Raw genomic sequence first — 209,931 nt, 5'->3', positions numbered from 1 at the left:
ACCCCGTATCCGAGCTGCGTCGCGACCCGCTGCACAGTCCCATGCTCGGTCCCCAGCTCGGCACGCAGCGTCCGCACCATCCGGACCGCCGCGGCCTTCTCCTCCGGCGAATACCGACGCGTCGTCGACTTCCCCGCTGTCTGCTCTTTCGGCATAACTCCATCCTCGTTTCCAAGGTCAGGAGTCTCCAACAAACCCAGGGCGCTTCAGAGGATCTGGGTGACCAGGGCTGGGTCGAGCTGGGCGGGAGAGCGTCGTGGCCGGCAGGAGCGGTCCTGCAGTCCTGCCTCGCCCTCGGCGCGGTAGCGGGCTACCCAGGTGGCCACCGTGGGGCGGCTGACGCGGAACTCGGCGGCCACGTGCGCTTGGGGGATGCCGTCGTTCAGGTGGCGTTGGACCATCCTGAGACGGCCGGTGGGAGTCAGGGGTGCATTAGCGTGAGTCATGAGTGGGTCTCTTTGCGCGGATGGGTGGTGTAGGAACTTCCATCCTGCGGGAGAGGCCCACTCGTCTCATCTCAGCCCGGCCCTCGTGCCAAGAACCTCATGACCCACAACACCTAGAAGCGGTTTCGCGGTAGCTGCTCGACGGCCCCTCTATACGGCCTTAGGATTCCCTGGGTGGCTAAGTTGCCACGCCCCTCTTCGATTGGAAGATGTTAATGAGTCACCCCGAGCCGTCAGTCGTTCCGACTCCGCCTGTCGCAGCCCCCAGGGGCGGGACCGGGAAGAGACGAGTATTCAGTTTGAACTTGGTGCGCCTCGTCTGGGCCTCGCTCATGCTCCTGGGCTTCTTCATCACCTCCTTCCTGACTATGCCGGACGGGGAGTCGGGGGACTGGTCCAAGGATGTGGACATGGCGGCAGCGCAGTACACCCTGCAGAAGGACAGTCCGCAGGGCGCCCCCCAGCAGGCTGTGCTGAACGGCTGGTACACCAACGACCTTCTCCAGGTGCAGACAAAGATCGCCGGAGAGCAGATGGAGCAGACGGAACGCATTTCCGTGATGGTGCTCTACCTGGGCCTTGGTCTTTTGGGAGACCTAATTTTGAGGACCGGGGGAGCCCTCCGCGAAGCGCGTTGAAGCGCCCTGGGTTTCGTTCCGACCTACTTCCTCAAGGAGGATCGGATCATGCCCCAGAAGTACACCCCCGAGTTCAAGGCCCGTGCCCTGAAGCTCATCGAAGAACGCGTCCGCGCCGAGCAGTGCTCCGCCTGGGTCGCCTGCACCGCCGTTGGCGAAGCCCTCGGCGGGATCTCCCCACACACCCTGCGGAACTGGTGGAAGCAAGATCGCGTCGATCACGGCGAAGCCCCAGGGCTCAGCACCGCTGAAGCCGAGGAGATCAAGAAGCTGCGCCGGGAGAACCTCGAGCTGCGCCGCGCGAACGAGATCCTGCGCAAAGCCTCAGCTTTTTTCGCAGCGGAGCTCGACCGCCCCACGACGAGATGATCGCGTTCATCGACGAACACCGCGATCAGTTCGGGGTCGAGGCCATCTGCCGCACCCTTCGTGCGACGGAATGTGGGTTCATCACCTCCCGCGGCTACCGCGCCGCGAAGACACGACCCAGGTCTTCGAGAACGCTGCGGGACGAGATCCTCGTGGAGGAACTCCGCCGGATCCACGCGGAGAACTACAGCGTCTACGGCGTCCGAAAGATGCACCACGCGATGGCCCGCGCCGGGTGGGAGATCGGCCGGGACCAGGTCGCCCGACTGATGAAGCTCGCCGGCGTGGAAGGGGTGCGGCGCGGACGTAAGCCGATCACCACGAGGCCGACAGGCGAGCCGGATGCCCGCCCAGATCTGGTCGAGCGCCGCTTCACCGCGGAAGGCCCGCACCAGCTCTGGGTCGCAGACATCACCTACGTGCGCACGATCTCGGGGTTCTGCTACGTCGCTTTCATCACCGACGTGTACTCCCGGCGGATCGTGGGATGGGCGGTCTCGGGCAGCCTTCATACCGCGGGGCTGCCGCTGCTGGCCTTGGAGCGCGCGCTGCTGAGCACTGGCGCCAGCCGTGGCCGCCAGGGCCTGGTGCACCACTCGGATCGCGGCAGCCAGGGTGGATTCAATCGGTGGATGCAACACCCTCTTGCTCGAGTGACTGTAGCTGCTCGGTGAACACCTCAGCTGGAGACTTCCAGTCGAGGACCTTCCGGGGACGATTGTTGACTGCCAGCGCGACCGCTTCGAGGTCCTGCGCAGTCCAGCGTGAGAGATCGGTACCCTTCGGGAAGTACTGACGTAGCAGCCCGTTCGTGTTCTCGTTCGTGGGCCTCTGCCAAGGCGAGTGGGGATCGGCGAAGAACACCTTCGTGCCCGTCTCCACAGTGAACTGCGCATGCCCAGACAGCTCCTTGCCGCGGTCCCAGGTCAGCGTCTTGCGCAACTGCTGCGGCAGGGTCGTCATCGAGGCAGTCAAAGCAGCGTTCATCGCCACAGCGCCGTAGCCGGCCAGGGCGGGACCGTTCTTGACCCGCGGTGTCTGCCCGTAGCCGTCCAGCCGAGGCAGGTGCACCAGCAACGTGGCTCGGCTCTTGCGCTCAATGACGGTACCGATCGCGGACCGGTTCGTGCCGATGATCAGGTCACCTTCCCAGTGTCCTGGCACGGCGCGGTCGGCGGCTTCGGCGGGGCGTTCACTGAGGACCACATCCTCGGTCACGTGCCCTTGAGGCTTGTTCTTCGACCGGGCTCGGGGCACCCGCAGAGATCGGCCGGTGCGCAGGCAGGCGACCAGTTCTCGCTTGAGCGCGCCCCGGCCCTCGATGAACAGGGACTGGTAGATCGCCTCGTGACTGATACGCATGGACTCATCCTCGGGGTAGTCGATCTCAAGCCGGTGTGAGATCTGCTCCGGACTCCACGCCGTGACCCACCGCCGGTCGGCCCGGCGTGGCTTCGACCTGCCCTTCCACGCCGGTACGTCCGGCCCAGCCACGATCGACCCATCTGGATAGCACACATCGCCGCTGAGCCGGTCCTGGACGTAGTTCCGTAGTTTCGGGTTCGCGACCAGCTTCGCGGTCTTCGGCCTCCGCGCCATCAGCTCCGCCTTCCACTGCGCGACCGAGGCCCGGTACTCCAGCTTCCCGCCGCGGGTAGCGGCGTTTCGACGCAGCTCGCGCGAGATCGTGGCCGGGTCGCGGTTGATCCTGCGCGCGATCTCGCGCACGCCCACCTGCTGAGCGTGCAGGACAGCGATCTCCTCCCGCTCAGGAAACGATAGATAACGTCCGCCAGGCTCGGTGAGTTCGATCGTCCTCATGCCGCCACCTTGTCGGAACCAACGTGCCCCGACGGCTGCAGACACGCCCACCTTCCCGGCTGCGTCCTCCGAGGAGCTTCCCGTCGCTATCTCTTTCCAGAACCTGCGTTCGGTGCTGCGGCGCGTCTTCGGGGCGCCTGGCGAGATCATCGCCGACCGGCCCGTGAGTTCCTTCAGCCATCCAGCTGGTCGTCCCATCAACACCCTCCTCGACCTGAGGTGTTGCATCCACCAGTTGAATCCACCCAGTACGTCAGCTTGGCGTACTCGGACGCGCTCATCACCGCCGGGGTGACGGCTTCGGTAGGCACCGTGGGCGACTCCTACGACAACGCCCTGGCCGAGACCGTGAACGGGCTCTACAAGGCCGAGCTCATCCACTCCAAGCGGATCTGGGAGTCCGTCGAGGCGGTCGAACTGGCCACCATGGGGTGGGTGCACTGGTGGAACACCGCCCGCCTCCACGAGACCCTCGGCTACCGCACTCCCGCAGAGGTCGAGGCCGCCTACACTCACGATCAGGATTCAGCGCCCGTTGCGTCCTGACCTCGGAACGAAACCCAGGGCGCTTCATCCAGTGACTCCGGGGGTGTTGCGACGACCAATTGAATCCACCCTGGACTCCTTTATCGCTGTGATGCCGTAGCCCGGCCACGTCTTGGCCTGCACGCTGACGCGTCCAGAACGCCATCTCCAACGCGTCCAGGGCCAGGTCCGTGCGCAGCGACGTCGACAGCTGCCACCCCAGCACCCGGCGGGAGAACACGTCGATGATGAACGCGGCGTACACCCATCCCGTGAAGGTGCGGCAGTAGGTGATGTCTTACGACCCACAGCTGATTCGGGGCAGCTGCGGTGAAATCGCGCTGCACCAGATCCTCGCGAGAATCCGGTCCCCGGCCCGGCACTGTCGTGCGCGGACCCTTCGCGCGGCTGATCCCGCGCAGGCCTGCGGCCCGCATGAGCCGCGCGACCGTGCACCGGGCCACCTGCAGGCCCTCCCGACGCAGTTGCGCGTGGACCTTTCGGGCCCCGTAGACCCCGTCGTTGGCCTCGTGCACCCGCCGGATCTGAACAAGCAGCCTCGCGTCCGAGAGGCTGCGTGCCGAGGGCGGGCGCGTCTTGGCGGCGAAGTACGTGCTCGGTGCGATCTGCGTGCCCGCTGCGGACAGCGTGGCGCAGATCGGCTCGACACCGATGTCGTGCTTGTGCTCGTCGATGTAGTCCACGATCAGCGCTGTGGGCGTCTCGAGCATCCGCCGCGAAGAACGCCGACGCCGACCGCAGGATCGCGTTCGCCCGCCGCAGCTCACGGTTCTCCTTCTCCAGCTCGGCCACCCGAGCGGCTTCGCTGGTCGTGATTCCGGGACGGTGGCCGCGGTCGATCTCGGCTTGGCGCACCCAGTTGCGCAGCGTCTCGGGATTGATCCCGAGCTGTTCACCGACTCGGCGGAACGCTCCAGACCTCGTCGCGGGGTCTTGACGGGCTTCCAGGGTCATCCGCGTGGCGCGTCCGCGGAGCTCGTCGGGGTACTTCCGTGGTGCGGGCATGCTCTGCATCCCTCCGTTGGATCAGAGCCTCCACCAGACCCGGGGCGATTCACCCGTCTGGCTGCTGGAGAAGTACCCCGAGGCCACCTGGTACGGGTAGGGGTGAGGAGGGACGGGCAAGGCACCTCGGGGTGGCTAGAGGGGTATATCCCTTCTACATGCCCTCGGCTCCCGCGAGAGCATCACGTCAGACTGGATTCACGGCGGACCCGACAGGGGCTGACCCGCCCTCACCCCGTTCATGACGCCGGCGACCACGAGACCTCGGATTCAGGGGACGCGTGTGGAACGGTGGGAGTGTCTTGAGGTGCAAGAGGACCCGTAGGTGTCCTCGATGGACCATCCACACACAGCAGGAGGAGTCATCATGACCATGCGCGCAGCCCGCTGGCACGGCGAGAAGGACATCCGCATCGAGGAGATCGACACGCCCACGGCCGGCCCCGGCCAGGTGCTGATCGACGTTGCCTGGTGCGGCATCTGCGGAACGGACCTGCACGAGTACCTCGAGGGCCCCATCTTCATCCCGCCGCACGGGCACCCCCACCCGATCTCCGGCGATTCCGCCCCTGTGACCCTCGGGCACGAGATGTCGGGCACCGTCGCCGCGCTCGGCGAGGGCGTCACGGACCTCGAGGTGGGGCAGTCGGTCGTTGTCGAGCCCTACATCATCCGCCCCGAGCATCGGGACGACGAGCACTACAACCTGGCCCCGGACATGAACTTCATCGGCCTCGGCGGCGAGGGTGGCGGGCTGGCCGAGAAGATCGCCGTCGACCGGCACTGGGTCCACCCGGTGGCGGACTCCGTGTCACTGGACGAGGCGGCCCTCATCGAGCCGCTCTCCGTGGCCCACCACGCCTGGGTCCGCGCCGGGTCGCCGACCTCCGGCACCGCGATCATCGGCGGCGCCGGCCCCATCGGCGCCCTCACCGCGGCGGTGCTCAAGGGCAAGGGCCTGAGAGTGTACGTCTCCGAGCTCTCCGAGCTGCGCCGCCAGAAGGTCCTCGACGCGGGCGTGGCCGACGACGCGTTCGATCCGCGTGAGGTCGACGTGCCGGCCAAGCTCAAGGAGCTGACGGACGGCCGCGGTGCCGATGTCGGGTTCGAGTGCACCTCGGTGGATGCGGTCCTGGACATGCTGCTGGACGCGGTCCGCCCGGCCGGTGTGATCGTGAACGAGTCCATCTGGGGCCACGAGCCCAAGGTCGCCCTGCACAAGCTCGTCATGAAGGAGATCGACCTGCGCGGCACGATCGCCTACGCCCATGACCACGCGGACACCGTGAAGATGCTCGAGGACGGGGACCTGGACCTGAAGCCGTTCATCACGGGCAAGATCGCGCTCGACGACATCGTCGAGAAGGGCTTCGACACCCTCATCCACCACAACGAGACGGCGGTGAAGATCCTGGTCTCCCCCTCCGGCAAGGGCCTCTGAGCGCCTGCCTCGACCACCTTGCCGGCCCGCATCCGCCCGACGAGGGCGTGGAGCCACAGCGTTCCGGGACGTGAAGGCTCCGTGCCGGGGCTCCGTGGCGGGACCTGCCCGAGAGGTTCGGGAAATGGCGCTCGATCCCCGCGAGGGCCGATCAGATCGCGTACCGCTGCGGTTGCCTCGGGCGGCCGATCGACGTCGGCGAGGACCAACGCCTGCGCTACCGGGGGAGCAATGCCGTGGAGCGGCGCTCCCACCGGATCAGGCAGGGGCGAGGGATCGCGATGTGCTCGGACGAATACGTCCGGAGCCATCGCGACGGAATCGGCCCCGCTGCGCCATGGCACTGGCGTGCCACCCGGCCTTCAGCAGCATGCCCGCGCGGTCGAGGATCGCCTGACCATGGGGCCCGTCTCCGATAAGGAGGTGCCCCACGGGCCGGCCCGGGATGGGAGCATCGGAGTGGTCAGCACTCGCTGGGCGTCGGAGAGCGACGGGACCTCGGACATGCCGGCCGGAGGCGGGGACTGGTGCACGCAGAGGGGACCGATCACCCGTGGTGTTCGGCACACCGCAGGGAGGGATGTGCACCATGCCCGCCCCGTGCCCCCAGGAGTTCCGCGATGACGGTGTCCGCGCCGCTCGCCGGAGACCTGGCAGTCCCGCGGACCGCCGACCTGGAGTGGCCTGCACACCCGGTGCGCCGCGCAACCGGCACGAGCACGGAGGAGATCCACGCATGCGCTCCACGCATACCCGCCCCGCCCTGACCGCCGCCCTCCTCGCGGGTGCCCTCGCCCTCGCCGGCTGTTCCGCCGAGGACCAGGAGAAGGTGACGGACGCCGCCTCCTCGGCGGGTGACGCGGTGGGTTCGGCCGCCCCCTCGATCGGGGCGGCTGCGAGCTCCCTGGCCTCCTCCGCGGGCCCAGCCGTGGGATCCGCCGCCTCGGACGCGTCGTCAGCCGCCGCCAGCCGCATGGACGACATGCGCTCCAAGGACGCGAGCGGATCGGCCGCCGCCTCCAGCCACGCAGGCCACTCGATGGAGCACGCGATGGACGGCGGCCCCGCGCCGGCCGGCATCGAGGAGGCCGACGACCCGGCCTACCCCGTGGGCACCGAGGTCACGCTGACCGCCGACCACATGCCCGGCATGAAGGGCGCCGAGGCCACCGTCACCGGCGCGTTCGACACCACCGCCTACCAGGTCGACTACACCCCCACGGACGGCGGCGAGAAGGTCACGGCCCACAAGTGGGTCGTGCAGGAGGAGCTGGAGGGCGTCCACGACGACGACCTCCACGTCGGCGACACCGCCGTCATGGCCGCCGACCACATGACCGGGATGAAGGGTGCGGGGGCCACGATCTCCGGGATCTCGGAGGAGACGGTCTCCATGGTGGACGTCACCACGGCCGACGGGATGACCATGAAGAACCACAAGTGGGTCGTGGAGGACGAGGTCCGGCCCGCACGGTGACGCCGTCGACCTGGTCCGCGGGCCGCCCGCCGGGCCGCGGTCTCCGCGGCGAGCCCCTCGTCCTGCCGGGCGCGCTCGTGCTCCTTCGCCTCGTCGCCCCGCAGGAAGTACGCGCCCAGGGAGCCGGCCAGGGTGGCGAACACCGCCACGGAGTAGACGGCGAGCGCCACCGATAGCACGCGTGCCCCCGGGTGGTCCGCCGAGATGCCCGAGCCCGTGATGGTGGCCATGGCCGTCTGGTACAGCGCGTCGGTGTAGTCCTCCACGGCCTCGAGGGCGTAGAGCAGCTGGCTCGCGGCCAGGATCACGACGGCGGTCACCGCCGCCAGCCACGCCAGGCGACTGGAGAGCAGGCGCCCGGCGGAACGGGAGCCGCGGATGCCGGCCGAGAGGATGCCGCCGACGCGCGCCACCCGTGAGAGCCGGGCGAGCCGGACCAGCCGCAGCGCCTGCAGCGCCCGGAAGAACCGCAGGAACGGGACCAGCATGAACACGACCTGCCACCAGTTCCGCTTCCAGAACTCCGTGCTGAACCGGGCGATGTAGGCGTGCAGCAGGAACTCGCCGAGGAACACCGCCCAGAACGCCCAGCCCAGCCAGGTGAGCACCGCAGCCCAGCGCGGCTCCGTGACGAGCAGCTGGCCCAGCACCACGAACAGGAAGAGCACGCCCAGCATGCCCATCGGCCGGTCCCACCGCGCGGCCAGCGCCTCGGCCGCCAGCACCCGCCGGGACCTCTCGGGAGGGATGGTCGTGACGTCGGCGCGGGACACGGGACTGCCTCTCGACGGGCGGACGGATGCCCCCACCCTAGCCACCGAGGGCCCGTCCACTAGGCTGCCCGGCATGGACACCGACCGTCTCGACGCCGCTCTCACCGCCGCGCTCGAGGAGGTCGAGCCGGACCGCTCGGGGGAGACGTCCGACTACCTGGACGACGTCGCCGGCCAGCAGCGGGACGGCCTGGCCGCCGCCGTCTGCACGGTGGACGGGCACCAGGCCTCGGCGGGGGAGGCCGAGCACGCGTTCGCCCTGCAGTCGGTCTCCAAGGCCCTCACCTACGCGGTGGTCCTCGAGGAGGTCGGCCTGGACGCGGTGCTCGAGCACGTCGGCGTCGAGCCCTCGGGGGAGGCGTTCAACCACCTCTCCCTCCACGACGACGGCCGCCCGTACAACCCCCTCATCAACGCGGGCGCGATCATGGCCCACGCCCTCGTCCCCGGGAAGGACGCCCAGACGCGTGCGGGGCTGCTCCTGGACCGCTACAGCGCGATGGCCGGGGCCCGCCTCGAGGTGTCCGAGGGCGTCCGCGCGGCGGAGAGCGCGCGGGCCGACCGGAACCTGGGCCTCGCCCACCTGCTGGCCGACCCGGGCGTGCTGCCCATCGAGGCCCGAGAGGCCGTGGACGGCTACCTCACGCAGTGCTCGATCCTCGTCACCGCGCCGCAGCTGGCGGTCATGGGCGCCACGCTCGCCGCCGGTGGGGTCAACCCGCTCACGGGGGAGCGCGTGCTGCAGGAGTGGGTGGCCGAGCAGTCCCTCTCCGTCATGCTCACGTGCGGCATGTACGACGCCACCGGCCAGTGGGTGGCCGAGGTCGGCGTGCCGGCCAAGAGCGGCGTCTCGGGGGCCCTGCTGGGCGCGGTGCCCGGCGCCGTCGGGATCGCCACGTGGTCCCCCCGCCTCGACGAGCGCGGCAACTCGATGCGCGGCATCGGGATCTTCGAACGCCTCAGCGAGCGGTGGGACCTGCACGTGCTGCGCCACCGGGGCGCCCTGGCGGGGCTGCGCGGTGCGGACTGACCTGCGCCGGCCCCTCGATCCGGTGGCCCGCCCACCCTTGCCACCACCCCGCATCCGCGGCGTAGCGTCGAGGCCATGACCGAGACGAACCAGAAGGACAGCCCCGTGCAGGGCTCGCAGCTCGCCCACGACGATCCGAGCACCCGCCATCCGAAGGTCTCCCCGCCGGAGCAGCGTCAGGACGCGCCCGGCCTGGACATCATGACGGATCCGGTGCCGGACATCGGCCTGGAGTCCTACGTGGGCAAGGGCCGCCTCGAGGGACGCCGGGCCCTCATCACGGGCGGCGATTCGGGCATCGGCGCCGCCGTCGCCGTCGCGTTCGCCCGCGAGGGCGCCGACGTCGCCATCGCCTATCTGCCCGAGGAGCAGCCCGACGCGGACCGCGTCCTGAAGGCGATCGAGGAGGCGGGCCGGACCGCCGTCGCCCTGCCCGGCAGCCTGCTGGACGAGGACTACCGCAACGGGCTCGTGGACGAGGCCGTGCAGGGCCTCGGGGGTCTGGACATCCTGGTCAACAACGCCGGCCAGCAGCTGATCTCCGACAGCCTGGAGACGCTCACCGACCAGCAGGTGCTCGAGACGTTCCAGATCAACATCCTCTCGATGTTCACCCTCTCGCGTGCGGCGCTGAAGCACATGGGCCCGGGCAGCGCGATCGTGAACACCACCTCGGTGCAGGCTTACAACCCGAACCCGATGATCCTGGACTACGCCGCCACGAAGGCCGCGATCAACAACTTCACCAAGGGCCTCGCCCAGCAGGTCGCGGAGAAGGGCATCCGCGTGAACGCGGTGGCCCCGGGCCCGATCTGGACCGTCCTCCAGGTCTCCTACGGCCAGCCGATGGACAAGCTCGTGGAGTTCGGCCAGGACACCCCGACCGGCCGCGCCGGCCAGCCGGTGGAGATGGCCCCCGCCTACGTGTTCCTCGCCTCGGGCGAGTCCAGCTACGTCACGGGGGACACGCTGAACGCGAACGGCGGCACCCCCACCCCGTGACGTTCCCCGCCGTGAGCGGCCTCCGCGCGACGTCGTCAGCGCCACGGACGCGCGGGTCGTAGAGTCAGCCACCGAGACCAGCATCACGAACCAGAGGAGAGCACCATGACGACCGCCGTCCCCGCCGTCCCCTTCCACGACGGCCAGTCCATCCCCCAGCTCGGCTACGGCGTGTGGCGCGTCGAGGACGAGGTGGCCGCCGAGGTCGTGAAGCAGGCCGTCCAGGCCGGCTACCGCCACATCGACACCGCCGCGATCTACGGCAACGAGGAGGGCGTGGGCCGCGCGATCGCGGCCGCCGGCGTCCCGCGCGAGGAGCTGTTCGTCACCACGAAGGTGTGGAACTCGGACCAGGGGTACGAGGAGGCGCTCGCCGCGCTCGACGTGTCCCTGGAGAAGCTCGGCACGGACTACGTGGACCTCTGGCTGATCCACTGGGCCAAGCCGTCCCAGGGGAAGTACGTGGAGACCTGGAAGGCCCTCATCGAGGCGCAGCGCCAGGGCAGGGTCCGCTCGATCGGCGTCTCCAACTTCCCGCAGGCCCAGCTCGAGGAGATCATCGAGGCCACGGGCGTGACCCCGGTGATCCACCAGATCGAGCTGCACCCCTACTGGCAGCAGCGGGACCTGCGCGCATTCGGCGAGCGCAGCGGCATGCTCACCGAGGCGTGGTCCCCGCTGGGCCAGGGCGGGGACGTCCTGGAGGACCCGGTGATCACCGAGATCGCGGAGGCCCACGGCGCGACGCCGGCCCAGGTGGTCCTCGCATGGCACCTCGCGATCGGCAACGTGGTGATCCCCAAGTCGGTCACGCCCGAGCGCATCGCCTCCAACCTCGCCGCCGCGGACGTGCGGCTGAGCGAGGACGAGATCGCCCGCATCGACGGCCTCGACCGCGCCGACGGCCGCATCGGCCCGGACCCGGCGGACATCGACTTCTGACCCGTCGACTCAGCCGGTCGCGGCCCCCGTCGTCGCCTGCGCCCGCCGCCCGCCGCCCGCCCCCGCTCTCGCGGAGGCGGGCGGTGATAACTTTGATCCGAACACCTCACGAGGCCGCCGCCTGGCTTCGGCCGCTCCTCCGCCGCACCACACGGAAGGCATGACCCCATGTCCCATCAGGCCCCTGCCGCCGACTCGCTGAGGGTCGACGCGCCGCGCCCGGCCACCTCGGCCGCCACCACCGACCCCGGGAGCACGGCCCGCACCGCCGGCGCCCCGCGCCCCACCACGCCGGTCACCGCCCAGACGCGCGCCAGCTCCCTCTCTGACCTCCTGGCCGCCGTCGTGCGCCTCCTGCCCCTGCAGCTCAAGGACGAGCTCGCGCTCGCCAAGGGTCAGCTCAAGGGCACCGGCAAGAAGGCCGGCATCGGCGCCGCCCTGGCCCTCGTCGGCCTCTTCTTCCTCGCCCTCGTGCTCGTCGCCCTCGTGGTGGCGCTCATCGGCGCATTCGCCGACCCGCAGTTCTGGTTCCCCGCCCTCATGGTGGCGCTCGCGTTCCTGGTGCTCGGCCTCCTCTTCGCCGGCATCGGTGCCATGCAGGTCAAGGGCGCCATGCCCCTCGTGCCCGCCGAGACCATCCGCAACCTCGAGTACGACCTCGGCTACCTCAAGGAGGGCAACGACTTCGACCCCGCCGAGTACGACCGCCTCAAGGCGGAGCGTGCCGAGGCCAAGCGCATCGAGAAGCAGCGCGAGGCCGAGCGGAAGAAGATCGAGCAGGAGGAGAACAAGAAGGCGGAGAAGCGCGGCGAGGCCGCCCCGCATCCCGAGCAGGGCTCCGCCTCCGAGGACGAGGTCCGCCGTCGCGCCGACCTGCGCCGCCGTCACCTGGGCGACATCCGCTCCGGCCTGGACGAGCGCGCCTCCGTGAAGGGCCAGATCGCCGCGTTCACCGCGCAGCGCAAGGGCCGTGGCGCCACCCCGGACACCGCGCACGCCCTGGACCAGACCGCCCCGTACACCGGTGCCGCGCGCGCCGGCGAGCAGGCCGCCGCCGCCGAGGACTACGTGAAGGACCGCTGGCAGCCGCTGGCCCTCCTGGGCGCCTCCTCCACCGCGTTCGCCGTCCTGGCCACCCGCCTCGGTACGAAGGACAGGAAGCGCGACTGATCCTCCGGGGCCGCGGCCCCACGACGTCGACGCCCCGATCCGCGCGGATCGGGGCGTCGTCGTCGGTAGGGTGGTCCCGAACCCGCCCGACGTCCCTGGAGTGAGCGATGCGCCTGATCGATGCCGGCCTGCGGGAAGGGCATGCGTACACCGTGCGCGAGGACTGGTTGACGCTGCCGAACCTCATCACGCTCGCCCGCTTCGGGCTCGTGCCCGTGTTCGTGTGGCTCACGACGTCGGGGGAGTACCTGACGGCCTTCATCGTCCTGGCCGTCCTCTCCTGCACCGACTGGGTGGACGGCTACGTGGCCCGGCGGTTCGACATGATGTCCACCGTCGGCGCCTGGCTCGACCCGGCGGCGGACCGGCTCTCCCTCATGGTCGTCGCGGTCACGCTCGTCGGCACCGGGATCGCCCCGCTGTGGTTCGCGCTCGCCGTGATCGTCCCGGACCTGGTGCTCGCGGCCGTCTCCGCGTGGCTGTTCCGCGGCAGCCCGGAGCTCACCGTCACCGTCTTGGGCAAGGTCCGCACGGCGATCCTGCTCGCCGGCGCCCCCGCGCTGCTGCTCTCCCGCGTCCCGGAGGCCGACACGGCGGTCTGGACCGCCGTGTCGCTCGTGCTCGTGGCGGCCGGGAGCATCCTCCACGTGGCGGCCACGCTCGACTACCTGCGTCGTGCCGTGGCGAAGGCCGCCGCCCTGCGGGCCGCCGGCGTCGATCCCCGCGACCGCGCGGCGTGGGCCGGGTGAGCACCCCGTGTACCTGATCCCGGTCCTGTGCGCGCTGGTGGGCGCCCTCTTCCTCGCGCTCGGCAGCGAGCGCCAGGCCGCCGGCGTGCGCGGCACGCAGCCGCCCGCCGCGGCCATCCCCTCGGGCGGCACGGTGGCCGCCCCGCCCGCCCCGGCGACGACGACGCCCACCGCCGCGCGCGCCCGCGGCGCCCTGCACGGGGCCCTGGCCATGCTGCGCTCCCCGGTCTGGCTGCTCGGCGGCGTGCTCATGCTGGCCGGCATCGCCCTCAACGTGATCGCCCTGGCCAACGCCCCGCTGAGCGTCGTGCAGCCGATCGGCGCGATCGCGGTGGCCATCACCACAGTGCTGCACGCGCGCACGGAGCGCCTGCGGATCGGTCCGCGCACGTGGGCCGCCGTCGGGGCGTGCATGGCGGGCTCCGTGGGCTTCGTGCTCGTGACCATGCAGGCCACCAAGCCGACCGCCGTGCCCACGGACGCCCAGGAGCGCGAGACGGTGCTGATCGCGTGGGTCGTGGTGGCCGCGGGAGCCCTCGCCGCCGCGTGGCTGAGCCGGCGGGCGAGCGCGATCGTCCCGATCGTGGCGGCGGGTGTGCTCTACGGCTTCGTGGCCGTGTGCGTGCGCCTCACCGCGGTGCGGATCCTCGAGGGGAGGCTCCCGTCCTGGAGCACAGTGGCCGTGCTCGCCGCCGCGGCCCTGCTGGGCGTGTACTTCGTGCAGACCGCCTACCGCTACGGCCCCCCGGACCTCGTGGTGGCGGGGCTGACCGTGGTCGACCCCATGGTGGGCGTGCTCGTGGGCGTCACCGTGCTGGACGAACTGCGCCCCCACCTGCCCCTGTGGGTGGCCTCTGCCCTGATGGCCGCCGCCGTTGTTGCTACCGTGGGCATCATCCAGCTCTCCCGCAGCCATCCGGACGTGGTGGCCCGCCGCGAGGCACGCTGAGCCGACGCCGATCCCCGGCACCACCTGAGTCCAGAGAGGGTCACCCGTGACCGACCGCGCCCCCCGGAAGTCCGAGGACCGTCCGCTGACGGTGCTGATCGCCGCGGACACCTACCCCCCGGACGTCAACGGGGCCGCCGTGTTCTGCTTCCGCCTCGCCCGTGCGCTGCACGCCCGCGGCCATGACGTGCACGTGATCGCGGCGCGCAACGAGTCCGGCCCGGACGCCGTCGAGCACCGCCCTGAGGCCACCGTGCACCGGCTCTCCTCCGTGAAGGCGTTCACGCACGAGTACTACCGCTTCGTGATGCCGTGGCACGCGAAGTCGGGGATGCGCCGCGTCCTCCGCGAGGTCCAGCCGGACGTGGTCCACGCGCAGTGCCACTACTTCATCGGCGAGGCCGCGATCATCGAGGCCGAGCGGCGCCGCATCCGCACCGTCTCCACCAACCACTTCATCCCGGAGAACCTCGACCCCTTCCTGCCCTTCCCCCAGTGGTTCCGGGACATCGTCTCCCGGAACTCGTGGAGGGACATGGGCCGGCTCATGGGCAAGGGTGCCGCGGTCACCACCCCCACCGAGCTCGCCGCGAAGGCCATGGCGGAGAACGCCGGCCTCCAGCGGGTCCTGCCGATCTCCAACGGCATCGACGCCGCGGCCTATGAGCTCGCCCCCGGCGAGGTCGTGGAGAAGCCGGACCACCCCGTCATCCTCTTCGTGGGCCGCCTGGCCGTGGAGAAGAACGTGGAGGTGCTCATCCGGGCCGTCGCGCACCTGGCGCGCACCCGCCCCGAGCTCGACGCACACGCGGAGATCGTGGGCGACGGCGAGCAGCGCGACCGTCTCCGCGAGGTCATCGCCGCCGAGGGGGTGGAGGAGCGCGTGCACCTGCGCGGGCACGTGTCCGAGGAGGAGCTGCACCGGGCCTACCTGCGCGCGGACGTCTTCTGCCAGCCCGGCACCGCGGAGCTGCAGTCCCTGGTCTCCCTCGAGGCCATGAGCGCCTCCACCCCGGTGGTGCTCGCCGACGCGCTGGCCCTGCCCCACCTCGTGGACGACGGCGTCAACGGCTGGCTCTTCCCGCCCGGCGACCACGTCGCGCTCGCGGAGCGGATCGCCCGCGTGCTGGAGCTCCCGGCCGCCGAGCGCGCGACGATGGGGGAGGCCTCCCACGCCAAGGCGGTGCGGCACTCCGCCGAGAAGAGCGTGGACCTCTTCGAGCGGCTCTACCGCGGTGCCACGGTGGCGGAGGTCCGCGCGGCCCTCTGAGGCGACGCCGGCCCCGTCCTCGCTAGGTGTTGTGGGTCATGAGGTTCTTGGCACGAGGGCCGGGCTGAGATGAGACGAGCGGGCCTCTCCCGCAGGATGGAAGTTCCTACACCACCCATCCGCGCAAAGAGACCCACTCATGACTCACGCTAATGCACCCCTGACTCCCACCGGCCGTCTCAGGATGGTCCAACGCCACCTGAACGAGGGCATCCCGCAAGCCCATGTGGCCGCCGAGTTCCGTGTGAGCCGGCCCACGGTCGCCACGTGGGTCGCCCGCTACCGCGCCCAGGGAGAAGCCGGCCTTCAGGACCTGCCCAGCCGGCCGCACCGTTCACCTGCCCAGCTCGATCCGGTCCTGGTGGCCCAGATCCACTCCCTGCGGCGGGAGCGCAAATGGTCCGCCCGCCGGATCCATCACCACCTGCGCACTGAAGGCCACACTGTGTGTCTTCGCACCGTGGGCCGGTGGCTGCACCGGGCCGGGCTCTCCCGGCTGCGTGATCTCACCTCGGCCGGGGAAGACCTGCGACAGAAGCCGCAGCGGATCATCGCCTGCACCCCGGGGCACATGGTGCACATGGACGTGAAGAAGATCGGGCGCATCCCCGGGGGGGAGGCTGGCGTGCTCACGGCCGGGACTCCGAGAACGCGCGAGCGGCCGAACGCGGGCCTGGCCGCCGGGTCGGCTACACCTACCCTCACTCGGCGATCGACGGGTTCACCCGGCTGGCGTACACCGAGGCGTTGGAGGACGAGAAGGCGGTGACCACGATCGGGTTCTTCTGCCGGGCGAGGGCGTTCTTCGCCGCCCACGGCATCACCGTGGACCGGGTGGTCACGGACAACGGGAACAACTACCGGGCCGCGGACTTCACCCGGAAGGTGGTCTCGCTCGGGAGCCGGCACCACCGGATCCGCCCCTACACCCCGCGTCACAACGGGAAGGTCGAACGCTACAACCGGCTGATGGTGGACGAGGTCCTCTACGCCCGCCCGTACTCCTCAGAGACGGCTCGGCGTGAGGCCCTGGCGGTGTGGGTGAACCACTACAACTACCATCGGCCTCATACCTCCTGCGGGGACGCCCCGCCGGCCTCGCTGTCCCCGGCGCGAGTCAACAACGTCATGACCTCTTACAGCTAGGATGGGCGGGTCCCGCGCCGGTGCGCGGGCCAGGGGCGTTAGCTCAGTCGGTCAGAGCAGAGGACTCATAATCCTTCGGTCGCGGGTTCAAGTCCCGCACGCCCTACAGGACCCTCACCCGGTGAGGGAGAGGAACGCGCCGATCGCGAAGCCCACCACGGTGACCAGGCCGGCGGTCTCACCGCCCTCCTCGCGGGCCTCGGGCACCATCGTGTCGATGAGCATCACGAGCAGGGCGCCGGCGGCGAAGCCCTGCACGCCCCCCGTGAAGGAGGCGGGGGCGACATCCGCGAGGAGGCCGCCCGCGCCGGTCGCGAGGGTGCACACCAGGAACACGACGGTCCACTGCAGCAGCACGGAGCGTTTGGACTTGCCGGCCTTCAGCGAGTCCGCCGAGGCGGCGATGGACTCGGGCAGGTTGGACATGAAGACCGCGACGAGCAGGGCCATCGAGACCCCCTCGCCCATGGCCAGGCCGATGCCGAGCACCACCTGCTCGGGGATGCCGTCCAGCAGCGCGCCCACGGTGAGGGACGCGCCCGAGGACGCGCCGCCCCCGGAGTGCTTCGCCCGCCGCTCCACGTAGCCGTTGCCGAGGAAGTAGGCCAGCGCCCCGACCACGAGGCCCACGCCCACCGGCAGCGGGCCGGCCGCCTCGACTCCGGACTCGGCGAGCTCGAAGGACACGGAGGCGATGAGGGCTCCCGCGCCGAACGCGAGGATCAGGCCGATCGTGCCCCGGTGCCAGTCACGCAGGGTGGCGAGCACGGCGCCCAGCAGCAGCGACGACGCGGCCACCGCGCCCCAGAGAAGGGTGGTCATGGCCGCCAGCCTAGTCCTGGCGCCGTCCTGACCGCAGACGACGCCGGTCCCCGCCCCGGACCGTTCGGTCGCGTGGGGCGGGGGCCGGCGTCGGGCTTCCCGTGCCGCCGTTCAGGCCGCGGGGGTCAGGCTCAGTAGCGGCCCACCACGGAGAGCATGTTCGAGGACATGATGTTCATGTCCGTGATGACGAGGTCGGCGGTGGGGTTCAGCGCGTGGGCGATCTTGCCGTCGCCGATGTACATGGCCACGTGGTAGATGCGGCCGGTGGACTGGTTGGCCCAGAACACGAGGTCGCCGGGCTGGGCGTTGGCACGCGAGACCTTGGTGGGGGCGTTCACGTACTGGTCGTGGCTGGTGCGGGCCGCGGTGATGCCGGACTGGGCCATGGCCTGCTTCACGAGGCCCGAGCAGTCGTAGCCGTAGGGGCCGTTGCCGCCCCAGGCGTAGTAGGTGGAGGAGCTGCGGACCTTGGCGACCATGAAGTCGATCGCGGCCCGCTTGGAGGAGGACTGGCGCACGGGCTCCGGGGCCGGGGCGGGGGCCGGAGCGGTGGTGGAGGTGCGCTCGACGGCGGTGGAGGTCTTCAGGACCATGCCCGGGTGCAGCATGGTCGAGGTCGTCATGCCGTTCAGGGAGGTCAGTGCGGACATGCTCATGCCGACGCGCTGGGAGATGACCCACCAGCCGTCGCCGGCGCGCACGGTGTAGGTGCCGCCCGAGGTCGGGGCCGGGGCCGGGGCCGGGGCCGCGGTGGTGGTGCCGGTGAGGCGCAGCACGTCGCCCGGGTAGATGATCGAGGACCCGGAGAGGCCGTTGAGGCTCATCAGCTCCGAGAGGGCCACGCCGTTGGCGGCGGCGATGCGCCACAGGGTGTCGCCGGAGCGCACGGTGTAGGTGGACTCGGCGGCCTGCGCGGAGGGCGCCGCGGCGACGGTGCCCACGCCGGCGAGGGTGCCGGCGCTCAGGGCGAGGGCGAAGGAGGCCGCGGCGACGCGGTGATGACGGCGGATGGCGGGGGTGATCTCAGTCATGGCGCTACTTCCCATTCGTGACCAGCGTCCTTCGGGCAGGGCGCCACGTGGTGCCCGGGTGTAGCCGGACCGCTGGTGCGAGTGATGAACAGTGATGGAGAGACCGGGACGCAGGGTGCGAGGGGAAGCCCGGAGTGGATCGCAACCGATCCGTGATCAAAGATACCAGATCGTTATCGAAACGCAATATGAACGCCGGGGAACATCCAGGGGCAATCCACGAAATCCTGCGCTGACGAGGCCTTGCGCGCCTCGCGAGTGTGCCGCAGGACACGTTCTCCACGTCGTCGCTCCGGGCTCGTCTCGCCCGTCCACCGCCGGGGGCGCGGCAGCCCTCTCGCGGGCGCGGCGCACGGTGCCGAGGGCCGACGTCTACGCGCTCGTGGCCGGCCTCACCCTCACGGGGGTCTCGGCCTCCGGTGGGCCGGGCGCGCTAGCGTGGAGCGGTGACCGCCCCTCGCCCCCTGCGCCTCCTCCTGGACGCGCGCTACACGCGCACCGACTTCCACGACGGCATCTCCCGCTACGGGGCGAGCCTCATCGAGGCCGTCCACCGGATCACGACGTCGGGGGACGCCGACGGCGAAGGCGTCCGGACGGCCATGCTCATCGCCGACGAGCGCCAGCTGGCCCTGCTCCCCGCGGGCGTCCCGTGGCACCGGGTCTCCGGCCCCGTCTCCGTCCGGGAGCCGTTCGTGGCCCGGCAGGTCCGGGCGCTCGAGCCGGACGTGGTGTTCTCGCCGATGCAGACGATGGGCTCGTGGGGGCGGGACTACGGCCTGATCCTCACGCTGCACGACCTCATCTACTACGAGCACCCCACCCCGCCGGGGCGCCTCCCCGAGCCGATCCGCTGGCTCTGGCGGGCCTACCACCTCAGCTACGCGCCGCAGCGGCTCCTGCTGGACCGGGGCGACGCCGTGGCAACGGTCTCGCAGACCACCGCGGAGCTGATCGCCCGCCACCGCCTCACCCGCCGGCCCGTGCACGTGATCGGCAACGCGCCGCCGGACGTCGCGACGCCGCGGGACCCGGACGCCGCCCCGGAGCGGCTCTTGGTCTACATGGGCTCCTTCATGGACTACAAGGACGTGGAGTCCCTGCTGGACGCCGCCCCCGCGCTGCCGGGCTACGAGCTGCACCTGCTGTCCCCGATCCCGCCGCAGCGACGGGCCGAGCTGGAGGCCCGGCTGGCCGGACGGCGCGCCGCCGTCGGGGAGTCCGGCGCCCGGGTCCTCTTCCACGGCGGTGCCTCCGAGGCGGAGTACGCGGACCTGCTGCGGCGGGCCACGGCCCTCGTCACGCTCTCCCGGGCCGAGGGGTTCGGCCTGCCCGTCGCCGAGGCCATGGCCCACGGCACCCCCGTGATCTGCTCGGACCTGCCGATCTTCCAGGAGGTCGCGGGGGCCGGCACGCCGGCGTACCGCGGCGTGCCGCTGGACGGCGACCGCCCCGCCGCCCTCGTGGCGCGGGTGCGCGAGCTCGAAGACCCGGCGGAGTTCGCGCGGGCCTCCCGCGCGAGCGCCGCCCAGGCGGCCCGGTTCAGCTGGGACCGCTCGGCGCGGGCCCTGCTGCGGCTGGCACGCCGGGTGGCCGAGGACCGTGCTGCGGCCACAGGACGGAGGGACCGCTCCAGCCGATGAGCCAGAGCGGATCCACGTAGCGGTCGAAGAGGGCCCCTCCCACGCGCCACCCGTCCTCGCGGCGCACGCCCCAGTGGACGCACGGCACGAGGCAGTGCGCGCCCAGCGGGTCGGCTGTCCCCACCACCTCTCCCGCGGAGACGCGCGCGCCCACCGGGACCAGGGCGGTGACAGGCTCGAACGAGCTCACGAGACCGTCGTCGTGGGCGATCGTGAGCACGGGACGGTCCACCACGCCGCCGGCGAACCGCACCGTTCCGTCCGCGGGGGAGCGGACGGCCCCTGAGCCCGTCGCCAGGTCCACGCCGCGGTGCCCGCGCCCCCACGGCTGAAGGGGCGCGGCGAAGGCCCGGCGGACGTCCTGCGGTCCCGCCCCGGCCACGGGCGGGCGCCACCCGGGCCGCGCCTCGCCCGCGGCGAGCAGCCCGTGCGGCGCGGCGGCGGGATCCGCGGAGGGATCGCCCGTGAGGGGCACGGCGACGGACGTGACGAGCAGGGTGGCCAGGAGGGTGGCGAGCACCGCGAGGGCCCGCGGGCCGCGGAGGGGGCGGGGGAGCGGAGGGGATGATCCGGCCATGCGGACAGCCTGCCCGGGGCGCGCCCCGCCCGGTCCGATCGGGCCCGGGATGGGGGACGGAGCGGGGCTCTCCGCGCGCTGTGCAGGAGCGGGCCGGCCGCGTCCGGCCGACCCCGGGTGCGGTAGTCTTGGCCCCAGCGGTGTCCTGCGCCGGCGTCTCGCCGTGCGCTCGGGCACCGACTACGCGCATCAGGGTGGGCCCGCTCCGGCGAGCCCAGCCCCCACGTTCGGTCCCCCGCCTCCGCCGCCACGGCGTCGTCGGGGGTGCACGCGGGGCCCGGCAGCCGCCGTCCTGATGCCAGGGGTCGCACGTGCCGTGCGGCCGACAACCGTCAAGAACCGACCGGCAGACCGCCCGCGCGCGAAGCGCGGGGTGCCACGGCTGCCACAGAAGGGAAACGTCATGCCCGTCGTGACCATGCGCCAGCTCCTCGACTCCGGTGTCCATTTCGGCCACCAGACCCGCCGCTGGAACCCCAAGATGAAGCGCTTCATCCTCACCGAGCGCAACGGCATCTACGTGATCGACCTGCAGCAGTCGCTGTCCTACATCGATCGCGCCTACGAGTTCGTCAAGGAGACGGTGGCCCACGGCGGCACCATCCTCTTCGTCGGCACCAAGAAGCAGGCCCAGGAAGCCATCGCCGACCAGGCCGGCCGCGTGGGCATGCCCTACGTGAACCACCGCTGGCTGGGCGGCATGCTCACCAACTACTCCACGGTCTCCAAGCGCGTGCAGCGCATGAAGGAGCTCGAGGAGATCGACTTCGAGGACGTCGCCGGCTCCGGCCACACCAAGAAGGAGCTCCTGCTCCTGAACCGCGAGCTGCAGAAGCTGCAGGCCAACCTCGGCGGCATCCGCAACATGGCGAAGACCCCCTCCGCCGTGTGGATCGTGGACACCAAGAAGGAGCACCTCGCGGTCGACGAGGCCCAGAAGCTCAACATCCCCGTGGTGGCGATCCTCGACACCAACTGCGATCCGGACGAGGTCACCTACCCGATCCCGGGCAACGACGACGCGATCCGCTCCGTCAACCTGCTCACCCGCGTGGTGGCCGACGCCGTGGCCGAGGGCCTGATGGCCCGCCAGGGCGGCGGCAAGTCCGGTCAGTCCGCCGCTGAGCCGATGGCCGAGTGGGAGCGCGAGCTGCTCGAGCAGCACAACGCCGAGCAGGCCGTGAAGACCGCGGCTCCCGCCGCCGAGCAGGCCGCCCCGCAGGCCCAGGAGCAGGCCCCCGCGGCCGCCGCTCCGGCCGCCGGCGAGGCCGTGGCGCCGGGCGCCACCGAGGCGCCGGCCCTCGAGGTGCCCCAGGCCGAGGAGACCGTGGCCGAGACCGAGGCCTCGGCCCAGGCCGAGTGACCCCGTCCGGGTGAGGGGCGGCCCGGTGCTCATCGGCACCGGGCCGCCCACCCCGGATCCCATCCCCAGCACATCCCGCACCACCCCACCACGGGAAGGACCGAACGAGCATGGCGAACTACACCGCTGCTGACATCAAGGCCCTGCGCGAGCGCACCGGCGCCGGCATGATGGACGTCAAGAAGGCCCTCGACGAGGCCAACGGCGACGCTGAGAAGGCCACCGAGATCATCCGCGTGAAGGGCCTCAAGGGCGCCACCAAGCGCGAGGGCCGCTCCGCGGCCGAGGGCCTCGTGGCCGCCGCCGTCGAGAACGGCGTGGGCGTCATGATCGAGCTCAACTGCGAGACCGACTTCGTGGCCAAGGCCGAGAAGTTCATCACCCTGGGCGACGTGGTGCTGCGCGCCGCCGTCGCTTCCGGCGCCACCGACGTCGAGGGCCTGCTGGCCTCCGACCACGAGGGCCGCACCCTGGGCGACTACGTCATCGAGGAGGGCGCCCTGCTGGGCGAGAAGGTCGTCGTGCGCCGTCTGGCCCGCGTCGAGGGCTCCTTCGTGGACGCCTACCTCCACAAGACCTCCAAGGACCTGCCGGCGCAGGTGGGCGTGCTGCTCGCCGTCGACGCCGACTCCGCGGAGGCCAAGACGGCCGCGCACGACATCGCCGTGCACACCGCCGCCTACTCGCCCACGTACCTCTCCCGCGAGGACGTCCCGGCCGAGACCGTGGAGAACGAGCGTCGCATCGCCGACGAGTCCGCGCGCGCCGAGGGCAAGCCGGAGCAGGCTCTCCCGAAGATCGTGGAGGGCCGCCTGACCGGCTTCTTCAAGGAGATCGTGCTCGTGGACCAGCCCTTCGCGAAGGACCCGAAGACCACCGTCGGCAAGGTGGCCTCCGAGGCCGGCACCGCCGTCACCGGCTTCGCCCGCTTCCGCGTCGGCGCCTGATCCGCGCCGCCCGGGCCGGGCGGAGCACTCAAGACGAGCCGCGTCCCCACCTCAACGGTGGGGGCGCGGCTCGTCCCATGTCCGACGCCGTCTCCGGGTGCCGGTCCGGGGGTGGGGCCCACGACGCCGGCCGGTAGACTCGCGCACGATGCCCGCCCCGCGCCTCCGCGCGGCCGGCGGCCCCTCGTCCCCCAGTCACGCCAGGAGATCCCCATGGAGTCCAACCGCGCCCCCGCAGCCCCCCGCACGGCCGAGACCGCGCAGCAGAACGCCGACGAGACGGGCCGGCGCCGCGTCCTGCTCAAGCTCTCGGGCGAGGTGTTCGGCGGCGGGAGCGTCGGCGTGGACCCCGTGACCGTCAGCGGGATCGCCGAGCAGATCGCCGCCGCGGCCGACCGGGTGGAGATCGCCATCGTCGTCGGCGGCGGCAACTTCTTCCGCGGCGCCGAGCTCTCCGAGAGCGGCATGGACCGCCGGCGTGCCGACTACATGGGCATGCTCGGCACCGTGATGAACTGCCTGGCCCTGCAGGACTTCCTCCTCCAGGCCGGCGTGTCCACGCGCGTGCAGTCCGCCATCCACATGGAGCAGGTGGCCGAGTCCTACATCCCGCTGCGCGCCATCCGCCACATGCAGAAGGGCCGCGTCGTGATCTTCGGCGCCGGCACCGGCCTGCCCTACTTCTCCACCGACACCGTGGCCGCACAGCGGGCGCTCGAGGTGGGCGCGGACGAGGTGCTGATGGCCAAGTCCGGCGTGGACGGCGTGTACACCGCGGACCCCAAGAAGGACCCCACGGCCCGGCGCCTGGAGCACCTGACGTACGACGAGGCGCTGCTGAACAACATCCGCGTGATGGACCTGACCGCCATGACCATGTGCAAGGACAACGACCTGAGCATGCGCGTGTTCGGCATGGAGGGCCCGGGCAACGTGACCCGCGCGCTGCTCGGCGAGCCGATCGGCACCACCGTCACCCCGTGAGCCCCGCCGCGTAGGATGGCACCAGACCCGAACCGCACCACCGAGGAGAGACCGTGATCCAGGAGACCCTGCAGTCCGCGCAAGAGCAGATGGACCGCACCATCGAGGCCACGCGCGAGGACTTCGCCGCCGTGCGCACCGGCCGCGCCAACCCCGGGCTGTACTCCAAGGTGATGGTGGACTACTACGGCTCCTACACCCCGCTGCAGCAGCTCGCGTCCTTCACCACCACGGACGCCCGCACGCTGCTCATCACGCCCTTCGACACCAGCGCCCTGCGCAACATCGAGAAGGCGCTGTCCGAGTCGGAGATCGGCGCCAACCCGTCCAACGACGGCAAGGTCATCCGCGTGGTCATGCCGGAGCTGACCGAGGAGCGCCGCAAGGAGTACGTGAAGCTCGTGAAGTCGAAGGCGGAGGAGCACAAGGTCTCCATCCGCAACGCCCGCCGCAAGGCCAAGGAGGCCATGGACAAGGCGGTCAAGGACGGCGAGATCGGCGAGGACGAGGGCACGCGCGGCGAGAAGGACCTGGACGCGCTGACCAAGAAGCACGTCGACCTCGTGGACGAGATGTCGAAGAAGAAGGAAGCGGAGCTGCTCGAGGTCTGATCCTCGCGCTCCGGCGTCCCGCCTCGATGACACCCGCCCCCATCCCCGCGCCCCCGCGCGGCGGCCGCGACCTCAAGTCCGCCGTCGTCGTGGGGGTCGGCCTGTTGGGCGTCGCCCTGGTGGGCCTCGTGTGGCTGCCGTGGGTGCTGGTGACGCTCCTCGTGGCGCTGCTGCTGGGCGGGGTCTCCGAGGTGGCGGCCGCCGTGCGGGGGATCGGGATGGACGTCCCACGCCCGCCGCTGTGGATCGCCGCGGCGGCCCTGCCGCTGGCCACGTGGTGGGGCGGCGTCCCCGCCCTGTTCCTGGCGCTGCTCGCCTCACTCCTGGCCGTGTGCCTCTGGACGGCGGCCACGCGGCGTCGACCCACGGGGCAGTTCATCCTCGCCGGCGTGTTCGTGGTGCTGTGGGCCCCCTTCCTGCTCTCCTTCGGCGTGGCGCTGTTCGCCCAGCCGCACGGGCGCATGATGGTGCTGTGCCTGCTCCTCATGGTGGTGTCCAACGACACGTTCGGCTACGCCGTGGGCTACCGCTTCGGCCGCACGCCCATCGCCCCGCGCATCAGCCCCAAGAAGTCGTGGGAGGGCCTCGGCGGCTCCCTGGCCGGCTCCGTGCTGGTGGGCGTCGTGGCGGTGCCGCTGCTGGTGGGCCAGCCCTGGTGGGTGGGCGCGCTGCTGGGCGTGCTCACCGTGGCGGCCGCCACGTGCGGCGACTTCTCCGAGTCCATGGTCAAGCGCGAGCTCGGCATCAAGGACATGTCCTCGATGCTCCCGGGCCACGGCGGGATCATGGACCGACTTGACTCCCTGGTCTTCGCGGCGCCCGTGGCCTACACGGTCATGGCGCTGCCGTTCACCTGATCCCCTTCCCCCGCCGCCCCGCACCGCGGGGCTCCGACCCACCCCGCAGGAGACGCCATGACCCCCCGCCCCCCGAAGGACGCCGTTCCCTCCGCCGACCACGTCTTCGAGACCGTCGAGTCGGACGAGATCGGCTACGAGCCCACCCACGTGGACGCGTTCATGGAGCGCGCCCGCGAGGCCGCCGAGGGACGCGGCGAGCTCACCCCCGAGCAGGTGCGCCAGGCTCGCTTCGCCACCGTGGACGGCGGCTACGCCACCGACGAGGTGGACGACGCCCTGGACCGCCTCGAGGAGGCCCTCACCGCCGCTGAGCGGGACGCCGTCGTGCGCGAGCACGGCGACGGCGAGTGGGACGCCGCGCTCGAGGAGAACACCCGCGAGCTCCTGGACCGCGCGGACCGCGCACCCGCCGAGCGCTTCCGCCGCCCCACCCGCGAGGACGCCCCCGCCTACGCCGTCGACGACGTCGACGCCCTCCTCGACCGACTCCGCGCGACCCTCGGGAGCACGGATCGCGTCACCGCTGAGCGCGGCGACGCCGCGGACCGTCCGCTGACCGCCGACGACGTCCGCCGGTCGTCCTTCGCCGAGGCCGAGGGCCGCGACGGCTACGACGAGGCGCAGGTGGACGCCTACCTGGACGCCGCCGTCGACGTGCTGCTGCGCCGCGGCTGACCCGCCCGGCGTCCAGGACCGCCTCGCCCGGCGCGGGGCGGTCCCGGGCGCCGATTGCAAATCGCGTCCACCATGTGACTACAATCACATTTCAGACGCGCCCTGACGCCGCCCACCCCCGCCGCGCAGGACGCCTCCACCCTCGCCCCTCACCTGGGGCGACGTATGGAAGGCTGAGTTCATGACCCTGGTGCACCCCACCCCCGTGGAGCACGGCTCCCCCGATCCCGCCGCCGGCCACACCCCCCTCGAGGACGGGCACGCGTCCGCGGGCGCGACGCTGCAGGTGCTCGACGCCGAGGGGAGCCGCGTCCCCTCGCCGGAGCTCGATCCGTGGCTGGAGGACGTGGACGCCGCCGTCCTCGCGGACCTCTTCCGCAGCATGACCGTCGTGCGCCGGCTGGACACGGAGGCCACCCACCTGCAGCGCCAGGGTGAACTCGCCCTGTGGCCCCCGCTGCTGGGCCAGGAGGCGTCCCAGGTGGGCTCGGCCGCCGCCCTGCGCGCGGACGACTTCGTCTTCCCCTCGTATCGCGAGAACGGCGTGGCCCTGCTGCGCGGCGTCCCCGCCCTGGACCTGCTGCGCGTGTGGCGGGGATCCACGTTCTCCGGCTGGGATCCCAAGACCACCGGCGTGGCCACCCAGCAGATCATCATCGGCGCCCAGGCGCTGCACGCCGTCGGCTACGCGATGGGCGTCCAGCGCGACCAGGCCGACGCCGCCACGATCGTCTACTTCGGCGACGGCGCCACGAGCCAGGGCGACGTGAACGAGGCCATGGTCTTCAGCGCGACCTACCAGTCGCCCGTCGTGTTCTTCTGCCAGAACAACCACTGGGCCATCTCCGAGCCCGTGGGGCTGCAGGCCCGCCGGAACATCGCGGACCGCCCGTGGGGCTTCGGCATCCCCGCCCTGCGCGTGGACGGCAACGACGTCCTCGCGGTGCTGGCGGCCACGCGCCAGGCTGTGGCCCGCGCGGCCGAGGGCGGCGGCCCCACCTTCATCGAGGCGGTCACCTACCGCATGGGCCCGCACACCACCGCGGACGACCCCACGCGCTACCAGGACCCCGAGGTGCTCGAGGCCTGGCGCGCCCGCGACCCCCTGGCGCGTGTCGAGGCGCACCTGGCCTCGCTCGGCGAGGACGTGGACGCGATCCGCGCCGAGGCCCAGGCGGCCGCCGACGAGCTGGCCGCGGAGGTCCGCCGCGCGCTCGAGGGCCTCGTGGAGGACGGGCCGGACACGATGTTCTCGGAGGTGTACGCGGAGCCGCACCAGGAGCTGGAGCGCCAGCACCGGGACCACGGGCTGTTCCTGGCCCAGTTCGACGACGAGGAGGCAGGCGCATGAGCGAGCGCATGACGTTCGGCCGCGCGATCAACCGCGGCCTCCACCGGGCCCTGGCGGAGGACCCCAAGGTCCTGCTCATGGGCGAGGACATCGGCGCGCTCGGCGGTGTCTTCCGGATCACGGACGGGCTCCAGGAGGAGTTCGGCAGGGACCGCGTGCTGGACACCCCGCTCGCCGAGTCCGGGATCGTCGGCACGGCCGTGGGCCTGGCGATGCGCGGCTACCGGCCCGTCGTCGAGATCCAGTTCGACGGCTTCGTGTACCCGGCCTTCGACCAGATCGTGGCGAACCTGGCCAAGCTGCGGGCCCGTACCCGGGGCGCCGTGCCCATGCCGGTGACCGTCCGCATCCCCTTCGGCGGCGGCATCGGCTCGCCCGAGCACCACTCCGAGTCGCCCGAGGCGTACTTCCTGCACACCGCGGGCCTGCGCGTGGTCTCCCCGTCCTCTCCGCAGGACGGCTACGACATGATCCGCGGCGCCATCGCCTCGGACGACCCGGTCATCTACCTCGAGCCCAAGCGCCGCTACCACGACAAGGGTGAGGTGGACGTGGACGCCGCCGTCCCGCCGCTGAGCCCCGCGCGCATCCTGCGCCCCGGCTCCGACGTCACGCTCGTCTCGTACGGACCGCTCGTGAAGACGGCCCTGCAGGCCGCCGAGGTGGCCGCCGAGGAGGGCGTGGACGTGGAGGTCGTGGACCTGCGCAGCCTCTCGCCGATCGACACGGGCCTGGTGGAGTCCTCGGTGCGCCGCACCGGCCGGCTCGTGGTGGCCCACGAGGCCTCCCGCACGGGCGGCCTGGGCGCGGAGCTCGTGGCCACCGTGGCCGAGCGCGCGTTCCACTGGCTCGAGGCTCCGCCGGTGCGCGTCACCGGCATGGACGTCCCCTACCCGCCGGCCAAGCTCGAGCACCTGCACCTGCCGGACCTCGACCGCATCCTCGACGGCGTGGACCGCGCGATGGGCCGGCCCAACTCGCTGGACTCCGTGGACGCGTTCGCCGCCCCGCAGACCGCAGAGCAGTTCCTCGCCGCGCACGCCGCCGGCGCCGACGGGGAGGAGACCCGATGAGCCAGAAGACGTTCCGCCTGCCCGACCTGGGCGAGGGCCTGACCGAGTCCGACATCGCCATGTGGCGCGTCGCCGTCGGCGACGCGGTCACCGTCAACCAGACCCTCGCCGAGGTCGAGACGGCCAAGGCCGTCGTCGAGGTCTCGAGCCCCTTCGCCGGCGTCGTGGCCCAGCTGCACGCCGAGGAGGGCGCCACCGTCGAGGTGGGCGCCCCGCTCGTCACCTTCACGGTGGAGGGCGCCGGGGACGATCCCGCAGGCTCCGACGGCGACGGCGGCCGGGTGCCCACGCTCGTGGGCTACGGCGCCGCGCCCGACGCCGGCAAGCCGGGTCGGCGCGCCCGCCGCGGCGCGGGCCCGTCCACCGCGGTCGAGTCGGCCCCCGTCGCCGGCCCCGAGGAGGCCCCCGACGCCCCGGGCGAGGCGCCGGCGCTCGCCGCGGACACGGAGCCCATCGCCCCGGCCGTCGAGCGCGGCACGGGGGAGCGCCCCCGGTGCACCCCGCCGGTGCGCCTGTTCGCCAAGCGCAGCGGGGTCGACCTGACGTCCCTGACCGGCTCGGGGGCCGGCGGGGTGATCACCCGCGAGGACGTCGAGGCGTTCCTGCGGGCCGCCCAGCCCGCGGCCGCAGAGCCCGCGGCCGCGTCGTCCGCTGGCGGTGCGACCGGCTCCGTGCGCACCCTGGGCGGGCGTCCCCGCGAGGTGGACGTCCCCGTCAAGGGCGTGCGCAAGGCGACCGCGGCGGCCATGGTGCAGTCGGCGTTCACCGCGCCGCACGTCACCGAGTTCCTCCAGGTGGACGTGACCGAGACCCTCGAGCTGCTGGCCGAGCTCAAGGCCGACCGCGCGTTCCGCGACGTCAAGCTCACCCCCATGACGCTCACCGCCCGGGCCTGCCTGCTGGCCATGGAGCGCACCCCGGACGTCAACGCGCGCTGGGACGAGGCGCGCGGCGTGATCGTGCAGCAGAACGCCGTGAACCTCGGCTTCGCCGCCGCGACGCCCCGCGGGCTCATGGTGCCCAACGTCAAGGACGCCCAGGCCATGGACCTCAGGGCCCTGGGCCAGGCGATCGCCGGGCTGACGTCGACGGCGCGCGAGGGCGCGCTGGGTCCGGCCGAGCTGACGGGCGGCACGTTCACCATCACCAACGTCGGCGTGTTCGGCGTGGACACCGGCACCCCCATCATCAACCCGGGGGAGGCGGCGATCCTGTGCCTCGGCGCCGTGCGCCGCATGCCGTGGGAGCACCGCGGGGAGATCGCGCTGCGCGACGTCGTCACGCTCTCGCTCTCCTTCGACCACCGCCTCGTGGACGGCGAGCAGGGCTCGCGCTTCCTCGCCGACGTCGGTGCGATGCTGCGCCGGCCCGGGATGACCCTGGCGATGGTCTGACGCTCAGGCGTGGGCCGCGGCGGCGGCCCACGCCATCGCGATCAGGGTCGCCCGACGCGCGGCCCGGTCCGCGGGCGTGCGGCGCACGGAGCGCGGCGTCGAGTTGAGCAGCCCCAGGACCGCCTGGGCCCGGAAGACCGCCGCGGCGGCGTCGTCGTCGGGGTGCAGCGCGGTGAGCTGCCGCGCCCACACGTCGATGTAGGCGCGCTGCGTGGCCGTGACCTCGGCGCGCTCGGCGGCGGGCAGCGCCCGAAGGTCCCGGTCCTGCACGCGGATCACGTCCCGGTTCTCCAGGGCGAAGTCGGCGTGGAAGGCGATGAGCGCGCGCAGCACGGGCTCGCCCGGGGCCTGCGTGCCCTCCGTGGCGAGCGCGCCCGCCAGGAGGTCGCGGCTGGCCGTCTCCAGGATCTCCCGAAGCACGGCCGCCTTGTTCGCGAAGTGCCGGTAGACGGCGGGCCCGCTGATCCCGCATGCCGCGCCGATGTCCTCGAGGCGCACCGCGTCGAACCCGCTCGCCGCGAACAGTCGGGCGGCCGCGGCCAACAGGTCCGCCCGGCGCCGAGCCTTCGCGGCCAGACGGGCCGTGGGGGCGGGTGCGTCGGCGCGGGGCGGGGCCGCGCCCGGGGTCTCGGCGGAGGGTGCGGCGGAGGGTGCTGCGGAGGGCATGCCTGCCACTCTAGGGCGGGTCCGACGGGGCCGTGACGGCGTTTGCGCCCGTGATCCTGATCACTACACTGGGGACAGGTTCAGTTAGTGATCATTCACTGGAAGGGGTCTCATGACCGCCGGTCCCACCGCGGAGGCATCCGCCGCGCCCGCCAGCGCCGCCGAGCGCCACGCCGCCGGCCATGCCCGCCTCGAGGCGGAGCTCGCCGAGCTCGTCGCCCGCACCGCGCTCGGCGGCTCCGAGTCCGCCCGCGCGCGGCACACCGGCCGCGGCAAGCTCCTGGTGCGGGACCGCATCGACGCGCTCCTCGACGAGGGCTCGCCGTTCCTCGAGATCGCCGCGCTCGCCGCGCACGGCGTGTACGGCGAGGACAGCCCGGCCGCCGCCGGCGTCGTGGCGGGCATCGGCCTGGTCCACGGCCGCGCCGTGATGGTGGTGGGCAACGACGCCACCGTGAAGGGCGGCACCTACTACCCGCTGACCGTGAAGAAGCACCTGCGTGCCCAGGAGATCGCCCTCGAGAACCACCTGCCCTGCCTCTACCTCGTGGACTCGGGCGGCGCGTTCCTGCCGAAGCAGGACGAGGTGTTCCCGGACCGGGAGCACTTCGGCCGGATCTTCCGCAACCAGGCACTGCTCTCCTCGCGCCGGATCCCGCAGCTCGCGGCCGTGTGCGGCTCCTCCACCGCGGGCGGCGCGTACGTGCCCGCCATGTGCGACGAGACCGTGATCGTCCGCGAGCAGGGCACCATCTTCCTCGGAGGCCCGCCCCTCGTGAAGGCCGCGATCGGCGAGGACGTCACCCCCGAGGACCTCGGCGGCGGGCGCCTGCACGCCGAGCGCTCGGGCGTGGCGGACCACCTGGCCGACGACGACGTCCACGCCCTGCAGCTGCTGCGGGACATCGTGGCCACCCTGCCCGCGCCGGCCCGCCCCGCGTGGGAGGTGCACCCCTCCCTCGAGCCCGCGAAGGACCCGGGGGAGCTGACCTCCGTGGTGCCGGTGGACGTCAACGCCCCGTACGACGTGCACGAGGTGATCGACCGCCTCGTGGACGCCGACTCGGTGCACGAGTTCAAGCCGCTCCACGGCACCACGCTCGTCACCGCCTTCGCCCGCATCGACGGCCACCCCGTGGGCATCCTGGCCAACAACGGCATCCTCTTCGGCGACTCGGCCCGCAAGGGCGCGCACTTCATCGAGCTGTGCGACCAGCGCGGCATCCCGCTGCTGTTCCTCCAGAACATCTCCGGCTTCATGGTGGGCCGGGACGCGGAGGCTGGCGGCATCGCCCGCGACGGCGCGAAGATGGTCACCGCCGTCGCCACGTGTCGCGTGCCCAAGCTGACCGTGGTGATCGGCGGCTCGTTCGGCGCCGGCAACTACGCGATGTGCGGCCGCGCCTACTCCCCGCGGTTCCTCTGGATGTGGCCCAACGCCCGCATCTCCGTGATGGGCGGGCCGCAGGCCTCCGCCGTGCTGACCCAGGTCAAGCAGGACCAGCGCGCCGCGAAGGGGGAGGAGCCGATGACCGCCGAGGAGGTCGAGGCCTTCCAGGCCCCCGTGCGGCAGCAGTACGACGAGCAGGGCAGCCCCCTCTACTCCACGGCCCGCCTGTGGGACGACGGCATCATCACCCCCGGCCAGACCCGCCGCGTGCTCGCCATGGCCCTCGACGTCATCTCCCGTGCCCCCCTGCCGGACGCCCGCTTCGGCCTCTTCCGGATGTGAGCCTGACCATGACCCAGACCCCCGCCGAGGGCCCCGCCCTCTTCGACACCGTCCTCGTGGCCAACCGCGGCGAGATCGCCGTGCGCGTGATCCGCACCCTGCGCCGCCTCGGCATCCGCTCCGTGGCGGTGTTCTCCGACGTCGACGCCGGCGCCCGCCACGTGCGCGAGGCGGACCTCGCCGTCCGCCTCGGCCCGGCCCCCGCCCGCGAGTCCTACCTGGACGTGGACGCGGTGGTGGCGGCCGCCGTCCGAACCGGGGCGCAGGCCGTGCACCCCGGCTACGGGTTCCTCTCCGAGAACGCGGACTTCGCCCGGGCGCTCGAGGCGGCCGGCGTCGTCTTCGTGGGCCCGCCCGTGGCGTCGCTGGACGCGATGGCGGACAAGATCCGCGCCAAGGAGACCGTCTCGGCGCGGGACGTGCCGGTGGTGCCGGGCATCGCCGACCCCACGCTCACCGACGATCAGATCCTGGCCGAGGCGCAGCGCGTCGGCTTCCCGCTGCTGATCAAGCCCTCCGCGGGCGGCGGCGGCAAGGGGATGGTGGCCGTGCACACCGCGGACGAGCTGCCGGCCGCGCTGGCCTCCGCACGCCGCACCGCGCGCTCCGCGTTCGGGAACGACACCCTCCTGCTCGAGCGGCTCATCACCGCCCCGCGGCACATCGAGGTGCAGGTCTTCGCGGACACCCACGGGCGCACCGTGCACCTGGGGGAGCGGGAGTGCTCCCTGCAGCGCCGCCACCAGAAGGTGATCGAGGAGGCGCCCGCGCCCCTGCTCACCGGCCTGGCGCACGGCGCCGAGCTGCGCGCCCGTCTCGGCAGGGCCGCCGTGGACGCCGCGGAGTCCGTGGGCTACGTGGGGGCCGGCACCGTGGAGTTCCTCGTCTCGGACGAGGACCCGGACGAGTTCTTCTTCATGGAGATGAACACCCGTCTGCAGGTGGAGCACCCCGTGTCCGAGGAGGTCGTGCGGGTGCGCGGCGAGCGCGTGGACTTCGTGGAGCTGCAGCTGTGGATCGCCGCCGGACAGGACCTGGGCTTCGGCCAAGAGGACGTCACCCTGGAGGGGGCGGCCGCCGAGGCCCGCGTCTACGCCGAGGACCCCGCGCACGGGTTCCTCCCCGCCGCCGGGCCCGTGCTGCTGTGGGAGCCGCCGCGGGGGGAGGGGGTCCGCGTGGACACCCTGCTCTTCCCGCCGGACTCCGAGGACGACGCCCCCGGCCGGTCCGAGGGCCCGGACCAGCCCGAGGTCACCGGTCACTACGACCCCATGGTCGTCAAGGTGATCGCCTCCGGCGTGGACCGCCCCCAGGCACTGGACCGCCTCGAGGCGGCGCTCGCGGAGTCGGTGCTGTTCGGGGTCACGAGCAACCTGGCGTGGCTGCGGGACCTCGTGGCGCGCGACGACGTCCGGGCCGGCCGCCTGAGGACCTCCCTGATCGACGAGGCACCGGCATGGGAGGCCCCCGCCCCCCGCGCGGCGGTCTGGGACGCGGCCGGCGCCGCCTTCGCCCCGGAGGCCCTCACCTCCGCGCTCACGGTCCAGGGGATCGACGAGGCGACCCTGGCCGCGTCCGGTCTGCGGGTGCAGCCGGCCGGCGCCTGGCACCGCCAGGACGCCTGGCGCGCCGCGGGCGCCCCCGCCCCCGCGCTGCCCCTGCGCTGGGAGGACCTCTCCGTGCTGTGGCGCGGGCCCGGGTCGGTGGCCCCGGAGGACGGGCCGTCCGCGCAGGACGGGGCGGAGCCCGGGGACGCGGGCGGTCGATCGCTGCGCCACCCCGCGGACCCGGACGCCGCGTGGGTCCACTCCGGCGGGCACACCTGGCGAATCGAGCGGCTGGGCCGCGCCGAGCGCGTGGCGGCGTCGCGCGCCGCGGCCGCCGCGCGTCGTGCCCCCGCCGGCGCCGGCTCCCCGGAGGCCTGGGCTCCCATGCCGGGCACCGTCGTCGCGGTGTCCGTGTCCACCGGCGAGCACGTCGAGGCCGGCGCCGAGCTGGCCGTCCTCGAGGCCATGAAGATGGAGCACCCCGTCACCGCGGGCGTCGCCGGCGTCGTCACCGTCCACGTCCGTCCCGGCGAGTCCGTGCCCGCGCGCGGGCTGGTCGCCACCGTCACCCCTCACACCCCCGGCACCGCCGATGTGCCCACCACCTCTGGAGAGTCCGCATGAGCACCAAGCACCGCACCCTGCCCGCCCTCGAGGAGGACTACCAGGTCCTCTCCGACACCGTCCGCGAGTTCGCGGACGAGGTCGTGGCCCCCGTCTCCGCCGAGCTCGACGCCCGGCACGAGTTCCCGTACGAGATCGTGAAGCAGATGGGCGAGATGGGCCTGTTCGGCCTGCCCTTCCCCGAGGAGTTCGGCGGCATGGGCGGCGACTACTTCGCCCTCGCCCTTGCGCTCGAGCAGCTCGGCCGCGTCAACCAGTCGGTGGCCATCACCCTCGAGGCGGGCGTCTCCCTCGGCGCGATGCCGCTGCTGAAGTTCGGCACCCAGGAGCAGAAGGAGCGCTGGCTGCCCAGCCTCGTGGCGGGCGAGAACCTGGCCGGCTTCGGCCTCACCGAGCCCGGCGCCGGCTCCGACGCCGGCGGCACCCAGACCACCGCGGTGCTCGAGGACGGCATGTGGCGCATCAACGGCGCCAAGGAGTTCATCACCAACTCCGGCACGGACATCACGAGCCTCGTCACCGTCACCGCGGTGACCGGCACGGTGGAGGGCAAGACCGGCCCCGACGGCCGCCCCGCGAAGGAGATCTCCACGATCCTCGTGCCCGCCGGCACCGAGGGCTTCACCGTGGCCAAGCCGTACGACAAGGTCGGCTGGAACTCCTCCGACACCCACGCCCTGCACTTCACCGACGTGCGCGTCCCCGAGGAGAACCTGCTCGGCACCCGCGGCCGCGGCTTCGCGAACTTCCTCGAGATCCTCGACGAGGGCCGCATCGCCATCGCCGCGCTCGCCACGGGTGTGGCCCAGAGCTGCGTCGACGAGTCGGTCGCCTACGCGAAGCAGCGCACCTCGTTCGGCCAGAGGATCGGCACGTTCCAGGCCGTCTCCTTCAAGATCGCCCGCATGCAGGCCCGCGCCCACGCCGCGCGCCTGGCCTACTACGAGGCGGCGCAGAAGATGCTGGCCGGCAAGCCGTTCAAGACCGAGGCCGCCATGGCGAAGATGATCGCCGGCGAGGCGGCCATGGACAACGCCCGCGACGCCACCCAGGTGTTCGGCGGCTACGGCTTCATGAACGAGACCCTTGTTGCCCGCCACTACCGCGACTCCAAGATCCTCGAGGTCGGCGAGGGCACCACCGAGGTGCAGCTCATGCTGATCGCGCGCGACCTGGGGCTGTGACGGTGGCGGAGACCCCCGAGCCGGGCGCGGAGAACACAGGGCCCGAGGTCATCGAGCAGCGCGGGCGCTACGCGGACGAGCTCGCGGTGGGCCAGGTGTACCTGCACCGGCCCGGCCGCACGCTCACGGAGGCGGACAACGTCCTCTTCACCACGCTGACGATGAACCCGCAGGCGCTGCACCTGGACCACGCATACGCGGCCGCGCAGCCCTTCGGGAAGCCGCTCGTGAACTCCATGCTCACGCTGTCCACGCTTGTGGGCCTCGCCGTCGGGCAGACGACGCAGGGCACGCTCGTGGCGCAGCTCGGGCTGGGGGAGATCGCCTTCCCGCACCCCGTGTTCCACGGGGACACCCTCTACGGGCGCTCGGAGGTCACCGCGGTCCGGGAGTCCTCCTCGCGACCGGGCCAGCGCATCGTCGCCTTCCAGATGACGGGGGAGAACCAGCACGGCGACGTCGTCGTGCGGGCCCAGCGCACCTGCCTCATGTGGACGGCGTCGGCCCACGCCGAGGCGAAGGCGAAGCAGGGCTCCATGGAGACCCGGGCATGAGCGCCCCCACGGCGGCCGGGCCCCTGGCCCTCGGCCCGGCCGTGATGTTCACGCCGGCGGACCGCCCCGAGCGCTTCGCCAAGGCCCTCGACCGCGCCGACGCGGTGATCCTCGACCTCGAGGACGCCGTCACGCCGGCCTCCCGCCCGGCCGCCCGCGACGCCGTGCGAGCTGCCTGGGAAGGCCGGGCCACGGGCGGCACGGACGGCGGACCGCTCGCCGCGGACCGCGTCGTCGTGCGCGTGAACCCGGCGGGCACGCCGGACCACGCCGCGGACCTGGCGATGCTCGCGGAGACCGGGTGGCGCACGCTCATGCTCGCCAAGGCGGAGTCCGCCGCGCAGGTGGACGGCCTCGTGGCGGCGCTGGGGGAGGACGTGCGCGTCGTGGCCCTGTGCGAGACCGCGGCGGGCATCCTCGCCGCGCCCGCCCTCGCGGCGCACCCCCACGTGGGTGCGCTGATGTGGGGCGCGGAGGACCTCGTGGCGTCCATGGGCGGCACGTCCTCGCGCACGGCCGACGGCGCCTACCGCCCCGTCGTCCGGCACGCACGAGCGACCGTGCTGCTCGCCGCCGCCGCCCACGGCACGGCGGCGTGGGACGCGGTGTTCCTCGACCTGCACGATCACGCGGGCCTCGCCGCGGAGGCCGAGGACGCCGTCGCGCTCGGGTGCGCGGCCACCGTGTGCCTCCACCCGGCGCAGGCCCCCGTGGTGCGTGAGGCCTACGCCCCGAGCGAGGAGGCGGTGGCCCGGGCCCGACGCGTGCTCGCGGCGGCCGAGGGGGCGCACGGCGCCTTCGAGCTGGACGGCACCATGGTGGACGAGGTGGTGCTCGCCCAGGCCCGGCTGACCCTCGGGCGGGTGCCGGCGGGGGACTGAACGGCTGTATACAGGAAGGGCGCCGCGGGAGGCATTCCGCGGCGCCGTCGCGTTCCAGTCGGCCTCAGTCCGCGCCGAGCTCCATGACGAGCTCGGTGATGACGGCGGCGCGGGCATTGGAGAAGACCTTCTCCTCGCCCACCACCTCGAACCCCCGGCGGGAGAGGACCCTGACGGTGCCCGCGTTGTCCTCGGCCACGTGGGCCCGCACGGGGCGGTGCGCGTACCCGCGCAGGAACTCGTCCACGGCCGAGGTGGTCAGCCCGAGGCCCCAGAACTCCTGCGCCGTCCAGAAGGAGAGCTCGGCGGCGTCGTCCTGCTCGGAGCAGATCAGCGCGCCCACGGCGCGGCCCTCGTGCTCGATGGTGTGCACCTGGACGCGGGGGTCGCGCAGCAGGGTGCCCCAGTGATGGTCGAAGACCCCGCGGTCGGCAGGGCTGCGGGGGGCGATTCCGGACATCTGGTTCGCGTCCTCGTCCTGCTGGTGCACGAAGAACTCGTCCAGGTCCTCGGGGCGGACGTCACGAAGGGGCACGGCGGTGGACCTCTCGGGTGAGCGGGCGGGCGGCGGCGGCCGTCCGCAGTCTTTCGGCAACGCTATCACCGGGGGACTGGCAGGGGCCGTCGTCACAATCGGTCACGCACTGGCGTATGTATACAAAGTGGTTGACGCGCGGAGCATTCGCGGGAGAGGATGTGAGCGCCATCACACACCGCTCCGCCCGCTCCGCGGCCGGACGCCCGCCCCCTGAGGGAGCACCCATGTCACCCCACTCCGTCGCGCCACCGGCGCCGACCCCCGAGCAGTTCCGCGCGGCCCAGCAGTCCGAGGAGTTCACGGAGCTGCGCCGCACGTACCGCTCGTTCGCGTTCCCCATGACGGTCGCGTTCTTCGTCTGGTACCTGCTGTTCGTCATCCTGGGGGCGTTCTTCCCGCAGGTCATGGCCATCCGCCTCCACGACAACATCACGCTGGGCCTGGTCCTCGGCCTGCTGCAGTTCGTCACCACGTTCGCCATCACGGCGGCGTACGTCCGCTTCGCCAACCGCACCCTCGACCCGCGCTCCACGGCGCTGCGCGAGCGCCTCGAGCGCGAGGCGGGCTCCCACGCGGCCGACCCCACGGAGGAGATCCGATGAGCACCCACGCCCCCCTCCTGGCCGCGGAGGCCGTCGGCAACCCGATGGTCAACATCGGCATCTTCGCGGCGTTCGTCGTCGTCACCCTCGTCGTCGTGATCCGGGCCTCCAAGACCTCGGGCTCCTCGGCGGACTTCTACGCGGGAGGCCGAGGCTTCTCCGGCACCCAGAACGGCACCGCCATCGCGGGCGACTATCTCTCGGCGGCCTCGTTCCTCGGCATCGTCGGCGCGATCGCCCTCTACGGCTATGACGGCTTCCTGTACTCGATCGGCTTCCTCGTGGCGTGGCTCGTCGCCCTGCTCCTCGTGGCGGAGCTGCTGCGCAACACAGGCAAGTTCACGATGGCCGACGTGCTCTCGTTCCGCCTGCGCCAGAAGCCGGTGCGCATCGCCGCCGCCTTCGGCACCATGGCCGTCTGCCTCTTCTACCTCCTGGCCCAGATGGCCGGCGCGGGCGGCCTCGTCGCCCTGCTGCTCAACATCACGGACAGGGGCGGCCAGGCGCTCGTGATCGTGATCGTGGGCGTGCTCATGATCGCCTATGTCCTCATCGGCGGCATGAAGGGCACCACCTACGTCCAGATCATCAAGGCGATCCTGCTCATCCTCGGCGCGGGCGTCATGACCGTGTGGGCGCTCGCCCTCTTCGGCTTCGACTTCAACGCGATGCTCGGCCGGGCCGTCGAGCTCAACCCCAAGGGTGAGGCCATCCTCGAGCCGGGCCTGCAGTACGGCAAGGACTTCACCACGCGCCTGGACTTCGTCTCCCTGGGCCTCGCGCTCGTCCTCGGCACCGCCGGCCTGCCGCACGTCCTGATGCGCTTCTACACCGTGCCCACGGCCAAGGAGGCCCGCAAGTCGGTGGTGTGGGCGATCGTGCTCATCGGCGCCTTCTACCTCTTCACCCTGGTGCTGGGCTACGGCGCCGGCGCACTGATCGGCCCCGAGCGCATCCTCGCCGCTCCCGGCGGCGTGAACTCGGCGGCCCCGCTGCTGGCGTTCGAGCTCGGCGGGTCGATCCTGCTCGGGCTGATCTCGGCGGTCGCCTTCGCGACGATCCTCGCGGTCGTCGCCGGCCTCGCCCTCACGGCGGCGGCGTCCTTCACGCACGACGTGTGGGGCCCCGTGATCGCGAAGAAGCCCCTGTCCTCGGAGGATGAGGTGCGCATCGGCAAGATCACCGTGGTGGTCATCGGCATCCTCGCCATCCTCGGCGGCATCGGCGCCCAGGGCCAGAACGTCGCGTTCCTCGTGGCGCTCGCCTTCGCCGTGGCCGCCTCGGCGAACCTCCCGACCATCCTGTACTCCCTGTTCTGGAAGGGCTTCACCACGCGCGGCGCCCTCTGGTCCATGTACGGCGGCCTGCTCTCCGCGATCGTCCTGATCGTGTTCTCCCCGGTCATGTCCGGCAACCCGGCCGCCATGATCCCGAGCGCGGACTTCGTGCTCTTCCCGCTGAAGAACCCGGGCGTCGTCTCGATCCCGCTGGCCTTCTTCCTCGGCTGGCTCGGCTCCGTGACGTCCTCGCGCGCCGAGGACCCGGGCAAGCAGGCCGAGATGGAGGTCCGCTCCCTCACCGGCATCGGCGCCGAGAAGGCCGTGAGCCACTGACGCCGCGGGCATCCGCCCACCCCTGACGACGGCGGGGCTGCACCCTCACGGGTGCGGTCCCGCCGTCGTCGTCCCCGGCATCCCGGCACTCCACCGTCCCGCCCTCCTCCCAGCCGCCGCTGGCATGATGGCCCGGTGACCCACGGATCCCTCGCCGACTACACCCTCCCGGCCCCCGGCGTCCGCGCCGACGACCCCTCCGGCGGAGGCGACGGCGCCCCCCGCCGCGTCGCCCTCCTCGGCTCGACCGGCTCGATCGGGACCCAGGGCCTGGACGTCATCGAGCAGGACCCCGAGCGGTTCCGGGCCGTCGCGCTGGCGGGCGGCTCCAACACCGCCCTCCTGGCCGAGCAGGCCGTCCGCCACGGCGTCGAGGCGGTGGGCTCCGCCACGGCGGGCGCGGAGGAGCTGCGCGCGGCGATCGCGGCGGCCGCCGCACGCCTCGGCCGCCCGGCTCCCGCCGCCGAGCTCTTCACGGGCCCCGAGGCGGCCACCCGCATCGCGGCCTGGACCGGCGCGGACACCGTGCTCAACGGCATCACCGGCTCGATCGGCCTGCGCCCCACGCTCGCGGCCCTCGAGGCGGGCCACCGCCTCGCCCTGGCGAACAAGGAGTCGCTCATCGTGGGGGGCGCGCTCGTCAGGGCCGCCGCGGCGCCCGGCCAGCTCGTCCCCGTGGACTCCGAGCACTCCGCGCTGGCCCAGGCGCTCCGCGGCGGCACGGCGGACGAGGTCGCCCGCCTGGTCCTGACCGCCTCGGGCGGTCCGTTCCGGGGCTGCACCCGGGAGCAGCTGCGCGCGGTCACGCCCGCGCAGGCCCTCGCCCACCCCACGTGGGACATGGGCCGCGTGGTCACCACCAACTCCGCCTCGCTCGTGAACAAGGCCCTCGAGGTGATCGAGGCGCACCTGCTCTTCGACGTCGCCCTGGACCGCATCGACGTCGTGGTCCACCCGCAGTCCGTCGTGCACTCCATGGTGGAGTTCACGGACGGCTCCACCCTCGCCCAGGCCTCCCCGCCGGACATGCGCCTGCCGATCGCCCTCGGCCTCGGCTGGCCGCGCCGCGTGCCCGGCGCCGTGGGCGGATGCGACTGGACCCGCGCCGCGACCTGGACCTTCGAGCCCCTCGACGAGGAGGTGTTCCCCGCGGTGCGCCTCGCGAAGGAGGCCGCGGCCGCCTCGCCGACGCACATGGCCGTGTTCAACGCCGCCAACGAGGAGGCTGTCGACGCCTTCCATGAGGGGTGCCTCTCCTTCGACGGCATCCTGGAGACGGTCCGCGCCGTCCTCGGCGACTACGCCCCCGAGCGCGTCCTCGACGCCGCCGGCCACGGCCACGCGCCGGGAGACCTCAGCGTCGACGCCGTCCTGGCCGTCGAGGGCTGGGCCCGCGCCGCGGCCCGGGGCCGGTGGGCGCGGGCATGAGCGCCGCCTGGTTCGTGCTCGGCGTCCTCGCCGTCGCCCTGGGCCTGGCCCTCTCGATCGCGCTGCACGAAGTGGGCCACCTCGTGCCCGCCAAGGTCTTCGGCGTCCGCGTGACGCGCTACATGATCGGCTTCGGCCCCACGGTCGCCTCGTGGCGGCGCGGGGAGACCGAGTACGGGATCAAGGCGCTCCCGCTCGGCGGCTACGTCTCCATGGTGGGCATGCTCCCACCGCCGCGCGCGGGGCAGGCGCCCCGCGCGTCCTCCACGGGGCTCTTCCGCCAGTTCGGGCGCCTGGCCGACGACGCACGGGCCCAGGCCGCCGAGGAGCTGCGGCCCGGGGACGAGGGACGCACCTTCATCTCGCTGCCGGTCTGGAAGCGGATCGTCATCATGCTCGGCGGCCCGGCCATGAACCTGCTGATCGCGCTCGCCCTGACCGCCCTGCTCGTCACCACGGTGGGCACCGCGCAGCCCAGCACGACGGCGGCGGAGGTCTTCCGCTGCGTCGTCCCCGCGCAGGAGCAGCAGGCGCGCGCCGCCGCGGGCGAGACCGAGGAGTGCCAGCCCGGTGACCCCGTGGCGCCGGCCCACGAGGCAGGCATGCTTCCCGGAGACACCGTCGTCGCCTTCGACGGCGTCCCCGTCGAGGACTGGGACGCGTTCGCCGCTGCCATCCGCGAGCGCGCCGGCCGGCCCACCGCGATCGCGTGGGAGCGGGACGGGCGGCGCATCGAGTCCACGATCACCCCGCGGCTGACGGAGCGGCCGGTGACGGACGCCGTCGGGCAGCCGGAGCGCGCCCCGGACGGCACCGCCCGCACCCAGCAGGTGGGCTTCATCGGCATGGGGGCGCAGACCGAGACCGTGACGGGGACGCCGCTGGACGCGGTGGGCCTGGTGGGCACGCAGATCCGCGGCGTCGCGGACGTGGTCCTCGTGCTGCCCCAGCGGCTGTGGGACACCGCCGTCGCGGTGCTCACCCCGGCCGAGCGCGATCCGAACGGCCCCATGTCCGTCGTCGGGGTCGGGCGGATCGCGGGGGAGGCGGCGGCGCTGGACGAGGTCTCGTTCGGGGACAAGGCCGCGATGGTGCTCTCGCTCGTGGCGGGGGTGAACGTCGCCCTGCTGGTGTTCAACCTGATCCCCCTGCTGCCGCTGGACGGCGGGCACGTGGCGGGCGCGCTCTACGAGGCGCTGCGCCGCGGCGGGGCCCGCCTGCGGGGGCGACCGGACCCCGGGCCGTTCGACCTCGCCGCGCTGATGCCCCTGACGTACGTGGTGGCCGGGGCCATGCTGGCCATGGGCCTGCTGCTGATCGTGGCGGACCTCGTGGAGCCCGTGCGGCTCTTCTGACGGGCGGACGGCCCGGAAGGTCACAGTCCGGGCACGAAGCCGCGGCGCCGCCCGGCCCGCCCGGCCCGCCCGGAGGGCGTCCCCTAGGATCGTTGCTGTGAATGCCTCTCGTGACGCCTCCCCGTTTCCGAGCGCCCTGACGCGCCGCGCCACCCTCCTCGGTCTCGGCTCCCTCGCCGCGGGCCTGGCCGGGTGCTCGGCACCCGCCTCCCAGGAGGCGGCCAGCTCGTCGGCGCCCCCCGCCTCGACCTCGGCCTCGGCCTCGGAGTCCGCCGCGGACTCGTCCTCGGCCACGCCCACCCCGTCCGGCGAGCTGCCCGGCGGCGGCCGGGAGATCTTCCCGGCCCGCCGGTTCGTCGCCCTGTACGGCACTCCCGGCACCGGTGCCCTCGGCGTCCTGGGCGAGCAGGACCTCCCCGCGTCCATCGAGCGCGTGCGGGCGCTCGCGAAGACCTACGAGCCGTTCTCGGAGGAGCCGATCCAGCCGGCGTTCGAGATGATCGCCACGGTGGCCTCGGCGGACGCGGGCCCCGACGGCGCGTACTCCCGGCCCGTCAAGCGCGACCGCCTCGAGGAGTGGGTGGACGGCGCCGGCGAGGCCGGCATCCACGTCATCCTGGACCTGCAGACCGGCTTCGAGGACTTCCCCACCCAGGCGAAGCGCATCGAGGGCCTGCTCAAGCGGCCCCACGTCGGCCTCGCCCTGGACCCGGAGTGGCGGCTGCGTCCGGGACAGAAGCACATGCGGGACATCGGCCAGGTGACGGCCGCCGAGATCAACGAGACCAGCGCGTGGCTCTCGGACCTCGTGGCCTCCGAGGGGCTCCCCGAGAAGCTCTTCGTCCTGCACCAGTTCCGCTCGGCCATGATCGAGCAGCGGTCGGAGATCGTGGCCCGCGAGGGCCTGGCCTTCCTGCTCCACGCGGACGGGCACGGCACCCACCAGCTCAAGAAGGAGACGTACAGCATCCTCCGCAAGAACCTCCCGGACCATATCCGCATGGCCTGGAAGAACTTCTACGACGAGGACAAGCCGATGATGACCCCGGAGCAGACCATGGCCAACGACCCCAAGCCCTGGCTCGTCTCCTTCCAGTGATCCCCGGCCGTCCTCACCGCCCCCGCCGGGCCCCGGTGCCGCCGTGCACCGGGGCCTAGGATGGGACGGATGAAGCGACGGCCTCTCGCCGCCGACCCGAGAACCGTGAGGAGCGCTGCCGTGCCCGTCAGCCTTGGAATGCCGTCCGCCCCGCCGCCCGTGCTGGCCCCGCGCCGGCCGACCCGGCAGATCCGGGTGGGCTCCGTGGGGGTGGGCTCGAAGCACCAGGTCTCGGTGCAGTCCATGACCACCACCAAGACCCACGACATCGGCGCCACCCTGCAGCAGATCGCGGAGCTCACCGCTGCCGGCTGCGACATCGTGCGCGTGGCCTGCCCCACGGACAAGGACGCGGACGCGCTGAAGGTCATCGCGCGGCAGTCCACGATCCCCGTGATCGCGGACATCCACTTCCAGCCGAAGTACGTGTTCGCCGCGATCGAGGCCGGCTGCGGCGCCGTGCGCGTGAACCCGGGCAACATCCGCAAGTTCGACGACCAGGTCAAGGAGATCGCCCAAGCGGCCGCCGAGCACGGCACCTCCCTGCGCATCGGCGTCAACGCCGGCTCCCTCGACCCCCGCCTGATCCAGAAGCACGGCAAGGCCACGCCGGAGGCCCTCGTGGAGTCCGCCGTGTGGGAGGCGTCCCTCTTCGAGGAGCACGGATTCAAGGACTTCAAGATCTCCGTGAAGCACAACGACCCGGTGATCATGGCCCGCGCGTACGAGCTCCTCGCGGAGGAGGGCGACTGGCCCCTGCACCTCGGCGTGACCGAGGCCGGCCCCGCCTTCCAGGGCACCATCAAGTCGGCCACCGCGTTCGGCTACCTGCTGGGCAAGGGCATCGGCGACACCATCCGCGTGTCCCTCTCCGCCCCGCCCGTCGAGGAGATCAAGGTCGGCCTGCAGATCCTGCAGTCGCTCAACCTCCGCGAGCGCAGGCTCGAGATCGTCTCCTGCCCCTCGTGCGGCCGCGCCCAGGTGGACGTGTACACGCTCGCCGAGGAGGTCACCGAAGGCCTCAAGGACGTCACCGTCCCGCTGCGCGTCGCCGTCATGGGCTGCGTCGTCAACGGCCCGGGCGAGGCCCGGGAGGCCGACCTCGGCGTGGCCTCGGGCAACGGCAAGGGCCAGATCTTCGTCAAGGGCGAGGTCATCCGGACCGTGCCCGAGGACCAGATCGTGGACACCCTCATCGAGGAGGCCCGCCGGATCGCCGCGGAGATGGGCCACGAGGAGGGCTCCGGTGACCAGGCTGCCGCCGGTGCCCCCGTGGTCTCCGTCCACTGACGCCGCCGTCCGCCAGGCCTCGCAGGGGCGGGTCCGCCTCCTGACCGACGCCGACACCCCCGCACTCGCGGCCCTCGCGCGCCGCGACCCAGTGGCGAACGTCTTCGTCGAGTCCCTGCTCGAGGCCGGTCGCCGGGCGGGCCCGCGCGGGGGAGCGGGCGGCACCCTCTTCCTGGGCGTCCCCGAGGACCCCGACGCCGCAGCCCCCGCCGGCGCGCTGCGCGCCGCCGCGTGGGTCGGCTCGAACGTGGTGCCGGTGGTGCCGCCCGGCCGCGCCGAGTCGACGGCGACCGACGACGACGCGGCGGCCCTCGCCGCGGCCGTCGTCGCCCTGCGGCGCCGCCTCGGATCCGTGTACGGCCCGGCCGCCGCGGTGCTGACGATCGGCCGCGCCCTGCGGACCGCCGGCCACCGGCCGCGCTCCGTGCGCGAGGAGCAGCCCCTCCTCGTGGCGGGGGAGCGGCCCGCCGTCGCGCCGCTCCCGGGCGTGGTCCCGGCAGGGCCGCGGGACTATGACCGGGTGCTGCCGGCCAGCGCGGCCATGTTCGAGGAGGAGCTCGGCTTCTCCCCGTTCCTCGGCGGCGCGCAGCAGTACCGCGAGCGCGTGCGGGGGCTCATCGCGTCCGGCCGCGTGTTCATCGTCCCCGGAGACGCCCCGACGCCGGGCGTCCCGGCACCGGACGCCCCGACGCCGGGCGCCGGCGCCCGCCCCCCGCTGCGCTTCAAGGCGGACGTGGGCGTGCTCTCCTCCCGGTGCGCCCAGATCCAGGGGGTCTGGATGCACCCGGAGCACCGCGGGCGCGGGCTCGCGGCCGGGGCGATGGCCGCCGTCGTGGGGCTGGCACGGCGTCACGCGCCCGTGGTCAGCCTCTACGTGAACGCGTACAACACCGCCGCGCTGCGCACGTACGCGCGCGTCGGGTTCGAGCGCGTGGGCACGTTCGCCACGGTGCTCTACTGACGGGGGTGCGCGGGTCTGGTTCCGCGTCCGATCCGCCCCTGGGGTGCACCGCCGGGTCGGCCGCGGATCCCTCGGCCGCGGACCTCCTGTGCCCGGGCACCGAGGACGCAGACGGACATGGGCGGGCCGGCCGCTAGGATCGACGTCGACGACGCCCCCGACGGACCGGCCGGCGTCCACCGACCCGTGCTCGCGCGCTGCCCCTGAAGGAGTCCTCCCATGCCTCTGCGCATGTCCACCCTGTTCCTGCGGACCCTGCGCGATGCCCCGGCCGACGCCGAGGTGGCGAGCCACCAGCTGCTCGTGCGGGCCGGAATGATCCGCCGCGCCGCCCCCGGCATCTACACGTGGCTGCCCCTGGGCCTGCGCGTGCTGCGCCGCGTGGAGGCGGTCGTGCGCGAGGAGATGGACGCCATCGGCGCCCAGGAGGTGCACTTCCCCGCGCTGCTGCCGCGCGAGCCCTACGAGGCCTCCGGCCGGTGGGAGGAGTACGGGGACGGCCTGTTCCGCCTCCAGGACCGCAAGGGTGCCGACTACCTGCTGGCCCCCACGCACGAGGAGATGTTCACCCTCCTCGTCAAGGACCTCTACTCGTCCTACAAGGACCTGCCGGCGTACCTGTACCAGATCCAGACGAAGTACCGGGACGAGGCCCGCCCGCGCGCCGGCCTGCTGCGCGGCCGCGAGTTCGTCATGAAGGACTCCTACTCCTTCACGGTGGACGACGCCGGCCTCGACGACGCCTACGAGGCCCACCGCGCCGCGTACCTGCGCATCTTCGAGCGGCTCGGCCTCGAGGTCGTGCCGGTGAAGGCCACCTCCGGCGCCATGGGCGGCTCCCGCTCCGAGGAGTTCCTGCACCCCACCGAGGTCGGCGAGGACACCTTCGTGGAGTCCGACGGCGGCTACCGCGCCAACGTCGAGGCCGTCACCACCGTGGCCCCCGAGCCCCTCGACGAGGCCGCGATGGCCGCGCTGCCGGCGGCCGAGGTCAAGGAGACCCCGGACTCCACGACCATCGCGGCGCTCGTGGACGTCGCCAACGACCTGGCCCCGCGGGCCGACCGCCCGTGGGAGGCCGCGGACACCCTCAAATGCGTCGTGCTCACCGCCGTCGTCGACGGCGGCGAGCGCCGCCAGTTCGTCGTCGCCGTCCCCGGCGACCGAGAGGTCGACGTCAAGCGGCTCGAGGCGTCCGTCGGCCCGGCCCTCGGGGTCGTCGGGGAGCCCACGGTCGAGGCCGCCACGGCCGAGGACCTCAAGCGCCACCCCGCCCTCGTCAAGGGCTACATCGGCCCGGCCGGGGCCGGCGAGATCGAGGGCACCCCCGTGCTCGGCGCCGAGGGCTCGGTGTCCGGCCTGCCCCTGTTCGTGGACCCGCGCGTCGCCCCCGGGACCGCCTGGGTGACCGGTGCCAACGCGGACCAGCGCCACGCCTTCGGCGTCGTCGCCGGCCGCGACTTCCGATGGGACGCGGTCCTCGAGGCCACCGTCGTGCGCGAGGGCGACGCCGCCCCGGACGGCTCCGGCCCGCTCCACTCCCGCCGCGGCATGGAGATGGGGCACATCTTCCAGCTGGGTCGCAAGTACGCCGAGGCCCTCGACCTGAAGGTCCTCGACGTCAACGGCAAGCAGGTCGTGGTGACCATGGGCTCCTACGGCATCGGCGTGACCCGCGCCGTCGCCGCGATCGCCGAGCGCTACCGCGACGACAAGGGCCTCGCGTGGCCGCGCGCGGTCGCCCCGGCCGACGTGCACGTGGTCGTGGCGACCAAGGGGGAGGACGGCGTCGCCGCCGCCCTGGACCTGGCCGAGGGCCTCGAGGCCCACGGTCTCACCGTGATCGTGGACGACCGCGCCAAGGTGAGCCCCGGCGTGAAGTTCAAGGACGCCGAGCTGATCGGCGTGCCGACCGCCGTCGTGATCGGCCGCGGCCTGGCCGACGGCGAGCTCGAGCTCAAGGACCGTGCCACGGGGGAGGCCCGCACCGTGCCGGTGGCCGACGCGGTCGCCGAGGTCGTGGCCGAGGTGCGTCACGGGCGCTGAGATGTTCGGCGCCGTCGAGCTGACGACGGGCCTGGTGGTGCTGCTCCTGGCCGCGGGCTTCGCCGCCGGCTGGGTGGACGCCGTCGTCGGCGGGGGCGGGCTGCTGCAGCTGCCCGTCATGCTGCTGGTGCCGGGGCTCACGCCCGTGCAGGCCCTGGCCACCAACAAGCTGGGCTCCGTGTTCGGCACCGCGACGTCGGCGATCACCTACCGGCGCCGGCTCGGCTCGGACCTGCGCACGGCGCTGCCCATGGCCGCGCTGGCCTTCGCGACCTCCCTCGGCGGGGCGGTCGTGGCCACGCTGCTCCCCACGGGGGTGATCCGGCCCGTGATCCTCGCGGCGCTCGTGACGGTGTGGATCGTCACCGCGACCCGACCGCAGCTGGGCCGGGTCGCCGCCCTCAAGCACACGGGGGCCGCCCACCTGACGCGGGCCCTGGCCCTCGGCGGGGCGGTCGGCTTCTACGACGGGATGATCGGGCCCGGCACGGGGACCTTCCTCATCCTGGGACTGGTGGCGCTGCTCGGACACGACTTCCTGCAGGCCTCGGCCCAGGCCAAGGTGGTCAACCTGGCCACCAACCTCGGCGCCCTGGCGTTCTTCCTGCCCGCGGGCCACGCGGTGCTCGGCCTGGGCCTCCTCCTCGGCGCGGCCAACCTCGCGGGCGGCTACGTGGGCGCGCGCATGGCGATCGCGCGGGGGACCGGGTTCATCCGGGTGGTCTTCCTCGCGGTCGTCTCCGCGCTGATCGTGAAGGTGGGCGTGGACACCCTGGCCCCGCTCGTGGGGTGAGGCGCCGGCCGCGGCGGTACGCTGGCCCTGCCCGCCCCCGACCCCTCAGGAGCCCCGCATGGACCCGCAGGAGACCACCGACCGTCCCGAGAGCGCTGCGCTGACGGCGATGGTCGAGGACGCCGTGGCCGACGCCGGCGTCGTGGTGGAGGAGGTGCGCGTGGCCGGCGCCGCCGCCACCCCGACCGTGGAGGTCGTCCTGGACCGCGCCGCCGGACCCGAGGGCCTGAGCCTGGACGAGGTGGCCGCCCTGAGCGCCCGCGTCTCCGCCGCGCTGGACGCCGCCGGGGACGAGGTCCCGGGCGTGGGCGCCGGCGAGTACATGCTCGAGGTCACCACGGCCGGCGTCGATCGCCCGCTCACGCAGCCGCGCCACTTCGAGCGCAACGTGGGCCGCCTCGTGAGCGTGTCCGTGGACGGGGCCGAGCCGGTCACCGCGCGCCTCACAGACGTCGGGGAGCACGACGTCGAGCTCGTCGTGGTCCGCCCCGGCGCCAAGAAGGGCATGCCCGCCAAGGAGCTGCCGGCCGAGCGGGTGGGGATGGAGCGACTGGGGCCGGCCGTGGTGCAGGTAGAGTGGGGCACCGCCCGCGAGCCCGGTGAGTCCCCGGACCGGGCCGAGCACACGGCAGAGCACACGGAGGCATAAGTGGATATCGACATGAGCGCGCTGCGCATGCTGGTGGCCGAGCGGGACATCCCGCTGGACCGGCTCGTCCCCACCATCGAGCAGGCCCTGCTCATGGCGTACCAGCGGACCCCGGGCGCCCTGAAGCGCGCCCGCGCGGAGCTGGACCGCACGAGCGGCCACGTGACCATCTGGGCCACGGAGCTGGACGAGGAGGGCGCGGCCGTCGGCGAGTTCGACGACACCCCCAACGGCTTCGGCCGGGTCGCGGCGTCCACCGCACGCCAGGTCATCCTGCAGCGCCTGCGCGAGGCGGACGACGACAAGGTGCTGGGCGAGTTCAAGGAGAAGGAGGGAGAGCTCGTCTCCGGCGTCGTCCAGCAGGGCAACAACCGCCAGATGATCCAGGTGAACTTGGGCACCCTCGAGGCCGTGCTCCCGCCGCCCGAGCAGGTGCCGGGGGAGCAGTACCCCCATGGCCGCCGCCTGCGCACCTACGTGGTCTCCGCGAACCGCGGCAGCAAGGGCCCGTCCGTGACCGTCTCCCGCTCGCACCCGAACCTCGTGCGGCGCCTCTTCGAGCTCGAGGTCCCCGAGATCGCCGACGGCTCGGTGGAGATCACGGCCCTGGCCCGCGAGGCCGGCCACCGCACCAAGATGGCGGTCAAGGCCACCCGGGCGGGCATCAACGCCAAGGGCGCCGCGATCGGGGAGATGGGCTCGCGCGTGCGCGCCGTCATGACCGAGCTCGGCGACGAGAAGATCGACATCGTGGAGCACTCGGACGACCCGGCCGCGATGATCGCCCACGCCCTCTCCCCGGCCCAGACGGTCTCCGTGGAGATCGTGGACGCCGACCAGCACTCCGCGCGCGTGGTGGTGCCGCAGCACCAGCTCTCCCTCGCGATCGGCAAGGAGGGCCAGAACGCCCGCCTCGCCGCGAAGCTCACCGGCTGGCGCATCGACATCGTCGGCGACGGCGCCGCGGCGCAGGCGCCCGGGCACTGATGCCCGGGCCCGGGAGGAGATCCCGGCCGGGACGCGCTAGGATGGATGAGGTCCATTCTCGTTCCGACACCGTGTGAGGAGACCGCATGACGTCCCAGACGGTCGTGCGGACCTGCATCGGATGCCGGGCGAGGGCGGACCAGGAAGAGCTGGTGCGCGTGGCACTGGACCCCGCGACGGAACCCCCCACCGTCGTCTGGGACCGGAGTCGTCGACGTCCCGGACGCGGTGCCTGGGTGCACCCCGGGCCGGACTGCCTCCTCCTCGCCGTGCGCCGTCGGGCGTTCCACCGGGCCTTCAGGGCCGCCGTGGACGCCGACGGGCTCACACGCGAGGCGGGCGGTCCCGGCGAGGGATCCCCGAGCGCCGCGCGGACGCGGAACGCCGCACCGGCTGCAGACACGACAGATGAAGGCGGGTCAGAGATCTGATGCGTACCCGATGAGCACTGAAGCATGAGTGCCCAACGATGAACTTCACCCCCTGCTATCAGGCAGGCCGCGGCGCGCGCACCCTCGAGGTGTCCCGTGCGGCCTGGACAAACGTCAACGGTCTCGCGCCGCGCTGAATCGGAAGCCCCCCGGCTCCCCTGAAGGCCCGTGAGGCCAGAACAGGAGAACCGTGGCAAAGGTCCGCGTCCATGAGCTCGCCAAAGAGCTCGGCATCACCTCCAAGGAGGCCTTGAGCACCCTCAAGGATCTCGGCGAGTTCGTCAGCTCCGCCTCCTCCACCATCGAGCCCCCGGTGGTCAAGAAGCTGCGCGGCGCCTACCCCGGCGCCGGCAAGGCCGGCGGCACGGGCGCCGCGAAGGCCGCCGCCCCTTCCGCCCCCGCGGCGGGTGCCCCGAGCACGTCCGCCCAGGGCGCGCCCACCCCGTCGCCGCGCGGCCCGAAGCCGGGCTCGGCCGCACCCAAGCCCGGGTCTGCGGCTCCCAAGCCGGGTCAGGCCGCCGCCCCCGCTGCGCCGGCGGCGCCCGAGCCGACGCCGGCCGCCGCGCCGCAGGCGCCCGCCCGCGCCGAGACCCCGGCTCCCGCCCCGACGCAGGCTCCCGCGCCGACGCCCGAGCAGGCTCCGACGCCGGCTCCGGCCGCCCCGCAGGAGTCCCGACAGGGCACGCCGCAGGCCCCCGCCGCGTCGACGCCCTCCGCGCCGACGTCGGCGGCCTCGACGCCCACCCCGGGCGCGGCCGCTCCCAAGCCGGGCGGTGCCAAGCCGGGCGCCCCGCGCCCCGGCAACAACCCGTTCACCTCGAAGGCCGCCCCCGGCGGCGGCGCCCCGCGTCCGGGCGCCCGTCCCGGCGGTGCCGGTGCGCGCGGCGGTGCGCCGCGCCCGGGCAACAACCCGTTCGCGCCCTCGCAGGGCATGCGCGCCGGCCGTGAGGACCGCGCGCCGCGTCCGGGCGGCCCCCGTCCGGCGGCGGGCGCGGCCGGTCCCCGTCCCGGCGGTCCGCGTCCCGCGGCCGGCGCCGCGGGCCCTCGCCCCGGTGCGGGCGGCGCCCGTCCGAACCCGGGCATGATGCCCAAGCAGATCACCCCTGCGCCCGCTCCGGGCCGCGGCGGCGGCCGTGGCCGTCCGGGCGCGGGCGCGCCCGGCGGCGGTCCGGCCCGTCCGGGTGGTCCCGGCGGCCGCGGCGGCCGTGGCAACGCTCAGGGTGCGTTCGGCCGCGGCGGCGGAGCGCGCAAGGGGCGCAAGTCCAAGCGCGCGAAGCGTCAGGAGTTCGAACAGCAGCACACCCGCGAGATCGGCGGCGTCAAGGTCCCCAAGGGCGACGGCACCACGATCCTGCGCCTGCGCCGCGGCGCCTCGCTCGCGGACTTCGCCGACAAGATCCGCGCGGACACCGCGGACCTCGTGAAGGTGCTCTTCACCCTGGGCGAGATGGCCTCGGCCAACCAGTCCCTGGACGAGGAGACCTTCCAGCTGCTCGGCGAGGAGCTGGGCTACCGCGTCCACATCGTCTCCCCGGAGGACGAGGACAAGGAGCTGCTCGAGGCGTTCGACATCGACCTCGACGCCGAGGAGGCCAACGAGGACGACGCCGACCTGGCGCCCCGCCCCGCGGTCGTCACCGTCATGGGCCACGTGGACCACGGCAAGACCCGCCTCCTGGACTCGATCCGCTCGGCGAACGTCACCGAGGGCGAGGCCGGCGGCATCACCCAGCACATCGGCGCGTACCAGGTGCCGGTGGAGCACGAGGGCGAGGAGCGACGCCTGACCTTCATCGACACCCCCGGTCACGAGGCCTTCACGGCCATGCGTGCCCGCGGTGCGAAGGTCACCGACATCGCCGTGCTCGTAGTCGCCGCCGACGACGGCGTCATGCCGCAGACCGTCGAGGCGCTCAACCACGCCCAGGCGGCCGACGTGCCGATCGTGGTCGCGGTCAACAAGATCGACAAGGAGGGCGCGTCGCCGGAGAAGATCCGCGGCCAGCTCACCGAGTACGGCCTGGTGCCCGAGGAGTACGGCGGCGACACCATGTTCGTCGACGTCTCCGCGCGCAACAACGAGAACATCGACAAGCTGCTCGAGGCGGTCCTGCTCACCGCGGACGCCGCCCTCGAGCTCACGGCGAATCCCACCAAGGACGCGCGCGGCGTGGCCATCGAGGCGAACCTCGACAGGGGCCGCGGCGCCGTCGTCACCGTGCTGGTGCAGACCGGCACGCTGCGGGTCGGCGACACCGTGGTGGTGGGCTCCGCCCACGGCCGCGTCCGCGCGATGTTCGACGAGAACGGCGACACCGTCTCGGAGGCGACCCCGTCGCGTCCGGTCCAGGTCCTGGGCCTGTCGTCCGTGCCCCGTGCCGGCGACACCTTCCTGGTCACCGAGGACGAGCGCACCGCTCGTCAGATCGCGGAGAAGCGCGAGGCCGCCGAGCGCAACGCCCAGCTGGCCAAGCGCCGCAAGCGCATCACGCTCGAGGACTTCGACCAGGCCGTGGCCGAGGGCAAGATCGACACCCTCAACCTCATCATCAAGGGCGACGCCGCCGGTCCGGTGGAGGCGCTCGAGGACTCGCTCCTCAAGGTCGAGGTGGGCGACGACGTGCAGCTGCGCGTCATCCACCGCGGCGTGGGCGCGATCACGCAGAACGACGTGAACCTGGCGACGGTGGACAACGCCATCATCATCGGCTTCAACGTCCGTCCTGCCGAGCGGGTGGCCGACCTGGCCGACCGCGAGGGCGTGGACATGCGGTTCTACTCCGTCATCTACGACGCGATCGACGACATCGAGAACGCCCTCAAGGGCATGCTCAAGCCGGAGTACGAGGAGGTGCAGCTCGGCACCGCCGAGGTGCGCGAGGTCTTCCGCTCCTCCAAGTGGGGCAGCATCGCGGGCACGCTCGTGCGCTCGGGCCTCATCCGCCGCAACGCCTCGGCGCGCCTCGTGCGCGACGGCATGGTGGTGGCGGACAACCTCAAGATCGAGTCGCTGCGCCGCTTCAAGGACGACGCCACCGAGGTCCGCGAGGGCTACGAGTGCGGCATCGGCCTGGGCAGCTTCAACGACATCAAGGAGGACGACGTGATCGAGACCTTCGAGATGCAGGAGAAGCCCCGCGCGTGATCGAGGGGGCGTCGGGGCCCGTGAGGGACCCCGGCGCCCCACCGTGCCGGCCGCGACCGCGGCCGGCTGACCCGGAAGGAAGTGCAGCCATGGCCGATCCGGCCCGTGCTGGCCGACTGGCCCAGCGCATCAAGGTCCTCGTGGCGGAGGCGCTGCGCCGCGCCGTGAAGGACGACCGCGTCGAGCCCGTCACCGTGACGGAGGTTCGCGTGACCAACGACCTCCAGCACGCCACCGTCTACTACACCGTGCTCGGCGACGACGCGGCCGTCGACGCCGCCCACGCGGCCATCCAGGAGAACCGCGGCGTGCTGCGCCGCGAGGTGGGACGTGGCCTCACCATCCGCCTGGTGCCGACGCTCGAGTTCGTCGCGGACACCGTCCCGGAGGCGGCCGCGCACCTGGAGGACGTCCTCCGCGCCGCCAAGGAGCGGGACGCCGAGCTGGCGAAGGCCCGCGAGGGCGCGCAGTACGCCGGCGACGCGGACCCGTACCGCACCGCCGAGGACGACGCCGACGACGACGAGCAGCGGGCCTGAGGCGACGCCGACGTGAACGCGCGCACCGCCGCAGGACACACCCCTGCGGGACAGACCCCCGACGCCCCGGGAACGGCGGCGTCGGGGGTCGTCCTCGTGGACAAGCCGCAGGGCTGGACCTCGCACGACGTCGTCGGGCGGGTCCGTCGGCTCGCCGGCACCCGCAAGGTGGGCCACGCCGGCACGCTCGACCCCATGGCGACGGGCCTGCTGGTGGTGGGCCTGAACAAGGCCACCCGGCTGCTCACCGCCATCACGGGCACGGACAAGACGTACACGGCGACCATCCGCCTCGGGCAGTCGACCGTCACGGACGACGCCGAGGGCGAGGTCGTGGCCACCCGCCTGGCGAACGCCGTCACCCCCGACCGCGTGGCGGAGCACGTCGCCGCCCTCACGGGCCGCATCCAGCAGGTCCCGTCGTCGGTCTCGGCGATCAAGGTGGCCGGGAAGCGCTCCTACGACCGCGTGCGCGCGGGCGAGGACGTGGAGCTGGCCTCCCGCGAGGTCACCGTGCACTCCTTCGAGGTCACGGACCAACGCCGGCTCGACGGCGGCCGGCTCGTGGACCTGGACGTCACCGTGCGCTGCTCCTCGGGCACCTACATCCGCGCGTTGGCGCGCGACCTGGGGGAGGCCCTCGACACGGGCGGCCACCTCACGGCGCTGCGCCGCACGCACGTGGGCCCGTTCCACGTGGCCGACGCCGTGACCCTCGACCAGCTCGCCGAGCGGTTCTCCATGACGGAGCTCTCCGCGGCCGCCGCCGTCCTCTTCCCGGTGCGCGAGCTCACGGAGCACGAGGCGCGGGAGCTCTCCTTCGGGCGGGCGATCGACCCCTCGGGCGAGCTCTCCGGCACGCCCGGCGCGCCGACTCCGCCCTCCTCCGGCGGCGAGGCCGCCCTCGTGGCCGGACGGGCCCCCGGCGGCGCCGTCGTCGCGCTTCTGCAGGACGGCCGCCGCGCGGGCCGTGACGTGGCCCGGCCCCACCTGGTCTTCGAACCGGCGGGGGGCGACGCGTGATCCTCGACGGATGGTTCTGGGCGGGCACCGTGATCGGCGTCCTGTCCTTCCTGACCTGCGTGGTGATGACGGCCGTGCGACGCCACCCCGCCGACTCCTCGATCCTCTCCGTGGCCGCGGTCGAGCTCTTCCTGCTCGTGTACGCGGGGGCCGCGGCGTTCCGCCAGCTCGGCGGGCAGCCGCTGAACGGGCCCGGCTGGGAGTTCTGGGGCTACGTGCTCACGGCGCTCATCGTGCCGGTGGTCGCGGTGGGCTGGGCGGCCTCGGACAAGACGCGCTGGTCCAACCTCGTGCTGGCCGTCGTCGGGCCGACCATCGTGGTCATGCTGCACCGCATGCAAGTCATCTGGTTCGGACAGTGGTGAGAGGACCCATGGAGACGACGCCCGCCCGCAGCACCCGCGCCCCCCGCAACCAGGGGTTCGGCCGGATCATCGTGATGGTCTACGCCGTGTTCGCGCTCTCGGCCTTCGCGCGCAGCCTCTTCCAGCTGCTGACCCAGTTCAGCGTGGCGCCGCTGGCGTACCTGCTCTCGGCGTTCGCGGCCCTCGTGTACATCGTGGCCACCCTCTCGCTCGCCCGCACGGGTGCGCGGGCGTGGCGCGTCGCGGTGGCGGCCGTGGGCGTGGAGCTCGTGGGCGTCGTGGGGGTGGGTCTGCTGACCCTCCTGGACCCCCAGCTGTTCGCGGACGAGACCGTGTGGTCGCGCTTCGGCGCGGGCTACGGCTACGTCCCGCTCGTGCTGCCGATCGTGGGCCTGGCCTGGCTGCTCGCGCACCGGCCCTCCCGCGCCGACGGGGCCGGGGTGCGCTGAATGCTGATCTGGAAGAGCCTCGCGGAGGTCCCCGCGGACCTGCGGCGGACCGTGGTCACGCTCGGCAACTTCGACGGCGTGCACCGCGGCCACCGGCAGGTGCTGCGCCGCGTCGTCGAGCTGGCCCGCGAGCAGGACGCCCTCGCCGTGGCCGTGACCTTCACGCCGCACCCGCGCGCCGTGCACCGCCCCGAGGTCCCGCACGAGGACATCGTGAGCACCGAGCAGCGGCTGCTCCTCCTCGAGGAGGCCGGGATCGATGCCGTCCTGCTGCAGCGCTACAGCCTCGAGTTCGCCCGGCAGGGCCCCGAGGAGTTCGTGCGGGGCATGTTCGTGGACGGGCTCCGCGCGTGCGCCGTCGTCGTGGGCCACGACGTGCGCTTCGGCCAGGACAACGCCGGCGACTTCACCGCGATGGTGGCCCTGGGGGAGCGGCACGGCTTCGAGGTGGAGGCGGTGGACGAGTTCCCGGCCCTCGAGGGCGCGACGCCCGAGCGCCGCTGCTCCTCCACGTGGATCCGCGAGGCCCTCGCCGCGGGCGACGTCGCCCAGGCGGCCGCCGTGCTGGGCCGGAACCACGTGCTCGCCGGCGAGGTCGTCCACGGCTTCGCCCGCGGCCGCGAGCTCGGCTTCCCCACGGCCAACCTCGCGGCGGACGTGGCCGGCATGGTCCCGGCCGACGGCGTGTACGCGGGCTGGCTGCACGACGCCGACGGCGCGGCCCACCCCGCCGCGATCTCGATCGGCTCCAACCCCACCTTCGAGGGCGTCTCGCGCGTGGTCGAGGCCCACGTGATCGACCGCCCCGAGGAGCGCGTCGAGGACTTCGACCTCTACGGTCAGCACGTCGACGTCGAGTTCGTCGAGCGGCTGCGCGGCATGGTCGCCTACGAGGGCGTCGAGAAGCTTGTTGCCCAGATGCGCGACGACGTCGACCGGGCGCGCGCCATCCTCGGCGCGGCGCCGCGCCCGTCCTGAACGCCGCCGTGAGCGTCCCCGAGCAGCCCGATCCGAGCCTGCCCGGCCGGCCCGTCCCGAGCCTGCCCGGCCGCCCCGCGCGGCCGCGCACGGACGCACCCAACCCCTTCGGCCTCGGCGGAGCGGCGGCGGGGGAGCACTACGACGCCGTCCGGCCCTCCTATCCGGAGGCGTGCGTGGACTGGGTGCTCACGGATCCGGCCGCGTCGGAGCCGAGCGCCGCGGGGCGCGGTCTCGACGTCGTGGAGCTCGGCGCCGGAACGGGCCTGTTCACGCGGCAGCTGGCGGCGCGACCGACCTCACGGGTCCGCGGCGTCGTGGCCACGGAGCCGTCGGAGGCCATGCGGGCCGTGCTCGAGCGCGACGTCGCCGCACTCGACCCCGCCCTGCCCGACCGCGTCCGCGCCCTGCCCGGCACGGCCGAGGCGACCGGCCTGCCGGAGGCGAGCGCCGACGTCGTGGTGGCGGCCCAGGCATGGCACTGGACGGACGTGCCCGTTGCGAGCGCCGAGGCCGCGCGGGTGCTGCGCCCGGGCGGGCGGCTCGCGGCGGTGTGGAACCAGCTGGACACCTCCGTGCCGTGGGTGCACCGGCTCACCCGGATCATGCGCGCCGGCGACGTCCACGCCGCCAAGCCGGAGCAGCGCCGGTTCGCGGCCCCGTTCGGAGCGGAGGAGCACGCGCGGTGGACGTGGACCGTGGAGCAGCCCGTGCCGCAGCTGCACGGGCTCATGGCATCGCGTGCGTCCTGGCTGCGCGCCTCCGAGGCCACCCGGGCCAGGATGGCGGCGAACCTGGACTGGTACCTCCTCGAGCACCTCGGCCACGCGCCGGCCGCCGTGATCGCGCTGCCCTACGTCACGGTGGCGTGGCGGGCCACGGCCCCTCGGCGCCGCTGATCAGGGGCGCGCGCCGACGCTGACCGGCACGGCGCGGGCGACGCCCGCCCGCTTCGCCTGCCACAGCAGCAGGGCGGTCGCGAGCGAGATCACGACGACGGACACCAGGGTCGCCAGGGGTGAGCCCGTGGCCTCCGCGTCCACGTAGCTCTCGTCCACGGTCCCCGCGAGGGTGCCGGCGGCGAGGATGACGACGTTGTTCACCACGTGCAGGGCCACGGCCGCCTCGAGCCCGCCCGTGCGCCAGGTCAGGACCACCGCGGCGACCGCGAACACGGCCAGGTCCAGCAGGATCCACGGGTCGAGGGAGCCGTGGGCCAGGGCGAACGTCCCGGCCGAGACGAGCGCGGTGAGCACCACGGCCGGCACGGGGCGGCGGAACCACGAGCCGATGGCCAGGAGCAGCCAGCCGCGGAACAGGTATTCCTCGCCGGCGGCCTGGAGGGGGGTCAGCACGAACGTCATGGCCAGGAGCCAGGCCCAGTCCGCGGAGCGCGGGGCGGTGGGGGTGCCGTCGAGGGCCCAGGTGCCGAGCACGTAGACGAGGAAGAGCGGCAGCAGCACGAGGTGCGCGCGCAGCAGCCAGTGCCAGCGCACGCGGCCCTCGACCGAGTGGACGAACCGGGCGGCCACGGGGTGGCAGACGGCCACGGCGAGCAGGGCGACGCCGATCAGCGCGATGAGCGGCAGGTTGTTCAGGAGCGTCAGCGGCGCGGAGTTCGAGAAGGCGGCCTCCTCCACCGCGGCGACGTCCTCCGGGTCGGAGGAGAGGAGCGCGTCCCATCCGACCTCGGAGAGGATCGCGGCCGACATGGCCGGCAGCAGCGCCGCGATCAGGGCCAGCAGCGATCCGAGCACGAGGAGCAGCGAGAGCAGCGGCTGCCACCACCGGCTGCGCGGGGTCCGCAGCAGCTGGGGGTACTCGTGGCCGATGAGGGGCAGGTCGAGCGGGCGGAGGGGAGGGCCGAGCGGGCCGAGCGGCGGGGGAGCGGAGGTCACGGCACCACCGTAGGGGCGGCGCGCCGTCGGGCGCCTCCGCCGTCGGGATGATCCTGCGGTAGACTCGACCATCGGCCTCCCTGCAGTCCGCGGTGGAGAGGCCCCGCGCCGTGCCCTCGGGCTCGCGCGGCTCCCCGTTCGCGGTACCGAAGAGAAGGAGGCCTGACATGGCCCTGGATCCCGCTGTCAAGCAGCAGATCATCAAGGAGTACGCCACTCACGAGGGCGACACCGGCTCCCCGGAGGTCCAGATCGCGGTGCTCTCGCGCCGCATCAAGGACCTGACCGAGCACCTCAAGGAGCACAAGCACGACCACCACACCCGCCGTGGCCTCATGGGCCTCGTGGGCCGCCGTCGTCGCATGCTCGGCTACCTGCAGAAGGTCGACATCGAGCGCTACCGCGCACTGATCGAGCGCCTCGGCCTCCGCAAGTGACCCGCCGCTGAGGGCGGCATCGGCCCGTGGGACCTCCCGCGGACACCGGTGCCGCCCTTAGTGTAGGAACCGTGCGCCGCCAACCGGGCGGTCCGCACCAGCAAGAGAACCACCCAGACGGACCCGCACCCATCCTTCGCGGTCCTCGACAGTGGCTCCCGGACGCCCGCCTCGCAGCGGGCAGGCCGAGGGCCTCGATCGAAGACCAGGACGATGGCACCGACGCGGGCTCGTCGTCCTGAAAGGAGGGACCCCATGGAAGGTCCTGAGATCACGTTCGCCGAAGCCGCCATCGACAACGGTGCCTATGGCACCCGCACCGTCCGGTTCGAGACCGGCCGCCTCGCCCAGCAGGCCGCCGGCGCCGCGATGGTGTACATCGACGAGGAGACGTCGATGCTGTCCGCCACCACGGTGGGCAAGTCCCCGCGCGAGGGCTTCGACTTCTTCCCCCTCACGGTGGACGTCGAGGAGCGCATGTACGCCGCCGGCCGCATCCCCGGCTCGTTCTTCCGCCGCGAGGGCCGTCCGTCCACGGACGCCATCCTCACCTGCCGCCTGATCGACCGCCCGCTGCGCCCCGCGTTCGTCAAGGGCATCCGCAACGAGGTGCAGGTCGTCGTGACCGTTACCTCCATCGCGCCCGACGAGATCTACGACACGGTGGCCATCAACGCCGCCTCGCTGTCCACGCAGCTCTCCGGCCTGCCGTTCTCCGGCCCCATCGGCGGCGTCCGCGTCGCGCTGATGGACGACGGCTCCGGCAAGCGCCAGTGGGTCGCCTTCCCGAAGCACTCGCAGCTCAAGGACGCCGTGTTCAACATGGCCGTCGCCGGCCGCGTCTCGGGCGACGACGTCGCGATCATGATGGTCGAGGCCGAGGCCACCCCCGACTCCTGGACCCTCATCAAGGATTCCGGCGCCTCCGCGCCCACCGAGGAGGTCGTGGCCGAGGGCCTCGAGGCCGCCAAGCCGTTCATCCGCGCGCTGTGCGAGGCCCAGGCCGACCTGGCCGCCCGCGCCGGCAAGGCGCCCGTCGAGGTGCCGGTCTTCAAGGACTACGAGGACGACGCGTACGCCGCCGTCGAGAAGCTCGCCTCGAAGCGCCTCACCGAGATCTTCTCGATCGGGGACAAGCAGGAGCGCGAGTCCGCCTCGGACGACTACCAGCGCGAGGTCATCGAGAAGCTGGCCGGCGAGGGCGAGAAGTTCGCCGACCGCCGCGGCGAGATCGCCAAGGCCTACGGCTCCGTGACCAAGCAGGTCGTGCGCCAGCGCATCCTCAAGGAGCAGGTCCGCATCGACGGCCGCGGCCTCACGGACATCCGCAAGCTCACCGCCGAGGTCGAGGTCCTGCCCCGCGTGCACGGCTCCGCGATCTTCGAGCGCGGCGAGACCCAGATCATGGGCGTCACCACGCTCAACATGCTCAAGATGGAGCAGCAGATCGACTCGCTGGCGCCGGAGACGTCCAAGCGCTACATGCACCACTACAACTTCCCGCCGTACTCCACCGGCGAGACCGGCCGCGTGGGCTCGCCCAAGCGCCGCGAGATCGGCCACGGCGCGCTCGCCGAGCGTGCGCTCGTGCCGGTGCTGCCGGAGCGCGAGGAGTTCCCCTACGCGATCCGCCAGGTCTCCGAGGCCCTCGGCTCCAACGGCTCCACGTCGATGGGCTCCGTGTGCGCCTCCACCCTGTCCCTGCTGAACGCGGGCGTGCCGCTGCGCGCTCCCGTGGCCGGCATCGCGATGGGCCTGGTCTCCGCCGAGGTGAACGGCCAGACCCAGTACGCGGCCCTGACCGACATCCTGGGCGCCGAGGACGCGTTCGGCGACATGGACTTCAAGGTGGCAGGCACCTCGGAGTTCGTCACCGCGATCCAGCTGGACACCAAGCTCGACGGCATCCCGGCCTCCGTGCTGGCCGCCGCGCTGACCCAGGCCCGCGAGGCCCGTCTGCACATCCTCTCCGTGCTCAACGCGGCGATCGACACCCCGGACGAGCTGGCGCCCACCGCGCCGCGCATCATCGCCGTGAAGATCCCCGTGGACAAGATCGGTGCGGTCATCGGCCCCAAGGGCGCCATGATCAACCAGATCCAGGACGACACGGGCGCGGACATCTCGATCGAGGACGACGGCACCGTGCTCATCGGCGCGACCGACGGCCCCTCGGCCGAGGCCGCCCGCTCGGCCGTGAACGCGATCGCCAACCCGCAGGTCCCCGAGATCGGCGAGCGCTACCTCGGCACCGTGGTGAAGTTGACCACCTTCGGCGCCTTCGTCTCGCTCACCCCGGGCAAGGACGGCCTGCTGCACATCTCCGAGCTCCGGAAGATGAACGGCGGCAACCGCGTGGACGACGTCGAGGACGTCCTCGGCGTGGGCCAGAAGGTCCAGGTCGAGATCACCAAGATCGACGACCGCGGCAAGCTCTCTCTCTCCCCGGTCGTGGCCGACGACGCCGCGGACTCGGAGACCGAGGACGCCATCGAGTCCTCGCAGACCGAGGCCTGATCCCGGTGATCCGGGGCTGAGGCCCATCGCCTCCGCCTGACGCACGACGACGCCGCGCCCTCCGCTGGAGGGTGCGGCGTCGTCGTCGTACGGGGGGGCAAGGCCGGGGCAGGGCCGGGTCAGCGCCGGGACAATGCCGCGACGGCGATGCTGACCAGCAGCGCGGGCACCCATGCGCCCAGCCTCATCATCACGAAGAACACGATCTCCCACCCGAGGTCCCAGCCTCCGGCGTGCGTCCCGGAGTCGAGGATCATCGCGCCGGCGGCGAATCCCGCGACATAGGCCGCGAGGCCGCCGAGGACGAGCCGGGCCGGGCCGGTGCGGCACGTGAGGAGCAGGAGCCCCGTGACGGCCGCCCATGCGAGCGGACCGAGCACCACGATCGGATCCAGGCCGGGGAGGAGAGCGCTCCAGGTGAACCCGCTGCCGTCGAGGAGAGTGGGCACCAGGGCCTGCGTGACGTAGATCAGCAGGGCGCCGACCGCGACGAGCAGCACGGTGCGGGCGGGGCCGGGGGAGCGGCTGGACCGGCTCGATCGGGAGGGGACGGACGCGCTCATGACGTCAGACTAGGCCGCGTGAGGCGGCATGCGCAGGGGGGCGGGCACCGTCCCGACCGCTCCTCCACAATTCTGGGCGGCTCGCTCAACCCGTCCGGGACCCTTCGTGGCGTGGGGGTCATGGATGAGCGGACGGTGACGCGCGGGGCGCGGGCGCGGAGCGGGGCGGAGGCCCCCGCCCTGGGCGAGCCCTGTGAAGATCCGGCGCGCGTCCCTCATCTGGATCAGCCGCTGTGCCCGGATCGGCCATCCTCCCCGGGCCTCACTCGCACAGCGGATCTGGGCCGCCGGCCCCTGGGCGCCAACCACGTCGTCGACGTCGTCCGGGAGCTGGCCGCCGCCGACCTTCCTGAGGACGAGTCCGCCTGCCTCGAGGCCGTTCGCGCGCTCGAGGAGCTCAAGGCCTCCGCCTCCGCTGCCCAGGCGACGCAAACGGCCCGTCTCCACTCGCTGCGCTCCGCAGCCGAGGGGGAGCGGGGCATCGCCCGGCGGGACCGCTGCCGTGGGCTGGGCTCGGAGGTCGCGCTCGCCCGGCGGGAGTCTCCCCACCGCGGCGGTCGGCACGTGGGCATGGACCGTGCTCTCGTCCACGAGATGCCGCACACGCTGACGGCCCTCACCCGCGGCCTGATCTCGGAGGAGCACGCGACGGTCAAGGCGCGGGAGAGCATCTGGCTCGAGCCGGCGCAGCGCCGCCGGGTGGACGAGCTCATGGCGGACAGGCTCGGTGAGACGGGGATCCGTCGCCTCGGAGGCGAGGCCCGTGCTCACGCACTGCGGCTGGATCAGGCCGGCGCGGTGGAGCGTCGGGAGCGGTCCCCTGCGCAGCGGCGGGTGAGCGTGCGCCCGGCGCCGGCTGCCGCGGGCGCGGGCATGGCCCACCTGAGTGCGCTGCTGCCCCTCGAGCAGGCCGTCGCGGCGTTCGCCGGCCTCACCCGGGACGCGGCCACCATCGTGGGCACGGGCGACCATCCCCACGCGCACTCCACCGGTCGCTCCTCGGCCACGCCTGCGGTGCCAGTGCCAGTGCCGGTGCCGGTGACCCGGCGTGGCTCCCCGGTCACGGCCCCGTCCCGGGCGGCGTCGCCCGGGCTATGCTCGGCCTCGCCTCGCCTCGCCTCGCGCGGGGCGGGGGAGGACGGCGCGACGTCGGAGGACGCTTGTCTCCTTCTGCGCCGCCTCTCCACGGCACCGGAGTCCGGTCAGCTGCTCGCCATGGAGTCGCGGGCCCGGATCTTCCCTCCCGTGCTGCGACGCAGGGTCACCCTGCGCGACGACCGGTGCCGCACCCCGTTCTGCGACGCCCCGCCCCCGCCGATCGGACAGAATGGCCAGCATGAGCATTCAGCGTGAGATCCCCCTGGACTTTAACGGCGTCCTCGCGGACGAGGGCAACGGGTCCGTCGTCCGGCGGTCCGTCCTCCCCGGCGGCGTGCGCGTCCTCACCGAGTCCATGCCGGACCAGCGCTCCGTCACCATCGGCTACTGGGTCGCGGTCGGCTCGCGGGACGAGTCCACCGACGGCTACGGCTCCACCCACTTCCTGGAGCACCTGCTCTTCAAGGGCACCGCCACCCGTTCGGCGATGGACATCGCCGCGGCCTTCGACCGCGTGGGCGGCGAGTCCAACGCGGGCACCGCGAAGGAGTCGACGGTCTACCACGCGCGCGTGCTCGACGAGGACCTCCCCATGGCCGTCGAGGTCCTCACGGACATGCTCACCTCGTCCGTCCTCGACCCGGACGAGCTCGAGACCGAGCGCGGCGTCATCCTGGAGGAGCTCGCGATGGACGCCGACGACCCCGTCGACGTCGCCCACGAGAAGCTCGCCGAGGTCATGCTGGACGGGCATCCGCTCGGCCGCCCCATCGGCGGCACCCCGGAGACCATCCTCGCCGTCAGCCGCGAGCGTGTCCTCGCCCACTACCGGCACTGGTACCGGCCGGACGAGCTGGTGGTCACCGCCGCGGGCCACCTGGACCACGACGTCGTCTGCGGCCTCGTCCTCGACGCCCTGCGCCGCTCCGGCTGGGACCTGGCTCCGGGTGCGTCCCCGGCGCCGCGGCGCGGCGTCGACACCGCGGGCGCCGCGGCCTCCCGCGTGCTGACCGGCACGCACACCGTGGAGAAGGCCGTGGAGCAGGCCAATGTGATCGTCGGCGGCCGCTCCCTCTCCACCACGGACCCGGACCGCTTCGCCCTCGGAGTCATGCAGTCCGTGCTCGGCGGCGGCATGTCCTCGCGGCTGTTCCAGGAGATCCGTGAGCGGCGCGGCCTCGCCTACTCCACGTACTCCTTCTCGGCGGGCTACTCCGACGCCGGCTACTACGGCCTCTATGCGGGCTGCCAGCCGGACCGGGTGGACGAGGTCTCCGCCCTCATGGAGGCCGAGCTCGACCGCATGGCCTCCGAGGACATCACGGCCGAGGAGCTCGACCGCGCCCACGGTCAGCTCTGCGGCGGCACCGTGCTGGGCATGGAGTCCACCGGCGCCCGCATGTCGCGCCTCGGCCGCGCCGAGCTGGTCACGGGCGAGTTCGTCGACCTCGCCGCCTCGCTCGAGCGAGTGCGCGCCGTCGACGTCGGCCAGGTCCGCGCCGTCGCCGCGCGTCTGGCGGCGGGGGAGCGGGGACGCGTCGTCGTCGCTCCCGCCTGAGGCGAGACCACTAGGCTGGATCCCATGACTGACACCCCTCACGCTGCCCCCGAGGCCGCCCCGCGCGTCGCCGTCCTGGGCGCGAACGGCAAGATGGGCCGCCGGGCCGTTGAGGCCGTCCGTGCCGCCGAGGGCCTCGAGCTCGCCGCCGAGCTCGGCTCGCGGGACCCGCTGACGGCCGTCGTCGACGCCGGCGCCACCCACGTCCTGGACCTCACCGTCCCGGACGCCTCGCCGGACAACGTCGCCTTCGCGGTGGAGAACGGGCTCCACGCCGTCGTCGGGACCTCGGGGTGGGGCCCCGAGCGCCGCGTGGCTCTCGAGGCCCGGCTGGCCGAGCACCCCGGGGTCGGCGTGCTGATCGCCCCCAACTTCTCCGTGGGGTCGGTGCTCGCCTCCGCGTTCGCCGCCAAGGCGGCGCGGTGGTTCGAGTCGGTCGAGCTCATCGAGCTGCACCACCCCGCCAAGCTGGACGCCCCCTCCGGCACGGCGGTGCGCACCGCCGAGCTGATCGGCGACGCACGGGCCGCGGCGGGCGTCGGCCCCTCACCCGACGCGACGGAGCGTGACCCCGACGGAGCACGGGGCGCCGTCGTGAACGGGGTGCACGTGCACGCCGTGCGCCTGCGCGGCCTCGAGGCCCATCAGGAGGTCCTCCTGGGCGGGCCGGGGGAGCAGCTCGTGGTGCGCCACGATGCCTTCGACCGCGGCGCCTACATGCCGGGCGTCGTGCTGGGCCTCCGGACCGTGGCCTCCCGCCCCGGTCTCACCTACGGACTGGACGGATACCTCGACCTTGGCTGAGACCACCCGCTCGACCCTCGCGTCCAAGGTGTGGGTGGGCTTCACGAGCGCGCTCCTGCTCTTCTTCTCCGCGATCGCGGTGTACTTCGCCGTCGCCTTCATGTCTGCGCCCCAGTTCGTGGCGAAGGCCATCGGCGTCGCCGTGATCGTCGTGGTCGTCCTGGGCCTGCTCCTGCTGGCACGCGAGCTGCGCTTCGGTCTCCAGACGGAGCGGCTCGCCGGCATCCTGGCGGCCGACGGCGAGCTGCCCGCCGACGACCTGCCGCGCTCGCCCGGAGGCCGGATCGACCGCGCCGCGGCCGACGCCCAGTTCGAGACCTGCCGGGCCGAGGTCGAGGCTGCGCCGCGGGACTGGCGTGCCCGCTACCGGCTGTCCCTCGCCTACGACGCCGCGGGGGACCGCCGCCGGGCCCGTGCCGCGGCGCGCGACGCCGTCCGCCTGCACGCCGAGGGCTGAGCCCCCGCCGCCGCGGGCCTCACTCGCCCGCGCGGGAGAGCTCCGCGACGCCCGCCTCGAGCGGGCCCCGCCGACCCGTGCGCAGCGCCGCGAAGCCCGCGCCCAGGCACAGGGCCCAGAACGCGGCGACGACGGCCCCGCCCTCGGACGGCAGCCCCGCCGTGCCCAGCGCGGCGATGAGCACGAGGTGCCCCACGTAGAGGCTGAGCGTCACCCGCCCGGCCCCGGCGAGCGGGGCGAGCGCGGGGCGGAGGCCGCTCGCCCGCGCGGCCAGCAGGCACAGCCCCAGGACCGCCGCCGCCCAGCCCGCCGCGCGCACCGCCTCGAGCACGGATCCCGCGTGCGGGGCCACCACCGCGAGCCACAGCGGATCGGGCACGAGCCATGCGAGGCGGTGGTCCCCCGTGGCCAGGGCCGTCGGCAGCTCGGCGAGGGACACGCCCGTGCCGGCGGCGATCCGCTGGAGCTGTGCGGGGTCGTGGTGCTGCCACGAACCGGCCGCGCTCGCGGCCGCCCCGGCCACGGCGCCACCGGCGAGCAGGGCCGCGGCCACGCGCGGACGCTCCAGCTCCAGGCGCCCCAGCCACAGGCCGAGCAGCAGGAAGCCGATCCACGAGAGGACGGGGTAGTAGCCGGTCAGCAGCAGGTCGGTGAGCAGCAGCCCCGGGGTGAGGAGATGCTCCGGGGCGGGGGTGACCCACAGGCGGGCGTCCATGAGGAACTCCTCGTGCCCCAGCAGGGCCTGCCCCGCCGCGCTGAGCGCGAAGACCAGCACGGGGCCGCCGAGCAGCCCGACCCCCGCCGGCAGTGCGAGCGCGCGGGCCCGCAGCCCCAGGAACGGCAGGGCGAGGAGGAAGAGGAGTCCGTCGTGGCACAGGATCACGGCCACGGGCGTCCCCAGCCACGCGCACGCCAGCCCGAGCGCGAAGAGCAGGCCGGCGCGGCGGGCGATCCTGCGGCGCAGCAGGGGCAGACGGGCCGGGTCCGCTCCGGCCGCCCCGCCCGTCATGAGGGCGAGGCCCACCCCGGCGAGTGTGACGAAGAGGACCGAGGCCAGCCCCCCGAAGAGGAGGTGGGCCAGGCTCGGCTCCCCGTCGGCGTCGAGGGGGGCGGTGACGTGCACGGCGACCATCCCCAGCAGGGCGACGCCACGGGCGGCGTCCACTCCGGCCAGCCGTGCGGGCGGGGCGGGGTGCGTCATCAAGGCTCCTCGGAGGGCGGGGTGGGCGCCCGGGTCCCGGACGCAGGCATTCTCGCAGGTAGGCTGGAGAGCATGAACGCCGCCCGTCACACCACCGCCCCCACCGAGAAGCTCTTCGGCACGGTGGTCCCGGCCATGGTGACGCCCATGACCAAGGACGGTGCCGTGGACCTCGCGGCCGCGCAGTCGCTCGCCGCCCACCTCGTCGACCAGGGCGCCGACGGCCTCGTGGTCACCGGCACGACGGGGGAGACCTCCACGCTCACCGACGCGGAGAACCTGGACATGTTCCGGGCCGTGGTCGAGGCCGTGGGGGACCGCGCCGCGGTCATCGCCGGCACCGGCACCAACGACACCGCGCACAGCCTGCACCTGTCCCGCCTCGCCGCGAAGACCGGCGTGGACGGCCTGCTGCTGGTCACCCCGTACTACAACAAGCCCAACCAGGCGGGCATCCGCGCACACTTCGAGACCATCGCGGACGGCGTCGACCTGCCGATCATGCTCTACGACATCCCGGGCCGCTCCGTGATGCCGATCCAGCCCGAGACGCTCATCGCGCTCGCGGCGCACCCGAACATCCGGGCGCTCAAGGACGCCAAGGGCGACCTGCAGTCCACCACCACGGTCCTCGCGCACTCGGACCTGGACCTCTACTCCGGCGACGACGGCGCGACCCTGCCGCTCATGGCGCTCGGCGCCGTCGGCGTCGTCTCCGTGGCCGCGCACGTGGCCCCCGCCCTGTACCGCGCCCTCGTGGACGCGGTGGCGGCCGGAGACCTGACCGCCGCCCGCGAGCACCACTTCGCCCTGGACCCCGTCCAGCGCGGCATCATGACTCACGTCCAGGGGGCCGTGGCCGCGAAGGCCGTGCTCGCCGCCCAGGGCCACATTCCCTCCGCAGCCGTGCGGCTGCCCCTCGTCCCGGCGACCGCCGACGAGCTCTCCCTCATCCGCGCCGACCTCGCCGAGGCCGGCATCACCTTCTGACAAGGACTCCCTCACATGACTCCAGGCAACCGCCTGTCCACCCCGCCCAAGCTCGCCCGTGACACCTGCCGCATCGTGCAGCTCGGCGGCCTCGAGGAGGTCGGCCGCAACATGGTCACCTTCGAGATCGACGGCAAGATCCTGATCGTCGACTGCGGCGTGCTCTTCCCCGAGGAGACCCAGCCGGGCGTGGACCTGATCCTCCCCGACTTCGACTACATCCGGAACCGCCTCGACGACGTCGTCGGCATCGTGCTGACCCACGGTCATGAGGACCACATCGGCGCCGTGCCCTACCTCCTGCGCCTGCGCAAGGACATCCCGCTGATCGGCTCCAGGCTGACGCTGGCCCTCATCGAGGCCAAGCTCGAGGAGCACCGCATCAAGCCGGTCCTCGTCCCGGTGACGGAGGGGGACATCGAGGAGTACGGCCCCTTCGAGTGCGAGTTCGTGGCCGTGAACCACTCCATCCCGGACGCCCTCGCCGTCGCCATCCACACGGACGCAGGCAGCATCCTGCACACCGGCGACTTCAAGATGGACCAGCTGCCGCTCGACGGCCGCATCACGGACCTGCGCTCCTTCGCCCGTCTCGGCGAGGAGGGCGTGGATCTGTTCATGACCGACTCCACGAACGCCGAGGTCCCCGGGTTCACCACCACGGAGAAGGAGATCGGCCCCACGCTGGAGCGCTACTTCGCCACGGCCGAGCGCCGCATCGTCGTCGCCTCGTTCTCCTCGCACGTACACCGCGTCCAGCAGGTGCTCGACGCCGCCGCGAAGCACAAGCGCAAGGTCGCCTTCGGCGGTCGCTCGATGATCCGGAACATGACGATCGCGCAGAAGCTGGGCTACCTCAACGTGCCCAACGGGATCCTCGTGGACATCCGCAAGATCGACAAGTACCGGGACGACGAGGTCGTCCTCATGGTCACCGGCTCCCAGGGCGAGCCCATGGCCGCCCTGTCCCGCATGGCCAACGGCGACCACCAGGTGCAGCTGCAGGAGGGGGACCTCGTGGTCCTCGCCTCCTCGCTCATCCCGGGCAACGAGAACTCCGTGTTCCGCGTGATCAACGGGCTCATGAAGCTCGGCGCGCAGGTGGTCCACAAGGGCATGGCCAAGGTCCACGTCTCCGGCCACGCCTCCGAGGGCGAGCTGCTCTACTGCTACAACATCGTGGAGCCCGAGTACGTCATGCCCGTGCACGGCGAGACGCGCCACCTCATCGCCAACGGCCGCATCGCCGAGAAGACGGGCGTGCCGAAGGAGAACGTCATCCTGGCCGCCAACGGCACCGTGGTGGACATGAGCGACGGCCGCGTGCAGATCGTCGGCGAGGTCGACTGCGGCTACGTCTACGTGGACGGATCCTCCGTGGGCGAGATCTCCGACCTCGACCTCAAGGACCGCCGTGTGCTGGGCGAGGAGGGCTTCATCTCCATCGTCACCGTCGTCAACCGCCAGAGCGGCGCGATCGTGTCCGGCCCGGACGTGCACGCCCGCGGCGTGGCCGAGGACGAGAAGGTCTTCGAGGAGATCAAGCCGAAGATCGCCCGCGCCATCGAGGAGGCCGTGCAGGGCCAGAAGGAGCACACCACGCAGCAGCTGCAGCAGGTCGTGCGCCGCACCATGGGCACGTGGGTCAACCGCCGCCTGCGCCGCCGCCCCATGATCGTGCCGGTGATCCTCGAGGCCTGACACGCCTGCGGGCGCTGTCGCGTCCGCCCCGGGCGGTACCGTGGAGGGCATGGCGACCCGCACTTCCCCCCCGCGGTCGTCGTCCTCCTCGTCGAAGACCCGCGCCGGCTCCGCCGCCGCCCGGGCCTCCGCCGGGAAGGGCGCGACCGCCGCTGCCCCCGATCAGCCCCCCGCCCCTGTCCGCGCCCTGCGCGCGGCGTGGATGGGAGTGGCGGCCCCCGTGGGCGCGCTCTTCCGCAAGCTCGGCCGTGACGTGCGCATCCCGCGCGACGAACGCCGGGACGGCACGGGCCTGCTCCTGCTGATCGTCGCCGCGGTCATCGCCTCGGTGGAGTGGTGGGGCCTGCGGGAGACGCCGGGCTTCGGCGAGGTGGTCCACCGCGTGGTGGGCGGCACCGTGGGATGGTTCGCCTTCCTGCTGCCGCTCGCCCTGCTCGTGGTGGCGGTGCGGTGCTTCCGCACGCCCCAGGAGCTGCGCGCCAACGGCCGCATCATCATCGGCCTGCTCATGGCCACGGTGGCGGGCAGCGGCCTCGCCCACCTGGCCGGCGGGCTGCCCTCGGCCGCAGAGTCCTTCGAGGACGTGCTGCACGCCGGCGGCATGGTCGGCTACCTCGCGACCGTCCCGCTCGCCTCGCTCCTGACGGCCGTCCCCGTGTGGGTGCTCATGGCCGCCCTCGCCTTCTTCTCCCTGCTCGTCCTCACCGCCACCCCGCTGGGCTCGATCCCGCAACGGATCACGGGCGCGTACGACTGGCTCACCGGCCAGGACCCCGAGGGCGCCTCGGCCCGCCGCGCCGAGCGCCGGGACGCACGCCGCGAGCGGCGCGCCGCCGGGGAGGAGTCCGCGGAGCCCGCGCGCACCCACCCCGACCACGACCAGTCCTACCTCGACGCCGTGGGCAGCCACGCCGCGGAGGACTCCGCGCGTCCCCGCCCGGGCCTGTTCGCCCGCCTCTTCGGGCGGCGTGACCGCGGCCGGGACGCCGCATCCGAACGCAGCCACGAGAGCGCCGCCTACGACTCTCCCGTGATCCTGGACTCCGCGGCCGGGGCCGGCTCCCACGCCGCCGGGACCGCGGAGGCCGCGGAGGCCACGGAGGAGGACGCCACGCTCGTGCTCGAGCCGCGCGCCGCCGCGCCCGCCCCCCGCCGTCCCGCGCGGGGCCAGCAGGGCGTGTTCGACGCGGAGGAGCACCTGGCCGCTCCCGCGGCCCGCGGCGACTCCACCGCCGAGTCGTTCGACCCCTGGGTGGACGAGGACGCGGCCCCGGTGCTTCCCCCGGGGGTCAAGCGCCCCACCGCCGCCGACCGGGCCCTCGAGCGGGTCCGCGAGCACGCCCGCGCCCGTCACGCCGCCACGCCGGACGACGAGGCGGAGGAGCCGACGCAGCCTGTGGAAGGGGCGGCCGAGCCCGAGGAGGAGTCGGCGTCGGCCGTGCCTGCCCCGGTGCCGGCGGTGAGCACGCCGGCCCCCGTGCCGCCCATGACCGCCGCTCCGGCCCGGGGCCGGCAGGCCGAGCTCGGCGGGGACGCCGCGTACACGCTGCCCCAGTCGGACCTGCTGCCCGCTGGCCCGCAGCCGAAGGAGCGCTCCGAGGCCAACGACCGCGTCGTCGCCGCGCTGACCACCACGTTCACCGAGTTCAAGGTGGACGCGCAGGTCACCGGCTTCTCCCGCGGCCCCACCGTCACGCGCTACGAGGTCGAGGTCGCCCCCGGCACCAAGGTGGAGAAGGTCACGGCGCTCGAGAAGAACATCGCCTACGCGGTGGCCTCCTCCGACGTGCGCATCCTCAGCCCCATCCCCGGCAAGCGCGCCATCGGCATCGAGATCCCCAACCCGGACAAGGAGGTGGTGGTGCTCGGCGACGTCCTGCGCTCGCAGGCCGCGCACCGCACCGACCACCCGATGGTCATGGGCGTCGGCAAGGACGTGGAGGGCGGCTACGTGGTGGCCAACCTCGCGAAGATGCCGCACATGCTCGTCGCCGGCGCCACCGGCGCGGGCAAGTCCTCGTTCGTGAACTCGATGATCACCTCGATCCTCATGCGGGCCACCCCGGACGAGGTCCGCATGGTCATGGTCGACCCCAAGCGCGTGGAGCTCACGGCCTACGAGGGCGTCCCGCACCTCGTGACGCCCATCATCACGAACCCCAAGAAGGCCGCCGAGGCCCTCCAGTGGGTGGTGAAGGAGATGGACACCCGCTACGACGACCTCGCGGCGTTCGGCTTCAAGCACGTGGACGACTTCAACAAGGCGGTGCGCGCGGGGCAGGTGAAGCTGCCGCCGGACTCCAAGCGCGTCCTCCGGCCGTACCCGTACCTGCTGGTGATCGTGGACGAGCTCGCGGACCTCATGATGGTCGCCCCGCGGGACGTCGAGGACTCGATCGTGCGCATCACCCAGCTCGCGCGCGCCGCCGGCATCCACCTGGTGCTCGCCACCCAGCGCCCCTCCGTGGACGTCGTCACCGGCCTGATCAAGGCCAACGTGCCCTCCCGCATGGCGTTCGCGACGTCCTCCGTCACGGACTCCCGCGTGGTGCTCGACCAGCCCGGCGCCGAGAAGCTCCTGGGCCAGGGCGACGCGCTCTTCCTGCCCATGGGCAAGTCGAAGCCCATGCGCGTGCAGGGCGCGTGGGTGAACGAGTCCGAGATCCACGCGGTCGTGGAGCACGTGAAGGCCCAGATGCAGGTGCAGTACCGGGACGACGTGGTGCCGGAGAAGACCGAGAAGGTCATCGACGAGGACATCGGCGACGATCTGGACCTGCTCCTGCAGGCGGTCGAGCTCGTGGTGACCACCCAGTTCGGCTCGACCTCCATGCTGCAGCGCAAGCTCCGCGTGGGCTTCGCGAAGGCCGGCCGCCTCATGGACCTCATGGAGTCCCGCGGCGTCGTCGGCCCCTCCGAGGGGTCGAAGGCGCGCGACGTGCTGGTCAAGCCCGACGAGGTGGCCGAGGTGCTCGCCGCGATCTCGGGGGACACCGCTCCGGCGGCGGCTGCTCCGGCGCCTGCGCCGTCGTCGTCCGCGGCACCGCGTGACCTGGTGGCCGAGGACCTCGACTCCCGTCCGCAGGCCCAGGCCTGGGACGATGGGGAGGACGAGGGGGAATCCGAGGACGCATGGGAGCTGACGGGCAGATGAGCACGGAGCGGACGGCCGAGGGCCGAGCGGGGGAGCGGCCGTCGGCCTGGAACCTGCCGAACATCCTCACGAGCGTGCGGATCCTGATGGTCCCCTTCTTCGTGTGGGCGCTGTGGGCGGGCGGGCCGTGGGGCCAGGACTCGCTCACGGCGCGCTGGGTGGCCTTCGGGCTGTTCGCGGCGGCCATGTACACGGACAAGCTCGACGGCGACATCGCCCGCGCGCGCGGGCTGATCACGGACTTCGGGAAGATCGCGGACCCGATCGCGGACAAGCTGCTCACGGGGGCCGCGCTCGTGGTCTTCTCCCTCCTGGGCGAGCTGTGGTGGTGGGTGACGATCGTGATCCTCGTGCGTGAATGGGGCATCACCCTCATGCGCTTCGTGGTGATCCGGTACGGCGTCATGCCGGCCGGCCGCGGCGGCAAGCTGAAGACCGTGCTGCAGGCGGCGGGCATCGGCCTGCTGCTCATGCCGCTGGGCGCCCTGGTGGGCGGCTGGTGGCCGTGGCTGGGCTGGACCGTGATCGGCGTGGCCACCGCGCTGACGGTGGTCACCGGCGTGGAGTACGTCCGCGACGCCGCCGCGCTCCGCCGGGACGCGCTCGCGGGCCGGACCGCCGCATGAGCACGGCCGCGCAGGTGGTCGCCCGCTTCGCCCGGGACGAGCTGACGCTCGCGACCGCCGAGTCGCTCACCGCGGGCCTCGTGGCCGCCACCCTCGCGGACGTGCCGGGCGCCTCTGCCGTCCTGCAGGGCGGTGTGGTGGCGTACCAGAACCGCGTGAAGGCGGAGGTGCTCGGCGTCGAGGCGGCGCTGCTGGCCGAGCGCGGGGCCGTGGATCCCGGGGTGGCCGAGGCCATGGCGCGCGGTGCGCGCCGGGTGCTGGGCGCCGACGTCGGCGTGGCGACCACCGGCGTGGCCGGGCCGGAGCCCCATCAGGGCAAGCCGGTGGGGACCGTGTTCATCGCGCTGGCGTGGACGGACGAGGCGGGCGTGGAGCAGGCCGAGGCGTGGGGGCTGCGCCTGCCGGGCGACCGGGCCGCGATCCGCCGGCGGACCGTGGTCGCGTGCCTCGAGCGGCTCGCCACCGCAGGGGAGCGTCGCGGGGGTTCCTGAGCGCGGTGCGGCCGAGCGGGAATGAACCCGGCCTCCAGCCGGTTGAATGGAACGAGTCAAGAAGACGGCCGTGGGGGATCAGGCTCCCGTCCGGCGTCCTCAGCGAAAGTCCAGGAGCACGCGATAGACATGATGCGACACCCCGTCCATGCCAACGGCATCACCCGCTGGGTCGGCGAGCAGCCTCGCCCCCGCGCGGAGACCCCCGACATCAAGGAGCGCACCATGCCCGTCCTCCGGCACGAGATCGGCGACGTCCTGCGTGACGTGCGCCAGCGGCAGGGCCGCACGCTCCGCGAGGTGTCCCACGACGCCCGCGTCTCCCTCGGCTACCTCTCCGAGGTGGAGCGCGGCCAGAAGGAGGCCTCCTCCGAGCTGCTGGCCTCCATCTGCGGGGCGCTCGACGTCCCCCTGTCCTTCATGCTCCGCGAGGTCTCGGACCGCCTTGCCGAGCAGGAGGGCGTGGTCATCCCGGACACCGTGCCCGAGGGCATGGGCGAGGCCGGCGCCGCGGAGCTGGGCTCCCTGGCCGGCCGCTGATCCCCACCGCTCCGCCTCTGGGCGCCCTGCCGTCACGGCGGGGCGCCCGTGTGCATGCGGGGGGAGGCCGGCCCCGGGCGAGGGGCCGCGCCCCGCGAGGAGGAGTCCGTGACGAGCAGAGGAGGGCCACCGTGCGGGTGAGCGAGTTCTGGAGACTGATGGACGACGAGTTCGGTGCCGCGCGCGCCGCGGTCGAGGCGGACAGCCTGCACCTGCCGGGACTGGACGCCACGGCGCGGGAGGCGCTGTCCGCGGGCGTGGATCCGCGTGCCGTGTGGCGGGCCGTCTGCGAGCTGAACGACATCCCCGCCGAACGGCGTCTCGGGCGGGACGTGCCACCGACACGCTGACCCTGCGGCGGGTCGGGGCGCCGCTTCGAACACGTGTTCGAATCCATGGGGTAGAGTCCTGCACAGCCGCAGGGGCCGCCGGCCCGTGCACAGCAGACCGGGTGCGCGCCTAACGTGTCCGCCCCACCTCGTAGTGTCACTGACATGGCCGAGGCGGGCGTCGCAGAGTCCCGCACGAGCACAGACCACATCAAGGGGTGAAGGATGAGCAACGTGACGGATCGTGAGAAGGCCCTCGAGGCGGCACTGGCCCAGATCGACAAGCAGTTCGGCAAGGGCTCCGTCATGCGCCTGGGCGATCAGACCCAGGCGCCGGTGGAGGTCATCCCGACCGGCTCGGTGGCCATGGACGTGGCCCTGGGCATCGGCGGCCTCCCGCGGGGGCGCGTCGTGGAGATCTATGGCCCGGAGTCCTCGGGCAAGACCACGCTCGCCCTGCACGCGGTGGCCAACGCCCAGCGCAACGGCGGCATCGCGGCGTTCATCGACGCGGAGCACGCGCTGGACCCGGCCTACGCCCGCAAGCTCGGCGTGGACACGGACGCGCTGCTGGTCAGCCAGCCGGACACGGGCGAGCAGGCCCTTGAGATCATGGACATGCTGGTCTCCTCCGGCACCCTGGACATCGTCGTCATCGACTCCGTGGCGGCCCTGACGCCGCGCGCGGAGATCGAGGGCGAGATGGGCGACTCCCACGTGGGTCTCCAGGCCCGCCTGATGTCCCAGGCGCTGCGCAAGATCACCGGCCGCCTGCACCAGACCAAGACCACCGCCATCTTCATCAACCAGCTGCGCGAGAAGATCGGCGTGTTCTTCGGCTCCCCGGAGACCACCACCGGCGGCAAGGCCCTCAAGTTCTACGCCTCCGTGCGCATCGACGTGCGCCGCATCGAGACGCTGAAGGAGGGCGGCAACCCCGTCGGCAACCGCACGCGCGTCAAGATCGTGAAGAACAAGATGGCCCCGCCCTTCAAGCAGGCCGAGTTCGACATCCTCTACGGGGTGGGCATCTCCCGTGAGGGTGGGCTGATCGACATGGGCGTCGAGGAGGGCATCGTCAAGAAGTCCGGCGCCTGGTTCACGTACGACGGGGACCAGCTGGGCCAGGGCAAGGAGAACGCCCGCCGGTTCCTCAAGGACAACCCGGACCTGGCCCTCGAGATCGAGCAGCGCATCCTCACGAAGCTCGGCATCGGCGTGGACCCGGAGGCCGCCGAGGAGGACGGGGCGCCGGTCCTCGCGGCCGTGGCGGGTGACACCAAGGCCTGATGTCGGGGCACGGCGCCGGGTTCGACGACTCCCGGGACTCCGAGGTGGCCCGGCTCTGGCTCGACCTGGCCGGGCTGGATCCTACCGCGGCCTCGCCGGCGGAACCGGCGCCTCCGGAGCCGGCGGACCTGAGCGCGCTCCTCACGCGGGCGAGCGACCTGCCCAGCCCCGCGCCGACCACGGGCGGGGTCATGCCGCTGCCGTGGACCAGCGGCGCGAGGACGGTTCCGGGCCCGACGACGGCGCCGGACACGACGAAGCGTCGCGCGCCGAAGGCCGCCGCGCCCTCGTCCCCGCCCGCTCCGGAGCCTGAGCCGTCCGTCGTGGGCCGCAGCGCCGAGGCGTCGGACGAGGCCGCGCGTCCTCGCCGACGTCGTCGGCCGGGGCCCGCGCCCCTGCCCGAGGACCCCCGGGAGCGCGCGGAGGCCGCGCGCGAGGTCGTGCTGCGGCAGCTCGCGATGGGCCCGCGCTCGCGCGGCCAGCTCGAGCGCAAGCTCGCGGAGCGCGAGGCCGAGCCGGAGCTGATCGAGCAGGTGCTCGACCGCTTCGAGGAGGTGCGGCTCGTGGACGACGCCGCCTTCGCCGAGGTGTGGGTGCGCAGTCGTCACCGCGGCCGGGGCCTGTCCCGCCGGGCCATCGGCCGGGAGCTGCACGAGAAGGGCGTGGACCGGGACGTCGCCGAGGAGGCCCTCGAGGCCATCGAGCCGGAGGACGAGCGCGCCGCCGCCCTCGAGCTCGCCCGCCGCCGGATGCACGGGAAGACGGTGCCGCCGGCCGACTCCCCGGAGAACCGCGCCGAGCGGGACAAGGCGGTGCGCCGCCTCGTCGGGATGCTCGGTCGGAAGGGCTACGCCCCCGGACTCGCGTTCGGGGTGGTCACGGAGGTCCTCGGGGAGCACGAGGCGGACGCCTCCTAGAATGGTCCGGTGACTCTGACGGACCCCGCCCCCGCCCTCCCGCACGACGGCCTCACCTACGAGGTCCGCACCTTCGGGTGCCAGATGAACGTGCACGACTCCGAGCGCATCTCCGGCCTCCTGGAGTCGACCGGCTACGCCCCCGCGGGAGAGGGCCACCAGCCGGACCTCGTCGTGTTCAACACGTGCGCCGTCCGCGAGAACGCGGACAACCGCCTCTACGGCAACCTCGGCAACCTCCGCTCCGTGAAGGCCGCGCACCCGGGCCTGCAGATCGCCGTCGGCGGCTGTCTCGCCCAGAAGGACCAGGCGACCATCCAAGCGAAGGCGCCCTGGGTGGACGTCGTCTTCGGCACCCACAACATCGGCTCCCTGCCCGTGCTGCTCGAGCGCTCCCGCCACAACGCCGAGGCCGAGATGGAGATCCTCGAGTCCCTCGAGGTGTTCCCCTCCACGCTGCCCACCAAGCGCGACTCCACGCACTCCGGCTGGGTCTCGATCTCCGTGGGCTGCAACAACACGTGCACGTTCTGCATCGTCCCCAGCCTGCGCGGCAAGGAGAAGGACCGCCGCCCGGGGGAGATCCTCGCCGAGGTGCAGGCGCTCGTGGACGCCGGCGCCGTGGAGGTCACCCTCCTCGGCCAGAACGTGAACTCCTACGGCGTCGAGTTCGGCGACCGCGGCGCCTTCGCGAAGCTGCTGCGCGCGTGCGGTCAGATCGAGGGCCTCGAGCGCGTGCGCTTCACGAGCCCCCACCCGGCCGCCTTCACCGACGACGTCATCGACGCGATGGCCGAGACCCCGAACGTCATGCCCCAGCTGCACATGCCCCTGCAGTCCGGCTCGGACCGGATCCTCAAGGCCATGCGCCGCTCGTGCCGCTCCACCCGGTTCCTCGGCATCCTCGAGCGGGTCCGCGAGCGCATCCCGCACGCGGCCATCACCACCGACATCATCGTGGGCTTCCCGGGGGAGACCGAGGAGGACTTCGCGGAGACGATGCGCGTGGTCGAGGCCTCCCGCTTCGCCTCGGCGTTCACCTTCCAGTACTCCATCCGCCCCGGGACGCCGGCGGGCGAGATGGAGGACCAGGTGCCCAAGGCCGTCGTGCAGGAGCGCTTCGAGCGGCTCGTCGCGCTGCAGGACCGCATCTCCGCGGAGGAGATGGCCACCCTCGCGGGCACGCGGCAGGAGCTGCTCGTCACCGCCGACTCCGGCTCGAAGGCGGCCGAGCGCGGCCGCCTCGCCGGACGCGCGAAGGACAATCGGCTCGTGCACTTCTCCGTGCCCGAGGGCGCCGAGACGCCCCGCCCGGGCGACTTCGTCACCGTGACCGTCACCGAGGCGCGCCCGTTCTTCGCGATCGCGGATCCGGGCCCCGAGGACTACGCCCTGCGCCGCTCGCGCGCCGGCGACGCGTGGGACCGGGCCCAGGCCGAGTCCTGCGGCGTCCCCGGCCCGGGCGCGCCGGACGGGACGGCCCCCTCCGCCTCCGGGGCGACGCGCCTCGGCATGCCGACGATCCGCCCGCGCGGGTGAGCGTGCCGGCCGCGCGCCCGCCCGTCGTCGCCGTGGTGGGGGCGACGGCGACCGGCAAGTCCGCTCTCGCCGTCGCCCTCGCGCACCGGCTGGACGGGGAGATCGTCAACGGTGACGCGCTGCAGCTCTACCGTGGCATGGACGTGGGCACCGCGAAGGTCACGGAGGCCGAGCGCGAGGGCGTCCCGCACCATCTCCTCGACGTCCTGGACGTGCGCGAGGAGGCCTCCGTCGCGGACTTCCAGCGGCGCGCCCGCGAGCTGTTCGCGCAGATCCGGGCGCGGGGTCGCACCCCGATCCTCGTCGGCGGGTCGGGCCTGTACGTCCGTGCGGCCCTCGACGAGCTGGAGTTCCCTCCCACCGATCCGACGGTCCGCGGGGAGGTCGAGGCCCAGCTGGCCGCACGCGGGGAGGCCGCGCTGCGGGCCGAGCTCGCCGCCGTCGACCCGGTCTCCGCGGAGAAGGTCGCGGACGAGCGGCGCCTGGTGCGCGCCCTCGAGGTGCACCGGATCACGGGCCGGCCGTTCTCGGCGTTCATGCCGCGGCGGCGCTACGCGGACTCCGTGGCGCCGGCCGTGCAGCTCGGGCTGCGGATCGACCGCGCCGTGCTCCACGCGCGCATCGCCGCGCGCGTCGCGGCCATGGTGGACGCCGGGCTCGTCGAGGAGGTGCGGCGCCTCGACGCCGCCGGCCTGCGGGAGGGGCGCACCGCCTCCCAGGCCATCGGGTACGCGCCCGTGCTCGAGGTCCTCGACGGCACCGCGAGCCTGGGCGACGCCGTCGAGCGCACCGTGGTGGCCACCCGGCGCTTCGCCCGCCGCCAGGAGACGTGGTTCCGCGCCGATCCCCGCGTGCGCTGGGTCGACGCCCTCGCCCCCGGCGTCCTCGAGCGCTCCCTCGCGGTGCTCGCCGCCGAGCCCGCCTCCTAGACTGGCCCGCATGAGCCTCCTGCCCGGCGCCTCCGCCGTCGTCGACACCACGCCCACGCTGCCCTTCACGAAGGGCCACGGCACGGGCAACGACTTCGTGCTGATCGCCGACCCGGACGGCAACGCGCACCTCGAGCCCTCCCGCGTCGCGATGCTCGCGGACCGCCACCAGGGGATCGGCGCCGACGGCGTCATCCGCGCCGTGCGTTCGGCGCACCTCCCCGAGGGCCGCGAGGTGCTGGCCGCGGCTCCCGAGGCCGAGTGGTTCATGGACTACCGCAACGGGGACGGCTCGGTCGCCGAGATGTGCGGCAACGGCGTGCGCGTCTTCGTCCACTTCCTCGTGGAGAAGGAGCTCGTGGACCTGCCCGTCGGCTCGGCGCTGACCATCGGAACCCGCGCGGGCGCGAAGTCCGTCACCCGCATGGAGCACGGCTACGCGATCGACATGGGCCCCTGGAGCCTGATCGACCCGGAGCTCGCGGAGGACGCGGCCGCCGACTCGATGGTGCGCGCCACCGGGCTGACGGACGCCCGTCCCGGCCTGAGCATCTCGATGGGCAACCCCCACACGGTGGTCCCGCTCGGGGCGTTCGCGGAGCTCGAGGCGCTGGAGCTGCACACGGCTCCCGAGGTGGACCCCGAGCCGCCGCACGGCACCAACGTGGAGTTCGTGGCCGCCCACGAGCCGCTCGTCAAGGGGGGCGTGGGCCGGGTGCGGATGCGCGTGCACGAGCGCGGCGTGGGGGAGACCCAGTCGTGCGGCACGGGCGCGTGCGCGGCCGCGGCGGCCATGCGCGTGTGGGCCGGGCCCGAGGGCGCGGACTCGTGGCTCGTGGAGGTCCCGGGCGGCGTGCTCGCGGTGGACTTCGTCCTGGCCTCCGACGGCGAGGAGCACGTCGTCCTCGCGGGGGCCGCCGAGCTCGTGTTCGACGGCGAGCTGCGCGGCTGAGACCCGGTCGCCGGCCGACGCTCCGGCCGCGGGTCAGGCCTGCCGGGTCACCGTCAGGATGCGGAACCCCTTGACGGTGGCCGCGCGACGCACGGTGAACGCCCCCGGGGTGCGGTCCTCGAGCATCCCGGCGATCCAGGGCTGCAGCGAGTCGGCCCCGAGGTTCTTCTGCACCACGAGCCACGCCTCGCCGCCCGGGTTCAGCGCGGGCAGCCAGCGCTCCAGCAGCTCGTGGAGCACCTCCTTGCCCACGCGGATGGGCGGGTTGGACCAGATGAGGTCGAAGCCCGCGTCCGCCGGCACGTCCTCGGGCCGCAGGAACACCGCGTTCTCGGCGCCCACGGCGGCCGCGTTGTCCCGGGCCAGACCGATCGACCGCTCGTTCACCTCGACGCCGGTCACATGGGCCTCGGGCGAGCGCAGTGCGAGCGTGAGGGCGAGCGGTCCCCAGCCCGCGCCGACGTCGAGGAAGGCGCCGTGCGACGGCGGCACGGGGACCGCGGAGAGCAGGGCGGCGGTGCCCTTGTCGATCCCGTCGGGCGAGAAGATCCCGTTGGCCGTCTGCACGGCCACGGTCCGGCCCGCGAGCTCGACCTCGATCCGCCGGCGTCGCTCGGGCGTCCCGGGGTCGGGGGAGAAGTAGTGGGCTGGCTGACTCACGCGGACCATCGTAGTCAGGCGGTGGGCCGCAGACCGTCTCGCCTGGCCGGCGCCGCTCACGGGAACCGTGGCGTGGTCGGCGGCGCCGGGGCGGCCTGCGGCGCCATGTCGGAGAGGGTGTTCGCCCACGGGGGAGAGGCTTCCCGCGGCGGTGGGGGCCGGGTAGGGTGTCATTCATGTTCCTGCTGTTCGCCTGACGCCCGCCGTGGAGCCCCGCTCCGGCCGCCGTCACACCCCGCATCCCGCCCCTGAGGCGTCGCTTCCGCGCGCCCGGGCCCCGCTGACGCGAACAGGACATCCCCATGAGCATCACGCTGCGCTCTGCGCGCCCGCCGGACACGCCGAGCTGGCTGCACTGCCGCGCCCTGTCCTTCCCCTCGACCCGGTGGGTCGCCGTCGGCTCGGGCGGTGAGGTCCTCGGGATCCTCGACGTCCACCCCGACCACGAGGGCAGGGGGATCGCCACCGCACCGTTGGAGGCGCTGATCGCGCGGCTGCCTGAGGGAACCGGCCGGCTGGACGCATGGACCCGCGAGGACGTCGCCCGAGCTCCACAGGGCCGCTAGCGCGTCCGCCCCACCCACTACGCTGATTCGAACCGGGCCCCACCGACGGGCGCCCAGAGGAGACCATGACTGACGAGCACCAGAACACCGCCGGCCAGAACGGGCCGGGAGCCGCCGCGGCAGGATCCGAGGACGAGATCCAGGCCGTGATCGACCGCATCCTCGCCGCCGACGACGCCCGCCGCGCGTCCGGCGGGGACGACGCGTCCGAGCAGGCCTCCGAGACGCGCGATCGGGCGTCCGTCGTCGGGGGCCGCGCGCTCGCGCTCGCCGAGGGCGGGGACGAGCACACCGAGTTCGACGGCGACCAGGACGAACTGGCCGCGCGCCATTCCCTGCGCCGCGTGGCCGGGCTCTCCACGGAGCTCGAGGACATGTCCGAGGTCGAGTACCGCCAGCTGCGCCTCGAGCGGGTGGTCCTGGCGGGCGTGTGGACCGAGGGCACCGCGGAGGACGCCGAGAACTCCCTCCAGGAGCTCGCCGCGCTCGCGGAGACCGCGGGCTCGGAGGTGCTGGACGGTGTCATCCAGCGCCGCGCCACCCCGGACCCGGCCACGTTCCTCGGCAAGGGCAAGGCCCGTGAGCTCGCGGAGATCGTGGCCCTCTCCGGCGCGGACACCGTGGTGGTGGACTCCGAGCTCGCCCCGTCCCAGCGCCGCGCGCTCGAGGACGTGGTGCGGGTCAAGGTCATCGACCGCACCGCGCTGATCCTGGACATCTTCGCGCAGCACGCGAAGTCCCGCGAGGGCCGCGCGCAGGTCGAGCTGGCCCAGCTCGAGTACCTCCTGCCTCGCCTGCGCGGCTGGGGCGAGTCCATGTCGCGCCAGGCCGGCGGCCGTGCGGCCGGCGGCGAGGGCATCGGCTCCCGCGGCCCTGGCGAGACGAAGATCGAGCTGGACCGCCGTCGCATCCGCACGCGCATGGCCAAGCTGCGCCGGGACATCTCCGCCATGAAGCCGGCGCGCGAGGCCAAGCGGGCCAACCGCCGGCGCAATCGGGTGCCGTCCGTGGCCATCGCCGGCTACACCAACGCGGGCAAGTCCTCACTGCTCAACCGCCTCACCCACGCGGGGGTGCTCGTGGAGAACGCGCTGTTCGCCACCCTGGACCCCACGGTCCGCAAGGCCGTGACCCCGGACGGCATCGGCTACACGCTCTCGGACACCGTGGGCTTCGTGCGCAACCTTCCCACGCAGCTCGTGGAGGCCTTCCGCTCCACCCTGGAGGAGGTCGCGGACGCGGACGTCATCCTCCACGTCGTGGACGGCGCGCACCCGGACCCCGAGGGGCAGATCGCCGCCGTGCGCGGCGTGCTGGCCGAGGTGGACGCGCAGCGCATCCCGGAGATCATCGTGCTGAACAAGGCGGACGCGGCGGATCCCGTGGTCATCGCCCGCATCCGCTCGAAGGAGCCGCACACCGTCGTGGTCTCGGCCCGCACCGGCGCCGGCATCGACGAGCTGGAGAAGGCCATCGCGGCCACGATCCCACGGCCCAGCGTGCGCCTCGAGCTGCTCGTCCCGTTCACGCGGGGCGACGTGGTCTCGCGCCTGCACTCCGCGGACGCGGAGATCCTCGCCGAGGCCTATGAGGAGGGCGGCACCCGCCTGACCGTCCTCGTGCGCGAGGACATCGCCGCCGAGCTCGCGGAGCACCGCGTGGACTCCGACGCCTCATGAGCGGGGCGGACGCCGCGGAGGGGGCCGTCTCGGCCCCCCGCACGGATCGGGAGAGGGAGGCGCTGCGGCTCCTGGACGCCGTGGTCGAGGCCACGGGCGGCCAGGAGCGCGCGGGCCAGAAGGAGATGGTCCTGCAGGTCGCGCGCGCCCTCGAGTCGCGGCGGCACCTGCTGGTCCAGGCCGGGACCGGCACCGGCAAGTCGCTGGCCTACCTGATCCCGGCGCTGCAGCACGCCATGGACCAGGAGGACCCCGTCGTGATCGCGACGGCCACCCTGGCCCTCCAGGCGCAGATCATGAAGCGGGACGCCCCGCGCCTCGTGGAGGCGCTGAAGGGGGAGCTGCCGCGCGAGCCCGTCGTCGCGCTCGTCAAGGGGCGCTCCAACTACCTGTGCCGGCACAAGGTGGACGGCGGGTATCCCGGGGACGAGGGCGAGGAGGCCCTCTTCACGGTGGCCGACGACGGCGGCATGATCGGCTCCGCCTCGGACGGGGCCTCAGGGCCGTCGTCGCTGCTGGGCAAGGAGGTCATGTACCTGCGTGCGTGGGCGGACGAGACGGAGACGGGCGACCGCGACGACCTCGAGGTCCCCGTGACGGACCGCGCCTGGCGGCAGGTCTCGGTCTCGGCCGTCGACTGCCTCGGCGCGTCCCGCTGCCCCATGGCGGACGAGTGCTTCTCGGAGCACGCCCGCGCGGACGCTGCGGACGCCGACGTGGTGGTCACCAACCACGCGATGCTCGCGATCAGCGCGTTCGAGGGACTCGCCGTGCTCCCCGCCTACTCCGCCGTGGTGGTGGACGAGGCGCACGAGCTGCAGGACCGCGTCACCGGCGCGGTGACGGGCCAGCTCTCCGGCTCGATCGTGCACGGTGCCGCCACCTCGGTCCGGCGCCACACCTCGGTGGCGGTCGAGGACCTCGTGCAGGCCGGCGCCGCCCTGGACCGCGCCTTCGCGGGCACCCCCTCGGGGCTGCTCGCCACCGGCCCGGACGAGGTGCAGGAGCAGGCGCTGACCGCCGTCCTCGCTGCCGCCCGGCAGTGCTTCTCAGACCTCGGCCAGAGCAAGGACAAGGAGGCCGACGGCGACGGCGGCCACCAGATGGCCCGCTCCCGCCTCGTCGAGGTCCTCGAGGTCACCGAGCGCATGCTCGCCGCGCGCCCCGAGGCCGACTTCCCGGAGGTCCTGTGGGCCACGCGGCCCGGGCACTTCGAGCCCGGCGTCGGCTGGCAGCCCGGCAACGAGGAGGACCCGCCGCAGCTCTACGTGGCCCCCATCTCGGTGGCAGGCAAGCTGCGTGAGGGGCTCTTCGGCAAGGCCACCACGGTGCTCACCTCCGCCACGCTGACCGTGGGCACGGGGGAGCGGCGGTTCGACTCGGTGGCCGGTGACGTCGGCCTCGCCGGGCCTGACGCCCCCGCGTACACCGCCCTCGACGTCGGCAGCCCCTTCGACTATCCCCGCCAGGGCGTGCTGTACGTGGCCCGGCACCTGCCGCGTCCCGGGAGGACGGCCTCCCCCGAGTCCCTCGACGAGCTCGGGGAGCTCATGAAGGCCTCGAACGGCGGCACGCTCGGCCTGTTCTCCTCCCGGCGGGCCGCCGAGGACGCCGCGGCGGAGATGCGCCGCCGCCTGGGCCCGACGCAGACGATCCTGTGCCAGGGCGATGCCACCCTCTCCGCACTCGTCCGGCAGTTCGCCGAGGAGCGGGACGCCTCCCTCTTCGGGACCATGAGCCTGTGGCAGGGCGTGGACGTGCCGGGCTCCTCGCTGCGCCTCGTGGTGATCGACCGGATCCCGTTCCCGCGCCCGGACGACCCGCTCTCCCAGGCGCGCACGCGGGACATCGCCCGGCACGGCGGCAACGGGTTCATGAAGGTGTCGGCCACGCACGCCGCCGTCCGCATGGCCCAGGGCGCCGGCCGCCTCGTGCGCGCCGTCGGGGACCGCGGCGTCGTCGCCGTGCTGGACTCACGTCTGGCCACCGAGCGCTACGGCGGCTACATCACGAGCGCTCTGCCGGACTTCTGGCGGACCACGGACCGGCAGGTGGTGCGGGGCGTGCTGGCGCGCCTCGCCGAGGAGGACTGAGGGCGTCCGAGGACACCCGACCAGCGGCCGTCAGGAGCCCACGTCAGGCCTAGAATCGTGGTGAGGGCCCCGGCCCCGCGGCCCTCCGGAGCGAGCACGCCGCCGCGCGCGGCGGGAAGGCGGGCGGCCATGGCCACCGGCAGGACCTCAGGATCCCATCGACTGCGGAGGACGGCCGAACGCCGCGCCTCCCTGGGCGGCCAGGCCCGCGAGGAGCGGGAGGTGGTTCGGGCGCACGAGCGCGCGGCGAATCGCCACCACGACTCCTTCCTGGCGCACCTGAACCTCAAGCCGGTGTGGCTGGCCCTGGCCGTCCTCGCGATGGCCGCGGTGGCCCTCATGCCCGGCGTGCAGGACCTCGGACTCTCCGTCGCGGGACAGCGGGCGCTCGCGGTCCTCGCGTTCGCCGTCATCGTGTGGGTGAGCGAGGCCGTCACCTACCCGGTCAGCGCCGTGCTCATCATCGGGCTGATCGCGTTCCTCGTCGGATTCGCCCCGGACATGGCGGACCCGGAGACCGCCCTCGGCACGTCAGGCGCCCTAGGGCTCGCGCTGGGCGGCTTCTCCAACTCCGCGGTGGCCCTCGTGGCCGGCGCCCTCGTGCTCGCCGCCGCCATGCAGGCCACGGGGCTGCACAAGCGCGTGGCGCTGCTCGTGCTGAAGTTCGCCGGCGAGAAGACGAGCAACATCCTCATCGGCACGATCGTCATCACGATCATCCTGTCCTTCTTCGTCCCGTCGGCCACGGCACGCGCCGGCGCGGTGGTGCCGATCCTCATGGGCCTCGTAGCGGCCTTCGGCATGCCGACCGACTCGAAGCTCAGCGCCCTGCTCGTCATCACCGCCGCGCAGGCCATCTCCATCTGGAACATCGGCATCATGACCTCCGCGGCCCAGAACCTCGTCGCTGTCGGCTTCATCCAGGACCAGATGGGCCGCCAGATCACGTGGCTCGAGTGGTTCGTGTGGGGCGCGCCGTGGGCCGCCGTCATGTCCGTGGTGCTCTACTTCGTGATGCGCTGGGCCATCAAGCCGGAGACGGACCGCATGGTCGGCGGTCGCGAGGTCGTCCAGCGCGACCTCGCCGCCCTCGGCCCGATGACGGGCAAGGAGATGCGCCTGACGGTGGTGGCCGTCCTCCTGGTGACCGCGTGGGCCACCCAGGGCGTCCTGCATCCCGTCGATGCGACCACCGTGACCCTGGCCGCCGTCGCCTTCCTCCTGCTCCCGCGCGTCGGCGTGTTCTCGTGGAAGACCGTGGAGAAGCTCGTCAACTGGGGCACGCTCGTGGTGTTCGCCGTGGGCATCTCGCTCGGCTCGCTGCTGCTCAAGACGGGCGCCGCGGCGTGGCTCTCCGAGCGCACCTTCACCGCGCTCGGCCTCGCCGAGCTGCCGATCGTCGCGCTGATCGCCGTCATGGGCGCCTTCACGATCCTCATCCACCTGGGCTTCGCCTCGGCCACCGCGCTCTCGAGCGCCCTGATCCCGGTGTTCATCGCCTTCGCCGCGTCCATCCCGAACGCTGCGGAGGGCGGCCTCGGGTTCGTCGTGATCATGCAGTTCCTGATCTGCTTCGGCTTCCTGCTGCCGGTCTCCGCGCCGCAGAACATGCTCGCGTACGGCACGGGCGCGTTCACCCCGATGCAGTTCCTCAAGGCGGGACTGCCCATCACGGGGATCGGCTACCTCATGGTCCTGCTCTTCTCCGCGACGTACTGGCGGTGGCTCGGCCTGGTCTGACCGTCTGCGCCGCGGGCGCCGTTCAGAGCGCCCGCAGCACGGTGACCACGCGGCCCATGATGGTCGCGTGGTCACCCATGATGGGCTCGTAGGCGGTGTTCTGGGGGAGCAGCCACGTGTGGCCGTCGCGCTGGCGGAAGGTCTTCACGGTGGACTCGTCGTCGAGCAGCGCGGCCACGATGTCCCCGTTGTCCGCGGTCTCCTGCCGGCGCACCACCACCCAGTCGCCGTCGCAGATGGCGGCGTCCACCATCGAGTCGCCGGAGACGCGGAGCATGAACAGCTCGCCCTCACCCGTGAGGCGGCGCGGGATCGTCATGACCTCCTCCACCTGCTGCTCGGCGAGGATGGGGCCGCCGGCCGCGATCCGACCCACCCACGGGATGGAGACGGCGTCGCCCTCGGCGGCGTCCGTGTGCCACGAGGGGATCTGGGGGAGCTCGGAGACCGGGGCGACGGGGGAGGCCGTCTCGGCAGTCAGCGTCGTCCCGTCCTCGGCCAGCAGCACCTCGAGCGCGCGGGGGCGGCCCGGATCGCGGCGGATGTAGCCGAAGCGCTCGAGCTGGCCGAGCTGATGCGTGACGGAGGAGAGCGAGGCGAGGCCCGCCGCGTCCCCGATCTCCCGCATGGAGGGGGGGTAGCCGCACTCCGCGATCGCGTGGCGGATGGTCTCCACGATCCGCCGCTGGCGGGACGTGAGCGAGGGGGCGGACCCGGCTGGGGTCTGGTGGTCAGGGGTGGCCATGCGGCGGTCCGTTCTCCCGAGGTCGCTTAGCGTGTCCACCCCAGCTGATGGTCTTGCCCTGAAGGCGATCCACCGCGGGTCGGAGCACGTCCGGTGCCCTCGACCCTAGTGGAGTCCGTCACCGGATCCAAAGATATGTTCGATCCACGCTGGGCGTGTCTCGAAGGTGTGTGCTAGACATGGATTCGAACATGTTCGAGCACACGTTCGAATTCCCGCCCGCAGCGGGAGGAAGGCGACCATCACCATGACCACCCTGACCGCAGCTCTCTCCCGTCCCGTCCCCGCTCGCCCCGCTCCGAGCGGGTTCCGCCTCAACAGGCGCGGCCGTCTCGTGCTCCGCGGGCTTCCGCTCATGCTGGCGGCGGCCGTGCTCACCGTCGTCGCGGCGTTCCTCGCGGGCGTCCTCACCTCCCCTGCGGCGGTCTCCTCCGAGGGTCCGGGCGCGCGCCTGGAGACCGTCACGGTCATGCCGGGGGACAGCCTGTGGTCCATCGCCGCCGAGGCTGCGCCGGAGGAGGACCCCTTCACCACCATGACGCGGATCGCCGAGCTGAACAGCCTGGAGGGCCGGGAGCTCGAGCTGGGCGAGTCCCTGTTCGTGCCCGCGGGGGACTGAGGGCTGGCCGGCGACTCACGGCGCGCTCGGCGTGCTCCCGTTCCTAGAATGGCCCGTATGACCGATCTGAGCTCCCTCCCGCTGCGCGAGGGCCTGCGCGGGCAGAGCCCCTACGGCGCCCCCCAGCTGGACGTGCCGTTCATGCTCAACACGAACGAGAACACGCACCCCGTCCCCCCGGAGGTCGCGGAGGCCGTCGTGGCACGGGTGGCGCAGGTCGCCGGGGGGCTGAACCGCTACCCGGACCGCGAGTTCACCCGGCTGCGGGAGAGCCTGGCCGGGTACCTCGGCCACGGGCTGACCGCGGCACACGTGTGGGCGGCCAACGGCTCCAACGAGGTGCTCCAGCAGATCCTCCAGGCCTTCGGCGGGCCGCGCCGCAGCGTCCTCAGCTTCCTCCCCTCCTACTCCATGTATCCGCTGCTGGCCGCGGGCACGGACACGGCATTCGTCGACGGCGGGCGCGCCGCGGACCACACCCTCTCGGCCGAGCATGCCGCGGCCATGGTGCGCGAGCACCGTCCGAACCTCGTCTTCCTCGCCTCGCCCAACAACCCCACGGGCACCGCCCTCGGGCTGGACGTGATCGAGGCCGTCTACACCGCCCAGGCCCGGAACGAGGCCGAGGGCGGCCCGGGCGCCATGGTGGTCGTGGACGAGGCCTACGCCGAGTTCGCGCTCGACGGCACGCCCTCGGCCCTCACCCTCCTGGAGGGGCGCGAGCGGCTCATCGTCACCCGCACCATGTCCAAGGCGTTCGCCCTGGCCGGCGCCCGCCTCGGCTACCTCGCCGCGGACCCGGCCGTGGCGGATGCCCTGCGCCTCGTGCGCCTGCCCTATCACCTCTCCTCGGTCACGCAGGCCACCGCGATCGCCGCCCTCGAGCACGTGGAGACGCTCCTGGAGACCGTGGCGGACATCAAGGCCCAGCGCGACCGGATCGTGGCCCGGCTGCGCGAGCTGGGCCTGGACCCGGCCGTCTCGGACTCGAACTTCGTCTTCTTCGGCCACCTGGAGGACGCGCACGCCGTGTGGGAGGCGCTCCTCGAGCGGGGGGTGCTGGTGCGCGACGTCGGCATCCCGCACCACCTGCGCGTCACCGCGGGCACGGAGGAGGAGACCACCGCGTTCCTCACCGCCCTTGAGGAGGCCCTCGCCGCGGGTGCACGGTGACCCCGCGCCGGCCGCCGCGCGAGACGCAACGACGCGCGCGGCCGGGCATGCGCCGCCGAACCTAGGATGGATGCGACCGTCACCCCGTATCCCCAGGAGGACCCGTGGAAGCCGAGCTGATCTCCGGACGCCGGGCGCGCATGGAGCGCACCACGAGCGAGTCGGACGTGCACGTGGAGATGGACCTGGACGGCTCCGGCGCCGCGGACATCTCCACGGGTGTCCCGTTCTACGACCACATGCTCACGGCGCTCTCGCGCCATTCGCGGATCGACCTCAGGGTCCGCGCCACGGGGGACACCCACATCGACGTGCACCACACGGTGGAGGACGTCGCGATCACGCTCGGCGAGGTGCTCCGCGTCGCCCTCGGGGACAAGCGGGGCATCCGCCGCTTCGGCGAGGCCTCCGTGCCGTTGGACGAGGCGCTCGCGCGCGCCGTCGTGGACGTCTCCGGGCGTCCGTACCTGGTGCACGAGGGCGAGCCGGACGGGCAGCAGTACCACCTCATCGGAGGCCACTTCACCGGCTCCCTGACCCGGCACGTCTTCGAGTCGATCACGCAGCACGCGGCCATCTGCCTGCACATGGACGTCGTCCGCGGCCGCGACCCCCACCACATCGTGGAGGCCCAGTTCAAGGCGTTCGCCCGCGCCCTGCGCGCGGCCGTCGAGGACGATCCGCGAGTGGACGACGTGCCCTCCACGAAGGGCGCGCTCTGATGGCGGCGCCCACGTCCGTGCCCGGGGTGCGCCCGCGCGTCGCCGTCCTGGACTACGGCTCCGGCAACGTGCACTCGGCTGTGCGCGCCCTCGAGCGCGCCGGGGCCGTCGTCGAGCTCACCCGGGATCCGGACGCCGTGCTGGACGCGGACGGGCTGCTCGTGCCCGGCGTGGGCGCCTACGCCTCGGTGATGCGCGCCCTCACCGAGGTCGGCGGCACCCGCTGGATCGGCCGCCGCGTGGCCGGTGGTCGCCCCGTGCTGGGCATCTGCGTGGGCCATCAGGTCCTCTTCGACGCCGGGGTGGAGCACGGCGAGCGGACCCAGGGCATGGGGGAGTGGCCCGGCGTGGTCGAGGAGCTCCCGGCCGAGGTCCTGCCCCACATGGGCTGGAACACCGTCCGCCCGCCGGAGGACTCCGCGCTGTTCCGGGGGATCGAGGACGAGCGGTTCTACTTCGTCCACTCCTACGGCGTGCTGCGCTGGGAGTTCGAGCAGACCATCCCCACCATGCGCCCCCCGCAGGTGACGTGGGCGCACCACGGCGCGGACTTCGTCGCCGCCGTGGAGAACGGGCCGCTGTCCGCCACGCAGTTCCACCCCGAGAAGTCCGGCGAGGCCGGGCAGGCGCTGCTCCGCAACTGGCTGGAGACCCTCTGATGCCCTACTGGTCCGTCCTCTACCTCGCCCTCGGCGGCATCCTGCTCGGTGCCGCCTGGTCGATGCGCACGCAGAAGGCCCCCGGGTGGGCCGTCGTCATCGCCCTCGTGCTCGCCGCCATGGCGATCGCCGCCGCCTTCCTGACCGTCTCCCGCTGAGAGGTACCCCATGACCCCGAACACCCCCGCCCTCGAGCTGCTGCCCGCCGTGGACGTGCAGGACGGCCGCGCCGTCCGTCTCGTCCAGGGGGAGGCCGGCTCCGCCACCTCCTACGGCGACCCGCTCACCGCGGCCCTCGACTGGCAGCGCGCCGGCGCCGAGTGGATCCACCTCGTGGACCTCGACGCCGCGTTCGGCCGCGGGGACAACCGCGACGTCATGCGCCGCGTGGTGGAGGAGCTCGGCGTGAAGATCGAGCTCTCCGGCGGCATCCGCGACGACGCGTCCCTCGAGGGGGCCCTCGAGATGGGCGCGACCCGAGTGAACCTCGGCACCGCGGCCCTGGAGGACCCGGCGTGGACGGCGCGCGTGATCGAGCGCCACGGCGAGCAGGTGGCCGTGGGCCTGGACGTGCGCGGCACCACCCTCGCGGCCCGCGGCTGGACGAAGGAGGGCGGCGACCTCTGGGAGGTCCTGGCCCGCCTCGAGGACGCCGGCTGCGCCCGCTACGTGGTCACCGACGTCACGAAGGACGGCACCCTGAAGGGGCCGAACACCGAGCTCCTCGCGCAGCTGTGCGCGAAGACGGCCAAGCCCGTGGTCGCCTCCGGCGGCATCTCCTCGCTCGAGGACGTCGCCGCGCTCGCGGGGATGGTGGGGGACGGCGTCGAGGGAGCCATCATGGGCAAGGCCCTCTACGCGGGCCGGTTCAGCCTCGAGCAGGCGCTCGCGGTGGCCGGCGGCTCCACGGTGGACGAGGCGCGGGCCGCGCACCCCTTCGCGGTGGCCGAATGAGCGCGGACTCCGCGCACGAGGAGACCGTCGCGCTCGAGCGGCCGGCATCGCGGGAGCTGCCGGGGCACATCCGCGCCGCGCTGGACCGGATGCGGGAGAAGACGGCCGGGGAGAACGTCGCGGACACGGCCGGCGTCCCGTGGGAGGGCCGCGACCTCGCCGGCGGCGGCGTGGACGGCTCCGCCAATCCGCTGCACGCGTTCGACGCCGACGACGGCACCGCCGACGCCCGGTGGACCGACGTCATGGAGCGGCTCGCCCGCTCGGAGGCCACCGAGCAGGACGTCTCCGCGGTGCTCGGGCACATCCGGGTCTTCGCCGCCGTGGTCCCGACGCTCGCGGTCGACGAGGCGGACGTGCACGACCACGCGGACCACGCCGGCCACGGGCACGAGGTCGGCGCGCACGGGGACAAGGCGGCCGACGTCGCCCTGGTGACCCTGCGCGCCGCCGACGGCCGCGCCGCCCTGCCCGTGTTCACGAACGTGCCCGCCCTCACGGCGTGGAACCCCGAGGCGCGGCCGGTGGCCGTGTGGATGCCGCGGGCGTGCCTCTCGGCGGTGGACGAGGGATGTGAGCTCGTGGTGGTCGACGCCGGCGCCGAGCACACCTACGTGGTGCGCCGCCCCGCCGTGTGGGCGCTCGCACAGCAGGAGGAGTGGACGCCGTCGTACGTGGACCAGGAGGTGGCCGATGAGATCGCGGAGGTCGCGGACCTCGTGCCGCACCTGCTGAACCTCGGCCTCGCGCCGGGATCCGGCGTCGCGACGCGCACGGCGTCCGGCGCGGTGATGAACGGCGGCGGCTCGGGCCCGGAGCTCAAGGTCGTGGCCATGCCGACCCGCGGCGTGGACGACGCCGACGTGCGGCTCATGTCGGCCACGCTGCGCATGGTGCTGTCGGACCTGCTCCTGCTGGCTGAGCGGGCCGACTCCGTGGAGATCACCGTCCGCCGGCCCTGAGCCCCGCGCTCCCATGGGCGTGCCGACCCCCATCGGCTACCGTGGTGGGGGAGGGGCGCCGCCGTTTCGGCCGCCCCGCCCTGGACGACCGTGCACTTCCGGCCGGTCCTAGGCATCCATCTGGAGGAGATGTCATGAGAAGCAGAACCCTGACCGGCGCGGCCACCGCCGCGCTGGGCGCCGTGGCGGTGGCCGCCGCCGGCCCCGCCCTCGCGTCCACCCCGCTCACCCAGGGATCGGCGCTCTCGGCGCCGGCCGGGGCGTGCAGCCTGACCATCGTGGACGAGTCCACCGCCTACACCGCGGCCCACTGCGGCGGGGCCGTGTGGGAGGTCGGCTCCCCGGTGCGCTCCGCCGAGGGCGCGCGCATCGGCACCGTCACCGCCCTGCCCGGCGAGTCCGGCGTGGACCTGGTGCGCATCGGCCTGGCCGAGGACGTCCGCGTGGTCGGCGACTGGGCCACCCGGCCCGCCGCCTCCGTGGAGGCGGGCGAGACCGTGTACACGCACGGCTCCTCCGTCCCGATGGGCCACCCCAACTCCCTGAGCCATGCCCACGCGTTCGACAGCGACGCCGTGTGCGCCGACGGCTATGCCGACCAGGTCGCCCTCGACGCCGCCACCACCCACCCCGGCGACTCGGGCGGAGCGGTCTACGACGCGCAGCAGCGCGTGGTGGGCGTCATCTCGGGCGTCGCGCCGGTGACCTTCGACGAGGACGGCGAGGCGGTCAGCTGCGACGCGAAGGCCATGTCCTCGATCATGGTCCCGATCGAGTCGACCCGTGCCCTCGACGCCGCCAAGGCCTCCTCGGCGACGTCCGGCAAGACCCCCCGCCCCGCCCCCAAGCACGCCGCGCGCCCCGCCCCGAAGCACGCCGCCGACATGCCCACTGCCGGAGCGGCCCCTGTGGCCGAGTCCGAGGTCACGACGATCCCGGCGGAGGAGCAGAAGGAGATCGCCGACGAGCTGATCGCGAAGCAGGAGGCGAAGGCGGCCGCGGAGAAGAAGGCCGTCGCCGAGAAGAAGGCTGCGGCGGAGAAGAAGGCCGCCAAGGCTCCCGCCGCGGCCAAGGCTGAGGCTCCGGCCAAGGCCTCCGCTCCCGCCAAGGCCAAGGCCAAGGCCAAGGCCTCCGCTCCCGCCAAGGCCACGCCGGCCCCGCACCTCACCACCGAGGTGACCTACACCGCCGCCGAGGGCGTGGCCCGCGGCACCCGCACCCAGATCACCACGGACGAGGGCCGTTTCGAGTACATGAAGGTCTACGCCCTGGACGCGGACGGCGCCGTGCTGGGCGAGATGCAGCTGCACACCGTGCAGCCGATGGCCTGGATCAACGTCCCCGCGGACGTCCCCGCCGGCGGCTCCGTGAAGGTGATCGCGGTCAGCTCCGCCGACGCCCCCGCGGACACGGTGGTGACCCTGGGCGGCCAGCGCATCGGCTGATCCGTCCGGCTTCACGGCCACAGCAGCACACCGGGCCCGGTGATTCCGCGAGGATCACCGGGCCTGGTGCGTCAGCACCGCCCCTCGAGGCGGTGGCCGAGCCGGGAGAACACCCGGCCGAGGGTCTCCGCCTCCCCGGGCTCCAGGGCGCTGAGGAAGAGGTCGTCGATCTCGCGCGCGTGATGGACGGCTGCGCGGCGGAAGGCGCGGCGGCCCTCGTCCGTGATCACAGCCTCGAATCCGCGCCGGTCCCGTTCCGCGGGGTGGCGCTCGATCAGGCCGCGGGCCACGAGGCTCTTGACCTGGTACGTCATGCGCGAGGGGGAGAAGACCATGCGCCCGGCGAGCTCTCCGAGGCGCAGGCGGCCATCGGGGGACTCGTAGAGGAGCAGCAGCAGGTTGTAGTCGGCCAGCGAGAGCCCGGCGTCCCGCTTCAGTCCGCGCTCGAGCAGCTCGGAGAGCATCTGGGTGGACTCGAAGTACGCGCGCCACGCCTGCTGGGCCGCACCCTCAGGCCTGCGGTCCTCGGGGGCGGAGCCGTACCACGTCGTGGCGTCGGCGGAGCCGGGAACCGGCTCAGGCGCCGGGGTTGAGGAGCTGGTCAAACGGAGTCACCTCCAGCTCTGCCTCGCCCTTCGCGCGGCGCGGCCGCGCGGGGCGCAGGAGCATGACCTCGGCGAGGTCCCTCCCTGCGGCCGCGATGCGCGCGCTCAGCGGGTGGTCCCGCATGGACGCCGCGGCCCCGGTCACCTCGCCCCAGTCGTCCGAGGCGGCGAACACCGCCGTGGGGATGATGCGCGTGCGCAGGTAGGAGAAGAGCGGCCGCATCGCGGTGTCGATCATGAGCGAGTGCCGCGCGGTGCCACCGGTCGCGCCGAGCAGCACGGCGGTGCCGCGCACGGCGTCGTCGTCCACGAGGTCCCAGAAGGCCTTGAAAAGGCCCGCATAGGACGCCTTGAAGGTGGGGGAGACGGCGATGACGGCGTCGGCCTGCTCGACCTCGTCGAGCGCGGCGCGCAGTGCCGGGGAGGTGGTGGCGGTCACCTGCGCCTGGGCGACGTCGACCGCCAGCTCCCGCAGGGTGATGAGGTGGATCTCGGGGGCCGAGCCCCGGCCCGCGAGGGCGCTCGAGGCCGCCTCGGCGAGGCGCTCGGCGAGCATGCGGGTCTGGGACGACTCCCCGAGGCCGCCGGAGACGACGGCGATGTGCCGCGTCTCGGGCGTGAACGGGCCGGTGACGGCGCTCATCGGCCGGACTCCCGCTCCGCGTGGGCGGCCGAGCCCTCGGCGCCGCCGGGGACGGGCGCCTCGCCGCGACGGGCGCGCTCGACGAGGAACGCGTGGGTGGGCGCCTCGGGCACGTCGGCCGGCGTGAGGGCGTCGAACTCCCTGCGGAGCACGGGGAGCACCTCGTCGCCCAGGATGTCGATCTGCTTCAGGACGGTGTCCGTGGGCAGGCCCGCATGGTCGATCAGGAACATCTGACGCTGATAGTCGCCCACCCAGTCGCGGAAGCCGAGGGTCCGCTCGATGACCTCCTGCGGGGAGCCCACGGTCAGCGGGGTCTGGCGGGTGAAGTCCTCGAGGGAGGGGCCGTGGCCGTACACCGGCGCGTTGTCGAAGTACGGGCGGAACTCCTTGACGGCGTCCTGCGAGTTCTTGGCCATGTAGACCTGGCCGCCGAGGCCCACGTAGGCCTGGTGTGCCTTGCCGTGGCCGTAGTGCTCGAAGCGCTGGCGGTACAGGCGCACCATCTGGATGACGTGCTCCTTGTTCCAGAAGATGTTGTTGTGGAAGAAGCCGTCGCCGTAGTAGGCGGCCTGCTCGGCGATCTCGGGCGAGCGGATGGAGCCGTGCCACACGAAGGGCGCCACGCCGTCGAGCGGCTGGGGCGTGAGGGTGAAGTCCTGCAGCGGGGTGCGGTGCTTGCCGCTCCAGTCAACGGTCTCCTCGTGCCATAGGCGGTAGAGGAGGTGGTAGTTCTCTACGGCGAGCTGGATGCCCTGGCGGATGTCCTTGCCGAACCACGGGTACACGGGTCCGGTGTTGCCGCGGCCCAGGGTGAGGTCCACGCGGCCGTCGGCGAGGTGCTGCAGGTACGCGTAGTCCTCGGCCAGGCGCACCGGGTCCATCGTGGTGATGAGCGTGGTCGCCGTGGAGAGCTGGATCTTCTCCGTCACGGCCGCCAGGTACGCGAGCAGCGTGGGCGGGTTGCCCGGGGCCACGAACGGCGGGTTGTGGTGCTGGCCCGTGGCGAACACGTCGAAGCCCGCCTGCTCGGCGTGCCGCGCGATACGCACGGTGTCCTTGATGCGCTGGTGCTCGGTGGGGGTGGTGCCGGTGGTCGGATCGGTGGTGATGTCACCGATCGTGAAGACGCCGAACTGCATGGGCTGCTCCTTCGGGGCGGGGCGGGGCCGGACGGGCGAGGGGGCGGGGCCGGACGGGCGAGGGGGCGGGCCCCTCGTCGTCTTTCAAAACTGAACCATATCCGTCAACGCGTGCCGAGCCGGGGGTATTCCGGGAGGACGACGACGGCGGGACACTGGTCGCATGACCGGGACCTTCGACGTAGGCCGCCTCGCGCACGTGAACGCCGTGACGGTGCAGCAGATGACCACGTGGAACTCCAACGACATGGCGATCCTCGGCCCCGACGGGGAGACCGTGGCGACGGTGGTGACCCGAGGCGGGGGCTTGAGCCGCATGCTGATGGGCTCGCGCGAGTTCGACGTGGTGGACGGGGAGGACGGCCGCGTCCTCTTCCACCTGCAGGACCCGGCGACCTTCGGGCGGGACCGCTTCCAGGTGTTCGACGCGCAGGGGTATCCGCTGGCCAACGTGGCCCGGGAGTTCGCGTTCTTCCGCACCGCCGTGAGCGTGGAGGTGGTCGACGGGACGCGGTTCTCCGTGACGGGCGACCTGTTCGACTACGACTACACGTTCGCGGCCGGGGAGCGGCAGATCGCCCGCGTGACGGCGGAGTTCGCCGGCTTCCTGAACGCTCTCGCGGGGCGCTCGCGGTACCAGCTCACCGTGGACCCCGCGATGCCGCCCGTGGTGCGCTGCGCGGTGCTGGGCACGGCGATCGCCCTGGACCTGCTGCGCGCGAAGGACCAGCGGAAGAACTGAGCGGGCGCGGTCTCGGCAGGCCCGGTGTGAGCCGGACTGCACCACACACCGGAAGCCCTAAGCTTCTGGGGTGGACTTCGGAGCGTACGGACGGTTGCTGCAGGACCCTCGGATCCGCCATCTGCTGATGGTGGGCTTCATCGCCCGCTTCCCCCACACGGCGGCCGGCGTGATCCTCACGCTGCACGTGGCGCTGACGCTCGGCCTCGGCTACGGCCAGGCCGGCCTCGCGGCGGCGGCCATGACGCTGGGCATCGCCGTCGGCGCTCCGTGGCGCGGCCGCGTGGTCGACGCCAAGGGTCTGCGCCGGGCGCTGCTGCCGTCCGTGGTGGCGGAGGCCCTCATCTGGCCGATCGTGCCGTGGCTGCCCTTCCCCTGGATGCTGCTGGCCGTGTTCCTCGGCGGCGTGTTCGCGCTGCCCATCTTCTCCGTGGTGCGCCAGGGCCTCGGCGTGCTCACCCACGGCAAGGATCGCCAGACGGCGTTCGCCCTCGACTCGATCGTGACTGAGACCATCTTCATGATGGGCCCGGCCCTCGGCGCCGTGGTGGCCGCCACGTGGTCCAGCGCGCTCGGGCTGACCATCGTGGGCCTCTCCAGCGCCCTTGGCGGCCTGCTGCTGATGTGGTTCAACCCGCCGACGCGCTCGAGCCAGCTGGCCGTCGTCGGGCCGGCCACGGGCGACCCGTACACGGAGGCCGAGGACCGTGATCAGGCTGTCGCCCAGTCCGTGCACGGCGCGCCGATGCACGTGGAGATGACCGCCCCGGACCTCGCCACGGGCACCGTGCCGCTGGTGACCGGAGCGATCCCGATCATCACGGGCGCCATGCCCCGCATCGCGGAGGACGGCTCCGAGCCGGTGCCCCTGGCCCGCCCGGGCCTGACGCGGCGGGAGCGGCTCGCGCTGTGGCGGGAGAAGAACTTCGCGTGGGTCACCCCGGAGGCCCTGGGCGTGCTCGTGGTGTCCATGGCGGCGGGCATCGTGATGGTGGGCACCGAGGTGTCCATGGTGGCCGAGCTGGAGCGCGCCGGCCAGGCGGCCGCGGTGGGCGTGGTGTATGCGCTGTGGTGCGGTGCCTCGGCGATCGGCGGCCTGTTCTACGGGGCTTGGGGGCGCCAGGTCCACCCGTACCTGCTCATGGCCCTGTTCGCCCTGTTCACGCTGCCCATGGCGGTCGTGGACGGTCTGTGGCCGCTGGCGCTCGCCTCGATCCCCTCGGGCCTGCTCACGGCGCCCACGCTGGCCGCTGCGTCCTCGCGGCTCTCGAACCTGGTGGTGGAGGAGCGCCGCGGCGAGGCGATGGGCTTCTACGGCTCGGCCATGACTGCGGGCGCCGCTCTCGGCGCGCCGGTGGCGGGCGTCTTCATCGACGCGATCTCGCCGGCGGCCGGCTACGTGTTCGCCGCCCTCGTGGGCTTCGTGCTCGTGGCGGTGGCCGCGCTGGCCACGCTGACCCGACGACGGCGGGGTGCCGCGCGCTGACCACGGCGGTGGCGGCGGTCAGCGGGTGAGGTCGCCCGGCCACCAGCGCCGCACGATGGTGAACAGCAGCGTGACCGCGGCGAGCGCGACGAGAGCGGCGGCGGCGGAGAACGCGGCCGCGGCGTAGCCGACGGCGTCCCACCCTTCGTCGCTGAGGGTGGAGATCATGGACAGGGAGGACCCGCCGAACGCGAGGGTGAGGATCACGCCGAGCCCGCCGAGGACGAGGTCCGCCACGCGCACGGCAGCGGCCCACGTTCGGCGCCGTGCGTCCGTGAGCAGCAGCCCAGCCCCGGCGAGGGAGGCCAGCGAGCCGAGGACGGGGAGGAAGACCCGGAGGACACCGTCGATCGGCACGGCGAGCCACAGCCAGCCCACCGCGGCGGGCACGGCCAGCAGCAGGGCGGCGAGCGCCGTCCGTCCGGCGCCCGTGCGGGCCCGGGCTCCGGAGCGCGCGGAGAGGTTCACGCCAACAGCTCGTGGATGCGGCGGACCACCACGTCCGTGAGGTCGGCGTCGTAGCCGGAGGTGGAGGAGTCCATGAAGAGGTGCTCCGCGCTCTCGTACTCGAAGAGCACCGCGGGGGCGTCCGGATTCTCATCCGTCGCGGCGATCGAGCGGGCCAGCGGCAGGTCCTCGTCCCTGACCCAGGCGTCCTCGGAGGCGAGGTGCACCTGCAGGGCCGTGTGGGGCTGCCACAGAGGGGCGAACGCGGTGAGCGGGACGAACCCGGAGATGTCGATGCACGCGCGGAAGGCGGGCACGGTCTGAGCCGCCTTGTGGGCGGGGACCACGCCCATCGAGACACCGGCGACGACGGACGCGGACGGGAACTCCGCGGCCACGCGCATGCCCTCGAGCGCGATCCGGTCGAAGCCGCCGAGCCTCTCCACGTGCGCGATGCCCTCCTGCGGGGTGCCGAACACGGCGCCGTCGAAGAGGTCCGGGGTGTGCACCTGGTGGCCGCCGGAGGCGATCTTCTCGGCGAGGTCGCGGACACCGTCCGTGAGGCCGAGGGCGTGGTGGAAGAGGATGATCTGAGCCATGGGTCACAGCGTAGACGCGGGGCCGGACACCGCAGCGGGTCCGCGGGCGGGCTCTCTGCTGGGGAAGGACAGCTGAGCGGGGATGCCGGGCTCCGGGTGATCGGGGGAGACGAAGACGGCCCGGCCGGGAAGCGGCTCCACCGCGATGACCTTCGGCCACACGAGCCGGTGCTCCCCGCTCGTGCCCGCCGGCACGTAGAACCGGTGGGGGAGGTGCAGCAGGAGGCGTGAGGTCGCGAGGTCGCGGCCGCCCAGGGCCGCGAACCGCACCCGTCTCCCCCGCTGGGTGCCCAGCCAGTGGTGCAGCTCCTCATCGAAGGACCGGTACGTCTCGCCCACCCGGAGACCTGCCCAGCCGGCCCACCCGGTGACCACCGCGGTGCCGCCGTGATCGGCGAGCGCGTCGAGCGCCGTGACGGCAGCCTGGGCGGCCTCGTCGCCCCCGTCGGGGGTGAGGACGGTGTGGCCATGGGGCAGGCCCGGGTGACCCGTCTCTCCGGAGCCGTCGAGCACGAGCACGCCGCCCGGCCCACGCGCGGCCACGTCGAGGACGGACTCCAGGATCAGCTCGCGGCCGCCGGCCGCCTCCGCGATCCATGCCGTGTTCCCCGCGGAGCCGTGCGGCCAGCGCCACGCCACGTGCCGTGCGCGGGACGCGTCGTCGATGAGGGCGAGAGCGTCGCGGCCCCGCCTGCTCGAGCGGTCGGGGGCCCACACTCCCGGGAGGGCGGGAGAGACCACCGGCGCCGGTGTCGGCCAGCATCCCTGCGCGTACGCGTCCCTCACGTGCTCCACGACGGCCTCCCACGAAGCGGCGGTGGCGGCCGGCACGGCCTCCTCGCCCGCCCGCCGCCACACGGGTTCGGCGGCAGCCACCGCCCACTGCGAGGCACGGAACGCGACGGGCGCGCGGCCCGCCCGGGCGAGGATGGCCGATCCGGGGCGGGAGGCGTCCAGGCGGAAGGCGTCCCGCGAGCCGACGAGGTCCCAGGACTCCTGCTCCGTGGCCGTGCGCAGGGCGATCGTGGCGCCCAGGTTGGAGCGGATGTCCCCGCTGACTGCACCCGTCGCCCGCTGCGTCGCGAGCAGCAGGTGGAATCCGAGGGACCGCCCGGTCGCGGCGAGGCGCTGGAGCACCGCACCGGCGTCGGGGTGGTCGTCCATGAGGACCTGCAGCTCGTCGACCGCCACCACCAGGCGAGGCAGCGCCACGTCCGGACGGCGACGGCGGAAGGCGGGGTAGTCGCTCACCCCGAGCCCCGCGAAGAGCGCCTCGCGTCGCCTCAGCTCAGCGCTGATCGCCGAGAGGGCGCGCAGCGAGGCGGCGCCCACGTGGTTCGTCTCCACGCTCATGGTGTGCGGAAGGGCGGCCAGATGCCCGAAGGATGCCCCGCCCTTGAAGTCCAGCAGGATGAAGGCGAGCTCGGCCGGAGGGTGGTGCGCGCTCAGACCCACGAGCAGGGACAGCAACAGGTCGGACTTCCCCGAGCCCGTCGTCCCGGCGACCAGGATGTGGGGCCCGTCGGCCGCGAGATCCAGCCACAGCCCGCCCGTGGCCGACGGCCCTCCCGCGGCCGGACGCGCGGGATCGCCCGTCGTCACGGGCGCGCGGACCCCGTCGACCGCCGAGAGCGTCCCCACCTGCGGCGGCGGGCGCAACGGCGGTGCCGCCGTCGTCCCCGAGAGGAGTCCGAGGCCGACGACGTCGTCGGCCAGCTCCAGGAGCCACCACGTGAGGGTCGCGGGGGAGATGCCCGTCATCTCGACGTCGGCCAGCGTGGTCCCGTCCCCGGCGTGGTGGAGGGAACGGGCAGTGAGGTCGAGACGATCCCCAGGCACGGAGGGGACGGACGGATCCTCGGCCTCAGCGCTGAACCGCACCTCGGCCACCGGGCGCTGCGGATCCGCGGAGGGTGGCGGAGCGACGTCGGCCCGGCCCAGCGCCTCAAGCCATCGTGCCCGCGTCGGCGCGACCCAGTCCGAAGCCGGCAGACCGAGGTGCAGCTCGCGTGCGGCCGCCCCGCCCCGCCACCAGCACTCCCTGCCGTGGGGCGTGGTGACCGTGAGCGTCAGTCCAGCGGCCACGGCGTGGCGCAGGAGCTGGAAGAGCGCCCACCGGGCCGCGGCGTCGAGGGGACGCCGTGCACCGGTCACCGTGATGCTCCCCTCGTCGGCCAGGGTCGAGAGGGCGGGCTGTGACACGACGACGGCCTCCTGCCATTGCCGCGCGGCCTCCGGCCGGGACAGCGGAAACGGCCCCATGCCCGTCCCCCAGCGGAGGACGCAGGCTGCGTCCTGCCCCTGCCCTGAGACCCCGAAGCGATCCGCGGAGCGCGACCGCGCGGCACGGGTGACCTGCCCCGGGCACGGCACCTGGCCCGAGCGACGGGCGGCCAGCTCCGAGGCTCGGCCGCGCAGGGCACGGGCGTGCTCGCGCCGGGCACGTCGTTGCAGGCCGATCATGGTCCCGACCGTCAGGACCGACATCAGGCCGAACAGCAGGAAGAGCCCGCTTCCGCTGGTCAGGGCGAGCACGAGGCCGATGACGATCGGCCCGGCAGCCATGAGGAGCGGCAGCAGCATCGCCTGCTCGCCCGGGGGACTGCCGAGGTCGACGACGGCCGCCGCCACCTCGCGGGGCGGGTCCAGGGGACGCTGTGGCCCGCGCATCGTTCCGAGGGAGCATCGGCCCACGAGCAGGGGCTCCAGCCCGTTCCACTGCTCAGGCGTCGAGCGGCCAGGCCGTCGCACCGTGAGCCCGGCGGCCGCGAGGGCGAACCGAGTGGGGCGGGCGGGCGCGGTCGGGTCGTCCAGGAGGAGGTCGCCCGTGCCGCGCCCCGCCGAGACTCCGGCCGGCGAGACGGGAGCGATCCGCCCCGCGTCCGGTCCGTCCTCCGACAGGATGCTCAGTTCAGGCCCGGGGGCGCGTCGGGCCGGGCCCGCGCCGGCCGGACGGACGACGTAGGTGAGGGCGCCGGATGCGGAACGGCCGCGGCGGAGCGAGCCTGCGGGGAAGCGGCGGCGGACCTCGTCGTCCTGCCGTGCGGGGTCGGCGGGAAGGTCGGAGACGACCCAGACGTCGTCGTCCCCGGACTCGCCCAGGAGGCGCACGGTCCAGGTCATGACGGATCCTCTCGGGGCCGGTGTCCAGGGGCGCCGGGCTGACGCCGCGGCCAGGATGACAGCTGAGGCGATGCGGACGCGACGGGGTGTCCCTCACTGTGGAGAACCTGCCCCGGGAAGACGTCCGATGAACAGTTGTCCACAGCTTGGGGAACCCCATGGAACCCATCCGAGTCGGGGAGATAGGTTCGATCACGACATGCGGTGCGGCGCCGGGGGATGGCGCTTCAAACGGGCACAGGAGGATGCATGGATGCCGTGCGCATACTCGAGGACGAGGTCAGAGAAGTCGTCCGTCGTCAGGGTGTCGATCCGCAACGGGAGGGCGAACGCGTCCGGCTGCTGATCCACGAGGCGGTCTCGGACTACGAGTCCCGCTCGCTGGTGAGCTCCCTGCCGCCGCTGGACGATGCCGGCCAGGCGAGACAGGACCTCTATGACTGCATCGCCGGTCTCGGACCCCTCCAGCGGCTGATGGACGACCCCGGAGTGGAGGAGATCTGGCTGAACGCCCCCGACCAGGTCTACTGCGCCCGCGCCGGACGCTCGGAGCTGACCGGCCTCGTCCTCACCGAGGAAGAGGTCCGGGATCTCGTCGAGGTGATGCTGAAGACGACCGGGAGGCGACTGGACCTCTCGATGCCGTTCGTGGACGCCTCGTTGCCCGACGGCTCGCGCCTGCATGTGGCCATCCCGGACATCACTCGGCGGCACTGGGCCGTCAACATCCGCAAGTTCATCAGCCGAACGAGACGTCTGGACGACCTCGTTCGCTCCGGCTCGCTCTCTGCCTCCGCGGCGCGCTTCCTCGACGCCGCCGTGGACGCGGGCATGAACGTCCTCGTCTCGGGGGCCACCCAGGCGGGCAAGACGACGCTGCTGAACTGCCTGGCGGCCTCCATCGGGCCGAGGGAGCGCGTCATCACCGTGGAGGAGATCTTCGAGCTGCAGATCCCGGTGCGCGACGTCGTGGGGCTGCAGTGCCGCCAGCCCAACCTGGAGGGCCATGGCGAGATCCCGCTTCGTCGCCTTGTGAAGGAGGCCCTGCGCATGCGGCCGGACCGCCTGATCGTGGGCGAGGTCCGCGAGGCTGAGGCGCTCGACATGCTCGTCGCCTTGAACTCGGGTCTGGCGGGCATGTGCACGATCCATGCCAACTCGGCCTCCGACGCCCTCACCAAGCTGTGCACCCTGCCCCTGCTCGCCGGGGAGAACATCTCCCGCAGCTTCGTGGTCCCGACCGTGGCCACCTGCATCGACCTGGTGGTCCACTGCGAGCGGGATCGCGAGGGCCGCCGGCGGGTCCGGGAGATCCTCAGCGTCGGGTCCCGCGTGGAGGAAGGGGTCATCGAGACGTCGATCCTGTTCCGCCGGGACCGCGAGGGCGACCTCGAGGTGAATCCGGCGGCCAGTCTCGAGTTCGAGGCGTTAGACCGGCACGGGGTCGACGTGCACGAGCTCCTGGAGCTGCGCTGATGGCCGTGGTGTGCGGTCTGGCACTGGGTGTGGGCCTCTTCCTCGTGTGGTGGTCGGTGTGGGCGGAGCCCGCCTCCGGCACGCCTCGCGTGAGCTCCGATTCGCGGCTGCGCGTGCTGATCGCCCAGTCCGGTGTCTCCGGGCTGTCCCCGGCCGGCGTGGTGTCCGCGATGACGGCGGGAGCGCTGATCGCCGCCCTGCTCGTCTTCGCCGTGACCCGGGCATGGACCATCGCGGCGTGCTTCGGCCTGTTCGGCGGCGCCGTGCCCTGGCTCCTCCTGACCTGGCAGGCCCGGCGCAGGAGCATCGCCCTGCGGGAGCTCTGGCCGGACGCGATCGACCATGCCCGGTCCGCCATCCGGGCCGGCCTGACCCTCCCGGAAGCCCTCATCCAGCTGGGTGACTCCGGCCCCGAGGGGCTGCGCGAACCCTTCTTGGCGTTCGCCCGGGACTACCGTTCGGGTGCTCGGTTCCTCGACGCCCTCGAGAGGCTGAAGGTGCGCATGGCGGACCCCGTGGCAGACCGGCTCGTCGTCTCGCTGCGCCTGACCCGGGAGGTCGGTGGCGCAGACATCGGCGTGCTGTTGCAGACCCTCTCCGAGTTCCTGCGGCAGGACGCACGTATCCGGGCTGAGCTGGAGGCACGGCAGTCCTGGACGGTGAACGCGGCCCGCCTGGCCGTCTGCGCGCCGTGGATCGTGCTCGTCCTGCTCGGGACCCAGCCCATGGCCGTTGCCGCCTACCAGTCGGTGACCGGCGGAGTCGTGCTCCTCATCGGCCTCGTCGTCTCCGTGGTCTGCTACCAGGTCATGCTGCGCATCGGGGCGCTGCCACGTGAGAGAAGGGTGCTGGCGTGAGCGTTCTTCTCGTCTGGGGCGGCGTCCTGGGGCTGACACTCGGGACCGGGCTCTGGCTCATCGTCGCCACCCAGCCGCTGGGGTGGCGTCCGAGTCTGGTGGAGCGCGTGGCCCCGCAGCTGCGCCACCACACCCCTGCCTCGCGCCTGCTGCAGGAGGAGGGTGCGGCCACCTCGCCGTGGGGTGCCTGGGGTCGGATCCTCGATCCCGTCATGGGTACGGTGATGGGCCGGCTGCAGCGCTTCATTCCGGCGGGGGAAGCGCTTGCCCACAAGCTCGAGGCGGCAGGATCCGAGCTGACACCGGCCGACTACCGGGCGCAGCAGGTCCTGTGCACCTGCGCAGGCGCGGCCCTGGCGACCGTCGTCGCCGTCCTGCTGGCGGCGTCCGGCCGGATTCCGGCGCTCTCGGGGCTCGCCTTCGTGGTCGTGGGTGCGCTGGCTGGTCACCTGCTGCGGGACCAACTCCTCTCCGTGCAGATCACCCGTCGCCGCACCGCCATCCTCACGGAGTTCCCCTCCGTGGCGGAGCTGTTCGCACTCTCCGTCGGTGCGGGAGAGAGCGCGGCGGGGGCTCTGGAGCGGATCGCGACCAGTGCACGAGGCGAGTTGGCCGGCGAGTTCGAACGGGCGCTCGCGGACATGCGTGCGGGCGCCTCCCTCGCCGCGGCCCTGAAGGCCACCGCTCGCCGAGTCCAGCTGCCGCCCATCGAGCGCTTCATCGGGGGTGTCCTCATCGCCCTCGACCGCGGCACTCCGCTGGCCGACGTCCTGCGTGCCCAGGCCCAGGACGTCCGCGAGATGGGCCGCCGTGAGCTCATGGAGGCCGCAGGCCGCAAAGAGATCCAGATGATGGTGCCGCTCGTCTTCGGCATCCTGCCGCTCACCGTCATCTTCGCCGTCTTCCCGGGCATCTCGCTGATGCGTCTGGGCTTCTGAAGACCCACAACTGAATAGCCCCCACCCGCCAGCCATCCGCCCAGACGACCCCATCGCACCGCACCGGGCCATGCCCGCCATCCCGAGGAGGGAACCATGAACCACCACCACGCCTTCGCCGCCCTGGTCACCGCACTGCAGAGCTTCATCCCCACCGACGTCCGTGACGACCGCGGCGACGTGCCGGGCTGGGTCATGATCACCCTGATGTCCGCCGTCCTGGTGGCGGGCCTCCTGCTGATCGCCGGCCCTGCTCTGCAGGACCTGTTCAACCAGGCCATCGACAAGGTGTCCACGGGCGCCTGACCCATGTCGCAGTCCCACTGGATGCCCCCTGTGGCGGCTCCCGGGCTCCGGCCGGGGAGCCGCCGGCAGGACGAGACGGGTGCCGCCGTCGCTGAGTCGTCGATGGTGTTGGCGTTGGTCGTCCTGCTCTTCGCCGCACTCCTGCAGGCCGGCATCGTCATCCACACCCGGAACGTGATGATCGACGCCGCGTCGGCGGGGGCCCGCTATGGGGCGCTCGCGGACCGCCACCCCGGGGACGGTGTGGAACGGGCGCGGGAAGTCCTGGCGGCGAGTGCTCCCGGTCAGTCGGGTGCGGCCATCACGGCGGAGACGACGAGCCAGGGAGGCGTTCCCATCGTCCGCGTCACCGTCTCGAGCTCGCTGCCCGGAGTCGGATTCCTCCCGGGACCCGTTCCACTCACGGTGAGCGGCCATGCGTACCGGCACTGAGACGCAGAACGACGTCGGGGAGCGCGGTTCTGCGACGGTCGAATTCCTCATGCTCTCCGTGGTCCTGCTCATCCCCGTGGTGTATCTGATGATCTACGTGTCCCAGATCCAGGCCGCCGCCTTCGCGTCGGTCGCCGCGGCGGACCAGGCCGCGAGGGTCCTCGTCGCCAGCGCGGAGGAGGTCTCCGTCGGGCAGGCCGCCTCCACCATCCAGCTCACCCTCGCCGACTACGGCGTCTCCTCCGACCTCGCCGACGTGTCCGTGCGGTGCAGCGTCGGCGGCTGCGGAACCCGTGAGCCCGCCGAGGTGGTCGAGGTCAGCGTGGCCGTCGAGGTCCCCGTGCCGTTCGCACCGGCGTCCTGGTCCGCTTCGCTCAGCCCCGTGAGCGTCGGCTCCGAGGCTCGGCAGATGGTGCCGAGGTTCTGATGCGTGCCCGGACTCGACTCGTTGACGACCGCGGCCAGACCACCGTCCTCACCGTCGGACTGTGCGCCGTGCTGATCGCCCTCATGCTCGTCATGCTGGCCGTCACCACGGTGGCCATCCAGGCGAGGCGGCTGCAGTCCCTCGCGGACGGGGCCGCGCTCGCCGGTGCCGAGGAGCTGGGCTTCCGCCTGGACGAGAACCCCACGGTGGTCCTGTCCGACGACGACGTCGCCGCGTCCGCCGGCGCATACCTCTCGGCCGTGGGCGGGCAGGAGAGCGTGCCCGGCCTCGCAGGCATGGAGGCCGGGGTGGCCGGGGACGGCGCGACCGTGATCGTCCGCCTCGAGGCGCAGGTGAGCCTGCTGCCCGCTGGAGGGTGGTTCACCGGGGTCGTCCCCGCAACGGTCCCCGTGCAGGCGGAGGGCAGCTCCCGGACGGCCCTCACCCGGTGATTCCGGCCGGGTCCTTCCGAGGGGTACCACGGTGGTGCCACGGTGGTCTTCCTCGACCTCGACGGCGCATGGATCGAGGCACCGGACGACGGCGCCGACGACCTCGTGGTCGGCGTGGCGGCCGGGCAGCGGGCGTTCGCGGAGATCGCCCAGGCCCTCGAGCGGTGGCGCTGAGATCGGGCGCATCATCGGCGCGGTCATGATGCTTCGCTGGTGGGCGCGGGAGGAATCGTACGCCGCGGGAGGAACCGGACACGGTGCGGGAGGAACCGGACACGGCAACGCCCCCGCGTCGAGGAGGACTCCCGAGGCGGGGGCGCGCTGCTCATTCCCGAGCGGACCTCACCACATGCCGAGGACCTTCATCCAGGCGCCGCCCACCACGGTCCAGATGACGATGTTCACGAGGCTCGCCAGGAAGCCCACTCGGAACCACTCGTTGGTGGGCACGTAGCCGGAGCCGTACACCACGCCCGCGGGGCCGGAGGAGTAGTGGGCCAGGCCGCCGAAGAGGTTGCCGATGAAGCCGAAGGCGAGGGCAGCGAAGACCGGCGGGGTGCCGGCGGCCACCGCGGCGGTCAGGAACACGGCGTACATCGCCACGATCTGCGCCGTGTTGGACGCGAACAGGTAGTGCACGTAGAAGTACACGAGGGCCAGCAACGCGAAGGCCACGTACCACGGCAGGCCGCCGACCGCGCCGGAGACGGAGCGGCCGATCCAGTCGATCACGCCCAGCTCGTTCAGGTGTGTCGCCATGCCCACGAGCACGCCGAAAAAGACGAGCGTGGACCACGCGCCGCCGTTGGCGGCCATGTCCTTCCAGGTGAGCACCTTGGTGACGAGCAGGGCGGCGACGCCCACGAACGCCACTGCGGTGGCGTTGAGGTCCAGCAGAGAGCCGAGGACCCACATCAGCAGCAGCGCGACGAACGTGCCCGCCATGATCACTTCGCCGCGGCTCATGGGGCCGGCCTGGTGCAGCTGCTCGCGGGCGCGTCCAGGGGCATCCGGGGTCTTCGTCAGCTCCGGCGGGTAGATCTTGGTCATCGCCCACGGCATCACGGCGAGCGCCACGAGGCCCGGCACGCTCGCGGCCAGCGCCCACGAGCCCCACGTGATCTGTACGCCGTTGTCCGCCGCGAACTTGGCGGCCAGCGGGTTGCCGGCCATGGCGGTGAGGAACATGGCCGAGGTGATCGTGTTCACCTGCACCGCGGTCATCGAGAGGTAGGCGCCGAGCCGGCGCCGGGACTCCGGCGTGTCCGGGGTGGAGCCCTGCACGCGGGCCAGGGAGGAGATGATCGGGAAGACGACGCCGCCAGCGCGCGCCGTGTTGGACGGCGTCGCCGGGGCGAGGATCAGGTCCGTGACGGCCATGCCGTAGCTCAGGCCCAGGCTGGACTTGCCCAGCTTGGTGACGAACCACAGCGCGATGCGCCGGCCCAGGCCCGTGAGCAGGAAGCCGTCGGCGATGAAGAACGCCGCCACGATCAGCCACACGGCGCTGTTGCCGAAGCCCGTGAGCGCCTCCTTGCCGGAGTCCATGGTGCCCGTGATCATGGCCGCCGCCAGCCCCACCAGGGCGACGGACGCCGTCGGGAGCGGCTGGAGGATGAGCGCCAGGATGGTGCCGAGGAAGATGCCGGCCATGTGCATGCCGCGCGGGTCCACGCCCTCGGGCGGCGGAATCAGCCACACGGCCACGGTCACCAGCAGGATCGCCAGGACCTTCAGGATCATCCCCGTGGACGACGGCGGCGCCGCCGCGGGAGGCGCTGTTCCGGCGCTCGCGCCCTTCTCGGTGACAGAGCCGTTCGGGGCGGCGGCGGACGGGGAAACGGAAGAAGCCATGCGGCTCATCCCCTCACGGAGTTGACGCGGATGTGCGGGTTCTGACACGGACGAATCTACTCTCGGCGGGGATCTCCGAGGCGCTCCCGGCACCCGGTGAGACCAGGCTCACCGGGTGCCGGGTGCCGGGTGCGGGCGCTCGGCCGGTCAGTCGTCGCGGCCGCCGCGCAGCCGCGCGCGCACGGCCTCCCGGTTCACCGCGCTGATGGCGGAGAGCGGGATGCCGGCCGGGCACACCTGGGCGCACTCGCCGTACACGGAGCAGGGGCCGAACTCGGCGTCCGCCGTCGCGGTGATGCTCAGCGCGCGGCGGCCGCGCTCCGGCTGGCCCTGGGGGAGCGTGGCGAGGTGCTCCAGCAGCGATCCGGTGAAGAGGTGCGAGGACCCGTTGGGACAGGCCGCCACGCACGCGCCGCACTGGATGCACGCCGCGAAGTCGAGCGCCTTCTCGGCGGTGCGGAAGGGGATCTGGCGCGCGTCCGCGTCCGGCGCGGTGCCGACGTCGACTCCCACGAAGCCGCCCGAGGCCACCACGCGGTCCAGGGCCCCGCGGTCCACCACCAGGTCGCGCTGCACCGGGAAGGCGTCGGACCGGAACGGCTCGAGGCGGATGCGGTCGCCGTCCCGGTAGGAGCGCAGGTGCTGGCGGCAGGACGGCGTGTTGGCCACGGGCCCGTGCGGGCGCTCGTCCACGGTGATGCCGCACGCGCCGCAGATGCCCTCGCGGCAGTCCGAGTCGAACGCCACCGGTTCGAGGCCCTCCTCCACGAGCTGCTCGTTGAGGCGGTCCAGCAGTTCGAGCAGGGACATCTCCTCGGTGGCGTCCTCCACCACGTACGTCTCGAAGCGTCCCTCGGCGGCGGGGGAGTCCTGCCGCCAGATCTCCAGGGTCAGTCTCATGGTGCGTCCGTCCTCACCGGTAGTCGCGGGTCTGCAGCTTCACCGTGGTGAAGTCGAGGGGTTCGATGTGACGCACCGGCTCGCCGGGGTGCACGTCGTCGTCGCCGGGCACGTGCTCCCAGGCGGAGACGAAGCGCCAGGCGTCGTCGTCGCGCAGTGCCTCGCCCTCGGGGGTCTGGTGCTCCTCGCGGAAGTGGGCGCCGCAGGACTCCTCGCGGTCCAGGGCGTCCCGGCACATGAGCTCGCCCATGTCCAGGAAGTCGGCCACGCGCCCGGCGCGCTCGAGCTCCTGGTTGAGCTGCTCGCCCGTGCCGGGCACGCGCAGGTCGGTCCAGAACTGCTCGCGCAGCGCGCGGATCCGCCGCAGTGCCTCGGCCAGGCCCGCAGCCGTGCGGCTCACGCCGCAGCCTTCGTAGAGGATCTCGCCGAGCTCGGCGTGGAAGTGGTCCGCGGAGTGCGTGCCGCGGATCTCCAGCAGGCGCCGGGTCCGGTCCTGCACCCCCGCGACGGCGTCGCGCACCGCGGGCGCGTCCGCGTCCAGGAGCGGCTCGTGGAGGTGGTCCGCGAGGAAGTTCGGCACGGCGTAGGGGAGGGTGAACCAGCCGTCCACGCACGCCGAGAGCAGGGAGTTCGCGCCGAGGCGGTTGGCCCCGTGATAGGCCCAGCCGGCCTCGCCGCCCACGAACAGGCCGGGGACGGACGTCATCAGGTCGTAGTCGCTCCAGAGCCCGCCCATCGCGAAGTGGGCGCCGGGAGCGATGCGCATGGGCACGGTGTACGGGTCCTCGCCGGTGGCGTCGCGGTACATCTCGAACAGGTTGCCGTAGCGCTCCTGGATGGTCTCCACGCCCAGACGCTCGAGCGCATCCCGGAAGTCGAGGTACACGCTGTTCCTCAGGGGGCCCACGCCGTGGCCGGCGATGATCTGCTCGCGCGCGGCGCGGGAGGAGATGTCGCGCGGGGCGAGGTTGCCGTAGGCCGGGTACTTGCGCTCGAGGTAGTAGTCGCGCTCGCCCTCGGGGATCTCGTTCGCCGGGCGGTCGTCCCCGGCGCGGGCGGGCACCCAGATGCGGCCGTCGTTGCGCAGGGACTCGCTCATGAGCGTGGTCTTGGACTGCCAGCGCGAGCTCACCGGCAGCGCGGTGGGGTGGAACTGGATGAAGGACGGCGAGGCGAACAGTGCTCCGCGCCGGTGTGCGCGCCAGGCGGCCGTCACGTTCGAGTTCTTGGCGAGCGTGGACTGGCGGAACACGCTCCCGTAGCCGCCCGTGGCCAGCACCACGGCGTGGGCGGTCTGCGCCTCGACCTCGCCCGTGAGCAGGTTGCGGACGACGACGCCCCGCGCCCGGCCGTCCTCCACGATCAGGTCGAGCATCTCGCGGCGCGTGCGCAGCTCCACCGTCCCGGCGGCCACCTGGCGCAGGAGGGCCTTGGTGGCGGAGACCTCCATCTGCTGGCCGGTCTGCCCACGGGTGTAGTACGTGCGGGAGACCTGCACGCCGCCGAAGGAGCGCGTGCGCAGCTGACCGCCGTACTCGCGGGCGAAGGGCGCACCGAGGGCGTCGGCATGGTCGATCACCCGGACGGACTCCTCGGCCAGGCGGAAGCAGTCGGCCTCGCGGGCGCGGAAGTCACCGCCCTTGACGGTGTCCTTCACGAAGCGCCCGAGCGAGTCGTTGTCCACCTTGCGGCCGCGCGCGGCGTTGATGCCGCCCTGTGCGGCCACGGAGTGGGCTCGACGCGGGGAGTCGTGGATCGTGTAGTTCACCACGTGGTAGCCCAGCTCGCCGAGCGCCGCGGCGCAGCCGGCCCCGGCCAGGCCGGTGCCCACCACGACCACGGTGAACCTGCGGCGGTTCAGCGGGCTGACCAGCTTGTACTCGAGCTTGCGCCGGGTCCAGGCGGTGGCCGGGTCGCCCTCGGGGGCGCGGCCGTCGAGGACGAGGGGGGCGGCGGGGGCAACGGTGGGCGGGGCCTCGGGTCGGGTGGCCTCCCGCGAGGAGAGGTCGACGGTGTGGTCGGCGGCGCGGCTGCTCATGCGAGGGCTCCCGTCAGGACGGCGAGGGGGATGGTGATGTTGCCGATCGCGATCACGAGGCCGAGCACCAGGGCGATCAGCTTCAGGACGCCCCAGAAGCGGGGGCCGCCGGCGATGCCGAGGTCCGCCACCATGGCCACGATCCCATGGATGAGGTGCGCCGCGAGGGCCAGCATGGCCAGGATGTAGACGAGCGAGGCGGGCCAGCGGCTGAAGCTGGCGATCACGTTGGCATAGGCGCTGCTCGCTTCGGGCGTCGCGGCCTGGAACGCGTCGGGCGCCGCGGGCCGGGCCCCCAGCGTCAGGTCGAGCACGTGGAAGACCAGGAAGAGGAGCAGCACGACGCCCGTGGTGGGCATCGCGCGCGTCAGCCACGAGCCGGGCCGGATCCTTCGCCGCGGGTGCGGGCCCCGAGCGCGCCGGGCCCGGATCACGATCAGCGCGGCGGCCCACACGTGGCCGATGAGGCACAGGAGGAGGAACGCCCGCAGGATCCAGAGCAGGCCCTCGTGGGGGAGGACGGGCTCGAACGCGGCGCGCAGCCAATGGGCGTAGGCGTTGAAGTGCTCGGCGCCCTGGTAGACCTTCAGGTTGCCGATCATGTGCACGAACACGAACGCGGTGAAGACGGCACCCGTGAGGGCCATGACCACCTTCAGCAGGGCGTTCGAGGGGCCGTGGCGGACCGGGGTCGCGCGGACCCCGGGGCCCTTCGGCGCAGCGGCGGGACGGCGGACGGTGGACTGTGCCATGGCGACTCCCGGCGGTTCGGTGACTGCCCTGTGAGTCTATGCCCGCTGACCTGGGCGGGATCGTCCGTGACCGGGCCGCCGACGTCGCCCCACCCCCGCCCCACCCCGCGCGGTAGACTCGCCCCACCATGGCTGACACTGACTTCTCCGCAGAGATCGACGCTCTGCGCCACACCCTCGCCTCCATCGAGCAGGTCTCGGATGTCGAGCGCATCAAGGCGGACATCGATACCCTCGAGGCGCAGGCCTCCGCGCCCGACCTCTGGGACGACCCCGAGGCGGCCCAGAAGGTCACCTCGAAGCTCTCCCACCGGCAGGCGGATCTGAAGCGCATCACCTCGCTCGCGGACCGCATCGGGGACCTGGAGAGCCTCGTGGAGCTGGCCACCGAGGAGGGCGAGCCGGACCTGCTGGTGGAGGCGGACGAGGAGCTCGTCGGCATCCGCAAGACCCTCGATGAGCTCGAGGTCGTCACGTTGCTCAGCGGCGAGTACGACCAGCGCGACGCCGTGATCACCATCCGCGCCGGCGCCGGCGGCGTGGACGCCGCCGACTTCGCCGAGACCCTCATGCGCATGTACCTGCGCTGGGCCGAGCAGAAGGGCTGGTCCACCAAGGTCATGGACACCGCTTATGCGGAGGAGGCGGGCCTGAAGTCCGTGACCTTCGAGGTCAACGCGCCCTTCGCGTTCGGCACCCTCTCCGTGGAGGCCGGCACGCACCGCCTGGTGCGCATCAGCCCCTTCGACAACCAGGGCCGCCGCCAGACCTCCTTCGCCGCCGTCGAGGTCGTGCCGCTCATCGAGTCGGACGACTCCATCGAGATCCCCGAGTCCGAGATCAAGGTGGACGTGTTCCGCTCCTCGGGCCCCGGTGGCCAGTCCGTGAACACCACGGACTCCGCTGTGCGCATGACGCACATCCCCACGGGCATCGTCGTCTCCATGCAGAACGAGAAGTCGCAGATCCAGAACCGCGCCGCCGCCCTGCGCGTCCTCCAGTCCCGCCTGCTCCTGCAGCGCAAGGCCGAGGAGAACGCGAAGAAGAAGGAGATGGCCGGCGACGTGAAGGCGTCCTGGGGCGACCAGATGCGCTCCTACGTGCTGAACCCGTACCAGATGGTCAAGGATCTGCGCACGGGCCACGAGGAGGGCAACCCCGCCTCCGTGTTCGACGGTCAGATCACCGACTTCATCGACGCCGGCATCCGCTGGCGCGCCGAGCAGGCCCAGATCGCCCGCGACGAGGCCGAGCAGGCCTGATCCCTCCCGGGGCGCCCCGCCCCCGGGTCCCGACGCCGGCCCGCACCTTCCGCAGCGAAGGTGCGGGCCGGCGTCGTCGTGGGGGAGCCGATGCCGGACGCGGCTGGCCCGAACGTGACCTGCGCCATACACTGGCGGTGATCTCAGTTCATTGCCATTCACTGAGCCCGCGACGCCGGGCCCGCCCCCGCTGGAGGATCCTGATGACCACCGAGCACCCCGCCCCGCAGCCCGCCGACGCCGTGATCGTGGGCGGCGCCCGCACCCCGTTCACCCGCCTGCTCGGCGGCCAGGCCTCCTTGACCGCCATGGACCTCGGCGCCCACGCGATCAGGCACGCGCTCGAGCGGGCCGGCGTCGGCGCGGACGAGGTGGACACCGTCATCATGGGCCAGGTCGTCCAGGCGGGGCAGGGGCAGAACCCCGCGCGCCAGTCCTCGCTCGCCGCGGGCCTGCCGTGGACGGTCCCCGCCATGACCGTCAACAAGGTCTGCCTCTCCGGCCTCACCGCGATCATCGACGCCGCACGCCTCATCCGCCTCGGCGACGCCGACGTCGTGGTGGCCGGCGGCCAGGAGTCCATGACCAACGCCCCGCACCTGCTGCCCAAGGCGCGCGCCGGCTACAAGTACGGCGAGGTCACCGTGCTCGACTCCGTGGCCTACGACGGCCTCACGGACGCCCTGACCAAGGAGGCCATGGGCGAGCTGACCGAGTCCGGCAACGGCGAGCGAGGCCTCGACCGGGCGGCCCAGGACGAGATCGCGGCCGGGTCCCACCAGCGTGCCGCCGCCGCGCAGGCCGACGGCGTCTTCGAGGGCGAGATCGCCCCGATCGAGATCCCGCAGCGCAAGGGCGAGCCGGTGGTGGTCTCCGCGGACGAGGGCGTCCGCGCCGACACCACCGCCGAGACTCTGGCGAAGCTCCGCCCCGCCTTCGCGAAGGAGGGCACCATCACCGCCGGCAACGCGTCGCCGCTCTCGGACGGCGCCGCCGCCGTCGTCGTGACCTCCCGCGCCTACGCCGAGGAGCACGGCCTGACGATCCTCGCCACCATCGGGGCCCCCGGCCAGACCGCGGGCCCGAAGGACTCCCAGCTGCACTCCCAGCCCTCGGACGCGATCTCCGCGGCCCTGGCCAAGCAGGGCTGGGAGGCCTCCGACCTCGACTTCATCGAGATCAACGAGGCGTTCGCCGCGGTGTCCCTGCAGTCGCTCAAGGACCTGGACTACTCCGCCGAGCAGTGCAACATCCACGGCGGCGCGATCGCCCTGGGTCACCCCATCGGCGCCTCCGGCGCCCGCCTGGCCCTGCACGCCGCCCTCGAGCTGGACCGCCGCGGCTCCGGCCGCACCGCCGTGGCCCTGTGCGGCGGCGGCGGTCAGGGCGAGGCCCTCATCCTGTTCCGCTGACGCGGCACCGCCACGACCCGTCCCGCCCACGAAGGAGTCCCATGGCCCTCGACAAGACCGTCGCCACCCCGGCCGAGGCGGTGGCGGACATCCCGTCCGGCGCCTCGCTCGCCGTCGGCGGGTTCGGCCTCTCCGGCAACCCCATCCAGCTCGTCGAGGCCCTGCTCGAGCAGGGCGCCGACGACCTCTCCGTCGTCTCGAACAACTGCGGCGTCGACGGCTGGGGGCTGGGGGTCCTGCTCTCGGCGCAGCGCATCCGCAAGATGACCAGCTCGTACGTGGGGGAGAACAAGGAGTTCGCCCGCCAGTACCTCGAGGGCGAGCTTGAGGTGGAGCTCGTGCCGCAGGGCACCCTCGCGGAGAAGCTGCGCGCCGGCGGCTCCGGCATCCCGGCGTTCTACACCCGCTCGGGCGTGGGCACGCAGGTCGCCGAGGGCGGCCTGCCCATGCGCTACGACGCCGAGGGGAACGTGGTGAAGGCCTCGGAGGCCAAGCCGACGGGCACGTTCGTGCTGGGGGAGCAGTACGTCAGCGTCGACCCGGCCGAGCGCCAGGTCTACGTGCTCGAGGAGTCCATCGTCACGGACATCGCGCTCGTGCACGCGAAGAAGGGGGACCGGCACGGCAACCTCGTCTTCAACAAGGCCGCCCGCCAGTTCTCCGTGCCCGCCGCGATGGCCGGGCGCGTGTGCATCGCACAGGTGGAGGAGCTCGTCGAGCCCGGGGAGATCGACCCGGACGAGGTCCACCTGCCGGGAGTGTTCGTGCACCGGATCGTGGAGGTCGGCACGGACATCGAGAAGCCGATCGAGAAGCGCACCGTGCGTCAGGCCCCGGGCGAGGCCCAGGAGGAGACCCGATGACCGAGCAGACCGCCCCGGCCCAGCAGCCCGCCCCCCAGGGCCTCACCCGGGACCAGATGGCCGCCCGCGCCGCCCAGGAGCTCCCGGACGGCGCCTACGTGAACCTCGGCATCGGCATGCCCACGCTCATCCCGAACCACCTCCCCGAGGGTCGCACCGTGGTGCTGCAGTCGGAGAACGGGATCCTCGGCGTCGGCCCGTACCCGGACGAGGCCCACGTGGACCCGGACCTCATCAACGCCGGCAAGGAGACCGTCACGGTGAGCCCGGGCGCGTCCTTCTTCGACTCCGCGATGAGCTTCGGCATGATCCGCGGCGGCAAGATCGACGTCGCCGTGCTGGGCGGCATGGAGGTCTCCGCGGCCGGCGACCTGGCCAACTGGATGGTGCCCGGCAAGATGGTCAAGGGCATGGGCGGCGCGATGGACCTCGTCCACGGCGCCGGCCGCGTGATCGTCATGATGGACCACGTCGCCAAGGACGGCACGCCCAAGATCGTCGCGCAGTGCTCGCTGCCGCTGACCGGCCGGGCGGTCGTGGACCGCATCATCACCGACCTCGCGGTGATCGACGTCGTCGGCACCCCGGAGCAGCCCGAGCTCACGCTCGTGGAGACCGCTCCCGGCGTGACCGAGGAGCAGGTGCGCGCCCTCACGGGGGCGCCGCTGTCCTGACGCAGGGCTGCTACGCCCCCAGCGGAGCAACCGGCCCGCCCGCCGCCGCGGGCGGGCCGTCCCGTAGACTGGGTGACCCTGTGTCACGCGCGCATCGCAAGCGGAAGGAGCCCGGCCATGGGAAAGAACGCGAAGGGCAAGGCCGCCAAGCAGCCGGCGCCCGGCGAGCGCATGGTGATCGCCTCCAACCGCAAGGCCCGGCACGACTACACCATCCTCGACACCTACGAGGCCGGCTTGGTCCTGACCGGCACAGAGGTGAAGTCGCTGCGCGAGGGCAAGGCGTCCCTGGTGGACGGGTTCGCCGTGTTCTACCGGGACGAGCTGTTCCTGGAGCAGGTGTACATCCCCGAGTACCTCAACGGCTCGTGGACCAACCACGCCGCCCGCCGGCGCCGCAAGCTCCTCCTGCACCGTGCGGAGCTGATCAAGATCAGCCGTGAGATCCAGGAGTCGGGCCTGACCATCGTGCCGCTGCAGCTGTACTTCCTGGACGGCCGGGTCAAGGTGGAGATCGGGATCGCGCGCGGCAACCGGGAGTACGACAAGCGCCACGTGCTGCGCGAGAAGCAGGACGCCCGCGAGGCGCAGCGCGCCATGCGGGCCCGCAACCGCCGCGCGGCCTGAGCGGAGGCGGCCGGCACCCGGACGGCCGGCACTCGGGCGCGCGCGGGGCCCCCTTGCGGGAATGATCCCCGCCCGTGGTACGTTGTCCATCTCGCAGGCCCGTTCAGGCGGGTTCGCGCGAGTGGTGATTGACAACCTCATAGAGGAGTCGCCCCCAGGGGCCGATCGGTTTCGACGGTGTGTGTCGAGTCGGGGGAAGCGGGCCGAGGATGCAGAGTCATCTCGTCAACGCTCTCTGCAAACCAATAAGTGCCACTTCTAAGCGCACTGACTTCGCTCTCGCTGCCTGATCAGTGACCGAGTCCGTCATCCCGGGATCGCTGTCGTCCCGGATCATGGCGTCAGCTAGATAGCCACTGGGCGTCACCCTCGCCGGGGGTCGTGATGCCGACATCAATCCGGCTGGGCCCGGGTTGTCCGCCCGTCTGCGGGACGGACAGGGCCGAGCAACACCCATAGCAGACTGCGCCCGGAGAAGACCTGGCAACACCACATCGGACGCGGGTTCAATTCCCGCCGGCTCCACTCACCACCACGGGAAGGCCCCGGAATCGTCACGATTCCGGGGCCTTCCTCGTGTCCGCGCCCGGTGTGCGGCGACCCGTGCCCGGACCGCAGAATGGCCGTCAGACGAGAGGGGACGGGGATGCACCTCGATGTATGAGCGGCGACGACGGGTGTCGAGGCCGCTCGGAACCCGTCCGGCGGTCCTCACCAGACGTCGCCGGAGCAGTCTGCGCGCCTGATCGTGCGCGCGATGCGTCGGAGCGAGCGCGAGCGGGCCTTCGGGACGGGCGACGTCGACGAGGCCGCCCAGGCACTGGCGCACGAGCGGCGGCGCACCGGCCTGTCCCGGGAGCAGCGGCGGCGCGAGTTCGAGGAAGCCCGCGCCGCGGGCATCGGCACGGGTACCGTTGCGGGGGCGGCCCAGGTGGTCGGCCGGCTGGCACTGGTGATGATGTACGTCTGTCTGTTCGGTGCCCTGGGCGGGATCCTCGTCGTCGTCGGCCTGGACGCGATCACGGGGACGGACCTGATGGACGCGGCGATGAGGTCCGTCCCGGGGCTTCCCCAGCAGCTGCCTTCGATGGTGGTCGTCTACCCGTTCGTGTGCGCCGCGCTCCACGATGCCGCCCAGACGGTGCGTCGGTACGCGCTGCGGCGCCGCTACTTCGCCTGGGCCTGCGGCCGTGAGGGCCAGATCGCGAGGGGGACGTCAGCGCTGCCGGCCCCCGAGCTCCGCGGGGCGGCCGTGACGGCCCTGCCCGCCAGAGTCCTGGGCCCCACCTCGGTGGTCATCGGCCTGGCCATCGGCGGGGTCATCGCCCTGCAGGGGGATGTGGGCGACGGCCTGATCACGTTCCTCGCCTTCGCTGCGGGCGCCCTGATCCTCTCCGTGGTCGCCGGCCTGCAGCGGTGGCGACTGCGCCGCATCATGCTCCTCCACGACGCCCTCGCGGGGCGAGCGAGACGGGCCTAGCGGGCGCGCCCGCCCGCCCCTCAGCCGGCCAGGACCGCGCGCAGGCCCAGGCCGGCGCCCCAGCCGACGACGACGGCCACCAGCCCCAGCCCCAGCTGCGCGGCCCACAGGCGAGCGGCCGCGCCCCATCGACGGGCGAGCACGGCGTCGGCGGCCTCAGCGGCCACTGTGGACCACGTCCCCAGGGCGAGGCAGAACCCGGACACCACGGCGGACACCGCCGCGACGAGTATGAACCCCTGGCCGTCGCCCCAGCCCCCGGACGCGTACACCAGCTCCGGCACGGCCAGGCCGACGGTGACGCCGAGGAGCAGGGCCGCCGTCGTGTTGGCGGTGAGCAGACCCCGGGGGCCGAGCCGGTCCGTCAGGCGCCGGCGCGCCAGGGCGCCGAGCGCCCCGCCCGCCGCGAGGCAGGCCAGGAGGGCCACCTGGAAGAGAAGGAAGACCTCGTATCCCGCGCCGCTCATGCGTCCTCCTCCGAACGATCCGTCCCGACCACGCGCGACGCCGGGGCGCCCCCGGTGCGCAGGCCGAGCACGGCCGCCGCCGTCGAGAGTGCAGCCATCAGCGCGAGCACCAGCAGCACCGACGTCGCCGCGGCGAGGACACCACCCGCCCCGGACGCCGCGGCGCCCAGCCGCACCGGCCACAGCATCAGGGCGACGGCGCTGGAGATGGTGGTGAACGCACCGAGGAAGCCGGTTCCCAGCCCCGCCACCAGGCGTGGACGCCAGTCCGGCCCGCGGCGTCGCGAGGCCGCCCACAGCAGGCCGAGCAGGAACGAACCGAGCACGTTCACCACGAACAGCGGCAGGGCCTGGACGAGCACGTCGACCGCCCCGAACGCGGCACCGAACGTGCCGCGGAAGTTCGGCGCCCCGGCCAGCGCGGTCACCGCGTTCATCACCCCCGCGCCGCACAGCACGCCCGCGGCACCGCCGAGGGCCACCGCACCCGCAGTGCCGGGCCGGCGATCTGCCCCGCGCCCGCCCCCCCGGTCGGCCGTCGTCTCCCCCCGCGCGGCCATCAGGCGCCGTCGTCGTCGGCCAGGCGCAGCCGCGCCAGGACCTCGTCATGCAGCAGCCCGTTGGTCACGAGCGCGTTGCCGCCGAAGGGACCGTCCTCGCCCTCGAGGGAGGTGAAGCGGCCGCCGGCCTCGCGCACGATCGGCACGAGCGCGGCCATGTCGTGCAGCGCGAGCTCGGGCTCGGCCGCGATGTCCACCGCACCCTCGGCCACGAGCATGTAGGACCAGAAGTCGCCGAAGCCGCGCACGCGCCACACGTCCGAGGTCAGCTGGAGGAACTCGCGGATGGACCCGCGCTCGCGCCAGCCCTCGAGGGAGGAGAAGGAGAGCGAGGCGTCGGAGAGCCGGTCCACGGAGGAGGCGTGGATGCGCTCGGAGCGCATGAGCGAGGTGCCCGTGAAGGCGCCCTGCCCGGAGGCGGCCCACCAGCGGCGGTGCAGCGCGGGGGCGGACACGACGCCGACCACCGGCTCGCCGTCCACCAGCAGGGAGATCAGGGTGGCCCACACGGGCACGCCGCGCACGAAGTTCTTCGTGCCGTCGATCGGGTCCACGACCCACTGGCGCCCGACCCGGCTGAAGCGGCCGCCGAACTCCTCGCCGAGCACGGTGTCCCGCGCACGGGCCTTCGCCAGGGTGGCGCGGATGGACTCCTCGGCGGCGCGGTCCGCGTCCGAGACGGGGGTGAGGTCCGGCTTGGTGCTGACCTGGAGGTCCTGGGCCTTGAAGCGGGCCATGGTGATCGAGTCCACGTTGTCGGCCAGCATGTGGGCCAGGCGCAGGTCCTCCGTGAGGTCCCGCCCGTTCGTCTGTCCGGTGCTCTCCATGGGTGCCACGCTATACCGCCTCAGTCCTCGGAGGAGGCGGAGGTCTCGCCCTCGGCCGTGGACCGGTTGCCGAGCAGGCGCCGCAGCGAGGCCAGCCGCGCCGGACCCGCCGCGCCCGCGTGTCCGGCGGCGACCCACGGGTCGAGGCCGCAGCCGGGGGAGTCCGCGCCGTGCGTGCACCCGCGGGAACAGTCCTCGAGGCCGCCGGCGAGGTCGCCGAACGCCTCCACCACGCGGTCCGGGTCCACCCAGCCGAGGCCGAACGAGCGGATGCCGGGGGTGTCCACCACCCACGTGTCGGGCAGGGGGGCGCCGTCGGCGTCGGTGAGGGGGAGGGCCAGCGCGGAGGAGGAGGTGTGCCGGCCCCGGCCCGTGACCGCGTTGACGTGCCCCGTGGCGCGCGTGGCGCCGGTGAGGGCGTTGAGCAGCGTGGACTTGCCCACGCCGGACGGGCCCACGAACGCGGCGACGTGGCCCTCGAGCCGCTGGGCCACGCGGTCCACGAGGCTCCCGTCCAGCTCGGTGTCCCCGGTCTCCGCCTCGAAGGTCGAGGCGCCGGAGGTCATGACCTCGAGGTCGAGGGACTCGTAGTGCGCCACGAGCTCGGCCGGGTCCCGCAGGTCCGTCTTGGTGATGAGCAGGACGGGGTGGATGCCGGCGTCGTAGCAGGCCACGAGGGCGCGGTCGATGAAGCCGGTGCGCGGCTCCGGATTGGCCGCGGCCACCATGATCATCAGGGTGTCGGCGTTGGCCACCACCACGCGCTCCACCTCGTCCGAGTCGTCGGCTGAGCGGCGCAGCACCGTACCCCGGTCCTCCACGCGCACCACGCGGGCCAGCGTGCCGTCGTCGCCGGAGAGGTCCCCCACGACGGCGACCCGGTCGCCGGTGGCGATCGGGGTGCGCCGCAGCTCGCGGGCGCGCATCGCGGTGATCCGCTCGTCGAGGCGGTCCGGGAGCACCACGGTGTACCGGCCGCGGTCGACCGTCGTCACCATGCCGGTCTGCGCGTCCTCGTGCGCGGGCCGCTCCTTCGTGCGCGGTCGAGTGCCGCGCTTGGAGGGACGCTCGCGGATGTCCGCCTCGTCCCACGCCGTGGGGTCCAGCCGCCGTCCCATCAGGCCTCCTCCCCGCCCACGAGCGCCGCCCACAGGGCGGGGAAGCCCGGCATGGTCTTCGCGGTGGTGGCCACGTCGTGCACGCGCGTGCCCGGCACCCGCAGCCCGATGACGGCGGCGAACGTCGCCATCCGGTGGTCGTGGTAGGTCTCGGCGAGCGCAGGCCTCAGGGGCCCCGACGCGTCCAGGCCGGGGAAGCCCAGCTCGTCCGCGCCCTCCTCGACCTCGACGCCGAAGCGGGCGGCCTCCGCGGCGAGGGCCGCGAGCCGGTCCGTCTCGTGCCCGCGCAGATGGGCGATTCCCGTCAGGCGCGTCGGGCCCTCCGCCAGCAGCGCCAGCGCCGCGACCGTCGGCGCCAGCTCGGCGGTGTCCGGGACCTCGCCGGCCCCGGTCACGCGCGGCGCCCCGTCCTCTCCGACGCCGCCGGTGACCGTGAGCGCGCACTGCGAGCGGTCCTCGCTCCCGACCTCGAAGGCCACGTCGGCCCCGAACGCGGGGAGGATGCAGCGCCAGCGGTCGCCGAGCTGCGTGGTGCCCGTGGGCCAGTCGGGCACCGTCACGGTCCCCCCGGTCACGACGGCGGCGGCCAGGAACGGGCCCGCGTTCGACAGGTCCGGCTCGACGACGGCGGTGAAGCCCGCCAGCGGACCGGGGTGTACGCGCCACACCCCCGCGGCGGGGATGTCCACGCGGACGCCGCGCTCGCGCAGCACGGCCACGGTCATGGAGACGTGCTCCGGGCTGGGCACGCGGGAGCCCGTGTGCCGGACGGTCAGACCGCTCGGGCGGCGCACGGCGGAGAGCAGGAGGCCGGAGAGGAACTGCGAGGACCCGGCGGCGTCCACGGCGACCTCCTCCGGGGCGGCGGCCGCGGCCGTCGTGTCCAGCACCAGCGGGAGCCGGCCCGGCTCCCCGGCCTCGGTCACGCCCACGCCGAGCTGGCGCAGGCCGTCCACGAGCGGGCCCATGGGCCGCTCGCGGGCGCCCGGGTCCCCGTCGAGGACGACGCGTCCGGGGCGCAGCGCGGCCACCGCCGGGAGGAAGCGCATGACCGTTCCGGCCAGGCCGCAGTCCACGTGCACCTCGCCCGCGAGGGGCTCGCCCACGGGCAGGGGGTGCACGAGCAGGACGCCGTCGTCGCCGTCCTCGAAGCGCGCGCCGAGCGCCGTCAGCGCCGCGCGCATGAGGCGGGTGTCCCGGGAGTCCAGCGCGCCGCGCAGCTCCGAGGGCCCGTCCGCGATCGCCGCGAGCACGAGCAGGCGGTTCGTGAGGGACTTGGACCCCGGCAGGCGCACCGTCCCGACCACGGGCCCGGCGGTGGTCGGCGCCGGCCACGGGTCCGGCACGGACGGGGTGGAGGAGGGCGCGCCCGACGGCGCGGAGGGGCGGGGCGGCGTGGGTTCGGTCACCGGCCCAGCCTACCGAGGCGCGCGGGGAACGAGGCGGGGGAATAGGCGTCGCCTCGGGCGCGCTGTACCCGGGCAGCAGAGGCCGGTGCGGGAGAGACCCCGCCGGCACCGCCCGAGCCGGGGAGGAGGCCGCACCCGTGAGCACCGCACTGCTGGCCGCGCCCGCCTCGGCCACACCGACGCCGTCGGCGCCGCGGCCGTCCCCCGTAGACTGGGCGGCGATGAGCACTGAAGACAGCGCGCGCCAGATCGCCCGGCCCGCCGACGCCCCGGAGCACGACCTCGCGAACATCGACGTCGCCGCCGAGTCCGACCCCGAGCGCCGCGCCCGCTTCGAGCGAGACGCCCTCGAGTTCGTGGACCAGCTGTACTCGGCCGCGATGCGCATGACGCGCAATCCGCAGGACGCCGAGGACCTGGTGCAGGAGGCCTACACGAAGGCGTACTCCTCGTTCCACCAGTACCGGCCCGGCACGAACCTCAAGGCCTGGCTCTACCGCATCCTCACCAACACGTACATCAACCTGTACCGGAAGCGGCAGCGCCAGCCCCTCGAGGCGGACACGGACACGGTGGAGGACTGGCAGATGGCCCGCGCGGCCGAGCACACCTCCACGGGGCTGCGCTCCGCGGAGACCGAGGCGCTCGACCACCTGCCGGACTCGGAGGTCAAGGCGGCGCTGCAGGCCATCCCCGAGGAGTTCCGCCTCGCCGTGTACTTCGCCGATGTGGAGGGCTTCGCCTACAAGGAGATCGCCGAGATCCTCGACGTGCCCATCGGCACGGTGATGTCCCGTCTCCACCGCGGGCGCAAGCAGCTGCGGGAGCGCCTCACGGACTACGCCGCCGAGCGCGGGATGGGTCCCAAGGGCCGCGGGGCGGACACCGAGGCGACGAGCACGAAGGAGGCCACGCGATGACCCAGGACGACGGCGGCCGCGAGTGCCGCGAGGCGGTCGAGCGCCGCATGGAGCAGCTGTACCGCTACCTCGACGGCGCCCTGACGCCGGAGGACTTCGAGCAGGTGCGCGCCCACGTGGACGAGTGCCCCGACTGCCACCGTCAGCAGGAGCTGGAGCTGCTGATCCGCACGGCCGTGCGTCGGTCCTGCCAGGAGAAGGCGCCCGCGCAGCTGCGCGCCACCATCATGACTCGCATCACCCAGGTGACCACCACGCACCACCGGGGCTGACGGCGCAGCCCGCCCCCGATGCACGAGAAGGGCCGACCCCGTGGGGGTCGGCCCTTCTCGTGCGATGCGGCTGAGCGATGCTCAGGCGTTGGGGCGCTTGCCGTGGTTGGCGCCGCCCTTCTTGCGATCGCGACGCTTGCGTCCACGCTTGCTCATGGGGGTCTCCTCTCCGATGAAGCGGGCTTCGGTCAGTGGTCCATTCTGTCACACCGCGGGAGCGGTGCGCGTCAGGCGGTGGGCTCCGGGACGCCCAGCCACTGGTACCACCCGCGGTGCAGCACGAGCCACGCGATCAGCCCGTGCCCGGCCTGGCCCGGCAGGCCCTGGCCGGACGCCAGGTCCGAGCGCCACTGCTCGTGGCCCACGAGCGGCGTGAACGCGTCCACGTACACGTGGCGACGGCGGTCGGCCACGTCCAGGTACGCCGCGTTCAGCTCGGCGAGCCGCGCGTTGCGCTCCTCGTCGAGCGAGGGGGTGGGGCCGACCACGAGCACGGGGATGTCCCGCTGGGAGGCGGTGTCCAGCACGTTCGCGAGGTTGAGGCGCGAACGGGCCGAGGACGAGGCCTCGATGTCCAGGTCGGCGTCCGAGAGGGCCACCACGAGGCGGTTCTCCGTGGTGGCGGAGAACCGCCGCGAGGCCTCGCCCCACCAGCGCTCGTTGAGCTGCTCCGTGGTCTCATGCGGCACCGCGAGGACGTAGTTCTCGAGGGTCACGTCCTGGGCGGACGTGCGGGCCAGCACGCGACCCCACCACCCGATGGCGCGGGCATCCCCCGCGCCGGCGAGGATGTGGTCGCCGACGGCGGCGATCCGGATCTGGCGAGACTGCACGGGTGTGTCCTTTCGCGCCGGCTCAGCGGCCGAACGAGGTGTCCAGGAGGGTCTGCAGCTCGGTGTCGTGCCGGCCCTTCGTGCCCGCCGAGGTGGAGGCGGAGGCCGGGCGGGAGACGAGGCGCACCTCGCGGCCCAGCTGAGGCACCAGGTTGAGGGCCATGAAGGGCCACGGGCCCTGGTTGGCCGGCTCGTCCTGCACCCAGATGACCTCGGCGTCGCCGTAGGCGGCGAGCTGCTCGCGGATCTCCTCGAGGGGCAGCGGGTAGAGCTGCTCCACGCGGACGATCGCGGTCGTCTCGTCGCCGGACTTCTCGCGGCGGGCCAGGAGGTCGTAGTACAGCCGGCCGGAGACCAGGAGCACGCGCGTGACCTTCTTCGCGTCCACCCCGGCGTCCGGGATGACCGGCTGGAAGCGGCCCTGCGTGAAGTCCTCCACCGAGTTGGCCGCCGCCTTGAGACGCAGCAGCTGCTTGGGCGTGAACACGATCAGCGGCTTGCGCGGGCGGGCGTAGGCCTGCTCGCGCAGCAGGTGGAAGTGGCTCGCGCCGTTCGAGGGGTTCACCACGCGCATGTTGTCCTCGGCGCACATCTGCAGGAAGCGCTCGATGCGGGCGGAGGAGTGGTCCGGCCCCTGGCCTTCGTAGCCGTGGGGGAGCAGGAGCACCACGGAGGAGCTCTGCGACCACTTCTGCTCGGCCGAGGAGATGAACTCGTCGATCACGGTCTGCGCGCCGTTGAGGAAGTCGCCGAACTGCGCCTCCCACAGCACCAGGGCGTCGGAGCGCTCCACCGAGTAGCCGTACTCGAAGCCGAGGGCGGCGTACTCGGAGAGCAGCGAGTTGTAGACCCAGAACTTCGCCTGGTCCGGCGAGAGGTTCTTCAGCGGCGTCCACTCCTCGTCCGTGACGCGGTCGTGGAACACCGAGTGGCGCTGCGTGAAGGTGCCGCGCTGCGAGTCCTGGCCCGCGAGGCGCACCGGCACGCCCTCCATCAGGAGGGAGCCGAACGCCGCGAGCTCCGCGAAGCCCCAGTCGATCCCGCCGTCCACGGCCATCTTGGCGCGGCGCTCCAGCAGGGTCGAGAGCTTCGGGTGGACGGTGAAGTCCTCCGGGGTCGCCAGGTGCGCCTCGCCGATGGCCCGCAGGGTCTCCGGGGAGATGGCCGTCTTGGCCGGGGCCTGGGGAGCGCGGTCGCGGTCGCTCGCGGGCTCGATGCCGCCGGTGCCCGAGGTGTCGGCGTTGGACTCGTGGGTCTCCGCGAACACGCGCTCGAGCTGCTGCTGGTAGTCCCGCAGCGCGGTGTCCGCCTCCTCCTGCGTGATGTCGCCGCGGCCCACGAGGGACTCGACGTACAGCTTGCGGGTGGAGCGCTTCTGCTCGATCAGGTTGTACATGCGCGGCTGCGTCATCGACGGGTCGTCGCCCTCGTTGTGGCCGCGGCGGCGGTAGCACACGAGGTCGATGACGACGTCCTTGTTGAAGCGCTGGCGGTACTCGAACGCCAGCTGGGCCACGCGCATCACGGACTCCGGCTCGTCGCCGTTCACGTGGAGGATCGGCGCCTGGATGCTCTTGGCCACGTCCGTGGCGTACACGGAGGAGCGGGCCTGGGAGGGCGGCGTCGTGAAGCCCACCTGGTTGTTGACGATGACGTGCACGGTGCCGCCGGTGCGGTAGCCGGGCAGCTGGGAGAGGTTGAGCACCTCGGTCACCACGCCCTGGCCGGCGAAGGCCGCGTCGCCGTGCACCAGGATCGGCAGCACGCTGAAGGAGTCCGGGTGCTCCGAGCCGAGGTCGAGGCGGTCCTGCTTCGCGCGGACGATGCCCTCCAGGACCGGGTCCACGGCCTCCAGGTGCGAGGGGTTGGCGGCGAGGTACACGCGGGTGCTGTTGCCGGCGTCGGACACGAAGGTGCCCTCCGTGCCCATGTGGTACTTCACGTCGCCGGAGCCGGAGGCGCCGTTCGGCGTGGCGCCCTCGAACTCTCGGAACACCTGGCCGTAGGTCTTGCCGGCGATGTTGGTGAGCACGTTCAGACGGCCGCGATGGGCCATGCCGATCGCCACCTCGTCCATGCCCGCGTCCGCGGCGTCGCCCAGGATGTGGTCCAGGAGGGGGATGAGGGACTCGCCGCCCTCGAGGGAGAAGCGCTTCTGGCCGATGTACTTGGTCTGCAGGAACGTCTCGAAGGCCTCGGCCGCGTTCAGGCGGCCGAGGATGCGCAGCTGCTCCTCGCGGGTCGGCTTGTTGTACGGGCGCTCGAGCTGGTCCTGGAACCAGGCGCGCTCGGCCGGGTTCTGGATGTGCATGTACTCGACGCCGATGGTGCGGCAGTACGCGTCCCGCAGCACGCCGAGGATGGCGCGGAGGGGCAGCGTGGACTGCCCTCCGAAGCCGCCCGTGGGCCACGGGCGGTCCAGGTCCCACAGGGTGAGGCCGTGCTCGCGGACGTCCAGGTCCGGGTGGGTGCGCATCGTGTACTCGAGCGGGTCCACGTTGGCCAGGAGGTGGCCGCGGTCCCGGTACGCGTGGATGAGCTGCTGCACGCGGGCGACCTTGCCGACCTGCTCGTCCGGGTTGACCTGGACGTCCTGGGCCCAGCGGACGGGCTCGTAGGGGATCCGCAGGGACTGGAAGACCTCGTCGTAGAAGCCGTCCTCGCCGAGCAGGTAGCCGTGGATGATCTTGAGGAACTCGCCCGAGCCGGCGCCCTGGATCACGCGGTGGTCGTACGTGGAGGTCAGCGTGATGGTGCGGGAGATCGCCAGGTCGTTGAGGGTGCTCTCCGCGGCGCCCTGGAAGGCGGCCGGGTAGGTGAGGGCACCGACGCCGATGATGGCGGCCTGGCCCTTGGAGAGGCGGGGCACGGAGTGCACCGTGCCGATGCCGCCGGGGTTGGTCAGCGAGACCGTGGTGCCGACGTAGTCGTCCATGGTCAGCTTGTTCTTGCGGGCGCGCTGGACCAGGTCGTCGTAGGCCTGCCAGAAGCCGCGGAAGTCCAGGGTCTCGGCGGCCTTCACGTTGGGGACCACGAGCGCGCGCGTGCCGTCCGGCTTGGGCAGGTCGATGGCCAGGCCGAAGTTCACGTGAGCGGGCTCCACCATGGTGGGCTTGCCGTCGCGCTCCTCGTAGAGCACGTTCATGGCGGGCATCTCGTTCAGCGCGCGCACGATCGCGTAGCCGATGAGGTGCGTGAAGGAGACCTTGCCGCCGCGGGTGCGGGCCAGGTGGCTGTTGATCATGGCGCGGTTGTCCATGAGCAGCTTGGCGGGCACGTCGCGCACCGTGGTGGCGGTGGGCATGGAGAGGGAGGCGTCCATGTTGGAGGCCACGGCCTTGGCCATGCCCTTGAGCACGGTGGCCTTCTCCTCCTTCGTGGAGGCGCCCGCGGTGGGCTTGTCCTTGGCGGGCTCGGAGGGCACGGCCTGGGCGGCGGCCTTCTTGGCGCCGGTCTTGGCGGGCGCGGTCTTCGGCTGGGCGGTGGCGGGGGCGGCCGTCGCGGTCGCGGACGCGGCGCGGGTGTCCCCGCCGGTGCGGACCGGGGTGGCGTTCGCCGACGGCGCGGTGGCGGACTGCGGGCCGACGCCCTCGGCCGAGGCGGCCTTCGCGGGGGACGCCTTCGCGGGGGCGGGCTTCGATGGCGTGGCGGAGGCCGCCTGCTGCGGGGCGCTCGCCTCGAGGCGAGCGAAGATCTGTGCCCACTGACGATCCACGGAGCCCTCGTCGGCGCGGTACTTCCGGTAGATCTCGGCCACGAGCTTCTCGTTCCCGGGGAACTCCTGCGCGAGCCGATCAGACGTGAGTTCTGGCACTGTGCAACGCCTCTTCCTGAGCCTTGTGATGCGATGGTCCGACGGGGACCGCCCAGGGGAGCGGTCCGGTCGCGAGCGGTGCGCCCGTGCTGCCGCTGGCGGACGCCTCCGAACATCATAGGTGCTCAGGCACCGTCGAGGGCGAGGGCGGAGCGTCCGGCAGGGGCCGCGTCCCGGTCTGGGAGACTGGCCACATGCGCTTCCTCACCCCGCCGAGCGTCGACCTCACCTACAACGACGTGTTCCTCGTCCCCTCCCGCTCCGACGTCGCGAGCCGCATGGACGTGGACATCGCCCCGGACGACGCGACGGGCGGCTCCATCCCGCTCGTCTCGGCCAACATGACCGCCGTCACCGGCCGGCGCATGGTGGAGACGATGGCCCGCCGCGGCGGCCTCGGGATCCTGCCCCAGGACGTCCCCGCCGACGTGATCGCCGAGACGGTCGCCCGCGTGAAGTCCGCCCACCCCGTGGTGGACACCGCGCTGACGGTGCGCCCGCACGACACCGTCCTGGACCTGCTGCACCTCATGGACCGACGCAACCACGGCGTCGTCGCGGTGGTGGATGCCGACGGCGGCCTCCTCGGCCTGGTCCGTCTGCGGGACTGCGACGACGTGGACCGCTTCGCCTCGGCGTCCTCCGTGATGCACCCGGCCGCGCTCACGCTGACCGCGGACGAGCTGGGCGGGGACGCCGGCGCCCACCCCGGCGCGGACGTGCTGCGCGCGGCCTTCGAGCGCCTGCACGCCGCCCACCTCGACGTGGCGCCCGTCGTCGAGTCCGGGACCGGCGGTGGGGCCCCGCGCCTGCGCGGCGTGGTCACCCGCGCGGGCCTGCTGCGCTCCTCCCTCTTCATGCCCAGCCGCGACGCCGGCGGACGACTGCGCGTGGGCGCGGCCCTCGGCATCAACGGCGCCGTGGGGGAGAAGGCCTCCGCCCTCCTCGAGGCCGGCGTGGACGTGCTCGTGGTGGACACCGCGCACGGCCACCAGGAGACGATGCTCGACGCCCTCGCCGCGGTGCGCTCGCTCGACCCCGGCGTGCCGGTGGTCGCCGGCAACGTGGTGACCGCCGAGGGCGTGCAGGACCTCGTGGCCGCCGGCGCCGACATCGTGAAGGTGGGGGTGGGCCCGGGCGCCATGTGCACCACGCGCATGCAGACCGCCGTCGGCCGCCCGCAGCTGTCCGCCGTGCTGGAGTGCGCGGCCGCCGCCCGCGAGGCCGGTGCCCGCGTGTGGGCCGACGGCGGCGTGAAGCACCCGCGTGACGTGGCCCTCGCCCTCGCGGCCGGGGCGAGCTCGGTGATGATCGGCTCGTGGTTCGCGGGCACGCTCGAGTCCCCGGGGGACCTCGTGCACGACGCCGACGGCCGCCGCCACAAGGAGAGCTTCGGCATGGCCTCGGCCCGGGCCGTCGAGCACCGCACGCGCCACGAGGACCCCTTCACCAAGGCCCGCAAGGGCATGTTCGAGGAGGGCATCTCCTCCTCGCGCATGGACGTGGACCCCCGCCACCCCTCCGTGGAGGACCTGCTGGACACCATCACCGCCGGCGTCCGCTCCGCCCTCACGTACGCGGGTGCGCGGGACCTGGCGGAGTTCCGCGAGCGGGCCGTCCTGGGGCTGCAGTCCGCCGCCGGCTACGACGAGGGCCGGCCCGTGGCCGCCTCGTGGTGAGGCGGCGCGGCACGCCCGAAGGGGTCTCTCCGCCCGCGGCCCCGCCCCTATACTGGTCGCACTATGGATCACCCTGACACTGCTGTGCCAGCCTGCCCGTCCGCGCTCGCGGACGGGGCCGGATCGGAGCCTTCCAGTCCCGGCGTCGCCCGTTCGACGCCCACCCCGACTCCTCGGGGAGGGGGTGAGGCCCCGTGGAGTGGATCCTGCTGATCGCCGGCATCCTGCTCGTCCTGGGCACCGGATTCTTCGTGGCCGTCGAGTTCTCGCTCATCGCGATCGACGTGCCCACCGTGCAGCGGATGGTGGACCAGGGCGACCGCGGCGCCGAGCCGCTCCTGCGCTGCCTGAAGTCCCTGTCCACCCAGCTCTCCGCGTGCCAGCTGGGCATCACGCTCACCACGCTCCTGACGGGCTACGTCATGGACCCGGCGATCGGGCGCCTCGTGGACCCGCTCCTGATCGGGGCGGGCGTGCCCGAGGCGATCGCGGGCACCGTCTCGCTCGTCGTCGCCATGGTGACGGCCACGCTGCTCTCCATGCTGATCGGCGAGCTGGTGCCCAAGAACATGGCGATCTCCCAGCCCCTCCCCATCGGGCGTCGGCTCGCGCGGCCCATGCTCGTGTTCACGGCCGTCTTCCGGCCCGCGATCGCGGTCCTCAACGGCTTCTCCAACCGCGTCCTCGGGCGCTTCGGGATCGAGGCGAAGGAGGAGATCTCCGGCGCCCGCAGCCCTGAGGAGCTCTCCTCGCTCGTGCGGCGCTCGGCCCAGCTCGGCACGCTCGACCAGCAGACGGCCACGTTCCTGGACCGCACCCTGCGCTTCGCGGACCGCACGGCGGCCGACGTGATGACCCCGCGCATCCGCGTGGAGACCGTGGGCGAGGACGAGGGGCTCTCCCACGTCGTGGAGCTCGCCCGGCAGAGCGGCTTCTCCCGCTTCCCCGTGATCGGCGAGTCCTCGGACGACATCCGCGGCGTCGTGCACGTGAAGAGGGTCGCGGCCGTCCCCCGGGAGCGCCGCGCCGACCTCACGGCCGGCTCCCTCATGTCGGACATCATCCGCGTCCCCGAGACCGTCCACCTGGACCAGCTGCTCACGGAGCTGCGCGAGGCCAACCTGCAGATGGCCGTGGTGGTGGACGAGTACGGCGGCACCGCCGGCGTCGTCACCCTCGAGGACGTGGTGGAGGAGATCGTGGGCGAGGTCGCCGACGAGCACGACCGGATCACCCCCGGCGTCCTGCAGACCGCCTCCGGACGCTGGTACTTCCCGGCCGATCTGCGCCCGGACGAGGCGCAGGCCCAGATCACCGCGCTGTCCGTCCCCGAGGACGGCGCCTACGAGACCATCGGCGGCTTCGTGATGGCCCGCCTCGGCCGCATCGCCCGGGTGGGCGACGTCGTGGCCGTCGACGGCGGATCGCTCGCGGTGGAGCGCATGGACGGACGGCGGGTGGAGCGCGTGCGCTTCGACCCGGTGCCCGCGGACAGGACGGAGGCCCGCGCATGAGCGAGGACGTGATCGGACTGCTCTGGCTGGTGGTCCTGCTGGTCGCCAACGCCTTCTTCGTGGCGGGCGAGTTCGCCGTCATGGGCGCTCGCCGCTCCCAGATCGAGCCGCGCGCCGAGGCAGGCTCCCGGCCGGCCACGACCGCCCTGTACGCCATGGAGCACGTCTCGGCGATGCTGGCCGTGTGCCAGCTCGGCATCACCGTGTGCTCGCTCCTGATCCTCAACGTCTCGGAGCCGGCCCTGCACCACCTGCTCGTGGTGCCGATGGAGGCCGTCGGCGTGCCCGCGGGCGTCGCGGACATCGCCGCGTTCGTCGTCGCCCTCCTGGTGGTCACGTTCCTCCACGTGACGTTCGGCGAGATGATCCCCAAGAACGCGGCGGTGTCGTTCGCCGATCGCGCCGTCATGCTCCTGGCCCAGCCGCTCGTGTGGCTCAGCCGCCTGCTCCACCCCATCATCGTGTCCCTGAACTGGGCCGCGAACCTCGTGCTGCGGGCGTTCGGGATCGAGCCGAAGGACGAGGTGGCCTCCTCCTTCACGCTCGAGGAGGTCCAGTCGATCGTGGCCGAGTCCACGCGCTCGGGCACCCTCGAGGACGAGTCCGGCGTGCTGCACTCCGCCCTGGAGTTCTCCTCCTACACGGCCGGCGACGTCATGGTCCCGCTGGAGCGCGTGGTCACGGTGCCGGAGGACGTCACCCCGCAGGCCTTCGAGTGGGCCGTGGGACGGGTGGGCTTCTCCCGCTTCGTGGTGGAGGACCCCGACGGCGGGTACACCGGCTACCTGCACCTCAAGGACGTGCTCATGGTGGCCCCCGACGCCTACGAGCGTCCCGTGCCGCTCACGCGCATCCGCTCCCTGGCCAACGTGCGCGCCGACGACGAGGTGGAGGACGCGCTCGCGCTCATGCAGCGCACCGGCTCCCACCTGGCGCGCGTGATCACCACGGAGGGCACCACCGTGGGCGTGCTGTTCCTGGAGGACGTCCTCGAGGAGCTCGTGGGTGAGATCCACGACGTCACGCAGACCCCACGGCGGATGCGGCTGGCCTGAGCGGGGCCCCGGGCGGCGGGGCGCCGGGACCTGCTAACATGAGAATCGTTAGCAACAAGACGCCCCGTCGGGCGCCGCCGCCCCCCCCGGAAGGACCCCTCGCCCGTGACCGCTCCCCGCCGTGCCCGCACTCTCGCCGCACCCCTCCTCGTGCTCGCCCTCGGGCTGAGCGCGTGCGGCTCCGAGGCCGGCGAGGGGGCCGGCCGCCCGGCCGCCGACCCGGGGGAGGGGAAGCCCGTCGCCGTGGCCACCACCACCCAGCTCGGATCGGTCCTCGCGGACGTCACGGCGTGCCGCGACGCGGAGTCCGGGACGATCATGGGCCCGGGCGACGATCCGCACGACGTGTCCCCGTCCTCCGAGCAGGTGGCCCAGATGGTCCGCGCCGGACTCGTGTTCTCCAACGGCCTCGGCCTCGAGGGCGGCATGGGGTCCGCGCTCGAGAATGCGAAGCGGGACGGCGCCGACGTCGTGGAGGTGGCACCCCGGCTGGACCCCCTGCCCTTCGGTGCCGGTGAGGCCGAGCACGCCGGTGAGGCCGAGCACGCGGGGGAGAGTGCCGAGGAGCACGCCGCCCACGCCCACGAGGGCCACGCCCACGGCTCGCAGGACCCGCACGTCTGGATGGACGTGGCGCGCATGGCCACGGCCGCGTCGGTGATGGGCGACGCCCTGGCCGAGCACACCGGCGACGACGGCTACGCCGAGTGCGGGCGCCGCGTGCAGGGGGAGCTCGAGGACACCGACCGGCAGGTGCGCGAGATCCTGGCGGCCGTCCCCGCGGAGCGGCGCACGCTCGTCACCGACCACGACGCCTACGGCTACTTCGGAGCGGCGTACGGGTTCGAGGTGGCCGGCGTCGTGATCCCGGGCGGATCGACGGACGCGGAGCCCTCCTCCCAGGAGCTCGCAGCCCTGGCCTCCCAGGTGCGCGAGTCCGGCGCGGATGCGATCCTCACCTCCGTGGCAGCGGGCACGGGCCTCGTGGACGCGGTCTCCCGGGAGGCGGGGGACCTGCCGGTCGTGGAGCTGTACGAGTCCGGCGTCGGGCCCGCGGACTCCGCCGAGTCCGACTATGCCGACGCCATGCTCCACAACGCGCGGACGCTCGCCGACGCCCTCGCCGCCTGACCCGTCCCCCGCCGCGGGCACCGCCCGTGGCCCCACCGACACCGACCCTGAGGACCGACACCCCCGTGGACTGGCTGACCGACCCCTTCCTGCTGGGATTCCAGCAGCGCGCCCTGCTCGGCGGGCTCATCGCCGCACTCACGTGCTCCGTGGTGGGCACCTGGCTCGTGCTGCGCGGCATGAGCTTCTTCGGGGACGCGTTCGTGCACGGCGTCCTGCCGGGCATCGCGCTCGCCGTGGTGCTGGGCGGGAACCTGCACGTGGGCGCCGCCGTGGCCGCCGCCGTCATGATGGCCGGCATCTCGCTCGTCCACCGGGCCACCACCCTCAAGGAGGACACGGCCATCGGCCTGCTGTTCGTGGGGATGATGGCCCTCGGCGTCGTGATCATCTCGCTCTCGGACTCCTACACGGGCTCCCTCACCGCCATCCTCTTCGGCGACGCCCTCGGCGTCTCGCCGGAGGGGCTGCGGGTGCAGGGCGCGATCGCGGCCGCCGTCGTGGTGCTGGGCCTGGTGCTGTACCGTCCGCTGCTGGCCCTGAGCTTCTCGGAGGCCAAGGCGCGCGCCCTCGGCATGCGCCCCCGGCTCACGCACGCGCTCCTGCTCGTGATGATCGGGGCCGCCGTGATCGGCTCGTTCCAGGCCGTGGGCACCGTGCTCGTGTTCGGCCTGCTCGTGGGCCCGCCCGCCACCGCCGCGCTGATCACGCGCACCGTGCCGTGGATGATGGCCGCCTCCATGCTGATCGGCGCCCTCTCCGTCACCCTCGGCCTGATCCTGAGCTTCCACTGGGGCACGGCCGGATCCGCCACCATGGCGCTCGTGCCGATCGTCCTGTTCTTCCTCGTCCTGGCCGTGCGCGCCGCGGTGCAGGCCGCCCGGGGGCGCCGCCTCCGCGCCGCGGCCCGCCGCACGCGTGACGGCCTCCCGACCCGCCGGAGCGTGACCTCGTGAACGACCCCCGGATCCTCGCCGAGGCCGCAGGCCTCGAGCTGCGCCACGGCGAGCACCTGGCCGTGGAGGCCTCCTCCTTCACGGTTCCCGCCGGGTGCGTGGTGGCCGTGATCGGGCCCAACGGCTCCGGCAAGTCCACCCTCCTGGCGGCGCTCGCGGGAGTGCTCGAGCCCGCGGCGGGCACCGTGCACGTGCTCGGCGAGCCCGCCGCCGAGCGGGCCCGCCGCACCGCCTTCGTGATGCAGTCCCTCCAGTTCCCGCAGGGCGTCCCGCTCACGGTGCGGGACGTGGTCACCATGGGCCGGTACCCGTCCCTCGGCTGGTTCGGACGCCTGAGGGCCGCCGACCGGGCCGCGGCGGACGCGGCGATGGAGCGCATGCGGGTCACGGACCTGGCGGCGCGGCACCTCGACCAGCTCTCCGGCGGCCAGCGGCAGCGCGTGTACGTCGCACAGGGTCTGGCCCAGGAGCATGACGTGCTCATGCTGGACGAGCCGGTCACCGGCCTCGACCTGGTCTCGGCCCGCACGATCGACGACCTGATCCACGAGCAGCCGCACGAGGGGGTCTCCGTGGTGTTCACGACCCACGACCTCGACGAGGCGGCCGCGGCGGACCATGTGGTCCTCATGGGCGGACGCGTGGTCGCCTCGGGCGTGCCCGCCCACGTGCTCACGGAGGAGAACCTCGAGCGGGTCTACGGGCGCGGCGCGCTCCACCGGCCCGTGTTCGGGCATCTGGACGACCCCTCCGGGGGGCCCGAGCACCGCTAGGCGCCCAGGGGCTCAGCTCGCCGCGGCCGCCGTGCACGCGGCGCAGAGGCCGGTGATCTCCACGGTGTGGTCCGTGGCCGTGAACCCGTGCACGGCGGCGACGGCGGCCGCCCACCGCTCGACGGGCGGGGCCGTGAGCTCCACGGTGGCCCCGCACGAGCGGCACACGAGGTGGTGGTGATGGCCCTGCGCGGCGCACCGGCGGTACACGGACTCGCCGTCCTCGCGCCGGAGGACGTCCACGGTGCCGTCCTCGAGCTGCTGCTGCAGCGTGCGGTACACGGTGGCGAGGGAGACGCGCTCGCCGGCGTCCTTGAGGTGGGCGTGGAGCTCCTGGGCACTGACGAAGTCCTCGAGCTCGTCCAGGGCACGGTCCACAGCCGCCTTCTGGCGGGTGGCGCGCACGCGTCCGGCGCGGGGGTCGGGAGCGGTGCTGGTCACGCTGACGGTCCTCCTTCCGCGGCCGGATCCGAACGGTCCCGGGGGGCTTCGCGGAGCCGATGACCGGCTCCTGGGCACTCGTCCCAGGCTATCAGCGGGGCCGGATCCGGCATGGTGCCCCGGGCACACGGGGCGCGTCGCGGGGCGTCCGCCTCGCGGTGAGCGTTACGGACCGTCACGTATGGTGTGCGGGTGCACACCCTTCCCTCCGACGCCCCGGCCCCGATCCTCCCCGCCTCCGCGGCGTCCGTCGTCACGGTGGACGTGCTGGCCGGCTGGCTCCGACTGGCCCCCGCGCTGGAGGCGGAGCCCGTCCCGGCCGTCCCCGCCTACGTGCAGGCCGACGCCCCCGCACCGCGGCGCCTCGTGCTCCTCGACATCCGCTACGAGCTCGGCAGCGGTGCGACCGACCATGAGGGCTATCTCCACGGCCACCTGCCCGGCGCCGTCTACGTGGCCCTGCCGAGCCGGCTCGCCGGCCCGCCCGGGACCCTGGAGGGCCGTCACCCGCTGCCGGATCCGGCGGACTTCGCGGAGACGGTGCGCATGTGGGGGATCGACGACGGCGACACCGTGGTCGTGTACGACGACATCGGCGGCCTCGCCGCCGCGCGCGCCTGGTGGCTGCTGCGCCACGGGGGGCTGCCCGACGTGCTGCTGCTCGACGGCGGGCTGGACGCGTGGCGAGAGGCCGGACTGCCGCTGCAGTCGGGCGAGGTGATCCCCACGCCGGGCTCGGCGACCATCCAGTGGGGCCGCATGCCCGTGGTGGACGCCGCCGGCGCCGAGGAGATCGCCGAGCACGGCCTGCTCCTCGACGCCCGCGCGGCCGAACGGTATCGCGGAGAGGTCGAGCCCCTCGATCCGGTGGCCGGCCACATCCCCGGCGCCCGCAGTCTGCCGACCGCGCAGAACCTCCGCCCCGACGGTCGCCTCCTGCCGCCCGAGCAGCTCGCGGCGCGCTTCGCGGCGGCCGGGGTGCGGGACGACGTCCGGGTGGCCGTCTACTGCGGATCCGGCGTCACGGCCGCCCATCAGGTCCTCGCGATGACCGTGGCGGGCCATCCCGGGGCGGCGCTCTTCCCCGGCTCCTGGTCCTCATGGGTCCACGATCCGGCCCGGCCGGTGGCCGTGGGGGCCTCTCCTGACGGACACTGAGGGCGGACCCTCGGCGGGCCGTGCGCCCGCCCACCCCGCAGATCGGAAGGACATCCCATGACCAGCGTCTTCACCCGCATCATCGCCGGAGAGCTCCCCGCCCGCTTCGTCTGGCAGGACGAGCAGTGCGTCGCCTTCCTCTCGGCGGGCCCCCTGGCCCAGGGGCACACGCTCGTGGTGCCCCGCGAGGAGGTGGACCAGTGGGTCGACGCCGACCCCGGGCTCCTCGCCCACCTCATGCAGGTCGCACAGCGGATCGGCCGCGCGCAGGTGGATGCGTTCGGTGCGCAGCGCGCCGGCCTGATGGTGGCCGGCTACGAGATCCCGCACCTGCACGTGCACGTGTGGCCGTCCAACTCCATGGACGACTACGACATGGCCCGCGTGGACAACTCGCCCGAGCCGAAGGACCTCGAGGAGGCCGCGCGGCGCATCCGCGACGGACTGCGCTCAGCCGGCCACACCGCCGCCGTCCCGCAGGACTGACGCCGCCGGTGCCGCCCCGGCCTCAGGCCCGGGCGGCGGCGGCCAGTGCCTGGCGCACCCGCTTCTCCGAGACGGACACGGCCGTGCCCAGCTCCTGGGCGAAGAAGGAGACGCGCAGCTCCTCGATGAGCCAGCGCACGCGCTCGAGCTCCGCCGGCACGGGAGTGCCGGCGAAGCGGGCGCGGTGCGCGGCCACGGCGGCGTCGAAGTCGTCCTCGAGGCGCTGGACCACCGCCATGGCCTGGCCGTCGCGCTGCAGGTGCCCGCCGGCGTCGAGGCGGTCCAGGCGCGTCAGCATGCCCTGCACGTAGCGGGGCAGGTGCTGCAGCTGCTCCCACCCCGTGGTGGCCGCGAAGCCGGGGAACACGAGCTGCTCGAGGTGGGCCTTGACGTCCGACTTCGCCGGCGCCGTCGCGAGGGAGACGGAGCCCTTGAGCCGGCGGCGCACCTCCGCGGCGCGGGAGAGCACCTGCTCCACGAGCTTCGTGACCGCGAACACGGTGTCGATGAGGTCGGCGCGGACCCGGTCGAACAGCGCCCGGAACTCGGCCTCGCCGAACGGGAGCTCCGGGCCGACGAGCCGGTCCACAGCGGCCTGCGTGCAGTCCGCCACGAGCGAGTCCACCGAGCCGTGCGGGTTCTGCGTGAACGCGAGCTTCTCCCGGTTGTCGAGGTGGTCCAGCACGTAGCGCTGCGGGCTGGGAAGGGCGGCCAGCAGGAGCCGGATCACGCCGGCGCGGTGCCACGCGGCCTGGTCCTCGGCCGAGCGGGCCACGGTGAGCCCCGCCGCGGGGCGGCCCTCCGGCGTCGTCTCGGGGACGAGTGCGGGGTAGCCCGTGATCGCGGGGCCGCGGCCGCCCGCCTCCGTGGTGATCTTGCGGGGCACGGTGCCCACGCTCCACGTGGTCAGTCCATGCCGCTCCGCGAACGCGGGGGCGGCACGGCCGGCGTCGGGCGCGGTCGACGACGGCCCACCGTCCCCGTGACCCGCCGCCTGGGCGGAGGACTCGGCACCCTGACGGTCCTTCCCCGGCCCGCGGCGTCCCCGGCCGCCGTCGCGAGCGCCGGTGCCCCCACGATCCGAGCCCCGGCCGTCCTGGCGGGGTCCCGGGCGCGCGTTCGCGGGGTCGTCCGTGCCGGCCAGGCGGGCCGCGATGGCCGAGCGGTTCGCCTGGGCGAGGCGAGACTGGAGGGCGGGGAGGTCCTGGCCGGCGCCCATGACGGCGCCGCGGGCGTCCACCACGCGGTAGTCCATCCGCAGGTGCGGGGGCACCGCGTCGGGCGCCCAGAGCTCCGGCTCCACCACGATCCCGCGGACCCGGCGCACGGCGGCCGAGAGCGCCGCGGGCAGGTCGTCCGTGAGCGGGTCCGCGTGCTCTGCGAGGTCGGCCACGAGCTGCCGGGCCACGTCCGGGGCGGGCACGAGGTTCCTGCGCACGGCCTTGGGGAGGGCCTTGATGAGCGCCGTGACGAGCTCCACGCGCAGACCGGGCACGAGCCACGCGAACGGGCTCGGGGCCACCTGGTTCAGGAGGAGGACCGGAACGGCCACCGTGACGCCGTCCGTGCCGGAGGCGCCCGTGGGGTCGAACGTGTACTCGAGGTCGAGGTCCACGTCGCCGCCGGGCAGCGGATAGCGGAAGGTCGTGGGGAACGCGTCCGTGTCGAGGTCCGCAGCGTCCTGCGTGAGGAGGGCGTCCACGTCGAGGTCGAGCAGGTCCGGCTGCTCCTGGCGCGCCTTCTTCCACCATGCGTCGAAGTGCCTTTCGGAGACGACGTCTCCCGGGATCCGCGCGTCGTAGAAGGCGAAGAGGTCCTCGTCGCCCACGCGCAGGTCGCGGCGGCGCAGGCGCGTCTCGAGGGCCTCGACCTCCTCGAGGGCGCGGCGGTTGCGGGCGAAGAAGTGGTGGCGTGTGCGCCAGTCGCCCTCCACGAGGGCGTGCCGGATGAACAGCTCGCGGGAGAGCTCCGGGTCGATGCGACCGAAGCGCACGGAGCGGTCCGGCACGAGGGTGACGCCGAACAGCGTCACCTTCTCACGCGCGACGACGGAGCCCGCGCGGCGCGACCAGTGCGGCTCGTTGTACGTGCGCTTCACCAGGTCGCCCGCCACCTCCTCGGCCCACTCCGGCTCGATCCGGGCGACGGAGCGGGCCCACAGGCGGGAGGTCTCCACGAGCTCGGCCGCCATGACGAACGGGTGGCGCTTCTTGAACAGCGCGGAGCCGGGGAACACGGCGAACCGGGTGCCGCGCGCGCCCGCGTACTCGCGGCGGCGCTCGTCGTAGGAGCCGATCTGCGAGAGCAGGCCCGTCAGCAGCGACTTGTGCACGGCCTCGTGCTGGCCCACCGGGTCCACGGGACCGGCCTGGACCGTGACGCCCACGTCCTTGGCGATCTGGCGCAGCTGCTGGACGAGGTCCTGCCACTCGTGCACGCGCAGCCAGTTCAGGTGCTCGCGGCGGCACATCTTGCGGAACTGCGAGCCGGAGAGCTCCGTCTGCTGCTCTCGCAGGTAGGCCCACAGACGGAGGATCGCGGAGAAGTCCGAGTTCTCGTCCGCGAACCGGCGGTGCATCTCGTCCGCCGCCTCGCGCTGCTCGGTGGGGCGCTCCCGGGGGTCCTGGATGGTGAGCGCGGCGGCAATCACCATGACCTCCCGCACGCAGCCGCGCTCGCCCGACTCCAGGATCATGCGGCCCAGGCGCGGGTCCACGGGCAGGCGGGCCAGCCGGCGCCCGATCGGCGTGATGGTCCCCGCCTTGGCGGCGAGCGCGCCGAGTTCGGTGAGTGCGGTGGCGCCGTCGGTGACCTGGCGGCCGTCCGGGGGCTGGAGGAAGGGGAAGTCCTTCACGTCCGCGGGCGTCCGCGCGACGCCGAGGGACATCATCTGGAGGATGACGGAGGCCAGCGAGGTGCGCAGGATCTCCGGGTCGGTGAACTCGGGGCGGGAGAGGAAGTCCTCCTGCGAGTACAGGCGGATCGCGATGCCGTCGCTCGTGCGGCCCGAGCGCCCCGAGCGCTGGTTGGCGCTCGCCTGGGACACGCGCTCGATCGGCAGACGCTGCACCTTCGTGCGGTTCGAGTAGCGGGAGATGCGGGCCGTGCCCGTGTCGATCACGTACTTGATGCCCGGCACCGTCAGCGAGGTCTCCGCGACGTTGGTGGCCAGCACGATCCGCCGGCGCACCCCGGACGCCGCGCGGCCGAACACGCGGTGCTGCTCGGCCATCGAGAGGCGGCCGAACAGGGGCAGGATCTCTGTCCCGGCGAGGCGCTTCGAGCCCGCGACGACGCCGGCCAGGTGGTCCGCGGCGTCGCGGATCTCCCGCTCGCCGGGCAGGAACACGAGGATGTCCCCGGCCGGCTCCGCGGCCAGCTCGAGGACGGCATCGCCGATCGCGTCGAGGGGGTCACGCGTCTCCGCGGCGTCGTCGGCGTCGTCGTCGGGATCGTCGGGGGAGGGCTCGTCGGTGAGCGGCCGGTAGCGGATCTCGACCGGGAACGTGCGGCCCGAGACCTCGATGACCGGGGCGGGGACGACGGCGGCCTCCTCCTCCGGCACCCCGTCCGCCACGCGCTCGGCACGCTCGGCGTCCGTGGCGGGTCGGCCGAAGTGGCGCGCGAACGACTCGGGGTCGATCGTGGCCGAGGTGATGATCACCTTCAGGTCCGGGCGCTGCGGCAGCAGCTGCCGGAGGTAGCCCAGGAGGAAGTCGATGTTGAGGCTGCGCTCGTGCGCCTCGTCGATGATGATCACCGAATAGCGCTTCAGGAGCGGATCGTGGGGGATCTCGGCCAGCAGGATGCCGTCCGTCATGACCTTGACCCGGGTCTGCTTGGAGGTCTGCGCCGTGAAGCGCACCTGGTAGCCGACCGTCTGGCCGATCGGCTCGCCGATCTCCTCGGCGATGCGCTCGGCCACCGAGCGGGCGGCGAGGCGGCGGGGCTGGGTGTGGCCGATCGTCCCGGCGTCCCCGAGGCCCAGGGCCAGGCACATCTTGGGCAGCTGGGTCGTCTTGCCGGAGCCGGTCTCGCCCGCGACGATCACCACCTGGTGGTCGCGGATGGCCGCCATGATCTCCGCGCGGCGCTCCGCCACCGGCAGGTGCTCGGGGAAGGAGAGCTCGCGCGGGGCGGGGGAGGTGGGGGTGCTGCCGGGGGCGTCGACGGGCGCGGTGGGGGCGGCGTCGGGGGTCCCGGGGCGTGAGGAGTCGGTCATGGCCGGACCAGTCTACGGAGGCCGGTCGGCGCCGCGCGGGGTGTTCGCCGCGGAGGGATGCCGTCCCGGCGGGTGTGGGCCTCGTCATCGCCGTGAGCCGGGCATTCTGTCACACGGACTTTCGGCTGGGGTTCAGGGACGATCTGTGGAACTCTGGAATAATGGACATGAACACGATCTATTTGTTATTGGCAATCGGCTTGTACTTCGCCGCCATGGTGGCGATCGGCCTGTACGCCTCGAAACAGAACTCCGACCTGGACGATTACCTCCTGGCCGGGCGAAACATGAAGCCCTCGGTGGCCGCTCTCTCCGCCGGCGCCTCGGACATGTCCGGCTGGCTGCTCATGGGCCTGCCCGGCGCCATCTATGCCGCCGGCCTCGTCGAGGGCTGGATGGCCGTCGGCCTCGTCGTCGGCGCCTGGGTGAACTGGAAGATCGTGGCCCCGCGCCTGCGCTCCTACACCGAGGTCTCCGGAAACTCCGTGACGATCCCCTCCTTCCTGGAGAACCGCTTCAAGGACCGCACGCACATCCTGCGCATCGTGGCCGGCCTCATCATCCTCGTCTTCTTCACGTTCTACGTGTCCTCCGGCATGGTGGCCGGCGGCAAGTTCATCGAGTCGACCTTCGGGCCGGACTCGCTCTACGCCGAGGGCATCAGCATCAACTACCTCACCGGCATGATCGTGGTGGCCGGCATCACCGTGCTGTACACCCTCTTCGGCGGCTTCCTGGGCGCATCCCTGACCGACGTGGCCCAGGGCATCCTCATGTTCCTCGCGCTGGTGATCGTGCCGATCGTCGTGATCATCTCCATGGGCGGCTGGGACGCCGTCGTGGACGGCCTGCGTGCCGCCGATGCCGCCTCGGCGGGGGCCGGTGACCCCGTGGACCACTTCTCGCTGTTCGCCAACGCGACACTGATCGGCGTCCTCTCCTCGCTCGCGTGGGGCCTCGGCTACTTCGGCCAGCCGCACATCATCGTGCGCTTCATGGCGCTGCGCACCGCCCAGGATGCGACCGTCGCCCGGCGCGTGGGCATCACGTGGATGACGCTCTCCGTGTTCGGCGCCGTCCTCACCGCGCTCGTGGGCATCGCGTACTTCCAGGCCAACCCGGGCACCACGCTCGCCGACCCGGAGACCGTGTTCCTCGTGCTCTCCTCCATCATGTTCCACCCGTTCATCGCGGGCCTCGTGCTGGCGGCCGTGCTCGCCGCCGTCATGTCCACCCTGTCCTCGCAGCTCGTGGTGTGCTCCTCCGCTCTCGTGGAGGACCTGTTCAAGGTGGGCGGGCGCACCGCCTCCCCGAAGACGCTGCTGTGGATGGGCCGCCTCGGTGTGCTCGTGATCGCCCTGATCGCCGGCCTGCTCGCGCTGAACCCGGACTCCTCCGTGCTCGACCTCGTGTCCTTCGCGTGGGCCGGCTTCGGCGCCGCGTTCGGCCCCGTGATCCTGCTCGCCCTGTACTGGGAGAAGTTCACCTCGTGGGGCGCGATGGCCGCCATGGTCGTCGGCGCCGCCGTGGCGTGGTCCTGGTCCGAGGCCTCCGCGGACACGTGGAGCTGGTTCGGCCTCTACGAGCTCCTGCCCGGCTTCATCGCCGCGCTGATCGCGGGCGTCCTCGTCTCGCTGTTCACCCAGCGTTCGCGCCACGTCCAGGCGCACATCGAGCGTGAGTTCACCGGCGCGATCGACATCGTGCAGGGCCGCGAGCCGGTCACCGGCTCCGGTCCGGCCGTGGCGAACAGCGGCCCGGCCGGCTCCACCGCCGCGCCGACCGCCTGACCTCTCGCTGACCGTTCCGCCGAGGGCGGGGCACCGACCATGCCGTGTGCATGGCCGGTGCCCGTCCTCGGTGCGTTCAAGAGCCTGCGGGCATGAGGATCTTCCCGGCCGGTGAGGGTCAGCCCTGAAGCGGACCCTGCACCGTGTAGAGGCGCTTGTTGGCGAACTCGTCCACGGCGTGCGGGCCGAGCTCCCGGCCGAAGCCCGAGCGCTTGACGCCGCCGAACGGCAGGTTCGGGCCGGCCGGGGCGTACTGGTTCACGTTCGCCATGCCCACGGCGAGGCGATCGGCCACGCCCTTCGCCTCCTCGAGGTCGGTGGAGAACACGGCGCCGCCCAGGCCGTACTGCGAGTCGTTGGCCAGGGCGACCGCCTCCTCGGCGGAGGACACCTTGTAGACGACGGCCGCAGGGCCGAAGAGCTCCTCGCGGAACACGCGGTTGTCCTTCTCCACATCCGTGATGACGGCCGGGGAGACGTAGAAGCCGCCGCCGGACGGACCCGCCACGCGCTCGCCGCCCACGTGCACGGTGGCACCGCCCGCGCGGGCCGCCGCGACCTGCTCCGCGAGGCCGTCCGCCGCGGACTCGGAGGACAGGGGGCCGTAGATGCCTGCGTCACGCGACGCGGGGTCGCCCGGGACGAGCTTGCGGGCCTCGGCCACGAGCTCGGCGACGAACTCCTCGTAGATGTCGTCCATCACGATCATGCGCTTGTTGGAGTTGCAGGCCTGGCCCCAGTTGCCCAGGCGGGTCCGCAGGGCGTCACGCGCGGCGGCGCGGACGTCCGGCGTGGAGAGCACGATGTACGGATCGGAGCCGCCGAGCTCCAGCACGCACTTCTTGAGGTGACGGCCGGCCTGTTCGCCCACCGCCGCGCCGGCGCGCTCCGAGCCGGTGAGGGACACGCCCTGCACCCGCGGGTCCGCGATGATCGTGGAGACCTGATCGTGGGTGGCGAAGAGGTTCTGGTACACGCCCTCCGGCAGTCCGGCCTCCCGGAACAGGTCCTCGAGGAGCTGAGCGGTCTGGGGGTTGATCTCGGCGTGCTTGAGCAGGATGGTGTTGCCGAGGACCAGGTTCGGTGCGGCGAAGCGGGCCACCTGGTACACGGGGAAGTTCCACGGCATGATCCCCAGCAGGGGGCCGAGCGGCAGCTTCTGGATGAACGCCTCCTGACCGGAGAAGTCCTTGACGGGCTCGTCCGCGAGCATCTCCTCCGCGCCGTCCGCGTAGTAGGCGAAGATCTGGGCGCTGTAGCGGACCTCGCCCACGGCCCCGCCGAGGGCCTTGCCCATCTCCGTGGTGATGAGCGTCGCGATGTCCTTCGCGCGCTCGGCGAGCAGCTCGGCGATGCGCTTCACCACGGCCGCGCGCTCGGCCACGGTCTTCGCGGACCAGGACTCGTAGGCGGCCTGGCTCGCGTCGAGGGCCTCGGCGACCCGCTGGTCCGTGGCGGGCTCGAACTCCTGGACGAGCTCCCCGGTGGCCGGGTTGACCGTGCGATACGTGGTGGAGGCGGTCTGGGACGTGGTCATGCTGACTCCTTCATCGAGGCCGGCGCCGCACCGCGACGTCGGGTTCTCCTGCCATCCTGCCTCCTCTCCTCCGCTCAGCCCCAGACGCCGGACGCGCCCCTTCGCCAGGAGCCGAGCAGGTGGGTGTCCACCACGCCGACCGCCTCCATCAGGGCGAAGCACGTCGTCGGACCGACGAACCGCGCACCGCGCCGCTTGAGCTCCTTCGCCAGGGCGCGGGACTCGTCCGAGGTGGACGGGATGTCCGCCGGCGTCTCCGGGCGCGGGGACTCCGCGGGCTGATGGGACCAGACCAGCCCGGCGACGCCCCGCACGGGACGGTCGCCCTCGCCCTGCCATCCGGGGCCGGCCCCCGGCGAGGCGGCGTGCAGGGGCGTGAACTCGTCCTCCCGCATGTCCACGACGGCCCGCGCCGTGGCGACGGCCGCGAGGATCTTCGCCCGGTTGCGGATGATGCCGGCGTCCGACATGAGCCGCGCGACGTCGCCCTCGCGGAAGGCGGCGACCGCGTCCGGGTCGAAGCCGACGAAGGCCTCGCGGAAGCGGGGCCGCTTCGCCAGGACCGTCCGCCAGCTCAGGCCCGCCTGGAACGCCTCGAGGACGAGCCGCTCGAACACGCCCGCCTCGTCCGTGACGGGGACGCCCCACTCCTCGTCGTAGTAGGCGCGCAGCAGGGGGTCGGCGGCGGCCCAGGCGGGACGGGCCCGGCCGCCGTCGCCGATGACCAGGGCGGGGGACTCGGCGCCGGGGGGAGTCGGGGTCCCGTGCGTGGTGTCGGTGTCCATGCGGCCAGGCTAGGGGAGCGATGGCACGGGTCGTCAGCCGGGGAGGCCGCCGGTGGACGCGCTCCCCGGCGCGGGCGCCGGTGCAGGAGCGGCGGCGCAGCACGGGGACCAGGCGGTGCTCTCGCGCACGCCGCCAGGGCGGTCAGGACGGCCGGGCCGCCCCCGCGCCGGCACTCACTCCGCCGCGGGCACCGGCTCCCCGCCCGTGCGCACCGTGGGCTGGGGCAGGTACACGGAGCCGCCCTGGGACAGGAACTCCTGCGACTTCGCCGCCATGCCCGCCTCCGCGATCCGCGCCTGGTCCGAGGCCGTGCCGAACTCGGAGCGGATGTCCTGGCTGATGCGCATCGAGCAGAACTTCGGCCCGCACATCGAGCAGAAGTGCGCGGTCTTGGCCGGCTCGGCGGGCAGCGTCTCGTCGTGGTACTCCTCGGCGAGCTGCGGATCCAGGCCCAGGCCGAACTGATCGCGCCAGCGGAACTCGAAGCGGGCCTTGGACAGGGCGTCGTCGCGGTCGCGGGCGCCCGGGTGGCCCTTGGCGACGTCGGCGGCGTGCGCCGCGATCTTGTAGGTGATCACACCCGTCTTCACGTCGTCCCGGTTCGGCAGGCCCAGGTGCTCCTTGGGCGTGACGTAGCAGAGCATCGCGGTGCCGTAGCGGGCGATCTCGGTGGCGCCGATGGCCGAGGTGATGTGGTCGTACGCCGGGGCGATGTCCGTGACGAGGGGGCCGAGCGTGTAGAACGGGGCGCCCTGGCACAGCTCCTGCTGGCGCTCCACGTTCTCGCGTACGAGGTGCAGCGGGATGTGCCCGGGGCCCTCCACCATGACCTGGACGTCGTGCTCCCAGGCGCGCCGCGTCAGCTCGGCGAGCGTGTCCAGCTCGGCGAACTGGGCGGCGTCGTTGGCGTCCGCCACGGAGCCGGGGCGCAGGCCGTCGCCGAGGGAGAAGGACACGTCGTAGCGCGCGAAGATCTCGCAGAGCTCGTCGTAGTGCTCGTAGAGGAAGTTCTCCTTGTGGTGCCCCAGGCACCAGCCGGCCATGATCGACCCGCCGCGGGAGACGATCCCCGTGACGCGGTCCGCGGAGAGTGGCACGTGGCGCAGCAGCACGCCCGCGTGGATCGTCATGTAGTCCACGCCCTGCTCGCACTGCTCGATCACTGTGTCCCGGAAGACGTCCCAGGTCAGCGCCTGATGGTCGCCGCCGACCTTCTCGAGGGCCTGGTAGATCGGCACGGTGCCGATCGGCACGGGGGAGTTGCGCAGGATCCACTCGCGGGTGGTGTGGATGTCGTCGCCCGTGGAGAGGTCCATGACGGTGTCCGCGCCCCAGCGGGTGGCCCACTCGAGCTTGGAGACCTCCTCGGCGATCGAGCTGGTGACCGCCGAGTTGCCGATGTTCGCGTTGACCTTCACGGCGAACGCCCTGCCGATGATCATCGGCTCGGCCTCGGGGTGGTTCACGTTCGCGGGGATGATGGCGCGCCCGGCGGCCACCTCGGAGCGGACCAGCTCGACGTCCACGCCCTCGCGCAGCGCCACGAAGCGCATCTCCGGAGTGATCTCCCCGCGGCGGGCGTAGTGCATCTGGGTCACGCGCCGGCCCTCGGCCGAGCGCAGGGGTGCGCGCTTCTCTCCCTGCCACTCCTGGGTGGAGGCGCCGCGGCGCACGGCCGAGCGGCCGTCGTCGAGCAGGTCGCGCTCGCGGCCCGCGTACTCCTCGACGTCGCCGCGCGTGCGGATCCACTCCGCGCGCAGGGGCGGAAGGCCGCGGGTGGGGTCGGCGCCCGGGCCCATGGTGCGGTACACGGTGAGCGGCTCGTTCGGGGTGCCGTCGGGGGAGTCGTCCTGGTGCACGCGGGTCACCGGCACGCGGATGCCGTGCTCGGGGTCCTCGAGGAAGCCCAGGCGGTGCGTGGGGTAGTTCTCCTCCGCGACGACGGCGGCGCCGGCCTCGGCGGACTCGGACGCGGCGGCCTCGGCGGGGGCAGGGGTGGTGGGCGGAGCGGTGCGCTCGGAAACGGCCATGGCCGTGTCTCCTTCTTCCTTCGCCGGCATGACCCGGACAGGTTCAGACGGTGGTCGGACGGCGTCAGTCCGATCTCAGCCCCATGCCAGGGGCCCCCGTGGGGATGCCACGGACGCTAGACCATCCGGGCCGCGTGTGTCGAACCGCACGGCGGGGGCGCCGGACGTGGCACGCTGGGCCGCATGAGCGCCCCCGACTGCCGGTCCGTGCCCCGCGTCCTGTCCATCGCCGGCTCCGACTCCGGCGGCGGCGCCGGCATCCAGGCCGACCTCAAGACCATCGCGGCGTGGGGCGGCTACGGGCTCACCGCGATCACGGCCGTCACGGCGCAGAACACGCAGGGCGTGCAGGCGGTGCATCCGCTGCCCGTCGACGTCGTCCGCGCCCAGCTGGACTCGGTCGCCGCGGACATCGGGCTCGACGCCGTGAAGATCGGCATGCTCGGCTCGCCCGAGCTCCGGGATGCCGTCCGCGACTGGCTCGAGCGGGTCCGGCCCCCGCGCGTCGTGCTGGATCCCGTGATGGTGGCGAGCTCGGGGGACGCGCTCTCCGACGCCGCCGTGCCCGCCGGGTGGGCGCCGCTGCTCGCAGCGGTGGACGTCGTCACGCCCAACCTGCCCGAACTCGCGGCGTTGACCGGCGCGGACGTCCCCGCGCGGTGGGCGGACGCCCTGGAGCTGGCCCGCGGCCTCGCCGCGGAGCACGGCGTGACGGTCGTCCTGAAGGGCGGCCACCTCCGGCATGCCGCGGACCTCGCGGAAGGGGTCCCGGACGCCGTGATCGGCCCCGAAGGCCGGGTCACCGAGGTGCGCGGCGCGCGCGTCTCCTCCCGGTCGACGCATGGAACGGGCTGCACGCTCTCCTCGGCGCTCGCGGTGCTCGCCGCGCGCGGGACGGCCTGGGAGGACGCCCTGCGCACGGCCAAGCCGTGGCTCGCGGAGGCCATCGCGGCGGGGGAGCGGCTCGACGTCGGCCGGCGCACCGACCGCTGGCACGGCCCGCTCGACCACAGCCATCGGGACCGGGGGGCGGGCGATCGGGACTGATCGTTCTGGAATGGCTGCCCTCGAACCATGGGCAGACCCAGGGAGTTCGACGAGGCCGCTCCTGGAGGTCCCCCTCGACGAGACGCAGGAGCACGACCGCGTCATGGTCACGGTCGATGACCCCGTGGCGAGGGCGGGGGTCGTCCCCGCGGCGCTGCCGCGCCGCTCCCACCCGGGCGCGGCAGCGTCAGCCCGTGACCGCCGCACGCAGACTCCGCGCCGCCGCCTCCGGATCGTCGGCGCCGGTCACGGCCCGCACCACCACGATCCGCTCGGCGCCCGTGCCCAGCACCGCGGGCACACGGTCCTCGTCGATCCCGCCGATCGCGAAGAACACACGTCCCGCCGCCTCGCCGCCGGGGGCGGTGATCTCCGCCGCGAACCGCGGCAGAGCGAGCCCCACGGCGGCCCGGCCGGGCTTGGTCGGCGTCTCCCACACCGGCCCGGTGCAGAAGTAGTCCAGCTCCGGATCGGCCGCGGCCCCGCGCACCTGCTCCTCGGTGCGGCAGGACCGCCCGAGCAGCACCTCGGGGCCGAGCACGCGCCTCGCCTGCGTGCTCGTCAGGTCGTCCTGGCCCGCGTGGAACACGTCCACGCCGGCCAGGAGTGCGACATCGGCCCGGTCGTTCGCGGCGGACAGCGCCCCGTGCTCGCGCGCCAGCTCCACCACGATCGCCAGGGCCTCGAGCTCGACGCCCACCTCGACCCGCTTGTCCCGCACCTGCAGGGCGTCCACGCCGCCGCGGAAGCACGCGGCCGCGAAGGCGGCGAACGCGCCGGCGTCGAGGGCGCCGTCGTCGCGGACGTGGCGGGAGAGGTCCGTGCAGACGTACAGGCGGGCGCCCGCGAGGCGGCGGGCGCGCTCGGAGCGCGTGGCGAGGGCGGCGGGGCGGTGCGGCATGCGCCCACCCTGCCACGTCCGCCCACCGGGCGTATGCTGGGCGGCATCCATGGGAGCCCGCGCCACAGCGGGCTGAGAGGGACGCAGTCCGCGCACGCGCGGGGCGCGCCGACCATCAGACTCGATGCGGATCATGCCGCCGTGAGGAGGAGCCCATGCGCTGCGTGGTGGTGGGGGCCGGGATCGTCGGCCTCGCGACGGCCGTGCGCCTGCGGGACGCCGGCCACGAGGTGACCGTGATCGCCCCGGACCTGGACGCGCCCGCCGTCGGCGACGCCGCCACCCACGCCGCGGCCGGCATGCTCGCCCCGCTCGGGGAGACCCAGTACTCGCAGTCCGGGCTCGGCGCGCTCCTCGCCCGGTCCTGGGCGCTCACCGGCGACCTCGTCGCCCGGATCGAGGCCGGTGGCGCCTCCGCGGGCCACCGCGTGGAGGGTGCGTGGCTCGTGGGCGCCGAGCCCGCCGACGCGCGGCGCTGGCGCGAGACGCTCTCGTCCGTCGACGCCGCGGGCGCGGATCAGGCCCCCGCCGCGGAGCCCGGCACCGCCCTGCGGCTGCCGCGTCCCGTCGCCCCGGTGACGGTCGCGGCGCTGCGCCGCGCCGAGCCGGCCCTCTCACCCGCCCTCGCCGGCGCCCTCGACGCCCCCGACGACGATCAGCTCGACCCCCGCCGGGCCCGTGCCGCGGCCCTGACGCGCCTCGCCGCCGACGACGGCGTGCACCTGGTCCCCGCCCGTGCCGTGACGGTGCACCAGGTGGGCGAGGAGGTGGAGGTGACCACCGCCGGGTGTGCCGGGACCGCGCAGCCGATCACCGCCGACGTCGCCGTGCTGGCCGCGGGGCTCGGCCACGCCGCGCTCGGGGGCGACCCCGCCGCCCTGCCCCTGCCGCTGCGCCCCGTGCACGGGGACATCCTGCGCCTGCGGGTGCCGGCGTCCCTGCTGGCCCCGGGAGAGGAGCACCTGCTCAGCCGGACCGTGCGCGCTCTGGTGGGCGGACGGCCCGTGTACCTCGTCCCGCGCGCGGGCGGCGGGCTCGTGCTCGGCGCGACGAGCCGCGAGGACCGCGAGGCCGGCACCCCCGCCGGCGCCGTGCTCGACCTCCTCGAGGACGCCGCCCGCATCCTGCCCGCCATCCGGGACTGCCTGCTCGAGGAGGTCACCACGCGCGCCCGCCCCGGCAGCCCCGACGACGCCCCGTTCCTCGGCCCGCTGCCGGATGCGCCCCGCGTGATCGTCGGCACCGGCCACCACCGGCACGGGGTGCTGCTCGCGGCGTGGTCGGCGCACGCCGCGCTGGAGCTGGTTCGCCGGGCGGCGGGGGAGCCGGGCAGGCCAGGCGGGGCCGGCCCCGCCTGGACCGCCGACGACGAGGGGCTGCTCGACCTCGTCCGCCCCGACCGCTTCGCCATCTCGGCGCCGTCCACCGAGTCGTCCCCCGCCCCCACGCAGGAGGTCCCCGCATGAGCCCGCACACCCTGACGGTCAACGGCGAGGTTAGAGCGTTCGACGCGCCGCTCTCCCTCCTCGCGGTGGTCGCGCAGCTGACCGGCCGCGAGATCCGCCCCGACGGCACGGCCGCCGACGGCGGACGGCTCGGCGTCGCGGTCGCGGTGGACGAGGCCGTCGTGCCGCGCTCCCGCTGGGACGCCACCGTGCCCGAGGCCGGTGCGCGTCTCGAGATCGTGACGGCGGTGCAGGGTGGCTGAGCGCGTGGGAGCACCGGACGTCGTCCCGCCCCTCACCGTCGGCGGTCGCGAGATCGGCTCGCGCCTCATCATGGGCACGGGCGGCATCACGGACCTCGCCGCGCTCGAGGCCGCCCTGGTCGCCTCGGGCATCACGCTCACGACCGTCGCCATGCGCCGCCACGCCGTGGGCGGGGGCTCGGGCGTGATCCCGCTGCTGGACCGTCTCGGCATCGCGGTGCTCCCCAACACGGCGGGCTGCCACACGGCGCGCGATGCCGTCCTCACCGCGCAGCTGGCCCGCGAGGCGCTCGAGACGGACATGGTCAAGGTGGAGGTGATCGCCGACGAGCGCACCTTGCTGCCCGACGTCGTCGAGACCCTCGAGGCCACCGAGCGGCTCGTCGCCGACGGCTTCACCGTGCTGGCCTACACCTCGGACGACCCCGTGGCCGCGCGGCGCCTCGAGCAGGCGGGCGCGGCCGCCGTCATGCCGCTCGGCTCGCCGATCGGCAGCGGCCTGGGCATCCTCAACCGCCACTCCCTCGAGCTGATCTGCGAGCGCGCGTCCGTGCCGATCATCCTCGACGCCGGCGTGGGCACCGCCTCGGACGCGGTCCTCGCGATGGAGGCCGGGTGCGACGCCGTCCTGGCCGCGTCCGCCATCACGCGCGCCGCGCATCCGGCGCGCATGGCCCGGGCGCTCGCGCTCGCGGTCGAGTCCGGCTGGGAGGCCGCCCACGCCGGGCGCATCCCGCCGCGTGCGCTCGCCACGGCGTCCTCGCCGATGGCCGGGCGGATCGCCCCCGTGGGCGAGGGCGACGACCGGACGGGGTGGTGGTGAGGTGAGCGCCGCGGACCCCCGCGAGCGCCGCGCCCCGCAGGGCCTCGACGAGCTCGCCGACACGCAGCTCGAGCGCTTCTCTCGGCAGATCGCCCTGGAGGGCTTCGGCCCCGAGGCCCAGCTCGCGCTGCTGCGCTCGCGCGTGCTGGTGGTGGGAGCCGGCGGCCTCGGTGCGCCCGTGCTCACCTACCTGGCCGCGGCCGGGGTGGGGGAGGTCCACGTGATCGACGACGACGTCGTCGAGCGCTCGAACCTGCACCGCCAGGTCATCCACGGCGAGGACGTCCTCGGGCGGCCGAAGACCGCCTCGGCCGCCGCCCGCATGCGCGCGCTGCACCCCGAGCTGCGCGTCGTGGAGCACCGCGAGCGCCTCACGGCGCAGAACGCGCTGGAGCTGGTCGGCGCGGTGGACCTCGTCGTCGACGGGACGGACACCTTCGCCACCCGCTACCTCGTGGCCGACGCGTGCGAGATCCTCGGCGTGCCGGTGGTGTGGGGCGCGATCCTGCGCTTCTCCGGGCAGGTGAGCGTGTTCCATGCCGGCCACGGCCCCGTCTACCGCGACCTGTTCCCCGAGCCGCCGGAGCCCGGCGATGTCCCCACGTGTGCGCAGGCGGGGGTGCTCGGCGTCCTGCCGGGGATCATCGGCACGCTCATGGCGGCGGAGGCGATCAAGCACCTGGCCGGCGTGGGGGAGACGCTCCTCGGGCGCCTCCTGACCGTCGACGCGCTGACCATGCGGTTCACCACGCTGGCCCTCGCCCCGGATCCGGACCGCTCGCCCGTGACCTCGCTGGACGCGCACCGGGCCGCCCGCGGCGACGTCGGCTGCGCGGCCCCGTCGGCGGGGGAGGCGGTCTCGGCCGCGGCGCTGGCGCGGGCGCTGGCCGAGCCGGGCGGCGACGTCGTGGTGGTGGACGTGCGCGAGGACTGGGAGCGCCGGCTCGGCGCCATCGAGGGCTCGGTCCACGTGCCGCTCGGGGCGATCGAACGGGATCCTGCGGCAGGCCTGGCGCGCGCGGGGGACGGCGAGCCGGCACGCTGGGTGCTGCACTGCGCCGCCGGGGTGCGCTCCGCGAAGGCCCGGGACCTCATCCTCGCCGCCCGACCCGAGCTGACCGGCCGGGTGCTCTCCCTGTCCGGCGGGTACGCGGCGTGGGAGCGGGAGGGGGACTGAGCGTCGACGCCGTGGCGAGGCTCAGGTGCGGGCGGCCCGCGCCGCCCGGCGGCGGACCGTCGTCCGCTCGATGATCCCGGTGATGACGAGCATCACCACGATCACGATGCCCGCGTAGCCGAGCACGGGGTAGACGGTGCCCACGAGCTGGGAGAAGCCGACGCTCGAGAGCAGGGTGGCCGCGATTGCCGTCGCGACGGCGATCGCCCAGCCCGGCACGGCCTGGAGGCTGCTGAGCATCTTCAGGCGCTCCACGCCGCCGTACAGGCAGGAGACCGCCGTCGTGAACTGGGCGAGCAGGAGGATGACCGTGTACAGGAGGGCGGCCCAGCCGCCGATCATGGCGGCGAGCTCCACCATGGGAAGCTCGGCGCGGCCGATGAGGTCCGCGTGGGCGCTCATCGCGACCATGATGGCGCCGGCCATGACCACGAGTCCGCCCGCCCCGAGCCCGGCACCGGCGACGAGGGTGCGGCCGGACGAGGAGCTCTCCTTGCCGATCGGCGCCAGCACGGCGTAGGCGAGCTGGACGTTGAACGCCACGTAGAGGATGCCGGAGATCCACCACTGGTTGATCAGCGGGGACGAGGTCACCAGCGCGGCGACGTCGGCCACGGGGGGAGCGGGGTGCGCGAGCCCCCACCACGCGACGCCGACGGCGACGACGATGATCAGGGGCACCACGATCCCCTGGACCTTCACGAGTCCGCTGATGCCGGCCAGCACGGTGACGACGCAGACGCCCGCCATGAGCAGGGACCCCACGAGGTGCGGCAGGCCGAAGGAGGTCTGCACCGCCGCGCCGGCACCGGCCAGCATGATCACGAGCGTGCCGAGCAGGGACGCGGTGATGCACAGGTCCGCGAACCACGTGGGGATGCGCGAGGTCGTGGGGTTCACGAGCCGGTGGATGTCCGTGGTGCGCAGCGTCTGCGCCAGGCGCAGCACGATGGCCGAGAGCAGGAAGAAGAGGGCGCCCGCGATGATGAGCGCCCCCGTGCCGCCCCAGAGCCCGAAGCTCACGAAGTACTGCAGGATCTCGTTGCCGGAGGCGTAGCCGGCGCCGATCGTGGTGCCGATGAACGTGGCGGCGATCCCGAGCGCCGAGGTGGGGCGCAGGGCGGACTCGGGCTCCGACGTCGGGGTCGGGACTGGGCTGGCGGATGTGACCTGGGGCATTGCTCCAGGTTCTCACGATGCCGGCGGGGCGGGGACGACGACGGGCGGCCACCGTGTGGTGGCCGCCCGTGGCTGGTGCCCCCGATAGGATTCGAACCTACGACCTTCTGCTCCGGAGGCAGACGCTCTATCCCCTGAGCTACGGAGGCGGGGGTGCGCACGCGCGGCTGAGTCGATCGCGCGGCGGACTCCCCAACACTACACCATGGGTCCGGCCGGCCCGGCGGGTCTCCCGCCTTCACCCGCGCGGACGGCGCCCGCCGCCAAACTAGACTTGCCCGGGTGAAGCCCGAAGACCTCTCCGCCCTGCTGTCCGCCGTCCTCAACGCCGCCGTCGACGCCGGTGATCTGCCGTCCGACCTGCGCGCCGAGATCACCCCCGAGCGGGTGAAGGTGGAGCGACCCCGCAGCCGCGAGCACGGCGACTGGGCCACCAACGCGGCGCTGCAGCTGGGCAAGAAGGCCGGGATGGCCCCGCGGGAGTTCGCCGCCCTGCTCTCCGAGCGCCTCGCCGCCGCCGAGGGCATCGCCTCCGTGGACGTCGCCGGCCCGGGCTTCCTGAACATCACCCTGGACGCCGCCGCCGCGGGCGAGCTGGCCCGCCAGATCGTCGAGGCCGGCGAGTCCTACGGCCGGAACACGGCGTTGACCGGCCACGTGGTGAACATGGAGTTCGTCTCCGCCAATCCCACGGGCCCCCTGCACATCGGCCACACCCGCTGGGCCGCGCTCGGCGACGCGATCGCCCGCCTGCTGCGCGCCTCGGGCGCGGACGTCACCGCCGAGTACTACGTCAACGACGCCGGCAACCAGATGAACGTCTTCGCCGACTCGGTCCTCGCGCGCCTCCACGGCCGCGACGTGCCGGAGGGCGGCTACCCGGGCGGCTACGTCAAGGACCTCGCCGACGCCGTCCTCGCCGAGCACCCGGATGTGCGCGAGCTGACGGACGAGGCTGCTCGCCCCGTGGTCCGCGAGACCGCCTACCGGCTGCAGATGCAGGACATCAAGGACACCCTCACCGCGTTCGGCGTGCACTTCGACGTCTTCACCTCGGAGCGGACCCTCCACGAGTCCGGCGCCATCCAGTCCGCCGTCGCCCGTCTGCGCGAGCAGGGGCACATCGAGGACCGCGAGGGCGCCGTGTGGCTGAAGACCACCGACTTCGGCGACGACAAGGACCGCGTGCTCATCCGCGCGAACGGCGAGCCCACGTACTTCGCCGCCGACGCCGCCTACTACCTGGACAAGCGGGACCGCGGCTTCGAGGAGAAGGTCTACCTGCTCGGCGCCGACCACCACGGCTACGTGAACCGCCTCAAGGCGATCGCCTCCGCCGCCGGCGACGACGCCGCGAAGAACATCGAGATCCTCATCGGCCAGCTCATCTCGGTGAACGGAGCGAAGCTCTCCAAGCGCGCGGGCAACATCATCGAGCTCAAGGACCTCGTCGAGTGGCTCGGCAAGGACGCGCTGCGCTACGACCTGGCGCGCTACCCGGCCGACTCGCCCATCACGATCGACCCCGAGAAGCTGCGCTCGAACACCAACGACAACCCCGTGTACTACGTGCAGTACGCCCACGCCCGCACCCGCGGCGCGGCGCGCACGGCCGTGGCCCACGGCGTGGAGCGCACGGAGTTCGACGGCGCCCTGCTCACCCACGAGACCGAGTCCGAGCTCCTGGCCCAGCTGGCGGAGTTCCCCGCCGTCGTCGCGTCCGCGGCGCGCCTGCGGGAGCCGCACCGCGTGGCCCGGCACCTCGAGGTGATCGCCGGCGCGTACCACGCGTGGTACGCCGCGTGCCGGATCGTGCCGCTGCCCACCGACGACGGCACGCCCCGTCCCGTCGAGACGCTGAACCGCACCCGCCTGTGGCTGAACGACGCCACTACCACGGTGCTGGCCAACGGCCTCGGCCTGCTCGGCGTGTCCGCGCCGGAGACGATGTGAGCGCGCGGATGGCGACGACGAACGACGGCGCCATCGCCGCCTCCCCGTTGGCCCCCGCCTGGCTGCCTGCGCCCGGGGATCCGGACCGCCTCGAGCCCGTCCTGTGGGCCGCCGGCGTGGACCGCGACGCCTCCGGCGAGCTGACGGTGCAGGGGATCGCCGCCTCGGCGCTCGCCGAGCAGTTCGGCACCCCGCTGCTCGTGATCGACGAGGACGACTTCCGTGCTCGCGCCCGCGCCTTCCGCGACGGCTTCGACGCCGCGTTCCGCGAGCTCTGCGGGGGAGCGGACGTGTACTACGCCGGCAAGTCCTTCCTCACGGTCTCCACCGCCCGGTGGGCCGCCGAGGAGGGGCTGCGCGTGGACACCGCCTCGGGCGGCGAGCTGGCCATCGCCCTGCGCGCCGGCGTCGACCCCGCGCACATCGGCCTGCACGGCAACAACAAGTCCGACGCCGAGTTGCGCCGTGCCCTCGAGGTCGGCGTGGGCCGGATCATCGTGGACTCGGTGGACGAGCTGACGCACCTCGCCGCGCTCGCGGAGGCCGCGGGCCGCACCGCCCCGGTCATGCTGCGCCTGACGCCGGGCGTGCACGCCCACACGCACGACTTCATCGCCACCGCGCACGAGGACCAGAAGTTCGGCCTCTCGCTCGCCCCGTCCGTGCAGGACGCGGACGGCAACGCGGCCGGGCGCTCCCCGGCCGCCGTCGCCGTGGAGACCGCCCTGGCGGCGCCGGGCGTCGAGCTGCTGGGCGTGCACTGCCACATCGGCTCGCAGATCTTCGAGGCGGACGGCTTCGGCCTGGCCGCCGAGCGCGTGCTCGCGTTCCTGGCCGAGGTGAAGGAGCGCCACGGCGTGGAGCTGGGCGAGCTGGACCTCGGCGGCGGCCACGGCATCGCCTACACCGCGGTGGACTCCCCGCGCCCGGCCGCCGAGATCGCGCACGCCCTCGCGGCGGACGTGCAGAGGGCGGTGGAGCGCCTCGGCCTGGCGTGCCCGCGCATCTCGCTCGAGCCCGGCCGCGCGATCTCCGGGCCGGCGGGCCTGACGCTGTACACCGTGGGCGTGACCAAGACGGTGGACGCGGACGCCCCCGACGGCGGGACGGCCTCGCGCCGGTACGTCGCCGTCGACGGCGGCATGTCCGACAACCCGCGGCCCGTGCTCTACGACGCCGACTACACCGCGGTCTCGGCGCGCCGCACCTCGGAGGCCGAGCCGGTGCTCTCCCGCGTGGTGGGCAAGCACTGCGAGTCCGGCGACATCGTGGTGCGCGACGTCTACCTGCCGGCCGACCTGGGCCGCGGAGACCTGCTCGCCGTGCCCGCCACCGGCGCCTACACCCACGTGATGTCCTCGAACTACAACGCGCTGCCGCGCCCGGCGGTCGTCGCCGTGCGCGAGGGCGCCGCCCGGGTGATCATCCGGCGCGAGACCGAGGACGACCTCTTCGCCCGCGAGGCGGATCCCCACAACGAGGAGACCCGAGCATGACGAACCCTGCACAGGACGCCCCCGCGGCATCCGGCCCCGCCCCCCTCAAGGTCGCCCTGCTGGGCGGCGGCACCGTGGGCTCCCAGGCGGCGCGCATCCTGACCGAGGACGCCGAGGCGCTCCGCGACCGCGTGGGCGCCCCGCTCGAGCTCACCGGCATCGCGGTGCGCTCCCTCGGGGCCGAGCGCGACTGGCGGGCCGACCCGGCGCTGTACACCACGGACGCCGAGGCGCTCGTGGACGGCGCGGACATCGTGATCGAGCTGATGGGCGGCACCGAGCCCGCCCGCACCCTCATCCGCCGCGCCCTGGCCGCCGGCACCTCCGTGATCACGGGCAACAAGGCGCTGCTGGCCCAGCACGGCGAGGAGCTGTTCGCCCTGGCCTCCGAGACCGGCGCGCAGCTGAGCTTCGAGGCCGCCGTGGCCGGCGCCATCCCCATCCTCCGCCCCCTGCGTGACTCGCTCTCGGGCGACACCGTGACCCGCGTGATGGGCATCGCCAACGGCACCACGAACTTCATCCTGGACCGCATGGACACCGAGGGCGCGGACTTCGCGGACGCCCTCGCCGAGGCGCAGCGCCTGGGCTACGCGGAGGCGGACCCCACCGCCGACGTCGGCGGCCTCGACGCCGCCGCGAAGGCGGCGATCCTGGCCACGCTGTCCTTCGGCGCGCCCTACACGCTGGACGACGTCGCGGTGGAGGGCATCACCGCGATCACGGCGGAGGACAACGCGGCGGCCGCGGACGCCGGCTACGTCATCAAGCTGCTGGCGATCGCGGAGCGGGCCACCGCCGAGGACGGCACGTCCGGCGCCGTGCTGCGCGTGCATCCCACGCTCCTTCCCCGCGAGCACCCGCTCGCCTCCGTGCGGGGCGCGTACAACGCCGTGTTCGTGGAGGCGGAGAACGCCGGCCAGCTGATGTTCTACGGTCCCGGCGCGGGCGGGGCGCCCACCGCGTCCGCCGTGATGGGCGACGTCGTCTCGATCGCCCAGCGCATCGTGCGCGGCGGCCCGGCGCGGCTGCGCACCCCCGTCGCGCAGCTCCCCGCCCTCGACGCCGCCGAGGCCAGCACCTCCTGCATGGTGGTGCTGCACGTGGCAGACGAGCCCGGCGTGCTGCGGCGGGTGGCCGCGGTGTTCGAGGAGCACGGCGTGTCCCTCGAGACCCTGCGCCAGGTGCAGTCCGACCGCGCCGCCGCCCCGGGCGCCTCGCTGCGGCTCATCACCCACCGAGCGCGCCAGCGCGACCTCGACGCCACGGTGGACGCGCTCGCCGCCCTGGACGCCGTCCACGAGGTCGTCTCCGTCCTGAAAGCCGAAGGGAACTGAACCATGGCCCACCAGTGGCGCGGAGTCATCCGCGAGTACGCCGACCGCCTGCCCGTCACCGAGGACACCCGCGTCATCACGCTGGGGGAGGGCGGCACCCCGCTCATCCGCGCGCCGCACCTCTCCGCGCTCGTGGAGGGCGAGGTGTACGTCAAGTTCGAGGGCATGAACCCCACCGGGTCGTTCAAGGACCGCGGCATGACCATGGCCATCACCGCCGCCGTGGAGAACGGTGCGAAGGCGGTGGTGTGCGCGTCCACCGGCAACACCTCCGCCTCGGCCGCGGCCTACGCGGCCCAGGCCGGCATCACGTGCGCGGTCCTCGTGCCCGAGGGCCGGATCTCGATGGGCAAGATGTCCCAGGCCGTCGCGCACGGCGCCGAGCTCCTCCAGGTGCAGGGCAACTTCGACGACTGCCTCGACGTGGCCCGCAAACTGTCCGAGAACTACCCCGTGTTCCTCGTGAACTCGGTGAACCCGGCGCGCATCGAGGGCCAGAAGACCGGCGCCTTCGAGGTCGTGGACTTCCTGGGCGACGCCCCGGACTACCATCTGCTGCCCGTCGGCAACGCCGGCAACATCACGGCGTACTGGAAGGGCTACCAGGAGTACGCCCGCCCCTACGTGAACCCGCACCCGGGCACCTCGGACGAGGAGCTGCCGGCCGTGGCCACGAAGACCCCGGTGATGTGGGGCTTCCAGGCCGCCGGCGCGGCCCCGATCGTGCTCGGCCACCCCGTCACCGATCCGGACACGATCGCCACCGCCATCCGCATCGGCAACCCGGCCTCGTGGGACATGGCCACGGCGGCGCGTGACGCCTCCGGCGGCCTGATCGACTCGGTCACGGACGAGGAGATCCTCGCGGCGCACCGCTGGCTGTCCTCGAAGGAGGGCGTCTTCGTGGAGCCGGCCTCCGCCGCGGGCGTCGCGGGCCTGCTCAAGCACCACGCCGCCGGGGACGTCCCCGCGGGCAAGACCTGGGTCATCACCGTGACGGGCCACGGCCTGAAGGACCCGCAGTGGGCCCTCAGGACGGCGGAGGGCGACGACATCACGCCCCGCTCGGTGCCGTTCGACGTCGTGACCGTGGCCGACGCCCTCGGGCTCGCCTGAGCGCATGGCTGCGCTGCGTGAGCTCCCCGTCGGCGCCGAGTCCGTCGTCGCGGTCCCGGCGACGTCGGCCAACATCGGCCCCGGCTTCGACTCCCTGGGCCTGGCCGTCGAGCTGAGGGACGAGGTCCGGCTGAGCGTCGTGGACGGCCCGGACCGGGCATCCGTGACGGGGGAGGGGGCGGGCACGCTCCCGACCGACGGGAGCCACCTGATCCTTCGCCTGGCCCACGAGCACCTCGGGCTCCGCGGCTTCCGGGCGCCGGGGCTGCGCCTGAGCGCCGTCAACCGGATCCCGCATGCGCGGGGGCTCGGGTCCTCGGCGGCGGCCGTGGTGGCGGCGTGCGCGGCGGCCGAGGCGCTGCTGCCGGAGGAGGAGCGGCTGCCCACCGCGGCGCTGCTGGACGCCACGGCCCGGCGAGAGGGACACCCGGACAACGTGGCGCCCGCCCTCGCGGGCGGCGCCTCCGTCTCATGGACGCGGGACGAGGGCGACGGCTTCGAGACGGCGCCCCTGACCCTGCACCCGGACCTCACTCCGGTCATCGCGATCCCGGACGTGCAGCTCTCCACGCACGCCGCGCGCGCCGCGCTCCCCGCGACCGTGCCGCACGCGGTGGCGGCGGCGCAGGCGGGCCGTGCGGCGCTGCTCGTCCACGCGCTCGCCGCCGCGCCCGAACTGATCCTGCCGGCGACGCGGGACTGGCTGCACCAGGACGCCCGCGCCGCGGCGATGCCGGACAGCGCGGCCCTCGTGGCCGGGCTGCGCGCCCGCGGCCACGCCGCGGTCGTCTCGGGGGCCGGTCCCACCGTGCTCGTCCTCGCCCACGGCGCTGGCGCCGGGGAGGAGGCGGCCGCCGCGGCCCGTGCGCTGACGGCGGAGACGGGCCGTGCGTGGCGCGTGCTGGTGCCGGGCGTGGCCACCGAGGGTGCTAGGGTGGAAGCACTCCACCGCGGCTGACCTGGCCGGCCCACGGCCTCGTCGCCGGTGCGGGATCCTCGTGAGGATCGCGCGCCAGCCCGCCGCCGGCTGAGTGGACGCGGCACCCCGCTTCCGTGGAATCCACGGAGCGCGTCGCCACCCCGCCTCCCGGCCCGGTCGAGTTCCGGCTCCTCCGCTCCGCCACGCAGTGACTGCGCGCGAGCCGGGGAGGGGCCACCCCAGGGAAGACCATCAGACCCGGTTCTCAGGGCACCACTGCGTGCCCGGCCGGACGCACACTGCAGCCTCACCGCGCACCGCGCCTCCGAAGCTGCTGTCGAGGGAGAAGGAACCTTCGTGACCGAATCCACGGAACAGTCCACGCCGACCACCGGCGGAGGCCTTGCCTCGCTGAAGCTCGCGCAGCTGCAGGCCCTGGCCTCGCAGCTCGGGATCACGGGCGGCTCGCGCATGCGCAAGTCGGACCTCGTGACCGCGATCTCCGACCATCAGCGCGGCGGCTCCGTCGCCGACCGCGATGCCGCGGCCCGCGCGGAGAAGCCGGTCGAGAAGCCCGCTGACACGCCGGCCGCCGCTCCCGCCGCCTCCGGCGACGCCGAGCAGGCCCCCGCCGAGCGTCCGGCCCGCCGCCGCTCCCGCCGCGCGGAGTCCTCGGGCTCCGTCGAGACGGCCCCCGTCGCCGAGCGCGCCGAGCAGGATGCCGTGGAGACCGCCCGTGGCGGCGACTCCCGCGGCGAGGACACCCGTGCCGACGACACCCGCGGCGATGACTCCCGCCAGGAGCGTCGGGGCCGTGGCCGCCGTCGCGCCGGGGACGAGGACGCCCGCGGCCGCTCCGAGGACGCCGACGCCGCCTCCGGCGAGGACCGCGCCGCCGAGCGCGGCGAGCAGGACTCCTCGGCCTCCGGCGAGGACGACCGCGGCGGGCGTGAGGGCACCCGCGAGGACTCCGGCCGCGGACGTGGCCGAGGCCGGGATCGTGGCGGGGACCGCGAGCGCAACGACCGCGATCGTGACCGCGGCGGGGACCGCGAGCGCAACGACCGCGATCGTGACCGTGGCGGGGACCGCGATCGTGACCGCAGCAACGACCGGGAGCGCAACGACCGTGGCGACGACGGCGGCCGCGACCGCTCCGAGGGCGGCTCCGGCCGTTCCCGCCGCGAGGACCGCAATGACGAGGGCGGGCGCCGCAATCGTCGCAATCGCAACGAGCGCGGCCGTGCCCGCCGGGGCCGCAACAACCCCGAGGTGGACGAGGTCGAGCTGACCGAGGACGACGTCCTGCAGCCCGTGGCCGGCATCCTCGACGTGCTGGACAACTACGCGTTCGTGCGCACCTCGGGCTACCTGCCCGGCAACAACGACGTCTACGTCTCGCTGGCCATGGTCAAGCGCTACGGCCTGCGCAAGGGTGACGCCGTCGTCGGTGCGATCCGCGCCCCCCGCGAGGGCGAGAAGCCCTCGCAGAGCGTGAGCGGCAACCGCCAGAAGTTCCATGCGCTGGCCAAGATCACCACGGTGAACGGCGCGCCCGCCACGGAGAACCCGGACCGCGTGGAGTTCGCCAAGCTCGTGCCGCTCTACCCGCAGGAGCGCCTGCGCCTGGAGACGGACCACAAGCTCGTGGGCCCGCGCGTGATCGACCTGGTCAGCCCCATCGGCAAGGGCCAGCGCGGCCTCATCGTCTCCCCGCCCAAGGCGGGCAAGACCATGGTGCTGCAGTCGATCGCCAACGCGATCACCACGAACAACCCCGAGGTGCACCTCATGATGGTGCTCGTCGACGAGCGTCCCGAGGAGGTCACCGACATGCAGCGCTCGGTGGCCGGCGAGGTCATCGCCTCCACCTTCGACCGCCCGGCCGACGACCACACCACCGTGGCCGAGCTCGCCATCGAGCGCGCGAAGCGCCTCGTGGAGATGGGCCGCGACGTCGTCGTGCTCCTCGACTCCATGACCCGCCTGGGCCGCGCATACAACCTGGCGGCACCGGCCTCGGGCCGCATCCTCTCCGGCGGCGTGGACTCCTCCGCGCTGTACCCGCCGAAGAAGTTCTTCGGCGCCGCCCGCAACATCGAGAACGGCGGCTCGCTGACCATCCTGGCCACCGCGCTCGTCGAGACCGGCTCGCGCATGGACGAGGTGATCTTCGAGGAGTTCAAGGGCACCGGCAACATGGAGCTGCGCCTGTCCCGCCAGCTCGCCGAGCGCCGCATCTTCCCGGCCGTGGACGTCAACGCGTCCGGCACGCGCCGCGAGGAGGCCCTGCTCTCCGCCGAGGAGATCAAGATCATGTGGAAGCTGCGTCGTGTGCTCTCGGGCCTCGAGCAGCAGCAGGCCCTCGAGCTGCTGACCAACAAGATCAAGGACACCGCGTCCAACGCGGAGTTCCTCATGATGGTCTCCAAGAACACGCCCGGCGCCAAGGGCGACGACTGATCCCGGCGTGACCGCCTCGGCCCCGTCCCGCGACCTGACCGGCGCGGGGCGGGGCCGTCGTGGTGGGGCGCCGCGCCGGCCCCGAGGGACGACGGCGCCCCATCCTTCCGACGACGAGAGGCCTGACCGACGTGTTCGACTCCGTTCAGACGCTGCTGGACGAACACCGCGAGCTGACCCGCCGGCTCTCGGATCCCGCCGTGCACGCGGACGCGGCGCTCGCCCGACGCCTGGGCCGGCGCTTCGCCGAGCTCGGCGCGGTCGCCGCCGCGCACGAGGTGTGGACGGCCGCGGCGGCGGACCTCGCCGACGCGCGGGAGCTCGCGGGGGAGGGCGGCGACGACGCCGCGGCGTTCGCCGAGGAGCTCCCCGGCCTCGAGGCCGCCGAGGCGGAGGCCGCCGAGCGGCTGCGCCGACTGCTCATCCCGCGCGACCCGGACGACGCCCGCGACGTGATCCTGGAGATCAAGGGCGGCGAGGGCGGCGAGGAGGCAGCCCTCTTCGCCGGCGACCTGCTGCGCATGTACCTGCGCTACGCGGAGTCCCGCGGCTGGAAGGCCGAGGTCCTCTCCGCCACCCACTCGGACCTCGGCGGCTACAAGGACGTCCACGTGGCGATCCGCGGCAGTGCCACGGACCCGGCCGAGGGCGTCTACGCCCGGCTGAAGTTCGAGGGCGGCGTGCACCGGGTCCAGCGCGTGCCCGTCACCGAGTCGCAGGGGCGCATCCACACCTCCGCCGCCGGTGTCCTCGTGCTGCCCGAGGTGGACGCCCCGGATGAGGTCCAGATCGACCCGAACGACGTCAAGACGGACGTGTTCCGCTCCTCGGGCCCCGGCGGTCAGTCCGTGAACACCACGGACTCGGCGGTCCGGCTCACCCACGTGCCCACGGGCATCGTCGTCTCGATGCAGAACGAGAAGTCGCAGATCCAGAACCGCGAGGCGGCGCTGCGCGTGCTGCGCTCCCGGCTCCTCGAACGGCAGCGCGCGGAGCAGCAGGCCGAGGACTCCGCCGCGCGCGCCGCCCAGGTGCGCACGATGGACCGCTCAGAGCGGATCCGCACCTACAACGTCCCGGAGAACCGGATCGCCGACCACCGCACGGGGTACAAGGCGCACAACCTCGACGCCGTCCTCGACGGCCAGCTCGAGGCCGTCGTCGCCTCCTGCATCGCCCTCGACGAGGAGCGCCGTCTCGCCGCCCTGGGGGAGGGGGCGTGAGCACCGCGCCGCGCGACACGGGGGCGCTCCCCGAGTGGTCCGAGCTGCTGCGGGTCGCCGTCGCCCGCCTGGCCGAGGCCGGCGTCGAGGCCCCGCGCGCCGACGCCGAGGCCCTCCTGGCCCCGGTGATGGAGGCCGACCGCGGCGTGGCCCTCGCCCGCGTCTTCGCCGGCGCGCGCCCGAGCGAGGACCAGGCCCGGCGCTTCGAGCTCGCCGTGGCCCGGCGCGTGCGGCGCGACCCGCTCCAGCACATCACCGGCGTGGCGCACTTCCACGGGGTGGACCTCGCGGTGGGTCCCGGCGTCTTCGTGCCCCGGCCGGAGACGGAGCTCCTCGCCGCCGAGGGCGTCCGCGCGCTCACGGCCCTCGACCGCCCGGCCCGCGCGGTGGACCTGTGCACGGGCTCGGGTGCCCTCGCCGCCGCGCTCGCCGCGTGGGCCCGCGCGCACGGGCGGGACGTGGCGGTCACCGCCGTCGAGCTGGACGACGCCGCCCACGCGTGGGCGCGGCGCAACCTCGAGCCGTGGGGCGTGGACCTGCGCCACGAGGACGCGCTGCTGGCGGGGGAGGACCTGGCCGGCGTCGTGGACGTGGTCCTGTCCAACCCTCCCTACGTCCCGGAGGCGGAGCTCGCCGTGCAGCCCGAGGCGCTGGCGGACCCGCCCCGCGCGCTGTACGGGGGAGACGACCGTGGGCTGCGCCTCCCGCTGGGGATCGCCGGACGCGCGGCCGTCCTGCTGCGCCCGGGCGGCGTCTTCGCGATGGAGCACCACGAGACCCAGGGGGCCGCGCTGACGGCGGCCCTCCTCGACTCCGGGGCGTTCTCCGACGTGCGGGTCCACCAGGACCTGACCGGCCGCGACCGCTGGATCGGCGCCGTGCGCACGGACCGTCCCGCGGCGGGCGGGGCGAGCCGGGGCCCGTCCCGCGGGACAGTAGTGGAAGAATGGGCGCCGTGAGTGAGTTCTTCGACGTCTCCGACCCCGCCGCGCTGGAACAGGGCATCGCCCGGGCCCGCGAGGTCCTCGCCGACCGCGCGTGTGTGGTCCTGCCCACGGACACCGTGTACGGGATCGGCGCGGATGCCTTCTCCCCCCTGGCCGTGGCCGTGCTGCTCGCCGCCAAGGGCCGGGGGCGCACCATGCCGCCGCCCGTGCTCATCGCGGACGCCAAGGTGATGGCGGGGCTGGCCTACGACGTCCCCGCGGAGGCCGAGGAGCTCGCCGATCGCTTCTGGCCCGGCGCCCTCACCCTGATCCTGAAGTCCCAGCCCACCCTGACGTGGGACCTGGGGGAGACACGCGGCACCGTGGCACTGCGCGTGCCGGACGACGCCGTCACCCGCGAGCTGCTCTACGCCGTGGGGCCCATGGCGGTCTCGAGCGCCAACCGCACCGGCCTGCCCGCGGCCACCACGGCGGTGGCCGCGCAGGAGATGCTCGGGGAGTCCGTCGCGCTGTACCTGGACGCGGGGGACCGCGCCGAGCAGGCGCCGTCCACGATCGTGGACTGCACCGTGACCCCGTTCCGCGTGGCCCGGCAGGGCGCCGTCCCGCTCGAGGAGCTGCGCGAGATCGTGCCGGACCTGCTGGCGGAGGGCGAGGAGCCGCCCGTCCCGGAGGCCATGCTGACGCCGCAGGGCACCGGCGGCGCCGACGGCCCTGCGACGACCGCCGCAGAGGTCGAATCGGCCGAGCCCGCGCCGACCGCCGCCGAGCCCGGGGCGTCCGACACCCGCGAGGCCTGAGCCCCGCCCATGCGCGCCTACCTCCTCGTGGTGGTGGTCACCGCCGTCGCGTGCGCAGCACTGACGCCGCTCGTGCGCCGCGTGGGCACCGCGGCGCACGTGTACACGCCCGCCCGCCAGCGGGACATGCACCGTGCCCCCGTGCCCAAGCTGGGCGGCGTGGCGATGGCGGCCGCGGTGCTGATCGGCCTCGCGACGGCCGGCACCGTCCCCTTCTTCCACGGCATCTTCACCGACGATGCCGCCGTGCGCGGACTGCTCGTCGCGGTGGGGATCGTGATCCTCGTGGGCATGGCCGACGACCTGTGGGACCTGCGCTGGTGGATCAAGCTGCTCGGCCAGTGCGCCGCGGCCCTCGCCGTGGCGTTCGGAGGGATCCGGATCGAGGCCATGCCGGTGGGATGGATCCCCGTGGGCAGTCCGACGGTCCAGGTCGGGCTCACGGTGTTCGCCATCGTGCTCACCATGAACGCCATCAACTTCGTGGACGGGCTGGACGGGCTGGCCGCCGGGATGGCCCTCATCGGCGGGTCGGCGTTCTTCGTCTACTCCTACCTGCTCACGCGCACGATCGACCAGTTCGACTACTCGAACCTCGCCACGCTGCTGATGGCCCTGTTGATCGGCACGTGCATCGGCTTCCTGCCGTCCAACCACCATCCGGCCCGCATCTTCATGGGCGAGGTGGGCGTGCTGCTGCTCGGCCTGCTCATGGCCTCGGCCGCCGTCGCCGTGACCGCGGACCTCGACTCCCTGGCCGGGCTCCGCTTCCGCAACGTGCCGGCCTACATGCCCATCCTCCTGCCGCTCGCCGTGCTGGCCCTGCCGCTGGCCGACCTCGTGCTCGCCGTGCTGCGCCGCACGGCCCGCGGCACGAGCCCCTTCTCCGCGGACCGCGGCCACCTGCACCACAAGCTGGTGGACGGGGGGTACACGCACGCGCAGGCGGTCTGGCTGCTGTGGCTGTGGGCCTTCCTCGTGGCCTGGGGCGTGGTGTCCCTCAACTTCGTGGACGACGCGATCGTCCTCCCCGTGCTCGCCCTCGCGCTCGCCGCAGCCGGGTGGCTCACGCTGCGGCCCCTCGCGCGCCGTCGTCGTGACGCCCGCCCCGCGGCCCGCCCCGACCAGGAGGTCCGATGACCGCCCGCACCGCCCGACCACGCCGCCGCTGGGAGAACCGCGCGGGGTGGTGGGGGATCCTCTGGTGGAGCGTGGGCGGCGCCGGCGCCGCCCTCGCGCTGACCGCGCTCGCGTTCCTGACCCTCTCCGGGCCCGGCGGCGTGCCCTCTGTCCTCACCGGCGGGGGGATCGTGCTGGCGCTCTCCGCGGTCACCGGCGCGACGACGGCGCTCGCGTGGGACCACGCCCGCGAGGCCGTGCTCCCGGTGAGCATCGGGATGTTCGTGGTGAAGATCGCCGTGTTCGGCATCCTGGTCGGGATGGCGCCGCGGCCGGGGTGGCTCGAGGCGACGCCGGCCGCCGTCGCCGCCCTCGTGGTGATCGTGGCGTGGCAGGCCGCCGAGGTGCTCGTCTTCGCCCGCACGCGCCGCTCCATCTACGCGGACTGAGCCGCGGCGCCTCCGGCCGTCCGCCCCCCGCGGAGGGCGCGATCGTCGGTGCATGACGCCTGGCCAGCGGGCCGCGTGTGCGGTACGGAACAAGGGCCGCCGTTTGGTATCGTTGCCAGCGAACACTTCGACGGCATGTTCGTGCCGCCTCTCGCCTCCGGCACCGCCTCTCAGCCCCGCATCGACGCGGGTCTCGAGCGCGGCACGGGGCGATGCCGCCGTCCAGTCGACGCATCACTTCGGAGAGGAACCGCGTGCTACCCCTCGTGCTGGCCACCAAGGAATTCGTGCCCCCGTCCATCAGTGACGGCCACCTCCCGGAGATCTTCCCGTGGATGGGTCACTACGGCACGGGCTTCGGCAAGCAGATGCTGCTCGTCCTCCTGAGCGTCGTCCTCATCACGGGCTTCTTCGCGTGGGCGATGCGCCGCCCGAAGCTGGTGCCGGGCAAGGCCCAGTGGCTCGCCGAGTCGGGCTACTCCTTCGTGCGCAACTCCATCGCCAAGGACATCCTGGGGGAGAAGCACTTCAAGCAGTGGGTGCCCCTGCTGTTCGCCCTCTTCTTCTTCGTGCTGGTGAACAACCTGTTCGGCGCCATCCCGGGGCTGCAGCTGCCCTCCTTCTCCCACGCCGGCGCCGCCTACGGCCTCGCGCTCATCGTCTATGTGATCTGGATCGGCGTCGGCCTGCGCCACCACGGCCCGCGCTACCTCAAGCTCGCCGTGGTCCCCAGCGGCGTGCCGGGCTGGATCCTCCCGCTGCTCGTGCCGCTCGAGTTCATCTCCAACTTCCTCGTGCGTCCGCTGACCCACTCCCTGCGTCTGATGGCCACGATGCTCGCCGGCCACATGATCGTCATGCTCGCCGGCGCGGGCGCCGCCTTCCTGATCACGCAGACTCACAACCTCGCGCTGCAGGGGACCGGCATCCTCGTGATCCTCGGCTCCGTGGCCCTCTACTTCCTGGAGCTGCTCATCATGTACCTCCAGGCGTTCGTGTTCACGCTCCTCACCGCCATCTACGTGCAGGGCGCGATCGACGCGAACGACCACTGACCAGCCGGGCGGCGACCTCATCCGAGATCGTCGCCACGGTCCGGCGGTTCGCCGCCACCCGACCACTCGGAGCGCCCCACGGGCGCCGCCCGGGCGGACTTACCTCCACAACCCTGCCGGCTCCCCGGCACCGTGAAAGGAACACCATGGAAATCTCGGGCTCCCTCAACCTCATCGGCTACGGCCTGGCCGCCATCGGCTCCGCCATCGGCGTGGGCCTCATCTTCTCCGCCTACATCAACGGCGTCGCCCGTCAGCCCGAGGCCCAGCGCATCCTGCAGCCGATCGCGCTGCTCGGCTTCGCCCTCGCCGAGGCCCTCGCCATCCTGGGCCTGGTCTTCGCGTTCGTCCTCTGATCCCCTGCACCGCACGGGGCGGGACGCCGTGTCCACGTCGTCCGCACCTCACGCCCTGTAGGACACACGACCGAAGGATGGTTGAAACATGATCAGCAATGGACTGATCCTCGCGGCGGCCGAGGGGGCCAACCCCCTGATCCCCAATCCGTGGGAGATCCTCGTCGTCGCGGTGGGCTTCGCCCTGCTCATGTTCATCGTCATCAAGTTCATCGTCCCGACCCTCGAGAAGTCCTACACGGACCGCGTCGAGGCGATCGAGGGCGGTCTCGCCAAGGCCGAGAAGGCCCAGGCTGAGGCGAACGCGATGATGGCGGACTACGAGTCCCAGCTGGCGGACGCCCGCACCGAGGCGAACCGCATCCGCGAGGAGGCTCGCACCGAGGCCACCCAGATCGTGGCCGAGGCCCGCGAGCGTGCCGTCGCCGAGGCGAACCGCGTCTCCGAGCAGGCCCAGGCCCACATCGCCGCGGAGCGCGCCCAGGCCGCGACGCAGCTCAAGGGCGAGGTCGGCACGCTGGCCACGACGCTCGCGAGCAAGATCGTGGGCGAGTCCCTGAACGACGATGCGCGCGCACAGCGCGTGGTCGACCGCTTCCTGGCTGATCTCGATCGGCACCAGAGCGCGGGTGTGGCCGAATGATGACGGGTGCATCGAGGGACTCCCTGACCGCCTCTCTGCAGGCTGTCGGTCCGGTGCTGGACGAGGGCGGCGTCGCCCTGGCACGCGAGCTGTTCAGCGCGCTGGACGTCGTGGACGAGCAGGGGGCGCTGCGGCGTGCCCTGACCGACCCCGCCTGGAGCACCGAGCGCCGTCACGGCCTCGTGGACTCCCTGTTCGGCACCCGGGCGACCCCCGGTGCTCTGCAGGTCCTCAAGGACCTGGCCGGCCGCCGCTGGTCGGCGGAACGTGACTTCGGCGATGCGCTGGAGACGGTGGCCGCGCATGCCGCGGCCGCCGAGTCCGCGCGTGGCGGCCATGACGGCCTGTCCGCCCTCTCGGGCGAGCTGCTGGCCTTCAACCGCCTCACCGAGGAGTCGCACGAGGTGCAGCGCGCACTGACCGACCGGCAGGCCCCCGTCGAGGCGCGGGCCGCGCTGGCCCGTCGCCTGCTGGGCAGCACCGCCAGCCCGGCCGGGCAGCTGCTCGTCGAGCGCGCCGTCACGGTTCCCCGTGGCGTCAAGCCCTCCGTGGCCGTCCGCGCGCACGCGGACGTCGTCGCCGAGCGTCAGCGCCAGTGGATCGCCGAGGTGACGGTCGCCCGTCCCCTGGGGCAGGTCCAGCAGGAGCGGCTCGCAGACGGGCTGCGCCGGACCTTCGGCCGCGACCTCGTCGTAGACGTCACGGTCGACCCCGCCGTGGTGGGGGGCATCCGGGTCCAGGTGGGCGACGACGTGATCGACGCCTCCGTGGCCAGCCGTCTCAACGACCTCCAGCGCCGGATGGCCGGCTGACCCCTCGGTCGGCCCCGGACGCACCGCAGAACACACCACCGCATCATCGTCACGTCGATGATCACCAAGCACAGAGAGCAGGGACTGCAGATGGCCGAATTGACCATCAATGCCGACGACGTCCGCAATGCCTTGAACGATTTCGCGGCATCCTACGAACCGTCCGGCACCGAGCGCACCGAGGTCGGCCGCGTCATCTCCGCGGCGGACGGCATCGCGCGTGTGGAGGGCCTCCCCTCCGTCATGGCGAACGAGCTGCTGCGCTTCGAGAACGGGATCCTGGGCCTGGCCCAGAATCTGGACAGCCGCGAGATCGGCGTCGTCGTCCTCGGAGAGTTCCAGCACATCCGCGAGGGCATGGAGGTCCAGCGCACCGGGGAGATCCTCTCCGTGCCGGTGGGCGACGCCTTCCTCGGTCGCGTGGTGGATCCGCTGGGCGAGCCCATGGACGACCTGGGCCCGATCGAGTCCGAGGGCCGCCGTGCCCTCGAGCTGCAGGCCCCCACGGTGACCCAGCGCAAGTCGGTGCACGAGCCGCTCCAGACCGGCATCAAGGCGATCGACGCCATGATCCCGATCGGCCGCGGCCAGCGTCAGCTGCTCATCGGCGACCGCCAGACCGGCAAGACCGCCATCGCCGTGGACGCCATCCTGAACCAGCGCGCCAACTGGGCCACCGGAGATCCTCAGAAGCAGGTCCGCTGCGTCTACGTGGCCGTCGGCCAGAAGGCGTCGACCATCGCCGGCGTCCGCGCCACCCTCGAGGAGGCCGGCGCCCTGGAGTACACCACCATCGTGGCCTCCCCGGCGTCCGACCCGGCCGGCTTCAAGTACCTCGCCCCCTACGCCGGCTCGGCCATCGGCCAGCACTGGATGTACGGCGGCAAGCACGTGCTGATCATCTTCGACGACCTCTCCAAGCAGGCCGAGGCCTACCGCGCCGTGTCCCTGCTGCTGCGTCGTCCGCCGGGACGCGAGGCCTACCCCGGCGACGTGTTCTACCTCCACTCCCGCCTACTCGAGCGCTGCGCCAAGCTCTCGGACGAGCTGGGTGCGGGCTCCATGACCGGCCTGCCGATCATTGAGACCAAGGCGAACGACGTCTCGGCGTACATCCCGACCAACGTCATCTCCATCACCGACGGACAGATCTTCCTGCAGTCGGATCTCTTCAACGCCAACCAGCGTCCCGCCGTGGATGTGGGCATCTCGGTGTCCCGCGTCGGCGGCGCCGCGCAGGTCAAGGCCATGAAGAAGGTCTCCGGCACGCTGAAGCTGGACCTGGCGCAGTACCGCGACCAGCAGGCGTTCTCCATGTTCGCCTCGGACCTGGATCCGGCCACGCGCCGCCAGCTCGCCCGCGGCGAGCGCCTCATGGAGCTCCTGAAGCAGCCCCAGTACTCGCCGTACCCGGTCGAGGAGCAGGTCGTGTCCATCTGGGCCGGCTCCAAGGGCCACCTGGACGAGGTGCCGGTGGAGGACGTGCTCCGCTTCGAGCGGGAGTTCCTCGATCACCTGCGCCGCCGCGACACCGTGCTCGGCGACATCGCCGCCACGGGCAAGCTCGAAGACGCGACCCTCTCCTCCCTCGAGGCGGAGATCGCGGACTTCAAGAAGGGCTTCCAGGTCTCGGGCCACGGCGTCGCCGACAACGAGAAGCACGCCGCGATCGGCCAGGACCAGGTCGCGCAGGAGCAGATCACCAAGCAGAAGCGCTGACCGATGGTCGGTGAGGTCAGCGGTCCGGCGTCGGGCCCCCCACGGGGACGACGCCGGGCCGCCCTCCCGCCAGGGAAAGGATCACCATGGGAGCCCAGATCCGGGTCTACCGTCAGAAGATCGCATCGACCTCGTCGATGAAGAAGATCTTCAAGGCGATGGAGCTGATCGCCACGTCCCGCATCACCAAGGCCCGTGAGCGCGTCAACGCGTCGCTGCCGTATGCGAACGCGATCACCCGCGCCGTCTCGGCCGTGTCGAGCCAGCACGACATCGACCACGTCCTCACCACCGAGTCCCCGAACCCCACGCGGGCGGCCGTGCTGATCCTCTCGTCGGACCGCGGCCTCGCCGGCGCATACTCCGCGAACGTGCTGCGCAAGGCCGAGCAGCTGCTCACGCGTCTGCACGGGGAGGGCCGCGAGGTCGACATCTACGTCGTCGGCCGCAAGGCGCAGACGTACATGGACTTCCGCGGGCGCGGGTACAAGCGCCTGTGGACGGGCCAGACCGATGCCCCCGTCGCCGAGCGCGCCACCGAGATCGGTGAGACGCTCGTCGAGGCCTTCCTCACGGACACCGCGGCGGGCGGCGTGGACGAGATCCACGTGGTCTTCACCGAGTTCGTCTCCCTCGTGAAGCAGAACCCGCACGTCGTGCGGCTCCTGCCGCTCGAGGTCGTGGAGGAGGACGTCGCGACCGCGGAGGAGGTCCTGCCGCTCTACGAGTTCGAGCCGGACGCCGAGGAGGTCCTCGACGCCCTGCTGCCGAAGTACATCGAGTCGCGCATCTTCAACGCCATGCTCCAGTCGGCGGCCTCTGAGCTCGCCAACCGTCAGCGGGCCATGAAGTCGGCGGGCGACAACGCCTCGAGCCTCATCAAGGAGTACACGCTCCTGATGAACAACGCCCGACAGGCCGAGATCACCCAGGAGCTCACCGAGCTCATCGCGGGCGCGGACGCGCTCAACAACTCCTGAGCCTTCCCTCGGCTCGACTGACCCGCCATCCACACACGATAGAAGTGAGAGAGATGACTGCCACCATCACCGACCACGGCACCGGCACCCCGGCCCGTGGCGCCACCGGGCGCGTCGCCCGGGTCATCGGCCCCGTGATCGACGCCGAGTTCCCCGGCAACGCCATGCCCGAGATCTACAACGCCCTGACCACCGAGATCGAGCTCAACGGCCAGAAGCGCACCGTGACCTTCGAGGTCGCCCAGCACCTGGGCGACAACATGGTCCGCGCCGTCTCCCTGCAGTCCACCGACGGCCTCGTCCGCGGCGCCGACGTGCTGGACTCGGGCGCCCCCATCTCCGTCCCCGTGGGCGATGCGGTCAAGGGCCACATCTTCAACGTGCTCGGCGAGACCCTGGACATGCCGACCTCGGAGCTCGGCGACGTCGAGCGCTGGCCGATCCACCGGCCGGCCCCGAACTTCGCCTCCCTCGAGGGCTCCACCGAGATGATGGAGACGGGCATCAAGGTCATCGACCTGCTGACCCCCTACATCAAGGGCGGCAAGATCGGCCTGTTCGGCGGCGCCGGCGTGGGCAAGACCGTGCTCATCCAGGAGATGATCACCCGTGTGGCCCGCAACTTCGGCGGCACCTCCGTGTTCGCCGGCGTCGGCGAGCGCACCCGCGAGGGCAACGACCTCTGGGTCGAGATGGACGAGGCCGACGTGCTCAAGGACACCGCCCTGGTGTTCGGCCAGATGGACGAGCCGCCGGGCACGCGCCTGCGCGTGGCCCTCTCGGCCCTGACCATGGCGGAGTACTTCCGCGATGTGCAGAACCAGGACGTGCTGCTCTTCATCGACAACATCTTCCGCTTCTCGCAGGCCGGCTCCGAGGTCTCCACGCTGCTGGGCCGCATGCCCTCGGCCGTGGGCTACCAGCCGAACCTCGCGGACGAGATGGGTGTGCTCCAGGAGCGCATCACCTCGACGCGCGGCCACTCCATCACCTCGATGCAGGCCGTGTACGTCCCCGCGGACGACTACACCGACCCGGCCCCGGCGAACGTGTTCGCGCACCTCGACGCGACCACCAACCTGACCCGTGACCTCGCGTCCCGTGGCCTGTACCCCGCCGTGGACCCGCTGGCCTCGACCTCGCGCCTGCTGGATCCGCAGTACGTGGGCCAGGACCACTACGACACCGCCATCCGCGTGAAGCAGATCCTCCAGAAGAACAAGGAGCTGCAGGACATCATCGCGATCCTCGGTGTGGACGAGCTCGGCGAGGAGGACAAGATCACCGTGGCGCGCGCCCGCAAGATCGAGCAGTTCCTCTCACAGAACACCTACACCGCCAAGCAGTTCACGGGTGTCGAGGGCTCGACCGTGCCGGTCAAGGACACCGTCGAGGGCTTCAAGGCGATCGCCGACGGCGAGCTCGACCACGTCGCCGAGCAGGCCTTCTACAACGTGGGCGGCCTGGACGACGTCGAGCGCGAGTGGGCCAAGATCCAGGCCGAGGGCTGATCCGTCATGGCTGAGCTCGAGGTGGAGATCGTCTCCGAGGAGAGGTCCATCTGGAAGGGCGCGGCGTCGGCCGTCTCGGCGCGCACCTACCAGGGTGAGATCGGCATCCTGCCGGGCCACACCCCGCTGCTCGCCGTGCTCGGCGACGGCGAGGTCGTGGTGCGCACCGCCGACGGCGGGACCGTGACCGCGCAGGCCAACGGCGGGTTCTTCTCCGTCGACCACGACCGCGTGGTGATCGCCGCGACGTCCGCCCGCCTGGGCGACGCCGCAGCCGTCTGAGCCGCGCGGTCCAGGCACGACCATGAGGGGCCCGGTGCTCATCGTCCTGGTCGGCGTGCTGGCAGTCCTCGGACTGCTGGCCGTCGCCGGACTGGTGCGGCACCGGGCCCTTCTGCGTGCGCCGGGGTCGTTCCCGGGGATCGCGGTCACCGGTCGGGGACGGCCCCGGCGGGTGATCGGCCGCTACGACGAGCGCGTCCTGGTGCTCAACGGGTTCATGCCCGCCGGCCCGCTCGCGTGGCGGGGGGAGCGCTGGGCGCTCCAGATGGACCGGGTGCCGGATGCGGCGCCCGAGGGTCAGACGGTCCTCGACGTCCACGGGGGCAGCGAGCCGGTCCGCCTGACGGTGGACGAGGCCGACGCCGGCGCCCTCCGCGCGTGGTGCGAGGCCGGGCCGTCCCAGGCCGGGCAGCTGTGGTGGCGCAGCGACGGGTCCACCCCCCGCACGCGCCGCTGACCCCGGTCGGCCCGCTGAACGGAGAGGGCCTCATCCTGCCGGCGTGACCCGTGTCCGCGTCCGCACGAGCACGGTCCGCGTCCCCGCGGGCCCCCACACCACGACGCCGGCCCGCGCCGGGTCGTCCCCGTCGCAGGCCTCCGCGCCGAGGCTCTCGCGGGGCACGTGGGTCGCTGCCCGCAGGACGGCGTCGGGGTCGAGACCGCGGCGCAGCAGCGCCGCGACGGAGTCCGCGAGGGACCGGCGGCCGCCCGCGAGCGGGGCCCCCTCCGCTCCGGTCGACGCCGGCGTGCGCCCCAGCCGGGGCGCGTGGTGGCCCGCGTGGATCGTGCGCGGGCCGAGGCGGTGCCGCGTTCCCGGCGCGGCGCCGGTCGCGGCGACCGCATCGGAGACGAGGCACACGGCCGGGGCCAGGGCCGGATCGCCCAGCAGCAGGTCCACGAGGTGGTGGGAGACGTGGACATCGTCGGCGATGAGCTCGAGGCGGAGCCGCCCCCGGCGGGCGGCGTCCAGGAGCAGCGGCAGCGGTCCCGGCTCGCGGTGGTGGAAGCCGCGCATCGCGTTGAACAGGTGGGTGACCACGGGGCGCGGAGCCCGTCCGCCGCACCGCTCCGTCCTCCGGCGCAACGCCTCCCACCGGTCGAGCGCCGCCCTCGCCGCGAGCAGGTCCGCGTCGGTGTGGCCGAGGCACGGCACGGTCCCGGCCGCAGCCAGCTCCCGCTCCAGCGCGGCCGACCCGGCGAGCTCCGGGGCCAGCGTCATGGTGCGCACGAGGCCGCGCGGCCGGCCGCGCAGCGCCGCACGGACCGCGTGGCCGGCGGCCGAGGCGGGCGTGCACAGCGCGGCCCGGTCGTGGGCGCCGGCGCGGGCGGGGGAGAGGAACGGGCCCTCGAGGTGCACGCCGGCCAGCGAGCCCTCCTCCCACAGCGGCCGCAGCCGGTCGAGGGCGGAGGCCAGATCCGCGGCGGGCAGTGCCGGCAGCGAGCCGATCACGGTCCCCACCCCGGCGCGGCGCCCGCGCTCGAGCCAGGCGGCCACGTCTCCGACGGGAGAGGTCGCCAGGTCCACCCCGGCGCCCCCGTGGACGTGATGGTCCAGGAGCGGTCCGGTCACGCGCACGGCGTCCCGGTCCACGCCCGGCTCCGCCGCGGCGGCCAGCACCTCGCGCGGCGCCGCCTCGGCGGGGCCGGCCCACACGAGGCGCGCGCCGTCGTCGCCCGGTCCGGCCTCCGGAGTCTCCGCCCACGTCACCAGCCATTCCACCGGGTCCGCTCCGTGGTCCGCGGCCACCCACGGCGCGCGGGCGGAGCGCAGCGGGCCCGTCGGGGGCGCCGGATCAGAAGAGGCGGGACTCGGCATCGTCCACGCCGCGCATCGCGTCATAGTCGAGGGTGACGCAGCGGATGCCGCGGTCCTCGGCGAGGGTGCGGGCCTGCGGCTTGATCTGCTGCGCTGCGAACACGCCGCTCACGGGCGCGAGGAGGGGGTCGCGGTTCATCAGCTCGAGGTAGCGGGTGAGCTGCTCCACGCCGTCGATGTCCCCGCGGCGCTTGAGCTCCACGGCCACGGTGCCGTCCGGGCCCTTGGCCAGGATGTCCACGGGGCCGATGGCCGTCATGTACTCGCGGCGCACGAGCGTGTGCCCGTCGCCGAGCAGCTCGATCTGCTCCGCGAGCAGGCGCTGCAGATCCGCCTCCACGCCGTCCTTCACGAGCCCCGGGTCCACGCCGAGCTCGTGGGAGACGTCCGAGAGGACCTCCTCGAGCAGCACCAGCAGCCGGTCGTCCGACTTCTTCGCCTGGACGCGCCACACGGCGACGACGCCCTGGGCCGCCTGCTCCTCGCTCGGCTCCTCGACATGGAGGGTGGCCGGCGGGCTCATCCAGTTGAGGGGCTTGTAGGAGCCGCCGTCGGAGTGGACCAGCACCGAGCCGTCCGCCTTCACCATGAGGAGGCGGGTGGCGGAGGGCAGGTGGGCGTTGAGGCGGCCCTCGTAGGTCACGGAGCAGCGGGCAATGACGAGGCGCACCGGTCCAGTCTAGGGGCGGGCCCGCCCCTCGGCGCCGCGGCGGACGGCGCTGTGCCAGCATGGACGCATGCCCCGCTCCCACCGCCCGCGCCGCTCGTCCGCTCCGCGCCGGGGCGAGCGGTCGGGGTCGGGGGACGCCTCACGACGCTCCCGCCCCGGTCCAGGCCGGGTCGATCCCCTCGAGGAGCGCCTCGGCCTGGACCCGGGCTACGCGCACGAGAGCGGCAGCGACGGAGGCTGGCACGTGCGCCAGATCCCCGCGTGGCGCGCGGTGAAGGACTACTCCTGCCCCGGCTGCGGACGCGTGATCCGCCAGGGCCAGGCCCACCTCGTGGCGTGGCGCTCCGACTGGATCATGGGAGACGCGGACGCCGGAGAGGACCGGCGCCACTGGCACCCCGTGTGCTGGCGCACGAGGGCCAGCCGCTGAGGATCGTCCCGGTCACCGGGTCTCCTGCCGCGGGATGAACACCTCGCGGACGATCAGCAGCAGGGCGGCCGCCGTCGGGATGGCCATGAGCGCCCCGAGCACGCCGAGCAGGGTGCCGCCCGCGATCACGGCGATCACCGCGACGGCGGCGGGCACGTCCACCGCGCGGGACATGACGCGGGGGGAGACGACGTAGGCCTCGACCTGCAGGTAGACGACGTAGATCGCCGCGAACAGCGCGGCGGACTGCCACGAGTCCAGGAGGGAGATGAGGGTGATGACCGTCCCGCCGATCATCGCCCCCACGAGCGGGATGAACGCCATGATGGCGGCGAAGAACGCGAGCAGGGCCGCGAACGGGGTGCCGGCGATGCTCATGGCGATGAAGGCGACCGTGGCGTTCAGCGCGGCCACGAGGGTCTGGCCCATGACGTAGAGGCCCACGGAGGAGGTGATCTCCTCCGAGAGCTCACGGACACGCGCGCGGCGCGAGCGGGGCGCCAGGCGGTAGGCCCAGTGCTTGATGTGCGGCAGGGAGGAGAGGAAGTACAGGGTCAGGACCACCACGACCACCGTGACGAACAGGGAGTTCAGCACGGTTTGGCCGAGGCCCACGATCCCGCCGAAGAGGGCGGCCACCGAGGCTCCGTCGCCGTTGAGCTGGTCCGTGTGCTGGCGCACCGCGTCCTGGATGTGGAACTGGGCGTCGAGGGCGAGGAACCACTCCGAGCGCATCACCTCCTCCACCGTCGCGGGGATCTCCTCCGCGAGCTGGGTGGACTGCTCCACCGCGGTGGGGATCAGCAGGGAGATGAAGGCGGCCGCGACGGCGGCGAGGCCCAGGGCGGCCACGAGGACTCCGGCCCAGCGGGGGGCTCCCCATCGCTCGAAGCGGCGCACGATGGGGTCCAGGCCGAGGGCGATGAACAGGGCGGCCATGATCATCACGAGCAGCTGCTGGTTGGTGGCCAGGAATCCCAGGACGGCGAGGGCGAGCAGGACGCCCGTCGTGAGCAGGAAACCGGTGCTCACCGGCGATCGGAACGAGACCGTGGGGGTCGCCTCGGTGGGCTCCGGGACCGGCTCGTCCTGTGCGGCGTCGTCGCCGGGCGCGGTCGCCGGGCCGGAGCGGCGCCAGGCGAGGGGGCGCAGACTCAGGCGGCCGCGGACCGGGGAGCCCTCCGGCGGAGCGCCGACCGGGCTCGAGTCGGCCGGGGTGGACGGGTGCGCGGAGGCACGGGCCGGGCTCGTGGACGCGCCGTGGGTGGGCAAGGCGGCGTCCGGCGCGGCCTGGGGCGCCTGGTCCTCGGGATGATGCACGGGATCAGGGTACGGCAGGGGCCGCGGCGGAGGTGGCCGCGGGCGCCCCGGCCGGTCGAGCGTCTACCGTGGATCCCAGACCGTCTCGAAAGGACCGTGCACCGTGACCTCCCAGCCCTCCTCCGCCGCCCCGTCCCACCTGCGCGGGGCTGTCGACCTGTCCTCTCTGCGCTCGCCCCGGCCCGCCGCGGGCACCGGCACGGCGGGACCGAGCCCGGACGCGATGCCCGAGGGCTCATGGGTGATCCCGCAGGCGGACCAGCAGATGTTCCAGCAGCTCGTGCAGCTCTCCGCGCAGGTCCCCGTCCTCCTGCACCTCCACGTCCCGGGGGACCAGACGAGCGAGGCCCTGTACACCCAGTTCGCCGACGCCGTGGACGCCCAGGCGGGCCGCCTCGTCATGGCGCGCTTGGACGTCGTGGCAGACCCCGGGCTGCTGCAGGCCATCGGCCTGCCCGCGGGCCCGGCCGTCCTCGCGGTGGTGGCCGGCCAGCCCGTGCCGCTCGTGAACCAAGCCGTGCCGGAGGAGACCCTCGCCCAGCTCCTGGGCGAGATCCTCGAGGTCGCTCGCCAGAACGGCGTGTCCGGCACCGTGCCTCCCGTCGCGGACGCGCGTCCCGGCGCGGGCGGCGAGCCGGCACCGGCGGCGCCCCCCGTGCCCCCGCTGCACCGGGCAGCCCACGAGGCCCTCGCCGCCGACGACATGCCCGCCGCCGTCGCCGCGTGGGAACGGGCGCTCGCCGAGAACCCGGCGGACGCCGTCGCCCTGCAGGGCCGCTCCGCCGCCCAGCTGCTCCTGCGCACGCAGGACGCGGACGCCGCCGCGGTGCGCGCGGGGGCGGCCGAGCGTCCCGACGACGCGGCCGCGCAGATCGCGGTGGCGGACCTCGACGTGCTCGGCGGCCACGTCGAGGACGCGTTCGCCCGCCTGGTCCGCTTCATCGCCGGCCATCACGGCGACGCGCGCGAGGACGTGCGCTCCCACCTCGTCGACCTCTACACCGTGGTGGGCGTGGACGACCCGCGCGTGCAGGCCTCGCGTCGCCGCCTCGCCGCCGCCCTGTACTGAGCGTCACGGCGCGGCGACGCCCCGCGGGCGTGCCCTGAGCGCCCCGCGGCTCCGCCAGGTGGGGGAGGAGGGGCCGGCGAGATCATCCCCAGGGCGGAGGCGAAGCCTGTCAGCGCGCTGTTAGCGTCGGCGGCATGATCGCCGCCCCCGAGCCTCCGCTCCGCCGCGCCCACGACAGCCCTGACCCGGACCTCGCCCTCGTCACCCGGGCGCTGGCCAAGCGATTCGGGGACAGGACGGCCCTCGCGGGCCTGGACCTGGAGGTTCCGGCGGGCTCGTTCTTCGGCGTCGTGGGCCCGAACGGTGCGGGCAAGACCACGGCGCTGTCCATGGCCACGGGCCTGCTCCGCCCGGACCACGGCCAGGCCTGGATCCACGGCGTGGACGTGTGGGCGCAGCCCCTCGAGGCCAAGCGCCGCGTGGGCGTGCTCGCCGACGGCGTCCGCACGTTCGACCGCCTCACCGGCGCGCAGCTGGTCACCTACGCGGGCCTGCTCCACGGCCTCGACGCCGAGACCGTGGCCCAGCGCACCGCCGACCTGCTGCGCGTCATGGACCTGCAGGACGCCGGCCGTAAGCTCGTCGTGGACTACTCCGCGGGCATGACCAAGAAGGTCAACCTGGCCGCCGCGATGGTCCACGCCCCGGACGTCCTGGTGCTCGACGAGCCGTTCGAGGCCGTCGACCCCGTCTCCGCCGCGAACATCCGCGACATCCTGAACGACTACGTCGGCCGCGGCGGCACCGTGATCGTCTCCAGCCACGTGATGGACCTCGTGCAGCGCATGTGCACGCACGTCGCCGTCATCGCCGACGGCACCCTGCGCGCCACCGGCACGGTGGAGGAGGTCCGCGCCGGGCGCGACCTCGAGGAGCGCTTCGTGGACCTCGTCGGCGGGCGCCACACGGGGGAGGGCCTCGCATGGCTGTGAACGGCATGGCCGCCACCCTTGTCCGCCTGCGCTGGGCGCTCACCGTCAACCAGTGGCGCCGCTCCCCGTTCACGCTCGTGATGAGCATCATCGGCGCGCTGTACATCCTCGGGGCGGCGGTCTTCCTCGTCGTCGGGCTCACCGTGGCCCTGCCGGGCGAGGACGTCGCCTTCCGCGGGGTGCTCACCGTCCTGGCCACCTCGGTGGTCGTCCTGCTGTGGCTCGTGCTGCCGCCGCTCGTCACCGGCGTGGACGCCACTCTGGACCCCCGCAGCTTCCTCGTCTACCCGGTGCCCGTCGGCACGCTCGTCCGCGGTCTGCTCCTCAGCGCCTTCACGACGCCGGTCGGGATCGCCACGCTGATCGTCACCCTGGGCGTCGCGGCGTCCTGGCGGGACCAGCCGGCCGCGCTCGCCTTCGGCCTGGTCGGGGCCGTCATCAGCGCGGTCGCCGCCGTCTCCCTGGGCTACGGCGTCACGGGGATGATCTCGGCCTATGCCGGCCGCCGCCGGGTGCGCGAGACGGTCTCCGTGCTGCTCATGATCCCGCTCATGCTCGGCGGCATCGCCTTCGCCCAGGCCGCCGAGTCCTTCGACACGCTCATGGCCGGCGCGCCGCCCGTGGCCGAGGCCGCCTCCTGGACGCCGTTCGGCGCCGGTGCGGCCGCCGCCTGGGCCGCCGCCGAGGGACGCTGGGGGCTGGCGGCCGTGCGGCTCGCCGTCGCCCTCCTCTGGTGCGCCCTGGCCCTCGCCCTGTGGCACCTGGCCGTCCGCCGCACGGTGCGGCCCGTGGGCGTCGGGGGCGGGCCGGCGCGTGAGGCGAAGGCGGCCGCCGCCGACCCGCGTCCGCTGCGCTGGCTCGGCCGCCCCGCCACGGGCCCCCGCACCGCGATCGCGGCCCGCGCGCAGCACTACTGGTTCACGGACCCGCGCTACATGGCTGGCCTCATCACCATCCCGCTCATGGCCGTGCTCCTGTGGTTCACGGGCAGCATCGGCGAGGACGGCGCCGGACCGGCCGTGTTCCTGGCCATGGCGCCCATCACGGCGTGGGCGCTGGCCCACTCCCTCTCGGCGGACATCGCCTACGACCACACGGCGTTCCACCTGCACGTCGTCGCCGGCGTGAAGGGGATCGACGACCGGATCGGGCGGCTCATGGGCATGCTCGGCTGGGGCGTCCCGCTCGTCGTCGTGGTGGCCGTGGCCACGTGCGCCGCAGCGGAGGACTGGGGCGCGCTGCCCGCCGTGCTGGGCCTGTCCCTCGGCCTCCTCGGCTCCGTGTGCGGCCTCGCAGCGCTCGTCTCCGCGCGCTGGGTCTACCCGGTGCCGAAGCCCGGCGACAGCCCGTTCCAGCAGCCGCAGGGCGCGATGGTCCGCACCATGATCGTGCAGTTCGGCGCGCTCCTGGCCTCGGCGGCCATGGCCCTGCCGATGCTCGTCCCCGCGATCGTGTTCTCCGTGACGCGGGAGCCCGTGTGGTCCTGGGGCGCGCTCGCGGTGGGCCTGGCGTGGGGCGCGCTGCTGCTCTGGCTGGGCGTTCGGCTCGGCGCCCGCTGGTACGAACGGGCGCAGGCCGAGACCTTCCAGGCCGTGAAGGCGTTCTGACCGACTGGCTAGGATGGGCCGCATGAGTGTGACCGGCGAACCCGACCTGAACGACCCCTTCGCGCCCGCCGGCGGCGGCACCTCCGTCCTGGAGCGCGAGGAGCAGCTCCAGGACATCGAGCCGGGCGACCACGAGCGATTCGCGCACTACGTGCGCAAGGAGAGGATCATGGAGTCCGCCCTGTCCGGCGCGCCCGTGATCGCGCTGTGCGGCAAGGTGTGGGTGCCGGGCCGCGACCCGGAGAAGTTCCCCGTGTGCCCCACGTGCAAGGAGATCTACGAGGGACTGCGCGATCCCCAGGACGGCGACGGCGACTCCGGCTCGGGCGGCGGCAAGCGCGGGTTCTTCGGCGGTCGCGGGCGTGGCTGAGGCCGCTCGTCGATGAGCGGCACCCTCTTCGGCGGGCCTGACCCCGCCGGCTCCGACGCGTCCGGCGCCGTCCCGTCCGCCGGCGTCCAGCCCGATCTCTTCCACGTGGGCGAGGACCTGCCCCCGGCTCTGCCCGAGCGTGCAGCCTGGGGCACCGCCCCCAAGCTGCGCCAGTGGCAGCAGGAGGCCCTCGAGAAGTACCTCTCGGCCTCCCCGCAGGACTTCCTCGCCGTCGCCACCCCCGGTGCGGGCAAGACGACCTTCGCGCTCCGCGTGGCCAAGATCCTCATGGACGCCGGTGTGGTGCAGCGGCTGACCGTGGTCGCGCCCACGGACCACCTCAAGCGGCAGTGGGCGGACAACGCGGCGCGCGTGGGCCTGGCGATCGACCCGAACTTCAAGAACGCGGACGGACGGCACGGCGCGGAGTACCGCGGCGTGGCGCTGACCTACGCGCAGGTGGCCAACAAGCCGGTGCTGCACCGCAACCGCACCGAGGCCGCCAAGACGCTGGTGATCCTCGACGAGATCCACCACGGCGGCGACGCCCTGAGCTGGGGCGAGGGCATCAGGGAGGCGTTCGAGCCGGCCGCGCGCCGCCTCGCGCTGACCGGCACCCCCTTCCGCTCGGACACCTCCACCATCCCGTTCGTGCAGTACGTGGACGGGCCCGACGGGCTCTCCCGCTCGAAGGCGGACTACACGTACGGCTACGGGCCCGCGCTGCGGGACAACGTGGTGCGGCCGGTCATCTTCATGGCCTACTCGGGGCAGATGCGGTGGAAGACCTCGACGGGCGAGGTCATGGAGGCCCAGCTCGGCGAGGCGGCCACGAAGGACATCACCGCATCGGCCTGGCGGACCGCGCTGGACCCGCAGGGCGAGTGGATCCCCTCCGTGCTCAAGGCCGCGGACCAGCGCCTCACCGAGGTGCGGCGCAACGTGCCCGACGCCGGCGGCCTGGTGATCGCCTCGGACCACGAGGACGCCCGCGCCTACGCCGCCCAGCTCGAGGCGCTGACCGGCCAGAAGCCGGCCGTCATCCTCTCGGACGACAAGGGCGCCTCGGACCGCATCGACGAGTTCGCCGCCTCGGACGAGCGCTGGATGGTGGCCGTGCGCATGGTGTCCGAGGGCGTGGACGTGCCCCGACTCTGCGTGGGCGTCTACGCGACGTCCACGTCCACGCCGCTGTTCTTCGCGCAGGCCGTGGGCCGCTTCGTGCGATCGCGGCGCCGTGGGGAGACCGCATCCGTCTTCCTGCCCTCCGTGCCGCAGCTGATGCTCCTGGCCAACGAGATGGAGCTCGAGCGGGACCACGCCCTGGACCGACGCGAGGGCGCCGTCGAGGTGGAGGACCTCGAGGACGCCCCCGAGGAGGACCTCATCGCGCAGGCCAACCGGGAGGAGAAGGGGTCGGACTCCCTGACGGGCGCCAAGTTCGAGGCGCTCGAGTCCCGGGCGAGCTTCGACAAGGTGCTCTTCGACGGCGGCGAGTTCGGCCTCGGCGGCGCCGTGGGCTCGGCCGAGGAGCAGGACTTCCTCGGCATCCCCGGCCTGCTCGACGCCGACCAGGTCTCCGCCCTGCTGCGCCAGCGCCAGGCGGAGCAGGTCCAGCGCCGCCCGAAGGCCGCCGAGCCGAAGGAGCCGGCTGAGGTGGTGGACCACCGGCGCATGAAGGAGCTGCGCGCCGAGCTGTCCAAGCTGGTGTCGGCGTGGTCCGCGCGCTCGGGCACCCCGCACGGCGTGATCCACAACCGGCTCCGCGAGGTCAGCGGCGGCCCGGCAGTGGCCCAGGCGTCCCAGGACCAGCTGGAGAAGCGGATGTCCACGATCCGCGGGTGGTTCGTCGGGCGGAGGTGAGCCGCCGGAGGCGGCCCGGACAGGGCGGACCGCCGGACCGAGCCGTCCTCACCCAGGGCCGTCTGGACGTCTCGGTCGGCTGGATGCGGCTCGGCTCGACCGCGGGCGCTCAGCTCGGATGTCAGCACAGGGGGCGCAGGTACCGCTCGGGAGACGCGAGGAACGCGCGGTGGTGCCGGACGAACGGGAGGTCGTCGTAGGCCGTCGGCGTGATGCCGTCCTCGTCGAGCAGCAGGATCCGGGCTCCTGGCAGCGCCGCGAGCACGGGGGAGTGCGTGGACAGGACGACCTGGGATCCCGCCTCGACCATGATCCGCAGGTGGACCAGGAGCGCGAGGCAGCTCTCGAAGGACAGCGCGGACTCGGGCTCGTCGAGGATCCAGAGGCCGCGCACGCCGGCACGCTCCTCGCAGAACTGCAGGAACGCCTCGCCGTGGCTGCGCAGGTGCAGGGTCGATCCCGGAATCGTGGACTCCAGGTACGTGAACAGCCCGTACATGTTCTCGGCCCGCAGGAACACGCCGCCCCTGGGTGCTCCCGCCCCGCGCGCGAGCTGCAGGTGCTCGGCGAGGTCGGAGGAGGTCCGCCGCGTCTCGTGGAACACGTGGCGGGTGCCGCCCTCCGCGTTGAGGCCGAACGCCTCCGCGATCGCCTCGACGACCGTGGACTTCCCCGCCCCGTTCGCCCCGACGATCACGGTGGCGTCGCCGAGGTCGAGGCCGTGGTCCAGCAGGTGGCGCACCGCCGGGATGTCGGCAGGCCACACGGTCCGGTCGGCGGGGGAGAGCGGGTGCTCCGTCACCCGGCGCACGGGGCGGTCCCAGGCGCGCGTGTCCGGCGCGTCGTCCCGGGCCATCCGGCTCAGAGCTCCTCGGCGAGCTCCAGCACGGCCCCGGCGGCCTCCATCTCGTGGAGGGCCGCCTGGCCTGCGGCCTCGTCCACGGCCGCGCACAGGTCGGTCAGCACCGTCACCTCGTAGCCGGCGTCCACAGCGTCCAGGACGGTGGCCCGCACGCAGTGGTCGGTGGCGAGGCCGACGACGGTCAGCGCCTCCACCTCCTGATCGCGCAGCCACTCGTCCAGGCCCGGAGCGCCCTCGGCGACGGCGCGGGCCGCCCCCTGGGTCGCGCCGTGGGGGCCGGCCGGGGCGCCGGCCTCGTCACCGGACCGGACGGCGTCGGGCTCCCCGAGGAAGCCCTCGAAGCCGGAGTACGCGGCGGTGCGGGCGCCTTTGAGGAACTCCGCCTCCACATACTCGGCGTCCAGGTCCGGGTGCAGCTCGGCGCCGCGGGTGCCGGCCACGCAGTGCACGGGCCACGTGGCGCGGAAGTCGGGCTCCTCGCCCTCGGACGCGAAGTGCGTGCCAGGATCCACGTGCCAGTCGCGCGTGGCGACGACGGCGGTGTAGCGGTCCACGTGCTCGTCCAGGTGCTCGCTGATCGCCGCGGCGACGGCGGCGCCGCCCGTGACGGCGAGCGATCCGCCCTCGCAGAAGTCGTTCTGGACGTCGACGATGATCAGGGCGCGGGTGAGGTCGGGCATGTCAGTGCTCCTGGATGAGGGTGGGGATCGCGGGCTCGCCGGACTGCAGCCGAGCGACGTTCGGCGGCAGCTCGCGCAGGGAGGCGGCGTGGCGCTCGGCGGCGCGGGTCACGGCCTCGGGGCCGGTCCAGCCGGGCAGCAGCTCGCCGTCACGGACGAACTCCTGGATGAGCGGACGGTCGTCGGCGTCCGCGTCGGGGCCGCGGTTGACGCCCACGAGCTCGGCGACAGCGCGGCCGCGCGCGTCGCGGCGGCGGGCGGCCTCCTTGCGGCCGCCCAGGGACGCCTTGCCCGAGGAGGCCTTCGCGACGTCGACCCACGCGCCGTCGTCGTCATGGCGGGAGACGAGCTTGTAGACCATGGAGGCGGTGGGCACGCCCGAGCCGGTGACCAGCCGCGTGCCGACGCCGTAGGAGTCCACGGGCGCGGAGCGCAGCGCCGCGATCGCGTACTCGTCCAGGTCGGAGGTGACCAGGATCCCGGTCTCCGTGTTGCCCAGCTCGTCGAGGAGCTCGCGCACGTGGTGGGCCTGCTGCACGAGGTCGCCGGAGTCGAGGCGGACGTTCTTCAGGTCCGGCCCGGCCACCTCGACGGCGGTGCGCACGCCGGCGTCGATGTCATAGGTGTCCACGAGGAGGGTGGTGGCGGCGCCGAGGGCGTCCACCTGCGCCTCGAAGGCGGCACGCTCCGAGTCGTGCAGGAGCGTGAAGGAGTGCGCCGCCGTGCCCACGGTGCGGATCCCGTAGCGGCGGCCGGCCTCGAGGTTGGAGGTGGCCGCGAAGCCGGCGATGACCGCGGCGCGGGCGGCGGCGACGGCGGACTCCTCGTGCGTGCGCCGCGAGCCCATCTCGATGCACGGGCGGCCGCCGGCGGCCGCGGTCATGCGGGAGGCGGCGGAGGCGACCGCGGAGTCGTAGTTGAGGATGGAGAGGAGATAGGTCTCGAGGATGCACGCCTCGGCGAAGGTGGACTCCACCTGCAGCAGCGGGGAGTGCGGGAAGTAGGCCTCGCCCTCGGCGTAGCCCGTGATGTCCCCGGAGAAGCGGAAGTCCGCGAGCCAGGACAGCGTGGCGTCGTCCACCACGGAGTTGTCCGCGAGGTGGTCCAGCTCAGCGGTGGCGAAGCGGAAGCGGCTCAGTCCCTCCAGCGCGCGGCCCGTGCCGGCCACCACGCCGTAGCGGCGGCCGTCGCCCAGGCGGCGGGTGAACAGCTCGAAGCGGCTGCGCCGGTGCGCGGTGCCCGCCTTCAGCGACGCCTGGAGCATGGTCAGCTCGTACTGGTCCGTCATGAGGGCGGTGGGGATGCGCCAGTCGTCCACGCAGGCCTCCACGGAGGCGGCGGGGCGGGGGCTCTTCGCGGTGGTCTCGCTCACGTGGCCACCCTACCGAACGGGGCGGGCGGCCCCGCCAGGGGCACGGGTCCGTAGACTGGACGGCATGCCCGCCCCCGATGCCCCCGCCTCCGGCACGGACACGGCCCTGCTCGAGCGTCCCCGGGAGGACCTCGGCGCGGACCGCCCGTGGAACACGGTGGTGTGGAACGACCCCGTGAACCTGATGAGCTACGTGGCCTACGTGTTCCGCTCCCACTTCGGCTACTCGGCCGCCAAGGCCGAGGCCCTCATGCTCGAGGTCCACGAGCGCGGGCGCTCCGTGGTGTCCACCGGCTCGCGGGAGAGCGCGGAGGTCCACGTGAACGCGATGCACGGGTTCGGCCTGTGGGCGACGCTCGAGCAGGCAGAGGACTGAGGAGGGCCATGGCACAGAGGTTCCGCTGGACGCGGCGCGGCTACGTCGCGCAGCTGGAGAAGCCGGAGGTCCGCCTGCTGCGCGGCCTCGTCAAGGACGTCGTCACCCTCCTGGAGAACCGCCAGGACGAGGTCCGCGCCCACGACGACGCCGACGTCGTCTCGGCCGAGCACCCCGCCGCCGGCGCCGCGGCAGCCTCCGACGCCCCCGCGGCGGAGCAGGCGGCCGCCGCGGACTCCACGGGGAAGGAGGCGGGCCCCGCGGCCGGCCTCTCCGAGGAGGACACCGCGTTCTGGGACCTCGTCGCGGGGCTCCACCTCTCCGCCGACCCGCGGCCGCGCCGCGCCGCGCCGACCGACGCCGCCGTCGCCCGCCTGCTGCCCGAGGCCCTGGCCGACGCGGACCCGGACGAGCAGGCGGAGCACCGCGCGCTCACCGAGGACGCGCTCACCGCCGCCAAGCTCGACGACGCGCGCCGGGCGCTCGCGGCCCTCCAGTCCACGCAGGTCACCCTGCCCCACGCCGACGCGCCCGCGTTCGCGCGGGCCCTGAACGACGTCCGCCTCGTGCTCGCCACGCGCCTGGGCGTGGCCACCGAGGAGGACGCCCGGCGCGTGCACGCCGTGGACGACTGGCGCCGCGCCGAGGACGTCGAGTCCACGATGGCGCTGCTCTACAACTTCACCTCGTGGCTCCTGGAGACCCTCATGGACGAGATGCTGACCGAGCTGCCCGCCGAGGGCACGGACGGGGAGGACGCATGAGCCGGCCCCACGCGGACGCCGCGTCCCCGATCGGCGTGTTCGACTCCGGCGTGGGCGGTCTGACCGTGGCGCGCGCGATCATGGACCAGCTGCCCCACGAGTCCATCCTCTACGTGGGGGACACGGCCCACTCCCCGTACGGCCCCCGGCCCATCGCGCAGGTGCGCGCGCTCGCGCTCGGCATCATGGACGAGCTGGTGGACGCGGGCGTGAAGGCCCTCGTCATCGCGTGCAACTCCGCCTCGGCCGCGGTGCTGCGCGACGCGCGGGAGCGCTACACGGGCCGGCTCGGCATCCCGGTGGTGGAGGTCATCCAGCCGGCCGTGCGCCGCGCGGTGGCCGCCACCCGCAACGGGCGGATCGGCGTGATCGGCACGCAGGCCACCGTGGGCTCCCGCGCCTACGAGGACTCCTTCTCCGCGGCGCCGCACCTGAGCGTCACGAGCGCGGCGTGCCCGCGGTTCGTGGAGTTCGTGGAGGCCGGGATCACCACGGGCCCCGAGCTGCTGGCCACCGCGGAGGAGTACGTCGCCCCGCTCAAGGCGGCGGAGGTGGACACGCTCGTGCTCGGCTGCACCCACTACCCCCTGCTGACGGGGGCCCTGTCCCTCGTGATGGGGGAGGACGTCACCCTCGTCTCCTCCGCCGAGGAGACCGCGAAGGACCTGTACCGGGCGCTCGTGCGCCACGGCATCGAGCACCCGCACTCGGCGGCCGGCTCCGGCCAGTCCGCCTCCCACCGGTTCATGTCCACGGGCGACCCCCGGCACTTCCAGGCGCTCGCCCGCCGCTTCCTCGGCCCCGAGGTGGAGTCCGTGGCCCGCATGGACACGGTGCGGGAGCGCTACCCCACGGCCGCTCTCGCGCAGCTGACGCCCGACCTGATCGCCCGTCTGGACTCCGAACGAAGGGGCACGCCGTGAAGCTGACCATCATCGGGGCCTCCGGCTCCTTCCCCGGCCCCGGCTCGCCGGCCTCGTGCTACCTGGTCTCCGCCCAGGGCGTGGCGGCGGACGGCGTGACCCCGCGGACGTGGCGGATCCTGCTGGACCTCGGCAACGGCTCGCTCGGCGTGCTCCAGCGCTACATCGGCCTCGAGGACCTCGACGGGGTCATGCTCTCCCACCTGCACCCGGACCACTGCATGGACCTGTGCGGCCTGCACGTGGCCATCCGCTGGAACCCGGAGGGCTGGACCGCGGGCCGCGTGCCCGTCTACGGACCGGCCGCCACCGCCGACCGGCTCGCCGAGGCCTACGGGATGGACCCGGATCCGGGCATGCGGGAGGACTTCGACTTCCGCGTGTGGCAGGCCGGGAGCACCGTCTCCTTCGGCCCGTTCCGCATCACCCCCGTGCCGGTACGCCACCCCATCGACGAGGCCTACGCCCTGCGCGTGGAGGCCGACGAGGTGGACGCCACCGGCGCCGTCGTCACCCGCGTGCTCACGTACTCGGGCGACACGGACACGTGCGAGGGGCTGGTGGAGGCCGCGCGGGACGCGGACATGTTCCTGTGCGAGGCGGCCTTCCACGAGGGCCGAGACGACGGGATCGACGGGGTCCACCTGACCGGCCGCCGGGCCGGGCGGATGGCGACCGAGGCGGGTGCCCGCCGCCTCCTGCTGACCCACCTGCCCGTGTGGAACGACCCCCAGCGGGCCGCCGCCGAGGCACGCGAAACGTACGAGGGCCCGCTCGCCGTCGCGGTCTCCGGGCTGAGCTACGGCGTCTGAGGGCCCGCCTAGACTGAGGGGCATGAGCGTTCCCGCACCGAACTCCCGCCAGGACGGCCGCGCCGTCGACGAGCTGCGTCCCATCACGATCACGCGGGGCTGGTCCCGGCAGGCCGAGGGCTCGGCCCTCATCGAGTTCGGGGACACGCGCGTGCTCTGCACCGCCTCCTTCACCGAGGGTGTGCCGCGCTGGCTCAAGGGCGAGGGCACCGGCTGGGTCACCGCCGAGTACGCGATGCTCCCGCGCGCCACCTCCGAGCGCAACCAGCGCGAGTCCATCAAGGGCAAGATCGGCGGGCGCACCCATGAGATCTCCCGCCTGATCGGCCGCTCGCTGCGCGCCGTGATCGACCTGGACGCCCTGGGGGAGAACACGATCGTCCTGGACTGCGACGTGCTGGACGCCGACGGCGGCACCCGCACCGCCGCCATCACCGGCGCCTACGTGGCGCTCGCCGAGGCCGTGGGCTGGGCGCAGCGCCAGGGGATCCTGCGCAAGGACGCCACGGTCCTCAAGGACTCCGTGGCCGCCGTGTCCGTGGGCATCATCGACGGCACGCCGATGCTGGACCTGCCCTACGTGGAGGACGTCAAGGCCGAGACGGACATGAACGTGGTGGTCACCGGCTCGGGGACCTTCGTCGAGGTGCAGGGCACCGCCGAGGGCGCTCCCTTCGACCGCGCCGAGCTGGACGCCCTCCTCGACCTCGCGCTCCTGGGCACCACCGAGCTCGCCCGCATCCAGGCGCAGACCCTCGCCGCGCACGCCGCCGGGGCCGACGCGTGAGCGCAGGGGAGACGACCCGGGTGCCCGAGGGCGCCCGCGTGGTGCTCGCCACCCGCAACGCCGGCAAGGTCCGGGAGCTGCGCCAGCTTCTCGCCGGCGCCGTGCCGGGCCTGGACGTGGACGCCGCCGTCGTGGACGCGGGCGCCGTGGGCGCCCCGGACGTCGTGGAGGATGGGGTCACCTTCGAGCAGAACGCCCTCAAGAAGGCTCGCGCGGTGGCGGCCCACACCGGCCTGATCGCCGTGGCGGACGACTCCGGTCTCGCCGTGGACGTGCTCGGCGGGGCGCCCGGCATCTTCTCCGCCCGCTGGTCCGGGGCCCACGGGGAGGACCGGGCCAACCTCGAGCTCCTGCTCGCGCAGCTGGCGGACGTCCCGGATGCGCACCGCGGCGCCGAGTTCGTGTGCGCCGCGGCGCTCGCGGTGCCCAGCACGCCGGACGCGCGGGGCGTGCACAGCATCCACTTCACCCACGTGGAGCACGGCCGCCTGCGCGGCACCGTGCTGCGCGCGCCCGTCGGGGAGGGCGGGTTCGGCTACGACCCGATCCTGCGCCCCACCGGCCGGGACGAGTCCACGGCCCAGCTCAGCTCCGCCGAGAAGAACGCGATCAGCCACCGCGGCCACGCGTTCCGGGCGCTCCTGCCGTACCTGGTGGACGCCCTGGCCGCCCGCTCGTGAGCGGCGGCCCGGGGGTCCCCGTGGCGGGGCACGCGGGACTGGACTTCACCGCGATCGACTTCGAGACGGCCAACGGCTTCCGGGGCTCGCCGTGCGCCGTGGGCCTCGTCCGCGTGCGGGACGGCCGCATGGTGGAGCGGGCCTCGTGGCTCGTGCGCCCGCCGGCCGGCTTCGACCGCTTCGACCCGCGCAACGTGCGGATCCACGGGATCACCCCGGACCAGGTGGGCGGCGCCCCGCGCTTCGCGGAGGTCTTCGACGACCTCGCGGCGTTCGTCGGCGCCGACGTGCTCGTGGCCCACAACGCCCGGTTCGACCTCGGCGTCATCGAGTCCGCCCTCGAGGTCTCGGGCCGCGACGTGCCCACGCTGGACTACGCGTGCAGCCTGATGCTGGCCCGCAGGGCCTACGACCTGCCCTCCTACGCCCTGCCCTCGGCCGCGCGCGAGGCGGGGTTCACGCCGGGCCGCCACCACGACGCGCTCGCGGACGCCGAGGCCTGCGCGGCCATCCTCATCGACGTCGCCCGGCGGTCGCCGGGCACGGAGCAGGCACCGGAGACGGGCACGACGGCGGCCCCGTCCGTCCGGCGCATCGACGCGCTCGTGCGCGACCACGGCCTCGCCGTGGGCCGACTCGAGGGGCGCCCCCACGGCGTCGGTGAGGAGTCCCGGGCGACCCGTCAGGCGCGCCTGACGGCGGGCGTGTTCGACGCGCTCGTGCCCCTGCGGGACGAACGGGAGATGCCCGACTTCATGCGCTGGCCGCAGGAGGGGGCCAACCCCGTGCCGAACCCGGACGCGGACCCCTCCCACCCGCTGTTCGGCCAGACGGTGGTGTTCACCGGCGGGATCGGGATGTCCCGTCAGGCCGCGAAGGAGCGGGCGGCCGCGTTCGGCGCGCAGACCGCCAGTCGCGTCTCGGCGCAGACCACCATGCTCGTGGTGGGCGACGGCTTCGAGGCGTCCGACGTGGTGGGCGGCACCCCGGCGGCGGCCACCCCCGCCCTCACACACCGCAAGACGAAGGACGCCCTGCGCCGCCGTGCGGCGGGCCAGCCTGTCGCGCTCGTGTCGGAGGCGGAGTTCCTGCAGATGCTCGACGAGAACTGGCACGGCCCCGCCCGCTGACTCGGCGCACCGGACCGTGGGGGAGGGCCGGACGCTCAGGTGGTGGCGGCGCTCCAGCGGCGCGCGGCCTCGATCACCACGCCGCGCTCGGCGATCCACGCGGGCACGCACGCGGCCGCGGCGTCGGAGGTCGGGTCGACGTCGGCCTCCGCACCGAGGACGGCCAGGCCGTGGCGCGCCCCGAGCAGCTGGCCGGCGAGGGAGGCGGTGGAGTCCGAGTCGCCGCCGTGGTTCACGCCGATCCGCAGCGCGAGCGCGAGCGCCGCCTCCGGACCGTCCGCGACCCGGTCCGCCACGAGGGCCGCGAAGACCGCGATGGCCAACGCCTCCTCGGCGACCCAGCCCTCGCCGAGCGCGAGCGGCAGCGAACCGGGCGCGCCCAGGTCTCCGTCGTCGCGGGAGGCCGCCTGCGCGAGGCGCTCCGCGGCCTCGAGCGCGGCGGCGGTCTCCAGGCCGTCCTCGCCGGCGTCCTCCACCCAGGCGCGGGCGTGCGCGACGGCGTCGGGGAGCGTCGCGCCGCGCAGCAGGGCGGCGATCACGAGCGCGTGCGTCGCGGCGCTGACCCACGCGGTGGGGTGGCCGTGCGTGAGCACGGCGCCCTGGCGCGCGAACGAGGCGACGTGGTGGTCCTCGAGCCCCGGGACCATGCCGTACGGGGCCGAGCGCATCACCGTGCCGCACCCCTTCGACTCCGGGTTGTGGGGGTCCCCGGGAAGGCCCATGCCGGGATCCGCCAGCCCTGACAGGCACGCGTTGCCCGGGGCCTGCTGGACGCGCAGCTCCTCGTGCTCGTCGATCCACCGGCCGGGCACCGGCGGGGCGCCCTCGGGCAGCGAGCCGCGCTGGGTGGCGTACCAGCGCAGGCATGCGAGCCACACGCACGCGGCCGCGTCCGAGGCCTGGCCGGCGTTCTGCCACTCGATCCACTCGAGGAGGCCGTCGAGCACGTAGAGGGTCATCTGGGTGTCATCCGTGATCGGGAGGGAGCGGGCCCCGTCCAGCGCCATGAGCGTGACCGCGTCCGTCACGCCGGAGGGGCCGAGCTGCGCCGTGATGCCGGACGCGGGCGTGAACTCGACGACGCCGCCGAGCGCGTCTCCGGCCGCGCCGGCCGCGAGGAGGGCGAGGACGCGGCGGGCGTGCTCGTCGGCGGGGAGGGCGGGCGCGGCGGCGGGCGTGGGGGCCTGCTCAGAGGTCTGCTCGGACATGCGCTCATCGTACGAGGCGGACCGGATGCTCCTCCCGTGTCCGGCGTCTTCCTAGAGTGGGTCGCATGAAGCTCCTCCACACGTCCGACTGGCACCTCGGGCGCTCCTTCCACGGCACCGGACTGCTCGACGCCCAGGCTCAGGTCCTCGACGTCCTGCTGGACACCGTCCGGGAGCACCGGGTGGACGCCGTCCTGCTGGCCGGGGACGTCTACGACCGCGCGCTCCCGCCGGCGGACGCGGTCCGGCTGCTCGATCGCGCGCTGAGGCAGATCCGGGCTGCGGGCGCCGAGGTCGTCCTGACCAGCGGCAACCACGACTCCGCGGTGCGGCTCGGCTTCGGCGGCGGCCTCATGGAGGCCGCGGGGGTCCACGTGCGCGCGGACGCGGCGGACCTGGCGCGCCCGGTGCTGCTGCGGCAGAGGCACGACGACGGCGCGCGCGGCGAGGGGGAGCCCGGGCAGACGGTGGCCGTGTATGGGGTGCCGTTCCTCGAGCCACGCCATCAGGGCCAGGCGTGGGAGGTGGAGCCGAACCACACGGCCGTCATGACCGAGGCCGTCCGTCGCATCCGGGAGGACCTCGAGGCCAGGCGCGCCGAGAGCGCGAGCCCGGTCGCGGGCGTCGTCATGGCGCACCTGTTCGCCGCGGGCGGGCACGGCTCGGAGAGCGAGCGGGACATCGGGGAGGGTGAGCACGTCGAGCATCCGGGCGGGACGCCTGAGGCCCTTGTGGGGACGCTCGGCCAGGTGCCGGTGTCCGTGTTCGCGGGGCTGGACTACGTCGCCCTGGGCCACCTGCACGGGCGGCAGCGCCTCGCCGATCACGTGCGCTACTCCGGCTCCCCGCTGCCCTACTCCTTCTCCGAGGCGAACCACCGCAAGGGGGCGTGGCTGGTCACGGTCGAGGGCGGGGCCGTGCGCGCCGTCGAGGCCGTGGACTGGGAGGCCGGCCGCCGGCTGGCGGTCATCGCCGGGCCCCTCGACGCGCTGCTGGGCTCGGCCGAGTTCGCCCACGCCGAGGACCGCTGGGTGCAGGCGACCGTCACCGACGACGAGCGGCCCGAGCGCGCCCTCGAGCGCCTCAAGACGCGCTTCCCGCACGTCCTCGTGTTCCGGCACGAGCCCGCGGGCGGGAGGAGGACGCGCGAGCGCACCTACGCGGACGCGCTCCGCCAGGCCCCCTCAGCCCTCGCGCTGACCACTGGGTTCGTGGACCACGTGCGGGAGCGCGCGGCCAGTCCGGCCGAGGCGGCCCTGCTCCAGGACGCCCTCGAGGCGTCGCGACTCGCGGAGGTGCGCGCATGAGGATCCACCGGATGCGGCTGCAGGGGCTCGGCCCCTATGCGGACCGCCAGGACGTCGACTTCGCCGCGCTGAACGCCGCGGGCCTCTTCCTGCTCGACGGCCCCACGGGCGCCGGCAAGTCCACCATCCTCGCCGCGCTCTGCTATGCCCTGTACGGCTCGGTGCCGGGCGGCCGCTTGCCCGAGTCCCTCGTCACCACGCTGCGCGAGCCCGGGGCCGTGACGCCCGAGGTGCTCCTGGAGTTCTCGGTGCAGGGCCGCCGCTTCGAGGTGCTCCGCTCCCCGAAACACCTGCGGAAGAAGAAGAAGGGTGACGGCCTGACCTCCACGCAGGCCGCGGTGTCCCTGCGCGAGCACGCGGAGGGGCAGTGGGGCGCCCCGCTGACCCGCGCGGACGAGGTGGGCCAGCTGATCGCCTCCGTCATGCACCTGGACGCCGATCAGTTCATGCAGGTCGTCCTGCTGCCCCAGGGCCAGTTCGCGCAGTTCCTCACCGCCACGTCGGACGACCGCCGGGCCCTGCTGCGCCGCCTCTTCGGCACGCAGCGCTTCGACGGCGTCGAGGAGCATCTCAAGGGGGAGGCCTCCCGCCTGGACGGAGCCGTCGCCGCGGACGCCGCGATCGCCGACGCCGCGCGCGCCCAGCTGCGCGACGCGATGCGCGAGGAGCTCGGCGAGGACTGGCCCGCGCCCGAGCCGCACCCCGAGACGGACGAGGGCCTCCTGGACCTCGCCGTGCGGCGGGCCGATGCCGCGCGGGAGGCGGCCGGAGCCGGACTCACCGCGGCCCACACGGCGGAGCGGGACGCCCGCGCCGCCGTGCGCGCGCTCGAGCGCACGGCGGCCTCCCTCGCGGCCGCGGCCGGATGGTCGGACCGTCTCTCCGTGCACGAGGCCTCCGCGCGGGAGACCGGGGAGGCCCGTGCCGCGGTGCTCGCCCATGAGCGGGCGGGCCGCGTGCTCGCCGCGGCCGCGCGTGCCCGGCGCGCCGAGCACGCGGAGCACGCCGAGGGCGAGCGCGCGGCCACGGCGGCGGCCGGGGTCGCCGCCGAGCCGTTGGCCGCCTCGTGGCTCGGCGAGGCGTCCGGGGAGGGCGAGCAGGACGAGGTCGCCGGTGCCACGGTGTCGGTCGCCCGCACCGCGCTGCAGCGGGCGGACCGCGCGGCGGACGCCGTCGAGGCCGCCGTGAAGGACCGCGCCCGGATGGCGAGGCTCGAGGAGGAGCAGGCCGCCGGCGGCGCCCGGCACGAGGCGATCGACGGGGAACGTGCGGCGGGGGCTCACGAGCGAGAGGCGCGTGCCACGGCGATCGCGGCCGCGCGGGAGGCTGTCGAGTCGGGTGGGGCCCGGCTCGGCGCCCGCGCGGCCGTCGACCGCCGGGCGGAGGAGGCCCGCACGCGGTGTGCCGCGGCCGGACTGGCGGAGGAGCGTCGTGCCGCCGCCGAGAGGGCCCGCGTCGATCACGAGAGGCTCGTCGCGCGGGAGCGCGCGGCCGCGGAGAAGCACGTGGGGCTGCTGCGCTCGCGCTACGAGCAGGCGGCGTCCGAGCTCTCGGAGCAGCTCGTCGCGGGGGAGCCCTGCGCGGTGTGCGGGTCCCCGGCGCACCCGCGTCCGGCGCCCGCAGCCGCGACCTCGGTGACCGAGGCCGACGTCGCCGCCGCGGAGAAGGCACGGGACCGTGCCGGCGCCGCGGCCGCCCAGGCCGAGGCCGCCCGGGAGCGGGCCGAGTCCGCCCTGAGAGAGGCCCGGGACGCCGCCGGCGGGCTCGGCGTGGAGGAGGCCGAGGCGGCCCTGGGTGCCGCCGAGGCCGAGCAGGCCGACCTCGCCGCCGTCGCCAAGGCCCTGGCCGCGGACCGCCGGACCCTGACGAAGCTCGAGACGGCGCAGACCGCGGCGGAGTCGGCGGACGCCGCCCTCGCGCTCGAGGCCGAGCGCCTCGAGGAGGCCACGGCGCGGCGCGCCGAGCGGCTCCTCGAGCTGCGGGCCGCGGTCGAGGCCGCCCAGGCCGACGCCGAGGACCTGGACGTCCGCCGCGGCCAGGTCGGCGGCGCCCGCCGTGCCCTGCGCGCCCTCGCCGACGCGGCCGAGGCGCAGGCGCGTGCCGCCGCCGTGCGCGCGGAGACCGCGGAGGCCCTCGCCGCCGCCCTCGCCGCGGAGGACTTCACCGGTGCCGAGGCGGCGGCGCAGGCACGGCTCGACGACGACGACGCGAGCGCCCTCACCGCTCGGGTGCGCGCGTGGGACGAGGAGGGCGCCCGCCTGGCCGAGCTCGGAACCACCGAGCTCGTCGCCGAGGGCCGTGCCCTCGGCGAGGCCGGCACCGCCGCCCCGACCCAGGAGGAGAGCGCCGCCGCGGCCGAACGCCTCGCCGCCGCCGAGGCGGCCAGCGCGAAGCGGGCCACCGCCGTCGGCAGGCTGGACACCCTGGTGGCGACGGTGCGCCGTCAGTCCGCGGCGCTGACCGACGTGCTGGGCCGCTCCGCGGCGCTCATCGAGGAGCACCGCACGGTCACGCAGCTGCTCGCGCTCGTGCGCGGGGGCGGGGAGAACCGCCTCAAGATGCCGCTGACCAGCTACGTGCTGGCCGGCCGGCTCGAGGAGGTCGCCGCGGCGGCGAGCGAGCGCCTGCTGGCCATGACGGATGCCCGGTACAGCATCGAGTACTCGGACGCCGTGGGCGGCCGCGGCAACAAGGGCCTGGAGCTCGTGGTCCGTGACCACTACGTCGACGAGACGCGGCACCCCTCCACGCTCTCGGGCGGGGAGACGTTCATGGCCTCGCTGGCCCTGGCCTTGGGCCTCGCGGACACGGTGCAGGCGGAGTCCGGCGGCATCGAGCTGGACACGCTCTTCGTGGACGAGGGCTTCGGCTCGCTGGACTCCGAGACGCTCGACGACGTGCTGGACGTCGTGGACTCCCTGCGCTCGGGCGGGCGCACGGTGGGGCTCGTCTCCCACGTGGACCGCATGAAGCAGGAGATCGGCGTGCGCCTCGAGGTCCGCAAGGACCGCCGCGGCTCGAGCCTCGCCGTCCACGAAGGGACCTGAGGGAGCCGCCCGACGGGCGAGGAGCCGACCGCGCAGCGGTCGACCCCTCGTCCTGCGCCGTCGCGCGGCGCCTCGGGCACGGTGGCGTCTCAGGCCCGGCGGCGCCGCCGTCCGGCCATCCCGGCCAGCCCCGCCCGGAGGCGGGAGGGCAGGCCACGGCGACCTCCGCCGCCGGAGGCCGAGGAGCCCGCCCCGGCCGAGGACCCCACTGCCGACGAGCCGTCGGCCCCCGGCACCCCGGCCTGGCCGGCACGCTGCCCGGCCGCGGCCCGTTCTGCCTCCGCCGCACGGCGCTCGGCGTCGATCCGCTCCCGCTCCTCGGCCTCGGCCGCCCGGCGCTCCTCGAGCTCGGCCACGCGGCGCCGCTCGCCCCGGGACTCGATCATGCGGTAGAGGACCGGCACCAGCACGAGCGTGAGCAGCGTGGAGGAGACCAGGCCGCCCACCACGGCCACGGCGAGCGGCTGGGACATGAAGCCCGCGTGGCCGGTGATCCCGAGCGCCGTGGGCATCATGGCGAGCACCGTGGCCAGCGCCGTCATCACCACGGGGCGCACGCGGTTGAGCGCGCCGAGCTCGATGGCCTCGTCCAGCGGCATGGCGTGGTCCCGCCGGTACTGGTTGATGAGGTCGATCAGCACGATCGCGTTGGTCACCACGATGCCGATGAGCATGAGCACGCCGATCATGGTGGGCAGGCCCAGCGCGGTCCCCGTGACCAGCAGCGCCAGGACGACGCCCGTGGCGGCGAACGGGATGGACACGAGCAGCACGAGCGGCTGGCGCAGCGAGTTGAACGTGGCCACCAGGACCACGTACACCACCGCGATCGCGGCCAGGAGCGCGAGCCCCAGGTCCCGGAACGTCTGCTCCTGCTGGGTGGCCGCTCCGCCGATGGTGGCCGTGGCCCCCTCGGGCAGCTCGAGGCCGTCGAGGGCCTCGCCCACGCCCCGGGAGACCGCGCCGAGGTCCTGCCCCTCGGGCTTCACGCTCACCACGGCGGTGCGCTCGCCGTTGGAGGAGGTGACACTCGCGGGCACCTCGCGCTGGGACACCGCGGCGAGCTCCTCGAGCGGCACGGGGCCCTGCGGGGTCTGCACCGGGACGGCGCGCAGCTCGTCGAGGGTCTCCACGGGCTCCGGGTCGCCCAGCCGCACCGTGTACTCCTGGAAGCCGAACCGCACGTCGCCCACCGGCAGGGCCTGCAGCGCACCGGCCACCTGGCCCGAGACGGCCTCCTCGGTCAGGCCCCGCTCGGCGGCGGCCTGGGTGTCCACGTCCACCTGGAAGGTGGGGCGGGTGTCCGAGGCGGGCGTGCTGACCTCCCGCGCCCCCTCGACGCCGCGCAGCCGCTCGGCCACCGTGTTCGCGGCCTCGTCGAGGGCCTCGGGCGAGGAGGCGCGCACGGACACGTCGATGTCCTGCGAGCCGCCGGGGCCCTGCTGGCTCGAGAGGGACACCTCGCCCACGCCCTCGAGCGCGGCCAGGCCCTGCCGCACGGTGTCCTGCAGGGCCTCCTGGTCCGCGTCCTCGTCCGTGACGACCGTGAACTGGGCGCTGTCCGCGGCACCGCCGGCGCCGAAGAAGCTTCCCTGGCCGCCCGCCGTGAACTGCACGGTCTCCACGCCCTCGGTGTCCATCAGGGACTGCTCGACCTTCTCGGCCGCCGCAGCGGTGGCCTCCAGCGAGGTGCCCCGCCTCTGCTGAGCGGTGACCACGAAGGAGTTCTGCCCGGAGTCGCCGAGCAGGTTGGTGGGGACCAGGGGCAGCAGCGCCGCGGTGCCCGCCAGGAGCACGACGGCGGCCGCGAGGGTGGTCTTGGCGTGCCGCTGGGTCCAGCGCAGTGCGGGGCGGTACGCGTCCGTGAGCCACGAGCGGTGCGCCGTCGGACGGGCGTCGGCGGCCTGGCGCGGCGCGTCCGCGGCACGCCGCGGGGCGCGCAGGAACCACCAGCACAGCACCGGGATGATCGTGAGCGCCACCAGGAGGGAGGCGAGCAGGGCGATCGTCGTCGTGACCGCGAAGGGGCGGAACAGCTCGCCGGCCAGGCCGCCCACGAACCCGATGGGCAGGAACACGGCCACGGCGACGAGGGTGGACGCGGTGACCGCGGTGGCCACCTCCCGCGTGCCCTCGAGGATGGCGGTGCGCCGGTCCTCGCCCAGGCTCAGGTGCCGCCGGATGTTCTCGACGACGACGATCGCGTCGTCCACGACGCGGCCGATCGAGATGGTGAGCGCACCGAGGGTGAGGGTGTTCAGCGAGTAGCCGGCCACGCTCACGCCGATCAGCGCGGCCAGCAGGGAGAGCGGGATGGACACGGCCGTGACGAGCGTGGAGCGGGCCGAGAGGAGGAAGACGGCGATCACGAGGACCGCGAAGGCCAGGCCCAGCATGCCCTCCACGAGAAGGCTGTCGATGGACTGCTGGATGAACGGCGCCTGGTCGAACACGACCGCGAGATGGGATCCGCCGCCCAGGAGGGACTCGAGCTCCGGCATCGTGTCGCGCACCGCCTGGGAGACGGCCACGAGGTCGGCGTCCGGGATCGCCGTGACGGAGAGCGAGAGCGTGTCCGCGCCGTCGGTGCGGGCCACGGAGGTGGGGTCCTCGGCGGCGAGGCTCACCTCGGCGACCTCCGACAGCGGCCGGGGGGTGCCCTCGGAGGAGGCTGCGGGGGCGGCCGGCGCCGCGCCGGTCCCGGGGGCGGTGGCCTCATCGGGCGTCGTCGTGCCCGGGGCGGGCGGTCCGCCGCCCCCGACGCCGGAGGTCTCGCCCGCGGACCCGGAGTCCGACCCGGAGCCGGGGGTGACGGTCACCTGGGAGAGCTCCTCGAGGGACTCGACCGGGGAGCCGGCCTGGACCGGATAGGTGATCTCGTCCTGCGTGACCTGGCCGATGGGGAACAGGCCGGCGTTCTCCTCCAGGGCCGTGGTGATGTCCTGGGTGGTCATCCCGGTGGCGGCGAGGGCCTGCTGGTCCGGCACGACGGAGACGTACTCCTCGGTGCCGCCGATCACCTGGGCGCCGCGGACGCCGTCGAGCTTCTGCAGGCGGGGCGCCACCACGTCCTCGGCCCGGCGGCGCAGCTCGTTGAGGTCCTCGTCCCCGGAGAGCGCGAGGAAGACCACCGGGAAGTCGGAGACCGACCCCGCGAAGGAGGTGGTCTCGGTCTCCTCCGGCAGCTGGGCGCCGAGGTTGGAGATCACGCGGTCCACCTGGGAGCGCGCCCGGTTGAGATCCGTGCCGTACTCGAAGCGAAGCTGCACGCTGTTGAAGGAGGAGCGCGACGTGGACTGGGAGGACTCGAGCCCCTCGACGGCCTGCAGGGCCGTCTCGAGGGGCTCGCCCACCGTGGCGTCCACCACCTCCGGGCTCGCGCCCGGGTAGGTGGTGGACACCGAGATGACGGGCAGCTCGAGGGACGGGATGAGCTCCCGCTTGAGCTGACCGGCGGAGATGACGCCGAACACCGCGACGAACACGGTGATGAGCGCCACAAGCGCCCGCTGCGACAGTGAGAACCGGGCGAGCGCTCCCATGGTCGGTCAGCCGAGCTGCAGCGTGGACGCGGTGGCCTCGGTGACCTCGCGGAGCAGCTCCGGCTCCTCGTTGAGGGTGTGGCCCAGCGACGGGATGAGCTCCTTGAGGGTGGAGTCCCATGCGCCCATCTTGGCGGGGAAGCAGCGCTCGAGCAGCTTCACCATGATGGGGGCGGCGGTGGAGGCGCCCGGGGACGCGCCCAGCAGGCCGCCGAGGGAGCCGTCCGCGTGGGTGACGACCTCGGTGCCGAACTGCAGCACGCCGCCGAAGCGGCCCTTCTTCTTCATCACCTGCACGCGCTGGCCGGCGGTGATCAGCTCCCAGTCGGAGCCCTCGGCCTCCGGGTAGAACTCCTGGAGCGTGTCCACCTTCTTGGAGCGCGGCTTCAGCACCTCGGAGACGAGGTACTGCGTGAGCGGGATGTTGTCCTTCGCCACGTCGAGCATCACCGGCAGGTTGTGCGGGCGGATGGAGAGCGGCAGGTCCAGGTAGGAGCCGGTCTTGAGGAAGTTGGTGGAGAAGCCGGCGTAGGGGCCGAACAGCAGGGAGCGCTTGCCGTTGACGAAGCGGGTGTCCAGGTGGGGGACGGACATGGGCGGGGCGCCCACCGCGGCCTGGCCGTACACCTTGGCCATGTGGCGGTTCACCACGGCGTCGTCGGTGCAACGGAAGAACTGGCCGGACACGGGGAAGCCGCCGAAGCCCTTGGCCTCGGGGATCCCGGAGTTCTGCAGCAGGTGCAGGGCGCCGCCGCCGGCGCCGACGAACACGAAGCGGGCGCGGTCCGTGACGGTGGAGCCGGCGGCCTTGTTCTTGACCGCCACCTCCCAGCGGCCGTCGGTGCCGCGCTCCAGGCCGGTCACCTTGTGGCCGAAGCGCACCTCGGCGCCGTGGGAGGCCATGCTCGTCACGAGCTGGCGGGTGAGGGAGCCGAAGTCGACGTCGGTGCCGCCGGCCACGCGGGAGGCGGCGACGCGCGGGCCGGCGGGGCGGCCCTCCATGAGCAGGGGGGCCCACTCGGCGATCGTCGCCGGGTCCTCGGTGTGCTCCATCTGCGCGAAGAGCGGCTCGGCGGACATGGCCTCGTAGCGCTTGCCCAGGTAGTCGGCGTGGTCGTCGCCCCACACGAAGGACATGTGCGGCAGCGGGTTGATGAAGGACTTCGGGTCCTTGAGCGTGCCGTCCTTCACGAGGGCGGACCAGAACTGGCGGGTCAGCATGAACTGCTCGTTGATGCCGAGGGCCTTGGTGACGTCCACCCGGCCGTCCTTGCCCATCGGGGAGTAGTTCAGCTCGCACAGGGCCGCGTGGCCCGTGCCGGCGTTGTTCCACGGGTCGGAGGACTCCAGACCGGCCTGGTCGAGGTTCTCGTACAGGGCGATGGACCACGTGGGCTCGAGCTTCTGGAGCATCACGCCGAGGGTGGCGGACATGATGCCGCCGCCGATCAGCACGACGTCGTGGGTGGTGGAAGAGGTGGTGGACACGGTCTACTCCTGGGACAGATCGACGGTGGTGGGGCACCGCGGGTCCCTCGGTTCTGCGGGGGGCCGCGGGTCGATGCCGCGGTGGCCCACTCTACTACCGGACGCCCCCGCTCCGGGTGCGTGGGCCGAGGGGGTCAGGCGTCCGTGACGCCGATGCGCGCGAAGGGCTCGTCGAGCTGGGGGGAGGTCGGGTACGAGGCCACCCTGGGCCCCGTGGCCAGCGCGGAGATGGGGTAGACGAGCGGCAGGGCGGGCAGGTCCAGGGCCATCGCGCGCACGACGCCGCGGTGCAGCTCGCGGCGTCGGTCGTCGTCGGGCTCCGCGGCGGCGGCCGCGAGGTCGCGCACCACCCGGGGATTGTCGTAGTTGGTCTCGGCCCGGCCCGAGCGGGCGATCGGCTCGAGGAACGCGTGGGGGTCGCGGTAGGCGCCGCCGCGGCCCATGAGGTGGAGCGCCCGGGTGGGCCGGGAGACCACGGCCCTCAGGTAGTCCTCGTCGTCCGGGACCGGCACGGGGGTCACCGTGATCCCCACCGCGCCCAGGTCCGCGGCGACCATCGCGTAGACGCGCTCGGGCTCGGGCAGGGAGGGGCGCCCCGTGGCCAGGGGGTACAGGAACTCGAGGGGCTCGCCCGCGTACCCGGACATCTCCCGGAGACGCTCGGCGCGGTCCGGATCGAGGTCGTGGTGCTCCGCCTCCTCGTCGCCGACGCCGAGGGCCGGCGGAACGAGGTCGTGGGCCTGGGCGGTGCCCTCGAGGAAGACGTCGCTGGAGGCCAGCCGCCCGCGGTCCACCGCGTGGGCCACGGCCTGGCGCAGATGCTGGGAGCGCAGCTGCGGATGGGCCAGGTTCATCCCGAGGTAGAGCACGGCCAGGGGATCGCGGGGGAGGACCTGCGTGCCGGCCTCCACGAGGGGGCGCAGCTGGCTGGGGGCCACCACGTCGATCACGTCCGCGGTGCCCCGGCGCAGCTCCCGCAGGCGGGTGCTCGCCCGGCCCCACGCGTGCACGGCCACCGGCCCCGTGGCGGGCGCGTCCCCGCGGTGACGGTCGGCGGGCATGAGCAGGGTGACGTCGGCGGGGTCCGCGGCCGCCGGCTCCCGCGCCGCGTGCGCGGCGGCCTCCTCGGCCGTGGCCCAGCGGAAGGCCCCGGTGCCCGCGGGGGTGACGACGTCGGCGTCCCCCACCCGGACCGTCCGGCCCCATGAGCCGGGGGAGGAGATGGCGAAGGGCGGGGAGCTCAGCGCCGCGGGGAGGTGGTGGAGGCGGGAGCGCAGGCGCAGTCGGACGGTCCGCTCGTCGGGCGTCTCGACGCCCACGAAGGCGGTCTCCTCGGTCCCCGCGTGTCCGCCGAACGCGGACACGAACGGGGAGGGCATCGCGACGGTCCCGTCCACGGGGGTCGGCGGCGTGGACCAGCGCGTGACGTTGGCGGCCACGGCGGCGGCGTCGCACGGTGCGCCGTCCTCGAAGACCAAGCCGTCGAGGAGGCGGAACTCGTGGGTGAGGCCGTCGTCCGAGACCGTGTGGGACTCCACGAGCTGGGGGGTCGGGGCCCCCGTGTCCGGGTCCACGCCGAGCAGCGTCTCGAGCACCTGGCGGGAGAGGCGGAAGGTCTCCGCGTCCCAGGCGCCCGCGGGGTCACGCGTGAGCGGGCGGCCCGGCGCGCCCACCACGAACGGCCGAGGGACCGCGGGGGCTGCGGGCGCCGCGGACGGGACAGTGGGGGTGGACGCGGCAGGCGTGGCCGGGGCCTCCCGCCCGCACCCGCTCAGGCCCACGCCGAGCGAGGCCAGGCCGAGGCCCATGAACCCGCGACGGCTGAGCTCCATGTCCGTCTCCTCGTGTCAGTGCTGTGCGGGCGGGGGGACTCGAACCCCCACGTCCTTCGACACTGGAACCTAAATCCAGCGCGTCTGCCAATTCCGCCACGCCCGCCTGCCCCGCTCCT

The 209,931-nt window shown here is 73.4% G+C and carries 188 protein-coding genes, 3 tRNA genes, 1 other RNA gene, 4 pseudogenes, 2 riboswitches and 1 other annotated feature; of the genes and pseudogenes, 147 read left to right on the top strand and 49 right to left on the bottom strand.

What is annotated here, in order from left to right; genetic code table 11:
- Window positions 1–155, bottom strand: a pseudogene (locus KZX60_RS01795) (IS3 family transposase); the annotation flags it as partial.
- A 57-nt stretch (window positions 156–212) separates the two neighbouring features.
- Window positions 213–446: pseudogene (locus KZX60_RS01790) on the bottom strand (leucine zipper domain-containing protein); the annotation flags it as partial.
- A 308-nt stretch (window positions 447–754) separates the two neighbouring features.
- Between KZX60_RS01790 and KZX60_RS01785 the strand changes: the two are divergent.
- The 3 genes from KZX60_RS01785 (at window position 755) to KZX60_RS01775 (ending at window position 2,127) form a co-directional block, all read left to right on the top strand.
- Entirely contained in the window at window positions 755–1,084 is a 330-nt protein-coding gene (locus KZX60_RS01785) for a hypothetical protein (RefSeq protein WP_248115306.1), read from the top strand.
- 48 nt (window positions 1,085–1,132) lie between these two features.
- Window positions 1,133–1,453 (top strand): transposase, encoded by a 321-nt coding sequence (locus tag KZX60_RS01780; protein WP_049159546.1) that lies wholly within the window; start codon window positions 1,133–1,135, stop codon window positions 1,451–1,453.
- Window positions 1,411–1,514 (top strand) — a sequence feature (AL1L pseudoknot). (Overlaps the previous gene by 43 nt.)
- Entirely contained in the window at window positions 1,450–2,127 is a 678-nt protein-coding gene (locus KZX60_RS01775) for an IS3 family transposase (protein ID WP_248115305.1), read from the top strand. It overlaps the preceding feature by 65 nt. Before KZX60_RS01780 ends, KZX60_RS01775 begins: the two co-directional genes overlap by 4 nt.
- Here KZX60_RS01775 and KZX60_RS01770 read toward each other — a convergent pair.
- The gene (locus tag KZX60_RS01770) at window positions 2,075–3,274 is read right to left on the bottom strand and encodes an IS30 family transposase (RefSeq protein ID WP_248115304.1); all 1,200 of its coding nucleotides are present in this window, start codon (window positions 3,272–3,274) and stop codon (window positions 2,075–2,077) included. The genes KZX60_RS01775 and KZX60_RS01770 overlap by 53 nt on opposite strands.
- 243 nt (window positions 3,275–3,517) lie before the next feature.
- Between KZX60_RS01770 and KZX60_RS01765 the strand changes: the two are divergent.
- From KZX60_RS01765 to KZX60_RS01710, 12 genes and pseudogenes are all read left to right on the top strand, one after another.
- Window positions 3,518–3,820, top strand: a pseudogene (locus KZX60_RS01765) (integrase core domain-containing protein); the annotation flags it as partial.
- A 1,378-nt stretch (window positions 3,821–5,198) separates the two neighbouring features.
- The gene (locus KZX60_RS01760) at window positions 5,199–6,266 is read left to right on the top strand and encodes a 2,3-butanediol dehydrogenase (RefSeq protein WP_248115327.1); all 1,068 of its coding nucleotides are present in this window, start codon (window positions 5,199–5,201) and stop codon (window positions 6,264–6,266) included.
- Between the two features lie 736 nt (window positions 6,267–7,002).
- Window positions 7,003–7,743, top strand: coding sequence for a YdhK family protein (locus KZX60_RS01755; protein ID WP_248115303.1), 741 nt, complete (start codon window positions 7,003–7,005; stop codon window positions 7,741–7,743).
- An 846-nt stretch (window positions 7,744–8,589) separates the two neighbouring features.
- Window positions 8,590–9,546, top strand: a complete 957-nt coding sequence (gene glsA / locus KZX60_RS01750) for a glutaminase A (RefSeq protein ID WP_248115302.1) — start codon at window positions 8,590–8,592, stop codon at window positions 9,544–9,546.
- A 75-nt stretch (window positions 9,547–9,621) separates the two neighbouring features.
- A complete protein-coding gene (locus KZX60_RS01745) occupies window positions 9,622–10,548 on the top strand; it encodes an SDR family oxidoreductase (RefSeq protein WP_248115301.1) in 927 nt (308 codons plus the stop codon).
- Between the two features lie 105 nt (window positions 10,549–10,653).
- Complete coding sequence (locus KZX60_RS01740; RefSeq protein WP_248115300.1) at window positions 10,654–11,490, top strand: aldo/keto reductase; 837 nt, start codon at window positions 10,654–10,656, stop codon at window positions 11,488–11,490.
- A 168-nt stretch (window positions 11,491–11,658) separates the two neighbouring features.
- Complete coding sequence (locus KZX60_RS01735; RefSeq protein WP_248115299.1) at window positions 11,659–12,660, top strand: phage holin family protein; 1,002 nt, start codon at window positions 11,659–11,661, stop codon at window positions 12,658–12,660.
- Between the two features lie 107 nt (window positions 12,661–12,767).
- Window positions 12,768–13,409 carry a CDP-alcohol phosphatidyltransferase family protein gene (locus tag KZX60_RS01730; RefSeq protein ID WP_248115298.1) on the top strand — a complete coding sequence of 214 codons (642 nt, stop codon included), beginning with the start codon at window positions 12,768–12,770 and terminating at the stop codon, window positions 13,407–13,409.
- Between the two features lie 7 nt (window positions 13,410–13,416).
- Window positions 13,417–14,358, top strand: coding sequence for a DMT family transporter (locus KZX60_RS01725; RefSeq protein ID WP_248115297.1), 942 nt, complete (start codon window positions 13,417–13,419; stop codon window positions 14,356–14,358).
- Window positions 14,359–14,404: 46 nt separating this feature from the next.
- Window positions 14,405–15,628 (top strand): glycosyltransferase, encoded by a 1,224-nt coding sequence (locus KZX60_RS01720; protein WP_248115296.1) that lies wholly within the window; start codon window positions 14,405–14,407, stop codon window positions 15,626–15,628.
- A 139-nt stretch (window positions 15,629–15,767) separates the two neighbouring features.
- Window positions 15,768–16,774 (top strand): annotated as a pseudogene (locus tag KZX60_RS01715) (IS481 family transposase).
- Window positions 16,775–16,806: 32 nt separating this feature from the next.
- A tRNA-Ile gene (locus KZX60_RS01710) sits at window positions 16,807–16,880 on the top strand.
- Window positions 16,881–16,888: 8 nt separating this feature from the next.
- Here KZX60_RS01710 and KZX60_RS01705 read toward each other — a convergent pair.
- Both KZX60_RS01705 and KZX60_RS01700 read right to left on the bottom strand, forming a co-directional pair.
- Window positions 16,889–17,596, bottom strand: a complete 708-nt coding sequence (locus KZX60_RS01705; protein WP_248115295.1) for a hypothetical protein — start codon at window positions 17,594–17,596, stop codon at window positions 16,889–16,891.
- Window positions 17,597–17,727: 131 nt separating this feature from the next.
- Window positions 17,728–18,630, bottom strand: coding sequence for a C40 family peptidase (locus KZX60_RS01700; protein WP_248115294.1), 903 nt, complete (start codon window positions 18,628–18,630; stop codon window positions 17,728–17,730).
- Between the two features lie 446 nt (window positions 18,631–19,076).
- Here KZX60_RS01700 and KZX60_RS01695 point away from each other — a divergent pair, with 446 nt between their 5' ends.
- Window positions 19,077–20,273, top strand: coding sequence for a glycosyltransferase (locus KZX60_RS01695; protein WP_248115293.1), 1,197 nt, complete (start codon window positions 19,077–19,079; stop codon window positions 20,271–20,273).
- On the opposite strand, the gene KZX60_RS01690 is transcribed toward KZX60_RS01695, so the two are convergent.
- Window positions 20,173–20,850 carry a peptidoglycan DD-metalloendopeptidase family protein gene (locus tag KZX60_RS01690; protein ID WP_248115292.1) on the bottom strand — a complete coding sequence of 226 codons (678 nt, stop codon included), beginning with the start codon at window positions 20,848–20,850 and terminating at the stop codon, window positions 20,173–20,175. The genes KZX60_RS01695 and KZX60_RS01690 overlap by 101 nt on opposite strands.
- 403 nt (window positions 20,851–21,253) lie before the next feature.
- Here KZX60_RS01690 and rpsB point away from each other — a divergent pair, with 403 nt between their 5' ends.
- The 9 genes from rpsB to KZX60_RS01645 all read left to right on the top strand — a co-directional run bounded on the left by rpsB (window position 21,254) and on the right by KZX60_RS01645 (window position 30,108).
- Window positions 21,254–22,213 (top strand): 30S ribosomal protein S2, encoded by a 960-nt coding sequence (gene rpsB / locus KZX60_RS01685; protein WP_248115291.1) that lies wholly within the window; start codon window positions 21,254–21,256, stop codon window positions 22,211–22,213.
- Window positions 22,214–22,323: 110 nt separating this feature from the next.
- Window positions 22,324–23,160: a translation elongation factor Ts gene (tsf, locus tag KZX60_RS01680; protein ID WP_248115290.1), complete on the top strand. Its 837-nt coding sequence runs from the start codon at window positions 22,324–22,326 to the stop codon at window positions 23,158–23,160.
- Window positions 23,161–23,373: 213 nt separating this feature from the next.
- A complete protein-coding gene (gene pyrH, locus KZX60_RS01675) occupies window positions 23,374–24,144 on the top strand; it encodes a UMP kinase (protein WP_248115289.1) in 771 nt (256 codons plus the stop codon).
- Window positions 24,145–24,197: 53 nt separating this feature from the next.
- Window positions 24,198–24,755: a ribosome recycling factor gene (gene frr / locus KZX60_RS01670; protein WP_248115288.1), complete on the top strand. Its 558-nt coding sequence runs from the start codon at window positions 24,198–24,200 to the stop codon at window positions 24,753–24,755.
- Between the two features lie 26 nt (window positions 24,756–24,781).
- The gene (locus KZX60_RS01665; RefSeq protein WP_248115287.1) at window positions 24,782–25,612 is read left to right on the top strand and encodes a phosphatidate cytidylyltransferase; all 831 of its coding nucleotides are present in this window, start codon (window positions 24,782–24,784) and stop codon (window positions 25,610–25,612) included.
- Window positions 25,613–25,669: 57 nt separating this feature from the next.
- On the top strand, window positions 25,670–26,290 hold the full coding sequence (locus KZX60_RS01660) for a DivIVA domain-containing protein (protein ID WP_248115286.1): 621 nt from the start codon (window positions 25,670–25,672) through the stop codon (window positions 26,288–26,290).
- 181 nt (window positions 26,291–26,471) lie between these two features.
- On the top strand, window positions 26,472–27,641 hold the full coding sequence (locus KZX60_RS01655) for a thiamine pyrophosphate-dependent enzyme (protein ID WP_248115285.1): 1,170 nt from the start codon (window positions 26,472–26,474) through the stop codon (window positions 27,639–27,641).
- Complete coding sequence (locus tag KZX60_RS01650) at window positions 27,638–28,714, top strand: alpha-ketoacid dehydrogenase subunit beta (protein ID WP_248115284.1); 1,077 nt, start codon at window positions 27,638–27,640, stop codon at window positions 28,712–28,714. Before KZX60_RS01655 ends, KZX60_RS01650 begins: the two co-directional genes overlap by 4 nt.
- On the top strand, window positions 28,711–30,108 hold the full coding sequence (locus KZX60_RS01645) for a dihydrolipoamide acetyltransferase family protein (RefSeq protein ID WP_248115283.1): 1,398 nt from the start codon (window positions 28,711–28,713) through the stop codon (window positions 30,106–30,108). Before KZX60_RS01650 ends, KZX60_RS01645 begins: the two co-directional genes overlap by 4 nt.
- A gap of 3 nt (window positions 30,109–30,111) precedes the next feature.
- Here the strand turns inward: KZX60_RS01645 and KZX60_RS01640 are convergent, their stop codons facing one another.
- Window positions 30,112–30,774 (bottom strand): TetR/AcrR family transcriptional regulator, encoded by a 663-nt coding sequence (locus KZX60_RS01640; RefSeq protein ID WP_248115282.1) that lies wholly within the window; start codon window positions 30,772–30,774, stop codon window positions 30,112–30,114.
- 112 nt (window positions 30,775–30,886) lie between these two features.
- On the opposite strand from KZX60_RS01640, the gene KZX60_RS01635 reads away from it, so the two are divergent.
- From KZX60_RS01635 to KZX60_RS01615, 5 genes are read left to right on the top strand one after another with little or no spacing between them, the layout of a single operon-like run.
- Window positions 30,887–32,506: a carboxyl transferase domain-containing protein gene (locus tag KZX60_RS01635; RefSeq protein WP_248115281.1), complete on the top strand. Its 1,620-nt coding sequence runs from the start codon at window positions 30,887–30,889 to the stop codon at window positions 32,504–32,506.
- Between the two features lie 8 nt (window positions 32,507–32,514).
- On the top strand, window positions 32,515–34,677 hold the full coding sequence (locus KZX60_RS01630) for a biotin carboxylase N-terminal domain-containing protein (RefSeq protein WP_248115280.1): 2,163 nt from the start codon (window positions 32,515–32,517) through the stop codon (window positions 34,675–34,677).
- The gene (locus KZX60_RS01625) at window positions 34,674–35,861 is read left to right on the top strand and encodes an acyl-CoA dehydrogenase family protein (protein WP_248115279.1); all 1,188 of its coding nucleotides are present in this window, start codon (window positions 34,674–34,676) and stop codon (window positions 35,859–35,861) included. The genes KZX60_RS01630 and KZX60_RS01625 overlap by 4 nt, the downstream gene beginning before the upstream one ends.
- Window positions 35,862–35,863: 2 nt before the next feature.
- A complete protein-coding gene (locus tag KZX60_RS01620; protein WP_248115278.1) occupies window positions 35,864–36,415 on the top strand; it encodes a MaoC family dehydratase in 552 nt (183 codons plus the stop codon).
- Window positions 36,412–37,296, top strand: coding sequence for a CoA ester lyase (locus tag KZX60_RS01615; protein ID WP_248115277.1), 885 nt, complete (start codon window positions 36,412–36,414; stop codon window positions 37,294–37,296). The genes KZX60_RS01620 and KZX60_RS01615 overlap by 4 nt, the downstream gene beginning before the upstream one ends.
- 64 nt (window positions 37,297–37,360) lie before the next feature.
- Here the strand turns inward: KZX60_RS01615 and KZX60_RS01610 are convergent, their stop codons facing one another.
- Complete coding sequence (locus tag KZX60_RS01610) at window positions 37,361–37,831, bottom strand: GNAT family N-acetyltransferase (protein WP_248115276.1); 471 nt, start codon at window positions 37,829–37,831, stop codon at window positions 37,361–37,363.
- Between the two features lie 227 nt (window positions 37,832–38,058).
- Here KZX60_RS01610 and KZX60_RS01605 point away from each other — a divergent pair, with 227 nt between their 5' ends.
- The 19 genes from KZX60_RS01605 to KZX60_RS01515 all read left to right on the top strand — a co-directional run bounded on the left by KZX60_RS01605 (window position 38,059) and on the right by KZX60_RS01515 (window position 58,486).
- On the top strand, window positions 38,059–38,436 hold the full coding sequence (locus tag KZX60_RS01605) for a DUF485 domain-containing protein (protein ID WP_248115275.1): 378 nt from the start codon (window positions 38,059–38,061) through the stop codon (window positions 38,434–38,436).
- Complete coding sequence (locus KZX60_RS01600) at window positions 38,433–40,049, top strand: cation acetate symporter (RefSeq protein WP_248115274.1); 1,617 nt, start codon at window positions 38,433–38,435, stop codon at window positions 40,047–40,049. Before KZX60_RS01605 ends, KZX60_RS01600 begins: the two co-directional genes overlap by 4 nt.
- 135 nt (window positions 40,050–40,184) lie before the next feature.
- Window positions 40,185–41,477, top strand: coding sequence for a 1-deoxy-D-xylulose-5-phosphate reductoisomerase (dxr, locus tag KZX60_RS01595; RefSeq protein ID WP_248115273.1), 1,293 nt, complete (start codon window positions 40,185–40,187; stop codon window positions 41,475–41,477).
- Entirely contained in the window at window positions 41,474–42,832 is a 1,359-nt protein-coding gene (locus KZX60_RS01590; protein ID WP_248115272.1) for a site-2 protease family protein, read from the top strand. Before dxr ends, KZX60_RS01590 begins: the two co-directional genes overlap by 4 nt.
- 97 nt (window positions 42,833–42,929) lie before the next feature.
- Window positions 42,930–43,931, top strand: a complete 1,002-nt coding sequence (locus tag KZX60_RS01585; protein WP_248115271.1) for a hypothetical protein — start codon at window positions 42,930–42,932, stop codon at window positions 43,929–43,931.
- 138 nt (window positions 43,932–44,069) lie between these two features.
- On the top strand, window positions 44,070–45,221 hold the full coding sequence (ispG, locus tag KZX60_RS01580; RefSeq protein WP_248115326.1) for a flavodoxin-dependent (E)-4-hydroxy-3-methylbut-2-enyl-diphosphate synthase: 1,152 nt from the start codon (window positions 44,070–44,072) through the stop codon (window positions 45,219–45,221).
- The gene (locus KZX60_RS01575; RefSeq protein WP_248115270.1) at window positions 45,178–46,182 is read left to right on the top strand and encodes a GNAT family N-acetyltransferase; all 1,005 of its coding nucleotides are present in this window, start codon (window positions 45,178–45,180) and stop codon (window positions 46,180–46,182) included. The genes ispG and KZX60_RS01575 overlap by 44 nt, the downstream gene beginning before the upstream one ends.
- A gap of 219 nt (window positions 46,183–46,401) precedes the next feature.
- Window positions 46,402–48,228: a proline--tRNA ligase gene (locus KZX60_RS01570; protein ID WP_248115269.1), complete on the top strand. Its 1,827-nt coding sequence runs from the start codon at window positions 46,402–46,404 to the stop codon at window positions 48,226–48,228.
- 1 nt (window position 48,229) lies between these two features.
- Window positions 48,230–49,021, top strand: a complete 792-nt coding sequence (locus KZX60_RS01565; RefSeq protein ID WP_248115268.1) for a TSUP family transporter — start codon at window positions 48,230–48,232, stop codon at window positions 49,019–49,021.
- Between the two features lie 58 nt (window positions 49,022–49,079).
- Window positions 49,080–49,670: a ribosome assembly cofactor RimP gene (locus tag KZX60_RS01560; protein ID WP_248115267.1), complete on the top strand. Its 591-nt coding sequence runs from the start codon at window positions 49,080–49,082 to the stop codon at window positions 49,668–49,670.
- Complete coding sequence (nusA, locus tag KZX60_RS01555) at window positions 49,671–50,657, top strand: transcription termination factor NusA (protein WP_248115266.1); 987 nt, start codon at window positions 49,671–49,673, stop codon at window positions 50,655–50,657. It begins immediately after the preceding gene.
- 86 nt (window positions 50,658–50,743) lie between these two features.
- Window positions 50,744–51,088 carry a YlxR family protein gene (locus tag KZX60_RS01550; protein WP_248115265.1) on the top strand — a complete coding sequence of 115 codons (345 nt, stop codon included), beginning with the start codon at window positions 50,744–50,746 and terminating at the stop codon, window positions 51,086–51,088.
- Between the two features lie 190 nt (window positions 51,089–51,278).
- Entirely contained in the window at window positions 51,279–54,233 is a 2,955-nt protein-coding gene (infB, locus tag KZX60_RS01545; RefSeq protein ID WP_248115264.1) for a translation initiation factor IF-2, read from the top strand.
- An 89-nt stretch (window positions 54,234–54,322) separates the two neighbouring features.
- On the top strand, window positions 54,323–54,772 hold the full coding sequence (rbfA, locus tag KZX60_RS01540; protein ID WP_248115263.1) for a 30S ribosome-binding factor RbfA: 450 nt from the start codon (window positions 54,323–54,325) through the stop codon (window positions 54,770–54,772).
- A 96-nt stretch (window positions 54,773–54,868) separates the two neighbouring features.
- Window positions 54,869–55,795: a tRNA pseudouridine(55) synthase TruB gene (truB, locus tag KZX60_RS01535; protein ID WP_248115325.1), complete on the top strand. Its 927-nt coding sequence runs from the start codon at window positions 54,869–54,871 to the stop codon at window positions 55,793–55,795.
- Window positions 55,792–56,160 carry a hypothetical protein gene (locus tag KZX60_RS01530; RefSeq protein WP_248115262.1) on the top strand — a complete coding sequence of 123 codons (369 nt, stop codon included), beginning with the start codon at window positions 55,792–55,794 and terminating at the stop codon, window positions 56,158–56,160. Before truB ends, KZX60_RS01530 begins: the two co-directional genes overlap by 4 nt.
- 8 nt (window positions 56,161–56,168) lie before the next feature.
- The gene (locus KZX60_RS01525; protein WP_248115261.1) at window positions 56,169–56,609 is read left to right on the top strand and encodes a hypothetical protein; all 441 of its coding nucleotides are present in this window, start codon (window positions 56,169–56,171) and stop codon (window positions 56,607–56,609) included.
- Window positions 56,610–57,587: a bifunctional riboflavin kinase/FAD synthetase gene (locus KZX60_RS01520; protein ID WP_248115260.1), complete on the top strand. Its 978-nt coding sequence runs from the start codon at window positions 56,610–56,612 to the stop codon at window positions 57,585–57,587.
- A gap of 8 nt (window positions 57,588–57,595) precedes the next feature.
- Complete coding sequence (locus tag KZX60_RS01515) at window positions 57,596–58,486, top strand: class I SAM-dependent methyltransferase (protein ID WP_248115259.1); 891 nt, start codon at window positions 57,596–57,598, stop codon at window positions 58,484–58,486.
- Here the strand turns inward: KZX60_RS01515 and KZX60_RS01510 are convergent, their stop codons facing one another.
- Window positions 58,487–59,485: a CPBP family intramembrane glutamic endopeptidase gene (locus tag KZX60_RS01510; protein WP_248115258.1), complete on the bottom strand. Its 999-nt coding sequence runs from the start codon at window positions 59,483–59,485 to the stop codon at window positions 58,487–58,489.
- Window positions 59,486–59,652: 167 nt separating this feature from the next.
- On the opposite strand from KZX60_RS01510, the gene rpsO reads away from it, so the two are divergent.
- Together rpsO and KZX60_RS01500 are read left to right on the top strand one after the other, a co-directional pair.
- Window positions 59,653–59,922: a 30S ribosomal protein S15 gene (rpsO, locus tag KZX60_RS01505; protein WP_002855292.1), complete on the top strand. Its 270-nt coding sequence runs from the start codon at window positions 59,653–59,655 to the stop codon at window positions 59,920–59,922.
- Window positions 59,923–60,177: 255 nt separating this feature from the next.
- A complete protein-coding gene (locus KZX60_RS01500) occupies window positions 60,178–62,439 on the top strand; it encodes a polyribonucleotide nucleotidyltransferase (RefSeq protein ID WP_248115257.1) in 2,262 nt (753 codons plus the stop codon).
- A gap of 119 nt (window positions 62,440–62,558) precedes the next feature.
- Here KZX60_RS01500 and KZX60_RS01495 read toward each other — a convergent pair whose 3' ends face one another.
- Window positions 62,559–63,002, bottom strand: a complete 444-nt coding sequence (locus tag KZX60_RS01495; protein ID WP_248115256.1) for a hypothetical protein — start codon at window positions 63,000–63,002, stop codon at window positions 62,559–62,561.
- A 120-nt stretch (window positions 63,003–63,122) separates the two neighbouring features.
- Here KZX60_RS01495 and KZX60_RS01490 point away from each other — a divergent pair, with 120 nt between their 5' ends.
- From KZX60_RS01490 to KZX60_RS01475, 4 genes are read left to right on the top strand one after another with little or no spacing between them, the layout of a single operon-like run.
- Window positions 63,123–64,355 carry a hypothetical protein gene (locus KZX60_RS01490; RefSeq protein WP_248115255.1) on the top strand — a complete coding sequence of 411 codons (1,233 nt, stop codon included), beginning with the start codon at window positions 63,123–63,125 and terminating at the stop codon, window positions 64,353–64,355.
- Complete coding sequence (locus KZX60_RS01485; protein ID WP_248115254.1) at window positions 64,339–65,658, top strand: pitrilysin family protein; 1,320 nt, start codon at window positions 64,339–64,341, stop codon at window positions 65,656–65,658. The genes KZX60_RS01490 and KZX60_RS01485 overlap by 17 nt, the downstream gene beginning before the upstream one ends.
- 24 nt (window positions 65,659–65,682) lie before the next feature.
- A complete protein-coding gene (gene dapB / locus KZX60_RS01480) occupies window positions 65,683–66,462 on the top strand; it encodes a 4-hydroxy-tetrahydrodipicolinate reductase (RefSeq protein ID WP_248115253.1) in 780 nt (259 codons plus the stop codon).
- Window positions 66,455–66,919, top strand: coding sequence for a hypothetical protein (locus KZX60_RS01475; RefSeq protein WP_248115252.1), 465 nt, complete (start codon window positions 66,455–66,457; stop codon window positions 66,917–66,919). The genes dapB and KZX60_RS01475 overlap by 8 nt, the downstream gene beginning before the upstream one ends.
- A 19-nt stretch (window positions 66,920–66,938) precedes the next feature.
- Here the strand turns inward: KZX60_RS01475 and KZX60_RS01470 are convergent, their stop codons facing one another.
- The gene (locus tag KZX60_RS01470) at window positions 66,939–68,120 is read right to left on the bottom strand and encodes a heparan-alpha-glucosaminide N-acetyltransferase domain-containing protein (RefSeq protein WP_248115251.1); all 1,182 of its coding nucleotides are present in this window, start codon (window positions 68,118–68,120) and stop codon (window positions 66,939–66,941) included.
- Between the two features lie 72 nt (window positions 68,121–68,192).
- On the opposite strand from KZX60_RS01470, the gene dapA reads away from it, so the two are divergent.
- The 12 genes from dapA to dapF all read left to right on the top strand — a co-directional run bounded on the left by dapA (window position 68,193) and on the right by dapF (window position 81,578).
- Entirely contained in the window at window positions 68,193–69,110 is a 918-nt protein-coding gene (gene dapA / locus KZX60_RS01465; RefSeq protein WP_248115250.1) for a 4-hydroxy-tetrahydrodipicolinate synthase, read from the top strand.
- Between the two features lie 15 nt (window positions 69,111–69,125).
- Window positions 69,126–70,811 carry a ribonuclease J gene (locus KZX60_RS01460; RefSeq protein WP_248115249.1) on the top strand — a complete coding sequence of 562 codons (1,686 nt, stop codon included), beginning with the start codon at window positions 69,126–69,128 and terminating at the stop codon, window positions 70,809–70,811.
- A 49-nt stretch (window positions 70,812–70,860) separates the two neighbouring features.
- Window positions 70,861–73,965: a DNA translocase FtsK gene (locus tag KZX60_RS01455; protein ID WP_248115248.1), complete on the top strand. Its 3,105-nt coding sequence runs from the start codon at window positions 70,861–70,863 to the stop codon at window positions 73,963–73,965.
- A complete protein-coding gene (locus tag KZX60_RS01450) occupies window positions 73,944–74,591 on the top strand; it encodes a CDP-alcohol phosphatidyltransferase family protein (RefSeq protein ID WP_248115247.1) in 648 nt (215 codons plus the stop codon). The genes KZX60_RS01455 and KZX60_RS01450 overlap by 22 nt, the downstream gene beginning before the upstream one ends.
- The gene (locus KZX60_RS01445; RefSeq protein WP_248115246.1) at window positions 74,588–75,082 is read left to right on the top strand and encodes a nicotinamide-nucleotide amidohydrolase family protein; all 495 of its coding nucleotides are present in this window, start codon (window positions 74,588–74,590) and stop codon (window positions 75,080–75,082) included. Before KZX60_RS01450 ends, KZX60_RS01445 begins: the two co-directional genes overlap by 4 nt.
- Before the next feature lie 129 nt (window positions 75,083–75,211).
- On the top strand, window positions 75,212–75,622 hold the full coding sequence (locus KZX60_RS01440; RefSeq protein WP_282442432.1) for a helix-turn-helix transcriptional regulator: 411 nt from the start codon (window positions 75,212–75,214) through the stop codon (window positions 75,620–75,622).
- A 131-nt stretch (window positions 75,623–75,753) separates the two neighbouring features.
- The gene (locus KZX60_RS01435) at window positions 75,754–75,972 is read left to right on the top strand and encodes a DUF3046 domain-containing protein (RefSeq protein WP_248115245.1); all 219 of its coding nucleotides are present in this window, start codon (window positions 75,754–75,756) and stop codon (window positions 75,970–75,972) included.
- 204 nt (window positions 75,973–76,176) lie between these two features.
- On the top strand, window positions 76,177–77,241 hold the full coding sequence (gene recA / locus KZX60_RS01430; RefSeq protein ID WP_248115244.1) for a recombinase RecA: 1,065 nt from the start codon (window positions 76,177–76,179) through the stop codon (window positions 77,239–77,241).
- Window positions 77,241–78,158: a regulatory protein RecX gene (locus KZX60_RS01425; RefSeq protein ID WP_248115243.1), complete on the top strand. Its 918-nt coding sequence runs from the start codon at window positions 77,241–77,243 to the stop codon at window positions 78,156–78,158. The genes recA and KZX60_RS01425 overlap by 1 nt, the downstream gene beginning before the upstream one ends.
- Before the next feature lie 9 nt (window positions 78,159–78,167).
- Window positions 78,168–79,697, top strand: a complete 1,530-nt coding sequence (miaB, locus tag KZX60_RS01420; RefSeq protein WP_348983729.1) for a tRNA (N6-isopentenyl adenosine(37)-C2)-methylthiotransferase MiaB — start codon at window positions 78,168–78,170, stop codon at window positions 79,695–79,697.
- Between the two features lie 2 nt (window positions 79,698–79,699).
- The gene (gene miaA, locus KZX60_RS01415; RefSeq protein WP_248115322.1) at window positions 79,700–80,626 is read left to right on the top strand and encodes a tRNA (adenosine(37)-N6)-dimethylallyltransferase MiaA; all 927 of its coding nucleotides are present in this window, start codon (window positions 79,700–79,702) and stop codon (window positions 80,624–80,626) included.
- Between the two features lie 10 nt (window positions 80,627–80,636).
- Window positions 80,637–81,578 carry a diaminopimelate epimerase gene (dapF, locus tag KZX60_RS01410; protein ID WP_248115242.1) on the top strand — a complete coding sequence of 314 codons (942 nt, stop codon included), beginning with the start codon at window positions 80,637–80,639 and terminating at the stop codon, window positions 81,576–81,578.
- Window positions 81,579–81,611: 33 nt separating this feature from the next.
- Here the strand turns inward: dapF and KZX60_RS01405 are convergent, their stop codons facing one another.
- On the bottom strand, window positions 81,612–82,247 hold the full coding sequence (locus tag KZX60_RS01405; protein ID WP_248115241.1) for a methyltransferase: 636 nt from the start codon (window positions 82,245–82,247) through the stop codon (window positions 81,612–81,614).
- Between the two features lie 293 nt (window positions 82,248–82,540).
- Between KZX60_RS01405 and KZX60_RS01400 the strand changes: the two genes are divergently transcribed.
- The 4 genes from KZX60_RS01400 to KZX60_RS01385 all read left to right on the top strand — a co-directional run bounded on the left by KZX60_RS01400 (window position 82,541) and on the right by KZX60_RS01385 (window position 88,316).
- Entirely contained in the window at window positions 82,541–82,804 is a 264-nt protein-coding gene (locus KZX60_RS01400) for a GNAT family N-acetyltransferase (protein WP_248115240.1), read from the top strand.
- A gap of 65 nt (window positions 82,805–82,869) precedes the next feature.
- Window positions 82,870–84,483 (top strand): GTPase HflX, encoded by a 1,614-nt coding sequence (gene hflX, locus KZX60_RS01395; protein ID WP_248115239.1) that lies wholly within the window; start codon window positions 82,870–82,872, stop codon window positions 84,481–84,483.
- Window positions 84,480–86,576 (top strand): ATP-dependent DNA helicase, encoded by a 2,097-nt coding sequence (locus KZX60_RS01390; protein ID WP_248115238.1) that lies wholly within the window; start codon window positions 84,480–84,482, stop codon window positions 86,574–86,576. The genes hflX and KZX60_RS01390 overlap by 4 nt, the downstream gene beginning before the upstream one ends.
- Window positions 86,577–86,705: 129 nt before the next feature.
- Entirely contained in the window at window positions 86,706–88,316 is a 1,611-nt protein-coding gene (locus KZX60_RS01385; RefSeq protein WP_248115237.1) for a DASS family sodium-coupled anion symporter, read from the top strand.
- A 22-nt stretch (window positions 88,317–88,338) separates the two neighbouring features.
- Here the strand turns inward: KZX60_RS01385 and lexA are convergent, their stop codons facing one another.
- Window positions 88,339–89,061 carry a transcriptional repressor LexA gene (gene lexA / locus KZX60_RS01380; protein WP_248115236.1) on the bottom strand — a complete coding sequence of 241 codons (723 nt, stop codon included), beginning with the start codon at window positions 89,059–89,061 and terminating at the stop codon, window positions 88,339–88,341.
- 247 nt (window positions 89,062–89,308) lie between these two features.
- On the opposite strand from lexA, the gene KZX60_RS01375 reads away from it, so the two are divergent.
- The 8 genes from KZX60_RS01375 (at window position 89,309) to KZX60_RS01340 (ending at window position 95,595) form a co-directional block, all read left to right on the top strand.
- Window positions 89,309–89,680, top strand: a complete 372-nt coding sequence (locus KZX60_RS01375) for a LysM peptidoglycan-binding domain-containing protein (RefSeq protein ID WP_248115235.1) — start codon at window positions 89,309–89,311, stop codon at window positions 89,678–89,680.
- Between the two features lie 57 nt (window positions 89,681–89,737).
- Window positions 89,738–90,853 carry a histidinol-phosphate transaminase gene (locus KZX60_RS01370; RefSeq protein WP_248115234.1) on the top strand — a complete coding sequence of 372 codons (1,116 nt, stop codon included), beginning with the start codon at window positions 89,738–89,740 and terminating at the stop codon, window positions 90,851–90,853.
- 140 nt (window positions 90,854–90,993) lie between these two features.
- Window positions 90,994–91,575 carry an imidazoleglycerol-phosphate dehydratase HisB gene (hisB, locus tag KZX60_RS01365; protein WP_248115321.1) on the top strand — a complete coding sequence of 194 codons (582 nt, stop codon included), beginning with the start codon at window positions 90,994–90,996 and terminating at the stop codon, window positions 91,573–91,575.
- The gene (gene hisH, locus KZX60_RS01360; RefSeq protein ID WP_248115233.1) at window positions 91,575–92,234 is read left to right on the top strand and encodes an imidazole glycerol phosphate synthase subunit HisH; all 660 of its coding nucleotides are present in this window, start codon (window positions 91,575–91,577) and stop codon (window positions 92,232–92,234) included. Before hisB ends, hisH begins: the two co-directional genes overlap by 1 nt.
- A complete protein-coding gene (locus KZX60_RS01355; RefSeq protein ID WP_248115232.1) occupies window positions 92,234–92,392 on the top strand; it encodes a hypothetical protein in 159 nt (52 codons plus the stop codon). Before hisH ends, KZX60_RS01355 begins: the two co-directional genes overlap by 1 nt.
- Window positions 92,393–92,402: 10 nt before the next feature.
- Window positions 92,403–93,188, top strand: coding sequence for a bifunctional 1-(5-phosphoribosyl)-5-((5-phosphoribosylamino)methylideneamino)imidazole-4-carboxamide isomerase/phosphoribosylanthranilate isomerase PriA (gene priA / locus KZX60_RS01350; protein ID WP_248115231.1), 786 nt, complete (start codon window positions 92,403–92,405; stop codon window positions 93,186–93,188).
- Window positions 93,185–94,150: an SseB family protein gene (locus KZX60_RS01345; protein WP_248115230.1), complete on the top strand. Its 966-nt coding sequence runs from the start codon at window positions 93,185–93,187 to the stop codon at window positions 94,148–94,150. Before priA ends, KZX60_RS01345 begins: the two co-directional genes overlap by 4 nt.
- A 134-nt stretch (window positions 94,151–94,284) precedes the next feature.
- Window positions 94,285–95,595 (top strand): trypsin-like serine protease, encoded by a 1,311-nt coding sequence (locus KZX60_RS01340; RefSeq protein ID WP_248115229.1) that lies wholly within the window; start codon window positions 94,285–94,287, stop codon window positions 95,593–95,595.
- 71 nt (window positions 95,596–95,666) lie between these two features.
- Here KZX60_RS01340 and KZX60_RS01335 read toward each other — a convergent pair whose 3' ends face one another.
- Genes KZX60_RS01335 through KZX60_RS01325 form a run of 3 tightly spaced genes read right to left on the bottom strand, consistent with a single transcriptional unit; the run spans window position 95,667 to window position 97,985 of the window.
- A complete protein-coding gene (locus tag KZX60_RS01335; protein ID WP_248115228.1) occupies window positions 95,667–96,200 on the bottom strand; it encodes a MarR family transcriptional regulator in 534 nt (177 codons plus the stop codon).
- Window positions 96,172–96,843 (bottom strand): CE1759 family FMN reductase, encoded by a 672-nt coding sequence (locus KZX60_RS01330; RefSeq protein WP_248115227.1) that lies wholly within the window; start codon window positions 96,841–96,843, stop codon window positions 96,172–96,174. The genes KZX60_RS01335 and KZX60_RS01330 overlap by 29 nt, the downstream gene beginning before the upstream one ends.
- Window positions 96,840–97,985 carry an LLM class flavin-dependent oxidoreductase gene (locus tag KZX60_RS01325; RefSeq protein WP_248115226.1) on the bottom strand — a complete coding sequence of 382 codons (1,146 nt, stop codon included), beginning with the start codon at window positions 97,983–97,985 and terminating at the stop codon, window positions 96,840–96,842. Before KZX60_RS01325 ends, KZX60_RS01330 begins: the two co-directional genes overlap by 4 nt.
- A 163-nt stretch (window positions 97,986–98,148) precedes the next feature.
- Between KZX60_RS01325 and KZX60_RS01320 the strand changes: the two genes are divergently transcribed.
- Entirely contained in the window at window positions 98,149–98,727 is a 579-nt protein-coding gene (locus tag KZX60_RS01320) for a hypothetical protein (protein ID WP_248115225.1), read from the top strand.
- A gap of 70 nt (window positions 98,728–98,797) precedes the next feature.
- A complete protein-coding gene (locus KZX60_RS01315; protein ID WP_248115224.1) occupies window positions 98,798–100,213 on the top strand; it encodes an MFS transporter in 1,416 nt (471 codons plus the stop codon).
- Between the two features lie 18 nt (window positions 100,214–100,231).
- Here KZX60_RS01315 and KZX60_RS01310 read toward each other — a convergent pair whose 3' ends face one another.
- The 3 genes from KZX60_RS01310 to KZX60_RS01300 are packed head-to-tail and all read right to left on the bottom strand — an operon-like array spanning window position 100,232 to window position 104,382.
- Window positions 100,232–100,681 carry a hypothetical protein gene (locus KZX60_RS01310; RefSeq protein WP_248115223.1) on the bottom strand — a complete coding sequence of 150 codons (450 nt, stop codon included), beginning with the start codon at window positions 100,679–100,681 and terminating at the stop codon, window positions 100,232–100,234.
- The gene (locus tag KZX60_RS01305) at window positions 100,678–101,259 is read right to left on the bottom strand and encodes a dienelactone hydrolase family protein (RefSeq protein ID WP_248115222.1); all 582 of its coding nucleotides are present in this window, start codon (window positions 101,257–101,259) and stop codon (window positions 100,678–100,680) included. The genes KZX60_RS01310 and KZX60_RS01305 overlap by 4 nt, the downstream gene beginning before the upstream one ends.
- Window positions 101,260–101,262: 3 nt before the next feature.
- Window positions 101,263–104,382, bottom strand: coding sequence for an FtsK/SpoIIIE domain-containing protein (locus KZX60_RS01300; RefSeq protein ID WP_248115221.1), 3,120 nt, complete (start codon window positions 104,380–104,382; stop codon window positions 101,263–101,265).
- Window positions 104,383–104,631: 249 nt separating this feature from the next.
- Here KZX60_RS01300 and KZX60_RS01295 point away from each other — a divergent pair, with 249 nt between their 5' ends.
- The 8 genes from KZX60_RS01295 to KZX60_RS11925 all read left to right on the top strand — a co-directional run bounded on the left by KZX60_RS01295 (window position 104,632) and on the right by KZX60_RS11925 (window position 109,444).
- Entirely contained in the window at window positions 104,632–105,858 is a 1,227-nt protein-coding gene (locus KZX60_RS01295) for an ATPase, T2SS/T4P/T4SS family (RefSeq protein ID WP_248115220.1), read from the top strand.
- Window positions 105,858–106,715, top strand: a complete 858-nt coding sequence (locus tag KZX60_RS01290; RefSeq protein WP_248115219.1) for a type II secretion system F family protein — start codon at window positions 105,858–105,860, stop codon at window positions 106,713–106,715. Before KZX60_RS01295 ends, KZX60_RS01290 begins: the two co-directional genes overlap by 1 nt.
- A complete protein-coding gene (locus KZX60_RS01285; protein WP_248115218.1) occupies window positions 106,712–107,653 on the top strand; it encodes a type II secretion system F family protein in 942 nt (313 codons plus the stop codon). Before KZX60_RS01290 ends, KZX60_RS01285 begins: the two co-directional genes overlap by 4 nt.
- 96 nt (window positions 107,654–107,749) lie before the next feature.
- Complete coding sequence (locus KZX60_RS01280; protein WP_248115217.1) at window positions 107,750–107,959, top strand: hypothetical protein; 210 nt, start codon at window positions 107,750–107,752, stop codon at window positions 107,957–107,959.
- Window positions 107,960–107,980: 21 nt separating this feature from the next.
- Window positions 107,981–108,391, top strand: a complete 411-nt coding sequence (locus KZX60_RS01275; RefSeq protein WP_282442484.1) for a TadE/TadG family type IV pilus assembly protein — start codon at window positions 107,981–107,983, stop codon at window positions 108,389–108,391.
- Window positions 108,375–108,818 (top strand): hypothetical protein, encoded by a 444-nt coding sequence (locus KZX60_RS01270; protein ID WP_248115215.1) that lies wholly within the window; start codon window positions 108,375–108,377, stop codon window positions 108,816–108,818. Before KZX60_RS01275 ends, KZX60_RS01270 begins: the two co-directional genes overlap by 17 nt.
- Complete coding sequence (locus tag KZX60_RS01265) at window positions 108,818–109,270, top strand: pilus assembly protein TadG-related protein (protein WP_248115214.1); 453 nt, start codon at window positions 108,818–108,820, stop codon at window positions 109,268–109,270. Before KZX60_RS01270 ends, KZX60_RS01265 begins: the two co-directional genes overlap by 1 nt.
- Window positions 109,271–109,312: 42 nt before the next feature.
- Entirely contained in the window at window positions 109,313–109,444 is a 132-nt protein-coding gene (locus KZX60_RS11925; RefSeq protein ID WP_282442431.1) for a hypothetical protein, read from the top strand.
- Between the two features lie 168 nt (window positions 109,445–109,612).
- Here KZX60_RS11925 and KZX60_RS01260 read toward each other — a convergent pair whose 3' ends face one another.
- The 4 genes from KZX60_RS01260 to KZX60_RS01245 form a co-directional block, all read right to left on the bottom strand.
- Window positions 109,613–111,124, bottom strand: coding sequence for an anion permease (locus KZX60_RS01260; RefSeq protein WP_248115213.1), 1,512 nt, complete (start codon window positions 111,122–111,124; stop codon window positions 109,613–109,615).
- Between the two features lie 147 nt (window positions 111,125–111,271).
- A complete protein-coding gene (locus KZX60_RS01255) occupies window positions 111,272–112,024 on the bottom strand; it encodes a succinate dehydrogenase/fumarate reductase iron-sulfur subunit (RefSeq protein ID WP_248115212.1) in 753 nt (250 codons plus the stop codon).
- A 13-nt stretch (window positions 112,025–112,037) separates the two neighbouring features.
- On the bottom strand, window positions 112,038–114,062 hold the full coding sequence (locus KZX60_RS01250) for a fumarate reductase/succinate dehydrogenase flavoprotein subunit (protein ID WP_248115211.1): 2,025 nt from the start codon (window positions 114,060–114,062) through the stop codon (window positions 112,038–112,040).
- Window positions 114,059–114,814 (bottom strand): succinate dehydrogenase cytochrome b subunit, encoded by a 756-nt coding sequence (locus KZX60_RS01245; RefSeq protein WP_248115210.1) that lies wholly within the window; start codon window positions 114,812–114,814, stop codon window positions 114,059–114,061. The genes KZX60_RS01250 and KZX60_RS01245 overlap by 4 nt, the downstream gene beginning before the upstream one ends.
- A 128-nt stretch (window positions 114,815–114,942) precedes the next feature.
- Here KZX60_RS01245 and prfB point away from each other — a divergent pair, with 128 nt between their 5' ends.
- The 7 genes from prfB (at window position 114,943) to KZX60_RS01210 (ending at window position 121,132) form a co-directional block, all read left to right on the top strand.
- Window positions 114,943–116,076, top strand: a complete 1,134-nt coding sequence (gene prfB / locus KZX60_RS01240; RefSeq protein WP_248115209.1) for a peptide chain release factor 2 — start codon at window positions 114,943–114,945, stop codon at window positions 116,074–116,076.
- A 203-nt stretch (window positions 116,077–116,279) separates the two neighbouring features.
- Window positions 116,280–117,488, top strand: coding sequence for an acetyl-CoA C-acetyltransferase (locus KZX60_RS01235; RefSeq protein WP_248115208.1), 1,209 nt, complete (start codon window positions 116,280–116,282; stop codon window positions 117,486–117,488).
- Window positions 117,489–117,529: 41 nt separating this feature from the next.
- Entirely contained in the window at window positions 117,530–118,351 is an 822-nt protein-coding gene (locus KZX60_RS01230) for a CoA transferase subunit A (protein ID WP_248115207.1), read from the top strand.
- The gene (locus KZX60_RS01225; protein ID WP_248115206.1) at window positions 118,348–119,025 is read left to right on the top strand and encodes a CoA transferase subunit B; all 678 of its coding nucleotides are present in this window, start codon (window positions 118,348–118,350) and stop codon (window positions 119,023–119,025) included. The genes KZX60_RS01230 and KZX60_RS01225 overlap by 4 nt, the downstream gene beginning before the upstream one ends.
- Before the next feature lie 117 nt (window positions 119,026–119,142).
- Window positions 119,143–119,652 carry an SsrA-binding protein SmpB gene (gene smpB, locus KZX60_RS01220; RefSeq protein ID WP_248115205.1) on the top strand — a complete coding sequence of 170 codons (510 nt, stop codon included), beginning with the start codon at window positions 119,143–119,145 and terminating at the stop codon, window positions 119,650–119,652.
- A gap of 157 nt (window positions 119,653–119,809) precedes the next feature.
- Window positions 119,810–120,180: a transfer-messenger RNA gene (gene ssrA, locus KZX60_RS01215) on the top strand.
- A 229-nt stretch (window positions 120,181–120,409) separates the two neighbouring features.
- Entirely contained in the window at window positions 120,410–121,132 is a 723-nt protein-coding gene (locus tag KZX60_RS01210; RefSeq protein WP_248115204.1) for a hypothetical protein, read from the top strand.
- A 20-nt stretch (window positions 121,133–121,152) separates the two neighbouring features.
- On the opposite strand, the gene KZX60_RS01205 is transcribed toward KZX60_RS01210, so the two are convergent.
- The 5 genes from KZX60_RS01205 to aroA all read right to left on the bottom strand — a co-directional run bounded on the left by KZX60_RS01205 (window position 121,153) and on the right by aroA (window position 125,513).
- Window positions 121,153–121,599 carry a CrcB family protein gene (locus KZX60_RS01205; protein WP_282442430.1) on the bottom strand — a complete coding sequence of 149 codons (447 nt, stop codon included), beginning with the start codon at window positions 121,597–121,599 and terminating at the stop codon, window positions 121,153–121,155.
- Window positions 121,596–122,081 carry a CrcB family protein gene (locus KZX60_RS01200; protein ID WP_248115203.1) on the bottom strand — a complete coding sequence of 162 codons (486 nt, stop codon included), beginning with the start codon at window positions 122,079–122,081 and terminating at the stop codon, window positions 121,596–121,598. The genes KZX60_RS01205 and KZX60_RS01200 overlap by 4 nt, the downstream gene beginning before the upstream one ends.
- A gap of 77 nt (window positions 122,082–122,158) precedes the next feature.
- Window positions 122,159–122,986, bottom strand: a complete 828-nt coding sequence (gene hisN, locus KZX60_RS01195; protein ID WP_248115202.1) for a histidinol-phosphatase — start codon at window positions 122,984–122,986, stop codon at window positions 122,159–122,161.
- A 20-nt stretch (window positions 122,987–123,006) separates the two neighbouring features.
- Window positions 123,007–124,104, bottom strand: a complete 1,098-nt coding sequence (gene rsgA, locus KZX60_RS01190) for a GTPase RsgA (protein ID WP_248115201.1) — start codon at window positions 124,102–124,104, stop codon at window positions 123,007–123,009.
- The gene (aroA, locus tag KZX60_RS01185) at window positions 124,104–125,513 is read right to left on the bottom strand and encodes a 3-phosphoshikimate 1-carboxyvinyltransferase (RefSeq protein ID WP_248115200.1); all 1,410 of its coding nucleotides are present in this window, start codon (window positions 125,511–125,513) and stop codon (window positions 124,104–124,106) included. The genes rsgA and aroA overlap by 1 nt, the downstream gene beginning before the upstream one ends.
- A 221-nt stretch (window positions 125,514–125,734) precedes the next feature.
- Between aroA and KZX60_RS01180 the strand changes: the two genes are divergently transcribed.
- Together KZX60_RS01180 and rsrA are read left to right on the top strand one after the other, a co-directional pair.
- Complete coding sequence (locus KZX60_RS01180; RefSeq protein WP_248115199.1) at window positions 125,735–126,433, top strand: sigma-70 family RNA polymerase sigma factor; 699 nt, start codon at window positions 125,735–125,737, stop codon at window positions 126,431–126,433.
- On the top strand, window positions 126,430–126,705 hold the full coding sequence (gene rsrA, locus KZX60_RS01175; protein WP_248115198.1) for a mycothiol system anti-sigma-R factor: 276 nt from the start codon (window positions 126,430–126,432) through the stop codon (window positions 126,703–126,705). Before KZX60_RS01180 ends, rsrA begins: the two co-directional genes overlap by 4 nt.
- A 227-nt stretch (window positions 126,706–126,932) precedes the next feature.
- Here the strand turns inward: rsrA and KZX60_RS01170 are convergent, their stop codons facing one another.
- A complete protein-coding gene (locus tag KZX60_RS01170) occupies window positions 126,933–127,538 on the bottom strand; it encodes a GDSL-type esterase/lipase family protein (protein ID WP_248115197.1) in 606 nt (201 codons plus the stop codon).
- A gap of 22 nt (window positions 127,539–127,560) precedes the next feature.
- Window positions 127,561–131,352, bottom strand: coding sequence for a multifunctional oxoglutarate decarboxylase/oxoglutarate dehydrogenase thiamine pyrophosphate-binding subunit/dihydrolipoyllysine-residue succinyltransferase subunit (locus KZX60_RS01165; protein WP_248115196.1), 3,792 nt, complete (start codon window positions 131,350–131,352; stop codon window positions 127,561–127,563).
- Window positions 131,353–131,546: 194 nt separating this feature from the next.
- Between KZX60_RS01165 and KZX60_RS01160 the strand changes: the two genes are divergently transcribed.
- The 6 genes from KZX60_RS01160 to KZX60_RS01135 all read left to right on the top strand — a co-directional run bounded on the left by KZX60_RS01160 (window position 131,547) and on the right by KZX60_RS01135 (window position 138,460).
- Window positions 131,547–133,031 carry a GuaB1 family IMP dehydrogenase-related protein gene (locus KZX60_RS01160; RefSeq protein WP_248115195.1) on the top strand — a complete coding sequence of 495 codons (1,485 nt, stop codon included), beginning with the start codon at window positions 131,547–131,549 and terminating at the stop codon, window positions 133,029–133,031.
- A 194-nt stretch (window positions 133,032–133,225) separates the two neighbouring features.
- On the top strand, window positions 133,226–134,545 hold the full coding sequence (locus KZX60_RS01155; protein ID WP_248115194.1) for a hemolysin family protein: 1,320 nt from the start codon (window positions 133,226–133,228) through the stop codon (window positions 134,543–134,545).
- Window positions 134,542–135,600 (top strand): hemolysin family protein, encoded by a 1,059-nt coding sequence (locus KZX60_RS01150; RefSeq protein WP_248115193.1) that lies wholly within the window; start codon window positions 134,542–134,544, stop codon window positions 135,598–135,600. The genes KZX60_RS01155 and KZX60_RS01150 overlap by 4 nt, the downstream gene beginning before the upstream one ends.
- A 105-nt stretch (window positions 135,601–135,705) precedes the next feature.
- Window positions 135,706–136,731 carry a metal ABC transporter substrate-binding protein gene (locus KZX60_RS01145; protein WP_248115192.1) on the top strand — a complete coding sequence of 342 codons (1,026 nt, stop codon included), beginning with the start codon at window positions 135,706–135,708 and terminating at the stop codon, window positions 136,729–136,731.
- A gap of 65 nt (window positions 136,732–136,796) precedes the next feature.
- Entirely contained in the window at window positions 136,797–137,687 is an 891-nt protein-coding gene (locus KZX60_RS01140) for a metal ABC transporter permease (RefSeq protein WP_248115191.1), read from the top strand.
- Window positions 137,684–138,460: an ABC transporter ATP-binding protein gene (locus KZX60_RS01135; RefSeq protein ID WP_248115190.1), complete on the top strand. Its 777-nt coding sequence runs from the start codon at window positions 137,684–137,686 to the stop codon at window positions 138,458–138,460. The genes KZX60_RS01140 and KZX60_RS01135 overlap by 4 nt, the downstream gene beginning before the upstream one ends.
- Window positions 138,461–138,472: 12 nt before the next feature.
- Here KZX60_RS01135 and KZX60_RS01130 read toward each other — a convergent pair whose 3' ends face one another.
- A complete protein-coding gene (locus KZX60_RS01130; RefSeq protein WP_248115189.1) occupies window positions 138,473–138,901 on the bottom strand; it encodes a transcriptional repressor in 429 nt (142 codons plus the stop codon).
- 192 nt (window positions 138,902–139,093) lie between these two features.
- Between KZX60_RS01130 and KZX60_RS01125 the strand changes: the two genes are divergently transcribed.
- Complete coding sequence (locus tag KZX60_RS01125; protein WP_248115188.1) at window positions 139,094–140,059, top strand: sulfurtransferase; 966 nt, start codon at window positions 139,094–139,096, stop codon at window positions 140,057–140,059.
- A 57-nt stretch (window positions 140,060–140,116) separates the two neighbouring features.
- Window positions 140,117–140,545: an HIT family protein gene (locus tag KZX60_RS01120; protein ID WP_248115187.1), complete on the top strand. Its 429-nt coding sequence runs from the start codon at window positions 140,117–140,119 to the stop codon at window positions 140,543–140,545.
- Window positions 140,546–140,567: 22 nt separating this feature from the next.
- Here KZX60_RS01120 and hrpA read toward each other — a convergent pair whose 3' ends face one another.
- Window positions 140,568–144,767, bottom strand: coding sequence for an ATP-dependent RNA helicase HrpA (hrpA, locus tag KZX60_RS01115; protein ID WP_248115186.1), 4,200 nt, complete (start codon window positions 144,765–144,767; stop codon window positions 140,568–140,570).
- A gap of 161 nt (window positions 144,768–144,928) precedes the next feature.
- On the opposite strand from hrpA, the gene putP reads away from it, so the two are divergent.
- On the top strand, window positions 144,929–146,557 hold the full coding sequence (putP, locus tag KZX60_RS01110; RefSeq protein WP_248115185.1) for a sodium/proline symporter PutP: 1,629 nt from the start codon (window positions 144,929–144,931) through the stop codon (window positions 146,555–146,557).
- Between the two features lie 118 nt (window positions 146,558–146,675).
- Here the strand turns inward: putP and KZX60_RS01105 are convergent, their stop codons facing one another.
- The 3 genes from KZX60_RS01105 to thiC form a co-directional block, all read right to left on the bottom strand.
- Window positions 146,676–148,094, bottom strand: a complete 1,419-nt coding sequence (locus tag KZX60_RS01105; RefSeq protein WP_248115184.1) for an NAD-dependent succinate-semialdehyde dehydrogenase — start codon at window positions 148,092–148,094, stop codon at window positions 146,676–146,678.
- A gap of 74 nt (window positions 148,095–148,168) precedes the next feature.
- Window positions 148,169–148,879, bottom strand: a complete 711-nt coding sequence (locus KZX60_RS01100; protein ID WP_248115183.1) for a DNA-3-methyladenine glycosylase I — start codon at window positions 148,877–148,879, stop codon at window positions 148,169–148,171.
- A 174-nt stretch (window positions 148,880–149,053) separates the two neighbouring features.
- Entirely contained in the window at window positions 149,054–150,910 is a 1,857-nt protein-coding gene (thiC, locus tag KZX60_RS01095; protein ID WP_248115182.1) for a phosphomethylpyrimidine synthase ThiC, read from the bottom strand.
- A riboswitch (TPP riboswitch) is annotated at window positions 150,909–151,020 on the bottom strand. It overlaps the preceding gene by 2 nt.
- Before the next feature lie 73 nt (window positions 151,021–151,093).
- Between thiC and thiD the strand changes: the two genes are divergently transcribed.
- On the top strand, window positions 151,094–151,957 hold the full coding sequence (gene thiD, locus KZX60_RS01090) for a bifunctional hydroxymethylpyrimidine kinase/phosphomethylpyrimidine kinase (RefSeq protein ID WP_248115181.1): 864 nt from the start codon (window positions 151,094–151,096) through the stop codon (window positions 151,955–151,957).
- A 187-nt stretch (window positions 151,958–152,144) separates the two neighbouring features.
- On the opposite strand, the gene KZX60_RS01085 is transcribed toward thiD, so the two are convergent.
- Window positions 152,145–152,858: a thiamine phosphate synthase gene (locus KZX60_RS01085; RefSeq protein WP_248115180.1), complete on the bottom strand. Its 714-nt coding sequence runs from the start codon at window positions 152,856–152,858 to the stop codon at window positions 152,145–152,147.
- A gap of 46 nt (window positions 152,859–152,904) precedes the next feature.
- Window positions 152,905–153,009, top strand: a riboswitch (TPP riboswitch).
- Window positions 153,010–153,013: 4 nt separating this feature from the next.
- Here KZX60_RS01085 and KZX60_RS01080 point away from each other — a divergent pair.
- The 4 genes from KZX60_RS01080 to moeB are packed head-to-tail and all read left to right on the top strand — an operon-like array spanning window position 153,014 to window position 156,566.
- Window positions 153,014–154,324 carry an FAD-dependent oxidoreductase gene (locus tag KZX60_RS01080; protein WP_248115179.1) on the top strand — a complete coding sequence of 437 codons (1,311 nt, stop codon included), beginning with the start codon at window positions 153,014–153,016 and terminating at the stop codon, window positions 154,322–154,324.
- Window positions 154,321–154,566 carry a sulfur carrier protein ThiS gene (thiS, locus tag KZX60_RS01075; RefSeq protein WP_248115178.1) on the top strand — a complete coding sequence of 82 codons (246 nt, stop codon included), beginning with the start codon at window positions 154,321–154,323 and terminating at the stop codon, window positions 154,564–154,566. The genes KZX60_RS01080 and thiS overlap by 4 nt, the downstream gene beginning before the upstream one ends.
- 4 nt (window positions 154,567–154,570) lie before the next feature.
- Window positions 154,571–155,389, top strand: a complete 819-nt coding sequence (locus tag KZX60_RS01070; RefSeq protein WP_348983885.1) for a thiazole synthase — start codon at window positions 154,571–154,573, stop codon at window positions 155,387–155,389.
- 1 nt (window position 155,390) lies between these two features.
- Window positions 155,391–156,566, top strand: a complete 1,176-nt coding sequence (moeB, locus tag KZX60_RS12055) for a molybdopterin-synthase adenylyltransferase MoeB (RefSeq protein ID WP_248115177.1) — start codon at window positions 155,391–155,393, stop codon at window positions 156,564–156,566.
- A 21-nt stretch (window positions 156,567–156,587) separates the two neighbouring features.
- Here moeB and KZX60_RS01060 read toward each other — a convergent pair whose 3' ends face one another.
- Together KZX60_RS01060 and KZX60_RS01055 are read right to left on the bottom strand one after the other, a co-directional pair.
- The gene (locus KZX60_RS01060) at window positions 156,588–157,745 is read right to left on the bottom strand and encodes a hypothetical protein (RefSeq protein WP_248115176.1); all 1,158 of its coding nucleotides are present in this window, start codon (window positions 157,743–157,745) and stop codon (window positions 156,588–156,590) included.
- Window positions 157,746–157,818: 73 nt separating this feature from the next.
- A tRNA-Arg gene (locus KZX60_RS01055) sits at window positions 157,819–157,894 on the bottom strand.
- Window positions 157,895–158,027: 133 nt separating this feature from the next.
- Between KZX60_RS01055 and argS the strand changes: the two genes are divergently transcribed.
- The 20 genes from argS to KZX60_RS00955 all read left to right on the top strand — a co-directional run bounded on the left by argS (window position 158,028) and on the right by KZX60_RS00955 (window position 179,382).
- Entirely contained in the window at window positions 158,028–159,698 is a 1,671-nt protein-coding gene (gene argS, locus KZX60_RS01050) for an arginine--tRNA ligase (RefSeq protein ID WP_248115175.1), read from the top strand.
- Between the two features lie 8 nt (window positions 159,699–159,706).
- Entirely contained in the window at window positions 159,707–161,194 is a 1,488-nt protein-coding gene (gene lysA, locus KZX60_RS01045) for a diaminopimelate decarboxylase (protein WP_248115174.1), read from the top strand.
- Window positions 161,191–162,531, top strand: coding sequence for a homoserine dehydrogenase (locus KZX60_RS01040; RefSeq protein WP_248115173.1), 1,341 nt, complete (start codon window positions 161,191–161,193; stop codon window positions 162,529–162,531). Before lysA ends, KZX60_RS01040 begins: the two co-directional genes overlap by 4 nt.
- 3 nt (window positions 162,532–162,534) lie before the next feature.
- Window positions 162,535–163,647 (top strand): threonine synthase, encoded by a 1,113-nt coding sequence (gene thrC / locus KZX60_RS01035; protein WP_248115172.1) that lies wholly within the window; start codon window positions 162,535–162,537, stop codon window positions 163,645–163,647.
- Window positions 163,648–163,651: 4 nt separating this feature from the next.
- The gene (gene thrB / locus KZX60_RS01030) at window positions 163,652–164,605 is read left to right on the top strand and encodes a homoserine kinase (protein WP_248115171.1); all 954 of its coding nucleotides are present in this window, start codon (window positions 163,652–163,654) and stop codon (window positions 164,603–164,605) included.
- A gap of 318 nt (window positions 164,606–164,923) precedes the next feature.
- Complete coding sequence (gene rho, locus KZX60_RS01025; RefSeq protein WP_248115170.1) at window positions 164,924–167,029, top strand: transcription termination factor Rho; 2,106 nt, start codon at window positions 164,924–164,926, stop codon at window positions 167,027–167,029.
- A 131-nt stretch (window positions 167,030–167,160) separates the two neighbouring features.
- The gene (prfA, locus tag KZX60_RS01020; protein WP_248115169.1) at window positions 167,161–168,252 is read left to right on the top strand and encodes a peptide chain release factor 1; all 1,092 of its coding nucleotides are present in this window, start codon (window positions 167,161–167,163) and stop codon (window positions 168,250–168,252) included.
- Entirely contained in the window at window positions 168,249–169,211 is a 963-nt protein-coding gene (locus KZX60_RS01015; RefSeq protein WP_248115168.1) for a HemK/PrmC family methyltransferase, read from the top strand. Before prfA ends, KZX60_RS01015 begins: the two co-directional genes overlap by 4 nt.
- Window positions 169,199–169,999 carry an L-threonylcarbamoyladenylate synthase gene (locus tag KZX60_RS01010; protein ID WP_248115167.1) on the top strand — a complete coding sequence of 267 codons (801 nt, stop codon included), beginning with the start codon at window positions 169,199–169,201 and terminating at the stop codon, window positions 169,997–169,999. The genes KZX60_RS01015 and KZX60_RS01010 overlap by 13 nt, the downstream gene beginning before the upstream one ends.
- 9 nt (window positions 170,000–170,008) lie before the next feature.
- Window positions 170,009–171,139 (top strand): MraY family glycosyltransferase, encoded by a 1,131-nt coding sequence (locus KZX60_RS01005; RefSeq protein ID WP_248115166.1) that lies wholly within the window; start codon window positions 170,009–170,011, stop codon window positions 171,137–171,139.
- Window positions 171,136–171,567: a hypothetical protein gene (locus KZX60_RS01000; RefSeq protein ID WP_248115165.1), complete on the top strand. Its 432-nt coding sequence runs from the start codon at window positions 171,136–171,138 to the stop codon at window positions 171,565–171,567. The genes KZX60_RS01005 and KZX60_RS01000 overlap by 4 nt, the downstream gene beginning before the upstream one ends.
- 254 nt (window positions 171,568–171,821) lie before the next feature.
- Complete coding sequence (atpB, locus tag KZX60_RS00995) at window positions 171,822–172,622, top strand: F0F1 ATP synthase subunit A (RefSeq protein ID WP_248115164.1); 801 nt, start codon at window positions 171,822–171,824, stop codon at window positions 172,620–172,622.
- A 146-nt stretch (window positions 172,623–172,768) separates the two neighbouring features.
- Complete coding sequence (atpE, locus tag KZX60_RS00990; protein WP_248115163.1) at window positions 172,769–172,978, top strand: ATP synthase F0 subunit C; 210 nt, start codon at window positions 172,769–172,771, stop codon at window positions 172,976–172,978.
- 88 nt (window positions 172,979–173,066) lie between these two features.
- The gene (locus KZX60_RS00985; RefSeq protein WP_248115162.1) at window positions 173,067–173,621 is read left to right on the top strand and encodes a F0F1 ATP synthase subunit B; all 555 of its coding nucleotides are present in this window, start codon (window positions 173,067–173,069) and stop codon (window positions 173,619–173,621) included.
- A complete protein-coding gene (locus KZX60_RS00980) occupies window positions 173,618–174,433 on the top strand; it encodes a F0F1 ATP synthase subunit delta (RefSeq protein ID WP_248137989.1) in 816 nt (271 codons plus the stop codon). Before KZX60_RS00985 ends, KZX60_RS00980 begins: the two co-directional genes overlap by 4 nt.
- Before the next feature lie 90 nt (window positions 174,434–174,523).
- On the top strand, window positions 174,524–176,152 hold the full coding sequence (gene atpA / locus KZX60_RS00975) for a F0F1 ATP synthase subunit alpha (protein ID WP_248115319.1): 1,629 nt from the start codon (window positions 174,524–174,526) through the stop codon (window positions 176,150–176,152).
- Between the two features lie 86 nt (window positions 176,153–176,238).
- Window positions 176,239–177,132 carry a F0F1 ATP synthase subunit gamma gene (locus KZX60_RS00970; RefSeq protein WP_248115160.1) on the top strand — a complete coding sequence of 298 codons (894 nt, stop codon included), beginning with the start codon at window positions 176,239–176,241 and terminating at the stop codon, window positions 177,130–177,132.
- A 53-nt stretch (window positions 177,133–177,185) separates the two neighbouring features.
- The gene (gene atpD, locus KZX60_RS00965) at window positions 177,186–178,643 is read left to right on the top strand and encodes a F0F1 ATP synthase subunit beta (protein ID WP_248115159.1); all 1,458 of its coding nucleotides are present in this window, start codon (window positions 177,186–177,188) and stop codon (window positions 178,641–178,643) included.
- Window positions 178,644–178,649: 6 nt separating this feature from the next.
- Window positions 178,650–178,925: a F0F1 ATP synthase subunit epsilon gene (locus KZX60_RS00960; protein ID WP_248115158.1), complete on the top strand. Its 276-nt coding sequence runs from the start codon at window positions 178,650–178,652 to the stop codon at window positions 178,923–178,925.
- 34 nt (window positions 178,926–178,959) lie between these two features.
- A complete protein-coding gene (locus KZX60_RS00955) occupies window positions 178,960–179,382 on the top strand; it encodes a DUF2550 family protein (RefSeq protein ID WP_248115157.1) in 423 nt (140 codons plus the stop codon).
- A gap of 30 nt (window positions 179,383–179,412) precedes the next feature.
- Here KZX60_RS00955 and KZX60_RS00950 read toward each other — a convergent pair whose 3' ends face one another.
- Both KZX60_RS00950 and nucS read right to left on the bottom strand, forming a co-directional pair.
- Window positions 179,413–180,645, bottom strand: coding sequence for an N-acetylglucosamine-6-phosphate deacetylase (locus KZX60_RS00950; protein WP_248115156.1), 1,233 nt, complete (start codon window positions 180,643–180,645; stop codon window positions 179,413–179,415).
- A 73-nt stretch (window positions 180,646–180,718) separates the two neighbouring features.
- A complete protein-coding gene (gene nucS / locus KZX60_RS00945; RefSeq protein WP_248115155.1) occupies window positions 180,719–181,411 on the bottom strand; it encodes an endonuclease NucS in 693 nt (230 codons plus the stop codon).
- A 67-nt stretch (window positions 181,412–181,478) separates the two neighbouring features.
- Here nucS and KZX60_RS00940 point away from each other — a divergent pair, with 67 nt between their 5' ends.
- Window positions 181,479–181,841, top strand: a complete 363-nt coding sequence (locus KZX60_RS00940) for a hypothetical protein (protein WP_248115154.1) — start codon at window positions 181,479–181,481, stop codon at window positions 181,839–181,841.
- Between the two features lie 12 nt (window positions 181,842–181,853).
- Here the strand turns inward: KZX60_RS00940 and KZX60_RS00935 are convergent, their stop codons facing one another.
- Complete coding sequence (locus KZX60_RS00935; protein WP_248115153.1) at window positions 181,854–183,161, bottom strand: AI-2E family transporter; 1,308 nt, start codon at window positions 183,159–183,161, stop codon at window positions 181,854–181,856.
- Window positions 183,162–183,264: 103 nt separating this feature from the next.
- Here KZX60_RS00935 and KZX60_RS00930 point away from each other — a divergent pair, with 103 nt between their 5' ends.
- From KZX60_RS00930 to KZX60_RS00910, 5 genes are all read left to right on the top strand, one after another.
- Entirely contained in the window at window positions 183,265–184,230 is a 966-nt protein-coding gene (locus KZX60_RS00930) for a tetratricopeptide repeat protein (protein WP_248115152.1), read from the top strand.
- A 134-nt stretch (window positions 184,231–184,364) separates the two neighbouring features.
- Window positions 184,365–185,162 carry an ABC transporter ATP-binding protein gene (locus tag KZX60_RS00925; RefSeq protein ID WP_248115151.1) on the top strand — a complete coding sequence of 266 codons (798 nt, stop codon included), beginning with the start codon at window positions 184,365–184,367 and terminating at the stop codon, window positions 185,160–185,162.
- Window positions 185,153–186,769 (top strand): Tat (twin-arginine translocation) pathway signal sequence, encoded by a 1,617-nt coding sequence (locus KZX60_RS00920; RefSeq protein ID WP_248115150.1) that lies wholly within the window; start codon window positions 185,153–185,155, stop codon window positions 186,767–186,769. The genes KZX60_RS00925 and KZX60_RS00920 overlap by 10 nt, the downstream gene beginning before the upstream one ends.
- A gap of 22 nt (window positions 186,770–186,791) precedes the next feature.
- Window positions 186,792–187,139 (top strand): DUF3039 domain-containing protein, encoded by a 348-nt coding sequence (locus KZX60_RS00915; RefSeq protein WP_248115149.1) that lies wholly within the window; start codon window positions 186,792–186,794, stop codon window positions 187,137–187,139.
- 12 nt (window positions 187,140–187,151) lie between these two features.
- The gene (locus KZX60_RS00910; RefSeq protein WP_248115148.1) at window positions 187,152–189,002 is read left to right on the top strand and encodes a DEAD/DEAH box helicase; all 1,851 of its coding nucleotides are present in this window, start codon (window positions 187,152–187,154) and stop codon (window positions 189,000–189,002) included.
- Window positions 189,003–189,123: 121 nt separating this feature from the next.
- Here KZX60_RS00910 and KZX60_RS00905 read toward each other — a convergent pair whose 3' ends face one another.
- From KZX60_RS00905 to KZX60_RS00895, 3 genes are read right to left on the bottom strand one after another with little or no spacing between them, the layout of a single operon-like run.
- Entirely contained in the window at window positions 189,124–189,858 is a 735-nt protein-coding gene (locus KZX60_RS00905; protein ID WP_248115147.1) for an AAA family ATPase, read from the bottom strand.
- A 5-nt stretch (window positions 189,859–189,863) separates the two neighbouring features.
- Window positions 189,864–190,544 (bottom strand): isochorismatase family protein, encoded by a 681-nt coding sequence (locus KZX60_RS00900; protein WP_248115146.1) that lies wholly within the window; start codon window positions 190,542–190,544, stop codon window positions 189,864–189,866.
- 1 nt (window position 190,545) lies between these two features.
- Window positions 190,546–191,874: a nicotinate phosphoribosyltransferase gene (locus KZX60_RS00895; protein ID WP_298713469.1), complete on the bottom strand. Its 1,329-nt coding sequence runs from the start codon at window positions 191,872–191,874 to the stop codon at window positions 190,546–190,548.
- A gap of 106 nt (window positions 191,875–191,980) precedes the next feature.
- Here KZX60_RS00895 and clpS point away from each other — a divergent pair, with 106 nt between their 5' ends.
- Genes clpS through KZX60_RS00860 form a run of 7 tightly spaced genes read left to right on the top strand, consistent with a single transcriptional unit; the run spans window position 191,981 to window position 197,388 of the window.
- Window positions 191,981–192,292: an ATP-dependent Clp protease adapter ClpS gene (gene clpS / locus KZX60_RS00890; protein ID WP_248115145.1), complete on the top strand. Its 312-nt coding sequence runs from the start codon at window positions 191,981–191,983 to the stop codon at window positions 192,290–192,292.
- An 8-nt stretch (window positions 192,293–192,300) separates the two neighbouring features.
- Window positions 192,301–193,056 (top strand): DUF2017 family protein, encoded by a 756-nt coding sequence (locus KZX60_RS00885; protein ID WP_248115144.1) that lies wholly within the window; start codon window positions 192,301–192,303, stop codon window positions 193,054–193,056.
- Window positions 193,053–193,979: a glutamate racemase gene (gene murI / locus KZX60_RS00880; RefSeq protein ID WP_248115143.1), complete on the top strand. Its 927-nt coding sequence runs from the start codon at window positions 193,053–193,055 to the stop codon at window positions 193,977–193,979. Before KZX60_RS00885 ends, murI begins: the two co-directional genes overlap by 4 nt.
- Window positions 193,976–194,791 carry an MBL fold metallo-hydrolase gene (locus tag KZX60_RS00875; protein ID WP_248115142.1) on the top strand — a complete coding sequence of 272 codons (816 nt, stop codon included), beginning with the start codon at window positions 193,976–193,978 and terminating at the stop codon, window positions 194,789–194,791. The genes murI and KZX60_RS00875 overlap by 4 nt, the downstream gene beginning before the upstream one ends.
- A 22-nt stretch (window positions 194,792–194,813) precedes the next feature.
- The gene (gene rph / locus KZX60_RS00870) at window positions 194,814–195,578 is read left to right on the top strand and encodes a ribonuclease PH (RefSeq protein WP_248115141.1); all 765 of its coding nucleotides are present in this window, start codon (window positions 194,814–194,816) and stop codon (window positions 195,576–195,578) included.
- Entirely contained in the window at window positions 195,575–196,258 is a 684-nt protein-coding gene (locus KZX60_RS00865; protein ID WP_248115140.1) for a non-canonical purine NTP pyrophosphatase, read from the top strand. The genes rph and KZX60_RS00865 overlap by 4 nt, the downstream gene beginning before the upstream one ends.
- 20 nt (window positions 196,259–196,278) lie before the next feature.
- On the top strand, window positions 196,279–197,388 hold the full coding sequence (locus KZX60_RS00860; protein WP_248115139.1) for an exonuclease domain-containing protein: 1,110 nt from the start codon (window positions 196,279–196,281) through the stop codon (window positions 197,386–197,388).
- Between the two features lie 35 nt (window positions 197,389–197,423).
- On the opposite strand, the gene KZX60_RS00855 is transcribed toward KZX60_RS00860, so the two are convergent.
- Complete coding sequence (locus KZX60_RS00855; protein ID WP_248115138.1) at window positions 197,424–198,596, bottom strand: ADP-ribosylglycohydrolase family protein; 1,173 nt, start codon at window positions 198,594–198,596, stop codon at window positions 197,424–197,426.
- Between the two features lie 65 nt (window positions 198,597–198,661).
- Between KZX60_RS00855 and KZX60_RS00850 the strand changes: the two genes are divergently transcribed.
- Window positions 198,662–199,903 (top strand): exonuclease SbcCD subunit D, encoded by a 1,242-nt coding sequence (locus tag KZX60_RS00850; protein WP_248115137.1) that lies wholly within the window; start codon window positions 198,662–198,664, stop codon window positions 199,901–199,903.
- A complete protein-coding gene (locus KZX60_RS00845) occupies window positions 199,900–202,950 on the top strand; it encodes an SMC family ATPase (RefSeq protein WP_248115136.1) in 3,051 nt (1,016 codons plus the stop codon). Before KZX60_RS00850 ends, KZX60_RS00845 begins: the two co-directional genes overlap by 4 nt.
- A gap of 89 nt (window positions 202,951–203,039) precedes the next feature.
- On the opposite strand, the gene KZX60_RS00840 is transcribed toward KZX60_RS00845, so the two are convergent.
- The 4 genes from KZX60_RS00840 to KZX60_RS00825 form a co-directional block, all read right to left on the bottom strand.
- On the bottom strand, window positions 203,040–206,492 hold the full coding sequence (locus KZX60_RS00840) for an efflux RND transporter permease subunit (RefSeq protein WP_248115135.1): 3,453 nt from the start codon (window positions 206,490–206,492) through the stop codon (window positions 203,040–203,042).
- Window positions 206,493–206,498: 6 nt separating this feature from the next.
- Window positions 206,499–207,980, bottom strand: coding sequence for a malate:quinone oxidoreductase (locus tag KZX60_RS00835; RefSeq protein ID WP_348983727.1), 1,482 nt, complete (start codon window positions 207,978–207,980; stop codon window positions 206,499–206,501).
- A gap of 134 nt (window positions 207,981–208,114) precedes the next feature.
- Window positions 208,115–209,812 (bottom strand): ABC transporter substrate-binding protein, encoded by a 1,698-nt coding sequence (locus KZX60_RS00830; RefSeq protein ID WP_248115134.1) that lies wholly within the window; start codon window positions 209,810–209,812, stop codon window positions 208,115–208,117.
- A gap of 24 nt (window positions 209,813–209,836) precedes the next feature.
- Window positions 209,837–209,918: transfer RNA gene (locus KZX60_RS00825), tRNA-Leu, on the bottom strand.
- Between the last annotated feature and the right edge of the window lie 13 nt (window positions 209,919–209,931).

Origin of the sequence: Micrococcus sp. EYE_212 (assembly GCF_023147585.1) — a bacterium.
Taxonomy (GTDB): domain Bacteria; phylum Actinomycetota; class Actinomycetes; order Actinomycetales; family Micrococcaceae; genus Micrococcus.
The sequence above is the reverse complement of the archived record's forward strand: the minus strand, read 5'-3'. Positions and strand labels throughout refer to the sequence as shown.

Bases quoted from the DNA above. Each gene is read 5' to 3' on its own strand.
- hisH (WP_248115233.1), top strand. From the start codon at position 91,575: ATGGCGGCGCCCACGTCCGTGCCCGGGGTGCGCCCGCGCGTCGCCGTC.
- hrpA (WP_248115186.1), bottom strand. From the start codon at position 144,767: ATGACCGACTCCTCACGCCCCGGGACCCCCGACGCCGCCCCCACCGCG.
- prfB (WP_248115209.1), top strand. From the start codon at position 114,943: ATGGCTGACACTGACTTCTCCGCAGAGATCGACGCTCTGCGCCACACC.
- KZX60_RS00985 (WP_248115162.1), top strand. From the start codon at position 173,067: ATGATCAGCAATGGACTGATCCTCGCGGCGGCCGAGGGGGCCAACCCC.
- KZX60_RS01105 (WP_248115184.1), bottom strand. From the start codon at position 148,094: ATGACCACGTCCCAGACCGCCTCCACCACGTATCGCACGGTCAACCCG.
- putP (WP_248115185.1), top strand. From the start codon at position 144,929: ATGGACATGAACACGATCTATTTGTTATTGGCAATCGGCTTGTACTTC.
- hflX (WP_248115239.1), top strand. From the start codon at position 82,870: ATGACTGACGAGCACCAGAACACCGCCGGCCAGAACGGGCCGGGAGCC.
- thrB (WP_248115171.1), top strand. From the start codon at position 163,652: ATGGCTGCGCTGCGTGAGCTCCCCGTCGGCGCCGAGTCCGTCGTCGCG.
- KZX60_RS01630 (WP_248115280.1), top strand. From the start codon at position 32,515: ATGACCCAGACCCCCGCCGAGGGCCCCGCCCTCTTCGACACCGTCCTC.
- rpsB (WP_248115291.1), top strand. From the start codon at position 21,254: ATGCCCGTCGTGACCATGCGCCAGCTCCTCGACTCCGGTGTCCATTTC.
- KZX60_RS01650 (WP_248115284.1), top strand. From the start codon at position 27,638: ATGAGCGAGCGCATGACGTTCGGCCGCGCGATCAACCGCGGCCTCCAC.
- KZX60_RS00830 (WP_248115134.1), bottom strand. From the start codon at position 209,812: ATGGAGCTCAGCCGTCGCGGGTTCATGGGCCTCGGCCTGGCCTCGCTC.
- lexA (WP_248115236.1), bottom strand. From the start codon at position 89,061: ATGGCCACCCCTGACCACCAGACCCCAGCCGGGTCCGCCCCCTCGCTC.
- KZX60_RS01755 (WP_248115303.1), top strand. From the start codon at position 7,003: ATGCGCTCCACGCATACCCGCCCCGCCCTGACCGCCGCCCTCCTCGCG.
- atpA (WP_248115319.1), top strand. From the start codon at position 174,524: ATGGCCGAATTGACCATCAATGCCGACGACGTCCGCAATGCCTTGAAC.
- KZX60_RS01265 (WP_248115214.1), top strand. From the start codon at position 108,818: ATGCGTGCCCGGACTCGACTCGTTGACGACCGCGGCCAGACCACCGTC.
- KZX60_RS00910 (WP_248115148.1), top strand. From the start codon at position 187,152: ATGAGCGGCACCCTCTTCGGCGGGCCTGACCCCGCCGGCTCCGACGCG.
- KZX60_RS01375 (WP_248115235.1), top strand. From the start codon at position 89,309: ATGACCACCCTGACCGCAGCTCTCTCCCGTCCCGTCCCCGCTCGCCCC.
- KZX60_RS00905 (WP_248115147.1), bottom strand. From the start codon at position 189,858: ATGGCCCGGGACGACGCGCCGGACACGCGCGCCTGGGACCGCCCCGTG.
- rph (WP_248115141.1), top strand. From the start codon at position 194,814: ATGAGCGTTCCCGCACCGAACTCCCGCCAGGACGGCCGCGCCGTCGAC.
- KZX60_RS01295 (WP_248115220.1), top strand. From the start codon at position 104,632: ATGGATGCCGTGCGCATACTCGAGGACGAGGTCAGAGAAGTCGTCCGT.
- KZX60_RS01390 (WP_248115238.1), top strand. From the start codon at position 84,480: ATGAGCGGGGCGGACGCCGCGGAGGGGGCCGTCTCGGCCCCCCGCACG.
- KZX60_RS01600 (WP_248115274.1), top strand. From the start codon at position 38,433: ATGAGCACCCACGCCCCCCTCCTGGCCGCGGAGGCCGTCGGCAACCCG.
- atpE (WP_248115163.1), top strand. From the start codon at position 172,769: ATGGAAATCTCGGGCTCCCTCAACCTCATCGGCTACGGCCTGGCCGCC.
- KZX60_RS01345 (WP_248115230.1), top strand. From the start codon at position 93,185: ATGAGCGCGGACTCCGCGCACGAGGAGACCGTCGCGCTCGAGCGGCCG.
- KZX60_RS01495 (WP_248115256.1), bottom strand. From the start codon at position 63,002: ATGAGCGCGTCCGTCCCCTCCCGATCGAGCCGGTCCAGCCGCTCCCCC.
- atpD (WP_248115159.1), top strand. From the start codon at position 177,186: ATGACTGCCACCATCACCGACCACGGCACCGGCACCCCGGCCCGTGGC.
- KZX60_RS01635 (WP_248115281.1), top strand. From the start codon at position 30,887: ATGACCGCCGGTCCCACCGCGGAGGCATCCGCCGCGCCCGCCAGCGCC.
- KZX60_RS01385 (WP_248115237.1), top strand. From the start codon at position 86,706: ATGGCCACCGGCAGGACCTCAGGATCCCATCGACTGCGGAGGACGGCC.
- KZX60_RS01565 (WP_248115268.1), top strand. From the start codon at position 48,230: ATGTTCGGCGCCGTCGAGCTGACGACGGGCCTGGTGGTGCTGCTCCTG.
- clpS (WP_248115145.1), top strand. From the start codon at position 191,981: ATGCCCGCCCCCGATGCCCCCGCCTCCGGCACGGACACGGCCCTGCTC.
- KZX60_RS01005 (WP_248115166.1), top strand. From the start codon at position 170,009: ATGCGCGCCTACCTCCTCGTGGTGGTGGTCACCGCCGTCGCGTGCGCA.
- thiC (WP_248115182.1), bottom strand. From the start codon at position 150,910: ATGGCCGTTTCCGAGCGCACCGCTCCGCCCACCACCCCTGCCCCCGCC.
- pyrH (WP_248115289.1), top strand. From the start codon at position 23,374: ATGGAGTCCAACCGCGCCCCCGCAGCCCCCCGCACGGCCGAGACCGCG.
- KZX60_RS01325 (WP_248115226.1), bottom strand. From the start codon at position 97,985: ATGCAGTTCGGCGTCTTCACGATCGGTGACATCACCACCGATCCGACC.
- rbfA (WP_248115263.1), top strand. From the start codon at position 54,323: ATGGCCGATCCGGCCCGTGCTGGCCGACTGGCCCAGCGCATCAAGGTC.
- hisN (WP_248115202.1), bottom strand. From the start codon at position 122,986: ATGGAGAGCACCGGACAGACGAACGGGCGGGACCTCACGGAGGACCTG.
- KZX60_RS01525 (WP_248115261.1), top strand. From the start codon at position 56,169: ATGGAGACGACGCCCGCCCGCAGCACCCGCGCCCCCCGCAACCAGGGG.
- glsA (WP_248115302.1), top strand. From the start codon at position 8,590: ATGGACACCGACCGTCTCGACGCCGCTCTCACCGCCGCGCTCGAGGAG.
- KZX60_RS01550 (WP_248115265.1), top strand. From the start codon at position 50,744: ATGACGTCCCAGACGGTCGTGCGGACCTGCATCGGATGCCGGGCGAGG.
- thiS (WP_248115178.1), top strand. From the start codon at position 154,321: ATGAGCCCGCACACCCTGACGGTCAACGGCGAGGTTAGAGCGTTCGAC.
- KZX60_RS01205 (WP_282442430.1), bottom strand. From the start codon at position 121,599: ATGAGCGGCGCGGGATACGAGGTCTTCCTTCTCTTCCAGGTGGCCCTC.
- KZX60_RS01645 (WP_248115283.1), top strand. From the start codon at position 28,711: ATGAGCCAGAAGACGTTCCGCCTGCCCGACCTGGGCGAGGGCCTGACC.
- KZX60_RS00970 (WP_248115160.1), top strand. From the start codon at position 176,239: ATGGGAGCCCAGATCCGGGTCTACCGTCAGAAGATCGCATCGACCTCG.
- KZX60_RS00855 (WP_248115138.1), bottom strand. From the start codon at position 198,596: ATGTCCGAGCAGACCTCTGAGCAGGCCCCCACGCCCGCCGCCGCGCCC.
- KZX60_RS01355 (WP_248115232.1), top strand. From the start codon at position 92,234: ATGCCCTACTGGTCCGTCCTCTACCTCGCCCTCGGCGGCATCCTGCTC.
- KZX60_RS00840 (WP_248115135.1), bottom strand. From the start codon at position 206,492: ATGGGAGCGCTCGCCCGGTTCTCACTGTCGCAGCGGGCGCTTGTGGCG.
- KZX60_RS01245 (WP_248115210.1), bottom strand. From the start codon at position 114,814: ATGGCACAGTCCACCGTCCGCCGTCCCGCCGCTGCGCCGAAGGGCCCC.
- priA (WP_248115231.1), top strand. From the start codon at position 92,403: ATGACCCCGAACACCCCCGCCCTCGAGCTGCTGCCCGCCGTGGACGTG.
- KZX60_RS00900 (WP_248115146.1), bottom strand. From the start codon at position 190,544: ATGCCCGACCTCACCCGCGCCCTGATCATCGTCGACGTCCAGAACGAC.
- KZX60_RS01160 (WP_248115195.1), top strand. From the start codon at position 131,547: ATGCGCTTCCTCACCCCGCCGAGCGTCGACCTCACCTACAACGACGTG.
- thrC (WP_248115172.1), top strand. From the start codon at position 162,535: ATGGCCCACCAGTGGCGCGGAGTCATCCGCGAGTACGCCGACCGCCTG.
- KZX60_RS01705 (WP_248115295.1), bottom strand. From the start codon at position 17,596: ATGACCACCCTTCTCTGGGGCGCGGTGGCCGCGTCGTCGCTGCTGCTG.
- dapB (WP_248115253.1), top strand. From the start codon at position 65,683: ATGACTGACACCCCTCACGCTGCCCCCGAGGCCGCCCCGCGCGTCGCC.
- KZX60_RS01450 (WP_248115247.1), top strand. From the start codon at position 73,944: ATGGGAGCTGACGGGCAGATGAGCACGGAGCGGACGGCCGAGGGCCGA.
- KZX60_RS01780 (WP_049159546.1), top strand. From the start codon at position 1,133: ATGCCCCAGAAGTACACCCCCGAGTTCAAGGCCCGTGCCCTGAAGCTC.
- KZX60_RS01655 (WP_248115285.1), top strand. From the start codon at position 26,472: ATGACCCTGGTGCACCCCACCCCCGTGGAGCACGGCTCCCCCGATCCC.
- KZX60_RS01060 (WP_248115176.1), bottom strand. From the start codon at position 157,745: ATGCCCCAGGTCACATCCGCCAGCCCAGTCCCGACCCCGACGTCGGAG.
- KZX60_RS01225 (WP_248115206.1), top strand. From the start codon at position 118,348: ATGACCGAGCAGACCGCCCCGGCCCAGCAGCCCGCCCCCCAGGGCCTC.
- KZX60_RS01470 (WP_248115251.1), bottom strand. From the start codon at position 68,120: ATGACGCACCCCGCCCCGCCCGCACGGCTGGCCGGAGTGGACGCCGCC.
- KZX60_RS01745 (WP_248115301.1), top strand. From the start codon at position 9,622: ATGACCGAGACGAACCAGAAGGACAGCCCCGTGCAGGGCTCGCAGCTC.
- KZX60_RS01080 (WP_248115179.1), top strand. From the start codon at position 153,014: ATGCGCTGCGTGGTGGTGGGGGCCGGGATCGTCGGCCTCGCGACGGCC.
- KZX60_RS01320 (WP_248115225.1), top strand. From the start codon at position 98,149: ATGACCGGGACCTTCGACGTAGGCCGCCTCGCGCACGTGAACGCCGTG.
- KZX60_RS00925 (WP_248115151.1), top strand. From the start codon at position 184,365: ATGATCGCCGCCCCCGAGCCTCCGCTCCGCCGCGCCCACGACAGCCCT.
- KZX60_RS01100 (WP_248115183.1), bottom strand. From the start codon at position 148,879: ATGGACACCGACACCACGCACGGGACCCCGACTCCCCCCGGCGCCGAG.
- KZX60_RS01120 (WP_248115187.1), top strand. From the start codon at position 140,117: ATGACCAGCGTCTTCACCCGCATCATCGCCGGAGAGCTCCCCGCCCGC.
- KZX60_RS00940 (WP_248115154.1), top strand. From the start codon at position 181,479: ATGCCCCGCTCCCACCGCCCGCGCCGCTCGTCCGCTCCGCGCCGGGGC.
- KZX60_RS01340 (WP_248115229.1), top strand. From the start codon at position 94,285: ATGAGAAGCAGAACCCTGACCGGCGCGGCCACCGCCGCGCTGGGCGCC.
- KZX60_RS01260 (WP_248115213.1), bottom strand. From the start codon at position 111,124: ATGGCTTCTTCCGTTTCCCCGTCCGCCGCCGCCCCGAACGGCTCTGTC.
- KZX60_RS01485 (WP_248115254.1), top strand. From the start codon at position 64,339: ATGAGCATTCAGCGTGAGATCCCCCTGGACTTTAACGGCGTCCTCGCG.
- KZX60_RS01445 (WP_248115246.1), top strand. From the start codon at position 74,588: ATGAGCACGGCCGCGCAGGTGGTCGCCCGCTTCGCCCGGGACGAGCTG.
- KZX60_RS01290 (WP_248115219.1), top strand. From the start codon at position 105,858: ATGGCCGTGGTGTGCGGTCTGGCACTGGGTGTGGGCCTCTTCCTCGTG.
- KZX60_RS00845 (WP_248115136.1), top strand. From the start codon at position 199,900: ATGAGGATCCACCGGATGCGGCTGCAGGGGCTCGGCCCCTATGCGGAC.
- tsf (WP_248115290.1), top strand. From the start codon at position 22,324: ATGGCGAACTACACCGCTGCTGACATCAAGGCCCTGCGCGAGCGCACC.
- KZX60_RS01500 (WP_248115257.1), top strand. From the start codon at position 60,178: ATGGAAGGTCCTGAGATCACGTTCGCCGAAGCCGCCATCGACAACGGT.
- KZX60_RS01665 (WP_248115287.1), top strand. From the start codon at position 24,782: ATGACACCCGCCCCCATCCCCGCGCCCCCGCGCGGCGGCCGCGACCTC.
- KZX60_RS01425 (WP_248115243.1), top strand. From the start codon at position 77,241: ATGTCGGGGCACGGCGCCGGGTTCGACGACTCCCGGGACTCCGAGGTG.
- KZX60_RS00920 (WP_248115150.1), top strand. From the start codon at position 185,153: ATGGCTGTGAACGGCATGGCCGCCACCCTTGTCCGCCTGCGCTGGGCG.
- KZX60_RS01520 (WP_248115260.1), top strand. From the start codon at position 56,610: ATGCTGATCTGGAAGAGCCTCGCGGAGGTCCCCGCGGACCTGCGGCGG.
- KZX60_RS01625 (WP_248115279.1), top strand. From the start codon at position 34,674: ATGAGCACCAAGCACCGCACCCTGCCCGCCCTCGAGGAGGACTACCAG.
- KZX60_RS01180 (WP_248115199.1), top strand. From the start codon at position 125,735: ATGAGCACTGAAGACAGCGCGCGCCAGATCGCCCGGCCCGCCGACGCC.
- KZX60_RS01735 (WP_248115299.1), top strand. From the start codon at position 11,659: ATGTCCCATCAGGCCCCTGCCGCCGACTCGCTGAGGGTCGACGCGCCG.
- KZX60_RS01640 (WP_248115282.1), bottom strand. From the start codon at position 30,774: ATGCCCTCCGCAGCACCCTCCGCCGCACCCTCCGCCGAGACCCCGGGC.
- rsrA (WP_248115198.1), top strand. From the start codon at position 126,430: ATGACCCAGGACGACGGCGGCCGCGAGTGCCGCGAGGCGGTCGAGCGC.
- hisB (WP_248115321.1), top strand. From the start codon at position 90,994: ATGGAGCGCACCACGAGCGAGTCGGACGTGCACGTGGAGATGGACCTG.
- KZX60_RS01300 (WP_248115221.1), bottom strand. From the start codon at position 104,382: ATGACCTGGACCGTGCGCCTCCTGGGCGAGTCCGGGGACGACGACGTC.
- KZX60_RS00915 (WP_248115149.1), top strand. From the start codon at position 186,792: ATGAGTGTGACCGGCGAACCCGACCTGAACGACCCCTTCGCGCCCGCC.
- KZX60_RS01270 (WP_248115215.1), top strand. From the start codon at position 108,375: ATGCGTACCGGCACTGAGACGCAGAACGACGTCGGGGAGCGCGGTTCT.
- KZX60_RS00960 (WP_248115158.1), top strand. From the start codon at position 178,650: ATGGCTGAGCTCGAGGTGGAGATCGTCTCCGAGGAGAGGTCCATCTGG.
- KZX60_RS01570 (WP_248115269.1), top strand. From the start codon at position 46,402: ATGCCTCTGCGCATGTCCACCCTGTTCCTGCGGACCCTGCGCGATGCC.
- KZX60_RS01330 (WP_248115227.1), bottom strand. From the start codon at position 96,843: ATGAGCGCCGTCACCGGCCCGTTCACGCCCGAGACGCGGCACATCGCC.
- KZX60_RS01085 (WP_248115180.1), bottom strand. From the start codon at position 152,858: ATGCCGCACCGCCCCGCCGCCCTCGCCACGCGCTCCGAGCGCGCCCGC.
- rpsO (WP_002855292.1), top strand. From the start codon at position 59,653: ATGGCCCTGGATCCCGCTGTCAAGCAGCAGATCATCAAGGAGTACGCC.
- rsgA (WP_248115201.1), bottom strand. From the start codon at position 124,104: ATGGGACGGCGGCTGGACCCCACGGCGTGGGACGAGGCGGACATCCGC.
- KZX60_RS01230 (WP_248115207.1), top strand. From the start codon at position 117,530: ATGGCCCTCGACAAGACCGTCGCCACCCCGGCCGAGGCGGTGGCGGAC.
- thiD (WP_248115181.1), top strand. From the start codon at position 151,094: ATGAGCGCCCCCGACTGCCGGTCCGTGCCCCGCGTCCTGTCCATCGCC.
- KZX60_RS01040 (WP_248115173.1), top strand. From the start codon at position 161,191: ATGACGAACCCTGCACAGGACGCCCCCGCGGCATCCGGCCCCGCCCCC.
- KZX60_RS01590 (WP_248115272.1), top strand. From the start codon at position 41,474: ATGAGCGCCGCCTGGTTCGTGCTCGGCGTCCTCGCCGTCGCCCTGGGC.
- KZX60_RS01770 (WP_248115304.1), bottom strand. From the start codon at position 3,274: ATGAGGACGATCGAACTCACCGAGCCTGGCGGACGTTATCTATCGTTT.
- KZX60_RS01280 (WP_248115217.1), top strand. From the start codon at position 107,750: ATGAACCACCACCACGCCTTCGCCGCCCTGGTCACCGCACTGCAGAGC.
- smpB (WP_248115205.1), top strand. From the start codon at position 119,143: ATGGGAAAGAACGCGAAGGGCAAGGCCGCCAAGCAGCCGGCGCCCGGC.
- KZX60_RS01000 (WP_248115165.1), top strand. From the start codon at position 171,136: ATGACCGCCCGCACCGCCCGACCACGCCGCCGCTGGGAGAACCGCGCG.
- KZX60_RS01275 (WP_282442484.1), top strand. From the start codon at position 107,981: ATGCCCCCTGTGGCGGCTCCCGGGCTCCGGCCGGGGAGCCGCCGGCAG.
- KZX60_RS01615 (WP_248115277.1), top strand. From the start codon at position 36,412: ATGAGCGCCCCCACGGCGGCCGGGCCCCTGGCCCTCGGCCCGGCCGTG.
- KZX60_RS01690 (WP_248115292.1), bottom strand. From the start codon at position 20,850: ATGGCCGGATCATCCCCTCCGCTCCCCCGCCCCCTCCGCGGCCCGCGG.
- KZX60_RS01150 (WP_248115193.1), top strand. From the start codon at position 134,542: ATGAGCGAGGACGTGATCGGACTGCTCTGGCTGGTGGTCCTGCTGGTC.
- KZX60_RS01010 (WP_248115167.1), top strand. From the start codon at position 169,199: ATGGGCGCCGTGAGTGAGTTCTTCGACGTCTCCGACCCCGCCGCGCTG.
- ispG (WP_248115326.1), top strand. From the start codon at position 44,070: ATGCCGTCCGCCCCGCCGCCCGTGCTGGCCCCGCGCCGGCCGACCCGG.
- KZX60_RS00980 (WP_248137989.1), top strand. From the start codon at position 173,618: ATGATGACGGGTGCATCGAGGGACTCCCTGACCGCCTCTCTGCAGGCT.
- KZX60_RS01775 (WP_248115305.1), top strand. From the start codon at position 1,450: ATGATCGCGTTCATCGACGAACACCGCGATCAGTTCGGGGTCGAGGCC.
- KZX60_RS01490 (WP_248115255.1), top strand. From the start codon at position 63,123: ATGGATGAGCGGACGGTGACGCGCGGGGCGCGGGCGCGGAGCGGGGCG.
- KZX60_RS01255 (WP_248115212.1), bottom strand. From the start codon at position 112,024: ATGAGACTGACCCTGGAGATCTGGCGGCAGGACTCCCCCGCCGCCGAG.
- dapF (WP_248115242.1), top strand. From the start codon at position 80,637: ATGAGCCTCCTGCCCGGCGCCTCCGCCGTCGTCGACACCACGCCCACG.
- KZX60_RS01605 (WP_248115275.1), top strand. From the start codon at position 38,059: ATGTCACCCCACTCCGTCGCGCCACCGGCGCCGACCCCCGAGCAGTTC.
- dapA (WP_248115250.1), top strand. From the start codon at position 68,193: ATGAACGCCGCCCGTCACACCACCGCCCCCACCGAGAAGCTCTTCGGC.
- KZX60_RS01235 (WP_248115208.1), top strand. From the start codon at position 116,280: ATGACCACCGAGCACCCCGCCCCGCAGCCCGCCGACGCCGTGATCGTG.
- KZX60_RS01455 (WP_248115248.1), top strand. From the start codon at position 70,861: ATGGCGACCCGCACTTCCCCCCCGCGGTCGTCGTCCTCCTCGTCGAAG.
- KZX60_RS01660 (WP_248115286.1), top strand. From the start codon at position 25,670: ATGACCCCCCGCCCCCCGAAGGACGCCGTTCCCTCCGCCGACCACGTC.
- KZX60_RS01460 (WP_248115249.1), top strand. From the start codon at position 69,126: ATGACTCCAGGCAACCGCCTGTCCACCCCGCCCAAGCTCGCCCGTGAC.
- KZX60_RS01560 (WP_248115267.1), top strand. From the start codon at position 49,080: ATGGACCCGCAGGAGACCACCGACCGTCCCGAGAGCGCTGCGCTGACG.
- KZX60_RS01730 (WP_248115298.1), top strand. From the start codon at position 12,768: ATGCGCCTGATCGATGCCGGCCTGCGGGAAGGGCATGCGTACACCGTG.
- KZX60_RS01440 (WP_282442432.1), top strand. From the start codon at position 75,212: ATGATGCGACACCCCGTCCATGCCAACGGCATCACCCGCTGGGTCGGC.
- KZX60_RS00850 (WP_248115137.1), top strand. From the start codon at position 198,662: ATGAAGCTCCTCCACACGTCCGACTGGCACCTCGGGCGCTCCTTCCAC.
- KZX60_RS01250 (WP_248115211.1), bottom strand. From the start codon at position 114,062: ATGAGCAGCCGCGCCGCCGACCACACCGTCGACCTCTCCTCGCGGGAG.
- KZX60_RS01370 (WP_248115234.1), top strand. From the start codon at position 89,738: ATGACCGATCTGAGCTCCCTCCCGCTGCGCGAGGGCCTGCGCGGGCAG.
- KZX60_RS01740 (WP_248115300.1), top strand. From the start codon at position 10,654: ATGACGACCGCCGTCCCCGCCGTCCCCTTCCACGACGGCCAGTCCATC.
- KZX60_RS01400 (WP_248115240.1), top strand. From the start codon at position 82,541: ATGAGCATCACGCTGCGCTCTGCGCGCCCGCCGGACACGCCGAGCTGG.
- KZX60_RS01305 (WP_248115222.1), bottom strand. From the start codon at position 101,259: ATGGCTCAGATCATCCTCTTCCACCACGCCCTCGGCCTCACGGACGGT.
- KZX60_RS01210 (WP_248115204.1), top strand. From the start codon at position 120,410: ATGCGTCGGAGCGAGCGCGAGCGGGCCTTCGGGACGGGCGACGTCGAC.
- KZX60_RS01700 (WP_248115294.1), bottom strand. From the start codon at position 18,630: ATGACTGAGATCACCCCCGCCATCCGCCGTCATCACCGCGTCGCCGCG.
- KZX60_RS00885 (WP_248115144.1), top strand. From the start codon at position 192,301: ATGGCACAGAGGTTCCGCTGGACGCGGCGCGGCTACGTCGCGCAGCTG.
- KZX60_RS01760 (WP_248115327.1), top strand. From the start codon at position 5,199: ATGCGCGCAGCCCGCTGGCACGGCGAGAAGGACATCCGCATCGAGGAG.
- murI (WP_248115143.1), top strand. From the start codon at position 193,053: ATGAGCCGGCCCCACGCGGACGCCGCGTCCCCGATCGGCGTGTTCGAC.
- recA (WP_248115244.1), top strand. From the start codon at position 76,177: ATGAGCAACGTGACGGATCGTGAGAAGGCCCTCGAGGCGGCACTGGCC.
- KZX60_RS01405 (WP_248115241.1), bottom strand. From the start codon at position 82,247: ATGGTCCGCGTGAGTCAGCCAGCCCACTACTTCTCCCCCGACCCCGGG.
- lysA (WP_248115174.1), top strand. From the start codon at position 159,707: ATGGCGACGACGAACGACGGCGCCATCGCCGCCTCCCCGTTGGCCCCC.